The organism is Bordetella saccharivorans (assembly GCF_045862855.1).
GTDB classification, from domain to species: domain Bacteria; phylum Pseudomonadota; class Gammaproteobacteria; order Burkholderiales; family Burkholderiaceae_B; genus Bordetella_A; species Bordetella_A petrii_F.
The window spans coordinates 3,782,413-4,003,512 of record NZ_BAAFZO010000001.1; the positions used below are offsets into that span (position 1 = coordinate 3,782,413).

The 221,100-nt window shown below is 69.6% G+C and carries 214 protein-coding genes, 1 tRNA gene and 1 pseudogene (2 of these 216 cut by a window edge); 101 read left to right on the forward strand and 115 right to left on the reverse strand.

From position 1 onward, the window contains the following. Positions 1-240, reverse strand: the 5' portion of a protein-coding gene (locus ACKTT0_RS18180; protein WP_407851192.1) for a MarR family winged helix-turn-helix transcriptional regulator. It extends 210 nt beyond the left edge of the window; 240 of the gene's 450 nt are visible here — the first part of the coding sequence; its start codon is at positions 238-240; its stop codon lies off the left edge, out of view. 157 nt (positions 241-397) lie between these two features. Here ACKTT0_RS18180 and aceE (ACKTT0_RS18185) point away from each other — a divergent pair, with 157 nt between their 5' ends. Beyond that, positions 398-3,067: a pyruvate dehydrogenase (acetyl-transferring), homodimeric type gene (gene aceE, locus ACKTT0_RS18185; protein ID WP_407851193.1), complete on the forward strand. Its 2,670-nt coding sequence runs from the start codon at positions 398-400 to the stop codon at positions 3,065-3,067. A gap of 4 nt (positions 3,068-3,071) precedes the next feature. Here aceE (ACKTT0_RS18185) and ACKTT0_RS18190 read toward each other — a convergent pair whose 3' ends face one another. Continuing rightward, positions 3,072-3,512: a RidA family protein gene (locus tag ACKTT0_RS18190; RefSeq protein WP_407851194.1), complete on the reverse strand. Its 441-nt coding sequence runs from the start codon at positions 3,510-3,512 to the stop codon at positions 3,072-3,074. Between the two features lie 180 nt (positions 3,513-3,692). On the opposite strand from ACKTT0_RS18190, the gene ACKTT0_RS18195 reads away from it, so the two are divergent. Further along, positions 3,693-4,301 carry a hypothetical protein gene (locus tag ACKTT0_RS18195; RefSeq protein ID WP_407851195.1) on the forward strand — a complete coding sequence of 203 codons (609 nt, stop codon included), beginning with the start codon at positions 3,693-3,695 and terminating at the stop codon, positions 4,299-4,301. Here ACKTT0_RS18195 and ACKTT0_RS18200 read toward each other — a convergent pair. After that, positions 4,298-5,011, reverse strand: coding sequence for a glutathione S-transferase N-terminal domain-containing protein (locus ACKTT0_RS18200; protein ID WP_407851196.1), 714 nt, complete (start codon positions 5,009-5,011; stop codon positions 4,298-4,300). The genes ACKTT0_RS18195 and ACKTT0_RS18200 overlap by 4 nt on opposite strands. 162 nt (positions 5,012-5,173) lie before the next feature. On the opposite strand from ACKTT0_RS18200, the gene ACKTT0_RS18205 reads away from it, so the two are divergent. Continuing rightward, complete coding sequence (locus tag ACKTT0_RS18205; protein WP_407852455.1) at positions 5,174-5,791, forward strand: glutathione S-transferase family protein; 618 nt, start codon at positions 5,174-5,176, stop codon at positions 5,789-5,791. Positions 5,792-5,892: 101 nt separating this feature from the next. Here the strand turns inward: ACKTT0_RS18205 and ACKTT0_RS18210 are convergent, their stop codons facing one another. After that, positions 5,893-6,099: a hypothetical protein gene (locus ACKTT0_RS18210; RefSeq protein WP_407851197.1), complete on the reverse strand. Its 207-nt coding sequence runs from the start codon at positions 6,097-6,099 to the stop codon at positions 5,893-5,895. Positions 6,100-6,410: 311 nt separating this feature from the next. Between ACKTT0_RS18210 and ACKTT0_RS18215 the strand changes: the two genes are divergently transcribed. The 3 genes from ACKTT0_RS18215 to ACKTT0_RS18225 all read left to right on the forward strand — a co-directional run bounded on the left by ACKTT0_RS18215 (position 6,411) and on the right by ACKTT0_RS18225 (position 8,815). Continuing rightward, a complete protein-coding gene (locus ACKTT0_RS18215; protein ID WP_407851198.1) occupies positions 6,411-7,022 on the forward strand; it encodes a UdgX family uracil-DNA binding protein in 612 nt (203 codons plus the stop codon). Positions 7,023-7,145: 123 nt separating this feature from the next. Then, positions 7,146-7,598, forward strand: coding sequence for a MarR family winged helix-turn-helix transcriptional regulator (locus ACKTT0_RS18220; protein WP_407851199.1), 453 nt, complete (start codon positions 7,146-7,148; stop codon positions 7,596-7,598). After that, entirely contained in the window at positions 7,595-8,815 is a 1,221-nt protein-coding gene (locus ACKTT0_RS18225) for a multidrug effflux MFS transporter (protein ID WP_407851200.1), read from the forward strand. Before ACKTT0_RS18220 ends, ACKTT0_RS18225 begins: the two co-directional genes overlap by 4 nt. Positions 8,816-8,886: 71 nt before the next feature. Here ACKTT0_RS18225 and ACKTT0_RS18230 read toward each other — a convergent pair whose 3' ends face one another. The 3 genes from ACKTT0_RS18230 to ACKTT0_RS18240 form a co-directional block, all read right to left on the reverse strand. After that, positions 8,887-10,743 (reverse strand): choice-of-anchor I family protein, encoded by a 1,857-nt coding sequence (locus ACKTT0_RS18230; protein ID WP_407851201.1) that lies wholly within the window; start codon positions 10,741-10,743, stop codon positions 8,887-8,889. 64 nt (positions 10,744-10,807) lie between these two features. After that, a complete protein-coding gene (locus ACKTT0_RS18235; RefSeq protein ID WP_407851202.1) occupies positions 10,808-11,710 on the reverse strand; it encodes a DMT family transporter in 903 nt (300 codons plus the stop codon). Then, positions 11,707-12,546, reverse strand: a complete 840-nt coding sequence (locus ACKTT0_RS18240; RefSeq protein WP_407851203.1) for an AraC family transcriptional regulator — start codon at positions 12,544-12,546, stop codon at positions 11,707-11,709. Before ACKTT0_RS18240 ends, ACKTT0_RS18235 begins: the two co-directional genes overlap by 4 nt. Before the next feature lie 97 nt (positions 12,547-12,643). On the opposite strand from ACKTT0_RS18240, the gene ACKTT0_RS18245 reads away from it, so the two are divergent. Continuing rightward, entirely contained in the window at positions 12,644-12,904 is a 261-nt protein-coding gene (locus ACKTT0_RS18245) for a hypothetical protein (protein ID WP_407851204.1), read from the forward strand. An 80-nt stretch (positions 12,905-12,984) separates the two neighbouring features. Further along, the gene (gene zigA, locus ACKTT0_RS18250; protein WP_407851205.1) at positions 12,985-14,184 is read left to right on the forward strand and encodes a zinc metallochaperone GTPase ZigA; all 1,200 of its coding nucleotides are present in this window, start codon (positions 12,985-12,987) and stop codon (positions 14,182-14,184) included. Between the two features lie 21 nt (positions 14,185-14,205). Here zigA and ACKTT0_RS18255 read toward each other — a convergent pair whose 3' ends face one another. From ACKTT0_RS18255 to ACKTT0_RS18285, 7 genes are all read right to left on the reverse strand, one after another. Next, on the reverse strand, positions 14,206-15,189 hold the full coding sequence (locus ACKTT0_RS18255; protein WP_407851206.1) for a tripartite tricarboxylate transporter substrate binding protein: 984 nt from the start codon (positions 15,187-15,189) through the stop codon (positions 14,206-14,208). A gap of 120 nt (positions 15,190-15,309) precedes the next feature. Then, on the reverse strand, positions 15,310-16,317 hold the full coding sequence (locus ACKTT0_RS18260; RefSeq protein ID WP_407851207.1) for a Bug family tripartite tricarboxylate transporter substrate binding protein: 1,008 nt from the start codon (positions 16,315-16,317) through the stop codon (positions 15,310-15,312). A gap of 82 nt (positions 16,318-16,399) precedes the next feature. After that, positions 16,400-17,656, reverse strand: coding sequence for a CaiB/BaiF CoA transferase family protein (locus tag ACKTT0_RS18265; RefSeq protein WP_407851208.1), 1,257 nt, complete (start codon positions 17,654-17,656; stop codon positions 16,400-16,402). Positions 17,657-17,660: 4 nt separating this feature from the next. Beyond that, positions 17,661-18,800 carry an acyl-CoA dehydrogenase family protein gene (locus tag ACKTT0_RS18270; protein WP_407851209.1) on the reverse strand — a complete coding sequence of 380 codons (1,140 nt, stop codon included), beginning with the start codon at positions 18,798-18,800 and terminating at the stop codon, positions 17,661-17,663. A 9-nt stretch (positions 18,801-18,809) separates the two neighbouring features. After that, a complete protein-coding gene (locus ACKTT0_RS18275; protein ID WP_028353343.1) occupies positions 18,810-20,006 on the reverse strand; it encodes an acyl-CoA dehydrogenase family protein in 1,197 nt (398 codons plus the stop codon). Between the two features lie 14 nt (positions 20,007-20,020). Beyond that, positions 20,021-21,202 (reverse strand): acetyl-CoA C-acyltransferase, encoded by a 1,182-nt coding sequence (locus tag ACKTT0_RS18280; protein WP_407851210.1) that lies wholly within the window; start codon positions 21,200-21,202, stop codon positions 20,021-20,023. A gap of 50 nt (positions 21,203-21,252) precedes the next feature. Beyond that, positions 21,253-23,373, reverse strand: coding sequence for a 3-hydroxyacyl-CoA dehydrogenase NAD-binding domain-containing protein (locus ACKTT0_RS18285; protein WP_407851211.1), 2,121 nt, complete (start codon positions 23,371-23,373; stop codon positions 21,253-21,255). Between the two features lie 142 nt (positions 23,374-23,515). On the opposite strand from ACKTT0_RS18285, the gene ACKTT0_RS18290 reads away from it, so the two are divergent. Continuing rightward, positions 23,516-24,439 (forward strand): LysR family transcriptional regulator, encoded by a 924-nt coding sequence (locus tag ACKTT0_RS18290; RefSeq protein WP_407851212.1) that lies wholly within the window; start codon positions 23,516-23,518, stop codon positions 24,437-24,439. Positions 24,440-24,518: 79 nt separating this feature from the next. Here ACKTT0_RS18290 and ACKTT0_RS18295 read toward each other — a convergent pair whose 3' ends face one another. After that, complete coding sequence (locus tag ACKTT0_RS18295; protein WP_407851213.1) at positions 24,519-25,781, reverse strand: allantoate amidohydrolase; 1,263 nt, start codon at positions 25,779-25,781, stop codon at positions 24,519-24,521. Positions 25,782-25,865: 84 nt separating this feature from the next. Here ACKTT0_RS18295 and ACKTT0_RS18300 point away from each other — a divergent pair, with 84 nt between their 5' ends. After that, the gene (locus ACKTT0_RS18300; protein WP_407851214.1) at positions 25,866-26,597 is read left to right on the forward strand and encodes a class I SAM-dependent methyltransferase; all 732 of its coding nucleotides are present in this window, start codon (positions 25,866-25,868) and stop codon (positions 26,595-26,597) included. Positions 26,598-26,618: 21 nt separating this feature from the next. On the opposite strand, the gene ACKTT0_RS18305 is transcribed toward ACKTT0_RS18300, so the two are convergent. Continuing rightward, positions 26,619-27,320, reverse strand: coding sequence for a glutathione S-transferase family protein (locus tag ACKTT0_RS18305; protein WP_407851215.1), 702 nt, complete (start codon positions 27,318-27,320; stop codon positions 26,619-26,621). Positions 27,321-27,445: 125 nt separating this feature from the next. Here ACKTT0_RS18305 and ACKTT0_RS18310 point away from each other — a divergent pair, with 125 nt between their 5' ends. Beyond that, positions 27,446-28,339: a LysR substrate-binding domain-containing protein gene (locus tag ACKTT0_RS18310; protein ID WP_407851216.1), complete on the forward strand. Its 894-nt coding sequence runs from the start codon at positions 27,446-27,448 to the stop codon at positions 28,337-28,339. Positions 28,340-28,345: 6 nt separating this feature from the next. Here ACKTT0_RS18310 and ACKTT0_RS18315 read toward each other — a convergent pair whose 3' ends face one another. After that, positions 28,346-29,089, reverse strand: a complete 744-nt coding sequence (locus ACKTT0_RS18315; RefSeq protein WP_407851217.1) for a class I SAM-dependent methyltransferase — start codon at positions 29,087-29,089, stop codon at positions 28,346-28,348. A gap of 38 nt (positions 29,090-29,127) precedes the next feature. Here ACKTT0_RS18315 and ACKTT0_RS18320 point away from each other — a divergent pair, with 38 nt between their 5' ends. The 6 genes from ACKTT0_RS18320 to ACKTT0_RS18345 all read left to right on the forward strand — a co-directional run bounded on the left by ACKTT0_RS18320 (position 29,128) and on the right by ACKTT0_RS18345 (position 32,920). Beyond that, complete coding sequence (locus ACKTT0_RS18320) at positions 29,128-29,805, forward strand: glutathione S-transferase family protein (RefSeq protein ID WP_407851218.1); 678 nt, start codon at positions 29,128-29,130, stop codon at positions 29,803-29,805. 35 nt (positions 29,806-29,840) lie between these two features. Continuing rightward, on the forward strand, positions 29,841-30,191 hold the full coding sequence (locus ACKTT0_RS18325) for a GFA family protein (RefSeq protein ID WP_407851219.1): 351 nt from the start codon (positions 29,841-29,843) through the stop codon (positions 30,189-30,191). A gap of 91 nt (positions 30,192-30,282) precedes the next feature. Beyond that, complete coding sequence (locus tag ACKTT0_RS18330) at positions 30,283-31,563, forward strand: MFS transporter (protein WP_407851220.1); 1,281 nt, start codon at positions 30,283-30,285, stop codon at positions 31,561-31,563. Between the two features lie 33 nt (positions 31,564-31,596). Continuing rightward, positions 31,597-32,172: a flavin reductase family protein gene (locus ACKTT0_RS18335; protein ID WP_407851221.1), complete on the forward strand. Its 576-nt coding sequence runs from the start codon at positions 31,597-31,599 to the stop codon at positions 32,170-32,172. A 69-nt stretch (positions 32,173-32,241) separates the two neighbouring features. Then, the gene (locus tag ACKTT0_RS18340; RefSeq protein WP_407852456.1) at positions 32,242-32,739 is read left to right on the forward strand and encodes a DinB family protein; all 498 of its coding nucleotides are present in this window, start codon (positions 32,242-32,244) and stop codon (positions 32,737-32,739) included. 46 nt (positions 32,740-32,785) lie between these two features. Then, the gene (locus ACKTT0_RS18345; RefSeq protein ID WP_407851222.1) at positions 32,786-32,920 is read left to right on the forward strand and encodes a glycine zipper domain-containing protein; all 135 of its coding nucleotides are present in this window, start codon (positions 32,786-32,788) and stop codon (positions 32,918-32,920) included. Between the two features lie 30 nt (positions 32,921-32,950). On the opposite strand, the gene ACKTT0_RS18350 is transcribed toward ACKTT0_RS18345, so the two are convergent. Next, on the reverse strand, positions 32,951-34,180 hold the full coding sequence (locus tag ACKTT0_RS18350) for an MFS transporter (protein ID WP_407851223.1): 1,230 nt from the start codon (positions 34,178-34,180) through the stop codon (positions 32,951-32,953). Between the two features lie 162 nt (positions 34,181-34,342). Between ACKTT0_RS18350 and garD the strand changes: the two genes are divergently transcribed. From garD to ACKTT0_RS18370, 4 genes are read left to right on the forward strand one after another with little or no spacing between them, the layout of a single operon-like run. Continuing rightward, positions 34,343-35,905: a galactarate dehydratase gene (gene garD, locus ACKTT0_RS18355; protein WP_407851224.1), complete on the forward strand. Its 1,563-nt coding sequence runs from the start codon at positions 34,343-34,345 to the stop codon at positions 35,903-35,905. A gap of 2 nt (positions 35,906-35,907) precedes the next feature. Beyond that, on the forward strand, positions 35,908-36,540 hold the full coding sequence (locus tag ACKTT0_RS18360; protein ID WP_407851225.1) for a GNAT family N-acetyltransferase: 633 nt from the start codon (positions 35,908-35,910) through the stop codon (positions 36,538-36,540). A 21-nt stretch (positions 36,541-36,561) separates the two neighbouring features. Then, positions 36,562-36,774 (forward strand): SlyX family protein, encoded by a 213-nt coding sequence (locus tag ACKTT0_RS18365; protein ID WP_028353327.1) that lies wholly within the window; start codon positions 36,562-36,564, stop codon positions 36,772-36,774. A gap of 4 nt (positions 36,775-36,778) precedes the next feature. Next, positions 36,779-38,539: an ABC transporter ATP-binding protein gene (locus tag ACKTT0_RS18370; RefSeq protein WP_407851226.1), complete on the forward strand. Its 1,761-nt coding sequence runs from the start codon at positions 36,779-36,781 to the stop codon at positions 38,537-38,539. Between the two features lie 10 nt (positions 38,540-38,549). On the opposite strand, the gene ACKTT0_RS18375 is transcribed toward ACKTT0_RS18370, so the two are convergent. From ACKTT0_RS18375 to ACKTT0_RS18385, 3 genes are all read right to left on the reverse strand, one after another. Then, on the reverse strand, positions 38,550-39,509 hold the full coding sequence (locus ACKTT0_RS18375; protein WP_407852457.1) for a DMT family transporter: 960 nt from the start codon (positions 39,507-39,509) through the stop codon (positions 38,550-38,552). Between the two features lie 86 nt (positions 39,510-39,595). Beyond that, positions 39,596-40,420, reverse strand: coding sequence for an AraC family transcriptional regulator (locus ACKTT0_RS18380; RefSeq protein WP_407852458.1), 825 nt, complete (start codon positions 40,418-40,420; stop codon positions 39,596-39,598). Between the two features lie 17 nt (positions 40,421-40,437). Next, the gene (locus ACKTT0_RS18385; RefSeq protein WP_407851227.1) at positions 40,438-41,061 is read right to left on the reverse strand and encodes a TetR/AcrR family transcriptional regulator; all 624 of its coding nucleotides are present in this window, start codon (positions 41,059-41,061) and stop codon (positions 40,438-40,440) included. 84 nt (positions 41,062-41,145) lie between these two features. Here ACKTT0_RS18385 and ACKTT0_RS18390 point away from each other — a divergent pair, with 84 nt between their 5' ends. After that, positions 41,146-42,351 (forward strand): ABA4-like family protein, encoded by a 1,206-nt coding sequence (locus ACKTT0_RS18390; RefSeq protein WP_407851228.1) that lies wholly within the window; start codon positions 41,146-41,148, stop codon positions 42,349-42,351. A gap of 9 nt (positions 42,352-42,360) precedes the next feature. On the opposite strand, the gene ACKTT0_RS18395 is transcribed toward ACKTT0_RS18390, so the two are convergent. The 7 genes from ACKTT0_RS18395 to ACKTT0_RS18425 form a co-directional block, all read right to left on the reverse strand. Beyond that, positions 42,361-43,329, reverse strand: a complete 969-nt coding sequence (locus ACKTT0_RS18395) for an OmpA/MotB family protein (RefSeq protein ID WP_407851229.1) — start codon at positions 43,327-43,329, stop codon at positions 42,361-42,363. Beyond that, positions 43,326-44,195 carry a motility protein A gene (locus tag ACKTT0_RS18400; protein ID WP_407851230.1) on the reverse strand — a complete coding sequence of 290 codons (870 nt, stop codon included), beginning with the start codon at positions 44,193-44,195 and terminating at the stop codon, positions 43,326-43,328. The genes ACKTT0_RS18395 and ACKTT0_RS18400 overlap by 4 nt, the downstream gene beginning before the upstream one ends. Positions 44,196-44,409: 214 nt before the next feature. Beyond that, on the reverse strand, positions 44,410-44,805 hold the full coding sequence (locus ACKTT0_RS18405) for a DUF4168 domain-containing protein (RefSeq protein WP_407851231.1): 396 nt from the start codon (positions 44,803-44,805) through the stop codon (positions 44,410-44,412). Positions 44,806-44,935: 130 nt separating this feature from the next. Continuing rightward, positions 44,936-46,213, reverse strand: coding sequence for an RNA polymerase sigma factor (locus tag ACKTT0_RS18410; RefSeq protein WP_407851232.1), 1,278 nt, complete (start codon positions 46,211-46,213; stop codon positions 44,936-44,938). Next, the gene (locus tag ACKTT0_RS18415) at positions 46,210-46,620 is read right to left on the reverse strand and encodes a VOC family protein (protein WP_407851233.1); all 411 of its coding nucleotides are present in this window, start codon (positions 46,618-46,620) and stop codon (positions 46,210-46,212) included. Before ACKTT0_RS18415 ends, ACKTT0_RS18410 begins: the two co-directional genes overlap by 4 nt. 56 nt (positions 46,621-46,676) lie before the next feature. After that, complete coding sequence (locus ACKTT0_RS18420; protein WP_407851234.1) at positions 46,677-47,087, reverse strand: YciI family protein; 411 nt, start codon at positions 47,085-47,087, stop codon at positions 46,677-46,679. Between the two features lie 121 nt (positions 47,088-47,208). Then, positions 47,209-47,562, reverse strand: a complete 354-nt coding sequence (locus ACKTT0_RS18425; protein WP_407851235.1) for a YciI family protein — start codon at positions 47,560-47,562, stop codon at positions 47,209-47,211. Positions 47,563-47,690: 128 nt separating this feature from the next. On the opposite strand from ACKTT0_RS18425, the gene ACKTT0_RS18430 reads away from it, so the two are divergent. Genes ACKTT0_RS18430 through ACKTT0_RS18445 form a run of 4 tightly spaced genes read left to right on the forward strand, consistent with a single transcriptional unit; the run spans position 47,691 to position 51,953 of the window. After that, positions 47,691-48,731 carry an NYN domain-containing protein gene (locus ACKTT0_RS18430; RefSeq protein WP_407851236.1) on the forward strand — a complete coding sequence of 347 codons (1,041 nt, stop codon included), beginning with the start codon at positions 47,691-47,693 and terminating at the stop codon, positions 48,729-48,731. An 8-nt stretch (positions 48,732-48,739) separates the two neighbouring features. After that, a complete protein-coding gene (locus tag ACKTT0_RS18435; RefSeq protein ID WP_407851237.1) occupies positions 48,740-49,222 on the forward strand; it encodes a GNAT family N-acetyltransferase in 483 nt (160 codons plus the stop codon). 33 nt (positions 49,223-49,255) lie between these two features. Further along, positions 49,256-50,185, forward strand: coding sequence for a ZIP family metal transporter (locus ACKTT0_RS18440; protein ID WP_407851238.1), 930 nt, complete (start codon positions 49,256-49,258; stop codon positions 50,183-50,185). Positions 50,186-50,243: 58 nt separating this feature from the next. Further along, positions 50,244-51,953 carry a SulP family inorganic anion transporter gene (locus ACKTT0_RS18445; RefSeq protein ID WP_407851239.1) on the forward strand — a complete coding sequence of 570 codons (1,710 nt, stop codon included), beginning with the start codon at positions 50,244-50,246 and terminating at the stop codon, positions 51,951-51,953. Positions 51,954-52,023: 70 nt separating this feature from the next. On the opposite strand, the gene ACKTT0_RS18450 is transcribed toward ACKTT0_RS18445, so the two are convergent. The 3 genes from ACKTT0_RS18450 to ACKTT0_RS18460 are packed head-to-tail and all read right to left on the reverse strand — an operon-like array spanning position 52,024 to position 54,578. Continuing rightward, entirely contained in the window at positions 52,024-52,650 is a 627-nt protein-coding gene (locus tag ACKTT0_RS18450; protein WP_407851240.1) for a DUF937 domain-containing protein, read from the reverse strand. After that, positions 52,647-54,122, reverse strand: a complete 1,476-nt coding sequence (locus ACKTT0_RS18455; RefSeq protein ID WP_407851241.1) for a DHA2 family efflux MFS transporter permease subunit — start codon at positions 54,120-54,122, stop codon at positions 52,647-52,649. The genes ACKTT0_RS18450 and ACKTT0_RS18455 overlap by 4 nt, the downstream gene beginning before the upstream one ends. Before the next feature lie 36 nt (positions 54,123-54,158). Continuing rightward, positions 54,159-54,578 (reverse strand): VOC family protein, encoded by a 420-nt coding sequence (locus tag ACKTT0_RS18460; protein WP_028353310.1) that lies wholly within the window; start codon positions 54,576-54,578, stop codon positions 54,159-54,161. Positions 54,579-54,685: 107 nt separating this feature from the next. Between ACKTT0_RS18460 and ACKTT0_RS18465 the strand changes: the two genes are divergently transcribed. Beyond that, on the forward strand, positions 54,686-55,519 hold the full coding sequence (locus tag ACKTT0_RS18465; RefSeq protein WP_407851242.1) for a ParB N-terminal domain-containing protein: 834 nt from the start codon (positions 54,686-54,688) through the stop codon (positions 55,517-55,519). Positions 55,520-56,020: 501 nt separating this feature from the next. On the opposite strand, the gene ACKTT0_RS18470 is transcribed toward ACKTT0_RS18465, so the two are convergent. From ACKTT0_RS18470 to gorA, 8 genes are all read right to left on the reverse strand, one after another. Further along, a complete protein-coding gene (locus ACKTT0_RS18470; protein WP_407851243.1) occupies positions 56,021-56,770 on the reverse strand; it encodes a 2OG-Fe(II) oxygenase in 750 nt (249 codons plus the stop codon). A gap of 67 nt (positions 56,771-56,837) precedes the next feature. After that, entirely contained in the window at positions 56,838-57,176 is a 339-nt protein-coding gene (locus ACKTT0_RS18475; protein WP_407851244.1) for an I78 family peptidase inhibitor, read from the reverse strand. 73 nt (positions 57,177-57,249) lie between these two features. After that, positions 57,250-58,221 carry an AraC family transcriptional regulator gene (locus ACKTT0_RS18480; protein WP_407851245.1) on the reverse strand — a complete coding sequence of 324 codons (972 nt, stop codon included), beginning with the start codon at positions 58,219-58,221 and terminating at the stop codon, positions 57,250-57,252. Between the two features lie 35 nt (positions 58,222-58,256). Beyond that, positions 58,257-60,512, reverse strand: a complete 2,256-nt coding sequence (locus ACKTT0_RS18485; RefSeq protein WP_407851246.1) for a xanthine dehydrogenase family protein molybdopterin-binding subunit — start codon at positions 60,510-60,512, stop codon at positions 58,257-58,259. Positions 60,513-60,525: 13 nt separating this feature from the next. Continuing rightward, on the reverse strand, positions 60,526-60,984 hold the full coding sequence (locus tag ACKTT0_RS18490; RefSeq protein WP_407851247.1) for a (2Fe-2S)-binding protein: 459 nt from the start codon (positions 60,982-60,984) through the stop codon (positions 60,526-60,528). A gap of 146 nt (positions 60,985-61,130) precedes the next feature. Further along, complete coding sequence (locus ACKTT0_RS18495; RefSeq protein WP_407851248.1) at positions 61,131-62,258, reverse strand: 3-deoxy-7-phosphoheptulonate synthase; 1,128 nt, start codon at positions 62,256-62,258, stop codon at positions 61,131-61,133. A 70-nt stretch (positions 62,259-62,328) separates the two neighbouring features. Then, the gene (locus ACKTT0_RS18500) at positions 62,329-62,961 is read right to left on the reverse strand and encodes a LysE family translocator (RefSeq protein WP_407851249.1); all 633 of its coding nucleotides are present in this window, start codon (positions 62,959-62,961) and stop codon (positions 62,329-62,331) included. A 68-nt stretch (positions 62,962-63,029) separates the two neighbouring features. Further along, positions 63,030-64,388, reverse strand: a complete 1,359-nt coding sequence (gene gorA / locus ACKTT0_RS18505; RefSeq protein ID WP_407851250.1) for a glutathione-disulfide reductase — start codon at positions 64,386-64,388, stop codon at positions 63,030-63,032. Between the two features lie 184 nt (positions 64,389-64,572). Here gorA and ACKTT0_RS18510 point away from each other — a divergent pair, with 184 nt between their 5' ends. Next, complete coding sequence (locus tag ACKTT0_RS18510) at positions 64,573-64,872, forward strand: hypothetical protein (protein ID WP_407851251.1); 300 nt, start codon at positions 64,573-64,575, stop codon at positions 64,870-64,872. A gap of 18 nt (positions 64,873-64,890) precedes the next feature. Here ACKTT0_RS18510 and pdxR read toward each other — a convergent pair whose 3' ends face one another. Then, positions 64,891-66,384: a MocR-like pyridoxine biosynthesis transcription factor PdxR gene (gene pdxR / locus ACKTT0_RS18515; protein WP_407851252.1), complete on the reverse strand. Its 1,494-nt coding sequence runs from the start codon at positions 66,382-66,384 to the stop codon at positions 64,891-64,893. A 69-nt stretch (positions 66,385-66,453) separates the two neighbouring features. Between pdxR and ACKTT0_RS18520 the strand changes: the two genes are divergently transcribed. From ACKTT0_RS18520 to ACKTT0_RS18535, 4 genes are all read left to right on the forward strand, one after another. After that, positions 66,454-67,170, forward strand: a complete 717-nt coding sequence (locus ACKTT0_RS18520) for a GNAT family N-acetyltransferase (RefSeq protein WP_407851253.1) — start codon at positions 66,454-66,456, stop codon at positions 67,168-67,170. A gap of 85 nt (positions 67,171-67,255) precedes the next feature. Then, positions 67,256-67,801, forward strand: a complete 546-nt coding sequence (locus ACKTT0_RS18525; RefSeq protein WP_407851254.1) for a phosphatase PAP2 family protein — start codon at positions 67,256-67,258, stop codon at positions 67,799-67,801. Positions 67,802-67,885: 84 nt separating this feature from the next. Beyond that, positions 67,886-68,965 (forward strand): glycosyltransferase family 2 protein, encoded by a 1,080-nt coding sequence (locus ACKTT0_RS18530; RefSeq protein WP_407851255.1) that lies wholly within the window; start codon positions 67,886-67,888, stop codon positions 68,963-68,965. Further along, positions 68,962-70,545, forward strand: coding sequence for an ArnT family glycosyltransferase (locus tag ACKTT0_RS18535; RefSeq protein ID WP_407851256.1), 1,584 nt, complete (start codon positions 68,962-68,964; stop codon positions 70,543-70,545). The genes ACKTT0_RS18530 and ACKTT0_RS18535 overlap by 4 nt, the downstream gene beginning before the upstream one ends. Here ACKTT0_RS18535 and ACKTT0_RS18540 read toward each other — a convergent pair. Continuing rightward, the gene (locus ACKTT0_RS18540; RefSeq protein WP_407851257.1) at positions 70,493-70,888 is read right to left on the reverse strand and encodes a GtrA family protein; all 396 of its coding nucleotides are present in this window, start codon (positions 70,886-70,888) and stop codon (positions 70,493-70,495) included. The two genes, ACKTT0_RS18535 and ACKTT0_RS18540, sit on opposite strands and share 53 nt — an antisense overlap. Before the next feature lie 87 nt (positions 70,889-70,975). Between ACKTT0_RS18540 and ACKTT0_RS18545 the strand changes: the two genes are divergently transcribed. The 3 genes from ACKTT0_RS18545 (at position 70,976) to ACKTT0_RS18555 (ending at position 73,848) form a co-directional block, all read left to right on the forward strand. Further along, positions 70,976-71,740 (forward strand): ChbG/HpnK family deacetylase, encoded by a 765-nt coding sequence (locus tag ACKTT0_RS18545; protein WP_407851258.1) that lies wholly within the window; start codon positions 70,976-70,978, stop codon positions 71,738-71,740. A gap of 102 nt (positions 71,741-71,842) precedes the next feature. Further along, positions 71,843-72,553 (forward strand): response regulator transcription factor, encoded by a 711-nt coding sequence (locus ACKTT0_RS18550; RefSeq protein ID WP_407851259.1) that lies wholly within the window; start codon positions 71,843-71,845, stop codon positions 72,551-72,553. Next, on the forward strand, positions 72,550-73,848 hold the full coding sequence (locus ACKTT0_RS18555) for a sensor histidine kinase (RefSeq protein ID WP_407851260.1): 1,299 nt from the start codon (positions 72,550-72,552) through the stop codon (positions 73,846-73,848). Before ACKTT0_RS18550 ends, ACKTT0_RS18555 begins: the two co-directional genes overlap by 4 nt. A gap of 11 nt (positions 73,849-73,859) precedes the next feature. Here the strand turns inward: ACKTT0_RS18555 and ACKTT0_RS18560 are convergent, their stop codons facing one another. The 3 genes from ACKTT0_RS18560 to ACKTT0_RS18570 form a co-directional block, all read right to left on the reverse strand. Continuing rightward, positions 73,860-74,195, reverse strand: a complete 336-nt coding sequence (locus tag ACKTT0_RS18560; protein WP_407851261.1) for a thioredoxin family protein — start codon at positions 74,193-74,195, stop codon at positions 73,860-73,862. A gap of 63 nt (positions 74,196-74,258) precedes the next feature. Beyond that, on the reverse strand, positions 74,259-75,521 hold the full coding sequence (locus ACKTT0_RS18565) for a Zn-dependent hydrolase (protein ID WP_407851262.1): 1,263 nt from the start codon (positions 75,519-75,521) through the stop codon (positions 74,259-74,261). Between the two features lie 70 nt (positions 75,522-75,591). Beyond that, the gene (locus ACKTT0_RS18570) at positions 75,592-77,010 is read right to left on the reverse strand and encodes an MATE family efflux transporter (protein WP_407851263.1); all 1,419 of its coding nucleotides are present in this window, start codon (positions 77,008-77,010) and stop codon (positions 75,592-75,594) included. A 299-nt stretch (positions 77,011-77,309) separates the two neighbouring features. On the opposite strand from ACKTT0_RS18570, the gene ACKTT0_RS18575 reads away from it, so the two are divergent. The 3 genes from ACKTT0_RS18575 (at position 77,310) to ACKTT0_RS18585 (ending at position 80,479) form a co-directional block, all read left to right on the forward strand. Then, entirely contained in the window at positions 77,310-79,166 is a 1,857-nt protein-coding gene (locus tag ACKTT0_RS18575; RefSeq protein ID WP_407851264.1) for a phosphoenolpyruvate carboxykinase (GTP), read from the forward strand. Positions 79,167-79,295: 129 nt separating this feature from the next. Then, positions 79,296-79,925 carry a class I SAM-dependent methyltransferase gene (locus ACKTT0_RS18580; protein WP_407851265.1) on the forward strand — a complete coding sequence of 210 codons (630 nt, stop codon included), beginning with the start codon at positions 79,296-79,298 and terminating at the stop codon, positions 79,923-79,925. A gap of 83 nt (positions 79,926-80,008) precedes the next feature. After that, positions 80,009-80,479 (forward strand): DNA-deoxyinosine glycosylase, encoded by a 471-nt coding sequence (locus ACKTT0_RS18585; protein WP_407852459.1) that lies wholly within the window; start codon positions 80,009-80,011, stop codon positions 80,477-80,479. Here ACKTT0_RS18585 and ACKTT0_RS18590 read toward each other — a convergent pair. The 7 genes from ACKTT0_RS18590 to ACKTT0_RS18620 all read right to left on the reverse strand — a co-directional run bounded on the left by ACKTT0_RS18590 (position 80,469) and on the right by ACKTT0_RS18620 (position 87,638). Then, entirely contained in the window at positions 80,469-80,990 is a 522-nt protein-coding gene (locus tag ACKTT0_RS18590; protein WP_407851266.1) for an ureidoglycolate lyase, read from the reverse strand. The genes ACKTT0_RS18585 and ACKTT0_RS18590 overlap by 11 nt on opposite strands. Next, positions 80,969-81,703 (reverse strand): ABC transporter ATP-binding protein, encoded by a 735-nt coding sequence (locus ACKTT0_RS18595; protein WP_028355347.1) that lies wholly within the window; start codon positions 81,701-81,703, stop codon positions 80,969-80,971. The genes ACKTT0_RS18590 and ACKTT0_RS18595 overlap by 22 nt, the downstream gene beginning before the upstream one ends. Continuing rightward, the gene (locus ACKTT0_RS18600; RefSeq protein ID WP_407851267.1) at positions 81,696-82,433 is read right to left on the reverse strand and encodes an ABC transporter ATP-binding protein; all 738 of its coding nucleotides are present in this window, start codon (positions 82,431-82,433) and stop codon (positions 81,696-81,698) included. Before ACKTT0_RS18600 ends, ACKTT0_RS18595 begins: the two co-directional genes overlap by 8 nt. Further along, entirely contained in the window at positions 82,433-83,404 is a 972-nt protein-coding gene (locus ACKTT0_RS18605) for a branched-chain amino acid ABC transporter permease (protein ID WP_407851268.1), read from the reverse strand. The genes ACKTT0_RS18600 and ACKTT0_RS18605 overlap by 1 nt, the downstream gene beginning before the upstream one ends. A 2-nt stretch (positions 83,405-83,406) precedes the next feature. Beyond that, entirely contained in the window at positions 83,407-84,297 is an 891-nt protein-coding gene (locus ACKTT0_RS18610) for a branched-chain amino acid ABC transporter permease (protein WP_407851269.1), read from the reverse strand. 84 nt (positions 84,298-84,381) lie between these two features. Beyond that, on the reverse strand, positions 84,382-85,602 hold the full coding sequence (locus tag ACKTT0_RS18615; RefSeq protein ID WP_407851270.1) for an ABC transporter substrate-binding protein: 1,221 nt from the start codon (positions 85,600-85,602) through the stop codon (positions 84,382-84,384). Positions 85,603-86,084: 482 nt separating this feature from the next. Next, on the reverse strand, positions 86,085-87,638 hold the full coding sequence (locus ACKTT0_RS18620) for an amidase (protein WP_407851271.1): 1,554 nt from the start codon (positions 87,636-87,638) through the stop codon (positions 86,085-86,087). 145 nt (positions 87,639-87,783) lie between these two features. Between ACKTT0_RS18620 and ACKTT0_RS18625 the strand changes: the two genes are divergently transcribed. Next, a complete protein-coding gene (locus ACKTT0_RS18625) occupies positions 87,784-88,512 on the forward strand; it encodes a FadR/GntR family transcriptional regulator (RefSeq protein ID WP_407851272.1) in 729 nt (242 codons plus the stop codon). A 78-nt stretch (positions 88,513-88,590) separates the two neighbouring features. Here the strand turns inward: ACKTT0_RS18625 and ACKTT0_RS18630 are convergent, their stop codons facing one another. Continuing rightward, positions 88,591-89,556 carry a 3-hydroxyacyl-CoA dehydrogenase family protein gene (locus ACKTT0_RS18630; RefSeq protein WP_407851273.1) on the reverse strand — a complete coding sequence of 322 codons (966 nt, stop codon included), beginning with the start codon at positions 89,554-89,556 and terminating at the stop codon, positions 88,591-88,593. 105 nt (positions 89,557-89,661) lie between these two features. Here ACKTT0_RS18630 and ACKTT0_RS18635 point away from each other — a divergent pair, with 105 nt between their 5' ends. Further along, positions 89,662-90,567 (forward strand): LysR family transcriptional regulator, encoded by a 906-nt coding sequence (locus ACKTT0_RS18635; protein ID WP_407851274.1) that lies wholly within the window; start codon positions 89,662-89,664, stop codon positions 90,565-90,567. Positions 90,568-90,589: 22 nt separating this feature from the next. Here ACKTT0_RS18635 and ACKTT0_RS18640 read toward each other — a convergent pair whose 3' ends face one another. Then, the gene (locus ACKTT0_RS18640; protein ID WP_407851275.1) at positions 90,590-90,919 is read right to left on the reverse strand and encodes an ArsR/SmtB family transcription factor; all 330 of its coding nucleotides are present in this window, start codon (positions 90,917-90,919) and stop codon (positions 90,590-90,592) included. Positions 90,920-90,992: 73 nt separating this feature from the next. Between ACKTT0_RS18640 and ACKTT0_RS18645 the strand changes: the two genes are divergently transcribed. Next, entirely contained in the window at positions 90,993-91,454 is a 462-nt protein-coding gene (locus ACKTT0_RS18645; RefSeq protein ID WP_407851276.1) for an SRPBCC family protein, read from the forward strand. A gap of 3 nt (positions 91,455-91,457) precedes the next feature. On the opposite strand, the gene ACKTT0_RS18650 is transcribed toward ACKTT0_RS18645, so the two are convergent. Then, positions 91,458-93,248 carry an IlvD/Edd family dehydratase gene (locus tag ACKTT0_RS18650; RefSeq protein WP_407852460.1) on the reverse strand — a complete coding sequence of 597 codons (1,791 nt, stop codon included), beginning with the start codon at positions 93,246-93,248 and terminating at the stop codon, positions 91,458-91,460. Between the two features lie 203 nt (positions 93,249-93,451). Here ACKTT0_RS18650 and ACKTT0_RS18655 point away from each other — a divergent pair, with 203 nt between their 5' ends. Then, positions 93,452-94,453, forward strand: coding sequence for a tripartite tricarboxylate transporter substrate binding protein (locus ACKTT0_RS18655; RefSeq protein WP_407851277.1), 1,002 nt, complete (start codon positions 93,452-93,454; stop codon positions 94,451-94,453). 10 nt (positions 94,454-94,463) lie between these two features. On the opposite strand, the gene ACKTT0_RS18660 is transcribed toward ACKTT0_RS18655, so the two are convergent. Genes ACKTT0_RS18660 through ACKTT0_RS18675 form a run of 4 tightly spaced genes read right to left on the reverse strand, consistent with a single transcriptional unit; the run spans position 94,464 to position 98,692 of the window. Further along, positions 94,464-96,062, reverse strand: a complete 1,599-nt coding sequence (locus ACKTT0_RS18660) for a GMC family oxidoreductase (protein ID WP_407852461.1) — start codon at positions 96,060-96,062, stop codon at positions 94,464-94,466. Between the two features lie 16 nt (positions 96,063-96,078). Then, entirely contained in the window at positions 96,079-97,083 is a 1,005-nt protein-coding gene (locus ACKTT0_RS18665) for an ABC transporter substrate-binding protein (protein WP_407851278.1), read from the reverse strand. Positions 97,084-97,109: 26 nt separating this feature from the next. Further along, on the reverse strand, positions 97,110-97,928 hold the full coding sequence (locus ACKTT0_RS18670) for an ABC transporter ATP-binding protein (RefSeq protein WP_407851279.1): 819 nt from the start codon (positions 97,926-97,928) through the stop codon (positions 97,110-97,112). Then, positions 97,925-98,692 (reverse strand): ABC transporter permease, encoded by a 768-nt coding sequence (locus ACKTT0_RS18675; protein WP_407851280.1) that lies wholly within the window; start codon positions 98,690-98,692, stop codon positions 97,925-97,927. Before ACKTT0_RS18675 ends, ACKTT0_RS18670 begins: the two co-directional genes overlap by 4 nt. A 97-nt stretch (positions 98,693-98,789) precedes the next feature. On the opposite strand from ACKTT0_RS18675, the gene ACKTT0_RS18680 reads away from it, so the two are divergent. From ACKTT0_RS18680 to ACKTT0_RS18690, 3 genes are all read left to right on the forward strand, one after another. Beyond that, positions 98,790-99,515: a GntR family transcriptional regulator gene (locus ACKTT0_RS18680; RefSeq protein ID WP_407851281.1), complete on the forward strand. Its 726-nt coding sequence runs from the start codon at positions 98,790-98,792 to the stop codon at positions 99,513-99,515. Between the two features lie 8 nt (positions 99,516-99,523). Next, positions 99,524-100,666, forward strand: coding sequence for a mandelate racemase/muconate lactonizing enzyme family protein (locus tag ACKTT0_RS18685; protein WP_407851282.1), 1,143 nt, complete (start codon positions 99,524-99,526; stop codon positions 100,664-100,666). 162 nt (positions 100,667-100,828) lie between these two features. Next, the gene (locus tag ACKTT0_RS18690; RefSeq protein ID WP_407851283.1) at positions 100,829-101,290 is read left to right on the forward strand and encodes a YjjA family protein; all 462 of its coding nucleotides are present in this window, start codon (positions 100,829-100,831) and stop codon (positions 101,288-101,290) included. A 16-nt stretch (positions 101,291-101,306) separates the two neighbouring features. Here the strand turns inward: ACKTT0_RS18690 and ACKTT0_RS18695 are convergent, their stop codons facing one another. The 5 genes from ACKTT0_RS18695 to ACKTT0_RS18715 all read right to left on the reverse strand — a co-directional run bounded on the left by ACKTT0_RS18695 (position 101,307) and on the right by ACKTT0_RS18715 (position 106,194). Beyond that, on the reverse strand, positions 101,307-101,639 hold the full coding sequence (locus ACKTT0_RS18695) for a YegP family protein (protein WP_028355367.1): 333 nt from the start codon (positions 101,637-101,639) through the stop codon (positions 101,307-101,309). Positions 101,640-101,818: 179 nt separating this feature from the next. Then, positions 101,819-103,012: an MFS transporter gene (locus ACKTT0_RS18700; RefSeq protein ID WP_407851284.1), complete on the reverse strand. Its 1,194-nt coding sequence runs from the start codon at positions 103,010-103,012 to the stop codon at positions 101,819-101,821. A gap of 126 nt (positions 103,013-103,138) precedes the next feature. Continuing rightward, positions 103,139-103,510: a VOC family protein gene (locus ACKTT0_RS18705; protein ID WP_028355369.1), complete on the reverse strand. Its 372-nt coding sequence runs from the start codon at positions 103,508-103,510 to the stop codon at positions 103,139-103,141. Between the two features lie 116 nt (positions 103,511-103,626). Then, complete coding sequence (locus ACKTT0_RS18710; protein ID WP_407851285.1) at positions 103,627-104,319, reverse strand: helix-turn-helix transcriptional regulator; 693 nt, start codon at positions 104,317-104,319, stop codon at positions 103,627-103,629. A 9-nt stretch (positions 104,320-104,328) separates the two neighbouring features. Then, on the reverse strand, positions 104,329-106,194 hold the full coding sequence (locus tag ACKTT0_RS18715; protein WP_407851286.1) for an ABC transporter ATP-binding protein: 1,866 nt from the start codon (positions 106,192-106,194) through the stop codon (positions 104,329-104,331). Positions 106,195-106,677: 483 nt separating this feature from the next. Here ACKTT0_RS18715 and ACKTT0_RS18720 point away from each other — a divergent pair, with 483 nt between their 5' ends. Continuing rightward, entirely contained in the window at positions 106,678-106,875 is a 198-nt protein-coding gene (locus ACKTT0_RS18720) for a hypothetical protein (RefSeq protein ID WP_407851287.1), read from the forward strand. A gap of 22 nt (positions 106,876-106,897) precedes the next feature. After that, complete coding sequence (locus ACKTT0_RS18725; RefSeq protein ID WP_407851288.1) at positions 106,898-107,317, forward strand: VOC family protein; 420 nt, start codon at positions 106,898-106,900, stop codon at positions 107,315-107,317. Between the two features lie 12 nt (positions 107,318-107,329). Here ACKTT0_RS18725 and ACKTT0_RS18730 read toward each other — a convergent pair whose 3' ends face one another. Further along, complete coding sequence (locus ACKTT0_RS18730; RefSeq protein ID WP_407851289.1) at positions 107,330-108,310, reverse strand: Bug family tripartite tricarboxylate transporter substrate binding protein; 981 nt, start codon at positions 108,308-108,310, stop codon at positions 107,330-107,332. Positions 108,311-108,339: 29 nt separating this feature from the next. Further along, positions 108,340-109,773: a CoA transferase gene (locus tag ACKTT0_RS18735; protein WP_407851290.1), complete on the reverse strand. Its 1,434-nt coding sequence runs from the start codon at positions 109,771-109,773 to the stop codon at positions 108,340-108,342. A 93-nt stretch (positions 109,774-109,866) separates the two neighbouring features. Between ACKTT0_RS18735 and ACKTT0_RS18740 the strand changes: the two genes are divergently transcribed. The 7 genes and pseudogenes from ACKTT0_RS18740 to ACKTT0_RS18770 all read left to right on the forward strand — a co-directional run bounded on the left by ACKTT0_RS18740 (position 109,867) and on the right by ACKTT0_RS18770 (position 116,086). After that, the gene (locus ACKTT0_RS18740) at positions 109,867-110,763 is read left to right on the forward strand and encodes a LysR family transcriptional regulator (RefSeq protein WP_407851291.1); all 897 of its coding nucleotides are present in this window, start codon (positions 109,867-109,869) and stop codon (positions 110,761-110,763) included. A 16-nt stretch (positions 110,764-110,779) separates the two neighbouring features. Beyond that, a complete protein-coding gene (locus ACKTT0_RS18745; RefSeq protein WP_407851292.1) occupies positions 110,780-111,670 on the forward strand; it encodes a LysR family transcriptional regulator in 891 nt (296 codons plus the stop codon). A gap of 125 nt (positions 111,671-111,795) precedes the next feature. Continuing rightward, positions 111,796-112,698, forward strand: a pseudogene (locus tag ACKTT0_RS18750) (NAD(P)-dependent oxidoreductase); the annotation flags it as partial. An 83-nt stretch (positions 112,699-112,781) separates the two neighbouring features. Continuing rightward, positions 112,782-113,363 carry an amino acid synthesis family protein gene (locus tag ACKTT0_RS18755; protein ID WP_407851293.1) on the forward strand — a complete coding sequence of 194 codons (582 nt, stop codon included), beginning with the start codon at positions 112,782-112,784 and terminating at the stop codon, positions 113,361-113,363. Positions 113,364-113,404: 41 nt separating this feature from the next. Beyond that, positions 113,405-114,373: a tripartite tricarboxylate transporter substrate binding protein gene (locus tag ACKTT0_RS18760; RefSeq protein WP_407851294.1), complete on the forward strand. Its 969-nt coding sequence runs from the start codon at positions 113,405-113,407 to the stop codon at positions 114,371-114,373. A 60-nt stretch (positions 114,374-114,433) separates the two neighbouring features. Further along, positions 114,434-115,387 carry a 2-hydroxyacid dehydrogenase gene (locus ACKTT0_RS18765; RefSeq protein ID WP_407851295.1) on the forward strand — a complete coding sequence of 318 codons (954 nt, stop codon included), beginning with the start codon at positions 114,434-114,436 and terminating at the stop codon, positions 115,385-115,387. 27 nt (positions 115,388-115,414) lie between these two features. Beyond that, positions 115,415-116,086, forward strand: a complete 672-nt coding sequence (locus ACKTT0_RS18770) for an RraA family protein (RefSeq protein WP_407851296.1) — start codon at positions 115,415-115,417, stop codon at positions 116,084-116,086. Between the two features lie 55 nt (positions 116,087-116,141). Here ACKTT0_RS18770 and ACKTT0_RS18775 read toward each other — a convergent pair whose 3' ends face one another. From ACKTT0_RS18775 to ACKTT0_RS18815, 9 genes are all read right to left on the reverse strand, one after another. Further along, positions 116,142-116,936 carry an APH(3')-II family aminoglycoside O-phosphotransferase gene (locus ACKTT0_RS18775; protein ID WP_407851297.1) on the reverse strand — a complete coding sequence of 265 codons (795 nt, stop codon included), beginning with the start codon at positions 116,934-116,936 and terminating at the stop codon, positions 116,142-116,144. After that, positions 116,933-117,790 carry a pyridoxine/pyridoxal/pyridoxamine kinase gene (pdxK, locus tag ACKTT0_RS18780; RefSeq protein ID WP_407851298.1) on the reverse strand — a complete coding sequence of 286 codons (858 nt, stop codon included), beginning with the start codon at positions 117,788-117,790 and terminating at the stop codon, positions 116,933-116,935. The genes ACKTT0_RS18775 and pdxK overlap by 4 nt, the downstream gene beginning before the upstream one ends. Then, complete coding sequence (locus ACKTT0_RS18785; protein ID WP_407851299.1) at positions 117,787-118,569, reverse strand: YggS family pyridoxal phosphate-dependent enzyme; 783 nt, start codon at positions 118,567-118,569, stop codon at positions 117,787-117,789. Before ACKTT0_RS18785 ends, pdxK begins: the two co-directional genes overlap by 4 nt. Positions 118,570-118,590: 21 nt before the next feature. Continuing rightward, on the reverse strand, positions 118,591-119,145 hold the full coding sequence (locus tag ACKTT0_RS18790; protein ID WP_407852462.1) for a helix-turn-helix domain-containing protein: 555 nt from the start codon (positions 119,143-119,145) through the stop codon (positions 118,591-118,593). A gap of 67 nt (positions 119,146-119,212) precedes the next feature. Beyond that, positions 119,213-119,995 carry an aldolase gene (locus ACKTT0_RS18795; protein WP_407851300.1) on the reverse strand — a complete coding sequence of 261 codons (783 nt, stop codon included), beginning with the start codon at positions 119,993-119,995 and terminating at the stop codon, positions 119,213-119,215. Between the two features lie 31 nt (positions 119,996-120,026). Further along, entirely contained in the window at positions 120,027-120,656 is a 630-nt protein-coding gene (locus ACKTT0_RS18800; protein WP_407851301.1) for a glutathione S-transferase family protein, read from the reverse strand. A 4-nt stretch (positions 120,657-120,660) separates the two neighbouring features. Continuing rightward, positions 120,661-121,620, reverse strand: coding sequence for a Bug family tripartite tricarboxylate transporter substrate binding protein (locus ACKTT0_RS18805; RefSeq protein WP_407851302.1), 960 nt, complete (start codon positions 121,618-121,620; stop codon positions 120,661-120,663). A gap of 168 nt (positions 121,621-121,788) precedes the next feature. Next, complete coding sequence (locus tag ACKTT0_RS18810; protein WP_407851303.1) at positions 121,789-123,978, reverse strand: phosphocholine-specific phospholipase C; 2,190 nt, start codon at positions 123,976-123,978, stop codon at positions 121,789-121,791. 36 nt (positions 123,979-124,014) lie between these two features. Beyond that, positions 124,015-124,200 (reverse strand): hypothetical protein, encoded by a 186-nt coding sequence (locus ACKTT0_RS18815; RefSeq protein WP_407851304.1) that lies wholly within the window; start codon positions 124,198-124,200, stop codon positions 124,015-124,017. A gap of 604 nt (positions 124,201-124,804) precedes the next feature. Here ACKTT0_RS18815 and ACKTT0_RS18820 point away from each other — a divergent pair. The 4 genes from ACKTT0_RS18820 (at position 124,805) to ACKTT0_RS18835 (ending at position 129,289) form a co-directional block, all read left to right on the forward strand. Further along, entirely contained in the window at positions 124,805-125,320 is a 516-nt protein-coding gene (locus tag ACKTT0_RS18820) for an Lrp/AsnC ligand binding domain-containing protein (RefSeq protein WP_407851305.1), read from the forward strand. A gap of 9 nt (positions 125,321-125,329) precedes the next feature. After that, positions 125,330-126,814, forward strand: a complete 1,485-nt coding sequence (locus tag ACKTT0_RS18825; protein ID WP_407851306.1) for a M81 family metallopeptidase — start codon at positions 125,330-125,332, stop codon at positions 126,812-126,814. A gap of 129 nt (positions 126,815-126,943) precedes the next feature. Continuing rightward, the gene (locus ACKTT0_RS18830) at positions 126,944-127,903 is read left to right on the forward strand and encodes an aminotransferase class IV (RefSeq protein WP_407851307.1); all 960 of its coding nucleotides are present in this window, start codon (positions 126,944-126,946) and stop codon (positions 127,901-127,903) included. Positions 127,904-127,975: 72 nt separating this feature from the next. Then, positions 127,976-129,289 (forward strand): MFS transporter, encoded by a 1,314-nt coding sequence (locus ACKTT0_RS18835; protein ID WP_407851308.1) that lies wholly within the window; start codon positions 127,976-127,978, stop codon positions 129,287-129,289. Positions 129,290-129,303: 14 nt separating this feature from the next. Here ACKTT0_RS18835 and ACKTT0_RS18840 read toward each other — a convergent pair whose 3' ends face one another. The 3 genes from ACKTT0_RS18840 to ACKTT0_RS18850 form a co-directional block, all read right to left on the reverse strand. Further along, the gene (locus tag ACKTT0_RS18840) at positions 129,304-130,500 is read right to left on the reverse strand and encodes an MFS transporter (protein ID WP_407851309.1); all 1,197 of its coding nucleotides are present in this window, start codon (positions 130,498-130,500) and stop codon (positions 129,304-129,306) included. A gap of 45 nt (positions 130,501-130,545) precedes the next feature. Then, entirely contained in the window at positions 130,546-131,028 is a 483-nt protein-coding gene (locus ACKTT0_RS18845) for an RrF2 family transcriptional regulator (protein ID WP_407851310.1), read from the reverse strand. A 736-nt stretch (positions 131,029-131,764) separates the two neighbouring features. Then, complete coding sequence (locus ACKTT0_RS18850; protein ID WP_407851311.1) at positions 131,765-132,370, reverse strand: flavodoxin family protein; 606 nt, start codon at positions 132,368-132,370, stop codon at positions 131,765-131,767. A gap of 198 nt (positions 132,371-132,568) precedes the next feature. Here ACKTT0_RS18850 and ACKTT0_RS18855 point away from each other — a divergent pair, with 198 nt between their 5' ends. The 4 genes from ACKTT0_RS18855 to ACKTT0_RS18870 are packed head-to-tail and all read left to right on the forward strand — an operon-like array spanning position 132,569 to position 136,243. Next, positions 132,569-133,504, forward strand: coding sequence for a siderophore ABC transporter substrate-binding protein (locus ACKTT0_RS18855; protein ID WP_407851312.1), 936 nt, complete (start codon positions 132,569-132,571; stop codon positions 133,502-133,504). 21 nt (positions 133,505-133,525) lie between these two features. Next, positions 133,526-134,530: an ABC transporter permease gene (locus tag ACKTT0_RS18860; RefSeq protein ID WP_407851313.1), complete on the forward strand. Its 1,005-nt coding sequence runs from the start codon at positions 133,526-133,528 to the stop codon at positions 134,528-134,530. Position 134,531: 1 nt separating this feature from the next. Beyond that, positions 134,532-135,491, forward strand: coding sequence for an iron chelate uptake ABC transporter family permease subunit (locus tag ACKTT0_RS18865; protein ID WP_407852463.1), 960 nt, complete (start codon positions 134,532-134,534; stop codon positions 135,489-135,491). Then, on the forward strand, positions 135,488-136,243 hold the full coding sequence (locus ACKTT0_RS18870) for an iron ABC transporter ATP-binding protein (RefSeq protein ID WP_407851314.1): 756 nt from the start codon (positions 135,488-135,490) through the stop codon (positions 136,241-136,243). Before ACKTT0_RS18865 ends, ACKTT0_RS18870 begins: the two co-directional genes overlap by 4 nt. A 125-nt stretch (positions 136,244-136,368) precedes the next feature. Here ACKTT0_RS18870 and ACKTT0_RS18875 read toward each other — a convergent pair. Further along, a tRNA-Ala gene (locus ACKTT0_RS18875) sits at positions 136,369-136,444 on the reverse strand. A gap of 266 nt (positions 136,445-136,710) precedes the next feature. On the opposite strand from ACKTT0_RS18875, the gene ACKTT0_RS18880 reads away from it, so the two are divergent. Together ACKTT0_RS18880 and ACKTT0_RS18885 are read left to right on the forward strand one after the other, a co-directional pair. Next, on the forward strand, positions 136,711-137,676 hold the full coding sequence (locus ACKTT0_RS18880; protein ID WP_407851315.1) for a Bug family tripartite tricarboxylate transporter substrate binding protein: 966 nt from the start codon (positions 136,711-136,713) through the stop codon (positions 137,674-137,676). Between the two features lie 35 nt (positions 137,677-137,711). Then, complete coding sequence (locus tag ACKTT0_RS18885; RefSeq protein WP_407851316.1) at positions 137,712-139,313, forward strand: gamma-glutamyltransferase family protein; 1,602 nt, start codon at positions 137,712-137,714, stop codon at positions 139,311-139,313. A gap of 16 nt (positions 139,314-139,329) precedes the next feature. On the opposite strand, the gene ACKTT0_RS18890 is transcribed toward ACKTT0_RS18885, so the two are convergent. From ACKTT0_RS18890 to ACKTT0_RS18900, 3 genes are read right to left on the reverse strand one after another with little or no spacing between them, the layout of a single operon-like run. After that, entirely contained in the window at positions 139,330-139,833 is a 504-nt protein-coding gene (locus ACKTT0_RS18890; RefSeq protein WP_407851317.1) for a MarR family winged helix-turn-helix transcriptional regulator, read from the reverse strand. 29 nt (positions 139,834-139,862) lie between these two features. Next, positions 139,863-140,645, reverse strand: coding sequence for an exodeoxyribonuclease III (xth, locus tag ACKTT0_RS18895; protein ID WP_407851318.1), 783 nt, complete (start codon positions 140,643-140,645; stop codon positions 139,863-139,865). 49 nt (positions 140,646-140,694) lie between these two features. Then, positions 140,695-141,606: a LysR substrate-binding domain-containing protein gene (locus tag ACKTT0_RS18900; protein ID WP_407851319.1), complete on the reverse strand. Its 912-nt coding sequence runs from the start codon at positions 141,604-141,606 to the stop codon at positions 140,695-140,697. A gap of 117 nt (positions 141,607-141,723) precedes the next feature. On the opposite strand from ACKTT0_RS18900, the gene ACKTT0_RS18905 reads away from it, so the two are divergent. The 3 genes from ACKTT0_RS18905 (at position 141,724) to ACKTT0_RS18915 (ending at position 144,794) form a co-directional block, all read left to right on the forward strand. Beyond that, positions 141,724-142,866, forward strand: coding sequence for a CaiB/BaiF CoA transferase family protein (locus ACKTT0_RS18905; RefSeq protein WP_407851320.1), 1,143 nt, complete (start codon positions 141,724-141,726; stop codon positions 142,864-142,866). A gap of 42 nt (positions 142,867-142,908) precedes the next feature. Continuing rightward, the gene (locus ACKTT0_RS18910) at positions 142,909-143,718 is read left to right on the forward strand and encodes a citryl-CoA lyase (protein ID WP_407851321.1); all 810 of its coding nucleotides are present in this window, start codon (positions 142,909-142,911) and stop codon (positions 143,716-143,718) included. A gap of 68 nt (positions 143,719-143,786) precedes the next feature. Beyond that, complete coding sequence (locus ACKTT0_RS18915; RefSeq protein WP_407851322.1) at positions 143,787-144,794, forward strand: Bug family tripartite tricarboxylate transporter substrate binding protein; 1,008 nt, start codon at positions 143,787-143,789, stop codon at positions 144,792-144,794. Between the two features lie 39 nt (positions 144,795-144,833). Here the strand turns inward: ACKTT0_RS18915 and ACKTT0_RS18920 are convergent, their stop codons facing one another. The 4 genes from ACKTT0_RS18920 to ACKTT0_RS18935 all read right to left on the reverse strand — a co-directional run bounded on the left by ACKTT0_RS18920 (position 144,834) and on the right by ACKTT0_RS18935 (position 149,505). After that, on the reverse strand, positions 144,834-145,577 hold the full coding sequence (locus tag ACKTT0_RS18920) for an amino acid ABC transporter ATP-binding protein (protein ID WP_407851323.1): 744 nt from the start codon (positions 145,575-145,577) through the stop codon (positions 144,834-144,836). Beyond that, on the reverse strand, positions 145,574-146,254 hold the full coding sequence (locus tag ACKTT0_RS18925; RefSeq protein ID WP_028355584.1) for an amino acid ABC transporter permease: 681 nt from the start codon (positions 146,252-146,254) through the stop codon (positions 145,574-145,576). The genes ACKTT0_RS18920 and ACKTT0_RS18925 overlap by 4 nt, the downstream gene beginning before the upstream one ends. 51 nt (positions 146,255-146,305) lie before the next feature. Beyond that, a complete protein-coding gene (locus ACKTT0_RS18930) occupies positions 146,306-147,085 on the reverse strand; it encodes an amino acid ABC transporter substrate-binding protein (protein ID WP_028355583.1) in 780 nt (259 codons plus the stop codon). Between the two features lie 170 nt (positions 147,086-147,255). Then, on the reverse strand, positions 147,256-149,505 hold the full coding sequence (locus tag ACKTT0_RS18935) for a heavy metal translocating P-type ATPase (protein ID WP_407851324.1): 2,250 nt from the start codon (positions 149,503-149,505) through the stop codon (positions 147,256-147,258). A gap of 103 nt (positions 149,506-149,608) precedes the next feature. On the opposite strand from ACKTT0_RS18935, the gene cadR reads away from it, so the two are divergent. Beyond that, positions 149,609-150,043, forward strand: coding sequence for a Cd(II)/Pb(II)-responsive transcriptional regulator (gene cadR / locus ACKTT0_RS18940; protein ID WP_407851325.1), 435 nt, complete (start codon positions 149,609-149,611; stop codon positions 150,041-150,043). A 98-nt stretch (positions 150,044-150,141) separates the two neighbouring features. Continuing rightward, the gene (locus ACKTT0_RS18945) at positions 150,142-150,720 is read left to right on the forward strand and encodes a nitroreductase family protein (RefSeq protein WP_407851326.1); all 579 of its coding nucleotides are present in this window, start codon (positions 150,142-150,144) and stop codon (positions 150,718-150,720) included. A 24-nt stretch (positions 150,721-150,744) separates the two neighbouring features. Here ACKTT0_RS18945 and argH read toward each other — a convergent pair whose 3' ends face one another. Then, a complete protein-coding gene (gene argH / locus ACKTT0_RS18950; protein ID WP_407851327.1) occupies positions 150,745-152,160 on the reverse strand; it encodes an argininosuccinate lyase in 1,416 nt (471 codons plus the stop codon). A gap of 110 nt (positions 152,161-152,270) precedes the next feature. Between argH and ACKTT0_RS18955 the strand changes: the two genes are divergently transcribed. The 3 genes from ACKTT0_RS18955 to ACKTT0_RS18965 are packed head-to-tail and all read left to right on the forward strand — an operon-like array spanning position 152,271 to position 155,672. Continuing rightward, positions 152,271-153,620 carry a mechanosensitive ion channel family protein gene (locus ACKTT0_RS18955; RefSeq protein WP_407852464.1) on the forward strand — a complete coding sequence of 450 codons (1,350 nt, stop codon included), beginning with the start codon at positions 152,271-152,273 and terminating at the stop codon, positions 153,618-153,620. Positions 153,621-153,658: 38 nt separating this feature from the next. Continuing rightward, positions 153,659-155,293, forward strand: coding sequence for an NAD+ synthase (locus ACKTT0_RS18960; protein WP_407851328.1), 1,635 nt, complete (start codon positions 153,659-153,661; stop codon positions 155,291-155,293). A gap of 40 nt (positions 155,294-155,333) precedes the next feature. After that, positions 155,334-155,672 carry a P-II family nitrogen regulator gene (locus tag ACKTT0_RS18965; protein WP_012249775.1) on the forward strand — a complete coding sequence of 113 codons (339 nt, stop codon included), beginning with the start codon at positions 155,334-155,336 and terminating at the stop codon, positions 155,670-155,672. A gap of 242 nt (positions 155,673-155,914) precedes the next feature. Here the strand turns inward: ACKTT0_RS18965 and gspF are convergent, their stop codons facing one another. Next, a complete protein-coding gene (gene gspF / locus ACKTT0_RS18970) occupies positions 155,915-157,123 on the reverse strand; it encodes a type II secretion system inner membrane protein GspF (RefSeq protein WP_407851329.1) in 1,209 nt (402 codons plus the stop codon). Between the two features lie 128 nt (positions 157,124-157,251). Between gspF and gspD the strand changes: the two genes are divergently transcribed. Together gspD and gspE are read left to right on the forward strand one after the other, a co-directional pair. Next, positions 157,252-159,858, forward strand: a complete 2,607-nt coding sequence (gene gspD / locus ACKTT0_RS18975) for a type II secretion system secretin GspD (protein ID WP_407851330.1) — start codon at positions 157,252-157,254, stop codon at positions 159,856-159,858. Continuing rightward, entirely contained in the window at positions 159,855-161,285 is a 1,431-nt protein-coding gene (gene gspE, locus ACKTT0_RS18980; protein WP_407851331.1) for a type II secretion system ATPase GspE, read from the forward strand. The genes gspD and gspE overlap by 4 nt, the downstream gene beginning before the upstream one ends. Positions 161,286-161,296: 11 nt before the next feature. Here gspE and gspN read toward each other — a convergent pair whose 3' ends face one another. From gspN to ACKTT0_RS19025, 9 genes are all read right to left on the reverse strand, one after another. Beyond that, entirely contained in the window at positions 161,297-162,046 is a 750-nt protein-coding gene (gspN, locus tag ACKTT0_RS18985) for a type II secretion system protein N (protein ID WP_407851332.1), read from the reverse strand. Beyond that, the gene (gene gspM / locus ACKTT0_RS18990; protein WP_407851333.1) at positions 162,046-162,648 is read right to left on the reverse strand and encodes a type II secretion system protein GspM; all 603 of its coding nucleotides are present in this window, start codon (positions 162,646-162,648) and stop codon (positions 162,046-162,048) included. Before gspM ends, gspN begins: the two co-directional genes overlap by 1 nt. After that, positions 162,645-163,682 (reverse strand): type II secretion system protein GspL, encoded by a 1,038-nt coding sequence (gene gspL / locus ACKTT0_RS18995; RefSeq protein WP_407851334.1) that lies wholly within the window; start codon positions 163,680-163,682, stop codon positions 162,645-162,647. The genes gspM and gspL overlap by 4 nt, the downstream gene beginning before the upstream one ends. Beyond that, complete coding sequence (gspK, locus tag ACKTT0_RS19000) at positions 163,661-164,608, reverse strand: type II secretion system minor pseudopilin GspK (protein WP_407851335.1); 948 nt, start codon at positions 164,606-164,608, stop codon at positions 163,661-163,663. Before gspK ends, gspL begins: the two co-directional genes overlap by 22 nt. Further along, complete coding sequence (locus ACKTT0_RS19005) at positions 164,605-165,213, reverse strand: prepilin-type N-terminal cleavage/methylation domain-containing protein (RefSeq protein WP_407851336.1); 609 nt, start codon at positions 165,211-165,213, stop codon at positions 164,605-164,607. The genes gspK and ACKTT0_RS19005 overlap by 4 nt, the downstream gene beginning before the upstream one ends. Beyond that, entirely contained in the window at positions 165,210-165,611 is a 402-nt protein-coding gene (gspI, locus tag ACKTT0_RS19010; RefSeq protein WP_407851337.1) for a type II secretion system minor pseudopilin GspI, read from the reverse strand. Before gspI ends, ACKTT0_RS19005 begins: the two co-directional genes overlap by 4 nt. Then, positions 165,598-166,092, reverse strand: coding sequence for a type II secretion system minor pseudopilin GspH (gspH, locus tag ACKTT0_RS19015; protein ID WP_407851338.1), 495 nt, complete (start codon positions 166,090-166,092; stop codon positions 165,598-165,600). Before gspH ends, gspI begins: the two co-directional genes overlap by 14 nt. Beyond that, the gene (gene gspG, locus ACKTT0_RS19020) at positions 166,061-166,489 is read right to left on the reverse strand and encodes a type II secretion system major pseudopilin GspG (protein WP_407851339.1); all 429 of its coding nucleotides are present in this window, start codon (positions 166,487-166,489) and stop codon (positions 166,061-166,063) included. Before gspG ends, gspH begins: the two co-directional genes overlap by 32 nt. A 71-nt stretch (positions 166,490-166,560) precedes the next feature. After that, on the reverse strand, positions 166,561-167,001 hold the full coding sequence (locus ACKTT0_RS19025; RefSeq protein WP_407851340.1) for a hypothetical protein: 441 nt from the start codon (positions 166,999-167,001) through the stop codon (positions 166,561-166,563). Positions 167,002-167,188: 187 nt separating this feature from the next. Here ACKTT0_RS19025 and ACKTT0_RS19030 point away from each other — a divergent pair, with 187 nt between their 5' ends. Both ACKTT0_RS19030 and ACKTT0_RS19035 read left to right on the forward strand, forming a co-directional pair. Continuing rightward, entirely contained in the window at positions 167,189-167,344 is a 156-nt protein-coding gene (locus ACKTT0_RS19030) for a hypothetical protein (protein ID WP_407851341.1), read from the forward strand. 34 nt (positions 167,345-167,378) lie between these two features. After that, positions 167,379-169,556: a phosphocholine-specific phospholipase C gene (locus ACKTT0_RS19035; protein ID WP_407851342.1), complete on the forward strand. Its 2,178-nt coding sequence runs from the start codon at positions 167,379-167,381 to the stop codon at positions 169,554-169,556. An 18-nt stretch (positions 169,557-169,574) separates the two neighbouring features. Here the strand turns inward: ACKTT0_RS19035 and ACKTT0_RS19040 are convergent, their stop codons facing one another. Then, positions 169,575-170,483, reverse strand: a complete 909-nt coding sequence (locus ACKTT0_RS19040) for a LysR family transcriptional regulator (protein WP_028355466.1) — start codon at positions 170,481-170,483, stop codon at positions 169,575-169,577. Positions 170,484-170,576: 93 nt separating this feature from the next. Here ACKTT0_RS19040 and ACKTT0_RS19045 point away from each other — a divergent pair, with 93 nt between their 5' ends. From ACKTT0_RS19045 to ACKTT0_RS19065, 5 genes are all read left to right on the forward strand, one after another. Beyond that, the gene (locus tag ACKTT0_RS19045) at positions 170,577-172,205 is read left to right on the forward strand and encodes a gamma-glutamyltransferase family protein (protein WP_407851343.1); all 1,629 of its coding nucleotides are present in this window, start codon (positions 170,577-170,579) and stop codon (positions 172,203-172,205) included. 85 nt (positions 172,206-172,290) lie between these two features. Beyond that, on the forward strand, positions 172,291-173,805 hold the full coding sequence (locus ACKTT0_RS19050) for an ABC transporter substrate-binding protein (RefSeq protein ID WP_028355468.1): 1,515 nt from the start codon (positions 172,291-172,293) through the stop codon (positions 173,803-173,805). A gap of 107 nt (positions 173,806-173,912) precedes the next feature. Continuing rightward, a complete protein-coding gene (locus tag ACKTT0_RS19055; RefSeq protein ID WP_407851344.1) occupies positions 173,913-174,857 on the forward strand; it encodes an ABC transporter permease in 945 nt (314 codons plus the stop codon). Continuing rightward, the gene (locus ACKTT0_RS19060; protein ID WP_407851345.1) at positions 174,854-175,732 is read left to right on the forward strand and encodes an ABC transporter permease; all 879 of its coding nucleotides are present in this window, start codon (positions 174,854-174,856) and stop codon (positions 175,730-175,732) included. The genes ACKTT0_RS19055 and ACKTT0_RS19060 overlap by 4 nt, the downstream gene beginning before the upstream one ends. 14 nt (positions 175,733-175,746) lie before the next feature. Then, on the forward strand, positions 175,747-177,609 hold the full coding sequence (locus ACKTT0_RS19065; RefSeq protein ID WP_407851346.1) for a dipeptide ABC transporter ATP-binding protein: 1,863 nt from the start codon (positions 175,747-175,749) through the stop codon (positions 177,607-177,609). A 304-nt stretch (positions 177,610-177,913) separates the two neighbouring features. On the opposite strand, the gene ACKTT0_RS19070 is transcribed toward ACKTT0_RS19065, so the two are convergent. After that, positions 177,914-178,564: a LysE family translocator gene (locus ACKTT0_RS19070; protein WP_407851347.1), complete on the reverse strand. Its 651-nt coding sequence runs from the start codon at positions 178,562-178,564 to the stop codon at positions 177,914-177,916. A gap of 118 nt (positions 178,565-178,682) precedes the next feature. Here ACKTT0_RS19070 and ACKTT0_RS19075 point away from each other — a divergent pair, with 118 nt between their 5' ends. Next, positions 178,683-179,219: a YaeQ family protein gene (locus tag ACKTT0_RS19075; RefSeq protein ID WP_407851348.1), complete on the forward strand. Its 537-nt coding sequence runs from the start codon at positions 178,683-178,685 to the stop codon at positions 179,217-179,219. A 24-nt stretch (positions 179,220-179,243) separates the two neighbouring features. Here ACKTT0_RS19075 and ACKTT0_RS19080 read toward each other — a convergent pair whose 3' ends face one another. Beyond that, positions 179,244-179,804 (reverse strand): chorismate--pyruvate lyase family protein, encoded by a 561-nt coding sequence (locus tag ACKTT0_RS19080; protein WP_407851349.1) that lies wholly within the window; start codon positions 179,802-179,804, stop codon positions 179,244-179,246. Positions 179,805-179,904: 100 nt separating this feature from the next. Between ACKTT0_RS19080 and ACKTT0_RS19085 the strand changes: the two genes are divergently transcribed. Then, the gene (locus tag ACKTT0_RS19085) at positions 179,905-180,636 is read left to right on the forward strand and encodes a pseudouridine synthase (protein ID WP_407851350.1); all 732 of its coding nucleotides are present in this window, start codon (positions 179,905-179,907) and stop codon (positions 180,634-180,636) included. Between the two features lie 46 nt (positions 180,637-180,682). Here the strand turns inward: ACKTT0_RS19085 and ACKTT0_RS19090 are convergent, their stop codons facing one another. Next, positions 180,683-181,612: a LysR family transcriptional regulator gene (locus tag ACKTT0_RS19090; protein WP_407851351.1), complete on the reverse strand. Its 930-nt coding sequence runs from the start codon at positions 181,610-181,612 to the stop codon at positions 180,683-180,685. 220 nt (positions 181,613-181,832) lie between these two features. Between ACKTT0_RS19090 and ACKTT0_RS19095 the strand changes: the two genes are divergently transcribed. Genes ACKTT0_RS19095 through adeC form a run of 3 tightly spaced genes read left to right on the forward strand, consistent with a single transcriptional unit; the run spans position 181,833 to position 187,687 of the window. Further along, positions 181,833-183,011 (forward strand): efflux RND transporter periplasmic adaptor subunit, encoded by a 1,179-nt coding sequence (locus ACKTT0_RS19095; protein ID WP_407851352.1) that lies wholly within the window; start codon positions 181,833-181,835, stop codon positions 183,009-183,011. A gap of 9 nt (positions 183,012-183,020) precedes the next feature. Beyond that, positions 183,021-186,224 carry an efflux RND transporter permease subunit gene (locus ACKTT0_RS19100; RefSeq protein ID WP_407851353.1) on the forward strand — a complete coding sequence of 1,068 codons (3,204 nt, stop codon included), beginning with the start codon at positions 183,021-183,023 and terminating at the stop codon, positions 186,222-186,224. Continuing rightward, the gene (gene adeC / locus ACKTT0_RS19105; RefSeq protein WP_407851354.1) at positions 186,221-187,687 is read left to right on the forward strand and encodes an AdeC/AdeK/OprM family multidrug efflux complex outer membrane factor; all 1,467 of its coding nucleotides are present in this window, start codon (positions 186,221-186,223) and stop codon (positions 187,685-187,687) included. The genes ACKTT0_RS19100 and adeC overlap by 4 nt, the downstream gene beginning before the upstream one ends. A gap of 58 nt (positions 187,688-187,745) precedes the next feature. Here the strand turns inward: adeC and ACKTT0_RS19110 are convergent, their stop codons facing one another. The 6 genes from ACKTT0_RS19110 to ACKTT0_RS19135 all read right to left on the reverse strand — a co-directional run bounded on the left by ACKTT0_RS19110 (position 187,746) and on the right by ACKTT0_RS19135 (position 194,461). Beyond that, complete coding sequence (locus tag ACKTT0_RS19110; RefSeq protein WP_028355480.1) at positions 187,746-187,997, reverse strand: GlsB/YeaQ/YmgE family stress response membrane protein; 252 nt, start codon at positions 187,995-187,997, stop codon at positions 187,746-187,748. A gap of 153 nt (positions 187,998-188,150) precedes the next feature. After that, positions 188,151-188,765, reverse strand: coding sequence for an SCO family protein (locus ACKTT0_RS19115; RefSeq protein ID WP_407851355.1), 615 nt, complete (start codon positions 188,763-188,765; stop codon positions 188,151-188,153). Positions 188,766-188,876: 111 nt separating this feature from the next. Then, entirely contained in the window at positions 188,877-190,937 is a 2,061-nt protein-coding gene (locus ACKTT0_RS19120; RefSeq protein WP_407851356.1) for a M3 family metallopeptidase, read from the reverse strand. A gap of 271 nt (positions 190,938-191,208) precedes the next feature. Beyond that, on the reverse strand, positions 191,209-192,087 hold the full coding sequence (gene folD / locus ACKTT0_RS19125; protein WP_407851357.1) for a bifunctional methylenetetrahydrofolate dehydrogenase/methenyltetrahydrofolate cyclohydrolase FolD: 879 nt from the start codon (positions 192,085-192,087) through the stop codon (positions 191,209-191,211). Further along, a complete protein-coding gene (locus tag ACKTT0_RS19130; RefSeq protein WP_289785934.1) occupies positions 192,084-192,710 on the reverse strand; it encodes a response regulator transcription factor in 627 nt (208 codons plus the stop codon). The genes folD and ACKTT0_RS19130 overlap by 4 nt, the downstream gene beginning before the upstream one ends. Then, positions 192,707-194,461, reverse strand: a complete 1,755-nt coding sequence (locus ACKTT0_RS19135; RefSeq protein WP_028355485.1) for a PAS domain-containing sensor histidine kinase — start codon at positions 194,459-194,461, stop codon at positions 192,707-192,709. The genes ACKTT0_RS19130 and ACKTT0_RS19135 overlap by 4 nt, the downstream gene beginning before the upstream one ends. A gap of 303 nt (positions 194,462-194,764) precedes the next feature. On the opposite strand from ACKTT0_RS19135, the gene aceE (ACKTT0_RS19140) reads away from it, so the two are divergent. Genes aceE (ACKTT0_RS19140) through lpdA form a run of 3 tightly spaced genes read left to right on the forward strand, consistent with a single transcriptional unit; the run spans position 194,765 to position 201,031 of the window. Then, on the forward strand, positions 194,765-197,473 hold the full coding sequence (gene aceE / locus ACKTT0_RS19140; RefSeq protein ID WP_407851358.1) for a pyruvate dehydrogenase (acetyl-transferring), homodimeric type: 2,709 nt from the start codon (positions 194,765-194,767) through the stop codon (positions 197,471-197,473). A 12-nt stretch (positions 197,474-197,485) separates the two neighbouring features. Then, positions 197,486-199,192 (forward strand): dihydrolipoyllysine-residue acetyltransferase, encoded by a 1,707-nt coding sequence (aceF, locus tag ACKTT0_RS19145; protein WP_407851359.1) that lies wholly within the window; start codon positions 197,486-197,488, stop codon positions 199,190-199,192. Between the two features lie 12 nt (positions 199,193-199,204). Next, complete coding sequence (gene lpdA, locus ACKTT0_RS19150; RefSeq protein WP_407851360.1) at positions 199,205-201,031, forward strand: dihydrolipoyl dehydrogenase; 1,827 nt, start codon at positions 199,205-199,207, stop codon at positions 201,029-201,031. 252 nt (positions 201,032-201,283) lie between these two features. On the opposite strand, the gene ACKTT0_RS19155 is transcribed toward lpdA, so the two are convergent. Together ACKTT0_RS19155 and ACKTT0_RS19160 are read right to left on the reverse strand one after the other, a co-directional pair. Further along, a complete protein-coding gene (locus tag ACKTT0_RS19155; RefSeq protein WP_407851361.1) occupies positions 201,284-202,477 on the reverse strand; it encodes a FliC/FljB family flagellin in 1,194 nt (397 codons plus the stop codon). A gap of 151 nt (positions 202,478-202,628) precedes the next feature. Then, the gene (locus ACKTT0_RS19160) at positions 202,629-203,363 is read right to left on the reverse strand and encodes an RNA polymerase sigma factor FliA (RefSeq protein WP_407851362.1); all 735 of its coding nucleotides are present in this window, start codon (positions 203,361-203,363) and stop codon (positions 202,629-202,631) included. A 342-nt stretch (positions 203,364-203,705) separates the two neighbouring features. Between ACKTT0_RS19160 and flhD the strand changes: the two genes are divergently transcribed. The 12 genes from flhD (at position 203,706) to cheZ (ending at position 214,353) form a co-directional block, all read left to right on the forward strand. Next, a complete protein-coding gene (gene flhD, locus ACKTT0_RS19165; protein ID WP_407851363.1) occupies positions 203,706-204,029 on the forward strand; it encodes a flagellar transcriptional regulator FlhD in 324 nt (107 codons plus the stop codon). A gap of 11 nt (positions 204,030-204,040) precedes the next feature. Next, complete coding sequence (gene flhC / locus ACKTT0_RS19170; protein WP_407851364.1) at positions 204,041-204,619, forward strand: flagellar transcriptional regulator FlhC; 579 nt, start codon at positions 204,041-204,043, stop codon at positions 204,617-204,619. A 139-nt stretch (positions 204,620-204,758) separates the two neighbouring features. Continuing rightward, positions 204,759-205,634: a flagellar motor stator protein MotA gene (motA, locus tag ACKTT0_RS19175; RefSeq protein WP_407851365.1), complete on the forward strand. Its 876-nt coding sequence runs from the start codon at positions 204,759-204,761 to the stop codon at positions 205,632-205,634. A gap of 11 nt (positions 205,635-205,645) precedes the next feature. Further along, positions 205,646-206,584, forward strand: a complete 939-nt coding sequence (motB, locus tag ACKTT0_RS19180) for a flagellar motor protein MotB (RefSeq protein WP_407851366.1) — start codon at positions 205,646-205,648, stop codon at positions 206,582-206,584. A 2-nt stretch (positions 206,585-206,586) separates the two neighbouring features. After that, positions 206,587-206,967: a response regulator gene (locus tag ACKTT0_RS19185; RefSeq protein ID WP_407851367.1), complete on the forward strand. Its 381-nt coding sequence runs from the start codon at positions 206,587-206,589 to the stop codon at positions 206,965-206,967. A gap of 27 nt (positions 206,968-206,994) precedes the next feature. Beyond that, a complete protein-coding gene (cheA, locus tag ACKTT0_RS19190) occupies positions 206,995-209,064 on the forward strand; it encodes a chemotaxis protein CheA (protein WP_407851368.1) in 2,070 nt (689 codons plus the stop codon). A 13-nt stretch (positions 209,065-209,077) separates the two neighbouring features. Beyond that, positions 209,078-209,578, forward strand: a complete 501-nt coding sequence (gene cheW / locus ACKTT0_RS19195) for a chemotaxis protein CheW (RefSeq protein ID WP_028355636.1) — start codon at positions 209,078-209,080, stop codon at positions 209,576-209,578. A 66-nt stretch (positions 209,579-209,644) separates the two neighbouring features. Then, a complete protein-coding gene (locus tag ACKTT0_RS19200) occupies positions 209,645-211,360 on the forward strand; it encodes a methyl-accepting chemotaxis protein (RefSeq protein WP_407852465.1) in 1,716 nt (571 codons plus the stop codon). Positions 211,361-211,367: 7 nt separating this feature from the next. Then, entirely contained in the window at positions 211,368-212,213 is an 846-nt protein-coding gene (locus ACKTT0_RS19205) for a CheR family methyltransferase (RefSeq protein ID WP_407851369.1), read from the forward strand. A gap of 6 nt (positions 212,214-212,219) precedes the next feature. Further along, on the forward strand, positions 212,220-213,272 hold the full coding sequence (locus ACKTT0_RS19210) for a protein-glutamate methylesterase/protein-glutamine glutaminase (protein ID WP_407851370.1): 1,053 nt from the start codon (positions 212,220-212,222) through the stop codon (positions 213,270-213,272). 51 nt (positions 213,273-213,323) lie between these two features. After that, the gene (gene cheY, locus ACKTT0_RS19215; protein WP_028355523.1) at positions 213,324-213,713 is read left to right on the forward strand and encodes a chemotaxis response regulator CheY; all 390 of its coding nucleotides are present in this window, start codon (positions 213,324-213,326) and stop codon (positions 213,711-213,713) included. A gap of 7 nt (positions 213,714-213,720) precedes the next feature. After that, complete coding sequence (cheZ, locus tag ACKTT0_RS19220; protein ID WP_407851371.1) at positions 213,721-214,353, forward strand: protein phosphatase CheZ; 633 nt, start codon at positions 213,721-213,723, stop codon at positions 214,351-214,353. 38 nt (positions 214,354-214,391) lie between these two features. Here cheZ and ACKTT0_RS19225 read toward each other — a convergent pair whose 3' ends face one another. The 7 genes from ACKTT0_RS19225 to ACKTT0_RS19255 form a co-directional block, all read right to left on the reverse strand. Continuing rightward, on the reverse strand, positions 214,392-215,453 hold the full coding sequence (locus tag ACKTT0_RS19225; RefSeq protein ID WP_407851372.1) for a porin: 1,062 nt from the start codon (positions 215,451-215,453) through the stop codon (positions 214,392-214,394). Between the two features lie 71 nt (positions 215,454-215,524). Beyond that, positions 215,525-216,640, reverse strand: coding sequence for an ABC transporter ATP-binding protein (locus ACKTT0_RS19230; protein ID WP_407851373.1), 1,116 nt, complete (start codon positions 216,638-216,640; stop codon positions 215,525-215,527). Further along, the gene (locus ACKTT0_RS19235) at positions 216,634-217,464 is read right to left on the reverse strand and encodes an ABC transporter permease (protein ID WP_407851374.1); all 831 of its coding nucleotides are present in this window, start codon (positions 217,462-217,464) and stop codon (positions 216,634-216,636) included. Before ACKTT0_RS19235 ends, ACKTT0_RS19230 begins: the two co-directional genes overlap by 7 nt. Next, the gene (locus ACKTT0_RS19240) at positions 217,461-218,309 is read right to left on the reverse strand and encodes an ABC transporter permease (RefSeq protein ID WP_407851375.1); all 849 of its coding nucleotides are present in this window, start codon (positions 218,307-218,309) and stop codon (positions 217,461-217,463) included. Before ACKTT0_RS19240 ends, ACKTT0_RS19235 begins: the two co-directional genes overlap by 4 nt. A gap of 24 nt (positions 218,310-218,333) precedes the next feature. Then, positions 218,334-219,398 carry an ABC transporter substrate-binding protein gene (locus tag ACKTT0_RS19245; protein WP_407851376.1) on the reverse strand — a complete coding sequence of 355 codons (1,065 nt, stop codon included), beginning with the start codon at positions 219,396-219,398 and terminating at the stop codon, positions 218,334-218,336. Positions 219,399-219,430: 32 nt separating this feature from the next. Beyond that, the gene (locus tag ACKTT0_RS19250) at positions 219,431-220,705 is read right to left on the reverse strand and encodes an aspartate aminotransferase family protein (protein WP_407851377.1); all 1,275 of its coding nucleotides are present in this window, start codon (positions 220,703-220,705) and stop codon (positions 219,431-219,433) included. A 1-nt stretch (position 220,706) separates the two neighbouring features. Beyond that, positions 220,707-221,100: the final stretch of a dipeptidase gene (locus tag ACKTT0_RS19255; RefSeq protein ID WP_407851378.1), read on the reverse strand. It continues 575 nt past the right edge of the window; 394 of the gene's 969 nt are visible here — the last part of the coding sequence; its start codon lies off the right edge, out of view; its stop codon occupies positions 220,707-220,709.

Genomic DNA, 221,100 nt, shown 5'->3' on the forward strand with positions numbered 1-221,100 from the left:
CAGTCCTTCCTGTTCGAGGCGGTCGATCAGCCGGGTCAGGTTGTAGCGCTCGATGGCCAGCGTGTCGGCCAGCTCGTGCATGCGCCGCGTGCCGCCAGGACCGCTTTCCAGGCCCCACAGCGCGTCGTACCAGGCATAGCCGGGCAGGCCGGCCGCGGCCAGGCGCCGCTCGACTTCGCGGATCATCAGGCGATGGGCGCGGACGAAAGAAAACCACAAGTCGGGCGCATCGTTGGACATGGCGGTGTTTTTCCCTGTTGGTCGGACGGCGGGCGCGGCGGACGCGCCGCTCACCGTATTGTCGTTCATCCACAGAATTGCAGTTGCAATTATGCCGTGCGTCGATACAATGGTGCCACATACGATTGCAATTGCAATTCATTGCCAGGAGCACAGCATGCAAGCATTACCCATCCCGACCGATACCGATCCCCAGGAAACGCGTGAATGGCTGGAATCGCTGCAGTCGGTGGTCGAGGCCGACGGGCGCGGCCGGGCGCATTTCCTGATCGACCGCTTGCTGGATTTCGATGGCGCCCTGCATGGCGACTTCCATGGCCGCGCCACCACGCCGTATGTGAACACCATCGCGGCCGAACGACAGTTGCCCTATCCGGGCGACCTGGCGACCGAGCGGCGGCTGAGCGCGCTGGTGCGCTGGAACGCCATGGCCATGGTGCTGCGCGCCGGCCGTCATTCCAATGTGGGCGGCCACATTGCCACCTATGCGTCGGCGGCGGTGCTCTACGACGTGGGCTTCGACCATTTCTTCCGCGGCCGCACCGCGACGCACGCGGGCGACATGGTGTATATCCAGGGGCATTCGGCGCCTGGCATCTATGCGCGCGCCTACCTGGAAGGCCGGCTCAGCGAGGCGCAACTGGACGGGTTCCGCCGCGAAGCCGGCGGCGCCGGCCTGTCGTCTTATCCGCATCCGCGCCTGATGCCGGATTTCTGGCAGTTCCCCACCGTGTCCATGGGCCTGGGACCCATCATGGCGGCCTACCAGGCGCGCTTCATGCGCTATCTGGAAAACCGCGACCTGCTGCCGCGCCAGGGCCGCAAGGTGTGGGCCTTCCTCGGCGACGGGGAAATGGACCAGCCCGAATCGCTGGCCGCCGTGTCGATGGCCGGCCGCGAGCAGCTGGACAACCTGGTGTTCGTGGTCAACTGCAACCTGCAGCGCCTGGACGGGCCGGTGCGCGGCAACGGCAAGGTCATGCAGGAGTTCGAGGCGCTGTACCGCGCCGCCGGCTGGAACGTCATCAAGGTGGTGTGGGGCAGCGGCTGGGACGCGCTGCTGGCGCGCGACAAGACGGGCCTGCTGCGCCAGCGCATGATGGAGTGCGTGGATGGCGAGTACCAGAACTACAAGTCGCAGGACGGCGCCTATGTGCGCGAGCATTTCTTCGGCAAGTATCCCGCCCTGCGCGACATGGTGGCGGACCTGAGCGACGCGGAGATCTGGGCCCTGGGCCGCGGCGGGCACGACCACGAAAAGGTCTACAACGCCTACGCGGCGGCGCTGCGCCATACCGGCCGGCCTACCGTGGTGCTGGCCAAGACAGTCAAGGGCTTCGGCATGGGCGAGGCCGGCGAGGGGCAGAACGTCAATCACCAGCTGAAGAAAATGAACGCCGACGCTGTGCGGGCCTTCCGCGACCGCTTCGCGCTGGACTTGCCCGATGAGCGGCTCGACGAGATGCCCTACCTGAAGCCGGCGCCGGGCAGCGAGGACGAGCGCTACCTGCAGGCGCGCCGGGCCGTGCTGGGCGGCCACGTGCCGGCGCGCCACGACACGGCCGCGCCGCTGGCGGTGCCGCCGCTCGAGGTGTTCGGCGCCCAGCTCGCCGATTCGGGTAGCCGCGGCTATTCCACCACCATGGCGTTCGTGCGCATGCTGGGCGCCTTGCTGAAGGACCCGGAACTCGGTCGTCGCGTGGTGCCCATCGTGCCGGACGAGTCGCGCACCTTCGGCATGGAGGGGCTGTTCCGCCAGATCGGCATCCACTCCCACGTGGGCCAGTTGTACACCCCGCAGGATGCCGGGCAGCTCAGCTACTACAAGGAAAGCCGCGACGGCCAGATCCTGCAGGAAGGCCTGAACGAGGCGGGCGCCACATCGTCGTGGATCGCGGCGGGCACGGCGTACAGCAACCACGGCCTGGCCATGCTGCCGTTCTACATCTTCTATTCCATGTTCGGCTTCCAGCGCGTCGGCGACCTGGCCTGGGCGGCCGGCGATGCGCGCGTGCGCGGCTTCCTGCTGGGGGCCACGTCGGGACGCACGACCCTGATGGGCGAGGGCCTGCAGCATGACGACGGCCACAGCCACGTGCTGGCGTCGGTCATTCCCAGTTGCGTTGCCTACGATCCCACCTACGCGTACGAACTGGCGGTGATCGTGCATGAAGGCATGCGCCGCATGGTGGCCGAACAGGAAGACGTCTTCTACTACATCACGCTGCTCAATGAAAACTACCCGCATCCGGCCCTGCCAGACGGCGCGCGCGAGGGCATCCTGAAGGGCCTGTACCTGCTGCGCGGCGCCGCGGCGCCGGGCGATCGGCCACGCGTGCAGCTGGCCGGCAGCGGCGCCATCCTGCGCGAAGTGGTCGCCGCGGCGGAGCTGCTCGAGCGCGATTTCGCCGTCGATTGCGAGATCTGGAGCGCCACCAGCCTGACCGAACTGCGGCGCGAGGGGATGCAGGCCGAGCGCTGGAACCTGCTGCATCCCGGCGAGGCGCCGCGCGTGCCGTACGTGCAGCAATGCCTGGCCGGCCATGCCGGCCCGCTGGTGGTGGCGACCGACTACATGAAGATCGTGGCCGACCAGATCCGGCCGTATGTGGGCGACCGCCGCTTCGTCGCCCTGGGCACCGACGGTTTCGGGCGTTCCGATACCCGCGAGGCGCTGCGCGCCTTCTTCGAGGTGGACCGCCACTTCATCGCCGTCGCGGCGCTCAAGGCGCTGGCGGACGATGGCGCCATTGCCGCCGCGCGGGTCGCCGAAGCGCTGGAGCGCTATGGCGTGCGGCCCGACAAGCGCGACCCGGCGGCGCCCTGACGGCTCAGCCGGCCGCCTGCGGCAGGGCGGCCACGGCCTCGATCTCGAACAGCATGCCGTCCAGCGCCAGGCGCGGCACCGGGATCAGCGTGCAGGCGGGCTTGGGCCCGTCGCCGAAGGCGCGCGCCAGTTCCGCGCCGAACACGGCCAGGCGCTCGTGGCTGTGATCGACGATCAGCACCGTCAGCTTGGCCACGTGGCGCGGCGCGGCGCCGGCCGCCGCCAGCGCGGTGCACAGGTTGGCCAGCGCCTGGCGCACTTGCTGGCGGAAGTCGGCCGCCAGCGCGCCGTCCGCGGTCTCGCCGCCCTGGCCGGCGATGAAGACCAGCCGGGTGCCGGGGTGCACGCTGGCGATATGCGAGTAGCCATTGGGTGCGGGGTCGTACAGGCCGGCCGGGTTGGTGAATGTGACGGTGGCGGAAGCGGGAGAAGCGGGGATGGTCATGCAGGACTCCATGAAAGGCCCGGACGAGGACGGGATGTGAACGCCCCTGGCCGATGCTTGCGCAAGTATGACGGAGCAGGCCGTCCGGGCACGACAAGGGCCTACAGGTCCTGTGGGCTTGCGGCGCGCCCGCGGCGCCGCTCCGGTATGCTGGCAGGCATTCGCCATGAGGAGACCGCCATGCCCCGCTTCACTTGTCTGGCCGCATCCCTGCTGGCCGTCGCCCTGGGCGGGTGCGCCGCGCCGCGCGACGCGGCCGCGCCATCCCCGCCGGCGGCGTCGTCCGTCTATGTGGACAGCGAGTACGGCTTTCGCATCGCCGTGCCCGCGGACGTGACGCCGCGCCAGGATTTTTCCGGCAGCTACCTGGCGGGCCAGGACTGGAAGGCCTATGCGGAGCCGGGCAGCCAGGGCGTGCCGCGGCTGGCCATGGCCTTGCCGGGCTCCAACCGGATCACGGCCGCCGAGCTGCGCATCGGGGTCAGCGACGCGGCCGCGGAAGTGCGCCGCTGCACGACGCCGCCTCGCGGCATGGAGAGCGGCGTGCGGCGCGCGCGCATCAACGGCATCGACTTCACGCAGTTCCGTGCCCAGGATGCGGCAATGAGCCACTACATGGTGGTCGACGCTTATCGCACCGTGCATGCCGGACGCTGCTATGCGGTGGACTTGATGGTGTATGGCGTGAACCCGCAGGTCTACAGTCCGCCGGCCGCCGAGCCGTTCCCGCGCGACGAGGCGCTGCGGCGCTTGCGCGCCTGGCTCGACGGCTTCGCGTTCCTGCCTTAGCCTTGCCCGGGGACCTGTGGGATCTCCAGGCCGCGCTTGACCGCCGGCCGCGCCACGAAGGCGTCCAGCGCGCGCAGCACGCTGGGATAGTCGGCGATGCCGACCAGGTCGCCGGCCTCGTAGAAGCCGATCAGGTTGCGCACCCACGGAAACGTGGCGATGTCGACGATGCTGTAGGCGTCGCCCAGGATCCACGTGCGGTCCACCAGGCGGCCCTCCAGCACCTTGAGCAAGCGCCGGGATTCGGCCACGTAGCGGTCGCGCGGCCGCTTGTCTTCGTAGTCCTTGCCGGCGAATTTGTTGAAGAAACCAAGCTGGCCGAACATCGGGCCGATGCCGCCCATCTGGAACATCAGCCATTGCAGCGCCTGGTAGCGCCCGGCGGGGTCCTGCGGAATGAACTTGCCGCTCTTGTCGGCCAGGTACACCAGGATGGCGCCGGATTCGAACAGCCCGAGCGGCGCGCCGCCCGGGCCGTCGGGGTCGAGGATGGCGGGGATCTTGTTATTGGGGTTGAGCGACAGGAATTCGGACGACAGCTGGTCCTGCGTGTCGAACGCGACCCGGTGCGGCTCGTACGGCAAGCCGGTTTCTTCGAGCATGATCGACACTTTCACGCCGTTGGGAGTCGGCAGGGAATACAGCTGGATGCGGTCCGGATGGCGCGCAGGCCATTTGCGGGTGATGGGGAAGGCGGATAGATCGGCCATGAGGGTCCTTTTTATGCAGGGTGGGGCGCTTGCCGATTTCTATCGTAGCGGATGTCGCGCCCGGCGGCGCCGTCTGGCGCGGGCCCGGGATTGGCCCTATTCTTGGCGATGCGCCGCGCCATCCCCGCTACCGGCCAATCCAGACCGAGGAGAGCCACGATGATGAAACTGTATGGAATGGGCCCGACGCGCTCGCTGCGCGCGCGCTGGGCTTTGCAGGAACTTGATGCCGAGTTCGAGTTCGTGCCTGTCAATCTCCTGGCCGGCGAGCATCGCCACCCGGATTTCCTGCGCCTCAATCCGGCCGGCAAGCTGCCGGTGCTGGTCGACGGCGACCAGGTGATCACCGAGTCCGCCGCCATCGTCATGTACCTGGCGGACAAATACGCCGACAAGGGCCTGATGCCGGCCAACCTGCAGGACCGCGCGCAGGCCTACCGGTGGTCCTTGTTCGCCGTCACCGAACTCGAGCAGCCGCTGTGGCGCATCGCCCGCCACAGTTTCGTCTATCCCGAAGCCAGGCGCCTGCCGGCCGATATCCCGCTGGCCCGCGAGGAGTTCCGTGAGATGGCGGCGGTGCTCGAGCAGCATATGGCGGGCCGCGAATTCATCGTCGGCGACCGCATTTCCATCGCCGATTGCGTGACGGCTTATGTGCTGGATTGGGGCAATGAAAACGGGCTGGTAGCGGATCTCCCCAATCTCAATGCCTACCTGGAGCGCATGTATGCGCGTCCCAAAGCGCCCCAGCGCATCGCGGCGGCCATGGCGGGCGTGTAGCCGGCCGGCCGGAACCTGCGGGCCGGCGCCGCGCGGGTGGTGCTCGCCCCGGAACGGGGCAATCGCCATCCGCTATCGCGGCTGCCGGCCCGTGTCCGCGCCTAGCGGCTGCCGCCGGTGGCGGGGTACTGCGAGCCCGGGGTGTTGGTATTGTTGTCGGGCATGCTGGCGGGGGGCGGGGGCGGCGTGTTGCTCTGCGTTTGTGGCCGGTCGTACATCGGGTCATCGCTGTGATGGCGATGGCCGCTGCAGCCCGCCAGGAGCAGGCCGCTGGCGACGAGGGGCAAGGCAAGCATACTGAGCTTCATGAGATCCTCCTGTCAGTAGGGTGTCGAAACGCCCAGCACGCGGCGTGCCCGCCTGCCGGGCCGGGGAGCACGGCAGCGCACGGCGCGGCAGTTCTTGCCGGATGTGTAAATTCCGGGCACTGCCGGCCGGGGCAGGCGGCGGCGCCCGCGCGGCACGGCGTTTGCGGCGCCTGTCGCTGCGGCGCGAGTGCCGCAGGACGAGGACGACATGAAGGCGCTCTGTTGGCACGGCAAGAAGAATACCCGGCGCGACACGGTGCCAGGCCCGATCACCGGGTATCCGCGCGGCGCGGTTGGACGGTGAGCGCGCGATGGCCGGCCGACCCGCTGAGACCGACCCGGACCAGCAGCCCGCGCGGCTCGAGGACTGCCGGCGCTGCGGCCTGTGGCGCAACGCCACGCAGGCCGTGCCCGGCGAAGGGCGGCGCTCGGCCTCCATCATGCTGGTGGGCGAGCAGCCCGGCGACAAGGAAGACCTGGCCGGCCAGCCGTTCGTCGGGCCCGCCGGCGCGTTGCTGGACCGCGCTTTGCGGGATGCCGAAGTCGACCGCAAGATGGTGTATGTCACTAATGCCGTCAAGCACTTCAAATGGCAGCTGCGCGGCAAGCGCCGCATGCACAAGACGCCGGCGCAGCGCGAGATCGAGGCGTGCCACTATTGGCTGGAAGACGAGTTGCGCGCGGTCAAGCCGCGCGTGGTGGTGGCACTGGGAGCGACCGCGCTGCACGCAGTGATGGAGGCGAAATCGCTGGCGCTGACGCCGCTGCTGGGGCGGACGCTCGAACACGATGGCCTGACCGTGGTCGCTGCCTATCATCCGTCTTATGCGCTGCGCGCGCCCGATGCCTCCGCGCGGCGGCGCGCCTACGAGACCATCGTCGCGGCGCTGGCCCAGGCCGCGCGCCTGGCCGCGCGCACTTGAAGCGGCTTGCCCGGCGCTACCGGTCCGGTCTGTCAAGCCCGGTCGGGATGGCGGAGTACTTCGGCCGGCGGAGATTCATGATATACAATTAATTGATATGTCATTTATTTTCTTCGCTGCATCATGACCGATTCCCTGCGCGCCCAATTCACATCCTCGGTGGCGCAGGCGGCGCGCAGCATGCGCCGCGCGGTCGACCGGCGGCTGCAGCCCTATGGACTGACCGAAGCTACTTGGCTGCCGTTGCTGCGGCTGTCGCGCGCCGCTGTTCCCATGCGCCAGAAGGACCTGGCCGCTTCGCTGTCGCTCGACAGTTCGTCGGTGGTGCGCCTGATCGACGCCCTGCAGGCCGCCGGCCTGGTGGAGCGCAAGGAAGAGGACCAGGACCGGCGCGCCAAGGTCATCGTGCTGACCGCGCGCGGGCAGGCGACGGTGGAGCAGGTCGAGCGCGTGGCCAAGGAAGTGCGCGACAACGTGATGCGCGACATTCCGGACGAGGAACTGCAGCGCGCGGCGCGCCTGCTGACCCAGCTTTGCGCGGCGCTGGAGGCCGACGCCGGAGGCGGCACGCCATGAGCGCCTCCGCCCAGACCTTGCAGGGCAGCCTCAGCGGCGCCGGCAGCCCGCCGCCGCATGTGCCGCTGTGGCTGCTGGCGCTGTTCACCTTCAGCGGCACCCTGGCCATGCACATATTCGTGCCGGCGCTGGCCATGGCCGGCCGCGACCTGCATGCGGGCAACGGCGCCATGCAGATGACGGTGAGCCTGTACATCATCGGCCTGGCCGTGGGGCAACTCATTTATGGCCCGCTGTCGGACCGCTACGGGCGTCGCTGCGTGCTGATGGCGGGGCTGGCCATCTATACCGTGGCGGGCCTGGCGGCGGCGCTGGCGCCGCAGGTGCATGCCCTGATCGCCGCGCGGCTGTTCCAGGCGCTGGGCGGCTGTGCCGGGCTGGTGCTGGGCCGGGCCATGGTGCGTGACACCGCGGCGCCATCGGAGGCGGCCAAGCGCCTGGCGCTGATGAACCTGATGGTCACGATCGCGCCCGGCCTGGCTCCCATCGTGGGCGGCGCCCTGGCCGCGTCGCTGGGATGGCGCGCGGTGCTGTTCGTGCTGTGCGGGCTGGGCGTGGTGAATTTCGTGTTTGCCTGGCGCCTGTTGCCCGAGACCGGTCTGACGGCGACGCGCATCTCCGTGGCCACCCTGGCGCGCCACTACCGGCAATTGCTCGCTTCGCGGGTATTCCTGGGCTATGCGGTGGGCGGCGGCTGCGCCACCACGTCCATGTTTGCGTTCGTGGCTTCGGCGCCGTTCATTTTCGTGGACCAGTTGCACCGGCCCGCCGACGAAGTCGGCCTGTACTTGGCCGTGCTGGTGTCCGGCGTGTGGCTGGGCAGCGTCATCACTACGCGCCTGATCGGCAAGGTGCCGCTGGACCGCCTGCTGGTCGGCGGCAATACCTTGAGCGCGCTGTCGGCATTCCTGCTGCTGGGATGGGTGCTGACCGGCCACGTCGCAGTGGCGCCGCTGGTGGTGCTGATGTTCTTCTATACCCTGGGCGCCGGCGTGGCCGGCCCCACCGCGCTAAGCCTGGCGGTTGGCGTGAACCCGCAGGTGATCGGCTCGGCCTCGGGCCTGTACGGCGCGCTGCAGATGGCGGTCGGCGCCTTGTGCACGGCGCTGGCCGGCCTGGGCCCGTCGCCGGCCCTGTCGACCGCCCTGGTGCTGGCCGGGGCCGGCCTGGTCGGGCAGTTGTCGTTCCGGACGGCGCTGCGCGGCCAGCGGGCCTAGCGCCGCGGCCCTGGACGTGGCCGTCCAGGGCCTGTCATCCGGCGGGCGGCGCCTGCCGCCGCCGGCTCGGTTCAGGAAGCGTCGTCCTCCAGCACGATCCGGTAGATTGCCGTGGTGCCGCTGACTTCGTGGCCGACGATCAGGAGCGGCTCGCCGGTGGGGGAGTCGGCGGCCGGCACGAAGGCCAGCCCTTCGGGGCCGAGGTCGCCGGCGCCGGCGGGGTCGGCCGCCGAATCGACGCCGAAGTTGCGCGAGTTGACGTAGGTGGCGAACGCTGGCTTGGCCGGATCGGTGATGTCATAGACCATGACGCCGCCGATGCGCTCCAGGCCGACGAACGCATAGGTCTTTGCGCCGATGCGGCCCAGCGTGATGCCTTCCGGCTCGGGACCCTTGTTGTCGCTGCGGTCGTCGAACAGGGTCTCGTCGTGGCCCGAGTTGAACCAGTCGGGATAGCGCTCGGCGGTGATACGCTCGAACTGGTCGCCCGAGTCCCACACCAGCTTGCCGTCGGCGTCGCGGATCGAGAACGAGCGCGCGCCATAGGCATACAGGGTGTCGTACACCAGCCGGCCGTCGGCGCTGAGCTGCGGCGAGCCGTCGGCATTCTGCTTGTAGCCCATGGTCCAGGTCACGGTCAGGCGGCCCAGGGTTTCGTCGGCGCGGCAGTCGCCCGGGTCGGTGGCGGTGGCCCCGCAATAGCCGAACACGGCCGGATCGAGCAGCGCGCCGGGCGCCAGCTGGCGCAGTTGCGGCGGCAGGTCGTCGCCGGCGCGGCGGTCGAAACCGCTCTTGTGCACCAGGTGCTTGACGCGGAATTCATCGACGAAGCCCGGCGCGTCGGCGGTGGTCAGGCCCAGCCAGTTGCCGTCCGCGTCGCGGCCCCAGTTCCAGTAGTCCGGGTTGTCCTCGCCCCAGGGCCGGCCGTCGCCTTCGTTGGCGGTGACCAGGTAGGTGGCGCCGCCGGTCGTGTAGGCGGCGATGGCATCGGGCATGTACAGGCCCTTCACGCCGGGCCAGGGCTTGATGGCGATGGCGCCGTCGGCATCGCTGGCGTCCAGGCCATTGCCTTCGACGCCGTGGTCCTTGGCGCCCAGCGGCAGGACGGCGGTGATGCGCGCGCTGGCGATGTCGAGCCTGGCCAGCGCGTTGTTTTCCTGCAGGGTGATCCAGGCCGTGGCGCTGTCGGGCGCGACCGCGATGTACTCGGGCTCGAGGTCCTGCGCGGCGCTGGCGCGCGGCCCCGTGAGCCGCACGCCCTGCGCGCGCAGGGTGCTTTCCTGGCCGTTCCAGGCGGCGAAGCCGGCCGTGCGCGCGGTCGGCGCGGACGGGTCGGCGACGTCGATGACGCTGACCGAGCCTTCCGGATCGATGGCGTAATCGTCCGAGGGCTCGCCTTCATTGGCCGCCAGCACATACTTGCCGTCCGGCGTGAAGGTCACCATGTCGGGCAGGGCGCCGACCTGCACCGAGCCCAGCAAGGCAAAGCTGGCCGCGTCATAGAGCGCCACATGGCCGGGGTCGGTCTTGTTCGCGGCCTGCACCGCCACGGCGACCAGGCCGTCGCGCACAGCCACGCTGTTGATCTCCGCGTCCGGCGTGACCGACGCGGCGTCGAGCACGCCCAGGTGCGCGGGCGCGGCGGGCGTCCGCAAGTCCAGGATGTCGACCTTTCCGGACTGCGCATTGACAATGAACGCGCGCTTGGTGCCCGCGTCGTAGGCCGGGATCTCGGCGGCGCTGACGCCGTAGGCGCCGCTTTCGTAGCGGCCGATCAGCTCGACCGCGGCGATGTGGCGCGGCGTTTCGGCCGCGGGCGGCGACGGGGGCGGGGCGGCGCTGTCATCATCGTCGTCGCTGCTGCTGCCGCATGCGGCCAGGGCCAGGGGCAGCACGGCGCATGCCGCGGCCAGTTTCCAGTGCTTCATTGTGGGTTCCCGGTTCGGATTCTTGTAAGAGCGCACAGACTAGAAGCGCTCTGTTACGGTTTCCTTACCGGCTTGGCCGCATGACTAGGTAAATGCCCGCGACCGCCAGCAGCATGCCGGGCCAGGCCAGCGGCGGGATGGTCTCGCCGAGCACCAGGAACGCGATGACGGCGGTGCTCGGCGGCACCAGGAAGAACAGCGCGGAAACGCGCGAGGCCTCGCCGTGCCGGATCATCGCCAGCAGTAGCGAGATGGCGATGAGCGAGTTGCATAGCACCAGGTAGGCCAGCGAGCTGAACAGCGCCGGAGTCCAGTCGATGCGCATCGGTTCCAGCCACAGCGCCAACGGGGCGGAGACGGCCAGGCCGACCGAATACTGCACCAGATTGGCGGTGAGCGGATGCGTGTCGGTGCCATGGCGCTTTTCCCATAGCGTGCCGGCGACGATCGACAGCAGCGCCAGCAGCGCGAACAGCACGCCGGCCGGCGTGGCCGCGCCCAGCGAGGATTTCGCCATGATCACCAGCGCGGCGCCGGCCACCCCCAGCAGCAGCCCGGCCCAGTGGCGCAGCCCGACGCGCTCGCCGGTGAAGGCGGGCGCCAGCAGGCCCACCAGGATCGGCTGTTGCGACGTGATCAGCGCCACCGCGCCGGCCGACAGCCCCAGCTTCAGGCTGAGGTAGGTGCAGGCGAAATAGCCGGCCTGCAGGAACAGGCCGACTGTCGCCAGATGGAGCCAGGCGCGGCCATCGGCGGGCAGGGCCGGCCGCAGCCAGGCAAAGGCGCAGCCCACCAGCGCGACCACGCAGGCATAGCGCAGGGCCAGGAAGGTCAGCGGGTCCGCGTAGGCCAGCCCCAGCTTCAGGAACACGAAGCCGGACGACCACAGCAGCAGGAACAGCGTGGGGGCGTACGCCAGCCAGGCGGGAGCGGGTGCGGCGGCCACGCGGCCGTGCAGCGGCGTCATGGCGTGCGGCCGATGCGCGCGGCGGCGGGCGCCGGCGCGCCCTGGGCGGCGGGCGGCATGGCGGACTGGTCGAAATAGCGGGCCGGCGTGGTGCCGTACGCGCGCCGGAACATGGCGATGAAGGCGCTGACATTGTCGTACCCCAGGTCCAGCGCCACACTGGTGACGGGGCGGCCGGCGGCCAGCAGTTCCAGCGCCCGCATCAGCCGCAGGCGCTGGCGCCAGTCGCTGAAGGCAAACCCGGTTTCGGCCGCGAAGCGCCGCGTCAGGGTGCGCGGCGCGATGGCGGCCCAGCGCGCCCAGTCGTCCAGGCGGCGCGTATCCGCCGGATCGTCGCTCAATGCCTGGGCGATGCGCAGCAGGCGCGGGTCGCGCGGCAGCGGCAGGCCCGGCGCGCCGCGCGGCAAGCCGCGCAATTCGTCGAGGATCACGCCGTGCAGCCGGCGGCACGCGGCATCGGCCGGCCTGCCGTCCCATGCCGCCGCGCGCAGCACGGCCGCGCGCAATAGCTCCGATGCCTGTACCGCGCACGGCGTGGCGGGCAGGCCCGCGCAGGCGCGCGGCGCGACGTAGACGCTCCAGCCGGTGAAGGGCCCGTGCGAGCGCAGGCTGTGCGACACGCCCGGCGGTATCCAGACTGCCTGCGCCGCCGGCACGACCCAGAGGCCGTCGTCCGTGCCCACCGACAGCAGCCCGCGCACGGCGCCCAGCAACTGGCCGCGGGCATGGCGATGCGCCGGCGTGACGCGCGGCCGCGGGCCGTCGGCCGCCACCGCGATGAGAGGAGGGCCGTCGCCGGACTGGGCGCGGCCGGGCGGCAGCAGGGGATCGGACATGGCGCGAAAGACGTATGGAATGGCTGTTATACCGCAGCGCGGCCCGGTCATGGCGCCTAGAGTGGAGGCTCTACAGCAACTTCACGAGGACATCATCATGCGAGCGGAAGACATACTGCCTGGCGGCCAGGATTGGGCCGAGGTCGATGGCGTGGCGGTGCGCAAGGGCACCGTGGCGGCTTTTCTGGCCAACGCCAGGCTCTGGAGCGATCCGTCGGCCGATGCCGCGGCGCGCGCCGCCGCCGAGCACGACATGGCCGGGGCGCTGCCGTCGTTGCGGGCGCTCGGGTTGTTCGAAGTGCTGGCGCCGCGCGATCCCGCCCTGCGTGAATGGCTGGAGCGGGCCGCCCGGCGGTAGGGGCATGGCGTGCCAGGTTTAGGAATGATATAACATTACATAAATTGCTTCGCCTCCTTCATTCCGACGCTTCGCACACCATGGACAAACTCCCCGTCACCGTCCTTTCCGGCTTCCTCGGCGCCGGCAAGACCACCTTGCTCAACCACATCCTCAACAATCGCGAGGGCCGCCGGGTGGCGGTGATCGTCAACGACATGAGCGAGGTGAACATCGATGCCGACCTGGTGCGCCAGGGCGGCGCCGAGCTGTCGCGCACCGAGGAGAAACTGGTCGAGATGAGCAACGGCTGTATCTGCTGCACGCTGCGCGAAGACCTGCTGCTGGAAGTGAGCCGGCTGGCGCGCGAAGGCAAGTTCGACCAACTGGTCATCGAGTCCACCGGCATCTCCGAACCCTTGCCGGTGGCCGAGACATTCACCTTTGCCGACGAGACGGGCCGCGGGCTGTCGGACGTGGCGCGCCTGGATACCATGGTTACCGTGGTGGATGCGTACAACTTCTTGCGTGACTACAGCTCGTACGACAGCCTGCAGGCGCGTGGCGAGTCGCTCGGCGCCGCGGACGAGCGCACCGTCGTCGACTTGCTGGTCGAGCAGGTGGAGTTCTGCGACGTGATCGTGCTGAACAAGATCGACCTGGTGGAGGCCGGCGCGCGCGAGCGGCTGGCGGCCATGCTCGCGCGCCTGAACCCGCGCGCGCGCATCGTCGCGGCCGAGTTCGGCCGCGTGCCGCTGGACCAGTTGCTCGATACCGGACTGTTCGATTTCGAGCAGGCCGCGCAGGCGCCTGGCTGGCTGAAGGAGCTGCGTGGCCAGCACATGCCGGAAACGCAGGAATATGGCATCGACAGTTTCGTTTACCGGGCGCGCCGGCCGTTCCATCCGGCGCGCTTTCACGCGCTGGTCGAATCGGACTGGCCAGGCGTGGTGCGCTCGAAAGGCTTCTTCTGGCTGGCCAGCCGGCCCGCGTTGGCGGGTTCGTGGTCGCAGGCGGGTGGGGTGTGCCGCCACGGGCTGGCGGGCCGGTGGTGGGCCGCCGTGCCGGCCGAGCAATGGCCGCGGGACGCGGAGACGGTGGCCCGCATCCGCGCCAAATGGCACGAGGAAACAGGCGACGCCCGCCAGGAACTGGTGCTGATCGGCATGGGCATGGACCAGGCCGCGCTGCGCGCGCGCCTGGACCGCTGCCTGCTGGACGACGCCGAGATGGCGCAGGGGCCGGCTGCCTGGTCGGCCTACCCCGATCCGTTTCCCGGGTGGGAGGCGGGCGTGGCCTGAGCGCGCCGCCCGCCGCAGACCTTATTTGGCCATCAGGCCCAGGTGCTCGATCAGGGCCTTGTCCTTGGCGTAGGTGGCCTCGGCCCAGGCCCGGTAGTCGGCGCTGTCGCGATAGACCGGTTCCTGGTTGAGCTGCTGCATGACCTGCATGCTGGCCTCAGAGTACAGCGCCTTCTTGAAGGCGTCGTGCAGGATGCGCACCACTTCCGGGTCCATGCCGGCCGGGCCCGCCAGGCCGTAGGGCGAGGTCGACACGACCCCGTAGCCGAGTTCCTGGGCGGTGGGCACGTCGGGCCAGCGCTTGGTGCGCTTTTCGCCGAAGGTGACTAGCAGGCGCATCTTGCCGGCATCGACGAACTGGTCCCAGCCGGACGCGTCGCTCTGCGCCATGATGTGGCCGCCCAGCAAGGCCTGCTGCATGTCGGCGTTGCCCTTGAAGGGCACGTGGTTCAGTTTCACCTTGGCATTGATGGCAATTTCTTCCATCAGCAAGTGCGGCGACGAGCCCACGCCGGTAGAGCCGTAGTCGATGGTGCCGGGCTTGTCGCGGGCGGCCTGGATGTACTCGTCGAAGGTCTTGAACGGCGAGTCCGAGCGTACCGTGAAGCCGAAGGTATAGCCCGACAGGCCCAGGATGAAAGTGAAGTCCTTGAGCGGGTCCCAGTCGGTCTTGTGCATGTAGGGCATGCGCAGCATGCCGAGCGGGTACTGGCTGATGGTGTAGCCGTCCGGCTTGGCCGTCTTGGCCATGTTGCTTGGCCCCAGGGTGCCGCCGGCGCCCGGACGGTTCTCCACGACCACGTTCTGGCCCAGGTGCTTGCTGGCTTCCTGGGCGATGACGCGCAAGTGGCGGTCGGTGGATCCGCCGGCCGGGAAGGGGACGATCAGGGTGATGGGCTTGGTGGGGAAGTCGGTCTTGGCCAGGGCCGGCCTTGGCGCGACGGCCGCCGTCACGGCGGCCAGCGCCAGGCCCAGGCAGGCACGGCGGGTGAGGGTGCTAGGCATGGTGGTTTGTCTCCGATGTTTTATATGGCCGGCTGGGTTGCGGCCCGCGCGCTGGCCGGGCGGCGCGGGCCGGTGAGGGGTCGTGGCCGGGTCGTGTGCGGGCGCATGCCCGCGCCGCGCCTACTCGGCCGTCATGCCTTTGTCGCGCGCCAGCTTGCCCCATTTGGCGTAGTCCGACGCGATGCGCGCAGCCATGTCGGCCGCCGGCTCGTAATGGGCGATGGTGCCGGCGCTGATCAGTTTCTGCTGCAGCGCGGGGTCGGCCAGGATGGCCTGCAGTTCGCGGCCGAGGCGCTCCACCACTGGTTGCGGCGTGCCCAGCGGCGCCAGCAGGCCGCCCCACGAGACGGCGTCGAAGCCGGCGAAGCCCTGCTCGGCGATGGTCGGCACGTCGGGCAGCACGGACACGTGCGTCGGCGAACCGACGGCCAGCGCGCGCAGCTTGCCCGCCTGGATATGGGGCAGGGCCGCGACCAGGTCCGCGTACATCATGGGCACCTGCCCGCCGATGGTGTCGGTGATGGCCGGCACGCCGCCCTTGTAGGCCACGTGCTGCATCTGGAATTGGCCGACGTCCTGCAGCAGCTCCATGGTCATGTGGCCGAAGCTGCCGGCGCCCGAGCTGGCGTAGTTCAGTTCGCCGGGGTGGGCCTTGGCGTAGTCGATCAATTGCGGCAGGGTCTTGATGTCCGGCAGCTTCTGCGGGTTGACCACCACCACGATGGGCAGGTCGTAGACCGTGGCCACGGCCTGGAAGTCCCTGGGCGTCTCGTAGCCGGTGCTTTTGTAGAAGAACGGCGCGAACAAGGTGGGCGTGGCCAGCATCATCAGCGTGTAGCCGTCGGCCGGCGAGCGCTTGAGCAGGCCGGCCGCGATCGAGCCGGACGCGCCGGGGCGGTTTTCCACGATCACCGGCTGTTTCAGGCGCGCTTCGAGCTGCTGGCCGACCAGGCGCGAGGCGACGTCGGTGGGCCCGCCGGGGGGGAACGGCACGATCAGCCGGATCGGCTGGCTGGGCCATGTCTGCGCCGCCGCGCCGCCGGCCACCAGCAGGCTGGCGGCGGCGGCCAGCAGGCCGCGGCGGATGCGCGAAACGGGAAAGTCGATGGAGGGGGTGTTGCTCATCATGGTTGTCTCTTGGTGCTCCACTGCGGATTGCTCTCCTGTGTCCAGGCGTGCGGCCCCGGGGGCGCGCCGCCTGGTTCGAATCTCAGTCGCCGGACGGCATGTCGGGCAGGGTCAGCACGCCCCTGGCCTGCAGCGCGCGCAGCTCGTCTTCCGGCAATGCGAGCAGGCGCTGCAGGACTTCTTTGGTGCCTTCGCCCAGCGTGGGCGGCGCGTGGCGGATGGGCAGCCGCTGCCCGTTCAGCCGGTACGGCGGCGCATACACGTGCGTGGCGCCGGCCACGGGATGTGGCAGTTCCTGCAGCAGGCCGCCCTGGCGGGTGCGTTCGCTGGTCAGGGCTTCGTGCAGGCCCAGCACCTTGCCGCACGGGATGCCGCAGGCGGCCAGGCGCTCCAGCAGCAGGTCGCGCTCGAAGGTGCGGATCAAGTCGGTGACCATGGGCAGCAGCGTGAGGCGGTTCCTGGCGCGCTCGACGTTGGTGGCGTAGCGGGGATCCTCGACGATGTCGGGGCGCATGACGACCTGGCGGCAGAACTTGTCGAACTGCGTATTGGTGCCGACCGCGATGATCAGCGGCCCGTCGGCGGCCTCGAACATGCCATAGGGCACGATGGACGGATGGGCATTGCCGTAGCGTTGCGGGTCGCGGCCCAGCAGCATGGCGTCCAGCCCGTAGTAGCTGGTCACCATGATGCCGCAGTCGTACAGCGCCATTTCGATCAAGCGCCCGCTGCCGGTGCGCTCGCGCCGGAACAGCGCGGCCAGCACGGCCTGCGCGGCATACATGCCGGTCATCATGTCGACCGCGGCCACGCCGAATTTCAGGGGCGGCTGGCCCGCTTCGCCATTGATCGCCATCAGGCCGCTCTCGGCCTGGATCACCAGGTCGTAGCCCGGGCGCGCGGCTTCGGGGCCGGAGCTGTTGTAGCCGCCGATGCAGCAGTAGATCAGGTCCGGCTTGCGGGCCTTCAGCGCTTCGTAGCCCAGGCCGAGCTTCTCGGCGCCGCCGCTCTTGAAGTTGTGGATGACTACGTCGAAGTGCGGCAGCAGGTCGTAGACGATCTGCACCCCCTCGGGCGACTGCAGGTCCAGCGTGATGGACCGCTTGTTGCGGTTCATGCTGTTGTAGTAGGTGGTCTCGGTCTTGCCGATGCGCATGCCCCAGTCGCGCGTGTCGTCGCCGCGCACGGGGTGCTCGACCTTGACCACTTCGGCGCCGAAGTCGGCCAGCACCTGGCCGCACAGAGGGCCGGCGAACACGCGGGACAAGTCCAGCACGCGGATCCCGTCCAGCGGGAAGTCCAGGTCGCCGGTATCGCTACTAGCTCGGGTATCGCTCATGGCGTCAATCCTGGTGCGCGCCCAGCGCGATGAAGCGCGCCAGGTGGTGGTCTTCGTCGCCGAGCTGGTGGTCGATCATCACCAGCCGCTTGGCGTAGTGCGCCAGGGGCAGCTCCCAGGTCATGCCGATGCCGCCGTGCAGCTGGATGCATTCTTCGGCCACCAGCGTGCCGACCCGGCCGATGGTGTACTTGGCCGCCGACAGCGCGCGCTCGCGCGCCACGCGGTCGGGGTGGTCGAGGCAGGCGGCGGCGTTGATGACCGACGAGCGCGCCTGCTCGATTTCCAGCAGCACGTCGGCCATGCGATGCTGCAGGGCCTGGAAGCGGCCGATCGGCACGCCGAACTGCTTGCGCGTCTGCAAGTATTCCAGCGTGGCGTCGCGCGCCGCGTCCATGGCGCCCACGGCTTCGGCGCACAAGGCCAGCAGGCCCTTGCCGATGCAGCGCTCCAGCACGGCGTGGCCGGCGCCGGCCTGGCCCAATAGCGCGCCGGCCGGCAGCCGCACGCCCTCCAGCGAGAGATCGGCGCCGCGCCCGCCGTCGATCAGCGGATAGCCCTGCACGCCCAGCCCGGGCGTGCCGGCGGGCACCAGGAACAGCGAGATGCCGTCGGCCTCGTCTTCGGCGCCGGCGGTGCGGGCCGAGATCACGAACAGGTTGGCGCGCTCGGCCTGGGCCACCACCGCCTTGGCGCCGTCCAGGCGCCAGCCGTCGCCGTCGCGCGCGGCGCGCGTCTGCACCCGCGCCAGCTCGTAGCCGCTGGCCGGTTCGGCGTGCGCCAGGGCGATCGCCGTGGCGCCGGCCAGCAGCGATTCGAGCGCCTGCTTCTGTTCGGCCGAGCCGGCCGCGGCAATGGCATCGCCGGCCATCAGGGCGTCGAGGAAAGGTTCGACGACCAGGCCGCGGCCCAGCGCCTCGAACACCACCGCGATGTCGAAGCCGCCGCCGCCCAGCCCGCCGTCGGCTTCCGCGAACAGCGCGCCCAGCGCGCCCAGTTCGGCGTAGCGCTGCCAGAATTCGGCGCTGTAGCCCTCGGGCGAGCGCGCGATGCGGTCGCGCACGGCGAAGCCGTACTGTTCGGCCACGAAGCGTTTCAACATGTCCGACAGCATGCGCCGGTCTTCGGTATGGTCGAAGTTCATGCGGGTTCCTTACAGTCCCAGGATCATCTTCGAGATGATGTTCTTCTGGATTTCATTCGAGCCGCCGAAGATCGACAGCTTGCGGTAGTTGAAATATTGGGCGGCCGCGCTGTCGGCGCCGTGCGGGCCGATGCGCGGGCCGGCGTAGTCGTCGTCGAGCGCCTGCTCGATGTACGGCCGCGCATAGGGCCCCATGGCGCGGCGGTTCAGCGCGGTGAGTTCCTGGCGGATCTGCGTGCCGCGGATCTTGAGCATGGAGCTCTCGGCGCCCGGGGCGCCGCCGTTGGCGGCGGCGGCCAGCACGCGCAGGTTGGTGGTGCGCATGTTGTCGAGTTCGATCTCGACGCGCGCCAGGCGCGCCGCGAAGGCCGGGTCCTGCGCCAGCGGGCGGCCGTTCTTGCGCTGCCGCGCGGCCAGCTCCTTGAGCTGCAGCAGGGCCGCGGTGGACAGGCCCACGCCGGCGATGTTGGTGCGCTCGTAGGTCAGCAGGTATTTGGCGCAGGACCAGCCGCGGTTTTCCTCGCCCACCAGGTTGGCGGCGGGGACGCGCACATCCGAGAAGAACACTTCGTTGACTTCGTGCTCGCCGTCCAGGGTGATGATGGGACGGACCTCGATGCCGGGCGTGTTCATGTCGATCAACAGGAAGCTGATGCCCTCCTGCGGCTTGCCCTCGGTTCGGGTGCGCACCAGGCAGAAGATCATGTTGGCGTGCTGGCCGAGCGTGGTCCAGGTCTTCTGGCCGTTGACGATGTAGTGGTCGCCGTCGCGCACCGCGCTGGTCTTGAGCGAGGCCAGGTCCGAGCCGGCGCCCGGCTCGGAGTAGCCCTGGCACCACCAGTCGGAGCCGTCCAGGATGCGCGGCAGCCAGTAGCGCTTTTGCGCTTCGTCGCCGTACTTGATCAGCACGGGTCCCAGCATGCTCAGGCCGAACGGCACGATGCGCGGCGCATGGGCCAGCGCGCATTCGTTCTCGAAGATGAATTTCTGCACGGCGCTCCAGCCGGTGCCGCCGTATTCGCGCGGCCAGTGGCTGGCCAGCCAGCCGCGCGCATTCAGGATGGCGTGCCAGGCTTCCATGTCTTCCTTGCGCAGGCGGCGGTGCTCGCGCACCTTGCGCGCCAGCGCCTCGGGCAGCTCGGCCGCCAGGAAGGCGCGCACTTCGGCGCGGAAAGCTTCTTCTTCGGGGGTGAAATTCAAGTCCATGGATGTTCTCGTGCTCAATAGATTTCGAACAGGCCGGCCGCGCCCATGCCGCCGCCCACGCACATGGTGACCACGGCATGGCGCGCGCCGCGCCGGCGGCCTTCGATCAGGACGTGGCCGGCCAGCCGCGCGCCGGTCACGCCGAACGGGTGGCCCAGCGAGATGGCGCCGCCATCGACATTGAGCTTTTCCGCCGGAATGCCGAGGGTCTGCTGGCAGTACAGCGCCTGCGACGCGAATGCCTCGTTCAGTTCCCAGAGGTCGATGTCGTCGACTTTCAGGCCGTGGCGGGCCAGCAGGCGCGGCACTGCGTATACCGGGCCGATGCCCATTTCGTCGGGCTCGCAGCCGGCGATGGCCAGGCCGCGGAACGCGCCCAGCGGCTGCAGCCCGGCGCGCTCGGCGTCGCGGGCTTCCATCAGCACGCAGGCGACCGCGCCGTCGGACAGCTGCGAGGCGTTGCCCGCGGTAATGAACTGGCCGGCGCCGCGCACCGGCTCGAGCCTGGCCAGGTTCTCGTAGGTGGTGCCGGGACGGTTGCAGGTATCGGCGTCCACCGTGACTTCGCGCTGCGTGACCGCGCCCGTGGCCTTGTCGGTGACGGCCATGGTGGTGGTGACGGCAATGATCTCGTCGCGGTAGCGGCCGGCCGCCTGGGCTTCGGCGGTGCGGCGCTGGCTTTCCATGCTGAAGCGGTCCTGCGCTTCCCGGCTGATGCCATAGCGGGCCGCGACGATGTCGGCGGTTTCGATCATGGGCAGGTACAGGGCCGGCTTGTTTTCGAGGATCCAGGGGTCGGTGCCGGCGTTGGGGTCGTCGCGCGTGCGGATGTGCGACACGCTTTCGACGCCGCCGGCGATCATTGCCGGCGCGCCGTCCATGACGATGCGCGCCGCCGCGCTGGCGATCGCCTGCAGGCCCGAGGCGCAGAAGCGGTTGACCGTGGCGCCGCCCACGCTGACGGGCAGCCCGGCGCGGATCACCGCCTGGCGGCCGATGTTGCGGCCGGTGGTGCCTTCCGGATAGCCGCAGCCCAGGATGGCGTCTTCGATCAGGGCCGGGTCGATGCCGGCGCGCTCGACCGCCGCGCGCACCGCGAAGGCGGCCAGGGTGGCTCCCGGGGTCAGGTTGAATTCGCCGCGATGGGCTTTGGTGATGGGGGTGCGGGCAGTGGATACGATGACGGCTTCGCGCATGGCAGGCAATCCAGTAAAGACGATGGGGGACGGCGGGGCGGCCGGGGCGGTCAGGCGCGGTTCAGGCTGGCGAAGCTCCGGCCGCTTTCGGCCAGTTCGACCAGCAGCGGCGCCGGTTTCCAGAAATGGGGATCCTGGGGGGCGAATTCGCGTATGTCGGCCAGGATGCGCGGCAGGCCGACCTGGTCGGCGTAGTGCATCGGGCCGCCGCGATGGCGCGGAAAGCCGTAGCCGTACAGGAACGCCACATCGACATCGAGCGGCCGCAGCGCAATGCCTTCGCGCACGACGTTGGCGGCTTCGTTGATCATGGCGGCCAGGTAGCGGCGCTGGATTTCTTCCTGGCTGAACGCGCGCGGGGTAATACCGGCGCGCTGGCGCTCGGCGTCGATGATGGCCAGCACTTCGGGGTCGGGCGTGCCCGTGCGCGCGCCGTCGGGGTACAGGTAGAAGCCGCGGCCGGTTTTCTGGCCGAACCAGCCGCGCTCGCACAGGCGGTCGGCGATCTGCACGTAGCGCAGTTGCGGGTCGCGCGTGGCGGCGCGCCGCTTGCGGGTGGCCCAGCCGATGTCGCCGCCGGCCAGGTCGGTCATCTGGTAGGGGCCCATGGGATAGCCGAAGGCGCGCACGGCGTCGTCGATCTGGTAGGGCGAGGCGCCGTCTTCCATCATCAGTTCGGCGGCCTGGCGGTGCACGGCCAGGATGCGGTTGGCAATGAAGCCGTCACACACGCCGGCGCGCACCGGCACCTTGCGCAGGCGCCGCGCCAGCTCGAAGCCGGTGGCCACGGTGTCGGGCGCGCTGCGGCCGCCCACCACCACTTCCAGCAGCTTCATGATGTTGGCCGGCGAGAAGAAGTGCAGGCCCAGCACGTCGGCCGGGCGCCGGGTGGCCGCGGCGATGCGGTCGATGTCGAGGTATGAGGTGTTGCTGGCCAGCACCGCGCCGGGCTTGGCGACGCGGTCGAGCGCGGCAAACACGGCGGTCTTGACGTCCATGTCCTCGAACACGGCTTCGACGATGAGATCGGCGTTGGCCAGCGCGTCGTAGGAGGTGGCGCCGCGGTAGCGGGCCATGCGCTCGGCCTTGTCGGCGGCGCCCAGGCGGCCTTTCTTGACGAGCAGGTCGTACACCTGCTCGACGCGGGCGCGGCCGCGCGCCAGGGCGGCTTCGTCCTGCTCGACCATGACGACCGGCAGCCCGGCGTCCAGCATGGCGACGGCGATGCCGGCGCCCATGGTGCCGCCGCCGATCACGCCCAGGCGTTCCAGCGGGCGCGGCCTGGCGTCGCGGGTCTCGGGCGCCTTGGCGGTCTCGCGCTCGGCGAAGAAGGCGTGCACCAGACCGGCGCGCTGCGGGCTGTCCAGGCATTGCAGGAACAAGGCCCGCTCGGTGCGCAGGCCGGCGTCGAACGGCTGGTCGAGCGCGGCCTGCACCGCGTCGATGATCTTGGCGGGCGAGAACAGGCCGCGCGCGCGGGCCTCGACCTGGACGCGGGCCGCGTCGATGGCCGCTTGCGCGGCCGCCCGGTCGGCCAGCGCCGCCGTCGCGTCGCGGGTGCGCCGCGGCGCCGCGCCTCGTACCAGCAGTTCGCGCGCATAGGCCAGCCCCGCCGCCGGGGCGTCGGCGCCGCTGCCGACCTGGTCGACCAGCCCCAGCGACAGGGCTTCTTCGGCGCTGGCATGGCGGCCCGACAGCATCAGGTCCAGTGCGGCGGCGGCCCCGGCCAGGCGCGGCGCGCGCTGTGTGCCGCCGGCGCCGGGCAGCAGGCCCAGGTTGACTTCCGGCAGGCCCAGCCTGGCGCCGGGCAGGGCGATGCGGTAGTGGGCCGCCAGGGCGATTTCCAGCCCGCCGCCCAACGCCGCGCCATGCAGCGCGGCCACGACCGGTTTGGCGCTGGCCTCGATGGCATTGCATACGTCGGGCAGCGCGGGCGGCTGGGGCGGCTTGCCGAATTCGCGGATGTCGGCGCCGGCGATGAAGTTCCGCCCGGCGCCCACCAGCAGCACCGCCTGCACCGAGGCATCGTCCTGCGCGGCCTGGATTGCGTCGGCCAGCCCGCGCCTGACGTCGGCGCTCAGCGCGTTGACCGGGGGATTGTCGATGGTGAGGACCAGGATGCCGTCGTGCCGTTGCGAGGCAACGGCGCCGTGGGGCGCGCGCTCTGCCATGGGATGTCGTCTCCGGAGATGCAGGCCAGGGGGCCTGTCTGGTGTGATGTGCTTAACCGTCCTATTCTTCCCCAGCAAGGAAGTCTTGACAATGGCATCAAGAGTTGACACTGCGTACAAGAAAATTTGACAATTGCGCCCCATGGACACCAAATCGCTGACCCTGCTGGTCGAGATCCTCGACGCCGGCAACCTGAGCGAGGCCGCGCGCCGGCTGAAGATGACGCGCGCCAATGTCAGCTATCACCTGAACCAGCTCGAGCGCGCCGTGGGCATGCAACTGGTGCGGCGCACGACGCGCCGGGTCGAGCCCACCGAGATTGGCCTGAAGCTGTACCAGCACGGCCGCAGCATTCGCGACGAGCTGGCCGCGGCGCGCGAATCGGTCGAGTCGCTGGGCAAGACGCCGCAGGGCCGGGTGCGCCTGAGCGTGCCGAGCGGCTACGGGCAGTTCGTCATGTCGCCGTGGCTGCTGGAATTCATGCGCAACTATCCCGGCATCGTGCTGGACGTCCTGTTCGAGAACAGCGTGGAAGACCTGCTGCGCGAGGAGGTGGACCTGGCCGTGCGCATCATGTCCGAGCCGCCCGGACACCTGGTGGCGCGCGAACTGGGCCGGGTCCGCTACGTGGCCTGCGCCTCGCCGGCGTATGCGGCGCGGCGCGGCCTGCCGGTGCGTCCGGAGGCGCTGTGCGGCGCGCCCATCATCAGCGCCGCGGTCATCGGCCGGCCGCTGCGGCTGTCGGCCTACCAGGGCAACCAGCGCCAGCAGGTCGCGCTGGAGCCCACCGTGGTGTCGCGCAATTATCCGTTCCTGCGCGACGCGGCGCTGGCGGGGCTGGGCATCGCGGTGGTGCCGGACTACGTGGTGCACGAGGACATCGCGCAGGGCCGCCTGCTGACCGCGCTGGAGCAGTGGCGCCTGAGCATTTTCGGGCGCAGCATGTACCTGCTGTACATGCCGAGCCGCCATCATCCGCGCGCGCTGGCGATGTTGATCGAGTTCATCCTGGCCAAGGCCCTGGCGGCCCACGAAGGCCGGCCGGGGCTGCTGCCGCCGGGGTGAGCGGCATGGACGGCCGCGCCGGGTGCCAGGGTGTCAGACACCTGCGCATCGCGGGCCATCCTTGCCATTGCGCAGGCGCCTACCGCGGCGCATCGGCGCCGAACGCGCGCAGGAAGTCGAGAACCGCCTGGCCGGCCAGTTGCGCGTCGGCGGCCGTCATGGTTTCTTGCGGGTTGTGGCTGACGCCGCCGTTGCCGCAGCGCACGAACAGCATGCTGGCCGGCACCACGCGCCCCAGCAGCATGGCGTCGTGGCCGGCCCCCGAGGGCAGGTCCAGGACCGTCACGCCCTGGTTCGCCACGGCCTGCCGCCAGAGCGCCTGGTGCGAGGGGGCGCAGGGGGTGGCGGGTACGCGCATCAGCTCCTCGCATGTCCACTCGATGCGGCGGCGCGCGCAGATCTCGCCGATGCGCGCTTCGAGGTCGTCCAGCGCCCGGTCGCGCTCGGCATCCTGCGCGGCGCGCACGTCCAGCGTCAGGTGGCAGGCGCCCGGGATGACGTTGATGGAGCCGCCGGGCACTTCCAGCATGCCGACCGTGCCGACCAGCCCGGGCGCCCGGGCGCAGCGGGCCTCGACGGCCAGCACGATCTCGGCGGCCGCGCAGGCGGCGTCGCGGCGCAGGTCCATGGGGGTGGTGCCGGCATGGCCGGCGGCGCCGGCCAGCGTTACCCGGCGCCGTACGCAGCCGGCGATGGAGGTCACCACGCCCAGCGGCAGGCCGCGCTGCTGCAGGACCGGCCCCTGCTCGATGTGCACTTCGAAATAATGGCGCAGGCGCGGGTCGACGGCCTGGCCGGCCGCGCCCGCCGGGTCGAGGCCGGCGTCGCGCATGGCCTGGCGCAGCGGGATGCCGTCGGCGTCTTGCCGGTCGAGCTGGGCCGCATCGAAGGCGCCGATGTAGGCCGACGACCCCAGGAAAGAGCCGCCGTAGCGCACGCCTTCTTCCTCGGCGAAGCCCACCACTTCGAAGTCGAACGGCAGCCGCTCGCCGCGCCGGTGCAGTTCGGCCACTACCGCGATGGGCAGCAGGATGCCGAGCCGGCCGTCGTACTTGCCGCCGTCGCGCACCGTGTCGTAATGGCTGCCGGTGGCCACCAGCACCGGCTCGCCGCAATCGGGCGCGGCGCGATAGCGGCCGATGACGTTGCCGACGGCATCCTGCCGCACGGTATCGAAACCGGCCTCTTGCATCCATGCTTCCAGCCGGCGGGCCGTGGCCCGGTGGGCCGGCGTCAGGTAGGTGCAGGTGAGGTTGTCGGGATGATCGGACCAGCGGGCGAGCGCCTCGGCGTGAGCCATGACGGCATCGCCGAACGGCGCGGTGGAGGAAGGCGTGGACATGGCGTATCGAAATGAGGATGGCGGTTTCTTATACCATTGCGGCCGCATTCGTAGAATGCCGCTTTGCGTGCACAAGGAGCCGATATGGACAACGAAGATGGCGACGCCGACCGCGCCCACTGGTCGCGCGTGGCCGACCAATGGATCGCCTGGGCGCGCGCGCCGGGCCACGATGCTTTCTGGGCCTATCGCGATGCGCTGCTGGCTTTCGTGGGCCCCGGCACGGGCGCGGCGCTGGACGTCGGCTGCGGCGAGGGGCGGGTGGCGCGCGCGCTGAAATCGCTGGGCTACCGGGTCACGGCAGTCGATCCGGTCGAACAATTCGTGGCCGCCGCAGCGGCCGCCGATTCCGCCGACGCCTATGCCGTCGCGCCGGCCGCCACGCTGCCGTTCGCGCCGGCCAGCTTCGATCTGGCCATGGCGTACAACATGCTGATGGACGTCCAGGATGTGCCCGCCGCGCTGGCCGGGATCCGGCGCGTGCTGCGCCCCGACGGCGCGTTGTTCGTCTCGATCGTGCACCCCTTCGTCGACCGCGGCCAGTTCGCCGATGCCCGGCCGGACGCGCCGTTCGTGCTGCAGGGCGCGTATTTCGGCCGCCAGCGTTTCGAGGGCACGGAAGCGCGCAACGGCCTGAGCATGGATTTCGCCGGCTGGTCGCAGCCGCTCGAAGACTACATGGCGGCGCTGGAGCAGGCCGGCTTCGCGCTCGTGGCGCTGCGCGAGCCGCGCCCGGATACCCGGGTGCGGCCGGACCTGGACCGCTGGCGCCGCCTGCCGATGTTCCTCTGGCTGAAGGCCCGGCCGCTGGCCTGAAACGGCGCTGTCGCGCCCCGTTCAGCGCGGCAGCAGCGCCAGCGCGTCGGCCAGCGCGATCTCGCCCTGGTAGCCGCCGCTGGACGACGCCGGCTGCCCGGCCTCGATGCGATGCGCGAATGCCACCGCCGGGTCGGCCTGCAGGCGATCGTACAGGCGGCTGAGATTGGGATAGTCGCGCCGGTCGAGCACCGCGTGGTAGTCGGCCCAGCGCGCGATGCCGGCGAAGTAGGCGTCGGCCACGCTGCGGCGGTCGCCCAGCAGCCAGGGGCGCGTGCCCAGCAGCGCGTCCAGGGTGGCATGCACTTTCTCGACCTTGTCGCGGCCATAGTCGGCCAGCGCGGTCTTGGCGGCGCCTTCGAGGTCATGTTCGACCGCATGCCACAACGGGGCGAAGGCATTGAAGAAGCTGGTGTTCAGGTAGGCCAGCATCTGGTTCAGGCGGTCGAAGTCGCGGCTGCCTTGCGGGTGGCCAAGCCCCTGGGCCATGCCGCGCGCGCCGATGTGGTTGAGAATGGCCATGCTTTCGGTGAGCACGTCGCCCGCCGCGCCCAGGTAGGCGGGGGTCTCGGCCACCGGGTTGACGCGGCGGAAGTCCGCGCCGGAGACGGCTTCGGGCATCTGGATGCGGCACAGTTGGTAGGGCTGGGCCAGCCACTCGAGCGCCACGATGCTGCCGAACGAGCAGCCGGAGGGGACGCCGTAGAAAAGGATGGGGGTCATGTCATGCTCCTGTAGGGGCGCCGCCGGGTGCGGCGCATGGACATGACTATCTCGTAGTGGACGATGGTTGAGTAGTAGGCCAAAATTCAACCTGAAGTCCACATTTACAGACTTTGCATGGCGCCATGCTCAATCTGAACGATCTGCATTTCTTCGTCGCCGCCGTCGACCAAGGCGGCTTCGCCGCGGCCGCGCGCCGCCTGGGCGTGCCCAAGTCCACGGTCAGCAAGCGGGTGGCCGAACTCGAGCGCGCGCTGGCGGCGCGGCTGGTGCACCGCACGTCGCGCAGCTTCACGCTGACCGACATCGGCCGCGATTTCTACGAGCATGCGCGCGCGGCCATGATAGAAACCGAGGCCGCGCAGGACATCGTGCGCCGGCGCGCCGCCGAGCCGAGCGGCCGGGTGCGCCTGACGGCTTCGATGCCGGTGGCGCAGCAATACCTGGCGCCGCACCTGCCGGCGCTGGTGGCGGCCTATCCGCAACTCCATGTGGCGCTGGATGTATCGGACCGCTACGTGGACCTGGTGCAGGAAGGCTTCGACATCGCGGTGCGCAGCCATTTCGCGCCCTTGCCGGATTCGGACCTGGTACAGCGGCCGCTGGCGCGCGAGCCGCTCATCCTGGTTGCCGCGCCCGCCTACCTGCGCGCGCATCCGGCACCCCTGGAGCCGGCGGACCTGGCCGCCCATCATGGCCTGCTGAGCGGCCCGGCGGCCGGCACCTGGCGCCTGGCGCGCCCCGATGATGCCTCGCCACCCGTGGCCGTGGTTCCGCTGGCGCGCGCCACGGCCAACGAGTCGACCGTGCTGACGAGCCTGGCGGAGGCCGGGCTGGGCATCGCCTGCCTGCCGGCCAGCCTGTGCCGCGCGGCGCTGGACGCGGGGCGCCTGCGGCGCGTGCTGGACGGATGGGTGGCCGGCAGCGTCGCCACCACGCTGGTGATGCCGCATCGGCGCGGCCAGTTGCCCGGTGTGCGCGCGGTCGTGGAATTCCTGGTGGAGCGGGTCGGCGGCTGATGCGCCTCAGCGCCGCGCGGCCACGAGCAGGAGCATCGGCCGTTCGCGCTCGTCCTGCAGCGCGGGCAGCTCGGCCAGTTGCTGCGCGGTCGGGCCCCAGTCCTCGACATGGGTCAGCGTGAAGCCGGCGCGCATTACCCCATTGAGCAGGGTGCCCAGGGTGCGGTGCTGCTTGATCACGCCGGGCGCCAGCCAGTCGGTGCGGCGCGGGCCTTCCACCTGGTAGTTGTCCACCGGCCAGCTGCGGCGGCCCTCGGCGTCGACGATCCAGTCGGGACGGCGCGACGCCATGTAGATGGGGTGCTCGATCGAGAACACCAGGCTGCCGCCCGGCGCCAGGGCGCGATGCACCGTGGCCAGCAGGCGCGCCAGGTCGTCGATGTAGTGCAGAGTCAGCGAGCTGTAGGCTAGGCCGAACGCGGCCTCGGGCAGGACCAGGCTTTCCAGGTCGGCGCGCGTGTAGGTGATGGCGGCGCCGGCCGCGCCGGCCTGCGCATCGAGTTCGGCGGCGCGTTCCAGCATGCGGGCCGAGACATCCAGGCCGAGCACCGAGCGCGCGCCATGGGCGGCGGCCCAGCGGCAGAACCAGCCGTAGCCGCAGCCCAGGTCGACGATGTCCAGCCCGCGCACCTCGGGCAGCAGGGCGCGCAGCGCAGGCCATTCGGGCGCGCCATCCAGGCCGTGCACGGAACGGCTCAACTGGCTGTAGCCCGCGAAGAAATCGGGGTTGTCGTAAATGTTCTGGGTCATGCACCGTTTATAACCCGGCCTGCGGTAGACTCGTCGCCATGGATACACCATTGTCCGATCCGCCTGCCACGCTGACCGTCTGGGGCCGTGCCAGCTCGTTCAATGTGCAGAAGGTCATGTGGCTGGTCGATGAACTGGGGCTGCCGCACCGGCACGTGCCGGCCGGCGGCCGCCATGGCGGCATCGACACGCCGGCGTTCCTGGCGATGAATCCCCATGGCAAGGTGCCGGTCATCGATGATGCGGGCGTGGTGGTGTGGGAATCGCACACGATCCTGCGTTACCTGGCGGCGCGCCATGGCGCGCCGGCATTCTGGGACGCCGATGCGGCCCGCCGCGCGCAGGTCGAGCGCTGGATGGACTGGGCGCAGGCCAGCCTGCAGCCGGACTTCCTGAATGGCGTGTTCTGGGCCTATTACCGCACGCCGGCGCCGCAGCGCGACCTGGCCGCCATTGCGCGCAACGTGGCCCGCTGCGCCCGGCATTTCCAGTTGCTGGACGGGCTGCTCGCGCGGCAGCCGTTCCTGGCCGGCGAACGCCTGACGCTGGCCGACATCCCCGCGGGCACCTGCCTGTACCGTTACTTCAACCTCGACATCGAGCGTCCGCCGCTGCCGCATGTGCAGGCCTGGTACGAACGCCTGCAGGCGCGGCCGGCGTACCGCCGCCATGTCATGATTCCCTTTGAAGAATTGCGCGGCCGGCTGGAGTATTGATCCGGCCGGCCCATCTTTCTTGTCCGGAGTTCGCCATGTCATTCCAGGGTAGCTGTCATTGCGGCGCGGTCCGCTTCACGGTGGACGCCGATCCGCCCGCCTCGGCCATCAGTTGCAACTGTTCGCACTGCCGCCGCAAGGGGTTCCTGCTGTCGTTCTTTCCCGCCGAGCGCTTCACGCTGGATGCGGGCGAGGAAGCCCTGCAGGACTACGCGTTCAACACCCACAAAATCAGCCATCGCTTCTGCCGTCACTGCGGCACCCAGGCCTTCGCCTATGGCGCCAACCCGGATGGCTCGCCGGTGCGCGCGGTGAACCTGCGCTGCGTGCCCGCCATCGACCTGGATGCCCTGACGCTGCAGCATTTCGACGGGGCGTCCCACTAGGCCGCCGCGGCGCCACATTTCGACCGCGGCCGCAACATGCGCGCGCCCGGGCGGGCACACTACCGCCTGGGACCACGCCTGGGGAGGGGCGATGCAAGAAGCTGCGCACCAGTCGGGCGGCGGCCGCCGGCCCGTGGCCTTCATGGGGTGGCGCGTGGTGGGCGCCGCTTTCATCATTGCCCTGTTCGCCTGGGGCATCGGTTTCTACGGGCCGCCCATCTTCCTGAGCGAGCTGCATCGCGCGCGCGGCTGGCCCGTGGCGCTGGTTTCGCTGGCCATGACCGGCCATTTCCTGTGCGGCGCCGCCGTGGTCGCCGGCCTGGGCGGGCTGCATCGCCGCTATGGCGTGGCCAACGTCACCCGCACAGGCGCGCTGCTGACGGCTGCCGGGTTGCTGGGTTGGGGCCATGCCGGCGAGCCGTGGCAATTGTTCCTGGCCATGCCTTTCAGCGGCGCGGGCTGGGCGATGACCAGCGGCGCCGCGCTCAATGCGATGGTGTCGCCGTGGTTCGAGCGGCGCCGCCCCGCCGCGCTGGGCATGGCGTTCAACGGCGCCAGCCTGGGCGGCGTGGTGTTCTCGCCGTTATGGGTGGCGCTGATCGCATGGCTCGGCTTTGGCGCGGCCGTGCTGGCGGTGGCGGCGGTGATGGTCGCGACGATCTGGTGGCTGGCGTGGCGCTACCTGGCGCTGACCCCCGCCGCGCTGGGGCAGGCTCCCGACGGCGGCGAGGCGCTGGCGGCGCGGGCGCCGGCCGCCACGGCCGTGACGCGCGCCGAACCGTTGGCATCGCCGTGGCGCGACGCGCGTTTCCGCACCTTGATCGCGGCCGCCTCGCTGGGCCTGTTCGCCCAGGTCGGCCTGGTCGCGCACCTGTTCTCGATGCTGGTGCCGGTACTGGGCGAACGCGGCGCCGGCGCGGCCATGGGGCTGGCCACGGCATGCGCGATCGGCGGGCGCATGGTGCTGGCCAGGCTGATGGGGCCGGGCGCCGACCGCCGCGTGGCCGCGGCGGCCAACCTGGCGCTGCAGGCGCTCGGCTCGGCCGTGCTGCTGGGCGCGGGCGGGTCGCCGGCGGGCATGGTGCTGGGCTGCTGCCTGTTCGGCCTGGCCCTGGGCAATGTGACGTCGCTGCCGCCGCTGATCGCGCAGGCCGACTTCCGGCCGGCCGACGTGGCGCGCGTGGTGGCGCTGGTCACGGCGGCGGGACAGGCCGGCTATGCGTTCGCGCCGGCCGCGTTCGGCCTGCTGCGCGGCGTGGGCGGGCCGGAGCAGGACGGCTGGCTGTTCGTGGCGGCGGGCCTGGTGCAGCTCGCGGCGGCGGCCTGGATGCTGGCCGGCCGCCGCGCCCGGCCGGCGGACGAGGTAGCATGAAAGCCGCCTGCCAATCTCGTCGTTTCTACCGCCATGTCGACTCTCCCGCCGCGCCAGTCCGTCGAACTCGCCAAGTGCTATCGCCTGCTCAACCACGGCCCCACCGTGCTGGTGGGCAGCGCGCACGCCGGGCGCCGCAATGTCATGGCGGCGGCCTGGTCCATGCCGCTGGACTTTTCGCCGCCCAAGGTTGCGGTGGTGATTGACCGCACTACGCTGACCCGGGAACTGGTGGAAGCCTCGGGCGAGTTTTCCTTGAACGTGCCGTCGCGCGCCGTGGCCGCGGCGGCGCTGGCCGCCGGCTCGGTGTCCGGACGCGAGCGCGACAAGTCGCGCATGCCCGGCCTGGCCATGGACGCCGCCAGCCGCATCGGCGCGCCGCTGCTCGACGGCTGCCTGGCCTGGCTGGAGTGCCGCGTGATTCCCGAGCCGCACATCCAGGACCGCTACGACCTGTTCCTGGGCGAGGTGGTGGCGGCCTGGGCCGATCCGCGCGTATTCCGCGACGGGCACTGGGAATTCGCGTCCGATGGCCCCCGCAGCATCCATTATGTTGCCGGCGGCAATTTCTTCGAGACCGGCGCGGCGTTCGAGGTGGCGCCCGAGTAAAGGACGGGCGTGCGCCGGACGCGCGCGAGGCTTATCATGGTCGGCCGTTGACCCGACCGTCCCGCCATGATCGACCCCGCCACGCTGACCGCCCTGCGCGAGTTTCCCGACCGCTTCGCGGCCTTCTACGCCGCCGTGCCCGCGGGCTTCGCCAACTGGAGCCCGGCGTCCTGGGAGGGCGTGCCGAGCGAACCGTTCACGCCGATCGGCCAGCTATGCCACGTTCGCGATATCGAGATCGACGGTTATCACGTGCGCCTGTCCCGCACGCTGCAAGAGCGCCATCCGCTGCTGGTGTCGCTGGACGGCGATGCGCTGGCCATCGAGCGCGACTACGCCGGCGCCGACGCGGACGAGGCGCTCGCGGCGTTCCGCCGGGCGCGCGTCCGGACGCTCGGGCTGCTGGCTGGCCTGGACGACGCGCAACTGGCCCGCACCGCGGAGTTCGAGGGGTACGGCACCCTGACGCTGCGCAGCCTGGTGCACTATCTTTGCAGCCACGACCAGCAGCACCTGGCGGGCCTGCAGTGGCTGCTGGGCAAGATCGACGCGCACCGCCGCGCCTAGCGGAAACGGCCCGCCGGCGCCGTCGTCGCGGTGCTATCCTGGCGGAATGAACAAGGGAACCTGGCTCGCCGTCGGCATCGCCCTGGGCGCGGCCATCGGCGCCGCGCTCGACAACCTCGCCATGGGCATCGGCATCGGCGTGGCCCTGGGCATCGCCATGGGCCTGGAGAGCCGCCGCTGAGGGGCCCGCCGGCCCGGTCCAGCTGCGCTGTCAGGCGTCGGCCGTGGGCTGGCGCCGCAGGGCGGGCACGCGCGAGCCGAACAGCACGCCGAATTGCAGCACGAAGCCCACGGCCATGGCCCACAGGCAGGCCGCGGCGCCATAGCGCGCCGCCAGCGCCGCGCCGAGCGCCGCACCCAGCGGGCGCACGCCGAAGGACGCCGTGAGGATCGTGGCCGAGACGCGGCCCAGCAGCGCGTTCGGCGTGACCGCCTGGCGCAGCGTGGTCGTGGCGATCGTCCACAGGATCGGCCCGGCGCCGAACAGGAAGAAGGCCGCGCCGGCCAGCAGGCCCGAGGGCCTGGCCAGGGTGGCCAGCATCAGCAGCGCGGCGGCCAGCGCCGCCAGCGGGCCCGCCCCGACCAGCGCCCCGAACGGCAGCCGGCGCGACAAGGCCGGCGCGAGCAGGGCGCCGGCCACCATGCCGACACCATAGATGCCCAGCGTCAGGCCGACTTGCGCGGCGTTCAGGCCGAGCCGGTCGACGGCGTACGCCACATAGACTGCCTGCAGCAGGAACCATGCCGTGTTGAAGAATACCGCCGTGACCAGCACCGGCCGCAGCAGGGGGTGCGCCGCGACGAAGCGCGCGCCTTCCGCCAGCTCGCGCAGCGGGTGCTGGCGCGCGCGCGCGGGCGCAGGCTGGCGCGGCAGGCCGGCCAGCAGGCCCGCCGCCAGCAGCGACAGGGCGACCGCCAATGCGTAGGCGGCCGAGGCGCCCAGCGCGCCCAGCAGCGCGCCGCCCACGGCCGGTCCGGCGGCAAAGGCGATGCTGCGAGCCAGTTCCAGCCAGCGGTTGGCCGCCGCGAGGGCCGCGGCGGGCACCAGCGTCGGCAGCAGGGCTGGCGCCGCCACGCTGTAGGCCACCGTGCCGATGGCGCCGATGCAGCCCAGCGCCGCCAGCCACGCCAGGTCCAGGCGGTCCAGCCACCACAGCCCCAGCAGGCCCAGCAGCGATAGCGCGCGCAGCGCTTCGGCCGCCGCCATGAGGCTGCGCCGCGAAACCCGGTCGGCCAGCACGCCGGCGGGCAAGGACAGCAATAAAAAGGGCAGGGTCTGCGCGGTCTGCAGATAGCCGGTCTGCGCGGCGCTGGCGCCCAGCGCCAACACCGCGACCAGCGGCGCGGCCGCCAGCGCCAGTTGTTCGGAAAACTGCGCGCACAGGTTGGACAGGGCCAGGCGGCGAAACGGCGCGAGCGGTTGGGGGGCGGGCAGCGGCACGAGGCGGTGGGGGGAATGGACGGGGAAGCCATGCTAGCGGCCGGCCCGGGCGGCCGCATCCCGTTCATTGCGGCGAAATTCCGTCGGCCTGTCGCGCGCGCGGTAGCTGCGATAATGGCGCATCGGCGGCGTGGTGCCGCCCGCGTATCCAGGACCCGCAACATGACAGTCGTTACCCGTCCGCTGTACATCAAAGTCCACCAAGCCGACAACGTCGCCATCATTGTCAACGACGGCGGCCTGCCCGCCGGCGCCGAGCTGGCCGACGGGCTGGTCTTGCGCGAACACGTGCCGCAGGGCCACAAGGTGGCGCTGCGCGACCTGGCCGAGGGCGATGCGGTGGTGCGCTACAACGTGACGGTGGGGTATGCGGCGCGGGCGCTGCCGCGCGGCAGCTGGGTCAATGAACAAGTCACCACCATGCCCGCCGCCCGCCCGCTGGACGACCTGCCCATGGCCACCCGCGCCGCGCCCGAGCTGCCGCCGCTGGAAGGCTACACCTTCATGGGCTACCGCAACCCGGACGGCTCGGCCGGCACGCGCAACATCCTGGCCATCACCACGACCGTGCAGTGCGTGCAGGGCGTGGTCGAGCACGCCGTGGCGCGCATCAAGGCCGAGCTGCTGCCGCGCTACCCCAATGTCGACGACGTGGTCGGCCTGGAGCACACCTACGGCTGCGGCGTGGCGATCGACGCGCCCGGCGCGGCGGTGCCGATCCGCACCTTGCGCAACATCAGCCGCAATCCCAACTTCGGCGGCACCGCCATGATGGTCAGCCTGGGCTGCGAGAAACTGCAGCCCGGCCGCCTGATGCCGGCCGGCACCATCCCCATCGCCGCCGGCGCGGGCACGGGCGACGAAGTGGACACCGTCTGCCTGCAGGACGACGAGAACGTCGGCTTCGGCTCGATGATCGAGGCCATCATGCGCACCGCCGAAAAGCATCTGGCCATCCTGGACCGCCGGCGGCGCGAGCCCTGTCCGGTGTCCGACCTGGTGGTGGGGGTGCAGTGCGGCGGCAGCGACGCGTTTTCCGGCCTGACCGCCAACCCCGCTGTGGGGTTCGCGGCCGACCTCATCGTGCGCGCCGGCGGCACGGTGATGTTCTCCGAGAACACCGAGGTGCGCGATGGCATCGACCAGCTCACCGCGCGCGCCGCCACGCCGGCGGTGGCCGAGGCGCTGGTGCGCGAGATGGACTGGTACGACCGCTACCTGAAGAACGGCATGGCCGACCGCAGCGCCAATACCTCGCCCGGCAACAAAAAGGGCGGCCTGTCGAACATCGTCGAGAAGGCCATGGGCTCGATCGTCAAGTCGGGCTCGGCGCCGATCTCCGGCGTGCTCGCGCCGGGCGAGAAGCTCACGCAAAAGGGGCTGGTGTTCTGCGCCACCCCGGCCAGCGATTTCATCTGCGGCACCCTGCAGCTGGCCGCCGGCATGAACCTGCACGTGTTCACCACCGGGCGCGGCACGCCCTACGGCCTGGCCCAGGTGCCGGTGGTCAAGGTGGCCACGCGCAGCGACCTGGCGCGCCGCTGGCACGACCTGATGGACGTCGACGCCGGCCGCATCGCCACCGGCGAGGCCACCATCGAGGAAGTCGGCTGGCAACTGTTCCACCTGATGCTGGAGGTGGCCAGCGGCAAGCGCCAGACCTGCGCCGAAAAACTGAAACTGCACAACGCCCTGGCCCTGTTCAACCCGGGGCCGGTGACCTGAGCATGGCTGAGTTTCCGCAGCGCTTGCGGTTGACGGGGAGCGTGGCCGTGCTCGAGCCCCTGGCCGACGCGCATGTCGACGAACTATGGCGATGCGCCGACGGGGCGGACGCATCCTGGCAGTATCTGCGCTATGGCCCGTTCCCGGATCGCGACGCTCTGGGCGCTCAGGTCCGCGCGCTGGCGAGCCGTCCGCATCAGCCCTTCTGGGCCGTCTGCCCGTTGCCTGATGGACGCGCGCGCGGCTGGCTTTCGCTGTGCGACATTTGTCCGGGAGATGCCGCCATGGAGATAGGCAGCATCTGGTTCAGCGCTGCCTTGCAGCGCAGCCGGGCTGGCACAGAGGCCGTGTTCCTGTTGCTGCGCTATGCTTTCGACGAACTGGGCTACCGGCGCGTGGCATGGCGCTGCCTGGCCGACAACGCTTCGTCCATGGCCGCGGCGCACCGCTACGGCTTCAAGCCGGAAGGCGTGTGGCGTTCGGTCGTCAACGTGAAGGGCCGCCGCGGCGACATTGCCTGGCATTCGATGCTGGCCGACGAATGGCCGGCGCGGCGAGATGCGCTGCAGGCCTGGCTGGCTTCCTCCAATTTCGATTCGGCGGGTCGGGCGCGCAGCCGGCTGGCGCGCGCCTGATCTCCATCATGTTGTGAACCCATGAACACTTCCCCCGATATCGACAAGCGCCTGACCGACCTGGAAATCAAGCTGGGCCTGGCCGACGACATGCTCGACCAGCTCAACCAGACCGTCTACCGGCAGCAGCAGCAGATCGAGCGCCTGTTGCGCGAGCTGGCGGAACTGCGCCAGCAGATGCCCGACGGCGCCGGCCCGCGCAGCCTGCGCGACGAGCTGCCGCCGCATTACTGAGCCCATGCGCATCCTGTGGGCCTATCTGCGCCCGCACGGCCGGCTGGCCGTGCTGGCCTTGCTGCTGGCCGCCGCCAGCCAGGTCCTGGCGCTGATCGACCCGATCATCTTCGGCCGCATCATCGACGAGTACGCGATCAACCGCGCCGGCAAGAGCGACGACGAACTGGTGTCGGGCGTGCTGGGGCTGCTGGCGCTGGCGGTGCTGGTGGCGGTGCTGTCGCGGCTGGCCAAGGCACTGCAGGAATACGTGACGCGGCTGGTGGTGCAGAAGTTCGGCACCCAGTTGTTCAACGACGGACTGCGCCAGGCGCTGCGCCTGAAGTTCCAGGAATTCGAGGACCTGCGCAGCGGCGAGACGCTGTCGCTGCTGCAGAAGGTGCGCGCCGACAGCGAGCGCTTCATCAACGCATTCATCAACACGGTCTTCGCCGCGCTGGTGGGCATGGGTTTCCTGGTGTGGTATGCCGTGACGCGCCATTGGCTGCTGGTGCCGGTGTTCCTGATCGGCGTGCTGGTGCTGGGCGGCCTGACCGGGCTGCTGAGCCGCGAGATCAAGACCCAGCAGCGCTCCATTGTGCGCGAGACCAACCGCAGCTCGGGTTTCATCGCCGAGTCGCTGCGCAATATCGAACTGATCAAGAGCCTGGGGCTGACGTTTCCCGAGATCCGCCGCCTGCAGGCGCAGACGGTGCGCATCTTCGAGCTCGAGATGCGCAAGGTCAAGCGCATCCGCCTGCTGTCGTTCCTGCAGGGGGTGACGCTGAGCCTGTTGAAGCTGGCCATCCTGTTCGCGCTGTTGTGGCTGATCTTCCGCGACGTGCTCAGCACGGGCGAGCTGATCGCGATGCAGTTCATCTCGGTGGCCATCTTCGCGCCGCTGCAGGAACTGGGCAACATCATCCTGGCCTACCGCGAAGCCGAGGCCTCGCTGTCCAGCTTCGACGCGCTGATGCGCAAGCCGATCGACCGCCGTCCCGAATCGCCGCAGGACTGCGGCCCGATCGAGCGGGTGCGGTTCGCCGGCGTGGCGTTCCGCCACAAGGGGGCGGCCGACAACGCCCTGGACGGCGTGTCGTTCTCGGCCGGCCTGGGCGACACCATCGCGTTCGTGGGCCCGTCGGGCTCCGGCAAGTCCACGCTGGTCAAGCTGTTGCTGGGGCTGTACACGCCGGCGGTGGGCGAGGTGTTCTACAACGATATCTCCACCAAAGTGCTGCGCTATAACCGGGCGCGCCGCCAGGTGGGCCTGGTCACGCAGGAACCGTACCTGTTCGCCGGCACGCTGCGCGAGAACATCCGGCTGGTGAAGACCGATGCCACCGATACCGAGATCGTGGCGGCCATGGAGCAGGCGGCCTGCGCCTACCTGCTGGACAAGTCGCCCGACGGCCTCGACACCCGCATCGGCGAAATGGGCCTGAAGCTGTCGGGCGGCGAGAAGCAGCGCCTGTCGATCGCCCGCGCGCTGATCCGCCAGCCGCGCCTGCTGATCTTCGACGAGGCGACCTCGGCGCTGGATTCGCTGACCGAAGAACAGATTTCGGACACGGTCCGGCGCATCTCCGCCAGCCGGCGACAGATCACCATCCTGATCGCCCACCGGCTCTCGACCATCATGCACGCCGATACGATTTTCGTGCTGGAAAAGGGCCGTGTCGTGGAAAGTGGCACGCATGCCGAGCTGCTGGCCCGCACCGGCCTGTATTACGCCATGTGGCGCCAGCAGATCGGCGAACGTCCGGGCGCGGCCGCGCCGCAATGACCGGGGCGCTTCATGCCGGCTGGCCGGCCGGTTCGGGCCTGAGCCGGGTGGCGCGCAGCACGCCCAGGACCAACAGCGCGATGCCCAACTGCGTCAACGGCGCGGGGACCTGGCCGCGCAGCATGAACGCATAGGCCAGCGCGGCGAGCGTTTCGAACACGATCAACTGGCCCGCCAGGGCCGTGGGCAGGCGCTGGCTGGCCTGGTTCCAGCAGAGCGTGCCGAGCCAGGAGGCGAACAGCCCGATGGCGGCCATCAGCGCGAGGAAGGTGCCGGCGCGCGGCCCCAGCGGCATGGGGAAGGAGCTGCCGGCCAGGGTCATGCCCAGCCACAGCAGCCCGTAGCCGGCCAGCGCCAGCGGCAGGGTGGCCACGCCCTGGGCGGTGGCCCAGGTGTGCGGCCGCCGGTCGGGATGGCTGCGCAGCCAGTCGGCATTGCGCAGGGGATACCAGGTCCAGCAGATCACCGCGACGACCGCCAGCGCCGCGCCGCTGGCGTAGCGCGCGGCATCCGCATGGGGGTCGGCGCGCAAGGCCTGCAGCTCGACATGGTTGACGCAGCCGATGCCCAGCGCGATGAGCGCCAGCGAGGGTGCCAGCCGGCGCCACGGCAGGCGGCCGTCGCGCCGCGCATCGCGCAGGTTGGCGCATATGGCGATCACCACCGGCAGCGTGCCGATGATCATGGTGGGCAGCGGGCCGCCGGCGCGCTGGATGGCGCTGGCCAGGCACAGGTAATACAGCAGGTTGCCGATCGCGGCCAGCTTGACGGCTTCGAGCCAGTCGGCGCGCGACAGCCGCCGCAGCGCGGCGCGGTCGAGCCAGGCCAGCGGCAGGGCGATCAGGCCGAAGGCCAGGTAGCGGCCGACCGATTGCAGGGTGGCCGGGTAGTCGGGCAGCAGCAGCGGGCCCACGAACACCAGGCCCCACATCAGGCCGGCGGCAAGTGCGTATAAGGTTCCGGTCCACATGGCGGGGGGGCGGTTCAACAGGGCATGCCAGTCTAGACGGCGCGCGCGCCGCCGTCTTGTACCAGATTGCTGCGCGGACGCGCGGCTCAGCCCCGCACCTGGCGCTGGTAGCGGGCCGGCGTCACGCCGTAGCGGCGCGCGAAGGCGCGCGTCAGGTGCGCCTGGTCGGCCAGGCCGGCGGCCGCCGCGGCCTGGGCCGGCGGCGTGCCGGCCGCCAGCAGCCGCTTGGCTTCGAACAGGCGCAGCGCCATGAGCATCTGCTGCGGCGTGACGTGGTATTGCGCGCGGAAGCGGCGCAGGAAATGGAACGGACTCAGGCCCGCCACGCGCGCCAGTTCGTCCAGCGTCAGGCGGCGCGCCAGATGGGCGCGCAGGTAATCGAGCACCGGCGCGAAGCGCGCCGCCGCCTCGGCCGGGGCGGCGCGGGCCGCCTGCGCGTGCGGCCGCAACGCCGCCAGCAGTTCGTAAAGCAGGCTGTCGAAGGCGAGCGGCTCGTCGGCTTGCCACAAGGCATCGAGCAGGGCGGTGACGCGGAGGGCGGTCGCCGGGTCATGGCGTACCGCGTCGCGGAACCACCAGCCTTGGTCGCCGGTGACCCGCCTAGCGACCTCCGGGTCGAGGTACACCATGCGGTAGCGCCAGCCGCCCGGGGTTTCGGCGCGCCCGGTATGCAGTTCGTCGGGGTTCATCAGCACCAGCGAGCCGGGCGGCGCCAGGTGGTCGGCGCCGCAATAGCGGAACCGTTCGGCCCCTGACTCGATGGCGCCCAGGCCGAAGGCCGCGTGCGTGTGCGGCTCGAACGCGTGGCGCACGATATGCGCGCGGTACAGCTCGATGCCGGGCCGCTGCGCGCACTGGCGGAATTCGGCGCGGTCGCGCGCATCTTCGAATGCGACAGGAACGCCCGGCATGGCGCGGGTCGCGGCGCTCATGGCCAGCCGTGTTCCAGGATGCGGCGCAGCGTGCCTTCGAGCGCGGCGGCGTCGGCGCGCGGGCCACCTGGCGCATCGAGCTTGCCGTCCAGCGCCAGGTGCGCGAAGCCGTGCACGGTGGACCAGGCGCCCAGCAGCAGCGCGTGCGTCGCGGCATCGAGCGGCTGGCCGGCCGGGAAGGCCGTATAGGCCCGGATGGCGTTCTCCAGTTCCGCGAACGCGGCCTGGCCGGCGGCGAGCAGGCGCGGGTCGTCGGTCAGGCGGTCTTTGCGGAACATGAGCTGGAAGCGCGCCGGATAGGCCAGCGCGAAGCGCAGGTAGCCCAGGCCCTGCGCACGCAGCCGGGCCGCCGCGTCGGCTCCGCCGGCGCGGGCGCCTTCGCGCTGGTAGCGGGTGAGCGCCTCGAAGCCCAGGATGGCGACCTCGGTGAGCAGCCCGGCGGCGCTGCCGAAATGGTGCAGCGGCGCGGCCGGCGAGACATTCACCCGCCGCGCCGCCTCGCGCAGCGTGAAGCCTTCCAGCCCGCGCTCGGCCAGGATGGCCTCGGTGGCATCGATCAGGGCGGCGCGCAGCGCGCCGTGGTGGTAAGCCTGCGCGGAGGAGGGTTTCGATTTGGGCATGGAGGCGTGGGCCGGCCGTGATCTTTACATTGTTCAGTACCAATGCTAACTTATCTAAACATTGTTTAGATTGGGGCGGAAACCATGTTCGAAACTCTGTTCGGCGCGGGCGGGGCCATGGCGCTGCCGGCCTGGGGGGCATTGGCGCTGTCGCCCTGGCTGGGCCGGCTGCGACCGGCGGTCTGGGCGTTGACCGGCTGGATCGTCCCTGGCGTGCTGGCCACGCTGTATCTGGCCTTGATACTGACTTACTGGCCCGCCGAGGGGGGCGGCTATGGTTCGCTGGACGCCGTGCGCGCGCTGTTCGGCCATCCGGGCCTGTTGACGGCGGGCTGGTATCACTACCTGGCCTTCGATCTGTTCGTCGGCACCTGGATCGCGCGCGAAGGCATGCGCATCGGCATGCCGCGCGGGTTGCTGGTGCCTTGCTTCGCGCTGACGCTGTGGTTCGGGCCGGCGGGGCTGCTGGCATTCTTCGGCTTGCGCGCCATGCCGGCGGCGTGGCGCGGCTGGCGCGAGCTGCTGCGCCGCCAGCGCGTGCTGGCGCTGTTCGGCGCGGCGCTGCTGGCCGCCATGCTGCCGGCCGCCATTGCCGCCATGATCGATCCGCGCACCCTGGGCGGGACGGACGTGTGGGCCAAGCCCCTGAAGTTCATGGCGTCCATCGGTCTGTACGCGTGGACCCTGGCGTGGCTGATCGGCGAGTTGCCGGCCGGGCGGCGCCGCACGCCGCTGTTGCGCGCGGTCGTCTGGACGGTGCTGGCCACGGGCCTGTTCGAGGCCGCTTACATCACCTGGCAGGGCGCGCTGGGGCAGGCCTCGCATTTCAATACCGATACGGCTTTCCATGCGCTGATGTTCAATTTGATGGGCCTGGCAGCGCTGCTGTTCACCGGCACTGCGCTGCCGGTGGCGCACCAGTTGTGGCGCCACGCCGCCGGCATGGCGCCAGCCTACCGGCTGGGCGCGGTGCTGGGATTGCTGTTGACCTTCGTCGCCGGCGCCGGTGTCGGCATCGCCATCAGCCTGCATGGCGGGCCGCTGGTCGGCGCGGCGGGCCCGGGCTTGCCGCTGACCGGCTGGTCCACTACCGGCGGCGACCTGCGCGTGGCGCATTTCCTCGGCGTGCACGCGCAGCAGGCGCTGCCGGCCCTGGGGTGGCTGCTGGCGCGCCGGGGCGGGCGCGGCGCGCTGGCGGCGATGGGGCTGGGCGCCGCAGGGTACGCCGGCCTGGTGCTGCTGACGCTGGCGCAGGCTTACGCCGGCGTGCCGTTGCTTGCCGGCCGCTAGCGCCGGGCGTCAATCCGGGCCGGCAGTGCCCGCGCCGGCCGCCAGCCCGGGCGTCGCGGCCTCGCGGCGCGGGGTGATTTCCATGATGAGCTCGACGCGCCGGTTGGCGGCGCGGCCGGCCGCCGTATCGTTGGAGGCGATGGGATGGGTGTCGGCATAGCCGACCGCGCGCAGCCGAGCCGGGTCGACACCGTCGCGGACCAGTTCGCGCAGCACGCTGGTGGCGCGGCTGGCGGACAGCTCCCAGTTCGACGGAAACTGGCGGGTCTGGATCGGCACGGTGTCGCTGTGGCCTTCCACCGATACCGGGTAGCCCTGGCTGCGGTTGATGACCGCGGCCATGCGCTGGATGACGCCCAGGCCGGACGCGCTGAGGACCGCCTGGCCCGAGGGGAACAGCAGCTCGTTGCTGATGCGGAAGCTGATGGATTTTTCGTTGACGATCACATCCACGCCGTCGCCCAGGTCGTCCAGGCCCAGTTCGGCGATCGAGGGCGCCGGCGGCGGCGCGGCGGCCGGCGCGTCGCCGTGGCCGTCAGGCGCTTGCGTGGGCGCCTGGGCGGCGGGCGGCGCTGCGGGCGGCTCTGGCGCCGTCGCCCAGGCGGCTGGAATGACGGGCGCGTCGGATTCACCGAGGCCATTGCCGATCGCGGCGCCCAACGCGACCCGCAGCGCGGGCGCGGCCGCGCCCGTGTCGAGCGAACCCACCAGTTCGACCGGCGCGGGCTGGGTCTCGGGCGCGCGCTGCATCTTCGCCACGCCCAGCAGCACCACCAGCATGGCCAGCAGCAGGGTGATCAAGTCCAGATAGGTCAGCAGCCAGCTGTCCGATTCCGGCTCGGCGGTCGCGGGCACGTGCCAGCGCGCGAAGCGGCCGCCGGCATGCAGGGCGGGCTGGCCGGCGAGCCCGCCGCCGCGCGGACGCGCGTCGCGCCGATGCTGGCGGCGCAGCGCCTCGACGCGGTCGGCCAGGCTCATGGGCGGACCGCCGCCGGGCGCGCCAGCGGCGCGACGCCTGGCTGGCGGGGCGAGGCCTGGGCGGGCGCGGCGGGGGCCGCGCCGTCCGGACGGCCGTTGTCGCGGACTTCGTCCTCGATGTGCATCATGAACGAGTTCAGCGTCTCGCGCACCACGGCGGGGCCGCGCCGCGCGCACATCATCGCGATGCCTTGCAGCACCATGTTCATCAGCATCAGGCGCTGCTCGGTGCGGCGCTCGAGCTTGACGGCGATGGGCTTGCACACCAGGTTGGCCAGCAGGATGCCGTAGAAGGTGGTCATCAGCGCCACGGCCAGTTGTTGGCCGATCAGCACCATGTCGCCGCCGCCCAGCACCGTCATGAGATTGATCAGGCCGACCAGCGTGCCCAGCATGCCGAAGGCCGGCGCGAAACCCGCCATGATGCGGAACATTTGCGCCTCGGCATGTTCGCGCGCGCGCAGCCGGGCGATGCGCCATTGCAGCAGCTCGACAATCTGGTCTTCCGGCGTGTGGTCGATGACCAACTGCACGCCGGTGCGCAGGAACGGGTTGGCGACCTTTTGCAGGGCCTCTTCCACCTTGCGCACATCGTCGTTCATCCAGAGCTGCGCCAGCGCGGCCAGTTCGTCGATGTCGCGGCGGAAGTCGAGCTGTTCGCTGCGGAACACCGTGCGCACCAACGCGAATACGCGCGTGACTTCGCGCAGCGGATAGCTGATGAACAGCGCGGCGCAGGTGCCGCCCAGCACCACCGCCAGGCCGGGCAAGTTGACATACAGGGCGGGATCGGTGGCCGACGAGGCCAGGGCGGCCGCCAGCGTCGCCAGCGCGACGGCGGTGCCGATGAGGGTAGAGGGGTTCATTGTGCTGGGCCTTGCGCGTGTCCCGATGGGGGAATGGGCCATTCTAGGCAGCGCGGGCCTCAGCCAATCGGCGGATAACGGCGGAAAAAAGGGCGGTTTGCGCCGCCGTGCCGGCGGGCGCGGGCAATGGGGGCGGGGCGGCCGGGGCCCTGGGCGCGCCGGGTCCGGCCCGCGGGCCGGACCGGGACGGCGCCGGCCGCCCGGGATGATGCGCTTAGCGCGGCGCGCCGGCCGGGGCGTTCTGCTTGGCCATGTCGATCACGCGCTGGCGCAGCTGCGGGTCTTGTTCGATGGCCTGGCCGATGCCGTTGAATTCGTCCACGGTCAGCCCGTCCGCATGCACCATGCTGACCATTTTCTCGTCCGCTTCACGATAGACTTTTTCGCGCGCGGTGTCGTCCTTGGCGGCTTGCAGCTTGGGGCGGTATTCCTCGGCCACCATGGCAACCTTCTGCGAGGCGCTGGCGAATTTCTGCAATTGTGCGTCGGTCGGCTTGATGGCCGGCTGCATCTGCGCCGCGGGCGCGTTCTGCTGCGCCAGGGCGGCGGCGGGCGAGAGGCTGGCGGCCAGTACGGCGGCGGCGAAGAAAGCATGGGTCGAACGCGGCATGAAGCCTCCTTGATCGGGTTGATGCGTACGCTCCATCATGACAAGAGCAGGCCAGCCGCTTCAAGCTTTGCGATGTTTGCGCATGTGTCGGCCGGCTGGGCCGCCGCGTTACGGAGCGTTACGAGGCGGATCAGGAATTCAGCGCCCGGGCGCGCGCCAGCAGCAATTCGCGTTCGCGGGCGTTGCGGGCCATGCCGGCGGCGCGCTGGAATTCCGCGCTGGCTTCCTCGCGCCGGCCCAGTTTCGCCAGGAAGTCGGCGCGCACGCTGGGCAGCAGGTGGTAGTTCGCCAGGATGGGCTCGCTGGCGAGCGCATCGGCCAGGGCCAGGCCGGCCTGCGGCCCGTAGGCCATGCCGACCGCCACGGCGCGGTTCAGCTCGACCACGGGCGACGGCGCGACGTGCGCGAGCGCATCGTACAGGGCCACGATGCGCGCCCAGTCGGTGTCCTCGGGCCGCGCGGCGCGCGCGTGGCAGGCCGCCAGCGCGCCTTGCAGCGCGTAGGGGCCCAGCTCGCCGCCTTGCGCCTCGGCGCGCTCCAGCGCGGCCAGGCCGCGACGGATCAGCAGCGGGTCCCAGCGGGCGCGGTCCTGGTCCATCAGCAATACTGGCCGGCCGTCGGCATCCACCCGGGCGGCCAGGCGCGAGGCCTGGATCTCCATGAGCGCCACCAGGCCATGCACTTCGCTTTCGTGCGGCGCCAGTCCGGCCAGGATGCGACCCAGCCGCAGCGCCTCGTCGCACAGCGCCGGGCGCATCCAGTCGTCGCCCGCCGTGGCGGCGTAGCCTTCGTTGAAAATCAGGTAGATCACTTCCAGCACCGAGGCCAGGCGCTCGGCCAGCGCGGCGCCGCGCGGCACTTCGAAAGGCACGCGGGCTTCGCGCAGCGTGCGCTTGGCGCGCACGATGCGCTGCGCGATGGTCGACTCCGACACCAGGAAGGCGCGCGCGATCTCGTCGGTGCGCAACCCGCCCAGCAGGCGCAGCGTGAGGGCCACGCGCGCCTCGGTGGACAGCACCGGATGGCAGGCGGTGAAGACCAGCCGCAGCAGGTCGTCGCCGATCTCGTCCTGCCGCGCGGCGTCCAGCGCGTCGACGAAATCCGGCTCGACGTGGGCTTGCTGCGCGTCCATCTCGTGGCCGAGCTGCTCGTGCTTGCGCGCGTGCAGGGCATCCTGGCGCAGGCGGTCCAGCGCGCGGTTCTTGGCGGCGGTCATCAGCCAGGCTCCCGGGTTGTCGGGAATGCCGTCGCCGGGCCAGCGCTCCAGCGCGGTGACCAGCGCGTCCTGCGCCAGTTCCTCGGCCAGGCCGACGTCGCGCACCAGCCGCGCCACGCCGGCGATGACCTTGGCCGACTCGATGCGCCAGACCGCCTCGATGGCCCGATGGACGGCATCGCGCGAGCTCATTGCTGCAGGATCTCGGCGTTGGGGTCCATGTACATCAGTTCCCAGATATGGCCGTCCAGGTCTTCGAAGGCATGCCCGTACATGAAGCCGTAGTCCTGCGGCTCGCGCGGGGTCGAGCCGCCGGCGGCAAGCGCGCGCGCGACCAGGTCGTCGACCTCGGCGCGGCTTTCGCACGACAGGCACACCAGTACTTCGGTGCTTTGCTTCGGGTCGCACAGCGGCTTGTTGACGAAGGTCTTGAAGTATTCGCGCGTCAGCAGCATGGCAAAGAGGTTTTCCCCCAGCACCAGGCAGGCCGCGTTCTGGTCGGTGAAGCGCTGGTCGAAGTCCAAGCCCAGCTGCCGGAAGAAGGCCATGGATTTCTGCAGGTCGGCTACGGCGAGGTTCACGAAGATCTGCTTGTGCATGATGGTTCTCTCTATCTAGATGGAAGGGTATGGCGCAAGCGCGGCGGGCCGCGCGGTCATTGCAGGTCGAGCGCGCGCAGGCGCGCGGCCGAGGGGCGGCCGGCCGCCAGCTCGTCGACGTCGTACAGCGGGCGGACTTCGATTTCGGCCGCGATGCCCTTGCCCATGGGGGCGGGAAAGCGTCGCGTCCATTCCAGCGCTTCTTCGCGCGAACGCGCCTGGATCACGGTGTAGCCGGCGATCAATTCGCGGCACTCGGCGAACGGCCCGTCGACGACGGTGCGCTTGCCGTCGGCGTAGCGGATGCGCCAGCCGGCCGAGCTCGGCTGCAAGCCGGAGGCGTCCAGCAACGCGCCGGCCTTGGCCAGTTCTTCGTGATAGGCGGCCATCTCGGCGAACAGCGCATCGTCGGGGAGGATGCCGGCCTCCGTATCGGCATTGGCTTTTACGAGGATCATGAATCGCATGACGGGTCTCCGGTTGGGAAGGGACGAGCCGCCAGGCGGCTGTCATGCACACGACGATGCGCCGGCCCGGAATTCGACAGAAAATCCCGGCCATCAGGGAAAACCCCTACTGTCGGGGCGATCAGGCGAAGCAGGGCCCCAGTTCGCGGACTTCGACGGTGGCCCACTGGGCGGCCGGGCATTCGGCCGCGATGGCCACGGCTTCGTCGCGCGTGGCGCAATCGAGCAGGAAGAAGCCGCCGATCATTTCCTTGGCTTCGGCATAGGGGCCGTCCAGCAGGCGCTGGCGCCCGTCGCGCACCTGCAGCTTCACGCCTTCGGATTCCGACTTGAGCGACTGGGCGTCCCGCAGCAGGCCCCGGCTGCGCAGGCCTTCCGCGTAATGCAGCATGGCGTCGTAGGCGGCGCGACCGGCCTCCGGGGTGCGCTGGGCGCGCTGGCCGATGGGTTCGACGATGAGCAGCATGTAGGGCATGGAAACTCCGCGAAGGGGGCGGCGGGCGCCGGGATCGTCCGCCGAGTTTATCCGCCCGGCCCGGGCTTTTGTAAGGCCCTCGCGCGCTTTTCGGGTGTATCGTCGGGGCAACCATCCGGAGACCTCTTATGACTGCTTCCCAGGAAAGCATCAACATGGCGCTTTTCTGCGACTTCGAGAACGTCGCATTGGGCGTGCGCGACGCCAATTACCAGCGCTTCGATATCAAGCCCGTGCTCGAGCGGCTGCTGCTCAAGGGCAGCATCGTGGTCAAGAAGGCCTATTGCGACTGGGACCGCTACCGCGAGTTCAAGGCCACCATGCACGAGGCCAATTTCGAGCTCATCGAGATCCCGCACGTGCGGCAATCGGGCAAGAATTCCGCCGACATCCGCCTGGTGGTCGACGCGCTGGACCTCTGCTACACCAAGTCGCACGTGGACACCTTCGTGATTCTCAGCGGCGACTCCGATTTTTCGCCGCTGGTATCCAAGCTGCGCGAAAACGCCAAGCAGGTGATTGGCGTGGGCGTCAAGCGCTCGACGTCCGACCTGTTGATCGCCAATTGCGACGAATTCATCTTCTACGACGACCTGGTGCGCGAACGGCAGCGCCCGGAGCCCAGGACGGGCGCGCGCGAGCCGAACGGCGCGCCGCGCCGCGCGGCCGAGGACGAGCCGCAGCGCAAGGAAGAGCTCGAGGCGCGCCGCACGCAGGGCATCGAGATCGCCGTCGAGACTTTCGAGGCCCTGGTGGCGGAGCGCGGCGACAGCGGCAAGATCTGGGCGTCGGTCCTGAAAGAAGCCATCAAGCGCCGCAAGCCGGATTTCAGCGAGTCCTATTACGGTTTCCGCGCGTTCGGCAACCTGCTCGAGGAAGCGCAAGCGCGTGGCCTGCTGGCGTTCGGGCGCGACGAGAAATCGGGCGCGTATGTGTACCGCGCGCCGGCGCCCGAGCCGGCCGCCGCGCCGCGCGGGCGCGGCCGGGCCGCCGGCAAGACGGCCGCGCGCAAGGCGGCCGCCGCCGCCGACCGCGCCGCCGGGGCCACGGCGGCCCCGTCCGTGCCGGCGCCCGTCGCGCCCGAGGCCGCGGAGGCCGCCGAGGCCGCGCCACCCGCCCGCAAGACCGCCGCGCGCAGCCGCCGCGCCCGCAAGACGGCCGAAGCCTGAGGCCGGCCATGCCGACAGGCAGTGGGTCCGCGCCCGCCGTGCAGCCGAGCCTGCGCGCCGCGAGCGAAGCCGATGTGCCGTTCCTGCTGGCGCTGCGGCGCCAGACCATGGACCGGCACCTGCTGCGCAGCGGCCGGCCCGCCGACGACGCTGCGCACCTGGCCCGCATCCTCTACCACTGGGAGCACGCCCGCATCGTGCTGGTCGGCGGCGAGCCGGCAGGGCTGCTGAAGGCTTATCGCGGCGCATCGGCCTGGCACGTGGTGCAGATCCAGGTCGCGCCCGCGTGGCAGGGACAGGGGCTGGGGGAGCGCCTGCTGCGCGCAGTGCTGGCCGATGCCGAGGCGGCGGGGCTGCCCACGCGGCTGGAAGTGCTCAAGGTCAATCCCGCGCGCCGGCTGTATGAACGCCTGGGCTTTCGCATCGTGGCCGATGCCGGCGATGACCAATACCAAATGGAGCGTCCCGCGCGACCGCCTGGCGCTCGGTAAACTGGTAGCCTCGATGCACTGAAGCAGCGTCCCATGAACGACACCCAAATCGTCGCGCGCGACTGGCGCGCCGCCTGGCGGGCCCAGGCGCAGTCTCGCCCACTGGTGGCCGTGGGCCTGGCGGCGGCCACCCTGGCCGTGCTGTGGCTGCTCGCCACCGGCCTGTATCACGGCCTGACCGGGGTCGAGCGCAACTACATCGGCTACGCCTTCCTGGGCGGCACGGCCGGCTTCGCGGCCACCGCGGCCGGCGCGCTGGCGGCCATCTTCCTGCGCACCATCCATGCCCGCACCCAGGACACCATGCTGGGCTTCGCGGCCGGCATGATGCTGGCGGCCAGCGCCTTTTCGCTGATCCTGCCCGGGCTCGAGGCCGCGCAGGCGCTGGTAGGGGCCGGGCCGGCGGCGGCCGGCGTGGTGGTGCTGGGGCTGGCGCTGGGAGTGCTGCTGATGCTGGGCCTGGACGCCTTCACGCCGCACGAGCATGACAGCACCGGCCCTTGCGGGCCCGAGGCCGAGCGCGTCAACCGGGTGTGGCTGTTCGTGCTGGCCATCACCCTGCACAACCTGCCGGAGGGCATGGCCATCGGGGTGGGGTTCGCCAACGGCGACATGCAGGTCGGCATTCCGCTGGCTTCCGCCATTTCCATCCAGGACATTCCCGAGGGCCTGGCGGTGGCCATGGCGCTGCGCGCCACCGGCTTGTCGCCCTTGCGCGCATCGCTGGTGGCGGTCGCGTCGGGCCTGATGGAGCCGCTGGGGGCGCTGGTCGGGCTGGGCATGTCCAGCGGCCTGGCGCTCGCCTATCCGGTCAGCCTGGGGCTGGCGGCCGGCGCCATGATTTTCGTGGTGTCGCACGAAGTCATTCCGGAAACCCACCGCAATGGCCACCAGACGCCCGCCACCGTCGGCCTGATGGCGGGTTTCGCCGTGATGATGTTCCTGGATACGGCGCTGGGCTAAGCGCTTTCATTCGGCAGCGCCGCCGGCCGGGCCGGCGGCGGCCTTGGAGTTGATCGTCGTGATTGCTTTGATCGAGGCCCGCCGGGCCGGCCTGTTGGGGCGCCAATACTGGCTGCCGAACATTGTCTCGGGCGTCATCGTCGGCGTGGTCGCGCTGCCGCTGGCCATGGCCTTCGCCATCGCGTCCGGCGTCAAGCCGGAGCAGGGCCTGTATACCTCCATCGTGGCGGGGCTGGCGGTGGCGGTGTTCGGGGGCAGCCGCCTGCAGATCGCCGGCCCGACCGGGGCGTTCATCGTCATCCTGGCCGGCGTGGTCGCCGAGCATGGCGTGGCCGGCCTGCAGCTCGCCACCCTGATGGCCGGCGTGATCCTGTTGCTGCTGGGCGTCGGTCGCATGGGCGCGGTGATCAAGTTCATTCCGGCGCCGGTCATCGTCGGTTTTACCGCCGGCATCGGCGTCATCATCTGGGTGGGCCAGTGGAAGGATTTCTTCGGGTTGCCGGGCGTGAGCGCCGCCCACTTCCACGAAAAGCTGTGGCAACTGCTGCAGGCCCTGCCGCACCTGCATCCCGCCACCACCGCGCTTGCCATCCTGAGCCTGGCCCTGCTGGTACTGTCGGCCCGCGTTCCCTACCTGCGACGCGTCCCCGGGCCGCTGGTGGCGCTGGTGGCGGCGACGGCGCTGCAGGCGGCCTGCCAGTTCGACGGCGTGGCCACCATCGGCTCGGCGTTCGGCGGCGTGCCGCAGGGGCTGCCCCACTGGCAGTGGCCCGAGCTGAGCCTGGCCCGTGTCATCGAACTGATCGGCCCGGCATTCGCCATTGCCATGCTGGGCGCCATCGAGTCGCTGCTGTCGGCCGTGGTGGCCGACGGCATGGCCGGCACCCGCCACGATTCCAACCAGGAGCTGATCGGCCAGGGCATCGCCAATATCGCGGCGCCGCTGTTCGGCGGCATCGCCGCCACCGGCGCCATTGCCCGCACCGCGACCAACATCCGCAATGGCGGCTCCAGCCCGCTGGCCGGCATCGTGCACGCCGTGACGCTGGTGGCCATCGTGGTGCTGCTGGCGCCGCTGGCCGAGAACGTGCCGCTGGCGGCGCTGGCGGCGATCTTGTTCGTGGTAGCCTGGAACATGAGCGACCTGCGGCATTTCGCCAAGATGCTGCGCCGCGCGCCGCGCGCCGACGTGGTGATCCTGCTGGTCACGTTCTGCCTGACGGTTTTCGCCGACCTGGTGGTGGCGGTGAACATCGGCGTGATCCTGGCCACGCTGCATTTCCTGCGGCGCATGGCGGCCAGCGTCGGCGTGCAACAGGTCGAGGGCGACGAGCTGCGCCGCGAACTGGCCGGCAGCGGCGTGGCGGACCTGCCCGAGGGCGTGCTGGTCTACACGGTCGAAGGGCCGCTGTTCTTTGCCGCGGTGGAGAATTTCGAGCATGCCCTGGCGTGCACCCACAGCGATCCGCGCCTGCTGGTGATTCGCCTGCGCCGCGTGCCCTTTGTCGATGTGACCGGGCTGCAAGTGCTGGAGGACGTCATCGTGCGCCTGCAGCGGCGCGGGGTGCGGGTGGCGCTGGTGGAGGCCAACGCGCGGGTGCGGGGCAAGCTGCAGAAAGCCATGGTGGCCGACCTGGTGGGGCCCGACGGCCTGTTCGACACCTTGGCGCAGGCCCTGGCGGCGCATGGCGCCGCGGCGAGCGACCCGTCCGGCACTCAACCGCCCGGTGCGCCGGGCCGCCTGGATGGACAGGCGCCGGCGTCCTGATATGCCCGGCGGCCGGCCGCGCTGGCCGGGGAGGTAGTCCGGCGCCGCGCGCGGCACGGCGCCATGCGGTTCAGCGGCGGCCGTTGAGCAGGCCGCTGCCCATCTTGAACAGGTCGTTCAGGCCGACCTGGCCGTCGCCGTCCTGGTCGAGCAGCGAGCCCAGCAGGCCGCCGCCCAGGCCGCCTTGCTGGCGCGCCGCGTCGCGTTCCTGGCCCAGCGCGGCGCCGAGCCCGCCGGCGTCCATGCCGTTGCCCTGCATGCGCTGCGCCAGGAAGGCCATGACGATGGGAGCCAGCATCTTCAGCAGGTTGGCGGCATTGTTGCCGCCCAGCCCGGTGGCCTGGCCCAGGCTGTCTTCGGCGCGCTGCTGGTTGCCGCCGAAAATGTGGCCCAGGATGCTGGCGCCATCGGCCTGGCCGGCGCCGGCCCCGGCGCCGCCGCCCAGCAGCGAGCCCAGCAAGCCGCCGAGATCGGCGCCGCCGCCGGCATGGTCGCGCTGCAGGGCGCCGAACAGTGCTTCGGCGCCCTGCGGCTGGGAGGCGTTCTGTCCCAGCGAGCCCAACAGCATCGGCAGCGCCGCGCCGACCGCCTCGCGGGTCTGGGCGGCGTCGGTGCCGAGTTGCTGGGAAATCTGCTGGATGGGCGCGCCCTGCAATTGGGCGAACAGCTCGTCGGAGAGCGTGGCGGGAGAGTTCATGGCGAGTCTTCCTGATGAACGGGTTTGGCAAGCGTACCACCGGATGGTTGCGCGTGGCGCGGGGCCGGCGTGGCGTTGCGCAGCAGCAGTCCGCCCAGCAGGGCGGCCGCCGCCGCGCAGAGGGCGCCCAGCAGGAAGGCCAGGCGATAGCCGCCATTGAGCGCCTCGGGCAATATGGCGCCGGCCGCGGCCAGGCTGCCGGTGCGCGCGGCCGCCAGGCTGGCCAGTATCGCCAGCCCCAGCGCGCCGCCCATCATGAAGGCGGTGTTGACCACGCCGGAGGCCAGGCCTGATTCATGCGGCGGCACGTCGTTCATGGCCGCCAGCAGCAGCGGGTTGAAGGCGATGCCGGCGCCCAGCCCCAGCAGCAGCATGCCGGGCAGGATGTGCAGCGCAAAGCTGCCGTCGATGGGGGCCTGCGAGAACAGGAACAGCCCGAGCGCCGCGACGGCCAGGCCCGCGGCCAGCGGCGCGCGGATGCCGAAGCGCATGACCAGCCGCGCCGACACGCCCAGCGAGCATACGGCCATGACCAGGTTGCCGGGCAGGAAGGCCAGCCCGACCTGCATGGCGCTGTAGCCCAGCACCAGTTGCATGTAGAGGGCCGAGATGAAGAACCAGGCGAACATGGCGCCGGCCCACAGCACGCCGACCACGTTGGCGGTGGCCAGGTTGCGCAGGCGGAACAGCCCGAGCGGCATGAGGGGCGCCTCGGCGCGCGACTCGATGGCCAGGAACGCCGCCAGCAGGATGGCCGCCACGATGAGCAGCCCGAGCGACTGGGTCGAGGTCCAGCCCGCCTCGTTGCCGTTGACCACGGCGTAGACGGCCAGCATCAGCGACAGCGTGACGGTACAGGCGCCCGCCACGTCCAGCCGGGTGCCCGAGGCCGGCGGCCGGCCGCCAGGCAGCAGGACCCGGCACAGGCCGAATACCGCCGCGCCGATCGGCAGGTTCACCAGGAAAATCCAGTGCCAGCTCAGCACGCTGGTCAGCAGCCCGCCCAGCAGCACGCCGACGCTGCCGCCGCCGGCACAGACGAAGCCGTATACGCCCATGGCCTTGGCGCGCTCGGCAGGCTCGGAGAACAGGTTCATGATGAGCGACAGCGAGACCGCCGACACCACCGCGCCGCCCAGCCCCTGCACCGCCCGCGCGGCCACCAGCGTGGCCTGGCTGCCCGCCACGCCACAGGCCAGCGAGGCCACGGTGAACAGGCTGATGCCGGCCAGGAACATGCGGCGGTGGCCGTACAGGTCGCCCAGCCGCCCGCCTAGCAGCAGGAAGCCGCCGAAGGTCAGCATGTAGGCGTTGACCACCCACACCAGCGCGGTTTCGGAAAATTGCAGGTCGGCGCGGATGGACGGCAGCGCCACGTTGACGATGGTGGTGTCCAGGACGATCATCAGCACGCCGAGGCACAGTACCATCAGCGCCAGCCAGCGTTGCCTGTCTTGGAGATTATGCTGCATGCGGGAAGCTCCGTTGTTTGTTGCGGCAGGGCCGGTTCAGCCGGCTATCTGCCCGCCGTTGATCAGCCACGAGGTGCCGTAGCGGTCGGTCAGGGCGCCGAAGGCCTCGGCCCAGAAGGTCTTTTGCAGCGGCATGGTGATCGTGCCGCCTTCGGCCAGGCTGTTGAATACGCGCGTCGCGTCCGACACGGTGGGAAAGACCAGCGCCAGCGAGACGCCCTGCTGGCCTTGATAGGGCTGCTCGCCGGCGATATCGGAGGCCATCAGGGTCTGGCCGTCCAGGCTGAGGCGCGCGTGCATGATGCGCTCGGCCATGCCGGCGGGCACTTCGGTGCCGGCCGGCGCCTGGCTGTAGGGCACCATGGCCTCGACGCGCCCGCCCAGGGTGCGCTCGTAGAAACGCATGGCCTCGGCGCACTGGCCGTCGAAACTCAGGTAGGGGCAGAGCTGGGGCATGATGGATTCTCCTCTGTAGTCGGGCCGCGCGGCACGGGTGGCCAATGGCGGCGGGCCGGTGGTGTAATGGCGGGCGCGCGTCGCTGAATCACGAACGAGCCGTCACGATGACCATCCAGATTAATGAAGAACTGCGAACTTATATAGACCCGCTGACCCCCGACGAATACGCCGCGCTGGAGCGCAGCCTGCTGGCCGAGGGCTGCCGCGATGCGCTGGTGCTGTGGGGCGATGTGCTGGTCGACGGGCACAATCGCTACGAACTGTGCCGCAAGCATGGCATCGAATTCAAGACCGTCCAGAATACCCGCTTTACTTCACTGGATGACGTACGGCTCTGGATGATCGAAAATCACTTGGGCCGGCGCAGTGTATCGGACTTCCAGCGCGGCGTGCTGGCGTTGCGCAAGAAAGAAATCCTGCAGGCGCGGGCGAGCGCGCAGGCAAGTGCGGAGGCAGCCGGGCAGGGCGAGGCGGCTGCCGCGCCGGCCGAGGCACAGCCGCCGGTGGCGCTGAGCCGCCAGGCGCTGGCGCGGGCGGCCCGCGTCAGCAGCAATACGCTGGGGCAGATCGAGAAAATCCACAAGGCGGCGGCGCCGGAATTGGTGCGGGCGGTGAAGGCGGGCGAGATCTCCATCAACGCCGCCGCGGCCGTGGCCGCGCTACCCGCCGAGCGGCAGGTGGCGGCCGCCGCGGAAGGCCGCAAGGCCTTGCGCGAACTGGCGCGGCAGGCGCGCGAGGCGAAGGCGGCGGCGCGCGCGCCGGACGCCGACGCGCCACCCGCGGAGGACGCGGCCGGCGCCGAACCGGTGGCCGACTATCCCGCCGAGGTCGCGCGCTTGCGCCGGCTGGTGGCGGCGCTGACGGAAGAACGCGATGCGCTGAAGAAGAAGGTGATGCACCTGACGGTGGCGCTGGCCGAGGCGCGCAATGGGACTTGAGGGCGGGTTTGGCGGCCACGGCGGGGAGCCGGGTTGCCCGCTGTTGTCATGTGGCGCGTCGATGGATGAGTTCTTTAGGCGCCCGGGCGTGCCGGTGGGGCCTGGTCGGCCACGTCGCTCGGCTCGGGCGCGCCACCAGGCGCCCTCGGCCCCCTGCGGGGGCTGCCCTCGCTCCAACTGGCCGCCCAGGCCCCACCGGCACGCCTGGGCTCGCAGGATCTCGGATATGTCGGCATTGGATACCTTTGTGCCGATCTAACAGGTGTCAGACACCCCTGCCGGGATGGCGCGGGTAGGCGGGACTGCCGCAAGGGGTGTCTGACACCTACATACGCCGTTCCCCAATGGCTCAGCGGACCGTCGCATGCCGCCGCTGCCAGCCTCGCTCAGGACGTCCTACTGCCCGGTCACGCGTCAAAAGCCGGACATGCCGCGCCGCCTGATGCCCAGGCGTGGCGCGGTTGCGCGACGGATCCCAGACCCATGCGCGGCCGCCGGCTGCTATTGCGCGTCATGAAAGATGATGCCCACCGTGTAGCGCCGCCCCGAGCGCACGCGGCTGACGCCGTGCCGCTGATTGACCCGATAGTAGCCGCGCGTGCCCTGCACCGGCCGGTGGTGCACGGCGAAGACCACGGCGTCGCCCTGGCGCAGGGGCACGACCTCCACGCTGGACTGCATGCGCGGGCGCTGTGTGGTCAGCACGAATTCGCCGCCGGTGAAATCGCGCCCCGGCTCGGACAGCAGGATGGCGACCTGCAGCGGGAACACGTGTTCGCCGTACAGGTCCTGGTGCAGGCAGTTGTAGTCGCCCGGGCCGTAGGCCAGGATCAGCGGGGTGGGGCGCCGCTGGCCGGCGGCGTGGCAGCGCGCCAGGAACGCGGCGTGGTCCGCCGGGTAGCGCGTGTCGATCCCCATGGCTTCGTTCCAGCGGTTGGCCAGCGGCGCCAGGCGCGGGTAGAGCGCCGCGCGCAACTGCGCCAGGATGTCGGGCAAGGGATAGGCGTAGTACTGGTATTCGCCGCGGCCAAAGCCGTGCCGGCTCATGACGACGCGGCTGCGGTAGCGGGCCGCGTCGCCGTAGCCCGCGGCCAGGGCCTCGCATTCGTCGGCCCGCAGCAGTCCGGGGATGACGGCGTGGCCGTCCTGGTCGAGGGCGTTTTCCAGTGGCGGCCAGTCGAGCGGGCCGACCCGCGCGCCTGGCGGGTCGGGGCGCGCGGCGGGGTTGGTGTGGGGGCGGGTGTCGGGCATTGCGCCAGTGTAGGCCGCCCGCTGCCGGGCGCACTCCGGTGCTTGCGCCCGAATTCGCCGTCGTGCGTCAGCCGCAGCGCAGCGCGGTGATGGTTTCGCCGCCGTCCAGGATGAGGTTCAGGCGGTCGGGGTTGTATTCCATGGTCATGACCTGGCCGGGCCGCATGACGCGCAGGTGGCTGGAGTGCGAGCGCGCGCGGGCATCGTCGGCGACCGACTCGCTGTACTTGGTGCCGGCCAGGTCCTGGACGGGCTGGGCGTCGCAGCCGGGGCCGGTTGCGCTGCCGCCGGAGGGTGCGGCGGCGCTGTCGGCCGCCGGGGCATCGGAGGCGGCGCGCTGGGTTCCAGAGGTGGCGCAGGCGGTCAGGCCGGCGACGAGGAGGAGGGGAATCAGCTTGCGGATCATGGAGACTCCTTGATGCGGGTGAGATATCCATGATAGACCAGCCAGCCCGCCGATTCGTTCACCGGCGGCGGGCTCAGGCGCCGCCGGCCAGCGCCAGCGGCGCCGCGGCGGGGGCCGGCGCGGCGCTGCGCAGGCGGGCCACGTCGCGCAGCGGCGGCGCGCCGTATTGCCGGCTGTACTCGCGGCTGAACTGCGAGGCACTTTCGTAGCCGACCTGGCGCGCCGCCGTGCCGGCGTCGGCCAGCCCGGCCAGCAGCAAGCGGCGGGCCTCCTGCAGGCGCAGCTGCTTCTGGTACTGCAGCGGGCTCATCGCGGTGACCGCCTTGAAGTGGTGGTGCAGGGAGGAGGTGCTCATGTTCACTGACTGCGCCAGTTGCTCGATGCGCAGCGGGCGGTCGAAGTGGGCTTTCAACCATTCGATCGCCTGCCGCACCTGGTGGGCCGGCCCCTCGTCGCGCGCGATGTGCCGCAGCCGTCCGCCCAGTTCGCCGGTGAGCAGGCGGTAGGCGATTTCGCGGCGCACCAATGGCGCCAGCACCGGGATGTCGTGGGGCGCATCCAGCAGCCGGGCCAGCCGCAGGGCGGCGTCCAGCAGCGGTGCATCGAGCCGGGCGACCGACAGGGCGCGTCCCGGGGCGGCATCGGCCGGGGGCGGCAAGCGGGTCTCGAGCAGTAGGTCGGCCACGCTGCGCCGGTCCACGTCCAGCAGGAAACATAGATATGGGGTGCCGGGGCTGGCCAGGGTGATGCGCGAGGCCACCGGCAGGTCGATCGAGGTCAGCAGATAGTGCGAGGCGCTGTATTCGTAGACGTCCTCGCCCACCTCCACGCGCTTGGCGCCTTGCACCAGCAGCGCCAGCGACGGCCGGTACACCGCGAAGCACAGCTCGCTGGGCTGCGAAGAGCGAAAGAATTGCAGCCCGTCGATGGCTGTCTGGAGCAGGCCGTCCTCGCGGGCGTGGCGGGCCACCAGCGCCGCCAGTTCGTCCAGGCCGGCGGCCTGCGCGGCCGCGCGGGCCGGGGGAATGGTCGAGGTAGGCGCCATGGTCAGCGGCGAAGCAAGGGGAGCGACATATATTATTACGCTTGCTCCGCCGGCTTGAGCTGGCCGGCGAACGGCAGCCTGCGGATGCGCTGGCCGGTGGCGTTGAACAGCGCGTTCGCCACCGCCGGCGCCACTGGCGGCACGCCGGGCTCGCCCACGCCGGTGGGCTTTTCGGTGGACGCCACCGTGTGCACCTCGACGGCCGGCATTTCGTTGATGCGCATGATCGGGTAGTCGTGGAAATTGCTCTGCTCGACCTGGCCGTCCTTCAGGGTGAGCGCGCCGTGCAGCGCGGTCGACAGCCCGAAGCCGATGCCGCCCTCCATCTGGGCGCGCACCACGTCGGGGTTGACCACCACGCCGCAGTTCAGCGCGCAGACGATGCGGTCGACCTTGAAGCTGCCGTCGGCCTTCACGGTGACCTCGGCCACTTGCGCCACGATGGTGTTGAACGACTCGTGCAGCGCCACGCCGCGGCCGCGCCGCTCGCCCTGTGCGGGCGCGGCCAGCGGCTGGCTCCAGCCGGCGCGCTCGGCGGCCAGCTCCAGCACTTTGCGGTGGCGCGGGTGGTCCTGCAGCAGGGCCAGGCGGTAGGCGACCGGATCCTGCCGCGCCGCGGCGGCCGCCTCGTCCATCAGCCCCTCGGCCGAGAAGGCCGTATGGGTGTGGCCCACCGAGCGGTACCACAGCACCGGCACGGCGACGTCTTCGGGCGTATAGGACTCGACCCGCAGGTTGGGCACGCCATAGCGCAGGTCGGCCTGGCCCTCGACCGAGGTGGGGTCGATGCCGTCCTGCATGGCGGCTTCGAACGGGCCGCCGAGGAAAATCGATTGCCCGGCCAGGCGCACGTGCCACGCCAGCGGCTTGCCCTGCGCATCCAGGCCGATGCGGGCGCGATGTATGTTGAGCGGCCGGTAGTAGCCGCCGCGCATGTCGTCCTCGCGCGTCCACACGAGCTTGACCGGGGCGCGCACGCCCTGGTCGCGGGCGGCCTTGGCGATCGACACCGCCTCGACCACATAATCGGCATGGGCGTTGGCGCGCCGGCCGAAGCTGCCGCCGGCGTACAGCTGGGTAATGTTCACCCGTTCCGGCGCGATGCCCAGCAGCCGAGCCACCGCGGCCTGATCCACGGTCTGGAACTGTTCGCCGTTCCAGATATCGCAGCGGCCGTCGCCCAGCTGCACCAGGCAATTCATCGGTTCCATCGCGGCATGGGCCAGGTAGGGCACTTCGTACTCGGCCTCGATGACCTGCGCGGCCTGCGCCAGCGCCGCATCGACATCGCCCTTGCTGCCCGCCACCTTGCCGGGCTGGTCCAGCGCCTGGCGGAATTGGGCGCGGATCTCTTCAGTGCCCTTGCGGTAGGCCTTGCTGTCGTCCCACTGCACTTGCAGTGCATCGCGCCCGGCGCGCGCGGCCCAGGTATTGTCCGCCAGCACGGCCACGCCGCCGAAGCTGTGCGCGGTGCCGGGAAACTGCACCACGTGGCGCACGCCCGGCACCGCCTTCGCCTTGCCGGCGTCGAAGCCCGCCACCGTGGCGCCGAAGCGCGGCGGATGGGCGGCCACGGCCACCAGCATGCCGGGCAGTTTCATGTCCTGGGTGAAGCGGGCCGTGCCGTCGGTCTTGGCCGCGCCATCGACGCGGCGCGGCGCTTCCTGGCCGATCAGCTTGAAATCGCCGGGCGCCTTGAGCGGCACCGCGTCGGGCACCGGCAGCCGGGCCGCCCGCTCCGCCAGTTCGCCGAAGCCGGCCTGGCGCTGCGAGGCCGCGTGGCGCACCACGCCGGCGGACACGGTGATGCCTTGCGGGTCCACCTGCCACTGCTCGGCCGCCGCCGCCACCAGCATGGCGCGCGCGGTGGCGCCGGCGCGGCGCATCTGCTCGTACGAGTTGGCGATGGCGGTGCTGCCCCCCGTGCCCTGCACGCCCAGGGCCAGGTTCTTGTACAGGTCGGTGTTGGCCGGGGCGCCTTCGACGCGGATGCTGGCCCAGTCGGCGTCCAGTTCCTCGGCCAGCAGGGTGGCCAGGCCGGTATAGGCGCCCTGGCCCATTTCCAGGTGCTTGGACAGCACGGTGACCGTGCCGTCGGTGCCGATGCGCACGAAGGCGTTGGGCGCGAAGGCGGCGCCGCCGGCGGTCGGGGCCGCGCTGGCGGCGCGCGCGGCGGCCGGGGCCAGCGCGATGCCGAGCACCAGTCCGCCGGCGCCCTGCATGAAGCGGCGGCGGCTCAGGTTGCGCACCGGCGCGATGGCGCCGGCATGGGAACGCACGAGGGGATGCATGGCGGACTCCTGTTCAGGCCAGCGCGCGGGCGGCTTCGTGGATGGCGGCGCGGATGCGCACATAGGTGGCGCAGCGGCACACGTTGCCGCTCATGGCGGCATCGATGTCGGCATCGCTGGGCTGCTTGTTCTGCGCCAGCAGGGCGGTGGCCGACATGATCTGGCCCGACTGGCAATAGCCGCACTGGGCCACGTCGAGCTTGCGCCAGGCGGCCTGCACCGCTTGCCCGACGCTGTCGGCGCCCACGCCCTCGATAGTGGTGATCTTCTTGCCGGCCACGGCCGCCAGCGGCGTCACGCACGAACGGATCGCCGCGCCGTCGGCGTGCACCGTACAGGCGCCGCACAGGGCCATGCCGCATCCGTACTTGGTGCCGGTGAGGTCGGCGACATCGCGCAGCGCCCACAGCAGCGGCATTTCATCGGGCGCATCGATGGCGGTGTCCTGGCCATTGATGTTCAAGCTGGGCATGGGGATTTCCTTGCTGAGTCGCGGGGCGGCGCCCCGAAGGCCTTCAGGATAAAAAATCCGCATGCACGCCAGCAATGCCGATTACTCCGCTATTCTTGCCTGATCCTGCGAGAGTGCGCGGCAACCCGTGGCTGCCGCGAATGCCGCTATGCCGCGGCGCGCGCGCGCCGCTGGCGTACCGCCTGGGCCAGGTCGGCCAGCACGGGCTCGGTCTGGGCCCAGCCCAGGCAGGCGTCCGTGATGGAAACGCCATGGCGCAGCGGCACGCCGGGCTTGAGGTCCTGCCGGCCTTCTTCCAGGTGGCTTTCGATCATGACGCCGATGATGCGGCGTTCGCCGCCAGCCAGTTGCGCGGCCACGTCGTACGCCACCTCGACCTGGCGCTGGTGCGATTTGTTCGAATTGGCATGCGAGCAGTCGATCATGACCTGTTCGCGCTGGCCGGCGGCGGCCAGCGCCGCGCAGCATGCCGCCACGCTGGCGGCGTCATAGTTGGGGCCCTGCTTGCCGCCGCGCAGGATCACGTGGGTGTCGTCGTTGCCGCGGGTTTCGAAGATGGCGGCCATGCCCATCTTGGTCATGCCCATGAATGCGTGCCGCGCCCGCGCCGCCACGATGGCGTCGGCCGCCACCTGCATGCCGCCGTCGGTGCCGTTCTTGAAGCCCAGCGGGCAGCTCAGGCCCGAGGCCAGCTGGCGGTGGCTGGGGCTTTCCGTGGTGCGCGCGCCGATGGCGCCCCAGGCGATCAGGTCGGCGATGTACTGCGGGCTGAGCAGGTCGAGGAATTCGGTGGCGATGGGCAGCCCCAGCGCGCCGATTTCCAGCAGCAGCTCGCGGGCGCGCCGCAGGCCTTCGTTGATGCGGAAGCTGCCGTCCAGGCGCGGATCGTTGATGTAGCCCTTCCAGCCCACCGTGGTGCGCGGTTTCTCGAAGTACACCCGCATGACGACGAGCAGGTCGTCGCGCAGCGCCTGGGCGGTTTTCTTCAGGCGCGCGGCATATTCCAGGGCCTGGTCGTGGTCGTGGATGGAACAGGGGCCGACGACCACCACCAGCCGGTCGTCGCGCCCGTGGAGTATGTCGGCGATACGGGCGCGGGCGTCCTCCACCAGGGCCTGCGTGGCGGCCGGCACCGGCAGTTCGTCCTGCAGCAGGGCAGGGGAGATCAGCGGGCGCACCGCGCCGATGCGGACATCGTCGATGCGGGTGGTGTCTTGCGTGGAATCGGCCTGGCCGGCTTCGCGGTCGTGCAGGGGGTCGTCGATACGGTTCATGGCGGTCTCGGGAATGCGGGGCTGCGGACGGGATTATCGCACCCCGCCGCGGCCGCGCCGCCGCGCCGCGTCAACGCCGCGAGTCGAGCGCCATGCGTACCGCCAGGCCGGCCAGCACGGTGCCCATCAGCCAGCGCTGCGCCACCAGCCAGAGCGGCCGGGTGCCGAGGAAGCCGGCGATCGAGCCCGCGGCCAGGGCGATCAGCGCATTGATGCTGAGGCTGATGAGGATCTGCATGAAGCCCAGCGTCAGCGACTGCAGCAGCACGCTGCCCTGGCCCGGCGAGATGAATTGCGGCAGCAGCGACAGGTACAGGATGGCGATCTTGGGGTTGAGCAGGTTGGTGACCAGGCCCATGGTGAAGAGCTGGCGCGGGCTGCTGCGCGGCAGCTCGCGCACCTGGAACGGCGAGCGGCCGCCCGGGCGCAGCGCCTGCCAGGCCAAGTAGCCGAGGTACAGCGCCCCGCCCAGCCGCAGGGCATCGTAGGCATAGGGCACGGACAGCAGCAGGGCGGTGATGCCCAGCGCGGCGCACAGCACGTAGAACACGAAGCCCACGGCCACGCCGCCCAGCGAGATCAGGCCGGCCCGCGGGCCCTGCGAGATCGAGCGCGAGATCAGGTAGACCATGTTGGGGCCGGGGGTCAGCACCATGCCCAGCGACAGCAGGGCGAAGGCGACCAGGTTGGACAGTTCGGGCATGCGGGGCTCCGGGCGGAAGGAAGGGGATCCGTCCGGAAGCGTACCGCAGATCTGTATCGGAACAGCGCCTATTCTTGCACCGGGGTGCGCAGCGTGACGAATTCCTCGGCCGCCGTGGGATGGATGCCGATCGTTTCGTCGAATACCTGCTTGGTGGCGCCGGCCTTCAGCGCCACCGCCAGGCCCTGCACGATCTCGCCGGCGTCCGGGCCGACCATGTGGCAGCCCAGCACCCGGTCGGTGTCGGCGTCGACCACCAGTTTCATCAAGGTCTTTTCCTGGTCGCCGGTCAGGGTCAGCTTCATGGGGCGGAAGCGGCTCTCGAAGCGCTTGACGCGGTGGCCGGCGGCCACTGCGTCCTCGGTGGTCAGGCCCACCGTGCCGATGTTCGGCAGGCTGAACACGGCGGTGGGAATCAGGTTGTAGTCGACCTTGCGGTATTCCTCGGGGCGGAACAGGCGGCGCGCCACCGCCATGCCTTCGGCCAGCGCCACCGGGGTCAGGGGCATGCGGCCGATGACATCGCCCACCGCCAGGATCGACGGCTCGCTGCTGCGATACTCGTCGTCGACCGCAATGAAGCCGTCGTCGTTGAGCTTCACGCCGGTGTTCTCGAGCCCCAGGTTGTCCAGCATGGGGCGCCGGCCCGTGGCATAGAACACGCAATCGGTCTCGACGACTTCGCCGCTTTTCAGCGTGGCGGCCAGGCTGCCGTCGGGCCGCTTGTCGATGCGCGCCACGTCGGCATTGAAGCGCAAGTCCAGGCCTTTCTTGATGAGCTCGTCGCGCAGGTGCTCGCGCACGCCGCCGTCGAAGCCGCGCAGGAACAGCTCGCGCCGGTAGACCTGCACCGTCTGCGCGCCCAGGCCGTTGAAAATGGAGGCGAATTCCACCGCGATGTAGCCGCCGCCCACCACCAGCACGCGGCGCGGCAGGCTCTGCAGGAAGAACGCCTCGTTCGAGGTGATGGCGTGCTCTTTGCCGGGGATGTCGGGCACCTGCGGCCAGCCGCCGGTGGCCACCAGGATGTGCCGGGCCGTGCAGCGCTGGCCGTTGACCTCGACCGTGTGCGGGTCGAGCAGGCGGGCGTGGCCTTCGTGCAGCGTCACGCCGCTGCCCACCAGCAGGTTGCGGTAGATGCCGTTCAGGCGCTCGATCTCGCGGTTCTTGTTGGCGATCAGGGTCGGCCAGTCGAAGCCGGGCTGGCCGGCCGTCCAGCCATAGCCGGCGGCGTGTTCGAAATCTTCGCGGTAGTGCGCGCCATATACCAGCAGCTTCTTGGGGACGCAGCCCACGTTCACGCAGGTGCCGCCCAGGTAGCGGCTTTCCGCCACCGCCACGCGGGCGCCGAAGCCGGCGGCGAAACGCGCGGCGCGCACGCCGCCCGAGCCCGCGCCAATTACGAACAGGTCAAAATCGAAAGCCATCTTCGTCCTTTCCGCGGCCATCCGGCGGCCGCGCGCAAATACACCAGAAGAGGCTGTATTAAACCTCTAATCGACGCCGGTCCGCAGGCGCCCGCGCAAGCCCGGCGCGGATCGGATACATTCCAGCAGTGGCGGCGCCCGCGCGGCGGCCGCCTTCCGGGGGGCATCCCCGCTATGGGATCTCATGCAGACTGAAGACAGTTTTTTCGGCTCGGTGGGCGCCATGCTCGGCGAGGTCATCCGCGCCATCGTGGCGGGCCTGCGCTATGTTTTCGGCGGCCTGGGCAGCGCCCTGGGCGATTTTTTCTCCGGCCTGGCCGGTGCCCTGGGCATGGGCCCGTCGATCTTCAATTTCGCCCTGCTGGTGCTGGGCCTGGTGCTGCTGTGGGCCGCCGTCAAGGCCTTCCTGCGGCGCGCCATCGTGGCCGGCATCTTCTGGCTGGTGCTGGCCATGCTGCTGCTGGGTGGGTTGATCGGCGGGTAAGGCGGCGGCCGGGCCGCCTCAGCGGCTGGCGCATGCGCCGACGATGCCCGCCAGGCGCTTGATCAGCGGCTCGAACAGCTCGGCCGGGGTGTTGCCGTAGCCGAGCACCAGGCCGTTGTGCCCGGCCGGCCGCAGTGCGAAGCCGGACAGCGCGGCCGGCGCCATGCCGGCGCGGCGGGCCTCGGCGGCGATGGCCTGGTCCGGGTAGCGGGCCGGCAGGCGCAAGGTCAGGTGCAGCCCGCCCTGGCCGCCTACCAGTTGGTGCGGCAGCGCCAGGTGGCGGGCCAGCGCCGCGCGCAGGGCCTGCTGCCGGTCGCGGTATAGGCGGCGCATGCGCCCCAGGTGGCGGGCGAACTGGCCGCTGTCGATGAATTCCGCCAGCGCCAGCTGTTCGTGGCGATGACCGCCGCGCAGCAATTCCTGCACGGCCGTGCGCGACGGCCCGTCGAGCGCCGGCGGCACGACCAGGAAGCCGATGCGCAGGGCCGGGAACATGGTCTTGCTGAACGTGCCCGCATATAGCACCGGCGCATCCTCGGCCAGCCCCTGCATGGCCGGGATCGGCTCGCCATGGTGGCGGAATTCGCTGTCGTAGTCGTCCTCGATGATCCAGGCGCCAGCCTGGCGGGCGCGCTCCAGCAGCTCGAGGCGCCGCGCCGCGGCCAGCACCGCGCCGGTGGGGTACTGGTGCGACGGGGTGGTATAGATCAGCCGCGGAGGCCGGCGGCGCCACAGGGAGTCGGCCGGCGCGATGCCCTGTTCATCGACGGGCACCGGCACGATGCGCAGGTCGCTGGCCTGCAGGGCCGTCTTGGCGCCGCGGTAGCCCGGGTCTTCCACCCAGGCGGTGTCGCCCGGGTCGCCGACCAGGCGCGCGCACAGGGACAAGGCTTCTTGCGCGCCCTCGGTGATGACGATCTGTTCCGCTGCGCAGCGCACGCCGCGCGACACGCCCAGGTGCCGGGCAATGGCCTGGCGCAGTGCCGGCTCGCCGGCCGGGTCGCCATAGCCCAGCGTGGCCAGCGGCATGTGGCGCAGGGCCCGGTCGACCGCCCGGCGCCACGCGCCCAGCGGGAAATGGCTGAGCGCCGGCGTGCCGGGTCGCAGCGCCACCCCGGGCTCGGCGGGCGGCGCGGACGCCGGGATGCGCGCGATGCGCCGCGCCGTCGGCGCGCTGGGCGCGGCCTGCGCCTCCCGGGCCTGCGGCGCGGACGGCAGCGACGCCACCCGCGTGCCTTGCCGGTCGGCCAGGACATAGCCTTCGGCCGTCAACTGGCCGTAGGCCAGCAGCACGGTGTTGCGTGAAACGCCCAGTTGGTCGGCCAAGGCGCGCGAGGCGGGCAGCCGGCTGCCGGGCGGCAGGCGGCCGTCCAGGATGGACTGCTTCAGGCGCTGCAGCAACTGGCGCTGCAGGGTCTGGCGGCTCCGGGGGGCGGCGAGCGGGCTGTCGAGCAGGGTGGCGCCGTGGTTCATGGCTCTAAAAAATAAGCAGGTTCTGGTGCTTTTTAGCATGCCACGATTCGGCTACCTTAGCGAATACGTCGTTTCCCAGCCATCCCACATAGAGAGAGGATCGCCTGCATGTCCGCCGTCACCGTCCCGCAACAACCCGTAGGCCACCCCGTACCCAACTGGACCGCCCGTCCGCGTCCGCCGCGCGAGCCCCTGGCCGGACACTATTGCCGCCTGGAGCCGATGGACGCGGCGCGCCATGGCGACGACCTGTACGCGGCGTTCAGCCAGACGCCCGACGATAGCGACTGGACCTACACCTACGCCGGCCCGTTTGCCGACCGGGACAGTTTCCAGGCCTACGCGCGCAAGATGGAGGCCTCCGAGGATCCGCAGCATTACGCCATCATCGAGGCGGGCAGCGGCCGCGCGGTCGGCACGCTGGCGGCCATGCGGATCGACCCCGCCAACGGCGTGGTCGAGGTCGGCCATGTGGTGTATTCGGAGCAGCTCAAGCGCACCCCGGCGGCCACCGAGGCGCAGTACCTGCTGATGCGGCGCGCCTTCGACCAGTTGGGCTACCGGCGCTACGAATGGAAGTGCGACAGCCTCAACGCGCCGTCGCGCGCGGCCGCGGCGCGGCTCGGCTTCCAGTTCGAAGGCATCTTCCGCCAGGCCACCGTCTACAAGGGCCGTAACCGCGACACCGCCTGGTTCTCGATCATCGACGGCGAATGGCCGGCCGTGCGCGACGGCATGGAGCAATGGCTGGCGCCCGATAACTTCGATGGCCAGGGCCGGCAGCGGCGGCGGCTGGGCGACCTGATCGCCGCGGCACGGCCCTAGGGCGGGGCGCCGCTTCAACGGAAATTCGACGCGGGGTCTTGCACACTGGCGCCACCGCTACCCGTGACGCCCGTCAATCCCGCCCGTGTACGACATCGAATTCCTGGAGGCGTGGAACATCGCCGCGTTCCAGTTCTGCCACGGCAGCCTGGCGGCCGGCCACGCCTGGGTGCTGGCCGCCACCTGGCTGGCCGAATTGCCGGTCTATCTGGCAGCCATCCTGGTGCTGGGATGGCTGGTCCGCCGGCGCGACGCGGCCGCCGCCTGTCTGGTCGCGTGCGCCTGCGCCAGCGCGCGCCTGGCGGAACTGGCCATGAGCCTGCTGGCCTATCATGCGCGGCCGTTCGCCGCGGGCTTCGGGCCCGCCATGGTGGCCCACGCCGCCAATAATTCCATGCCGAGCAGCCACGCGACCTTTGTCTGGACCCTGGCGGCGGCGCTGGCCGCCCGGCGCCAATGGCCGCTGGCGGCAACGCTGGGCATCCTGGGCCTGCTGGTGGCGTGGGCGCGCGTGTTCGTCGGCATCCACTGGCCCCTGGACATGGTGGGCGCGGCACTGGCCGCCACGCTGGGCGCGTTCTGCGGCTGCCTGGCGCTGCGGACCTGGGCCGCGCTGGCGCAGCGCGCCTGAAATGGGACGCTGGCCACGGCGGCTCAACGAAAATTCGACGCGCGGCCTCGCATACTGGATGCTCCTGTACTGCAAGCACCTGCCATGCCTGTCGAGTTTCGCTCAGAAGCGGCGGCCTCCGTCGTCCCTTTCCTTCGCCCCGATGCGCCCGTCGCGCTGCCGGCCGGGCCTTCGCATGCGCCGCCGTCCGACGCCGGGCGGCTGGGCGACATACTGGTCAGTTGCGTCATTCCGTGCCTGAATGAATGCGACAACCTGCGGCTGCTGTTGCCCGCATTGCGGGCTCAGTTGGAGCCGCTGTGCCCGCAATGGGAAATCATCGTGGTCGATGACGGCAGCACCGACGCCACGCCCCTCCTGATGGCCGAATGGCTGGCGCTCGATGGTATCCGCTATGTCCAGTTGTCGCGCAATTTCGGCAAGGAGGCGGCGCTGTCGGCCGGCTTCGAGGCCGCCGACGGCGACGTGGTGATCTGCCTGGACGCCGACCTGCAGCATCCGCCGGCGCTGATCGCCACCATGCTCGAGCGCTGGCTGGCCGGCGCCGAGATGGTCTACGCCGTGCGCGCGCATCGCGACGACGAGCCGTGGCTCAAGCGGGCCGGCGCCCGCGCGTTCTACCGCCTGCTCGGCGGCACGCGCGGGGTGCGGATACCGCCCGACGCGGGCGACTTCCGGCTGCTGGACCGGCGCGTGGTGGATGCGCTGGTCGCCCTGCCTGAACGCACCCGCTTCATGAAGGGGCTCTACGCCTGGGTGGGTTTCCGCGCCGAGCCGCTGGCGTACACGCCGGATGCCCGCGCCGCCGGCGCCAGCCGCTACGACGCCTGGCGGCTGCTGCGCCTGGCGCTGGATGGCCTGACCGCATTTACTACCTGGCCGCTGCGCATGGTGAGCCTGCTCGGCTGCGCATTCTCGCTGGCGTCGTTCGCCTATGGCGCTTACCTGGTCATGGCCTACCTGGTCAACGGCAACCGGGTGTCGGGCTGGACCACTATCGTGACGGCGCTGCTGTTCTTTGCCGGCGTCAACCTCATTTCGCTGGGCGTGGTGGGCGAGTACGTCGCCCGCATTTTCGACGAGGTCAAGGGGCGGCCGCTGTTCGTGGCGCGCCAGCGCCGCGGTCTCGCCCGGCGCGCCCGCGTGCGGCGGGCGCGGCCATGAGCCGCTTGCGCGCAACGTGGCCGCCGCGCGGGTGGCTGGTGCTGCTGGCCGGCGCGGTCTGGCTCGGCTGGCTGGCGTGGGCGCGCCCGCTGACGCTGCCGGACGAGGGGCGCTATGCCGGCGTGGCCTGGGAAATGCTGCGCAGCGGTTCGCATGCCGTGCCGCTGCTGGACGGCATGCCTTACTTCCACAAACCGCCGCTGTATTACTGGATGGCCGAGTGGAGCTTCCGGTGGTTCGGCCTGAACGAATGGGCCGCCCGCCTGCCGTCGTGGCTGGCTGCCTGGGGAGCGCTGGCCGGCATGTACGGTTTCGTGCGGCGCTACCGCGATGCCGCCACCGCGACCATCGCCGCCGCCATCCTCGCTACCATGCCGTTCTATTACGGCGGGGCGCAGTTCGCCAACACCGACATGCTGGTGGCCGGGCTGGTGAGCCTGTGCGTGCTGGCCGGTGCCGACGCGGTGCTGCGCGCACAGGCCGGCCGGCCGCACCGCGCCATGTCGCTGGCGGCGGCGGCGCTGGCCGCCCTGGCAGTGCTGGCCAAGGGGCTGATCGGGCTGGTGCTGCCGGGCGCGACCTTGTGCCTGTGGCTGCTATTGACGCGCCGCTGGCGCGGCTATGCCGTGCTGCTGTGGCCGCCTGCCCTGGCCGTGTTCGCGCTGGTGGCCGTGCCGTGGTTCTGGCTCATGCAACAGCGCTTTCCCGGTTTTTTCCACTACTTCTTCGTCTACCAGCATTTCGAGCGGTTCGCGCGCTCCGGCTTCAACAATGTGCAGCCATTCTGGTTCTACCTGCCTGTCATCATCGGCCTGGCGGTGCCCTGGTCGCTATGGGGCGGCGGGGCGCTGCGCAAGGGGTTCTGGACCGCCGCCGATGCGTCGGGGGTGCGCAGCCTGATGGCGGTATGGTGCGCCGTCGTGCTGGTTTTTTTCTCCATTCCCAGCTCCAAGCTGATCGGCTATGTGCTGCCGGCGCTGCCGCCCCTGGCCGTGTTGTTGGCCGAGGTCGTGCAGGGCGCCCTGCAGCGCGGCGGCACCCGGCGCCTGCGGCGCCTGGCCTGGGGCTGCGCCGCCGCGGCGGCGGTCCTGTGCATGGCCCTGGTGGCAGTGTTCGCGGCCAACCCCCGGCGCAGCGCCGAGCCGCTGGGCCGGCGCATCGCCGCCGAGATGCGGCCCTCCGACGTCCTGGTGACGCTGCACTCCTATCCGTTCGACCTGGGCTTCTACACTGGCGCGCGCCGGCCCGGCTGGGTGGTCGACGACTGGAGCGACCCGGAGATCGCGCTGCGCGACAACTGGCGCAAGGAGCTATACGACGCCGGCCGGTTCGATCCGCAGGTCGCCCGGCGCGTGCTGGTGCCGCGCGATGCGCTGCCGGCGCGCATGTGCGCCGCCGGGCCCGGCAGCCGCTTCTGGATCTGGGGAGGCGTCGACGACGGCGCGCGTTTCGCGGTCCTGCAAGGGCTGCCGGCACGCTACGCAGATTCCCACTACAGCGTCTGGCGCATCGATGTCGACGCGGCGTTCACGCGCCGGCTCTGCGGCGAAACGCCCATAGCCGGCTCGCCAGGAAAGTGAGCACCGCCAGCCCCAGCAGGATGATAGCCAGCAGCGCGTCGTAGCGCACGCGCGTGGCGTGCAGCAGCCAGGCGTAGGCGGCTTCGTTGAGCAGGAATCCGCACGCCGAGATCAGGAAGAAGCGGCGCGCGGCCACCGTCCAGCGCGACGCCAGATGACGAAAAGTGAGCCGATAATGACCCGTGAACGATACGACGAATGCCACCAGCCAGCCTATGGCGTTGGCGGCCAGCGGCGGCAGGCCCAGCTGTTCCACGCAGCCGACGGCGATGGCCCAGTGGGTCGCCGCGGCGGCGCAGCCCACGAAGAGGAACCAGCCAATTTGTTTGATCAGGGCGCGCATCGAGGATCAGACATGCACCGCGGCCAGGCGCGGGGCGGGGAAGGGAAATGGTGGAAGCGCATAGTCGTGTGTGGCGACGATTTTGGCATGAATGCGGGCATCGATGCCGCCATGCTGCAGCTGGCGCGGCTGGGACGCCTGAGCGCCGTCAGCGTCCTGACGCAGGGCGCCACGTTCGCCGCGCGCGGGTCCGCGCTGCGCGGCCTAGACCTGGACCTGGGCGTGCACCTGAACCTGACCGAAGACCTGGGCGCGGCCGTCCCGGCCCGCATGCTGCCGTTGCCCGCGCTGATTTCGCGCGCCTACGCCAACCGCCTGGACGGAGCCTGGCTGGACGACCAACTGGCGCGCCAGTTCGACGCCTTCGAGGCGGTGCTTGGCCGCGCGCCGGACTATGTCGACGGCCACCAGCATGTGCACCAGTTGCCGGGCGTGCTGCCGCGCCTGCTGCGCCTGATACAGCAACGCTACGGCCGCGACACGCCGTGGCTGCGGTATACGGCGCCAGGCATGCAGGAAGGCATTCCGCTGCGCGAATCGGCCAAGGCCGCCCTCGTCGGGGCCCTGGGGGCCGGGGCCGTGGCGCGCGCGGCGCGGCACGCGGGGCTGCGCACCAATCGCCGCCTGCTGGGCGTCTACGGCCTGCAGGGCGGCGCGCGCCGCTATGCCGGCCTGCTGCAGCGCTGGCTGACCAATGCGCGCGATGGCGACCTGCTGGTCTGCCATCCGGCCTTGCCGGGCGCGGGCGACGCCCTGGCCGCGCAACGGGCGGCGGAATTCGAAGTCTGGGCGCGCCCGGAGCTGGGCGACTGGCTGCGGCTGAACGGCGTGCGCGTGGCGCGGCCGTCGTAATCGTCGCGAGATGCCCGCCATGAATAGCCAAGCAGGAATTGCGCCGATTTCGTACTATGGCAGCGGCCATTCCAGGCCCGCCAGACCGACGTTCCATCGCCCATGACTACTGCTACCGTCGACGCGCGCTACCAGGTCCTGATCGTCGAGGACGACCTGACCATCGCGGGCAATTTGTACCAGTTCCTGGAGGTGAGCGGCTTCGTCCCCGACGTTGCCTACGAAGGCCGCGCCGCGCTGCGCATGCTCGAGACCCGGCGTTTCGACGCCGTGGTGCTGGACGTGGGACTGCCCGGCATGGATGGCTACCAGTTGTTGCACGCGCTGCGCGCCGAGCGGCGCCAGGCCGTGCCAGTGCTGGTCCTGACCGCGCGCGACGCGCTCGACGACAAGCTGGCCGGCTTCGCCCATGGGGCCGACGACTATCTCACCAAGCCCTTTGCGCTGGCCGAGGTGCGGGCGCGCCTGCTGGCGCTGATCCACCGCGCCCGCGGCGCCGTGGTCGAGGCCGTGCGCGAGTTCGGCCCGCTGCAGCTCGACGGGCGCACCCGGGTTGTGTCGGTGGCCGGCCGGCCGGTGCGGCTGACGCGCAAGTCCGGCCTGCTGGTCGAGGCGCTGCTGCGCGACCCGGGCCGGGTGGTGCCGCGCGAGGAGCTCGAGGCCGTGCTGTGGGGCGACGAGCCGCCTTCGGCCGACGCCTTGCGCAGCCAGATGCACCTGTTGCGCCGCGCCCTGGCCGAGGCCGGCTTCGATGGCATCGAGACCGTCCATGGCGTGGGCTGGCGGCTGGCGCTGCCGGGAGGCAGCGCATGAAAGGCGGCACCCTGACCCAGCGCGTCGTCTGGGCGCTGACCGGCGCGGTGGCGGTGTTCGTGGCCGCGCTGGCGCTGCTGGCCTACCTGGCCTTCGATCAAATGGAAGATGGTCTGGTCGAGCAGATCCTGACCACCGAGGCCGACCGGGTGGCCCAGCATGTGGCGGGCGACCCGCAGTTCCTGCCGCCGCACGGCGCGCGCGAGCTGGGAGGATCCATGCGGGCCTGGCTGCACGACGGTCCGGTGCGCGACGACATGCCGGCCCAGCTCGAGGCGCTGCCGCCCGGCCTGCACCGGCTGGAGCCGGGCGCCGAAACCTGGCACATCCGGGTGAGCGATACGCCGCGCGGTCGGCTTTACGTGCTGTACGACGCCTCCGAGCACGAAGAGCGGGGGCGCGAGTTCGGGCTGCTGGTGCTGGGCATGGGCGTACTGTGCGTGATCGCCGCCTACGCGGTGTCGCGCCGCGTGGCCGGCGTGGCGGTCGGGCCACTGCTGGACCTGACCGGCCGCCTGTCGAACTGGGCGCCCGGCTCGCCCGACATGGCCGTTACGCGCGACGACGAGGCCGGCCGCCTGATCGAGGCCTTCAACCGCGTGCAGAACCAGGTGGACCGCTCGATCGCCCGCGAGCGCGAGTTCGCCGCCAACCTCAGCCACGAGGTGCGCACGCCGCTGGCGGCGATCCGCTCGGACAGCGAGATCATGCTGCTGGACGCGGCGCTGCCAGCCGATTCGAGCCAGCGCTTGACGCGCATGGTGGCCAACGTGGATCACATCGCCGCCTCGCTCGAGAGTGCGCGCGCCATGGCGCGCGACCAGCCCCGGCCGGCCGAGCGCGTCGACCTGGCGGCCTGCATGGATGACGCCTGGCGCGGCCTGGAAGTCGAGGCCGAGGCCGCCGGGCTGTCGTTCCACAACCGCATCCCGGCCGGCACTGCGCATATGCTGGACCGCTACGCGCTGCTGACGGTGCTGCGCAACCTGGTGCGCAATGCCATCGAGCATGCCGCGCCGGCCAGCCTGACCGCGGCGCTGACGGCCGACGGCGCGCTGGAATTGCGCGACACCGGCAAGGGCATCGCCGCCGAAGAATTGCCGTTCGTGTTCCAGCGCTATTACAGCGGCCGGCTCGGCGATACGCCCGGCGCGCCTGCCGGCGGCGGCTTGCCGCGCGGCCTGGGGCTGGCCATCGCCAAGCGGGTGTGCGACATGCAGGGCTGGCGCCTGCAGGTCGAGTCCGAGCGCGCCGGCCCGCGGCGTGGCACGCGCTTCCTGCTGGGTTTCGCCTGAGCCGTGCGGCCCTAGGGCAGTTCGGCGGGGTGGCTGTCGAGCGCCAGGCCGATCTGCTGGCGCAGGTCCCATTCGGCCAGCGATGCGCTGACCGGGCCGTAATAGGCGCCGTCGCGGACCAGGAACAGCGAGGGCAGGTGGAACACTTCGTAGCGCGCCACCAGCCCGCCGTTCGCGCCGGCGTCGATCCAGCACAGGCGGTCCACCGGCAGCTCGAGGGCCGGCAATTGCTCGCGCGCCACCCGGCAGGTGCCGCAGGTGCGGCTGTAGAACACCAGCAGCGACAGCCCGGGGGCGTCGAGCAAGTAGCGGTCGGCGGTGCCGTCGGTCAGTTCGAGGTATGACATGTGGGCGGGAACGAGTCGCGACGATAGCGCATTGCACGGCGCGCGTGCCCGCGCGCCATGGTGTCAGCGCGACAGTGCGCGGTCGAGCTCCAGCACGGTTTCGTACAGGACCCGCGTGCCGTCCAGCAGCTGCGCGGGCTCGATCCATTCTTCCGGGCAGTGGCTGCGGCCGCCCAGGCAGGGGATGAAGATCATGCCGATCGGGCCGGTGGGCGCCATGTAGACCGCATCGTGGCCCGCGCCGCTGGGCAGGCGCATCGAGGCGTAGTCGAGCCGGCCGGCGGCGGCCTCGATGGCCTGCATGACCAGCGGCGAGCAGGCGGTGGGGCGGGCGCGGCTGACCGGCGCCTGGGTTGCGCCCACCCGCAGCGCCGCCAGTTCGTCCGCGGCCTCGGCCAGCAGCGTCTCGGGGAAGCGGTCCAGCACGGTGTCGCTGTCGCTGCGCACTTCCAGCATCAGCTCCACCCGGCCGGGCACCGCATTGGCGGCATTGGGCGTGACCTCGATGCGGCCGACCGTGGCCACGACATAATGCGGCTGGCCGCTCAGGCGGCTGGCCTGGCGGTACGCGCCGTCGATCAGCCGGGCGGCGCCGACCAGCGCGTCGCGGCGGATGTCCATCGGCGTAGTGCCGGCGTGGTCGGGCTGGCCTTCCACGGTGATGAGCACGCGCCGGATGCCCACGATGTGGGTGACCACGCCAATGGGCAACTGGCGGCTTTCCAGTACCGGGCCCTGTTCGATGTGCAGTTCGACGAAGGCGGCGGTGTCGCCGGCATGGCGCAGCGGCGCCGCCAGCGCGGCCGGATCGCCGCCGATGCGCCGCAGGCCGTCGGCCAGCGTCTCGCCCTGCGGGTTGCGGGCAGCCAGCATGGCCGCGTCGAGCTGGCCGCATAGCGCGCGGCTGCCGACGCAGGAAATGCCGTAGTCGCTGGGTTCTTCGGACAGGAAGTCGATGACCTCGAACGGATGCGCCAGCTCGACGCCGTGCTCGTGCAGCGTGCGCGCCACTTCGATGCCGGCCAGCACGCCGATGATGCCGTCGAAGCGGCCGCCGCTCATGACGGTGTCGCAATGCGAGCCGGTGACGATCGGCTTGCGCGCCGCGTCGCGGCCGGCGCGCCGGCCCACCAGGTTGCCGCCCGCGTCCAGGCGCACTTCCAGGCCGGCCGCGGCGAATTCGTCGGCCAGCCAGTCACGCGCCTGGCTGAACAGGGGGGAAAAGGCGCGGCGCGTCCACGGCGCCTCGGGCAGGGTATGGCGGGCCAGCGTCTCGACGCGCGACCAGAGGCGCTCGGCATTCAGGGGAGGGAAAGCAGGGGGCATAGACATCCTGGAAAAACATGCGGGGCGCGCACCGCGGTGCCGGGGGCCCGGCACGCAACGCCCGCCCCGATTATGGCATGGCCGCGCGCGGGGCCTCGGCGCCGCGCGCCGGCACGGGCCCCAGGCCGGCGCGCTCGCGCCGCAGCCAGCGGCGCGTCATCAGCACCGCCACCACGCCCAGGCCGACCGCCAGGCCGCTCCAGATGCCGACCCCGCGCCAGCCGGCCCAGAAGGCCAGCGCCGCGCCGGCGGGCAGCCCCAGGCCCCAGTAGCCGATCGCCGCATAGACCATCGGAATGCGGGTGTCGTGCAGGCCGCGCAGCATGCCGGCGCCCATCACCTGCGCGCCGTCGACGATCTGGAACACCGCCGCCACCGCCAGGTAGGACGTGGCCAGCGCCAGCACCTGCGCGTTCTCGGCGGCGCGCACGTCGAAGAAAGCGGCCAGCAGCCAGTGCGGCACGGCGATCATCAGCACGGCGGCGATCACCATCGAGCCCACCCCCAGCCCGTAGGCCGTCCAGCCGGCGCGCTGGACCGCCAGGGCGTCGCCCGCGCCGAACGCATGGCCGACGCGCACCGTGGCGGCCTGCGCGATGCCATAGGGCACCATGAAGCTGATGCTGGCGATCTGGATCGCCACCGCGTGGGCGGCCAGCTCGGCTTCGCCGAGCCAACCCATCAGGAACGCGGCGGCATTGAAGATGGTGACCTCGAAGGCGGTGGCGGCCGCGATCGGCAGGCCCAGTTTCCAGAGCGCGCGCAGCCGCTGCCAGTCGGGCTGCCACAGGCGGCCCAGCAGGCGGTAGCGGCGGAACTGGCGGTCCCAGTACACCACCACGATCATGCCGATGAACAGGAACAGGCTGGCCGAGGCGCTGGCGATGCCGGCGCCCACCAGGCCCATGGCCGGCAGGCCGAGATGACCGAACACCAGCGCCCAGTCGGCCAGCGCATTGAACACGATGCCGGCCAGCGCCACCCACAGCGCGGCGCGCGGCCGCTGCAGGGCGGCCGTGAACGAGCGCAGCACCAGGAAACCCAGGAAAGGCGGCAGCGCCCACAGCAGGGCGCGCAGGTACACGCTGGCCTGCGCGGCCAGCTCGGGCGGCTGGCGGATGGCCAGCAGGATGGCCTCGCCGTGCCACAGCGCCAGGCAGCCCGGCACCGAGATGATGACGGCGGCCCACAACCCTTGCGCGACGGTGCGGCGCACGTCGCGCACCGAGTTGCGGCGCGCGCCCAGCTCGCGCGCCACCATGGGCGCGGTGGCGGTGACCAGGCCCAGCGCGAAGAAGGCGATGGCGGCGTAGAGGTTGGCGCCCAGCGCGCTGGCGGCCAGCGCCTGCGAGCCCAGCCGCCCGATGAAGATCACATCGGTGGCGGTCATGGCGATCTGGGCCAGGCTGGTGAGGACGAGGGGCAGGCTGAGGGCCAGGGTGGCGCGGATTTCCCGCGTCCAGGCGGCGCGGGCGGCAATGTGCGACATAGGATTTCTCTGCGTCAAGGCGGCATGATACGCCTGGCTCGGGGTTTACCCTGAATTACCTCTCGGTTGCCGGGGGGATAATGGCGTGCCGCGGCCGCGCGCGCGCCGCGCTGCGTCCGTCCCCGCCGCACCGGCCCCAAGGTTTACGGGGACACAACAGACATACGATGTTTCATTCGTTGCCTGCGCAGATTGGCAAGCGAAGGGCGCATGCAAGTAATATGACGCCACTGATTAACATAACAATGCGGGTCCCTTGCGGACCCGCATGGTCTTTTACCCTTTAGGAGATGGGCCCGATGAATAAACCGTTCGACGGCGGGATCGCCTCGCTCAATGTTCCCGCATACGTCAAGCACCAGGGGCTGATCGATTGGGTGGCGCGGGTTGCCGCGCTGACCAAGCCCGATCATGTCGTCTGGTGCGACGGCTCTCAGGAAGAATACGACCGCCTGTGCGAGCAGATGGTGCAGTCCGGCATGCTGCGCCGGCTGAACCCGGCCAAGCGGCCCAATTCGTACCTGGCCTGGTCCGATCCCTCCGACGTGGCCCGCGTCGAAGACCGCACTTTCATCTGTTCCGAACGCGCCGAAGACGCCGGCCCCACCAATAACTGGGCCGATCCGGCCGAAATGCGCAGTACCCTCGACGGCCTGTTCGACGGCGCGATGCGCGGCCGCACCATGTATGTGGTGCCGTTCTCGATGGGGCCGCTGGGCTCGGACATCGCCCACATCGGCGTCGAGCTGTCCGACAGCCCCTACGTGGTGGTGAACATGCGCATCATGACCCGCATGGGCCGCGCCGTGTTCGACGTGCTGGGCAGCGACGGCGAGTTCGTGCCCTGCGTGCACAGCGTGGGCAAGCCGCTGGCGGCGGGCGAGGCCGACGTCGTGTGGCCGTGCAACCCCACCAAGTACATCGTGCACTATCCCGAGACCCGCGAAATCTGGAGCTACGGTTCGGGCTACGGCGGCAACGCGCTGCTGGGCAAGAAGTGCTTCGCGCTGCGCATCGCCTCGACCATGGGGCGCGACCAGGGCTGGCTGGCCGAGCACATGCTGATCCTCGGCGTGACCTCGCCCAAGGGGCGCAAGTACCATGTGGCGGCCGCCTTCCCATCGGCCTGCGGCAAGACCAACTTCGCCATGCTGATCCCGCCGCAAGGCATGGACGGCTGGAAAGTCTCCACCATCGGCGACGACATCGCCTGGATCAAGCCTGGCGCCGACGGCCGCCTGCGCGCCATCAACCCGGAAGCCGGCTACTTCGGCGTGGCCCCGGGCACCAGCGAGAAGACCAACTTCAACGCCATGGCCACCCTCAAGGCCAATGTCATCTTCACCAACGTCGCGCTGACCGACGACGGCGACGTGTGGTGGGAAGGCATGACCGACACCCCGCCCGCGCACCTGACGGACTGGCAGGGCCAGGACTGGACGCCGGCAATCGCCAAGGAAACCGGCCGCAAGGCCGCGCATCCCAACGCCCGCTTCACCGCGCCGGCGGCCCAGTGCCCGTCCATCGACCCCGAATGGGAGAACCCGGCGGGCGTGGTCATCGACGCCTTCATCTTCGGCGGCCGCCGCTCGACCACCGTGCCGCTGGTCACCGAGGCGCGCAACTGGGTGGAAGGCGTCTACATGGCCGCCACGATGGGCTCGGAAACCACCGCCGCGGCCGCCGGCCAGCAGGGCGTGGTGCGCCGCGACCCGTTCGCCATGCTGCCGTTCTGCGGCTACAACATGAGCGACTACTTCGGCCACTGGCTCAAGCTGGGCAAGCGCCTGCAGGACGCCGGCGCGGTGCTGCCGCGCATCTACTGCGTCAACTGGTTCCGCAAGGGCCCCGACGGCAAGTTCGTCTGGCCCGGTTTCGGCGACAACATGCGGGTCCTGAAGTGGATGCTGGGCCGCATCGACGGCACCGCGAACGGCGTGGAGCAGGTGTTCGGCGTGTCGCCCACCTACCAGGACATCGACTGGACCGGGCTGGAATTCAGCCCCGACCAGTTCCAGCAGGTGATTTCGGTCGACGTGGCCTCGTGGCGCGATGAGCTGGCGTTGCACGACACGCTGTTCGAGCAGCTGGCCGAGCGCCTGCCGGGCGAGCTGCCGGACGTCAAGTCGTCGATCCAGAACCGCCTGGCCGCCTGAGCGGACAGGGCGGACGCAGGTGCCTGGCTCCCGCAGGGTGTCAGGCACCGTGCTCGCGAGACACCTTCTACGAGTACCATGCCAGGCACCCCGTGCCTGGCATTTGTCATTGGACCCGAGCCCGCCGCCATGCCGCTTTCCCCCGATGAACTGCGCGAGATTGCCGCCCGCAACCTGGCGCACTACAACGACAACGCCGCCAGCTTCGAGGCCGGCACGCGCGACCATGATGTGAGCCAGAACATCGCCGCGCTGCTGCGCCACCTGCAGGGCGCGCCGCCGTACGACATTCTCGACCTCGGCTGCGGGCCCGGCCGCGACCTGCGGGCCTTCACCGCCCTGGGGCATCGCGCCGTCGGGCTCGATGGCGCCGCGCGTTTCGTCGCCATGGCGCGCCAGGCGTCCGGCTGCGAAGTCTGGCAGCAGGACCTGCTGGCCCTCGACCTGCCCGCCGCGCGTTTCGACGGCATCTACGCCAACGCGGTGCTGTTCCATGTCCCGGTCCAGGAACTGCCGCGCGTGCTCGGCCAGCTGCGCGCGGCATTGCGGCCGGGCGGTGCGCTGTTCTGTTCCAATCCGCGCGGCGACAACCAGGAAGGCTGGAACCGCGGCCGCTACGGCGCCTATCACGACCTGGCGGCATGGCGGGCGCTGCTGGCGGCCGCCGGCTTCCTCGAGCTGGAGCACTATTACCGGCCCGCCGGGCTGCCGCGCGAGCAGCAGCCGTGGCTGGCCAGCGTATGGCGTCCCGCGCCCTGACGCGGGCGGCCGCCGGCGCGCCGCGCGTCCATGGCTTCCCGCCGGTGGCGCGACCCGGCGCGCGCGTGCTGGTGCTGGGCTCCATGCCCGGGGTCGCCTCGCTGCGGCTGCAGCAGTATTACGCGCATCCGCGCAACGCATTCTGGCCGATTGCCGCGGCCCTGTACGGGTTCGACGCGGCGGCCGGCTACGCCGAGCGCGTGGCCGCGCTGACGGGCGCCGGCGTGGCGCTCTGGGATGTGCTGCAGGCCTGCGAGCGGGCCGGCAGCCTGGACGCCGACATCGACGCGGCGACGGTGGTGCCGAACGACTTCGCCGCCTTTTTCCGCGCCCATCCCGGCATCCAGCGGGTGTGCTTCAACGGTGCCAAGGCGGCCGCGCTGTACCGGCGCCACGTGCTGCCGGGCCTGGCGGCGCAGCCGCGGCCGGCCTACGTCGACCTGCCGTCCACCAGCCCGGCCCACGCCGCGCTGGACCGGGCCGGGAAGCTGGCGGCCTGGCGGGCCGGGCTGGCAGTCGGCCCGGCGGAAGGCGGCGCGGCGGTCAGGCGCTAGGCAGGATCCGCCAGGGGCCGTCGGAGAGCGTGGCGATATCGCAGTCGACGCTCGCGCCACGGCGCTCGAGCACGGCGAAGTCGCCGGCCGCCAGCGCCCACAGCGGATGGTGCCAGACGCCGCGTCGCAAGGTGACGCCGCAGCGGCCGTTGGCCAGGAACGCCTGCGCCGTGTCCGGGTCCGGCGCCTGTGCGCCCAGCGCCACCAGCACCACATAGGGCGTGCCGTGCAGCGGCAGGAACGTCTGGCTGCCCAGGCAGTGGCGTTCCAGCATGTGCGCCACGAACGGCACGGCGCCGGCGCGCGCGCGGAACACGCTGAGGGAAGGGCGGCCGGCCTGCGCCAGGATGTCCGGGTCGGGCATCTCGACGCGCAGCGAGGTGCCGGCGTTGATGGCGCGGCCGTCGCGCCCGGCGCTGCCGATCACGTCGCCATAGGGTTGGAACGCGTCGGCGGCCAGGGGGCGCAGGACCAGCTCGCGCCCGGCCATCAGAAGTTGATCCCCAGCCATTCGCGCACCTGGGCATGCAGGTCGCCCGCGAAGGCTTCCGGCGAGCCCGACGCGGTGATCTCGCCCAGGCTCAGCACATAGACATGGTGCGACATCTGCACCACGCGCCGCACGTTGTGGTCCACCAGCAGGATGCCCATGCCGGACTGCGCGAAGGCGTGGATCCATTTGAAGATGTCGGCCGCCACCCGCGGCGCCAGGCCGATGCTGGGCTCGTCGATCAGGCAGACGCGCGGCCGGACCATATAGGCCTTGGCGAATTCCAGCGATTTCTGCTGGCCGCCCGACAGATTGCCCGCCTGCTCGCGCAGCTTTTCCTTCAGCACGGGGAACCGTTCCAGCGTGTCGGCGTAGCGCCGCTCCAGTTCCGCACCGAACTGGCGCCGGCGGCCTTCCAGGGGCAGGCGCAGATTGTCCGCCACGCTCAGGTAGGGGAACAGGCTGGATTCCTGCGGGATATACCAAAGCCCGGCATCGATCATGGTGTGCGGCGCCTGGCCCGAGATGTCTTGGCCGGCAAGCACGACGCGGCCGGACTTCGGTTGCAGGAAGCCGCACAGGGTCTTCATGAGCGTCGATTTGCCGGCGCCGTTCAGGCCGATCAGGCCGCTGATGCGGCCCGCCTGCACCGCCAGCGAGACATTGCGCAGCACGTCGATGTCGCCCAGGTAGCCGGCGGTGACATCTTCCATGGCGAGCAGCGGTTCAGTCATGGCCGGCCTCCGCCGTTGCGTCCTCGCCCAGGTAGGCTTCGATCACCGCCGGCGCGCGCAGCACGTCCTGGGTCGGGCCGTCGGCCAGCACCTTGCCGGCGTTCATGCACACCGCGCGCGGGCACAGGTCGACCACCACCGGCATGTCGTGGCTGACCAGGATGAAGGTCTGGCCTTCTTCGTTGCGGCGCTGGATGAAGGCCGACATGATCTCCTTCATGACCGGATGCACCGCCGCGAAGGGCTCGTCCAGCAGCGCGATGCGCGGCGGCACCATGAAGCAGGCGCCGAACTCCAGCAGCTTGCGCTGCCCGCCCGACAATTGGCCGGCGTCCAGGTGCATCGATGGCGCCAGCCGCAATTCGTCCAGCAGCTGCCCGGCGCGGGCGACCGCGCGGCTTTCGTCGAGTCCCATGGCCAGGCCGCACACCAGCAGGTTGTCGAGGGCGCTGACCCGGTTGAAGACCCGCGTCATCTGGAACATGCGCTGTATGCCCAGGCGCGCCAGCCGGCTGGGGCCCAGGCCGGCCACCGGGCGCCCGTCCAGCAGCACCTGGCCGGCATCGGCCCGCAAGTGGCCGGACAGCACATTGAGCAGGGTGGTCTTGCCGGAGCCGTTGGGGCCGATCAGGCCCAGCAGTTCGCCTTCCTGCACGTCCATGCCGGCGCCGTCGACGGCGCGCAAGCCGCCGAAGCGTTTTTCGATCGCGGTGATCTGCAGCAGGGGCATCAGGCGTCTCCCGAGGCGGCGGCGCGCCGCCGCGCGACCAGCCCGCGCGCCAGCCCCCACAGCCCGGCGCGGAAGAAGCGGGCGAACACGATCACCACCAGGGCGAACACGATCATCTGGATATTGCCGGCGTCGCGCAGCAGTTCCGAGGCCACATAGACCAGCACCGCGCCGATCAGCGGCCCGACCAGGGTGCCCATGCCGCCGATGACCACCATGGCGATGACCAGCCCGGTCTGCGCGATGATGCCCAGTTCCGGGCTGACCAGGCGCGCGAAGGTGCCGTACAGGCCGCCGGCGAAGCCGCAGATGGCGCAACTGACCAGGAAGGCGATGGTCTTGCAGCGCACCACGTCGATGCCGCGGCTGGCCGCGCCGATCTCGTCGTCGCGGATCGCCTGCAGGAAGCGGCCGGTGGGCGAGCGCAGCAGCAGATAGACTGCCAGCATCGTGATGCACAGCGCCGCCAGGAACAGGTAGTAGTACGCGGTGCGGCTGTCGACCAGGCCCGGCACGTTGAGCCCCTGGTCGCCGCGCGTGAAGTCGATCGAGTTGTAGATGACCAGGCGGGCGATCTCGGCGAACGACAGGGTGGTCAGCGCCAGGTACGGGCCCGACAGCCGCAGCACGATGCGGCCCAGCACCAGGCCGATGAGGCCCGGGATGACCGCCGCCAGGGGCAGGCCGATCCATAGCGGCGCATCCAGGTGGTAGGCCAGCAGGCCGGTGGTATAGCCGCCCAGCATGGCGAAGGCGGCCGGCGCCAGCGAGAACTGCCCGGTGTAGCCGGCCAGCAGGTTCCAGCCGCAGGCCAGCATGGCGAAGTACATGCTGACGATCAGCACCCCCAGCCAATACGGCGAGGCGATCGCCAGCGGCAACGCGGCCAGCACCGCCAGCCCGGCGACCGACAGGCGCATTTCCTCGCCCAGCTTGTCGCGCAGAAAATTCGGATGTCGCGGATATGCCATTTTCAGACCTCGCGCGCGCGTTCGCCGAACAGCCCGCGCGGCCGCAGCAACAGCACCAGGATCAATATCGCCAGCCCGAACGTGTCGCGGTAGTCGTACGACAGGTAGACCGCGCCGAAACTTTCCAGCACGCCCAGGGCCAGCGCCGCCACGATGCTGCCGGGTATGGAGCCCATGCCGCCGATCACCACGATCACGTACGACTTGACGGCGGGGAACAGGCCGACGTCGGGCGCCGGGTTGATGACGGGGGCCAGCAGGGCGCCGGCCAGCGCGGCCAGCACGCCCGAGGCCATGAAGATGATGCAGCTGGCGCGCGCGGTGTCGATGCCGGCGATCGAGGCTCCCAGGCGGTTCTGGGCGACCGCCTGGACCTGGCGGCCCCACAGCGAATACTTGATGAACACCGCCAGGCCGACCAGCAGCACGATAGCCAGCCCGGCGGTGATCAGTTTCTGGCCGCTGATCATGAAGGGGCCAATGGCCATGCGGGTGACGTCGGACAGCGACGGCCCGCGCACCGGGTAGGGGCCGACCACCTTGTCGACCAGGTTGATCAGCAGCAGCGAGAGGCCGAAGGTAACCACCACCGCATATTCGTCCTTCATCAGGCCCCACGAGCCATAGCCGGCATAGAGCGGGCGCATCAGCCAGCGTTCGGTGGCCCAGCCCAGCGCCGCGCCGGCCGCGGCTGCCACCGGCAGCGCCAGCCAGGGCGGGACGCCCAGTCCCAGCGACACCAGCGTGTAGGCGTAGGCGCCGATCATATAGAACTCGCCATGCGCGAAATTGACCACCTTCAGGATGCCGAAGATCATGGTCAGGCCGACTGCCATCAACGCGTAGAACAGGCCGATGATCAGGCCGTTGACGAACAGGTCCACTGCAAGCACGAGGGGGCTCCCGTCGATGCCGGCGGCCGGGGCCGGCCGGCGCTTGGAAAGGCGCCCGGCGCACTGGCCGGGCGCGGCCTGCGGTTACCGGGCCGGCTTGACGGCCTTGGCGATGTCCAGCGGCTGGCCCGATGCCTGGATCAGCGTGGTCTTGCTCAGCGGCTGGTCGATCTCGGTCAGCTGGTACGTGACGTAGGGAATGTCGACCCACTGCTGGTATTTGTAGCCGGCATCCTGCGAGAAGCGGAACTTGCCCCGCGTGCCTTCGAATTCCATCTGCTGCAGGGCCTTGATGATCGCCGCGCTGTCGGTCGACTTGGCCTGCTCGATGGCGCGGGCGATCAGCAGGACCGAATCGGCGGCCTGGAAGATCAGCCGGTTGGGTTCGGACTTGCTCTGCTGCTGGTAGATCTGCCCGACCTGCTTGCCCAGCTCGGGCATCGGCATCAGGGGGTGATACAGGCCGAAGGCCAGCATGTACTTGCCGGCTTCCTTCACGTTCTGCCAGAAATCGGGGTAGTCGGCGATGCCCGCGCCGTCGTACAGCCAGGTCTGGGCGCTGGGCGCCACGCCTTGCTCGTACAACTGGTTCATCAGTATGTAGGCGGCCGGCGGCAGCATGATGTTGACCACCACGTCGGGCGGGTTGGCGCGCAGGGGCAGCACCGCCGGGGTGAAATCCTTGCCGGCGCGGTCCAGCGCCACGTACTTGTATTCGGTGTCGGGCGCGGCCTTCTTCAGGAAGTCGCCCAGCAGCTTGGCCTGCCCGATGCCATAGTCGGTGTTCTCGGCGAAGGCCACCACCCGCTTGACCTTCAGGGCGGCGATGGTGTCGGCCATGGCGGACGACACGCGGGTGTTGTAGTTGCCCGGGTTGAAGACTTCCGGATAGCCCTTGGCGCGCACGTCGTCCGACCAGCAATTGGTATTGACGTAGGGCATCTTGTAGCGATGCGCCACTTCGATTTCCGCCAGGCATACCGAGCTCTGGTGGCCGCCGGTGATCGCCACGACCTTGTCGCGGGCGATCAGCTTCTCGGCGGCGGCCCGGCCTTTTTCCGGGATGCCCTGGTTGTCTTCATAGATGACCTTGAGCGGCCGACCCAGCACGCCGCCCTTGTCGTTGATGATCTTGGTGATGATCTCGACACCGTCCTTGACCTGGGTGCCCTGCACGACCGACCCGGGCGGCGACTGGGCGATGCTGACGCCGATCACGATGGGGGCGTCGGCCGCCATGCTGGCGGCGGCCCCCAGGGCCAGCATGGCGGCGCAGGAGGCGGCGATGAGGCGAGGCAGCTTCATGGTGGACTTCTCCTTCAAGAACGGCATGCGGCGGCTACGCCGGCGGTCATGGCTGGACGAACTGAGGGATGCAAGTATTCCAGCGGCAGTTGTAGTGCTGTTACGACCGGTCTGACCAGTTAGGGGAAACGCCTACGGGGAGGGGGCTAGTGGTTCGGTGGGGTGGGTTCTTGGGGCGCCCGCGCGTGGCGGTGAGGCCCGGGCGGCCACGTCGCTCGGCTCGGGCGCGCCACCAGGCGCCCTCGGCCCCCTGCGGGGGCTGCCCTCCCTCCAACTGGCCGCCCGGGCCTCACCGCCACGCACGGGCTCGCAGCGATTCGGGCTCGTACCGATCTTGTAGCGGTGTCTGGCACTCCATGGGGCAGCGGTGGAGTGCATCGTGGGTCTGCTTGGGGGGCAGACATCTGTGCGTACCGATCTCGTAGCGGTGTCTGACACCCCATGGGACGGCGGTGGAGCGCCTCGAGGGTCTAGGTGGGGTGTCAGACACCTGGCATTCCGCCTGCCGGGTAGCGGCCGGCTACCAGGGTCTCGATGCGCGCGGCCACGTCCAGCACGCGCCAGTCGGCGCCGCGCGCGCCGACGATCTGCATGCCGATGGGCAGGCCGGCCGGGTCGGCGCCGCAGGGTAGGGTCAGGGCCGGCAGGCCGGTCAGGTTGAACGGCATGGTCAGCGCGGTGGCTGCCGTGTGCAGCGGGTAGTCGCGCGCGCCGATGGCGACGCTGGTCGCCGCGCGCGGCGCGGGGGGGGTGCGGGTCGTGGGCGTGACCAGCACGTCGACCTGCGCCAGCGCCGCGTCCATGGCCTGCGCCAGCGCGGCGCGCCCGCGCTGGGCTCGGGTGTACCAGATGGCCGGCAGGAATTGCCCGACTTCCAGGCGTACGCGCACGTCCGCGCCCAGGGTCTCGGGATGGCGCGTCAGGCGGTTCCAGTGCAGCTCGGTGGCCTCGCTGCACAAGGTGACGAACTGCAGGGCCGCGCTGGCCTCGACGCCGGCGATGTCGACCGGCACCAGTTCGGCGCCGTCGCGGCGCAGCGACTCGAGCGCGGCTTCGAGCGCCTGCGCCACATCGGCGGCCAGCGGTTCGTAGAAGTAGCGGCGCGGCACGCCGACGCGCCGGCCCGCCAGCGGCGCGCCGCGCAGCGCGCGGGCCGGCTGGCCGGCCATGACGGCATAGGCGAGCGCCGCGTCGGCGACACTGGCGGCGATGGGGCCCAGGTGGTCCAGGCTGGCGCCCAGCGTCTGCGCGCCGTCGCGCGCGATGGCGTCGAAGCTGGGCTTGAAGCCCACCACGCCGCAGCACGCGGCGGGGTAGCGGATCGAGCCCGCGGTATCCGTGCCGACGGCGATGGGCACGATGCCGGCCGCCACGGCCGCCGCCGAGCCTCCGCTGGAGCCGCCCGGCGTATGGCCGGGATGGCGCGGGTTGCCGACCGCGCCGAAGTGCGGGTTGGCGCTGGTGATGCCATACGCCAGCTCGTGCAGGTTGGTGGTGCCGATGATCAGCGCGCCGGCTTGCCGCAGGCGCGCCACCGCCAGTGCGTCGCGCGTGGCGGGGGGGCCTGCCGGGCCGCCGCTGCCGTTGGTTTGCGCAAAGCCGGCGACTGCCATCAGGTCCTTGACGGCGACGGGGACGCCCAGCAGCGGCAGCGACGCTGCGTCGCGCCCTGCCTGCGCGGCCTGCCGCCGCAGCGCGGCTGCGTCGGCCAGCGCAATGAAGGCGTTCAGGCCGGCCCGCCGGCCGGCCCGCGCGAGCGCGTCCAGCGCCGCGTCCGGACCGTCGTTGCCGCGCGGGGCGGCGGCCGGCGCGGCCGGTGGGCTGTCCTGGCCAAGGGAGGCCTGCGCCGCCGGCGCGCCGCGCGGTGCCAGGTAGCCCAGCTCGGGCTCGGGCGCCAGGGCTTGCAGCGCCTGCAATTCGGGCAGGTTGACTTGCAGGCGGTCCAGCCACGCCTGCTGGCGGTCGCGATAGGGGTAGTCGGTCAAGCCGGCCATGTCATCGATGGCAGCGGCAAAGCGGTCGAGTAGCGCTTTCATGGCGGCAGGGGGGCAGGAGGTGCCGGGCGGCACGGGCGGGCAGGGGGCGGCCGGGCAGTGCAACCGGTCTGACCAGTTGGTGCCATAATGCCCACCGGAGAAATCACTGTCAACGCCGCCGCGCGGATGGCAGCCGCAAGGACGCATGATGAATACAGTCGAACACATCGCCCAGCAATTGCAGGCGCGCATCCGGCGCGGCGAATGGGCCGACGCGCGCCGGCTGCCCGGCCAGCGCCAGTTGGCGGAATCCCTGGGCGTCAGCCGCGCCTCGCTGCGCGAGGCAATCACTATGCTGGAAGGGCTGGGCCTGCTGCGCAGCGAAGCCGGGCGCGGCGTGTTCATCGTGCGCCCCGGCGAAAGCGGCCTGGGCAGCGCCTATGGCCGCTGGCGCTTCCAGGGGCGCTACGCGCTGCGCGATGTCTATCTGGTCCGCTGCGAACTCGAAGAGCTGGCGGCCGCGCTGGCGGCGGGCGTGGTGACCCGCCATGGGCTGGCGCGGCTGCGCGCCACCGTGGACCAGATGGAGGCCGCCGCGGCCGAGGGCGACCTGGTCGTCATGGCCGAGGGCGACCATGCCTTTCATGCCGGCTTGTACGAAATCGCCGGCAGCCCGCTGCTGCAGGACATCGCCGACAGCATCGGCGACGTGGTCGAAGGCAGCCGCCAGGTGGCCTTCGCCGACCCCGCGCGGGTGCGCGAGCCGATCCGCGAGCACCTGGCCATCATCGACGCGCTGGCTACCGGCGTGCCCGAACAGGCGCGCCGCGCCATGCGCGCGCATATCCGCAACGTGGCGGACCGCGCCGGACTGGCGCTGGCGATTCCCGGCCTCAGGCCGGGCGCCCGCAAGGACGCCACGAAACGTAGCTGACGTGCCTGCGCGGCGGCCGTTGTGCTGGGCGCGCACCCTGCGTTTCGCGGATAGTGGTCCGGCAAGCGGAGCGCCTGGTCATGGCTCGATCGGCGGCAGCTCGTCCTGGATCAGCGCCAGCCCGGCGCGCAACAGGCGGTCGTAGCGGGCGCGCTCGGCCGCCGCCGATTCGGCCGTCCATTCATAGAAACCGGCGCCGGCCTTCATGCCGTGCCGGCCGTCCGCGGCGCGTTCGGCCAGGCAGCGGGCCGGCTGGTCGCTGTTGCAGAACGACGGATACATGGTGGCGGCCGCGGCGGCGTGGACGTCGATACCGGCGTGGTCGCGCTGCATGACCGGCCCGGCGGCCAGGAAGCGGAAACCGAAGCCGAAGCGCACCGCGGCATCGACGTCCTCGGGCGAGGCGATGCCGCGGTCGATCAGGTCGAAGGCCTCGCGCGACAGCGCGTGCTGCAGGCGGTTGGCCAGGAAGCCGGGCAAGTCCTTGCGCACTTTCACGGGCACCATGCCGCAGCGGCGCATGAAGGCGATGAGGGCATCGGCGCAGGCCATGTCGCTGGCCTCGCACAGCACCACTTCCACCAGCGGCACCAGGTGGGCCGGCATGAAGAAGTGCAGGCCCAGCATGCGCGCGCGGCTGGCCAGGCCCGCGCCGATATCGCCGATCGGGAAGCTGGAACTGTTGCTGGCCAGGATGGCCTGGGCCGGGGCGCGGCGCTCCAGCTCGGCAAACAGCGCCTGCTTCAGGTCGAGGCGTTCGGGAATGCATTCGATCACCAGGCCGACCTGCGCCCAGTCCACCGCGTCGAGGCCGGGCGCGACCTGCACGCCGCCGGCCCCCTCGGGATGGCCGGCCGCTCGCAAGTTGGCGGCGATGCGCGCGGGTAGGGCGGCGGCGCGGTCCGCGTCGGGTTCCACCACGGTGGTCCGGCAGCGCGCCCGCGCCAGCACCACGGCGACGTCCGCGCCCATGGTGCCGCCGCCCACGATCACCGCATGGCTCGCGGCCGGGTTGGCAAGGCAGGGGGACTGCGTGGCGCTCATCGTTGCTCCTTGGTCGAATCGGATACCGGCGCCAGTGTAGAGAAGCTGATTTGATTGATGAAGTAGATTTTTTGAATAGAATGATCAAAAAATAAGATCAATATCATGAAGATCAACCTGTCCATGCGGGACGTCGAAACCGTGCTGGTGTTGGGGCGCACCCTCAATTTCCGGCAGGCCGCCGCGCAACTGCACCTGTCGCAGTCGGCCCTGTCGACGCAAGTGCTGCGCATCGAGGAAGCGCTGGGCGTGCGCCTGTTCGACCGCACCACGCGCACCGTGCGCCTCACGGCGGCGGGCGAGGTCTTCCTGCAGCAGGCCGCCAATCTGCAGGCGGCCTTTCGCGAGGCCATCGACGCCGTCGGCGGCATCGCCAGCGCCGAGCGCGGCGCGGTCGCGGTGGCGGCGCTGCCCTCGGTCGCCGCGCGCTTGTTGCCGCGCGTGCTGATGGCCTACCGGCAGGCGCATCCGCACGTGGCGCTGAAAGTGCACGACACCCTGTCCGGGCCGGCCTTCGACCTGGTGCGGGCCGGCGCGGTGGACTTCGCCATCACCGCGGCGGACCCGCAGCAGGCCGACCTGCATTACGTGCCGATGCTGTCGGACAGCTTCCTGCTGCTGATTCCCCAGGGCCACGCGCTGGCGCGCCGCAAGGGCCCGCTGCGCTGGGCCGACACGGTGGCGGCGGCCCATGTCTCGATGGTCCAGCCCAGCAGCGTGCGCCAGTACGCCGAATGGGCCTTCCTGCAGAACCGCATCCGTTTCCAGCCGGCCTTCGAGGCCGAGCACCTGACCACCATCGTGGCGATGGTCGAATGCGGATTCGGCGTGGCGGCCCTGCCGGCCATCGCGGCCGGGGCGGTGGCGCACAGCGGGGTGGTCGAGCGGGCCCTGGTGGGGCCGGTGGCCGAGCGTTCCATCGGGTTGGTGACTGCGCGCCATCGCAGCCTGTCGCCGGCCGCGATGGCGCTGCTCGAGGTGTTGCACGCGCACCTGCCGGCGGCGCCGTAGGGCGCCGGCCGCGGCCGGGCCTTCACGGCTGCAGCGTTTTTTCCAGGCGCGCCATCAGGCCGGCCGCATTGCGGGCGTAGTCGCCGATCCAGCGGTCGTGGATGTGCTTGATGGGCAGGGCGTTGAGGTGGTTCCAGCGTTCGCGGCCTTCGCGGCGGGCGACGATGAGCCCGGCGCGCTCAAGCACGCGCATGTGCTGCATCACCGTGCAGCGGTCGATATCCGGGAACAGCGCGACCAACTGGCCGGTGGTCTTGGGGTCGTCCCGCAGGGCGTCGAGAATGGCGCGGCGGCGCTTGTCGGCCAGCGCCTTGAACACCGCATCGGAAATATCCACATCGTCCCTGAACATGTTATATTTTTATAACATAATGGCCTGGATGGCAAGCAGCCGCCTGAATGGCAAGAGAGCAAAGGAGCCAAGCATGGAATTCAAGTTCACGGTATCCGGACGCATCGCCAAGCCGGTGCACGAGGTCTTCGAAGCGGTGGCCGACCCGAGCAAGTTGTCCGGCTACTTCACCACCGGCGGCGCGCAGGGGCGCCTGCAGACCGGCGCCACGGTGACGTGGGATTTTGCCGATTTCCCCGGCGCGTTCCCGGTCAAGGTGGTCAAGGTGGAGCAGGACAAGGAAATCGTCCTGCAATGGCAGGCCGTGGCCGACACCGACCCGGCCGGCGCCTACGACACTACCGTCACGCTGCGCTTCGAGCCGCTGGATGGCGACACCCGCACGCTGGTGACCATCACCGAGGCGGGTTTCCGCCAGAACGAAGCGGGGTTGAAGGGCTCCTACGGCAACTGCGAGGGCTGGACCGGCATGCTATGCGCCATGAAAGCCTACGTGGAGCACGGCATCAACCTGCGCGCGGGCTTCTATAAATAGGCTTCAGCGCGAGCCCTTGCCCGGCACCGTCTCGCGCCGCTGCGGCGCCCGCAGGAAGTCGAAGTCGGCGCCCTGATCGGCCTGGGTCACGCTTTGCAGGTACAGCTTGCGGTAGCCGCGCTCGGCGGCCGGCCGCTCGGCCGGTTGCGCGGCGGCGCGGCGCGCCAGTTCGGCGTCGTCGACCAGCAGCGCGATCTCGCGCCGCTGCACCGACAGGCGGATGCGATCGCCGTCGCGCACGTAGGCCAGCGGCCCGCCTACGGCCGCCTCGGGGGTGACGTGCAGCACGATGGTGCCGGCCGCCGTGCCGCTCATGCGGCCGTCGGAAATGCGCACCATGTCTTTCACGCCGGCCCGCGCCAGCTTGCGCGGGATCGGCATGTAGCCGGCTTCCGGCATGCCCGGCCCGCCGGTCGGGCCGATGCGCTTGAGCACCAGCACGTCGTCCGCGCGCACATCCAGCGCCTCGTCGTCGACGCGGCGCGCCATGTCCTCGGCGTCCTCGAACACCACCGCGCGGCCTTCGTGTTCCATCAGGCCCGGATCGGCGGCCGACTGCTTGATGATGGCGCCGCCGGGCGCCAGGTTGCCGCGCAGCACCGCCAGGCCGCCCACCGGGTAGATGGGCGAATCGAACGGCCGGATCACGTCCTGGGCGAACGGCGGCGGCGCCGCGTCCAGTTCCTCGCCCAGGGTGCGGCCCGACACCGTCAAGGTGTCCAGGTGCAGCAGCGGGCGCAGCTCGCGCAGCAGCGCCGGCATGCCGCCGGCCTTGTGGAAGTCTTCCATGTAGTGCTGGCCGGATGGCTTCAGGTCGACCAGCACCGGCGTTTCGCGGCTCATGCGATCCAGGCCCGCCAGGTCGATATCGATGCCCAGCCGTCCGGCGATGGCGGTCAGGTGCACGATGCCGTTGGTGGATCCGCCGATGGCCAGCAGCACGCGCAGCGCGTTTTCGAACGCCTTGCCGGTCAGGATGCGCTCGGGGGTCAGTTGGCTGTGCGCCAGCGCGACCGCCGTGGCGCCGGTGCGCTCGGCCACCCGGACCCGGTCGGCGGTCACGGCCGGCGCCGAGGCGCCGCCCGGCAGCATGATGCCCAGCGCCTCGGCCAGGCAGGCCATGGTGCTGGCGGTGCCCATGACCGAGCAGGTGCCGACGCTGGCCACCAACTGATTGTTGACGTCGGCGATCTCGGCGGCGTCGATTTCCTCGGCCCGGTAGCGCCCCCAGTAGCGCCGGCAGTCGGTGCAGGCGCCGACCCGTTCGCCGCGATGCGAGCCGGTCAGCATGGCGCCGGTCACCAGCTGGATGGCCGGCACGCCGGCCGAGGCCGCGCCCATCAGCTGGGCCGGCACGGTCTTGTCGCAGCCGCCGATGAGCACTACCGCGTCCATGGGCTGGGCGCGGATCATTTCCTCCGTGTCCATGGACATCAGGTTGCGCAGGTACATGCTGGTGGGCTGCGAGAAGCTCTCGTGCACCGAGATGGTGGGGAAATCCACCGGCAGGCCGCCGGCCAGCATGACGCCGCGCCGCACCGCCTCGATGAGCTGGGGCGCGTTGCCGTGGCAGGGGTTGTAGCTGCTGCCGGTATTGACGATGCCGATCACCGGGCGCGAGAGCGCGTCGTCGGTGTAGCCCGCGCCTTTGATGAACGCCTTGCGCAGGAACAGCGAGAAACCGGTGTCGCCGTAATTGGTGAGGCCTTGGCGCAGGCCGTTGGGAGAGGTGTCGTCGGACTTTTTGGCGGGCACGGTAATCTCGATAATATTATTGATAATTTCCAGCCGCATCATATCTGGAGCAGCTGCGACGGTGCAAGCAAGGCGACGCACCGGTCTCGCGAGCCGGCCCCGGCCTTCGCTTTGATCGAAAAACAAGATTGGTCAATAGAAAAGTTCTGATTCTTCTATCAGGGAGCACCTCCTACACTTTGTGCGGCAAGCGAGCCGGGCGCCGCCACTGATCCGATAACCACCCCGGCAAGGAGACCTGCATGTTTTCGTCCGAGCCCGTTCCGGCGCGTCGCGCCGTGTTGTGGTCCGCGCTGGCGCTGTGCGCCGGCCTGGCCTTGCCGGCGGCGTCAGCGGCGGCGGCCTACCCAGACCGGCCGGTACGCCTGGTGGTGCCGTATCCGCCCGGCGGCGCCACCGATGTGATCGGCCGCGTGCTGGCCCAGGAATTGTCCACCGCGCTGGGCCAGCAGTTCGTGGTCGAGAATCGCGCCGGCGCGGCCGGCAACATCGGCGCCGACCAGGTCGCCAAGGCCGACCCGGATGGTTATACGCTGCTGATGGGGGCCTTGACCAGCCATTCCATCAATGCCGAACTCTACAAGGGCAAGGTGCCGTACGACATCGAGAAGAGTTTCGCGCCGGTGTCCATCGTCGGCACGGTGCCGCTGGTGTTCGTGGTGCACCCGTCGGTGCAGGCGCAGTCGCTGCAGGAGTTCATCGCGCTGGCCCGGGCCAAGCCGGGCTACCTGACCATGGCCTCGGCGGGCAACGGCTCGCCGCAGCACCTGGCGGCCGAGATGTTCAAGACCACGGCCGGCGTGCAGGTGCTGCACGTGCCGTACAAGGGCAGCGGACCGGCCATGACCGACCTGATGGGCGGGCAGGTGCTCAGCATGATCGAGACCGTGCCGGCCGCGCAGGGCCACGTCAAGGCGGGCAAGCTGCGCGCGCTGGCGGTGGCCGCCGACGCGCGCGCTGAGGCGCTGCCGGATGTGCCGACCACCGCCGAGGCCGGCCTGCCCAATTTCCAGGTCAGCTCGATGTTCGGCATCGTGGCGCCGGCCGGCACGCCCGCGCCGGTGGTGGAAAAGCTCAATGGCGCGCTCAAGCAGATCGTCGCCAAGCCGGCGGTCAAGGCGGCCCTGCTGAACCAGGGCGCGGTGGCGACCTGGACCACGCCGGCCGATGCCGCGGCCCGCATCGCGGCCGAGCGCGCCAAGTGGGCCAGAGTGATCGCCGAAGCGGGCGTCAAGGCCGAATAGGCCGCGGCGTTCAACCGCGCGCCACCAGCTCGGCGCCTTTTTCGGCGATCAGGATGGTGGCGGCGTTGGTATTGGCCGACACCATGGCCGGCATGACCGAGGCGTCGATCACGCGCAGGCGCTCGACGCCCCGCACGCGCAAGGCGGGGTCCACCACGGCGCCGGCATCGCTGCCCATGCGGCAGGTACCGGATACATGGAACACCGTGCCGCCGCGCGTGCGCGCGAAGCGCTCCAGTTCGGCATCGCTGCGCAGGGCGGCGCCGGGCATGTATTCGTCGCCCGCCAGATAGGGGCGGAAGGCGGGTTGCTGGTAGATCTCGCGCAGCATGCGCAGGCCCGCCACCAGCACCTTGATGTCGTGCGGCTCAGTCAGGTAGTTGGACACGATGTGGGGCGGCGCCAGCGGGTCGGCCGAGCGGATTTCCACCGTGCCCCGCGAATCCGGGCGGCACTGGGTCGCCGAAGCCGAGAACCCGGAGAACGCATGCAGCGGATCACCGGGCTTGTCGACCGACAGCGGCATGACATTGAACAGCACATCGGCGCGGCCGCCGCGCGCGTGCTCGGTGCAGACCATGCCGCCCACCTGGCCGGCGCCCACGGTCAGCGGCCCGTCTTGACCGAACAGCCAGCGCGCGCCCATGCGCGCCAGCTTGAAGGGGTTGCGCACGTCGTCATTCAGCGAAAGCCGGTCCTTGACCTTGACGATGACGCGCGCCTGGTAATGGTCTTGCAGATTGCGTCCGACTTCCGGCGCGTCCACGTGCACGGCGATGCGATGCTTGTGCAGCAGGGCCGCCGGCCCGATGCCCGACAGTTGCAGCAGTTGCGGCGATTGCAGCGCGCCGGCGGCCAGGATCACTTCGCCGGCCGCCTGCGCGCGCATCTGCTGGCCGTCGCGCAGCCAGGCCACGCCGTGGCAGGTGCCGCGCTCGATCAGCAGGCGCGTGACGTGCGCGCCGGTCACCACGGTCAGGTTCGGCCGCGCGCGCACCGGGTGCAGGAAGGCGGTCGCGGCGCTGTCGCGCCAGCGGCCGCGCAGGGTCAGCTGGTAGCAGCCCAGGCCGCTGTCGACCGCGCCGTTGAAGTCCGGGCTGGCCGGCAGGCCTGCCTGCGCGCCGGCCTCCAGCCAGGTAGCGCACAAGGCGTGGTCGTTGCGCAGGTCCGAGACATGCAGTTCGCCGCTGCCGCCGTGGAATTCGTTCTCGCCGCCCGCATAGCATTCCGACTTCTTGAAGTACGGCAGCGCTTCGCGATAGCTCCAGCCGGTGGCGCCCAGCCGCGCCCAGTCGTCGAAATCGGCATGCTGGCCGCGGATGTAGATCAACCCGTTGATCGAGCTGGACCCGCCCAGCACGCGGCCGCGCGGCCAGACAATGGCGCGGTTGCCGGTTTCCGGCTGCGGTTCGACGGCGAACTGCCATGAAAAGCGGGTGTCGTAGATCGACCGGAAGTAGCCCACCGGCAGCTTCAGCCAGAAGTTGCGGTCGGCGCCCCCCGCTTCCAGCAGCAGCACGCGGCAGGACGGGTCGGCGCTCAGCCGGTTGGCCAGCACGCAGCCGGCCGAACCGGCGCCGATGATGATGTAGTCGTAGGCGGGGCTCATGGCGGGCAAGGGCGGCTCAGGCCTTGACGATATCCAGGTAGGGCTTGGGATCGAAGTAGGTGGCGGCCGGCACCGGGTTGGCGATATTGGCGGTCTGCACGAAGAAGTCGGTCACCTGCTGCAGCCACTTGGTCACGGTGCCGTCGGCGTACTTGGCGCGCCATTCGGCCGACGTGAAATACTTCGACGCCTTGAACTGGTCCTTCATGTCGGCCAGCGGCACCTGCGGATAGTGCTTTTGCTGCAGGACCGCCACGGCCTCGTCGGTGTGCGCCAGCAGGTGGTCATTGGCCTGCACCCAGCCCTTGATCAGCGCCTGGATCACTTGCGGGTTCTGATCGTAGTAGTCGTTGCGCGCGGCCCAGCCGCCGACAATGGCGGCTTCCGGGTAGAACGCCGAGGCGTCCACCAGCTTGCGCGCGTCCTGCACCTTTTGCTTGATGGTCACGTCGAAGGGCACCCAGAGCGCCACCGCCGGCACCGCGCCCGAGATGAACGAGGTAACCGCCTCGGTCATGCGCTGGTTGACGATCTGCACGTCCTTGCCTTCCTGCAGGCCGGCGCCCTTGAGCACGCGGTCCAGGAACACATGGGCCGTGGTGCCGGCGGTGGTGGAGATCTTCTTGCCCTTGAGGTCGGCGGCGCTGCGGATTCCCGCGTCGCCGCGCACCCACAACTGGGCCGTGGCGTATTCCACGTTGTTCAGCAGGAACACCTTGCCCTGGCCGCGCGCCGGGAAGTTCGACACCACGGCGCCGGTCGAGAGCATGTCGAGGCTGCCGCCGATCATGGCCTGGAACAGCTCCAGCCCGGTGGTGAACTTGATCATCTCCAGGTCCAGGCCCTGCGCGGCGAACGCGCCGGTTTCCAGGCCGGTCCAGATCTGGCCGTCCACCGCGGGCGTGTGCAGGTAGCCCACGCGGACCTTCTGGGCGGCGCGCGCCAGCCAGGGCATGCCGATGCCCGTCATGGCTGCCGCCAGGGCGCCCGTCTTCAATAGCGTTCTGCGCTGCGGATTCATGGTGGCTTTTCCTCTACTAGCGGTGGTCAATCGCCCAGGCGCACGGCCTGGCGGGCTTGCCTGGCGTATTCCTCCATCACCAGGCTGCGGATCTGCGAACGCAGTTCGCCGAACCGCGGGTCTTCATGCAGGTTCTCGGCGCGCGGATAGCCGAACGGCACGTCGATCACCGTGCGGATGCGCGCCGGCCGGGCCGTCACCACGATGATCCGCGACGACAGGTAGATGGCCTCTTCGACCGAGTGGGTGATCAGCATCACGGTCTTGTCTTCGGCCAGCAGCACCTGCAGCAGCAAGTCCTGCATGGCCGAGCGGGTCTGCGCATCCAGCGCCCCGAACGGCTCGTCCATCAGCAGGAACTGCGGCTTGACCGCGTAGGCGCGCGCCAGCGCCAGCCGCTGGCGCATCCCTCCCGACAAGTGCTTGGGGTGGTGGTGGGCGAAATCGGCCAGCCCCATGAGCCTCATGTAGCGCTGGCAGATCTCGTCGCGCTCGGCGCGTTCGACGCGGTTGGCGCGCAGTGTCAGCCCGAACGCGATGTTTTCCTTGACCGTCAGCCAGGGGAAGACGCCGTATTCCTGGAAAATCACCCCGCGGTCCGGGCCCGGCCCGCGCACCGGCTCGCCGTCGAGCAGCACTTCGCCCTGCGTGGGCTGCACGAAGCCGGCCACGATGTTCATCATGGTGGTCTTGCCGCAGCCCGACGGGCCGATCACCGAGACGAACTCGCCCTGGCGGATATCGACGTCGATACCGTCGAGCACGCGCATGGGGCCGTTGGCGGTGGGGTAGTCGACCGCGACATTGCGGAAGCTGATGCGTACGTCGGAAGCGGGCGCCGTCATGCGATGCGCTCCTGCCAGGCCACCAGGCGGCGCGCCGCCGCGCGCAGCAGCAGGTCCATGGCCAGCGCGATCAGGCCGATGCAGATGATGCCCACGTAAATGATGTCGAGCTGGAAGAACGACGACGCATCCTGGATCAGCGCGCCCAGGCCCTGCTGTGCGGCGATCAGTTCCGAGGCCACCAGCGTGGCCCAGGCTACCCCCAGCGCGACGCGCAGGGCGGTCAGCATGTGCGGGATGGTCAGCGGCACGATGACCTTGCGGAAGATCTCGCCGTCGCTGGCGCCCAGGGTGCGCGATACGCGCACGAAGATCGGATTGATCTGGGCGATGCCCTCGTACATGACGATCACGCCGGCAAAGAACGAGGCGTAGAACAAGATGGCGATCTTGGCGGCCTCGCCGATGCCGAAGTACACGATCACCAGCGGGATCAGGGCAATGGGCGGCAGGGCGCGGAAAAAGTTGATGACCGGGTCGACGAAGCTGCGCACGCTCTTGTACCAGCCCAGCAGGAAGCCCACCGGCACGGCCAGCACGATGCCCAGCAAGACCCCGAGCAGGACGCGCTGCGTCGACATCAGGATGTCGTGCGGCAACCGCGTCTGCATCAGCGCCGCGAATTTGGCCAGCACTTCGTGCGGCGTGGGCACCAGCGCGGGGCTGACCAGCCCGCTGGCGCGCACGGCGTACCACGCCGCGACGATGAGCAACCAGGGGGCGGCGATCAGCGCGGCCCGCCGGACGAGGGGATGAATGCGCAAAATGTCTCCTCCATCTGTGTCGATGGCGCTTGACCTTTGAATGGTCAAATCGTACTGTAGACCATACGTTTAGCAGATAATAAATGGCTATTTGTTTATGGCTATCAACTTCCACGACAGCCCCATTCCACGCTATTTGCAGCTGGCCGACCTGATGCGCCAGCGCATCGGCCGCGGCGTCTGGGCCCAGGGCCAGAAACTGCCTTCCCTGGAAGAGCTGGTGGCCGAATTCGGCGTGGCCCGCGTCACGGTGCGCCAGGCGGTCGATGTGCTGACCCGCGAAGGCCTGGTCTCGCCGCAGCAGGGGCGGGGCACCTTCGTCACCGGCCTGCCGCCCAACGACCGCTGGCTGCGCGTGCAGACCACCCTGGCCGAACTGGCCAAGGTCTATCGCGACACCAAGCCCAAGATCGTCACCATCGACGAAGCCATCCACAATCCGCCGCTCACGCCGCAAGACGGTGTCGCCGCGGACCGCTATGTGTTCATGCGGCGCATCCACGAGCGGGAAGGGCAGCCGTATTGCGTCATCAGCATCTATCTGGCCGAGCATGTCTTCAGGCTCGACCCGTCGCGTTTCCGCAACGAGACCGTCATCCCCTTGCTGGTCTCCCTGCCGCAGGTGCAGATCGCCCAGGCGCGCCAGGCGCTCACCATCGGCACGGCCGACACCGAAGTGGCCCAGCAGCTCCAGGTGGCGGTGAACACCCCCATCGCCGAAGTGCGCCGCGTGTTCGTCGACGCCCAGGGCTGCGTGATCTATCTCAGCGAAGTCTCCTATCGCGGCGACTTCATCCACGTCGAAATGAACCTGATCCCCTGAGGCCGCCCATGGACGATGCGCACCGCCTGAACGTCGTCGACCTGCAGGTCCATGTGCTGCGCTATCCGGTCGAGCAGCCGGTGCGCACCTCGTTCGGCGTCATGCACGACCGCCCGGCCGTGTTCGTGCGCGTCGAGGACCGCGACGGCGCGCATGGCTGGGGCGAGGTCTGGTGCAATTTCCCGGCCTGCGGCGCCGAGCATCGCGCCCGCCTGGTCGACAGCGTGCTGCGGCCGCTGCTGGTGGGGCGCGCCTATGCCGCGCCGGCCGAGGCCTATGCCCACCTGAGCGCGGCCACCGCCGTGCTGGCGCTGCAGGCCGGCGAACCCGGCCCCATGGCGCAGGCCATCGCTGGCGTCGACCTGGCGCTCTGGGACCTGTGCGCGCGCCGCGCCGGCCAGCCGTTGTGGGCCTTCCTGGGCGGGGCGGACGACCGCGTGGCGGTCTACGCCAGCGGCATCAATCCCGACGACCCTGAACACGTCGTGTCGCGCAAGCGCCAGGAAGGCTACCGCGCCTTCAAGCTCAAGCTGGGCTTCGGGCAGGAGCGCGACCTCGGCAACCTGCGTCGCGTACGCGCGCTGCTGGGGCCCGGCGTGCCGCTCATGGCAGATGCCAACCAGGGCTGGGATGCGCCGGTCGCCGCCACCATGGCGCAGGCCATGGCGGAACTCGACATCGCCTGGCTGGAAGAGCCGCTGCGTGCCGACCGGCCTCTGGCGGAATGGCAGGCGCTGGCGCACCAGTCGCCGGTGCCGCTGGCCGCCGGCGAGAATTGCCTGGGCGCCGATGCCTTCCGGGGCGTCATCGAGGGCGCGTTCCTGCGCGTGGTGCAGCCCGACCTGGCCAAGTGGGGCGGTATTTCCGGCGTGCTGCCGGTGGCGCGCGCCATCCGGGCGGCGGGGCTGCGCTATTGCCCGCATTACCTGGGGGCCGGTGTCGGCTTGATGGCGTCGGCCCACGTGCTGGCCGCCGTCGACGATGCCGGCAACCATGGCCTGCTCGAGATCGACGCCAATGACAATCCGTTGCGCACCCTGCTCAGCGGACCGCTGGCGCAGTTGCGGGACGGCGTCGCGCGGCTGGGGCAGGCGCCCGGCATCGGCATCGAGCCCGACCTGCCCGCATTGCGGGCCAGCTGCGCCGCCTGAGCGCCGTGTCCAAGGCGTGACAATCCGAATCGAGTTACTACCGCGCCGCGCCGCGGGCGGGCCGCCCCACATAATTTGTCGCATCCCGCCGCGCGCCGCCGCAACGGCGGCCGCCAGAACTCTTTAGGATGATCGCGAAGTCTTCAACCCAGGGAGCACGCAATGAGATTCGGTCATCGGCAGGTCATCGGCGCAGCGGCAGTGATCGTGGCGCAGTGGGCGGCGGGCGGGGCGCACGCGCAATTGCTCGACGCGGTCAAGGGCCAGATGGGCGGCGGCCAGGATGGGGCCTCGGCCGGCGGCGTGGCGCAGGGCCTGGGCGGCAATCTGCCGCTGTCTTCCTTGAGCGCGGGCAGCGCCGGCAATGCCGCCGGCGTGCTCGAGTTCTGCATCAAGAACAATTACCTGAGCGGCGGCGACGCGCAGTCGGTCAAGGACCAGTTGATGGGCAAGCTCGGCGGCGAGTCGCAGGCCGCGTCCGACCCGGGCTACAGCGCCGGCGCGGAGGGCATGCTCAAGGGCGGCGACGGCAAATCGGTGGATCTGAGCGGCGGCGGGCTGAAGGAAGAGATCACCCGCCAGGCGTGCGACCAGGTGCTGGAGCAGGGCAAGTCGTTCCTGTAGCGCCGCCGCCCGGCGTTCAGCTGTTGTCGCGGATGTCCTGCGTGGCGCCGTTGTGCTTGACCGATTCGATGCCGCCGTCGCGCGCGGCTTCGGTGCCGTACATCTGGCTGTTGCCGATGACCTGGTTGTTGGCGGCGCGCAGCGTGAAATAGAACTTGCCGTTCGAGGCCGTGGCCGAGTTGTAGCGCGAAGCGTCGCCGCTGTTCTTCTGGACCGAGGCGATGCCGTTTTCGGCCGATGCCTTGGCGGCATACATCTCGCTTGTCAGGATGGTTTCCCCATTGCCCGCCTTGAGGGCGAAGTGGAATTGTCCGTTGCTTGCTTTTTTCAGTTCAAACCAACCTGCCATGATGGGACTCCTTGGTATGAAACGATGGTGCTGACGAGGAGCCCGGCGGGCGAGGCGCCCCGCCGGGTTTCCCGATCATAGGTAATGCGGCGGGTTTTGACTAGGTTTGCCGGGCAGGGGCGCCCAGGCTTTGCATTCTTTGAGCGGCGAGTGCGGCGCGCCCTTGGACGGAATGGCTCCTAGGCGGGCTGGCGCAGCAGGCGGCGCTGGCGGTCCAGCGACACCGACACCAGCCACAGCACGAAGCCGCCCAGGGCCAGCAGGGCGCCCACCCAGCCGGGCGCGCGCCAGCCGTGGCCATGCGCCAGCGCCAGGCCGCCCAGCCAGGGGCCCAGCGCGTTGGCGGTATTGAACGCGGAATGGTTCAGCGCGGCGGCCAGCCCCTGGGCGTCGGCCGCCACGTCCATCAGCCGCGTCTGCAGCACCGTGCCCAGCGCGCCGCCCAACCCCACCAGGAACACCGCGGCGGAGATGGCCCACAGATTGCCGATGGTGAATGTGAACAGCGCCAGCGCGGCCGCGCTGAACAACAGCAGGCCGCCGGCGGTGGGCATCAGGGCGCGGTCGGCGAACCACGGCACCACGATGTTGCCGACCGTCATGCCGATGCCGAACACCGCCAGCACCAGCGGAACGGTCCCGGGAGCCACGCCGGTGACTTCCAGCAGGATGTCGGCCAGATAGGTATAGACGGCGAACAGGCCGCCGAAGCCGATCGCGCCGATGGCCAGCGTGAGCCAGACCTGCCCGCGCTTGAGGGCCCCCAGCTCGCGCAGGGGGCTGGCGTGCGGGTCGGCCGGCGTGGCGGGCGCGAACAGCGCCACCAGGGCCACCGTAAGCAGCCCGGCGGCCGCCACCAGGGCAAAGCCCCAGCGCCAGCCCACCGCGTGGCCCAGCCAGTTGGCCAGCGGCACGCCTACGATGGTGGCGACGGTCAGGCCCAGGAACATGCGGCCCACCGCCTGGGTGCGGCGCTGCTCGGGCACCAGCGACACGGCCACCAGCGCGGCGATGCCGAAGTAGGCGCCGTGCGGCAGGCCGCTCAGGAAGCGCAGCGCCATCATCCATTCGTAGCTGGGCGCGAATGCGCACAGGCCGTTGAACAGCGAGAACATCGTCATCAGCAGGATCAGCAGGGCGCGGCGCGGCAGGCGGGCGGCCAGCACCGTGATGACCGGCGCGCCCACCACCACGCCCAGCGCGTAGGCGCTGATGACATGGCCGGCGGTCGGCGCATCGATGTGCAGGCTCTGCGCGAAATAGGGCAGCAGGCTCATCGTGGCGAATTCGGTGGTGCCGATGGCGAAGGCGCCGATCGCCAGCGCGAACAGCACCAGGCCGGGCGAACGGTGCCCGGTTGGGGAAGCAGTCATGGGGTGATTGTCGAGCAGGATTGGAACGGCCTGCGGGCGGCGGGCCCGCAGGTGCAGGAGGGATTGTAGCTGCCGCGCATGACAGGCAGCTGTCAGCGTCGTGCCGCCGGCCCTGGACGGACAGGCCTAGTCGCGGCGCGGCGCGATGACGCGCAGCCGGTGGCCGTCGGGATCGAGGCCGACGAACGTGTGGCCGATGTCCAGGTCGGTGGGCGGCTGCGCGATGGGAATGCCGCGTTCGGTCCAGTCGGCGTGCAGCGCGCGCACGGTATCGCGGTCGGCCACCGGGATGGCCAGCTCGCCGGCGCGGCCGGCCGACAGCACCCGCGGCGCGACCGTCTGGCGCGCCCACAGGCCCAGCATCAGGCCGGAGTCCAGCTTGAACTTGGCGAAATTCGGCGTGGCGTGCACTGGTTGCTTGTGCAGCAACTCGGTGTAGAAACGGGCGCTGCGGTCCGGGCTGTCGACGTACAGGATAAGCAGGTTGGGATCGGTCATGGAATCCTCCGCAAAGGCAATGACGTCGGCTGGACGCGGCGCGTCGTCGCGCCGGCCAGACGGCATCGTAAATACGCATGCTGTCAGAAACTGTCAGTGGGTACCGCGAGGCGCAGCTAAGGCGGCGCCATGGCCTGCGCCGCCCGCCAGGCCTGCAGCAGCACCTGGCGCCTGCGCGGATAGCGCTCGCCGGATGCCGCCAGGCTGACGATGCGGTCGGCCCGGAAATGCCGGAAGGCCTGGCGCAACTCGCACCAGGCCATCACCAGCCATACATGGTCGAAGCAAGCCAGAGCGAACGGCCAGATGGTGCGCGCCGATTCGATGTCCTGCAGGTCCCGGTAGACGATGTCGAGTTTTTGCTCGGCACGGATCGTCTGCCGCAGGGTGGGCAGCACGGCTGCGTCGATCGGCACCGCGGCGCCGGCGCCGGCCAGGATGATGTCGGCGTCCAGCGCGGCGCGCAGTTCGTCGGGCAACACCGCGGCGATCTTGGCCAGCGCGCTGCAGGCCGCGGCGCTCAGGCGCGCGTCGCCGCGCCGGTCGGCCACCCAGCGCGAACCCAGCACCAGCGCCTCGATCTCGTCTTCCGAGAACATCAGCGACGGCAGTACGAAGCCGGGCCGCAGCAGGTAGCCGCGGCCCGGTTCGGCCTCGATCTGCGCGCCCTGCTCCTGCAGGGTGCCGATGTCGCGGTACAGCGTGCGCAGGCTGATGCCGAGCTCGGCCGCCAGCGCCGCGCCCGTCACTGGATAGCGGTGGCGGCGCAGCAGCTGGATCAGCGCGAACAGGCGGCGGGCGCGGGACATGGGCGGGCCTCAGCCTTGCGCCAGCGCGGTCGATTCGTCCGCGTCGGCAACCGCGAGCGGGCGGCGGCGCGGGGCGCCGCCGGGCAGCTCGAGGCCGTGGGTCAGTTCCAGCGCCTGCCGTTCCAGCAGGCGGCGGTACAGCCCGCCCTCGCGCCGCACCAGCACGTCATGGCTGCCTTCTTCCGCAATGCGGCCGCGGTCCAGCACCAGCAACCTGTCCATGGCGCGCACCGTGGACAGGCGGTGCGCCACCACCAGGGTGGTGCGCCCGGCCATCAGGCGCTCCATGGCCTGCTGGATCAGCGCCTCGCTCTCGCTGTCCAGGCTGGAGGTGGCTTCGTCCAGGATCAGCACCGGCGCATCGGCCAGGAAGGCGCGGGCGATCGCCACGCGCTGGCGCTCGCCGCCCGACAGCTTGACGCCGCGTTCGCCCACCAGCGTCTCATAGCCCTTGGGCAGGGCCATGATGAAGTCGTGGGCGCTGGCCAGCCGCGCCGCCTGCTCGATCTCGGCGCGGCTGGCGCCGGGCCGGGCGTAGGCGATGTTCTCGGCCAGGGTGCGGTGAAACAGCACTGGCTCCTGCTGGACGATGGCGATCTGCCCGCGCAGCGAAGCCTGCTGGACCGCGGCGATGTCCTGCCCATCGATGGTGATGCGCCCCGCATTGATGTCGTACAGGCGCTGGATCAGCTTGATGAACGTGGTCTTGCCCGAGCCAGAGTGGCCGACCAGCCCGACCCGCTCGCCCGGCGCGATACGCACCGAGAAATCGTCATAGAGCGGCGTGGCGTGCGCGCCGTAGCGGAACGTCACATGTTCGAAGCGGATCTCGCCGCGCTCGATGGCGATCGGGCCGGCGCCGGGCCGGTCCGCCACGCCGAGCGGCTGCGCGTGCAGCGACACCAGCTCTTCCATGTCGTTGACCGAGCGTTGCAGGTTGCGGATGTGCATGCCGATGTCGCGCAGGTAGCCCTGCAGGATGAAGAACATGGTCAGCGCGAAGGTGATGTCGCCCACGCTGGCCTGGCCGTCGGCCCACAGCAGCAGCGCCGAGCCCAGGATGGCCGCCAGCATGGCGGCCAGCATGATGCCCTGCACGCCGCCGTTGACCGAGCCGCGCACCCAGCCGCGCCGGGTGCGATGGCGCCACTTGCCCAGCACGCGCGCCAGCCGGGCCTCTTCGCGCCGCTCCGCGCCGAAGGCCTTGACCACCGGGTTGCAGGTGATGGCATCGGCCAGCACGCCGCCCAGGCGCGTGTCCCAGGCGTTGCCCAGCCGCGCGGCCGGCGCCACGAAACTCAGCGACAGCGCCGAGGTCACGCCGATATACAGCAGCGAGCTCAGGCCCACCACCAGGCCCATGACCGGCCAGTACAGGCCCAGCACCAGGGTCGCGCCGACCAGCATGGCCAGCGACGGCAGCAATGCCACCAGCAGCGTGTCGTTGAGCAGGTCCAGCGCCCACATGCCGCGCGTGATCTTGCGCACCGTCGAGCCGGCGAAGCTGTTGGCGTGCCAGTCGGTCGACAGGTGCTGCACCTGGTGGAAGGCGCGCGCGGCCACCGCGCTCATCATCTTGAGCGTGAGCGAGATGATGTTGAAGTACACCAGCTGCAGCAGCAGGGTGCTGATCACGCCGAGCGCGGCGAGGGTCCAGAATGCCGCGGCGGCCGCGTCCCAGGCGGCCGTGCCGGCGGCCACGGCGTCGATCAGCCGGCCGGCGTACAGCGGCGTCAGCACGTCGGCGACCGCCGACAGCAGCACCAGCGCCACGATCAGCAGCACGCGCCAGGGCTGTTCGCGCCAGTGACGGAACGTGAATCCCAGGACATCCTTGAAGGCTTGTCCGCGAAAGTCGATTTTTCTTAGAGCCATTTGTCACGGCCCGGCGCGCCGAGCGCGCCGGGACTTCAATCGGAAGCAGAGGAACAGACCATCCGGCTCGCCGGCGGCGGCCGGCAGGCAAGGCGAAGACGATCTGGAAACGGGCGAGGGCAGCCGTAAGCGCAAGCCTACGAACTAGGAAACATGCGGGCGGCCCAGCGCCAGCGACGACTTAATGGTGTCGTGCGGCCACGCTGGGGATAGCGGTGCGAAATACGGACATCGAACGCCTCCCTGGTGGTGAGTGAAGAGATGGAAGAAGAGAAGAGGGTAGGGAAATACCCGAGGCGCAATCTTATCAGGGTGGTATTGACATTGGCAATATCTGTTGTATGGAAGCACGCCAGGCGCCCATGTCGCGGCGGCGTAATATTTACCGCCGCGCGCGCGGGCCGGGTTGCGCACCGCGCCGGCATCCCCCGGGTACGCTACTTGCGCGGGCGCGGCTTTGTCGTCTTGTCCCAGGAGCCAGCCATGCCCGACATCAACGACGTGCAAGCCGCCATGCGCTTGTGGCACGAAGCCCATACCGCGGTAATGGACTTCTACGAAGCGAACAACATCCTCGAGCCCGGCAAATTTGAAGAATGGCTGGCGCTGCGCGCGGTGGAGGACCAGGTCCGCCAGCAGGCCGACGCGCTCATCGAGCAGGCGCGCAGCCAGCCCGCCTAGCGGCGCGCACGGGGATCCGGCCATGTACACCCATATCCAGATCGGCGCGCGCGACTGGCCGCGCCTGGTGGCTTTTTATGACACCGTGCTGGCGCCGCTGGGGCTGCTGCGGGTCAACTCGATCGACAGCGCCGGCCCGGCCGGCGTGATCTGGCGCCCGCCCACGCTGCGCTGGCCGTCCTTTGTGGTGGCGCCGCCCTTCAACGGCTTGCCGGCCACCTGGGGCAATGGCGCGCAGGTCAGCTTCCGCGCGCTGTCGTGCGACATCGTCGACCGCTGCTGGACGCTGGCGATCGAGGCGGGCGGCCGCAACGAAGGCCTGCCGGGCCTGCGCACCTGGTATGCCCCGGACTTCTACGCAGCTTACTGTCGCGATCCGGAAGGCAACAAGATCGCCTTCGTCTGCGCCGGCGAGCAGGAACCGGACGCGCCGCCGCGCTAGGGCCGCGCCGCGCTAACGCGCTTCGAGCCCGAGGCGGTCGATCGTGCCCGACCAGCGGTCGTATTCGCCATCGATGAACTCCTGGCACTGGGCCGGCGTCTTGTCCATGACTTCGGCGCCCTGGAAGCGCAGGCTGTCGCGCACGGATGGATCTTTCAGCGCGGCCCGCAAAGCCGCATCGAGCTTGTCCAGGACCGCGTCCGGCGTGCCCTTGGGCGCCAACAGCACCTGCCACGTGCCGGCGTCGTAGCCCTTCAAGGCAGGAACACTCTCCGACAGCGTGGGGACATCGGGCAGGGCCGCCGAGCGCCGGGCCGAGGTGACCGCCAGGGCCCTGACCTGGCCGCTCTCGATGAAGGGCAGCGCGCTATTGAACGAACCGGAATACATGAAGCTGGTGTTTCCGGCCGCCAGGTCGGTCAGTGCCGGGCCGTTGCCCTTGTACGGCACGTGCTGAAAATCCAGGTCGAGCCTGGCGGCGACGTCCATGGCGACCAGGTGGTCGATCGAGCCATTGCCCGACGAGCCCATGAAGTACTTGCCCGGCTGGGCTTTTACTTGTTGGTAGAAGTCCCGTGCATCGGCCGCCGCCAGGTTCTTGGCGGCGAGCAGGATCAGCGGCACCGCGACCGAGCAGCCCGCCGCCACGAAGGCCGTCTTGGGATTCAAGTCCTGGCGGTTGAACAGCGCGGGAGCCGTGGTGATGGACGAGGTGCCGTACATCAGGGTGTAGCCGTCCGGTTGCGCCCGCAATAATTCCTGGGCGCCAATGTTGCCGCCGGCGCCCGGGCGGTTCTCGATGACGATGGGGACGCGCAATTCTTCGGCGACTTTCTTGAACAGCACGCGGCCGATGGCATCGGTGGGGCCGCCGGGCGCGAAACCGATGATGAGCGTGATGGCTTTTTCGGGGTAGGCCGCGGCCGCCTGCGCCCATGGGGCGCCCGCGCCCAGCACGGCCAGGCTGGCCGCGCAGATCAGGTTTCTGGACATGGTGAAGTCTCCTCCTTGGGGGCGTTTTTCTAATTGCTGCGCCAAGCCGGCGGATGGGCGCCGTTGGGCGCGGGAGGCAAGTCCCAGCGCGGCGGGGTGAGCGACAGTTGCGCCACCGGCGGCAGTTGCTCCAGCGGGCCATACGCCGATTGGCGAATTTCCAGCGTGGGCGCCAGCGCTTCGGCGAAATGGCGCCGCGGCCGGCGCGGATCGTCATCGAAAGCGGGCTCAGTGCCCAGTTCCTGCACCCACATCGAGGTGCGCGCCAGCGACACTTTGACGTGATAACTGCCGCCCTCGCGGGCACGCCGGATCAGCGCCAGCATGGCGCCGGCGGCGCCCAGGTATCCCGTCAGGTAGTCATTGAGCAAGTAGGTGGGCGCTACGCGCGGCCGCCCGGCGCCGCCCTCGCGCACCGCCACGCCGCTGACGGTCTGGCCCAGTTGTTCGAACCCGCCCCGCGCGGCCCAGGGGCCTTCATCGCCATAGGCGGTCACCGACACGTACACCACCCCCGGCCGGATGGCCGCCGCCTCGGTCGGGCCGAAGCCCCGGCGCGCCATGCTGCCGGGCCGCCATGACTGGACCACCACGTCGGCGCCGGCGATGAGTTCGCGGGCCCGCTGGCAATCGGCGGCGCGGTCCAGGTCGAGGAACGCCGACCGCTTGCCGATATTGGTATCGATGGTCTGGCGGAACGGATCCTGCATGAACGGCGATGTCACGCGCAGGACGTCCGCCCCATGCTCGGCCAGGGTGCGGGCCACGACGGGGCCGGCGATGACATGGCCCAGATCCAGCACGCGCAGGCGTTCCAGCGGACGGTTGGCGGCGCGGGCCGGCTCGGGCGCGCTGTCGTCGATTTTCTGGATCTCGATCGCGGGCCGGCCGGCCAGCAGGCGCCCCTGGGGGTGCGCTTGCCATTCCTCCCGGGTGCGCGCATAGGCGCCCGGCAGCTTGTGCGCGGCGAAAGCGTCTTCCAGGTCGTGGCTATTCCAGCGGCCGATGGCGGCGCCCAGCGAGGCGGCGTTGTTGGGGCATTGCAGCAAGTCGAGCACGCCGTCGCGCAGGTGGGGATACGAGCCAATGGGAAAGAACCAGCGCTGGTCCGCGGTCTGGTAGAAATCGGCCTTCAGTTCGGTCAGCAGCGACAGGGCCGGCAGCACGTAGCCGCTCTGCTTCTGGAAATGGCCCGGGTTCAGCGAGCAGGCCGCCTGCATCCAGTCGATGGCGACGGTCTGCCGTTGGCCGGTGGCCAGGTGCCACCAGCGCTCGATGGCCAGCGCATACGCGCCGATGGCGGCGCCGGCCGAAAGGGTAAGCAGGTGCGGCGAATCGAATACCGGCGGCTCGCCATGAAAACGCAAGCGGGAGGCGATGGGTTCGTCCCATGCGGAGGGCGTGCCGAGCAGGGCGGCAACGGCCTGGTGCGCCTGGCCGGCCAGTGAAATAGAGGAGTCCATGACGATCCCGTGAGAGTGTGGGGCAAAGTCTAGACTTGGGTAATACCCTCGTCCAACATATAATTTGGCACCCTGTAAGATAAAAAATATCTCATGATGAACAGCCGCCTGCTTCGGCAATTCATCGCCGTGGCGGAGGAGCTGCACTACGGCCGCGCCGCCGCGCGCGTGGGCATCGCGCAGTCGCCGCTCAGCCAGGCGATCCAGAAACTGGAGGCGCAAGTCGGCGTGCCGCTGTTCCTGCGCAACAAGCGCACCGTGTCGCTGACGCCGGCCGGCAAGGTCTTTCTCGAAGAGGCCTACCAGTGGTTGAACTACGAGCGCGTAGCCATCGCCCGCACACAGGCCGCGCGCGACGGCCGCACCGGCCAACTGGCGCTCGGCTTCATCGGCAGCGCCGGCTACGGTTTCATGCCCGAACTGATCGGCCACTTCCGCCAGCAATATCCGCAGGTCCGGCTGCGGGTGGTCGAAATGACCACCAAGGACCAGCTCGAGCAGCTCGCCGGGCGCGGATTGGATCTCGGCCTGCTCCGTACGCCGCTGCCGCGCGAGGCCGCGCAGATCGCCACCTGCCTGTACAAGCACGACCGCCTGATGGTCGCGCTGCCCAAATCGCACCCGCTGGCGGGCCAGCGCAGTATCGCGCTCCGGCAACTGGCCGGCGAATCGTTCGTGGCCTTCTCGCGCGAGAAGGTGCCCGCGGCGCATGCCCAGTTGATTTCGGCCTGTTCGGCCGCCGGGTTCCACCCCGATATCGCGCAGGAGTGTTCGCAGGTGGCGGGCGTCATCTGCCTGGTGGCGGCGGGCTTGTCAGTGGCGCTGATCCCCAGCAACCTGGCTTCGCTCATCCATCCCAAAGTCCAGTACGTGCCATTGGCCGACCGCAGCCGTTTCCTCAGCCAGGAAATCTCGGTGGCATGGCGCAAAGACGACGACAATCCGGCCCTGGCGTCCTTCCTGGGCGTGGCGCGCGCACTGGCCGGATGAATGCAGGAGACACATCATGAAATTCAGGCTACGGCAGATGGAGGTCTTTCGCGCCGTCATGCTGACCGGCTCGATCAAGGGCGCCGCCAAGCTGCTGTTCACCTCGCAGCCGGCCATCAGCCGCATCGTCTCGCACACCGAGCAGACGCTCGGGCTGGCGCTGTTCAACCGCGTCAAGGGCAAGCTGGTGCCCACGCCCGAGGCCGAGGCGCTGTTCCGCGAAGTCGACGAGTGCTACCAGTATGCGTTGCGCGTAGATGATTTCGCCCGTAGCCTGGCGCGCGGGCCGTCCGGGACCCTCAACATCGCCTCCAGCCCGTGCCTGAGCCATGGGCTGGTCGCGCGCGCCATCAACCGCTTTGTCCAGCGCTATCCCGGCATTCGCGTCAACTACCGCACCACGCTGCTCAACGACATGGCCCAGGAGGTGCTGAGCAACAAGGTCGACCTGGCGGTGTCGGTGCTGCCGCTGGACCATCCCAACCTGACCGTGCAGCCCTTCACCGAAGGCCGCATGGTGTGCGTGGTGCCGCGCGGCCATGAGCTGGCCACGCAGTCCAGCGTGGCCATCGAGGACCTGGCCCGCCATCCGCTCATCGCCCACCACCCCGGCATTCCGTTCGGCCAGCTCGTCTCGGCGGCGTTCCGCAAGGCCGGGGTCGAGATGACCACGCACATCCATATCCACCAGACCGATGTGGCCTGTTCGCTGGTGCGCGCCGGCGCCGGCGTGGCCATGGTCGACCAGTACACCGCCGAGGGCACGGCCTGGGACGACCTGCGGATCGTGCCGCTGGCGCACGAGATCCCCCTGACGCCCAGCATCGTCCGCTCGGTGTTCGACACGCGCAAGAGCCACGCCGACAAGTTCGTCGACCTGCTGGTCGAGCAGCGGCACGACGCTTAACGCCAGGCTATACCCCACCGCCGAAACAGCACTCGCAGTGCGGCGCGCCGCCGTCTTAGGATGCAGGGCGGCGCTGACGGGCGCCCGCCGGACCGCCGCCATGGCCGCCGGCAACCCACTGCGGAGAATGCTTCACCATGAAAATCGGATTGATCGGGGTCGGCAATATCGGCCGGCATTTCGGCAACAGGCTGCTGGCCGCCGGGCATGAAGTGATCGTGCACGACCGTTCGGCCGAGGCCCGGCAGCGCCTGGTGGAGCAGGGCGCGCAGGCGGCCGACAGCGCCCGCGACCTGGCGTCGCGCGTCGAGATCGTCCTGTTGTGCCTGCCGGTGCCGCGCGCGGTGGTCGAAGTGGCCGCCGAAGTGGCCGAGGGCAGCCAGGCGCGCCTGGTGATCGACCTGTCCACCACTGGTCCGTCGGCTACCCGCGAGGTCGAGGCCCTGCTCAGCGCGCGAGGCATCGCCTTGCTGGGCGCGCCGGTCAGCGGCGGCACCGTGGCGGCCGAGCGCGGCACGCTGGCCGTGATGCCGTCCGGCCCGGAGGCCGCTTATCGCGAAGTGGAAACCTTGCTGCATGTGCTGGGCAAGAACGTGTTCTACCTGGGCGCCGACCCGACCCTGGGCCAGACCATGAAGATCATCAACAACACGCTGTATGCGGCCAGCCTGGTGGCCGCCAGCGAGGCGCTGGTCTATGGCGTCAAGGCGGGCCTCGATCCGCAGACGATGCTGGATGTGCTGAACGTTTCCAGCGGGCGTTCGTTCGCCACGCAGGAGCGCATTCCGCAATGCGTGCTGGACCGCGGCTTCCCGCTGCGCTTCACCACCGAGCTGCTGCACAAGGATGTGAAGCTGTGCATCGACGAGGCAGAGAAGCTGGGCGTGCCGATGCAGGTCGGGCCGGCCGCGCGCCAGTTCCTGGCGTTCGCCATCACCCAGGGCGATGGCGCCAAGGACAACGCCTGCGTCATCCAGCACATCGAGAAATGGGCCGGCGTGCAGGTCGGCCGGGCGCCCCAGCCCTGAGCGCGCTTCGCCGGCACGCGGGGCGGCGGGCGCCGGACGGCGCCCGCGTCCATCACTTTCCTGTTCCCATCAAGGAGCCAAGCATGGCCAAGATCCAGATCCGCAAGAAGCTGCTCAATGTCGAGAGTATTTATCACGAGGGCGGCCCCCCGCGCGCCGAGCCGGTGCGCCAAGGGACCATCGCCGTGGTGTTCCAGAACCCGTACGCCGGCCGCTATGTGGAGGATTTGTCCGGGCTGGTGCGGGATGCCCGCGAACTGGCCAACGAGCTGGTGCCCGAACTGCTGCAGGCCATGGGCGGCGCCGAGCGCATCCAGGCATACGGCAAGGGCGCCATCGTCGGCTTGAACGGCGAGCTGGAGCACGGCGCCATCTGGCACGAAGCCGGCGGCTGGGCCCTGCGCGCGATGCTGCCGACCGCCAAGTCGATCGTGCCCGCGGCCAAGGTGGTGGCCAGCGCCGGCACGCGCCTGCAGATTCCGCTGCATCACATCGAGGCCTGCTACGTGCGCAGCCACTTCAGCACCGTGGACGTGGGCATCATCGACGGCCCGCGTCCGGACGAGTTGCTCTACGCGCTGGTGGTGTCCGACGGCAGCCGCGTGCACGAGCGGCTGGGCGGCCTGCGCGCCGACCAGATCTCGGTAGGCGACGGCCAGCGCTGACCGTTCGCCATTCTTACAACGATACAAGGAGGAGACTCGCCATGCGCAATTCCACGATGATCAAGGCCATGCTGGCCGCCGCCGCCCTGGCCTGCGCCGGCGCGGCGCAAGCCGCCGCCTGGCCGGAGCGGCCGGTGACGCTGGTGGTGCCGCTGTCGGCTGGCGGCAGCACCGACGTGACCGCGCGCCTGCTGGCCGAGAAGCTGCAGGCGCAGCTTGGCCAGCCGGTGGTGGTGGAGAACCGTACCGGTGCCGGCGGCAACATCGGCGCCGCCTATGTCGCGCAGGCCAAGCCGGACGGCTACACCCTGCTGATGTCCACCAGCACGCTGACCACCAATGTCACGCTCTACAAGCACATGCCGTTGAACGTCGAGCAGGACCTGATCCCGGTGGCCCAGGTGGCGCTGATTCCCAATGTGCTGATGGTGAACAAGGACTTCCCCGCGCAGACGCTGGCGCAGTTCGTCGACTACGTGCGCGACAAGAAAGGGCCGCTGTACTACGGCTCGGCCGGCAACGGCACCTCGCAGCACCTGTCCGGCGCCCTGTTCAACAACATGGTGCAAGGCGAGATGGTGCATGTGCCGTACCGGGGCGGCGCGCCGGCCAATGCCGACCTGATGGCCGGGCAGGTGCAGGCGGTGTTCTCGCCGCTGGTAGAGGTGCTGCCCTATATCGAGGGCGGCAAGCTGCGCGCGCTGGGCGTGACCACGCCGCAGCGCTCCGCGCGCCTGCCCGATGTGCCGGCTGTGGGCGAGGCCTTGCCCGGCTTCGAGATCGTGCTGTGGAACGGCGTGTTCGCGCCGGCCGGCACGCCGGCCGGGGTGGTCGACCGCCTCAATACGGCCATCGGCAAGGTGCTGCAGGACCCGGCGGTGCGGCAGACTTTCGCCGAACAGGGGTCGACGCCGGTCGGCGGCTCGCCGACCGAGTTCAAGCAGATCGTTGGCAGCGAGATCGTGAAATGGGGCAAACTGGTAAAGCTTTCCGGCGCCCACATCGATTGATTGTTCCCGGGGCGCGGCCCGGACGGCCCGCGCCCGGCATTTCCCCTGCACAGATTTTCCATGAAACCGCTACTGCTAGTCCTGGTATTCCTGTCTGAAGAACATCGCGCCCTGGTATCCGAGCGATTCGAAATGATCTACGCGCCCAACGAGGGGCTGGGCGCCGACCGGTCCAACGGGGCCGCCCAGATCGCGGCGCACGGCCGCGACATCCGGGTGGTGCTGACCAACGGCACCAACGGGCTGCTGGCCGAGGAGATCGATGCGCTGCCCAACCTGGAGCTGATCTGCACCGTGGGCGTGGGCTATGAGAACGTCGCCGTGGCCCACGCCCGGGCGCGCGGCATTCCGGTGGCCAATGCCGCCGGCACCAACGACGAATGCGTGGCCGATCACGCCATGATGATCCTGCTGGCCGCCGTGCGGCGCCTGCCGTTCCTCAATAGCGGGGTGCGCCATGGCCTGTGGCGCGACGACATCCCGCGCCCGCCGCACGTGTCGTTCCGCCGCCTGGGCATCCTGGGCCTGGGCGCCATCGGCCGCAAGATCGCCCACCGGGCGCGCGGCTTCCACATGGAGATCGGCTATCACAACCGCACCCGCCGCGCCGACTGCGACTATCGCTATTTCGACGATCTGCAGGGCCTGGCGCAATGGTGCGACTTCCTGGTGGTGGCGGCGCCCGGCGGCGCGCAGACCCGCCACATCGTCAATGCCCCGGTGCTGGACGCGCTGGGGCCGGGCGGCGTGCTGGTCAACATCGCGCGCGGCTCGCTGGTCGATACCGAGGCGGTGGCCGCCGCGCTGCGCGATGGTCGTATCATGGCGGCAGCCCTGGACGTCTACGAAGGCGAACCGACGCCACCCGCGTCGCTGCTGGAATTCGACAATGCGGTCCTGACCCCGCATATCGCCGGTATCTCTCCCGAGGCCATCCATGCCTCGGTGCAGCGCTTCCTGGACAACGCAGAACGACATTTCGCCGGGCAGCCCCTGATCTCGCCGGTGCCGTAGCGCCGGCGGCCTTTGAATGGAGAGACAATGATCGGCTTTCACATCCATGCCCGGCGGCGCCAGGTCGCCGCGGAAATCGTGGCCCGTTTCGCCGGCCTGCCGGTGGCCAATATCAGCGACGTGATGTCGCGCATGGCGGCCGGCGGCGCGCGCCTGCGGCCCATGCACGACGGTTCCCCCATGGCCGGCCCGGCGCTGACCGTCAAGACCCGGCCCGGCGACAATCTGATGGTGCACAAGGCGCTGAACCTGGCGCAGCCCGGCGACATCATCGTGGTCGATGCGGGCGGCGACCTCACCAACGCCATCATCGGCGAGATCATGACGACCTACGCGCGGCAGCGCGGCATCGGCGGCATCGTCATCAATGGCGCCATCCGCGATTCGCAGGCCTTGCGCCAATCCAGCTTCCCGGTCTATGCGGCCGGCGTGACCCACCGCGGCCCATACAAGGACGGTCCGGGCGAGATCAACGCCACCATCGCGCTCGACGGCATGGCCATCGAGCCGGGCGACCTGATCGTGGGCGACGCCGACGGCCTGCTGTGCATCCCGTTCGACCAGGTCGAAGCCGTGCACCAGGCGGCGGCCGCCAAGCAGGCCGCCGAAGCCCGCACTTTCGAGGAGATCGCCGCGGGCAGGCTGGACACGAGCTGGATCGATGCCAGGCTGGCCGAGCTGAAGTGCGGCGGCATCTAGGGCAGGCTCACCCCGAAAGGCGCCCTGCCCTGGCCTGGCCGGGGCGCCGGCCGCGTCAGAAGAATTCGTCCAGCAGCCGGTAGAAAGCCAGCCGGGCCTCGTCGACCGGGCCGCCGTAGGCGTCCAGGAACGGCTGCGTCCACTGCGCGCCCAGGTTGTATTGGATGCTCCATGCCGCCAGCGCCAGGTCCTGGTGGCGGTCCGCCACGCCCAGGCGGCCGCAGTCCACGAAGCCGCTGAAGCGGCCGTCGGCCGCCAGCAGGTTGGGCAGGCAGGCGTCGCCGTGGGTGACGACCAAGTCCTCGCGCGCGGGCTGGCCGGCGCACAGGGCGGCGTATGCCTGCGCCGCGCTCTGGCCCATGCGCTCGTCGTCGAAGTCGCTTTCATCGACCAGCCCGGCCTGCACGCGGGCCCGCGCGTGCTCGATGCGCACGGCGCGCCGGTGGTCGAACGGGCAGCGGGCCGGGTTGAGGCGGTGCAGGGCGCGCAGGGCCGCGGCCGCGATGGCGACGATGCGGGCGGCGGGCAGGCCGGGCGTCGAGGCCAGGTCGCGGCCCGCCACCGCGCTCATCAGCAGCCAGTGGCGGCCGGCGGCCTGTGCCGTGCGCAGCACGCGCGGACAATCGATGCCCTGTTGCGCCAGCCAGCGCAGGCGCAGGACCTCGCCCGGCAGTTCGGCCAGGCTGCCGGCGGTCTCGGTCTTGACGTACAGCGGCGGCTGGCCCGCCGCCTCCAGTCGGAACACCGCCGCGTCGGAGCGCCCGATATCCTGCGCCGCCCAGCCGTAGCCGGCCAGCGCGTCGCGCCAGTCCGGCGGCGGGTCGAACGGCGCCGCGTCGTCGAGCGTCATGGGGCGGCCCCGGCCGCCGGGCCGTGCAGCGGCAGCGCCAGTTCTTCCCAGCCGCGGGCGGCGGTATCGCGCAGCACCGCCACGACATGGGTGCAGGTCCGCTCGACCGCGTCTTCCAGCGGCGTGCCGCCCAGCACATGGCCCGCCAGGCGCGCCGCGAACAGGTCGCCGATGCCCTTGGCGGCGCACGGCACCACCGGATGGCTGAACATCCGCCGCAGCGTGCGCGTGACCAGCGCCACCTGCATTGTGCCGGCGGGCCAGTCGCGTGGCGCGGCGCTGGTGACCACCACCCACTCGGTATCGCTGCCGAGCAGCCGGGCCGCGGCGGCCAGCGTCTCGTCGCGCGTGGCCAGGCTGGCGCCGGTCAGCTGTTCCAGCTCGAAATGATTGGGCGTCAGGCCGTGGGCGCGCGGCAGCAGGCGGGTGCGCCAGGCCTGGGTCAGGCGCGGGTCGGTGTAGACGCCGTGGTCGAAGTCGCCGATCACCGGGTCGACGTGCACGCGCAGCCGCGGGTGGGCACGCGCGGCGCGGTCGAGCCAGTCGGCCAGTATCCCGGCCTGGTCGGGATCGCCCAGGAAGCCCACCATGACGGCCCGGGCGCCGGCCAGCACGCCGCGCGCTTCCAGGTCGCGCAGGTAGCCGGCGAACCAGTCGGCGGGGATGGTGCCGCCATGCAGGCTGGAATAGTGCGGCGTATTGCTGAGCAGCACGGTCGGCACGGCCGCCACGCGCAGTCCCATGGCCTGCAAGGTGGGAATGGCGGCATTGTTGCCGACGTGGCCATACACCACCTGCGACTGGATCGAAATGACATCGACGGGCAGGGGGCGCAGGGGCGCGGGAGCGTTCATGATGCCGTGGGCGGGCCCGCGAAGCCGGGCCAGTAATGGCTGTCGGGCAGGGCGCGCGCGCCGAAGATGGCCTGGCCCACGCGCACCGTGGTGGCGCCTTCTTCGATGGCCAGTTGATAATCGCCCGACATGCCCATGGACAATTCGTCCATGGAGACGCCGTCCGGTGCTGCCTGGCGCAGGCGGTCGCGCAGTTCGCGCAGGCGCACGAAGCATGGGCGCACCCGCGCCGGGTCGGGCGAGAACAGCGCCAGCGTCATCAGGCCGCGCACGCGCAGGCTGGCGTACGCCGGCAATGCGCGCACGAAGGCGGCCGCCTGCTCGGGCGCCAGCCCGAACTTGCTGGCTTCGCCGGAAGTATTGACCTGCACCAGCACGTCCAGCGCCCGGCCCTCGGCCTGCAGCCGGCGGTCGAGCGCCTCGGCCACGCGCAGGCTGTCGAGCGCCTGGAACTCGCTGGCGAAGCGCGCCACCAGCTTGGCCTTGTTGGTCTGCAGGTGGCCGATCACCGCCCAGCGCAGGTCGGGCAGGTCGGCCATGGCCTCCCATTTGGCATGCGCTTCCTGGACCTTGTTCTCGCCCAGTTCGCGGCAACCGGCCGCGTAGGCCAGCCGGATGCGCACTTCGTCGATGGTCTTGCTGACCGGCAGCAGGCGCACGTCGGCCGGGGCGCGGCCGGCGCGGGCGCATGCGGCGGCGATATTGGCGCGCACCTGGTCGAGATTGCGGCGCAGGTCGTCGAGCGTGCGGGCGGCGGGGTACGGAGAGGCATCGGTCATTGTGGATCCGGGAAGAAAACGTCAGCGCGCGGTCACCACCAGCACTTCGGCGATCTCGCGGCTGACGGTGCGCAGGCGGTGCGGCAGCTCGGAGTCGAAATAGACCGAGTCGCCGCAGTCGAGCCGGAACTGCCGTTCGCCGACGTGGACTTCCACCGAGCCCTTGAGCACCAGCATGAATTCCTCGCCGGGATGCGGGAACACCGCGCGGTCGGCGGGGAAGCGGCGCGGCGGACGCACCACGAAGGGTTCCATCATGCGCACCTTGCGGCGCCCGGCCATGGACAGGTAGTCGTAGCCGGCGGCGGTGCCGCGGCGCGCCATCGGCTCGCGTTCGGCGGCGCGCACCACGCTGACGGTTTCTTCCTGGGCGTCCGGGTCGGCCCCGACCAGTTGCGAGACGCCGATTTCATAGGCCTGGGCCAGGCGCAGCACGGTGGAGATGGAGGGTTCGCTGAGGCCGCGTTCCACCTTGGACAGGTAGCTTTTGGTCAGCCCGGTGCGCTGGGCCAGTTGTTCCAGCGACAGCGCCTGTTGGCGGCGCAGCGCCCGGAGTCGGTGCGGCAGGTCTTGCATCGGCATGCGAAGGAAAGGCGAACGATCCCGCTAGCATGCCGCAATTCCGGCGGCGCGTCGAGCCGGCTCAGGCAAGCACGTCGGGATGGGCGCGCAAGGCCCGCCGTGCGTAGTAGGCGAAGCCGATCTGCGAGCGCTTCGGCGTCAGGATCCAGTCGTGCGCCTCGCGGCCCAGCTCGGGCGGAATCGGCTGGATGCGGCCGGCCGCCATGGCCAGCAACTGCATGCGCGCGGCCCGCTCGAACTGCAGCGCCAGGACGCAGGCCTCTTCCACCGTGCCGGCGGCCACCAGCATGCCATGGTGCGCCAGCAGGATGGCGCGCTTGTCGCCCAGCGCCGCCGAGATGATCTCGCCTTCTTCGTTGCCGACCGGCACGCCGGGCCATTTTTCCAGGAAGGCCACGTCGCCGTACAAGGTGCAGTTGTCCATGTGCGAGACTTCCAGCGGCACCTCCAGCATCGACAGCGACGCCACGTGCAGCGGATGCGTGTGGATGATGCACTGCACGTCGGGACGGGCCCGATAGATCCACGAATGGAACCGGTTGGCGGGGTTGGGCATGCCGTCGCCATTCAGCACGCGCAAGTCTTCGTCCACTTCGAGCAGGTTGCCGGCGCTGATTTCATCGAAACCCAGCCCCAGCCGCTGGGTGTAGTAGCTGCCCGGGGCCTCGGCGCGCGCGGTGATCTGCCCGGCCAGGCCCGAGTCATGGCCGCCGTCATAGAGGATGCGGCACGTCAGCGCGACGCGCTCGCGCACCGTCCAGCCGGAGTCGCCGAACTGGCGCTGCATTTCCGCCTGGGCTTGCCGCACCAGTTCCTGTTTCGATAATTTCATCGTGTCTGCCATTTCACTTCCTTCTTGCCGCCGCGCGGCGATGTCAACTGATCAGCGGGACATAGCCCGGCAGGGCGCGCATCCGGTCCAGCCAGGATGCCACATGGCGCAGGCCGGACAGGTCGTAGCCGCCTTCGCCGGCCATGCTGGTGTGGGGATAGAGGGCGATGTCGGCGATGGTGGGCGCGTCGCCGGCGATGTAGGGGCCGCGCCCCAGCTGCCCGTCCATGATGATCGCCGCCCGCATGCCGGCCTCGCGCAGGGCGACGATGTGCGCATCGTGGGGCGCCGCCGTGGCGCGCAGGTGCACTTGCAGGCGCGGCTGGGCGAAGTTGTGCATATGCATGGTCTGCTCGAAGCTCAGCCAGCTGGCCACCTGGGCCTGCGCCAGCCGCGACGCCGGCAGCCACGCGGTGTCGCGGCCCAGGTACCACAGGATAGCCTGGGACTCCGCCAGCCAGGCGCCTTCGCGGGTGCGCAGCACCGGCACCTGGCGCAGCGGGTTGATGCGGCCGAACTCGCGGGTCTGCAGGTCGCCGCGCAGGATGTCCAGGCTGCGCCGCACGATCGGCACGCCCATGTAGCCGCACGCCAGGCGCACCTTCCAGGCATTGCCCGAGCGCAGCGTGTCGATCAGTTCCAGCGGCGGGCCGGACAAGGGATGGCAGGGCATGGCGTCACTCCACCCGGATATCGGCGCGGCGGATGATGTCCGTCCATTTCGCCTGTTCGGCGGCGATGAACTGCCGGTACTCTTCCGGCGATCCGCCATACAGTTGCGTGCCCTGCGCCGCCAGGCGCTCGCCCAGGGCTGGCGAGGACAATGCCTTTTGCAGGGCGGCGTTGAGGGTGCGCAGCACCGGCGCGGGCGTGCCGGCCGGCGCATAGAAGGCATTCCAGGAGCTGATCTGCAGGGCGGCGGCCCCGGCCTCGCCGCTGGTGGGCACGCCGGGCGCGGAGGGCAGGGGGCGTTCGGCCGCCACCACCAGCGCGCGCAGGCGGCCGGCCTGCACCTGCGGCATGATCACCGGGCTGGCGTCCATGACCACATCCACCTGCCCGCCGACGGCCGCATTGACGGCTTCGCTGCCGCTCTTGAACGGGACGTGCATGATCCGGATGCCAGCGGTCAGGTTGAGCAGCTCCAGGCCCAGGTGTGGCGAGCTGGCGTTGCCGGCCGAGCCGAAGTTCAGCGCATCCGGGTGCTTCTTGGCGTAGTCGACCAATTGGGCGTAGTCGCGCGGCGCCAGTCCGGCGCGGACGGCGAGCAGGTACGGGGAGCTCGACACCAGGCCCACCGGCGCGAAGTCGCGTTGCGGATCATAGGCGAGCCCTTTGCGGATCAGCGGGTTCACCACTTGCGTGCCCACGGTGCCCATGAACAGGGTGTAGCCGTCGGGCGCGGCGCTGGCGCCAGCCTGGGCGGCGATGACCCCGCCCGCGCCGGGGCGGTTCTCCACCACGACGCTCTGGCCGAGCGCACTGCCCAGTTCCTGACCGACCTGGCGGGCCACGATGTCGGTGATGCCGCCCGCGCCGAACGGCACGATCAGCCGCACGGGGCGTTCCGGGTAGGCCTGGGCCGCGGTGGCGCCGGCGGCGAGCAGCGCCGTGCCCAGGATCTTCGCTATATGCATTGCTTCTCCTTTGCTTTGATTGTAATCAAAAAAGATTCCTATAGGACACAAAGTGTCCTATAGGTTGAGAAGTGTCATCAAGCGATTTGTGATGGGGATTTACCCTGAGCCGCCACCCGCGCGGAGGCGTTCGCGCCGGCGGGGATGTGGTATCCCCGCCGGTATCCCTCAGCCCTGGCCCATGGCGGGGTCGGAGACCGAGTCGCGGCCGTTCTCGACACGGCCGGCAAAGCGACGCGACCAGAGCTTCGAGTCGCCCGCCGTCACCGCGAAGTCATACCAGTTGCCGCTGTCGCCGAGCGGCCAACTCAGTTCGCCGATCTGGCCGGCTGCCACTTGGCGGGTCCAGGGCCCATCGCCGCGGTAGGCCCCGGCCGTCACCGTGAAGGTGACCGCGCCGGCACTGCGGTTGTACAGCCTGGCCTGCACTTCCGGCGGTTCGCACTGGCGGTAGCACACCTGTAGCTCGAGCCCCGCGGTGGCGTCGTCGCGCAGGTCGCCGACGAACTCGCGGTGATAGCCGTTGGGCCCCAGCAGCCAGAAGTGATAGCGGCCGTTGTCCGCGCTCACGTCCAGCGTGTCGTCGAGCTGCTTGCCGGCCTCGACCATGTAGCGGCGCGGGACCTGGTTGAGATGCAGCTTGTCGTAGAGGTGGAAGACCGCGCCGGCCTGGCCGCTATTGGCGAAGGCCAGCGTGACCGTGCCGGCCTGGGCATCGACCCGCGCCGTCGTATGGAGCTCATAGGGCAGGGCGCGCGAGGGGCGCGTGCCGGTCTGCTGGCGCGGCAGGGCCGGGTCGCCCGGCACCGGGATGGGCGGCGCGGCCTCCTGCTGCGCTACCAACTGGTCGGCCGCGTCCTTGGTGGTGCGGCCCGCCAGGGTGGGCAGCAGCTCGCCGTTCGGGTTGGCGAAGTTGAAGGCGCTGGTCAAGTCGCCGCAGATGGCGCGCCGGTAGGCGCTGATGTTGGGCTCTTTCACGCCGAAGCGCTTTTCCAGGAACAGCAGGGTCGAGGTGTGGTCGAACACCTGCGAATTGACCCAGCCGCCGCGGCTCCACGGCGACACCACCCACAGCGGCACGCGCGGGCCGGGGCCGTAGGGCCTGCCGTCCGGCGCCGTATGCTTGGACGAGGCCGGCGCATAGTCGTGGTATTCAAACGCCATGTCGGCCTCGCCCAGCGTCGTCTTGCCGGCCAGGGAGCCGTCTTCGCGGCGCGACGGCGCCGACGGCGGCGGCAAGTGGTCGAAGAAGCCGTCGTTCTCGTCGTAGTTGATCAGCAGCACGGTGCTGGCCCACACCTCGGGGTTGGAGGTCAGGGCGTCCAGCACTTCCTGCACGTACCAGCCGCCCTGGGCCGGGCTGGACGGGCCGGGATGCTCGCTGTAGGTGGACGGCGGAATGATCCACGACACGGACGGCAGCGTGCCGTTCTTCACATCGTCGCGCAGGCTCTGCAGATAGCCGTCCGGCATGGTGTTGCCGAAACCCTTCGCCAGCGGGCTGAGCGGGTCGTCGATGGCGGGGTCGTAGGCCGGCGACACCGCCGGCAGCGCGACCGGCCGGCGCTCGGGCGGCATCGATTCCATGGCCTCGCGCCAGTGGCGGAACGACATCAGCTGGTTGCAGCCGAAGTTGTCCGCCAGGCTCTGGTACACCTTCCAGCTGACGCCGGCCTGTTCCAGGCGGTCGACATACGTGGTCCAGGTCCAGCCTTCGGTGGAGGGGCCCACGTCGTTGCCGCCGTTGTATTCGTTGACGATGGCCGCGTAGTTGTCGCCCGAGGGCCCGTTCGTACCGGTCCAGTAGAACAGCCGGTTCGGGATGGTGCCGGTGTGCATGGAACAGTGATAGGCGTCGCAGACGGTGAAGGCCTCGGCCAGCGCGCGATGGAACGGCACTTCGGCGTCTTCGTAATAGCCCATCGACAGCGGCTGCTTGGCCACCGGCCAGCGGCTCATGCGGCCATGGTCCCAGGCGGCTTGCGCGTCGGTCCATACGTGCGGCGTGCCGCCGGCGCGCTGGGCGTTGCCCTTGCTGCCGTCCAGGTGGTACGGGGTCTCTGTATTGCCGTTGGCATCGGTCTGGTAGAGCACGTTGCTGCCGTTGGCCAGCGGGATCGGGAAGCGGTCGCCGTAGCCGCGCACGCCGCGGAAGGTGCCGAAGTAGCTGTCGAACGAGCGGTTCTCCAGCATCAGCAGCACCACGTGCTTGACGTCCTGCAGGGTGCCGGTGGCATTGTTGGCCTCGATGGCCAGCGCGCGGCGGATCGACAGCGGCAGTGTGGACAGCGCGCTCAGCGCGGCGGTGGTGCCCAGCGAGGCGCGCAGGAACCCGCGCTTGGAAGGATCAAAGGACATGTCGGTTCGATGAAGTCGTGGATGAAAGGGGCGGGGTCAGGGCGCGGGCGCGCAGTGCGCGTCGGCGCTGCATTCGGTGCCGCCGCCGGGCGGTGGCGCGCCCGGCTCGTCGTCATCGGAATCGCCGCTGCCGCAGCCCGCCAGCAGCACGGTCAACGACAGGCCCAGCGCCCATGCCAGCTTGCGCGCGGCGGGCCAACCTTCGGAGCTACTTCGCATCATCGTTTCAGATCACCTGGAAAATGCGCGCGCCCGCGCCTGGGAACGGCGTGCGCGCACGTTGATAAACCATCGGAAAATGGTCCGGCGACTTCCGCAGGACAACGCCTTCCCTTGCCCGGGGGGAGCCGGGCCCAGGTGCGGGAATCAAGAATGGACCCGGAACCGGGCAAAGTGGAGGCTGCGGCCGTCAGGTGCGCCATCCTAGGCGCGAAAGCGTTCACTTTCTTGACAGCGCCACGCCGCCAGGCGAGGCGACAGGTTCGATGATGGCGGGCCTTGTCTTGATTCTGTCATGAGCCATGGCATTTCCCCGCGCGCGGCGGCCTCTGCGCGCTGCCGCGTCGATCAATTTCTCTCACGTTGGCAAACAAGTTTTACAGGTGCTGCGCGCCGCAGGAGCAGGGCGGCGGATGGGCGCGGCATTGTGTCGTCGGTTAGTGCGCATTTATTTAATTCTAAAAAATTTGCTTTTATCAGGATAAAATCCTGTATATCAAAAAATCATCAGAATAAGTATTAACACCTATTCAGAAAATACAGTCGATTCTCTAATCTGCCGTGAAAGCCGGGCCGGCCGGCCCTGCCAATCGGTTGTGGAGCACTCATGGCAGCACGTCCCCCGTCCGCGGAAAAAAGCGCGGCTCCCGAAACCCGGCGCGAACTCGACGCCATCGACCGCCGCATCTTGCGCTTGCTGCAGACGCATGCGCGGGCCACCAACCAGTGGCTGGCGGCCCAGGTCGAGCTCAGCCCCACGCCCTGCCTGGAACGGGTGCGGCGCCTGGAGCGCGAGGGCTATATCCGCGATTACCAGGCCATCCTCGATCCGGCGCGGGTCGGCTATCCCATGCTGATCTTCGCGTTCGTCCTGTTCGACCGCGCGGTGGATGGCGTGTACGAGCAATTCCGCGCCGCCATCGCCGAGATCGGCGAAATCGTTGAGTGCCACATGATCACCGGCGACGTCGATTTCATCATGAAGATCCGCGTGGCGGACATCGGCGCCTTCCGGGTGCTGCTGGAAGACAAGATCCTCAAGCTGCCGGGCGTGCGCATCACGCATTCCTACGTGGCCATGGACGAAGTGAAGACCGGCGTGTCGACGCCGGTCGCCGACTAGGAGGCAGCGATGCGAATCGCCATCGGTGGATTGCTGTTCGAGGGCAACACGTTTTCCCTGGCCCGCACCTCGCTGGCCGAGTTCCGCCAGAACTACCTGTATGAAGGCGACGCCATCCTGTCCAGCCTGCGCGGCGGCGACGTGGAGGTCTCCGGCGCCTTGCAGGTGCTGCAGGCGCAAGGGGCGGAGCTGGTGCCGCTGATCGCCACGCACGGCGGTTGCGGCGGGCAGGTCACGCGCGAGTGCTTCGAGACCCTCAAGGAAAAGCTGCTGGCGCGCCTGCGCGGCCACGCGGTCGACGGGGTGTTCCTGGCCCTGCACGGCGCCATGATCTGCGAGCAGACCGACGACGCCGAAGCCGAACTGCTCGAGGCGGTGCGCGGCCTGGTGGGCGCGGCGCCCATTGTGATCACTTGCGACCTGCACGCGCACATCACGCCGCGCCTGCTGGCCCTGTGCGACGCCATCGTGGGCTACCAGCAGTATCCGCACGACGATCCCTTCGAGACGGGCGTGCGCGCCGCCGGCATATTGGTGCGGGCCGTGGCGGGCGGGGCGCGGCCCGCCATGGCCATGAAGAAGCTGGCCATGCTGGTATCGCCGACCGCCGCCGGCACCCGCGAACGCACGCCCATGCGCGCCATGTACAAGGCCGCGCGGGCCATCGAGGCCCTGCCGGGCGTGCTGGCCCTGAGCTATTTCCCTTCCACGCCATGGGCCGAGCGGGAAGAGGGCGGCACGGCCTTAGTGCTGGTCACCGACGGCGTCCATCCGCGCGCCGGCGAGATACTCGACGGCCTGTGCCGGCAGTTGTGGGCGGCCCGCGCCGAATTCGAGCCAGGCCTGCTGGATTTCGACCAGGCGGTGGCCGCGACGGCGGAGGGGCCGGGCCCCATCATCCTGAGCGAGATGTCCGATGCCGTGGGCGCGGGCGCCGCCGGCGACAGCGCCTACGTGCTGGGGCGCTTCCTGGCCATGGATGCGCCCGGGCCGCTGCTGGTGCAGGTGGTCGACCCCGTGGCCGTGGCCGCTGCCCGCCGCGCCGGCGCGGGCGTCGAACTGAGCTGCGAGCTGGGCAACCGCATCGAGACCCGCTACGGGCCGCCGGTGCCGTTCAGCGGGCGAGTCGAGCGCCTGCTGGATGACGGGGCCTTTACGTATCGCGGCGGCCTGATGGGCGGCATTACCTCGACCATGGGGCCGGCCGCAGTGCTGCGCGCGGCGCGCGCCACGGTGCTGGTCACCAGCCGACCCACCTATGAATACGCGGACGAGCAGTACGCCGCCGCCGGCATCGATATCCGCGAATTCCGCTATGTGGTGGTGAAGAACCCCATGAATTACAAGCAGGCCTATTCCTGGGCGCCGCGCCTGGTGGCGCTGGATACGCCCGGCGCGGGCCGGGCCGACCTGCGCAAGCTGGCGTGGACGCGCTGCCGCCGGCCCTTTTATCCCATGGACGACAGTCCCGGGCCGCTATGGCGCAATAACTGACGCATGCGGCCGCCGCGCGGGGCGCGGGCCGGCCGATTTCCTCCGATTGTCATTCCGGTCCGGATCGCGATGCCGGGCGGGGATCCTTTTGCCTGTCGCAGGCGGTTCATCACGTCCATCTACGCCACCATGACGCATTCTCCTCTCTCCGCGCCGGCCGGCATGTCGCCGGCGGCACTCACCGGGCCGCGGCCGGGCGCCGCATTCATCGACGGCGCCATCGTATCGATGGACCAGGCGCGCATACCCATCCTCGATTGGGGCTTCCTGCATTCCGACGCTACCTACGATGTGGCCCACGTCTGGAACGGCAGTTTCTTCAGGCTCGAGGATCACCTGGACCGCTTCATGCGCGGCATGGAGCGCCTGCGCATGCGCATTCCCTACGACCGGGGCCAGGTCCGCCGCATCTTGATTGATTGCGTGCGCGCCGCGGGCCTGCGGCAAGCCTACGTGGAGATGATCTGCACGCGCGGCACCGCGCCGCTGGGCTCGCGCGACCCGCGCCTGTGCGTGAACCAGTTCTACGCCTTCGCCATCCCGTTCGCCTGGATCGCCGACCCGGCGCAGCGCGAGCGCGGCCTGCGGCTGCGCATCAGCACCGTGCATCGCATCGCGCCGGAATCGATCGACCCGACGGTCAAGAACTACCACTGGCTCGACCTGGTGCGCGGCCTGTTCGAGGCCTACGACGACGGCCACGAGACCGTGGCCCTGACCGACGGCCGCGGCAATGTGGTCGAAGGGCCGGGGTTCAACCTGTTTGCCCTGAGCGGCGGCGTGCTGGTCACGCCGCGGCGCGGCGCGCTGGAGGGCGTTACGCGGCGCAGCGCGATCGAGGCGGCGGACACGCTGCCGGTGCGCGTCGAGCAGCGCGACTTGCCGGCCGACGAGTTGCGCCAGGCGCAGGAAGTCTTCATCACCAGCACGGCCGGCGGCGTCATGCCGGTCGGCTGGATCGATGGCGCGCCGGTCGGCGCCGGCGGCGCGGGCCCGGTCACGCGCCGCATCCGCGATGCCTATTGGCGCATGCACGACGAGCCGCGCTACCGCCTGCCGGTCTATGACCACGCGAATGAAGGCGCGTGATGCAGCACGGGGCGGGCCCGCCGGGCGCGCCTTGCAGTACCGACCTTTTCGAACGGATATCAGGGGAACGCAATGGAAATCTCTTTGACGGGCGCCGCTTCGACGGCCCAGGCCAACGGCGCGGCGCGACGCGTGCTGGGAGCCGGCGCGGTAGGGCATTTCGTGGAGTTCTACGATTTCGCCATCTACGGTTTCTCGGTGGTCACGATCGCCAAGCTGTTCTTTCCGGCGGGCGATCCGGTGGTGGGTATCCTGGCCGCCTTCGCGGTCTACGGCGTGGCGTTCGTGGTGCGCCCGCTGGGCGGCGTGTTCTTCGGCGCGCTGGGCGATCGCATCGGCCGCCGCAAGGTGCTGGCGATCACGCTGCTGTCGATCGGCGCGGCCACCGCGCTGATCGGCCTGTTGCCCAGTTATGACCAGATCGGCATCCTGGCGCCCGTGCTGTTGCTGGTGTGCCGGCTGGTGCAGGGATTTTCCGCCGGCGGGGAGGCGGTGGGCGCGCCGTCGTTCGTGCTGGAGCATGCGCCCGTCGATCGCCGCGCCATGTGGATCGGCATCACCACGGCGATGTCGGCAGTGCCTTCGGTAGTGGCCGGCATCTTCATCCTGGGCCTGACCACGGCCATGCCGGCCGAGGACTATGCCTCCTGGGGCTGGCGCATTCCCTTCCTGGTGGCGGCGCCGCTGTCGCTGGTGGGGCTGTACATCCGCCGCAGGACCGACGAGAGCGACGCCTTCAAGCAAGTGATGGCCAAGCCGGGCGTGAAGGAAAGCAGCCCCTTGCGCGAGACTTTCCGGCACAACCGGCTGCGCATGCTGCAAGTGTTCTTCATCGTGTCGCTCAACGCGCTGACGTTCTATTTCCTGGTCGGCTACTTCGTCACGTACCTGCAGACCGTAGCCCGGCTGTCCCAGGCGGACGCGCTGTTGTCGAACGCGGCCGGCTTGTTGACGTTCTCGGTGCTGCTGCCGCTGGCGGGCCGCATTTCCGACGCCGTCGGGCGCAAACCCATGTTGCTGGCCGGTGCGCTGGCGGTCGCGCTGGCCAGCCTGCCGGCGTTCTGGCTGTTGACCAGCGGATCGCTGGGCAGCGCCATGGCCGCGCAGGTGCTGCTCGCCGCTGCGCTGTCGCTGTACGGGGGCGGCAGCTATACCTTCTTCGTCGAGCTGTTTCCCACCTCGACCCGCTTCACCGGCGCCGCCATCAGCTACAACGCCTCCTATGCGCTGTTCGGCGGGACAGGGCCGTTCATCGGCACGTTCCTGGTGCGCGAGACGGGCAACCCCGGCGCGCCGGGATACTACCTGGCGGCGGTCGCCATCTGCGTGTTCCTGATCGCCCTGGGCGTGCCGGAAACGGCCCGCCGCGACCTCAGCCACCATTGAGGCCGGGCGCACGGTCACGCGGCGCGGCGGCACGTCGCCGCCGCATAGCCCAGCGCCGCCAGGGCCAGGACCAGCCCGCATGCCAGGGTAACGGCGGCGCCGGATGCAATCGCTGCGCCGCCGATGGCGGTGCCCAGCGCAATGCCGAGGTAAATGGCCGAGGCGTTCAGCGCCACGACCAGCGGCCCATGCGCGGGCGCGCCGCTGATCAGGCGGTGCTGCTGCGCCGGGCTCTGGGCCCAGCTGCTGGCGCCCCACAAGGCCATGGCCGCCGCCACGGCCACTTGCGCCGGATGCGTCATGTGGGCCAGCCCGGCGAGTCCGGCCAGCGCGGCGGCCATGGCAGCATAGGCGAGCAGCAGCACGCGGCGCGCGCCATGCCGGTCGGTGCCGGAGCCCGCAGCATAGTTGCCCGCCACCGCGCCCAGCCCGTATGCGAGCAGCATGCCCGTGACGGCGCCGGCGGGCGTGTCGAGTTCCTGCAGCACCTGTACCGTGTAGGCGTAGGGCGCGTAGCAGGCGGCCATGCCCAGCACGGTCAGCGGCAGGGTCTGCATGACGGCGGGCTGGCGCAGCACGCGCAGCCGCTCGGCCAGCGGCATGGGCGGGTTGCCGCCCAGGCGCGGCAGGCTGGCGCGCACGCCCGCGGCCGCTATCCACGCCACGATGCCCACCGCGGCCAGCGCGACGCGCCAACTGGCGGAGGTGCTGGCCAGGCGGCCTAGCGGCACGCCCAGCGCGGTGGCGACGGTCAGGCCGCCGATCACGATGGCGAGGGCCCGCGCGCGGAACTCCGGCGGCACCAGCGCGGCCGCCACGGCGCCGGCGTTGGGGGTGTAGGCGGCGGCCGCCGCCGCGGCGACGATGCGGGTGGCGATCAGCCATGGCATCGACGTGGCGAGCGCCGAGCCGAGGTTGGCCGCGCCCAGCAGGAGCAGGGCGATGACGAGCAGGGCGCGCCGCGGCGCCGGCGCGGTCGCGGTGGCGATCAGCGGAGCCAGGATGGCGTAGGCCAGGGCGAAGGCGGTTACCGAGTGGCCGGCTACGGCGGGGGTGACCGCGAGGTCGTTGGCCATCATCGGGAGGAAGGCGGCCACGATGAATGCGTCGGTGCCGACGGCGAAGGTGCCCAGCGCCAGGATGGCGATGGCGCCCATGCCGAGCGGGGCGGCGGCGGGCGCGGGTTGGGGTTTATTTTGGATATAAAGCATCCAGATTTACTCCGCAAGAACAGGGACGACGGTCCCGGGAAGAGGTCAGCGCGCCTGGGCCAGTTGCCAGCAGCGCAGGCGTTCAGAGGCGGTGGGGGGCGCCGCGCGCAGCAGGTCGGCCACGGTCTGCGCCGCCAGTTCGCGCCGCCAGGCGGCCTCGGCGCGATGCATGGCCGCCGCGATGCCGCACGGCCGCGCGAATTCGCCGGGCGCCGCGCTGGCGCCGGCGCCGCGCTGGCGGATCTCGGTGCAGCGGAAGGCTGGTTCGGTGCCTTCGATGGCCGTGACGACTTCGAGCAGCGTGATTTGCTGGGGCGCGCGCGCCAGCCGGAAGCCGCCCTTGACGCCGGCGCTGGAGGCGAGGATGCCGGCCTTCACCAGCAACTGCAGGCATTTGTTCAAGTAGGCTGGCGGCAACTCGAAAGCCGCCGCCAGCCGGGACGTCGGCACCGCGGCGTCATCGCGTCCCAGCCAGGCCAGCGTGAGGCAGCAGTGCAGCGCCCATTCGACGCCTTCGCTCATTTTCATTGGCTTGGTCCTTTAATCGGGATAAATAATATCTAGATTAAAAAGCGGGAGTCAAGCGTTGAGGGTTGTCGGTGTGGGCTGTCCGTTCATGGGGGTAGGGCTTGGTGTTCCTGGGGCGTCCTGGGCGGGGCTGGGGAGTGCGGGACGGCCACGTCGCTCGGCTCGGGCGCGCCACCAGGCGCCCTCGGCCCCCTGCGGGGGCTCCCCTCCCTCCAACTGGCCGTCCCGCACTCCCCAGCCCCGCCCAGGACTCACAGCAGCGGCATGCGGTGGGCCGCTGGACCATGGGAGGCCGGGTATGTAGGCGTCAGACACCCCATGCACATCGTCTCTTCAACGCGTATGTAGGTGTCAGACACCCCTTGCAACAGTCCCGCCTACCCGCGCCATCTCGGCAGGGGTGTCTGACACCTGCGGCAACCTCACGTGCATGCCACATAGGTGTCAGACACCCCATGCACACCGTTTCTTCAAGCACGACCGTGCGCCAGGGGTGTCTGACACCTGTCAGCTCAGCACAAGGTATCCGACGTCGACCTACCCGAGATCCTGCGAGCCCGGGCGTGCCGGTGGGGCCTGGGCGGCCAGTTGGAGCGAGGGAAGCCCCCGCAGGGGGCCGAGGGCGCCTGGTGGCGCGCCCGAGCCGAGCGACGTGGCCGACCAGGCCCCACCGGCACGCCCGGGCGCCTCAAGAACTCAATACCCCCAACGCCCCCGAGCATGCCCCTCCTAATCACTAGCGCGGCGGATACGGCGACTCCTGCAGCAACCTCGCCAGGTGCACGCAGTTCAACGCCAGTTCGCGCGTGGCCTGGGCGGTTTTCTTAGGCGTGGCGGGCAAGTCCTGGAAGTCGGTCTTGTGCATGGCCTCGCCGACCCAGTAGGTCACCGCGCCCGCCGGCAGCGTGAAGCCGACGTCATTGAGCGCCTGGAACAGCTCCGCGCTCGCATGGTGGGCGCCGTCCTCGTTGCCCACTACCACGACGCCCGCCACCCGCCCGTAGGGGGCCATGCGGCCGCCGTCGTCCAGCTCGCCCAGGAACGCGTCCATGCGTTCCAGTACGCGCTGGCAGACGCTGGAGGGATGGCCCAGCCAGATCGGCGTGCCGAGGATCAGGATGTCGGCGGCCAGCACGCGCCGCCGCAGCTCGGGCCATTCGTCGCCGGCGCCTTCGTCCGACGTGACGCCCGGGGCAATGGCGTGGTCCACCGCCCGCACCAGGTCGCAGGTGACGCCCAGGCGCCGGAGTTCCTCGGCCACCTGGCCGAGCAGTTTCTCGCACGACGAGGCGGCCGGCGAGGGTTTCAAGGTGCAGTTGATGCCGAGGGCGGTAAGTGGCATGGAAATTCCTTGCGATGGCGCGGCGTCATGCCGCCGCAATGGCCGGCGCGCAGCAAGGGACATGCCTCCTGATGAAACGCGCTGAAACGGATAGGGGCGATGCCGGCCTGCGGGAGGGCCGGGGCGATGTTAAGATAGGAATAATTCTTATTTGTAGTAACTGGCGCGGCCTGGCCCGCGCGCAAGCAGGGATTCGATATGTACAAACAGGCAGGAATGCGCCGCTGGCTGGCCGGCGCGGCGCTGCTGGCGGGGCTGCTGCCCGCGCTGGCTGGCGCGCAGGAAACAATCACCATCAAGGACAGCCACGGCGAAAAATCCGTGCCCCGGCAACCCGCCAAGACCGTCGTGATGGACCTGGCGGTCCTGGACACGCTGCACACCCTGGGCGTCGACGTCGCCGGCGTGCCCCAGGCCACCAAGTGGCCGCCCCTGCTGGCCCAGTACGCCGACAAGCGCTATGCCAAAGTGGGTTCGATGTTCGAGCCCGACTACGAAGCCATCCACCGCCTCGCGCCGCAACTGGTATTCGTCGCCGGCCGCTCCGCGCCCAAGTATGGCGAGCTGGCCCGCCTGGCGACCACGGTCGACCTGACCGTCGACCCTAAGGACCTGGTCGGCAGCGTGGCGCGCAACACCGAAACGCTGGCCGCCATCTACCAGAAGCAGGACATCGCGCGGCAGAAGATCGCCGCGTTGGAATCGTCCATCGCCGCCTTGCGCGAGCGGGCGGGCCAGGCCGGCAACGGCCTCATCATCCTGACCACCGGCGGCAAGATGAGCGCCTACGGTCCCGGCTCGCGCTTCGGCGTCATCCACGACGCCTTCGGCGTCAAGCCCTCCGTCACCGACCTGGCCCAATCCAACCATGGCCAGGCAGTGTCCTTCGAATTCATTGCCCAGACCAACCCCGACTGGTTGTTCGTGATCGACCGCGACGCCGCCATCGGCCGCGAGGGCACCTCGGCCCGCAAGCTGCTGGACAACGAACTGGTGCGCCAGACCAAGGCCTGGAAGCAGGGGCAAGTGGTCTACCTGGACGCCTTCAACTGGTACACCCTCGGCGCCGCCGGGCTGACCGCGCTGCAGCAGAGCGTCGACGAAGTCGCCACCGCGCTGGCCCGCGCCAAGTAAGCGCCGGATCGCGGGTCGTTCATGCCATATCGTCGTGCCGCGACGCCGGGCGGCGGCCGGGCCTATTGGGGCCTGGCCGCCGCCTTGCTGGCGCTGGTGGCGCTGTGCCTGGTCAGCATCGGGCTGGGGGCCGGCGAGTTTTCCTATGCCGCCTTGCTGGGCGGGCCCGATGCGGCGCGCACCTGGCAGCTGCTCATGGTCAGCCGCGTGCCCCGCACCCTGGCGCTGCTGCTGGCCGGGCTGGCGCTGGCCGTGGCGGGCCTGCTGATGCAGATGCTGGTGCGCAACCGCTATGTCGAGCCCTCCACCGCCGGCACCATCGAATCGGCGACGCTCGGCATCCTGGTCGTGACGCTGCTGGCGCCGGGCGCGCCGGTCATCGCCAAGATGCTGGCCGCCACCGGCTTCGCGCTGGCCGGCAGCCTGCTCTTCCTGGCGCTGTTGCGGCGCGTGCCGCTGCGCACCCCGTTCATCGTGCCGCTGGTCGGCTTGATCCTGGGCGGCGTCATCCAGGCCGGCACCACCTACGTGGCATTCCATTACGACCTGCTGCAGTCCCTGCATGCCTGGACGATGGGCGATTTTTCCGGGGTGCTGCGCGGGCGCTACGAATTGCTGTGGATCGGCCTGGCGCTGACCTGCGTCGCCTACCTGGCCGCCGACCGCTACACCGTGGCGGGCATGGGGCGCGAGTTCGCCGCCAACCTGGGTTTGAACTATGCGCGCCTGACTTTCGCCGGGCTGCTCATCGTCTCGGCCATTGCCGCCGTGGTCGTGGTCACGGCCGGCAGCATCCCCTTCCTGGGGCTGATCGTGCCCAACGCGGTCAGCCTCGTCATGGGCGACAACATGCGCCGCGCCATCCCATGGGTGGCGGTGCTGGGCGGCATCTTCGTGCTGGCCTGCGACATCCTCGGCCGCCTGGTGCTGTATCCCTACGAAGTGCCGATCGGCACCGTGGTGGGCGTGGTCGGCAGCGTCCTGTTCCTGTGGCTGCTGCTCAGCCGGAGGGGGCGCCTTGGCTGACATGAGCGCCGTGCCGGGACGCGTCCGCCTGGGCCTGCTGGCCGTGCTGGCGGCCGCCTGCTGCGCCGCCTACCTGAGCATCGGCGCGCGCGGCCAGTGGGATTTCGTCATCCCGTTCCGCGGCGGCAAGCTGCTGGCCATGGCGCTGGTGTCCTATTGCGTGGCGGTCTCGTCGGTGCTGTTCCAGACCATCACCCACAACCGCATCCTCACCCCGGCCATCATGGGCTTCGATGCGCTGTACCTGCTGATCCAGGCGTGCATCGTGTTCGGCTTCGGGCTGTCGGCCATGAACACGCAGGAACCGCTCTGGCAGTTCCTGCTGGAAGTCGGCGCCATGACCGCCTTTGCCTGCCTGCTGTTCCGCTGGCTGTTCACCGGCGCGGCGCGCAGCCTGCACCTGATGATGCTGGTGGGCATCGTGTTCGGCCTGCTGTTCCGCAGCCTGTCGAGCTTCGCCGTGCGGCTCATCGACCCCAACGAGTTCCTGGTGCTGCAGGACCGCATGTTCGCCAGCTTCAACAGCGTGCGCACCGGCCTGCTGCCCTACGCGGCGGCCGCCGCCCTGGCGGTGTCGCTGGCGTTCTGGCGCATGCGGCGCCGCTACGACGTGGTGGCGCTGGGGCGCGACATGGCCGTCAATCTGGGCGTCGACTACCGGCGCACCCTGCTGGGCACGCTGGCCGGCATCGCCGTGCTGGTGGCCGTCTCGACCGCGCTGGTCGGGCCGGTGACGTTCCTGGGGCTGCTGGTCGCCAACCTGGCCTACCGCACCATGGCCAGCGACCGCCACGCCCAGACGGTGCCCGCGGCGGTCCTGTGGAGCATCATCTTCGTGGTGGGCGGCCAGACGCTGCTGGAGCGCGTGCTGGGCCTGAACACGACCGTGAGTGTCATCATCGAGTTCGTCGGCGGCCTGCTGTTTCTCATCCTGATCCTGCGCAAGGGAGGGCGCCCATGATCGAAGTGCAATCCGTCAGCAAGCGCTACGGCGAGACCGCCGTGGTCGACGGCGTCAGCCTGGCGCTGCCCGAAGGCGGCGTCACCGCGATCATCGGGCCCAACGGCGCCGGCAAGTCCACCCTGTTGTCCATGATCAGCCGGCTGTTGCCGTTGTCCGCCGGCCGCGTGCTGGTCGACGGCCTGGACGTGGCCCATGCCGACAGCAAGGAACTGGCGCGGCGGCTGGCCATCCTGCGCCAGGACAACCACCTGCCGCTGCGCCTGACGGTGCGCGACCTGGTCGCCTTCGGCCGGTTCCCGCACAGCGGCGGGCGCTTGACCGTGCAGGACCGCGCCCACATCGAGCGCGCCATCGCCTACCTGGAGCTGGAGCCGCTGGCCGGCCGCTACCTCGACGAGATGTCCGGCGGCCAGCGCCAGCGCGCCTTCGTCGCCATGGTGCTGTGCCAGGACACGCGCTATGTGCTGCTGGACGAGCCGCTGAACAGCCTGGACATGAAGCACGCCGTGGCCATGATGCGCATCCTGCGCCGTGCCGCCGACGAACTGGGCAAGACCGTGGTGGTCGTGCTGCACGACATCAATTTCGCGCTGGCCTATGCCGACCGCATCATTGCCATGCGCCAGGGCAGGGTGGCGCTGCAGGGCCCGCCCGCCATTCTTACCAGCGAGGCGCTGACGGATCTTTACGCGCTGCCGATCGCCGTGCACGAGATCGACGGGCAGCGCATCTGCGTGTATCACCGCTAGGACGTTGCCCTGGGCGGGATATGGGACTTGCGGCAGAGGCCCGGATTCAAAGGGCCGGAAAACCGTCCGCCAACAAAAAACCCGCTACGTCGACGACTTAGCGGGCCTCTTGCGTTGCCTGTTTTTGGTGGAGCGGAGGAGGATCGAACTCCCGACCTTCGCATTGCGAACGCGACGCTCTCCCAGCTGAGCTACCGCCCCAAATCAAGCAAGACCGCAACTATACCTTATTTTTTTCCGCGTGTGAAAGCCGCCGGCCCGCGGTGCCCCCGTGGGCGCGGCCGGCGCATGAGCCCGTACACCGGGTTGCCTGCGCCGTCATGCCCATGACATATTGTTGACGTAGCAACTACATGGCCGATATGATGCGCGCCAGAGGGGCATACAAGAATCGGCGCGATATCCGCGTCCGCCGCCCCTACGCCAGGAGCGAACCGATGGTCAAGCAGTCAGGCGGTGCCAGAATCGTGCGCAGTTTGTTCCAATGCCTGCTGGGGCTGGGCCTGTGCGCCAGTGTCGTGCCCGCGCATGCGCAGGCCGGGTTCCCGTCCAAGCCCATCCACCTGGTGGTGCCGGCGCCGCCGGGCGGCGCCGGCGATACTTCGGCGCGCGCCATTGCCCGCCACATGGCCGGCACCCTGAAGCAGCAGGTCGTGGTCGAGAACAAGCCGGGCGCCGCGGCCACTATCGGTTACCGCAGCCTGGCCAGCGCGGCGCCCGACGGCTATACCGTCGGGCTGGTGCCGGTGGCCGGCACCGCCATCGCCACCGTCACCTACAAGGACCTGCCGGACATCGACCGCGGCTTCGACATCGTGGCGGGCATCGCCGACGCGCCCCATGTGCTGGTGGTGCCGGCTTCGCTGGGCGTCAAGGACATCGAGGGCTTGCTCGCCCTGTTGAAAAGCCGGCCAGGCCACTACAACTACGCTTCGCAGGGCGCCGGTTCGCTGTCGCATATCGAATCGGCAGTGTTCCTGGACGCGGCCGGCGCGTCGGCCACGCACGTGCCCTACAAGGGCAGCGCCGAGGCCCTGCCGGGACTGATCGGCGGCGAGACCAGCCTGATGTTCGACAGCGTGTCCTCGGTCCTGCCGCACGTGCAGTCCGGCAAGCTGGTCGCGCTGGCGACGGCGGCAAGCCGGCGGGTGCCGCAATTGCCCGACGTGCCGACCATGGCCGAGCTGGGCTATGACTTGAAAGCGGACAACGCGTTCGTGCTGCTGGTGCCGGCCGGCACGCCGCCCGCCCATACCCAGGCGCTCACCGAGGCGGTGCGCCAGGCCGTCAATAGCGCGGAAGTGATCGCCACCCTGGAAAACACCGGCATCGTGGCGAAGTTCACCGCGCCCGCGGCGTTCCGCGATGTCATCGCGCAGGAATTCGCGTTGTGGCCCGGCCTGGCCCGCAAGCTGGCCGCTTCGTCCCACTGACGCCGCGCCACCGACCGCGCTTACCGGAATCCGCCATGCCCGCTTTCGACGGCTCTGACTGGGCCTTTCCCTATACCTCGCAACGCATGCCGGCGCTGGCCGAAAACATGGCCTGCACCGAGCAGCCCCTGGCCACGCAAGCCGCGCTGGCCGCATTGGCCGCCGGCGGCAACGCCGTCGACGCCGCCATCGCCGCCGGCATCACGCTGACCGTGGTGGCGCCCTGCATGAACGGCATCGGCGGCGATGTCTTCGCCATCGTCTGGGACGGCGCGCGCCTGCACGGCCTGAACGCCTCCGGCCGGGCGCCGCAGGCGTGGACGCCAGAATACTTCGCCAAGTACAGCGCCATGCCTGCCCGCGGCTGGGACTCGGTCACCGTACCGGGCGCCGTCTCGGGCTGGGTGGCCTTGTCCAGGAAGTTCGGCAAGCTGCCGTTCGGCGACCTGTTCGAAGCCGCCATCCGCTACGCGCGCGACGGCTACCTGGTCACCCCGATCGCGAGCCGGCAATGGCAGACCCAGATCGAAGACATCAAGGGCACGCCGGGCTTCGTCGAGGCCTTCGCGCCCGGTGGAAGGGCGCCCGCGCCGGGGCAGCGCTTCATCTGCCCGGGACAGGCCGCCACGCTGGAAGAGCTGGCCCGCACCCACGGCGAATCGTTCTACCACGGCGCGCTGGCCGAGCGCATCGCGGCGTATGCGCAAGCCACGGGCGGGGCGTTGACGCAAGCCGACCTGGCCGCGCACCAGGCGGACTGGGTCGAGCCGATCTCGATGCCGTACCAGGACATCTCGCTGCACGAAATCGGGCCCAACGGGCAAGGCATCGGCGCCTTGATGGCGCTGGGCATGCTCGAGGCGGTCGACGCCCATCGGCTGCCGGTGGATTCGGTCGATTATTTCCATGCGCAGATCGAAGCCATGAAGCTGGCGCTGGCCGACCTGCAGCGCTATGTGGCCGATAGCCGCCACATGCGGGAAGTCACTGCGCCGCAGTTGCTGGATCAGGCCTACCTGGCGGCGCGCGCGCGCGATATCGATGCCGGGGCGGCCCGGTATCCCGGTCCCGGCCTGCCGCTCAAGGGGGGTACCACCTATCTGACCACCGCCGACGCCAGCGGCATGATGGTCTCGTTCATCCAGTCGAACTTCAAGGGCTTCGGCTCCGGGCTGGTCGTTCCGGACACCGGCATCGCCCTGCACAACCGCGGCTGGGGCTTCAATCTGATTCCCGGCCACCCGAACCAGGTCGGCCCCGGCAAGCGGCCTTTCCACACGATCATCCCCGGCTTCCTGATGCGCGGCGGCCAGCCGTTGATGAGCTTCGGCGTCATGGGCGGGTCGCTGCAGGCCCAGGGCCACGTGCAGGTCACGACGCGCATCGCTCATGGGCAGAATCCCCAGGCGGCGGTGGACGCGCCGCGCTGGCGCATTCTCGAGGACAACGTCACCGTGCTGGTGGAATGGAATTTCCCGGAAGCCGCGGTTGCCGGATTACGCAGCAAGGGCCACCAAGTGACGGTCGCGCCGCGCTTTTCGGATGAATTCGGCGGCGCGCAGGCGATTGCCCGGCTGGCCGATGGCTACCTGGGGGCGTCGGACCACCGCAAGGACGGCCACGCCGGCGGCTGGTAGGGATCGGGCCGCTACCTCAGCGCGCCTTGCCGGACTTCTCCGCGTAGGCCTCTTCCAGCAGCGATTCAGCCTGCTTGATGAGGGTCTGCATGGCTTTTTCGAAAGTCTCCAGTTCGCCGGCGCTCAGGCAACTGGCCAGGCGCTGCTGGCGCGCCAGGCTCAGCGGCATGCCCTGCTCGTACTTTTGCCGGCCCGCCGCCGTCATGTCCACCAGGATGCGGCGGCCGTCAGTGGGGCTGGGCGCGGTGTACACCAGTTTCTTTTCCAGCAGTTCGGCCACGGCCCGGCTGACCTGGCTCTTGTCGTAGCGGCAAAAGTCGGCGATGTCCTGCACGTACTGCGCCCCGCCGTGGGCGATGCACAGCAAGACGCGCCATTGCCGCACCGACAACCCCAGGTTCGTGTCCAGGATGACTTCGATACCGCGATTCAGCAACTGGCTGAGGGTCAGCACACGGTATGCGAGCAGTTCGGTGGGGGCCACGCTGGGCACGGTTTTCTTCGTCTGCGATCGTGCCATGGTGGTTTCCCGGCGGTCCTGGCGCGGCCTCAGGCCAGTTCCAGAGTGGCGACCACCGGGGTATGGTCGGACGGCTGCTCGTTGGAGCGGGGCGCCTTGTCGATGACGCAGGCCACGCAGCGCTGGGCGAGCGGCTCGGACAGCAGGATATGGTCGATGCGCAGCCCGGCGTTGCGGCGGAAGGCGAACTGGCGGTAGTCCCACCAGCTGAAGGATTTCTCCGGCTGGTCGAACTGGCGGAACGAGTCGGTCAGGCCCAGGTCGAGCAAGGCACGGAAGGCGGCGCGCTCCGGCTCGGACACCAGCACCTGCCCGACCCACTTGGCCGGGTTGTGCACGTCCTCGTCGGCCGGCGCCACGTTGTAGTCGCCCAGCAGAGCCAGCCGGGGGTAGGCCTTGAGCTCTTCGGCCAGCCAGCCGCGCAGTTGCCGGAACCAGTCCAGCTTGTACACGTACTTGTCGGAATCGAGCGACTGGCCGTTGGGACAATAGGCGCAGATGACCCGCACGTCGCCGCCCGGCGCGGGCAAGGTTACGGCCAGCAGCCGTTGTTGCGGATCGTCCATGCCGGGAATGTTGCGCACCATGGCCGAGCCCGGCTCGCGCGACAGGATGGCCACGCCGTTATAGGTCTTCTGCCCGGCCCAGACTGCGTGGTAGCCCATGCGCGTGAACTCGTCCAGCGGGAACTTGTCGTCGGCCAGCTTCAGCTCCTGCAGGCACAGGGCGTCCACGGGGTTGGCGGCCAGCCAGTCCAGGACTTGCGGCAGGCGGACTTTCAGGGAGTTGATGTTCCAGGTGGCGAGTTTCATGCGTAGCGAGACGAGAGCGGAGTTGCCCAGATGATACCTGCCCTGGCCGTTAGGGCGCGTCCCGGCGCGTAGCGCCTTGCTGGGCGCGCATGGCCCGCTTGCGCAGCAGCGCGGCGAAGGCCCGGCCGGGCGGAGTCTGGGGCTGCTCGCGGTCCAGCAGCAGGCCCGGGGTGCGCATGGGGGTGGGGCTTTCCATGGGTATCAGGCGCAGCGCGGGGTCGGGGGCCAGGGCGCTCGGGGCCGCGATGGCGCCGACGGGCAGGCGCGCCACCATGCCCAGCATGGCGGCGATGGTATTGGCCTCGGCCACGACGTTGGGTTCGGCGCCCGCGGCGGCGAAACATTCGTCTAGCAGCCGCCGGGTGGAGAAGCTGGCCGGCAGCAGCACCAGGGGCTCGCGATGCAGCTCGATCATGCGGATGCGCTTGCGCGCCGCCAGCGGATGGGACGCCGAGACCACCAGCACCAGTTCCTCATTGAACAGGGGCTCGAACTGCAGGCCGCTGGCCGATTCGGGCCGGTAGGCCACCCCCAGGTCGAGCTGGCCCGCCTCCAGCCGCGCGGCGATCTGGTCCGCCGCCAGTTCTTCGATGATCACTTTCACGGTGGCGTGGCGCTGCAGGAAGCGCGCCACGCAGTCGGGAATGAAGCGCTGGTTGAAGGTGTGGGTGGTGCCCACGCGCAGTTCGCCTGTCATCGCGGCGGCGTTCTGCTTGAGCTCGCTCAGGCCTTGGTCGACCTCGCGCAGCGCGCGCGCCGCGTAAGCCAGGAAGGTCTCGCCCGCGGCGGTGATGACGACGCGCTTGCCCACGCGGTCGAACAGGCGCTGGCCGATCTCGTCTTCCAGTTGGCGGATCTGGTGCGACAGCGTCGACTGGGTCACGTGCACCCGTTCGGCGGCGCGCGTGAAATTCAACGAGCCGGCCAGGGCGATGAAGTAGCGCAGGTGCCGCAGTTCCATGGTTTGCCCATCTAATGATCGATAGCATCAATGGTAAATCCATAAATTAATCATTTCCATGTTTCCTGCGCCATGGCTAGTCTTACGCCGGTACCGAAACCGCAGCAAGGAGCTCCCATGGGGAATGTATTGGACGGCATCCGGGTCATCGAGCAAGGCACTTTCATTACCGGGCCCGCCGCCGGCATGCTGCTGGCCGACCTGGGCGCGGACGTGATCAAGGTCGAACAGCCTCGCACCGGCGATCCGTTCCGCGCCTTCAAGGGCGGGCTGTACAGCCCGCACTACCAGACCTACAACCGCAACAAGCGCAGCATCGAACTCGATGCGCGGGACCCGGCGGACGCGCAGGTATTCGATTCGCTGATCCAGAGCGCCGACGTCTATATCCAGAATTTCCGGCCCGGCACCGCCGAACGCCTCGGCGCCGGCGAGGCGCGCCTGCGCGGATTGAATCCCGGCCTGGTGTACTGCGCCATCAGCGGTTTCGGGCCGACCGGCCCGGCCGCCGGGCGGCCCGCCTATGACACGGTGGCCCAGGCGGCCAGCGGCTTCCTGAACCTGCTGGTCAACCCCGCCAATCCGCGCGTCGTGGGGCCGGCGATCGCCGACGCCCTTACCGGCTTCTACGCGGCCTACGGCATCCTCGGCGCGCTGGTGGAACGGGCCCGCACCGGCCGGGGCAAGCGGGTCGAGGTGTCCATGCTGGAAGCCATGTGCCACTTCAACCTGGATGCCTTCACCCACTACCTGTCGGAAGGCGAGATCATGGGCCCGTACAGCCGGCCCCGCGTGTCGCAGTCGTACACCTTGCGCTGCGCCGACGACAAGTGGATCGCGCTGCACATGTCGTCGCCCGAGAAGTTCTGGCGCGGCCTGGCGGCCGCCATCGAGCGCCCCGGCCTCTTCGACGACGCGCGCTTTGCCACGCGGGAAGGCCGCATCGCGCACCAGGAACAACTGATCGAGCTGCTGGGCGAGGTCTTCGCCACCCAGCCGCGCGATACCTGGTGCCGCCGCCTGCAGGAGCGCGACGTGCCGCACGCGCCCATGTACGACACGTGCGAAGCGCTGGAAGATCCCCAGGCCCGCCACCTGCAGATCGAGATCGAGGGCGTGCACCCACAGCGCGGCCCCTGGAAGACGGTGCGCTCGCCGGTGACGTTCGACGGCCAGCGTCCCACGCACGTGCGGCCGCCGCCCGTGCTGGGCGAACACAACGACGAGATCCGCGCGGCCCTGCGCAATGCCCGGGCTTGACGCCGGCCGTCCATTTCACCATTCCACGACAGCGAGCAGTTCATGAAAATCGGCAAGCAAACGGTGCCCCGCACCTCGATCTGCACTTCTGACGAACACACCATCGTGGTGCGCGGCGCGGACCTGTGCCAGGACCTGATCGGCAAGATGGGGTTTGGCGACTACTTCTATTTGCTGGTGACGGGCCGCTGCCCGGACGCGGCCGCCAGCGCGGTGCTGAACGCCACCCTGGTGGCGATCGCGGAGCATGGCTTGGTGCCCAGCGTGCAGGCCAGCCGCATGACGCTGGCCGCCGCGCCGGATGCGCTGCAGGGCGCGGTGGCCGCCGGAATCCTCGGGTGCGGATCGGTGATCCTGGGCGCGTCCGAGACGGCCGGGCGGCTGTTCCACGAGATCGAGACGCGCGCGGGACCCGACGGCGACATTGGCGCGGCGGCGCGCGCCGTCGTGGCCGAGTACCGGGCGGCCCGGCGCGCCATTCCGGGCTACGGGCACCCGTTGCACAAGGAGCGCGACCCGCGCGTGACGCGCCTGTTCGAGGTGGCGCGCGCAAGCGCGGCCGGCCTGCAGTACGTGGCCATCGCCGAGGCGGTCGAGGCGGTGATTCCGCAGGTCGTGGGCAAGGACCTGCGGTTGAATGTTTCGGCGGCGATCCCGGCCGTGCTGCTGGGCATCGGCTTTCCCCTGGCCGCGCTCAAGGGCGTGCCGATACTGGCGCGCGCCGCCGGCCTCATTGCGCACCTGACCGAAGAGCAGGAGACGCCAATCGGGTTCGCCCTGTCGTACCAGGCTGGCCGCGCGGTGCAATACGAGGGCGCGCTGCCCCCGGGGTTTCCCGCGCAGCGCCCTTAGGCGCTGCAAATCGCGGCGCGCCGCCGGCGTGGCTCGCCGCACATACTCATCATAACGAGGAGACAACCATGAAGCCGCTCGATCACTATTCCAACGTCTGGCGAACGCGCCGCAATTTGCTGGGCGCCGCATTGCTGGCCGGCGCGCTGGGGCTGCCGGCAGCGGCCGCGCAGGCCGCCGCGTTCCCCGAGCGTGCGGTGCGCATGGTGGTGCCGTTCGGCCCGGGCACCACCACCGACACCATCGCGCGCATCGTGGCCGAGGCCATGGCCAAGCCGCTGGGCCAGCAAGTGGTGGTGGAAAATAAATCCGGCGGGGGTGGCACCATCGGCACGGCGCAGGTGGCGCGGGTCCAGCCCGACGGCTATACGCTGGTGATGGGCACGGTGGGCACGCACGCGATCAACCAGGCCCTGTACAAGAATCCGGGCTACGACCCGCTGGAGGACTTCGCGCCGGTGGCGTTCGTGGGCCAGACGCCGACTTTCCTGGTCACGGGAAGCGGCTCGGGCATCCAGTCTCTCAAGGACCTGGCCGCCGCCGCGGCCAAGGCGCCCGGGGTGGCGTTCGCCTCGGCCGGCAGCGGCACGTCGGGTCACCTGGCCGGCGAATTGCTCAAGGCGCGGCTGGGCGGCGAAATGCTGCACGTGCCCTACAAAGAGGGCGGGCTGGCCGTGTCCGACGTGATGTCGGGCCAGGTGCAGTTCATGTTCTACCATCCGGCCGCGGTACTGCCGCACATCCAGGCCGGCAAGCTGCGCGCCCTGGGAGTATCCAGCGCCCGCCGCAGCAGCGCCGCGCCCGATGTGCCCAGCATCGCCGAGCAGACCGGCAGCGATTTCGACTTGGTGGCTTGGTTCATGCTGTACGCGCCGGCCGCCACGCCCGAACCGGTGCTGGCCGTGCTGCGCCAGGCGGTGCAGCAGGCGCTGGGCGATCCGCAGGTGCTCGAGCGCCTGGCCGGGCAGGGCGTCGAACCGGGCGGCGAGTCCACCCGCGACCTGGCCGGTTTCGAACGGGCCGAGATCGCCAAGTGGTCGGACCTGGTGCGGAAATCCGGCGCCCAGGTGAACTGAGGCGAGCCTCGCGCGGGCGTTAGGCGGCAGGCGCGCGGCCTACTGCGTCAGCGTGGAGATGAACGCCGCCGTGCGCGCGTCGCGCGGCCGGCTGAACAGTTCGGCCGAGGGGCCGGATTCCACCACGCGGCCTTCCTGCAGGAACACCGCCTCGCGCGAGATGGCGGCGGCCAGGCGCAGGTCGTGGGTGGCCATCAGCATGGTCATGCCTTCGCTGGCCAACTGCTTGAGCACCTCGACCACTTCGGCCGCCAGGCCGGGGTCGAGCGCCGAGGTGGGCTCGTCGCACAGCAGCACGCGCGGCGAGGGGGCCAGCGCGCGGGCAATGGCCACGCGCTGCTGCTGCCCGCCGGACAGGTTGAGCGGCCAGGCGTCGGCCTTGTCGCGCATGCCCACCTTGGCCAGCAGTTCCAGCGCGCGCTCGCGGGCGCGCTGTCGCGGCCACTTCTGCACCGTGACCAGGCCTTCCATGACGTTGTCGATGACGGTCTGGTGCGGGAACAGCTGGAAGTTCTGGAACACCATGCCGGTCTGCTTGCGCACGCGCTGGACGGCGTCGCGCTCGGGTTTGCGCTGCGGGTCGAACTGCACGGTCTCGTCGCCCAGCTGCAGCGTGCCGCCCTCCGGGATCTCCAGCAGGTTCACGCAGCGCAGCAGCGTGCTCTTGCCGCTGCCGGACGGGCCGATCAGCGCGGTGACGCTGCCTTCGGCGATGGCGACGTCGACCTTGTCCAGCACATGGTGGTCGCCGAAGAATTTGTCGATCTGCGTCAGCGCGATCATCGGTTCCTCTCGGAAAACACCGCGTGCTGGCCGAAGCGCCGTTCCAGCCGCACTTGCGCGGCCGACAGCGCCGAGCTGAACACCAGGTAGATCAGGGCGGCCTCCGTGTAGAGAATCAGGGGCTCGTAGGTGACCGCGGCGATGCGCTGGGCGGCCTGGAAGATCTCCGGCACGGTCAGCACGGCCGCCAGCGAGGTGTCCTTGACCAGCGAGATGAACGAGTTGGCCAGCGGTGGCACCGCCACGCGCGCGGCTTGCGGCAAGACGGTGCGGCGCATGGCCTGGCCGCGCGTCATGCTGAGCGAATAAGCGGCTTCCCATTGGCCCTTCGGGATGGATTCGATGGCGCCGCGGATCACCTCGGAGTTGTAGGCGCCGACGTTGAGCGTGAAGCCGATCAGGGCCGCCGGCAGCGGGTCGAGCACGATCCCCGCGCTGGGCAGGCCGTAGAAGATCACGAACAACTGCACCAGCAGCGGCGTGCCGCGGATCAGCCACACATAGAAACGCACCAGCGCCACCAGCGGGGCCGGGCCGAACAGGCGGATCAGCGCCACCACGAAGGCCAGCACCAGCCCGCCCGCGAAGGACAGCAGCGTCAGCGGCACCGTGAACACCAGCCCCGCGTGCAGCAGGGGCCAGAATGAATCGATCATCAACTGCAGCCAGGCGGGCACGATGGCGTGTCTTCCTTGGAAAGGTGGCGCGGCGGGCGGGGGCGGCCGGGTTTATTGGGCCGACAGGTCGGTGCCGAAGTACTTTTCCGAAATGGCCTTGTAGGTGCCGTCGGCCTTCATGTCGGCCAGGGCCTTGTTGATGGCCGCGCGCAGCTCGGGGTTGCCCTGGCGGATCAGTACGCCCGATTCGCTGAATTCGGCGCTCTTGTCGCTGTCGACGATCTTCACCTTGGCGTTGGGCTTCTGTTTCTTGAAGTCCAGGAACGACAGGTTGTCATTGATGGTGGCGTCGACGCGGCCCGACATCAGCAGGTCGATGCTTTCGTTGAAGCCCTGTACGGCCACCACCTGGGCGCCGTACTTCTGCGCCAACTTGCCGAAATTGCTGGTCAGCGTATTGGCCGAGCGCTTGCCCTTGATGTCCTCGAAGCGCTTGATCTCGGTGTTGTCGTCGCGCACGATCAGCACCGCTTGCGAGGCGATGTACGGGTCGGAGAAGTCGTACTTGGCCTTGCGCGCGTCGGTGATGCCCACCTGGTTGATCACGGCATCGTAGCGCTTGACGTCCAGGCCGGCGATCAGGCCGTCCCACTTGCCCTCGACGAATTCCGCCTTGACGCCGAGCCGCTCGGCGATGGCGCGGCCGATTTCCACGTCGAAACCGGTCAGCTTGCCGGAGGCGTCGTGATACGTGAACGGCGCATAGGTGCCTTCGGTGCCGATCTTGAACACGCCGGCCGACTTGATGGCGGCCAGACCGTCCTGGGCATGGGCGGCGGCCGCCACGGTGAGTTGCAGTAGTCCGGCCAGCAGAATCGAGCGCAATTTCATGGTGGTGCTCCAGTGGATGGTGTCATGCGCGCCGGCGCCGCCTTGTGGGCCGCGCCGGGGGAAACGAACACTGTAACAACCAGCCTATTTTTCCACAAAGCATGAAGAATCGTAAGAATATTGCCCGTGGTTATTAGGCGCGGCCGCGCCCGCGCCGGCCGCCGCGCCGTTCAGCGCGCGCGCAGCAGGCGCAGGCCGTTGGCCACCACCAGCAGGCTGGCGCCCACATCGGCGAACACGGCCATCCACAGGGTGGCGTGGCCGGCGGCCGCCAGCACCAGGAACACCGCCTTGATGCCCAGCGCCAGCGCGATGTTCTGCACCAGGATGCGGTGCGTGGCGCGCGACAGGCGCACGAACTGGCCGATCTTGCGCAGGTCGTCGTCCATCAGCGCCACGTCGGCCGTCTCGATGGCCGTGCCGGTGCCGGCCGCGCCCATGGCGAAGCCGATGTCGGCGCGCGCCAGGGCCGGGGCGTCGTTGATGCCGTCGCCCACCATGCCCACCTTGCCGCCCGCGCCCAGTTTGGCCTCGACGGCGCGCAGCTTGCCCTCCGGCAGCAGCTCGCCGCGGGCCTCGTCGATGCCGGCCTGTTCGGCCACCGCCCGCGCGGTGCGGACGTTGTCGCCGGTCAGCATGAGGGTGCGCACCCCCAGGCGGTGCAAGCCGGCGACTGCTTCGGCGCTGCCGGGCTTGAGCGTGTCGGCCACCGCCGCCAGCGCCACGGCGCGGCGGCCGTCGGCCAGCGCGATGGCGGTCTTGCCTTGCAGTTCCAGGGCCTCGATGCGGGCCTGCAGTTCCGGCGTGGCCACGCTCAGCTCGCGCATCAGGCGCAGGTTGCCCAGGTGCCAGGTCTGTTCGCCGATGCGGCCGCGCACGCCGCGTCCCGGCAGGGCGGCGAAGTCGCGCACTTCCAGCAGCGGGGCGGGCGCCGCGCCGGCGGCATGGGCTTGCGCCACGGCGCGCGAGACCGGGTGGTCGGAGCGCGCGGCCAGGCTGGCGGCCAGCAGGGCCGGCGCGGCCGCGCCGGGTTCCGGCGGGACCAGGGTGTCCAGGTCGGTGCAGACCGGCTTGCCGTGGGTCAGGGTACCGGTCTTGTCCAGCGCCAGCCAGGCGAGCCGGCGGCCTTCTTCCAGGTACACGCCGCCCTTGATCAGGATGCCGCGGCGCGCCGCCGCGGTCAGCCCGCTGACGATGCTGACCGGCGTGGAGATGACCAGCGCGCACGGGCAGGCGATGATCAGCAGCGCCAGCGCGCGGTAGATCGCATCCAGCCAGGGCTGGCCCCAGATGAGCGGCGGCGCCACGGCCACCAGCAGCGCCAGGATGACCACCACCGGCGTGTATACGCGCGAGAAGCGGTCGATGAAGCGCTGCGTGGGGGCGCGCGCGCCCTGGGCCTGCTCGACCGCGTGGATGATGCGCGCCAGGGTGGTCTCGCCGGCCGCGGCGGTGACGCGGTAGTCGAACGCCCCGGTGGTATTGACGGTGCCGGCGTATACGGTGTCGCCCGCTGCCTTGTCGACCGGCAGGCTCTCGCCGGTGATGGCGGACTGGTCCACCGCCGAGGAGCCCTCCGCCACGATGCCGTCGGCGGCGATGCGCTCGCCGGGCCGCACGCGCACCCAGTCGCCATGGCGCAGTTGCACCACCGGCACTTCGGCCCACGAGCCGTCGGCCTGGCGCGCCGTGGCCACTTGCGGCGCCAGGTCGAGCAGGTCGCGCACCGCGTGGCGCGCGCGGTCCAGGGCGCGCGCCTCGATCAGCTCGGCCAGGTTGAACAGGAACATCACCATGGCGGCCTCGGGCCACTGGCCGATCAGGATGGCCCCCGTGACGGCGATGCTCATCAGCGCGTTGATGTTGAGATTGCCGTTGCGCAGGGCGATCCAGCCCTTGCGGTAGGTGCCCAGGCCGCACGCCAGGATGGCGGCCAGCGCCAGCACCGCGGCGACCGCCGTGGGCAGGGCGGCGAAGTGGGCAACCTCCGACAGGGCGGCCAGCACGCCGCCCGCGGCTAGCAGGTAGCCGGCGCGGCGCCGCGCCGGCGCGGGCGGGGCCGCCACCGGCGCATCGTCGGCCAGCACTTCGGGGGTCATGTCCAGCGACTTGATCGCCGCGGTCACGCGGTCCAGGGCGCCTTCGCCGTGCACCACCGTCAGCACGCGCTGCATCAGGTTGAAATGCATGCCGTGCACGCCGGGCAGGGCGTCGAGCTTCTTGCGGATCAGGGTTTCTTCGGTGGGGCAGTCCATCTGCCCGATGCGCAGGCGCGCCAGCCGCTGGCCGGGGCCGGCGCGCAACGGCGCGGCTTCGTCCCGGCGGCCGGCGGCGGCATGGGCGTGGCCGGCATGGGCATGGCCGTGGCCGGCGTGGTCGTGGCCGCAGCAGGCGGGAGAGTCGGAAACAGGGTGATTCATGGCTCGGATCGGGGTCCATTCAAGAGCATTGACGGCATTGCACACCCTGGAGTTACTATAGGGTCAAGCGGCCTCATCCGGCCGATTTCCTGTGGAGGCAGCCATGAAGATCGGCGAACTCGCCAAGGCGGCCGGCACGACCGTCGAAACCGTGCGCTATTACGAAAAAGAGGGCCTGCTGCCCGCCCCGGAGCGCGGCCTGAACAATTACCGCAGCTATGGCGCGCCGCACCTGGAGCGGCTGCGCCTGATCCGCAATTGCCGCGCGCTGGACATGACCCAGGAAGAAATCCGGGCCATCCTGCAGCTGGCCGACAATCATGGGGCCGGCTGCGGCCCCATCAACGAGCTGTTCGACCAGCACATCGCCCACGTGGACGCGCGCATCGCCGAGCTGGTGCAACTGAAAGGCCAGCTCGCGGAGCTGCGCCAGCGCTGCCTGTCGGCGCGGCCGGACACCGACGACTGCGGCATTCTGCACGGCCTGTCCGAGATGCAGGTCGAGGAACGCCCCGAACGCCATACCCACCTCGGCTGAGCGCGGCCAAGACCTTGGCCGGGGCGGGGGGATAGGGGCGGCCCGCGCGGGGGCTGTCGTATGATGAGAATGTTTCTCGAATAGGCTGACGCTTACCCATGACCGTTTCTCCCCTGCATGCCCTGGCTTCCCGCCGCTCCATGAAGTTCCTGCGCGCGCCCGCGCCCAAGCAGGAAGAGCTCGACCAGATTTTCCAGGCCGCCATGAGCGCGCCCGACCACGGCAAGCTGCGCCCCTGGCGCTTCGTGCTGATTCGCGGCGAGGCCATCGGCCGCCTGGCCGACCGCGCCCTGGACGCGGTCAAGCGCAGCGGCGACCCGCGCATGACGCCGGAAAAGGAAAAATCGGTGCGCCAGTGGATGAGCGAGGTGCCGCTGTTCGTGGGCCTGGCCCACAAGATCGACCACGACAACCCCAAGGTGCCGGAACAGGAGCAATTGCTGGCGACCGGCGCCTCGGTGATGAACATCCTGAACGCCACCCACATGCTGGGCTACGGCGCGTTCTGGAGCACCGGCATGGGCACCTACCTGGAGGAAGTCCAGGAGGCCCTGGGGCTGGACCCGCTGGACTACCGCTTCCTGGGTTTCCTGGCGATCGGCACGCCGGCTTGCGCGGTGCCGCCGGCCGAGCGGCCGGACTACCGGGAGTTCGTCACGGAGTGGACCGGGCAGTAGCCCGGCCCGCGGGGCCGCCTGCGTTCAGGCGGTTTCCTGCAAGACGCGCTGCGCTTCCTCGCGCACGCGTTCCGGGGCGGTGCCGCCGATGTGCTTGCGCGCCGCCACCGACCCTTCCAGCGTCAGCACCGCATGGACGTCGTCGCCGATGCCGGGGTGGTAGGCCTTGAGGTCGGCCAGCGGCAGGTCGGCCAGGTCGCAGCCGCGCTGTTCGCAGTCGCGCACGGCATGCGCCACCACTTCGTGGGCATCGCGGAACGGCACGCCCTGCTTGACCAGGTAGTCGGCCAGGTCGGTCGCGGTGGCGAAGCCCTGCAGCGCGGCGGCGCGCATATTGTCGGCCTTGACCTTGATGCCGGCGGCCATGTCCGCGAAGATGGTCAGCGTGTCGCGCAGGGTGTCGACCGTGTCGAACAGGCCTTCCTTGTCTTCCTGGTTGTCCTTGTTGTAGGCCAGCGGCTGGCCCTTCATGAGGGTCAGCAGGGCCATCAGGTGGCCATTGACGCGGCCGGTCTTGCCGCGCGCCAGCTCCGGCACGTCGGGGTTTTTCTTCTGGGGCATGATCGAGCTGCCGGTGCAGAAGCGGTCGGCCAGGTCGATGAAGCCCACGCGCGGGCTGATCCACAGCACCAGCTCTTCGGACAGGCGCGAGACGTGGGTCATGATCAGCGCGGCGGCGGCGCAGAATTCAATGGCGAAGTCGCGGTCGGACACGGCGTCCAGCGAGTTGCGGCACACGCCGTCGAAGCCCAGCGTGCGGGCCACGCGTTCGCGGTCGATGGGGAAGCTGGTGCCGGCCAGCGCGGCGGCGCCCAGCGGCAGCCGGTTGACGCGCTTGCGGCAGTCGGCCAGCCGCTCGGCGTCGCGGCCGAACATTTCGGCGTAGGCCAGCAGGTGGTGGCCGAAGGTGACCGGCTGGGCCACCTGCAGGTGGGTGAAGCCGGGCATGATGGTGCCGGCGTGTTCCAGCGCGACGCTGGCCAGCGCATGGCGCAGCTTGCGCAGCAGGGCGACCAGGCCGTCGATCTCGGCGCGCAGCCACAGGCGGATGTCGGTGGCCACCTGGTCATTGCGCGAGCGGCCGGTGTGCAGGCGCTTGCCGGCGTCGCCGACCAGTTCCACCAGGCGTTTTTCGATGTTCAGATGCACGTCTTCCAGGTCGAGCAGCCACTGGAAGGTGCCGGCGTCGATTTCCGACAGGATCTGGGCCATGCCGCGCTCGATGTCGGCCAGGTCCTGGGCCGGGATGATGCCCTGCGCCGCCAGCATTTCGGCGTGCGCCAGCGAGCCCTGGATGTCGTGGCGCGCCAGGCGCTGGTCGAAATCCACGGACGCCGTATAGCGCTTGACGAGTTCGGAAACCGGCTCGGAGAACCGGGCGGACCAGGCTTGCGCCTTGTTGGCGAACTGGTTTTGGTCGGAAGAGGGTGTTTTTGCCATGATGGGCGGGATTATAGGGCCAGGGGCCGGCCGCGCCAGCCAGGCGCCCGGCGCCGGGCCCACTTGTTGGATAATGCGGCCAGGCCATCTGAAGGAGCCCGGATTTGGCAATCGAATGGGAATGGGAACGCCTGGTGACGCGGCTGGGCGAATACGTGCCGACCCATGCCTGGGGCCAGACGCTGCTGGGCGTCGGCGTGCTGGTGCTGGCGGCCCTGATCGCGCAGTGGGTCGGGGCCCGCATCGTGCTGGCCTGCGCGCACCGGCTGCTGATCCTGACCGGCCGCGAAAACTGGGACAAGGCCCTGCGGCGCCGGCGGGCGTACCAGAACTTCTGGTACGCGGTGCCGTTCGCCATCGTGTCCATGGGCATCGGGCTGGTGCCGCACGTCGAGCCGGCCGCCGCCGTGGTGGGTCGGCTGGCCCACGCCGCCGCCTGGATCTGCATCTTCATGGCGGCCAGCGGTGTGCTGAGCGCCTGGCAGGACACCTATTCCGCCACCACCCGGGCGCAGACGCGTTCCATCAAGGGCTACATCCAGATCGGCAAGCTGATGCTGATCGCCATCTGCACGGTGCTGGTGCTGTCGATACTGCTGGACCGCTCGCCGCTGTGGATGATCTCCGGCCTGGGCGCGCTGTCGGCGGTGCTGCTGCTGGTGTTCAAGGACACGCTGCTGTCGCTGGTGGCCAGCACCCAGCTCACTTCCAACGACATGCTGCGCATCGGCGACTGGATCGAGATGCCCCAGTCGAACGCCGACGGCTTCGTGCGCGACATCGCGCTGCATACCGTCAAGGTGCAGAACTGGGACAACACCGTGACCACGGTGCCCACCTACAAGCTGTTTTCCGAGAGCTACCGCAACTACCGCCACATGTTCGAGTCGGGCGGGCGGCGCATCAAGCGCACGCTGCGGGTGGACGCCACCAGCGTGCGCTTCCTGGCCGACGACGAGGCCGAGCGCCTGATGCGCTTCCGGCTGCTGCACGATTACCTGGCGGCCAAGCGGACCGACCTGCTGCAGGCCAACAGCACGCTGGACGAAGAGTTGGCGCGGCTGCCGGCCAACCGGCGCCGGCTGACCAACATCGGCACCTTCCGCGCCTATGCGCTGGCCTATCTGAAGCGGCATCCGGAGATCCGCCAGGACATGTCGATGATGGTGCGCATGATGGAGCCGCAGTCCGACGGCATTCCCATCGAGGTCTATTGCTTCACCGCCCTGACGGCCTGGGTGGAGTACGAGCGCATCCAGGGCGACGTGTTCGACCACTTGCTGGCGATCCTGCCCGAACTGGGCCTGCGCCTGTACCAGCAGCCCTCGGGGGCCGACATCGGCGCCATGGGCGAGGGCCTGGGCCAGGCGCTGCGGCGCGACCTGGCGCGCGAACGCGCCCTGGACGGCGCGGCCGGGCCGGCGGTGCTAGACGATGCCCCCGGGGCCGGCATGCGATAATTTTCAGTCCGTATTCAACCGATCTGGAACCGTAGTCCATGAGCGCTGCCCGGGTTGCAATCGCGCAAATCAACGCCCACGTGGGCGACATCGCCGGCAATGCGGCCCGCGTGCTCGAGGCCGCCCGCGCGGCCCACGGGCAGGGAGCCGACGTGCTGGTCACGCCCGAACTGGTGCTGACCGGCTACCCGCCCGAAGACCTGCTGCTGCGCCCGCATTTCGTCGAGCGCCAGGAAGCCGCGCTGGCGCGGCTGCGCCAGGACACCGCCGGCCTGGCCGGCCTGCACCTGCTGGTGGGCCACGTGCTGGCGCGCGGCGGCAAGCTGTACAACGCCGCCACGGTGCTGTGCGAAGGCAAGGTGGTCGGCGCGTACTGCAAGCGCGAGCTGCCCAATTACTCGGTATTCGACGAACAACGCTATTTCTCGGCCGACGACCAGCCGCTGGTGTTCGAGGCCAAGGGCGTGCGCTTCGGCGTGAACATCTGCGAGGACATCTGGTTCGACCGCGCGCCGCGCGCCGCCGCCCAGGCCGGCGCGCAGGTGCTGCTGGTGCCCAATGCCTCGCCCTACAACACCGGCAAGCAGGAAGAGCGCCTCCAGGTGGCGCGCCGCTGCGCGCAGGACACTGGCTGCGCCGTGATCTACGCCAACATGGTGGGCGGCCAGGACGAACTGGTGTTCGACGGCGCCTCGTTCGCGCTCGACGCCCAGGGCCGGCCGGCCGCGCGGCTGCCGGACTACGCCGAGGGCGTCGACGTGGTCGAGGCCGATGCCGCCGGCGCGGTGCGGCCGCTGTCGCGCCATGCCGACGTCAAGCCGTACTGCCTGGAAGAGCAGGTCTGGAACGCGCTGGTGCTGGCGGTGCGCGACTACCTGGGCAAGAACGGCTTTCCGGGCGCCATCATCGGGCTGTCGGGCGGCATCGACTCGGCCGTGGTGCTGGCCGTGGCCGTCGATGCCCTGGGCGCCGCCAACGTGCGTACGGTGATGATGCCGTCGCGCTACACGGCGGACATCTCCCAGACCGACGCCAGCGACATGGCGCAGCGCCTGGGCGTGCGCCATGACGACATCGCCATCGGCCCGGCGGTCGACGCGTTCGGCGCCATGCTGGCCCCGCAGTTCGCCGGCCTGCCGGTCGACGCCACCGAAGAGAACATCCAGGCACGCGTGCGCGGCACGCTGTTGATGGCGCTGTCCAACAAGACCGGCCACCTGGTGCTGACCACCGGCAACAAATCCGAACTCACCACCGGCTATTGCACGCTGTACGGCGACATGGCCGGCGGCTTCGCAGTCATCAAGGACGTCCCCAAGACGCTCGTGTACCGCCTGGCCGAATGGCGCAACCGCGAACGCGAAGTCATCCCGCGCCGCATCATCACGCGCCCGCCCTCGGCCGAACTGCGGCCCGACCAGACCGACCAGGACAGCCTGCCGCCGTACGACATCCTCGACGGCATCATGGAGCGCTACATGGAACGCAACCAGTCGGCCGCCGAGATCGTGGCCGCGGGCTTCCCGCAGGCGGCCGTCGAGCAGGTCGTGCGCCTGATCCGCATCAACGAGTACAAGCGCCGCCAGGCGCCGCCGGGGCCGCGCATCACGCCGCGCGCGTTCGGCCGGGATTGGCGCTATCCTGTCACCAACGGGTTCCGGGAAACCGTCTGAATCCGCGCCGCCTTCGATCTTTCCTCAGGACCACAACAACGTGAAACAAGTCACCGCCATCATCAAACCCTTCAAGCTCGACGAAGTCCGCGAGGCGCTGGCCGAGGTCGGAGTCAGCGGCCTGACCGTCACCGAAGTCAAGGGCTTCGGCCGCCAGAAGGGGCATACCGAGCTCTATCGCGGCGCCGAGTACGTGGTCGATTTCCTGCCGAAGATCCGGGTCGAGGTGGTGCTGGCCGACGACATGGTCGAACCGGCCATCGAGGCGGTGATCAAGGCGGCGCGCACCGGCAAGATCGGCGACGGCAAGATCTTCGTCACTCCGGTCGAGCAGGCCATCCGCATCCGCACCGGCGAGAACGGCGAACAGGCGCTGTAAGGGCGCCGGCACGGCCCGGCCGGGATCGGCGGACCCGGCGCGCCAGGCGATGTCCGGCCGACATGGGGATCCCGGTGTCAGGCACCTGCGGAGCCTGACACCTGCCGGTGGGGCAGCACAGGTGTCTGACACCTTGCGTGGGACCCCGGTGTCGGGCACCTGCGGGGCCCGGCACCTGCCGGTGGGGCAACCCAGGTGTCTGACACCTTGCGTGTCAGACACCGCGCACAGCCCTCAGGCTCTCAGCGCACCAGCTGATTCATTTCCAGGATCGGCATCATCACCGCCAGCACGATCAGCAGCACGAAGCCGCCCATCAGCAGGATCAGCATCGGTTCCAGCAGGGCGGTCATGGCCATGGCGCGGCGTTCCAGGTCGCGCGACAGGTTCTGCGCGCCGCGCTCGAGCAGTTCCGGCAGGCGCCCAGTCTTTTCGCCGCTGGCGATCAGGTGGATCAACAACGACGGGAACACCTTCTGCGCCGCCAGCGCGGAAGCCAGCGGCGCGCCTTCGCGCACGCGCTCGGTGGCCTCGTCGACGGCGCGGCGCAGGCGCTCGTTGCCCAGGGTGCGCCGCGCCGCGCCCAGCGCGCCCAGCAGGCTGACGCCGCTGCTGCTGAGGATGGCTAGCGTCGAGGCGAAGCGCGCCACGTCCACGCCCAGCACGAAACGGCCCGCCAGCGGCAGCCGCAGCAGCCGCGCATGCCAGGCTTCGCGGCGCGCCGGCGCGCGCAGCGCCAGGCGCCATAGCGAGAAAGCGGCCACCGCGCCGATGGCGCTGGCCCAGCCCCATTGGCGCACGAAATCGCTCAGCGCCAGCATGATGCGCGTCAGCAGCGGCAATTGCTGGTGCGCGTGGTCGAAGGCGGTGATGACCTGCGGCACCACATAGCCCAGCAGGAACGCCACGATGATGACCGACACGCAGGCCACCACGGCGGGATAGATGAACGCCGTCATCACCTTGCCGCGCAGCGCGTTGCGCTCTTCGATGTAGCCCGCCAGTTTCTCCATCACCTGGGCCAGGTCGCCGGATTCCTCGCCGGCGGCCACCAGCGCGCGATAGATCTCCGGGAAGTCGCGCGGCCGTGTCGCCAGCGCATCGGCCAGCCGGAAACCGGCCCGCACTTCATCGCGCACGCCGGTCAGCGCGGCCGCCACGTGGCGGCTCTCGGCCTGCTCCAGCGTCGCGCTCAGCGCGGCGTCCAGCGGCAGGCGCGCGGCCAGCAGGCTGGCGAGCTGGCGCGTCAGCCAGGCCAGCTCGCTGTCGGACAGGCGGCGCTGCAGCATGCCGGCGCCCGCGCCCTGGCGCGACGCCGCGGCCACCGTCGACAGCGGCACCAGGCCGCGGGCGCGCAACTGGTTGCGCGCGCCGCGCTCGGTTTCGGCATCGAGGGTGCCATGGACGATCTTGCCCACCAGGTCGGTGGCTTCGTAACGGAACGACGGCATGCGAAAAAAGCCCGCGCTTTCAAGGATTTCCAGGCCGCCACATTGACCGCGAAATATGACGATAGTGTTGCAGGGGTACCCCGTATACTCGGCCGCAATTTACCGCTCCTTTGCTGTTCACATATCTCATGCGCCGCCTTAAAAAAACCACCCTGGCTGTCCTGCTCGCCGTTGCGAACGCCGCACTGCCGCTGCCGCCCGTCCATGCCCAGGCGCAGCCGGCCGACCAGCGCGTCAGCCTGAATTTCGTCGACACCGACATTCCCGCGGTGTTGCGCGCGCTATCGCTATTCACGCAGCGCAATTACCTGGTCGACCCGCGCGTCAAAGGCAAGCTCACGCTGGTGTCTGAACGCCCGGTCGACCGCAATACGGCATTGGCCATGCTGGCGGGCGCGCTGCGCATGCAGGGCTACGCCATCGTCGAAGTCGACGGCGTGACGCGCGTGGTGCCCGAGGCCGACGCCAAGCTGCAGGGCAGCACCGTGGTGACGGACGCCCCGCGGCGCAGCGGCGCGCCGGCGCCGGTCCCGATGGCCGAGTTCGCGCGCGAAGCGCGCGGCAGCGAGGTCGTGACGCGCGTGTTCTCGCTCAAGTACGAGAACGCCGCGAACCTGTTGCCGGTGCTGCGGCCGTTGGTGCCGCCCAACAATCCCATCAACGCGTATCCGGGCAACAACACCATCGTGGTGACGGACTACGCCGACAACCTGGACCGGATCGCCCGCGTGATCGCGCGGGTGGACGTGCCCAGCGCCATCGACACCGACGTGGTGCCGGTCAAGTACGGCGTCGCGTCGGACCTGGCCTCGCTGGCCACGCAACTGCTGGACGCGCAGAACAACGATCCGACACAGCGCATCGCCATGGTGGCCGACCCGCGCACCAACAGCGTGCTGGTGCGCGCCGGCAGCCCGGCCCGCACCAAGCTGGCCCGCGACCTGATCGAGAAACTGGACTCGCAATCGGCGCGGCCCGGCAACCTGCACGTGGTGTACTTGCGCAACGCGCAGGCGTCGCGCATGGCCGAAGTGCTCGGCGGGTTGCTGAGCAGCCAGGCGCTCAACGGCGCGGGGGGCGAAGGGGCCGCCCTCGGGCCGAGCACGGGCGGCGGGACGGGCGCCAGTTCGCGCAATCGCGGCAACACATCGACGCGCGGCGCGAGCAGCATCCCGGTAAGCGGCTCCAGCACATCGGGAGGGCTGGGCGGCGGCAGCTCCTTCGGCCAGCAGCAGCAGATCGAGCGCGACGACGGCGGCGCCGGGCAGGCGGTGACGTATTCCGGCGGCGGCGCCACGGTGCAAGCCGACCCGGCCACCAACACGCTGATCATCTCGGCGCCCGAGCCGCTGTATCGCAGCCTGCGCGAGGTGATCGACCAGCTCGACCAGCGCCGCGCGCAGGTGCTGGTGGAAAGCCTGATCGTCGAAGTCAGCCAGGAGAAGGCGGCCGAGTTCGGCATCCAGTGGATGACCGGCGCCGGCAGCCTGGACGGCAGCGGCTTCGTCGGTGGCACCAACCTGGGCGGCAGCGGCATCGGCAGCGCCGGCACCGGCGCCACCACCCTGGACGCGCTGGGGCGCGGCCTGACGCTGGGCCTGGTCAAGGGCACCGTCGATGTGCTGGGCAACCAGGTGATCAACCTCAACGTGCTGGCGCGCGCGCTGCAGAATAGCGGCGAGGCCAACATCCTGTCGACGCCCAACCTGCTGACCCTGGACAACGAACCGGCCAGCATCCTGGTGGGCAAGACAGTGCCGTTCGTCACCGGGCAGTATGTGACTTCCGGCAGCGCCGGCAGCAACAACCCGTTCCAGACCATCGAGCGCGAGGACATCGGCCTGAAGCTGAACATCCGCCCGCAGATTTCCGAAGGCGGCGCGGTGAAGCTGGACATCTACCAGGAAGTCAGCAGCATCGACGAGGCCAGCTCCAGCGAGACCACCGGCCTGGTCACCAACAAGCGCGCCATCGATACCAGCGTGCTGGTCGACGACGGCCAGATCATCGTGCTGGGCGGCTTGCTGGAAGACAGCGTCAGCACCTCCACCAACGCCGTGCCCGGCCTGAGCTCGATTCCGGTGCTGGGGGCGCTGTTCCGCTACGACACGCGGCGCCGCACCAAGAGCAACCTGATGGTGTTCCTGCGGCCCTACGTGGTGCGTGACGCGCGCGACAGCGCCAACGTCACGCTCAACCGCTATGACTACATGCGCCGCGCGCAAAGCCAGGCGCAGCCCGGCAAGCACTGGCTGCTGCCCGACCTGCAGGCTCCGCTGCTGCCGCCGGCGCGCGTGCAGTCCGTGGGCGGCGCCGAGTACGACTTGCGGCCGGAGGCCGCCGCCGCGACCATGCGCCGCGACCCGCCGCGCACCACCCAGACCTTCCGCGTGCGGCAGTTGCCCGAGCCGCCGGGCGGCACCGATCCCAGCCTGCCGATCCGCGCCAATCTGCCGCTGGGCGTCAGCATCGCCACCGACCCGTCCGCGCTATATGCCGAGACGCGCCAGGACACCACCATTCTGCAAGTGGCCTCGGTGGAAAGCCAGGCCGAGGCCGACCGCATTGCCCAGCGCGTGCGCATCAGCGGCCTGAGCGCCTACGTGCAGGTGGGGCCGGGCGGGCAGGGCTTCGTGGTGCGCTCCGATGTGGCGCGCGACGCTACCACGGTGGATACAGCCGTGGCGCTGCTCAGGGAGCTGGGCTACCGGGCCGAACTGGTGACGCACCTGTGAACGCCTACCCGCTGCCGTTCGCCTGGGCGCGCGCGCAGCGCGCCGTGCTGCTGCTGCGGCCCGGGGCCTCGCAATTGACCATCAGCGCGCGCACGCCCGCCTGGGCCATCCGCGAGATCAGGCGCTGCCATGGCGAAGTGCCCGTCACGCAGGTGGACGACGGGCAACTCGAGACGCTGCTCAACGCCGCGTACAGCGATACCGCCGACGCCGCTTCGGTCATGGGCGTGGCCGAGAACGAGATCGACCTGGACCGGCTCCTGCAGGACATCCCCGAAGTAGCCGACCTGCTGGAAACGCAGGACGACGCGCCGGTGATCCGCATGATCAACGCGCTGTTCGCGCAGGCCGCGCGCGATGGCGCCAGCGACATGCACATCGAGCCGTACGAGACCCATTCGGTGGTGCGCTACCGGGTCGACGGCGTGCTGCGCGACGTGGTCAGCCCGCGCAAGGCGCTGCACTCGGCGCTGATCTCGCGCATCAAGATCATGGCCAATCTGGACATCGCCGAGAAGCGCCTGCCGCAGGACGGCCGCATCGCCCTGCGGGTGGGCGGGCGCCCCATCGACGTGCGGGTGTCGACGCTGCCCACCGGCCATGGCGAGCGCGCCGTGCTGCGCCTGCTCGACAAGGAGGCGGGGCGCCTGCAACTGGAGAAGCTCGGCATGAGTCCGGCGGTGCTGGCCCAGCTCGACAACCTGATCCGCCAGCCGCACGGCATCGTGCTGGTGACCGGCCCGACCGGCAGCGGCAAGACCACCACGCTGTACGCGGCGCTGTCGCGCCTGGATGCCTCGACCACCAACATCCTTACCGTCGAAGACCCGATCGAGTACGACCTGCCCGGCATCAGCCAGACGCAGGTCAACGCCAAGATCGACATGACCTTCGCGCTGGCCCTGCGGGCCATCCTGCGGCAGGATCCGGACGTGATCATGATCGGCGAGATCCGCGACCTGGAAACCGCGCAGATCGCCGTGCAGGCCTCGCTGACCGGGCACCTGGTGCTGGCCACGCTGCACACCAACGACGCCACCTCGGCCGTCACGCGGCTGGTCGACATGGGCGTCGAGCCATTCCTGCTCGCCTCGTCGCTGCTGGGCGTGCTGGCCCAGCGCCTGGTGCGGCAACTGTGCCACGAATGCCGCCGGCCGGATACCTTGCCGGATGGGGGCGTGGTCTACCGTCCGGTGGGGTGCCCGGCGTGCAACCACACTGGTTATAGCGGCCGCTCCGGCATCCACGAACTATTCACGGTGGACGAGGACGTGCGGCGCCTGATCCACGAGGGGCGCGACGAACAGGCCTTGCGCGCCCAAGCCCTGCGCGCGGGCATGCGCAGCTTGCGCGACGACGGCCAGCGCTGGGTCGAGGTCGGCGCCACCTCGCCCGAGGAAATCCTGCGCGTCACGCGCGACGCCTGAGCCGGCGGCGCTCAGCGCGGCGTGCCGAAGCGGCTCTTGCCGTCCGACACCGGCCCCAGCGCGCCCAGCAGTCCGGTCAGGGCGGCGCGCTGCGCGTCGCTGGCCCCCGCGGCCGGCTGCGCGATGCCGTGGAACTGCAGCCGTCCCTTGCGCACCTGGCCGCTGCCGGTCAGCTCCAGCACGCCGGCCTCGGTGCCGAGCTGGAGCTCGATCGCGCCGTCGGCCGCGCTGGCACGCAGCCGATAATCGCCGAGCGGACGCACTTGCGACAGGGCGGACGAGGCTTGCGTCCAGCGGCCCACGCCCAGCTCGCCGGCCGGCGGCATGCTGCCCAGCAGGAACGGCCGCCATTGCACTTCGATCTGGCCGCCCGGCGCCACCGTATTGAGCGGTGCGCCAAATGCGGCCAGCACCGCCGCCGGCATCTGCAGGTTCTGCGCCGAGACCGTCACGCCGTTCCAGCCCGGCTGCAGGCGCACCGGGCCGCGCAGCCAGGGGTGCGACAGTTCGAGCGCGCCCGCGCGCCATTGCCAGCGCACCGGCTGGGGCAGCAGGCGGCGGGCCCCGGGCGGGCCCAGCGCGAGCTGCGCGCTGCCGCGCCACACGGTGCCGTCGGCGCCGGCCAGCGCCACCATTGCATCATCGGGTATCAACAGTGTGAACCAGCGGGCCGGCAACACCGGCAGGGCGGCGAGCAGGGCGCTGCAGCAGGCGAGAGCGGCCAGCGGCAGCGAGAAGGAAGCGGGCAGGGACAGACGCATCAGGAAGCAGGGGCAGCGGGGCGCAGGGTGAGTGTGCCGCTCAGGCGGCCCGGCAGGCGGCGGCCGGCCGGATTGGTGGCGCGCGTGAGCTCTGCCTGGGCGACTGACAGCCGCCAGTCGCGCGCGGCGGTGTCGAGCCAGCGGAACAGCGCGGACGATGGCGCCTCGCGCAAGCTCAGCGTCACGCCGGGGTCCGGCGCGGCGCCGGCGGATTCGGCCGGCGCGGCCAGCGTCCACGCTTCGTCGGGCAGGCCTTCGCGCCGCAGGCTGGCCGACAGCTCCTCGGCGGTGGGCATGGCCGGCGCCGCGTTGCCTGCGCCATGGCGCTGCATGGCGCGCACTTGTGCTGTCAGGTCGGCCACGGTGGCGGCCTGGGCGCGCAGCGCCGGCAAGTCGCGCTGCGCCTGCCGCATGGCGGACCAGGCCGGTTCGATCAGCAGCAGGAACAGCAGGGCCAGCGCCGCGACCGCGGTGGCCGCGGCCAACAGGCGCTGCTCGCGCGGCGGGCGCTGCCTGTACCAGGCGGCGGCGCGTTGCCAGCCGGCCTCGGCGCGGCGCGTCCAGGGCGCCAGGCTGGCGCGCAGGGAGGCAGGCAGGTTCATGGGCGGACTCTCGTGATGCGCCAATCGCCGCCGTCGTCGCGCTCGATGCGCGCGCCCAGCGCCGCGGCGCGTTGCAGGATGGCGGACGTCTCGGCCAGCCGGTCGGTCGCCGCGGCCGTGTCCTGGCCGGCGGGGGCGGCATGCAGGCGCAGTGTCAGCGTGGCGTCGCGGTAGGTCATCCGGTCGACTGCGTCGGCGGCGAACGGCAACGCCTGGGCCGCCACGCGCGCCAGCGACAGGAAGTCGTCGCCCGACGCATCGCCCTGGCCCGCCAGCAGCGCGTCGCGCCCGCGTTCGGCCTGGCGCAGCGGGTCCAGCACTACCGGGATGTCGGGGAACGCGTCGCGCACATCGCGTTCCATGGCGCTGCGCAGCGCGTCCGTCTCGCGCTGCAACTGCAGGGCATACAGGTTCAGGCCGGCGATCCAGATCGCCGCGGCGACCCCCAGCCAGGCCGCCGCGCCACGCCAGCGCGACGGCCGGCGCGGCGCCAGGTCCGGCACGGCCAGCGACCAGCCGGGCCCGGGCGCCAGCCAGCGTGGATCGGCGACGTCTTGCAGCGGCGCCGGTTGCGCCGTGTCCGGCGTATCGGACCAGACTTGCAGAGGGTAGAACGCCTGCACCGCCAGGCCGGCCGCCGACAGGCGCTGCCAGGCGGCGCGCAGCGGTTCGCGGGCCATCCAGGCGGCCGTCACGCTGCCGTCGGCGGCGCGGCCGCCGTGGCCCACCGCCAAGGTGTCCAGATCGCCCAGCACCAGCCCCTCCAGCGCGCCGTGCACGGCGGCGGCATGGCGGCTGGCGGGCACGGCCGGCACCGTCAAGGTCGCCACGATCACATCGTCCGGATGCAACATGGCCTGCACCCGCGCGTTCGGAAAGGCGGCCGCCAGCGCGGCCGCCGCCAGGCCGCCGCCGCGCGCCACCCGGCCCTGGCGGTCGATCCAGGCATAGGCCAGCGGCGTACTGTCCGTCCATTCGGCCAGGCGCGGCAGGGCCACGCGCAGCACGTTCTTTACGGTGTTTCTCTTATCCATACAGTTTCAGGAGCGCGCTGGCGGGCGGTGCTGACCAGGGCCTGCATGCTGACGCGCGCGCGCTGGTAGGCCACGGTGCCCGTGGCGAGGAACCATTCGCTGGTGGTGGTGACCGGCGGCACCTGCAAGGGCGGGTCGCCGGTGGACAGCCGGTTGGTGAAGTCGCCGCTGTCGTTGAACCAGCGGCCCCGGTCGCGCTCGCCGGTCACGGCGCGCGCCTGGGCCAGGCTCAGGCCCGGCACCAGGGCCGCGATGACCTCGGGTTCGGCGGTGTTGACGTTGACCAGGCTGGCGGCCGGCAGCAGCGTCATGGTGCGCCGCATGGCGCGCGCGCCAGCCTGGTCGACCTGCAGCAGCGCGGCCAGGTCCTCGATGCCGCGCGGCTGCGGCGCGCGCGCGCCGCCGGCGCTGGTCGCCGGCGTCTCGCCGGGCGCCTGCGGCGCCGCGGGCGCGCGGCCTTGCGTCAGCGCGACGTGCTCGGCCAGCCGCGGGGCGAGCGTGTCGGGCAGGCCCAGGGCGGCCAGCAGGCGCGCCAGCACGTCGAGCTGGGTCTCGTCGACCACGCCGCGCTCGGCCAGGTTGTACAGGTTGTATTTGCCTTGTTCGTCCTGGATGCTGCCCGAGAACACCGCCGCGCGCTCATCGTCGCCGCCTTCGATGCGGGTGTCGAGCACCGGCGTGGACCATAGCTGGTCGCGCCGCACCGTGGCTTCGCGGCGGGCGTTCTCGCCCAGGATCAGGCGGGCCCAGTCGATCCCGCCCAGCAGCAGCCAGCGCGCCTGGATGCGCGCCTGTTCGTTCTCGACCTGGCGGATCGCCGAGGTCTGGCGCAGGAACAGCCCGCTGGTCAGGGCCGCCACGATGGCGACCACGATCAGCGCGCTGACCACCGCCATGCCTTGCTGTCGCGCGCGGCCGGGCGTCATGGCAGCACCACCACGCGCGTGTAGCGCTCGGCCTGGCCGCGCAGGCGCCGCTCGACCGCCACTTCCAGCCCGCTGGCGCGCGTCGTTTCCGGTTGCAGCGGGTCGCGCCAGCCGCGCCCGGGCACCCATGCGCGCAGCGCCAGCGCGGTGGCGCCGGGCATGACCAGGGCGCCTTCGGCCGGTTCGGGCAACGGATAGCGCGCCGCGGCCGCGCCGCTGTAGCGCCACAAGCCGTCGGGCCGCAGGCGCCAGGTGACGCGCTGCCACAGCCCGCCCTGGGGCGTGGCGCGCACAATGTCCAGTAGCGCCGCGCCGGCGGCCTGCGCAACGTGGATGCCGGCCGGTAGCAGCGTGTTGTCGCCGGCGGCGCCGGCCGGCACGCCGGTGTAGGCGCGATTCAGGTCGCGCTCCAGCTGGCCGAGGGTGCGCAGCACGACGGCTTGTTCCTGCGTCTGGTCGTCCAGCCAGGCGCGCGCCGACGATACCTGTTCCAGCCCGCGCCACGACAGCAGGCTGACCAGCGCCATCAGGGCAATGGCGATGAGCACTTCGATCAAGGTAAAGCCCCGCTGGCGCGCAGGGTGGGCGTGGCGCGCGCGTCTCATCGTATTTGCGAGACCAGGCCGGTCAGCTCGGTCAGCGTGGCGCCGCCCTGGCCGCTGTCGCGCACCCGCACGGTCACTTGGCGGAAGTTGCGGTTCAGCGAATTGCGGATCTCCAGTTCGCAGCGCAGCGCCAGGGCGCCCTGCGGGCAGGGCGTGGTCTGGGTGCCGGCGCGCGGAAAAGCCTGCTCCAGGCGCAGTTGCGCCAGGGCGTTCTCGGCCGCCATGAGCGCCAGCGTCTTGTTGCGGATGGCGCGGTTGTTGTCCAGCATGACCTGGGTGGCGCGCATGGCCGCCCCCATGGCCACCGCGATGATGGCCAGCGCCACCAGCACTTCGATCAGCGTGAAGCCGCGCTGCGCCTGCACCGCAGGGCGGCGGCGCCGTTCAGCGGATCGCATAGCCGCCCGCGGCATCGCGTTCGATCCGCACCGTGTCGCCGTTGGCGGCCAGCTCCAGCGCCAGCGGGTCGGCGATCCATTCGGTGCCGAACACGACCGGGCGATCGGGCGCCACGCTCAGCGACACGGGCGGCGCGCTCCAGGCTTGCGGGCGCAGCGCGCTGTCATTCTCGAAGCGGTCCGGCGCGCGCGGGCCGTCGTCCTGGGCCGACAGGCGCGGCGCGCGGCCGCGCCGCTCGAACGACCAGCCGCGCGCATCGGCGCGCCAACGGATGGCGCGGCCATCGCTGCGCGCTTCGCTCTGTGCGACGGCAAAGGCGTCGACCAGGCGTTCGGCATCGCTGCGCAGTTCGCGTCCTGACGACGAGGCGATCGACAGGCTGACCATGGAAGCGCCGATGGCGATGATCGCCACCACCACCAGCATCTCGATCAGCGTGAAGCCGGCTTCAGAGGTCCCACGAACCGATGTCCGCATCATCCTGCTCTCCGCCCGCCTTGTTGTCCGGGCCGAAGGTGAACACGTCGATCTCGCCGCGCACGCCCGGATTCAGGTACTGGTACGGGTGGCCCCACGGGTCATTGGGCAGGCGGTCCAGGTAGGGGCGCCAGTTGCGCGCGCCCTCGGGCTGCTTGACCAGGGCCTGCAGGCCTTCGGCGGTGCTCGGGTAGCGGCCGCTATCCAGGCGGTACAGCTTGAGCGCCTGCATCAGGCCGCTGATGTCCTGGCGCGCGGCCACGCGGCGGGCCTGGTCGGGCCGGTCGAGCACGCGCGGCACCACCAGGGCGGCCAGGATGCCCATGATCACGATCACGACCATGATCTCGATTAGCGTGAAGCCCTGTTGCCGGGCACGCGCGCGCTGGAACTGACGCACAGTGTTTCTCCGCTGGTACGTATGGAAAGCGGCAATGATGCGTCAGAAATATGACAGTAATACTGTCGCCATCAGGGCGCCGGCACGATGCCGGACGGCGCCGCTTGCGCGGGCGCGCTGGCGCGCACGCGCATGCCATTGCGATCCAGCTCGACGCCGGCCGCGGAGACTCCTGCCAGCGCAAGTCCGGGCGCGACTTCCGCGCCGATGCCGTAGGCGCGGGCGGGGCCGCCGTCGACGCTGAGCACCGCCGACCCTTGCGTGCCAGCCGAGATCAAGCCCAATACCGATACCTGCGTGTCGATCGCCTGGTCCGTGCCGAACAGCAGCGCCACGGCCCGCGTGTCCGACGCCGCCGGCGCGGCCGTGGCCAGGGCGGGCGGCAGCGGCGCCGGGCCCGGCGCCAGCAATATGGCGCCCCACAAACCAGCGCCGGCGGCGGCCGCGACGATGGCGAGCACGCGCACGACGCGCGGGGCAGGGGGGGCGGTGAAGGACGGACGCAGGCGCATGCGGGACAGGGATGATGGCTCGATCTGCGCGACCCTACCGCATGCATATGACAGCCATGTGAGCGGCGGCGAGTGTTGCAGGCGGCCGCCACGGCGGGCGCAGTCGGTCAATTGTCATTGTCGACCCCTAGGATCGCCGTGCGGCGCGCCGGGCGCGCCATTGCCTCCGACCAAGGAACCTCCAACCATGAATCTGTCCACTCTGTACCGCCTCGCGGCGGTGGCGCTGTTGTGTACTTCGCTGGCCGCTTGCGGCAGCGGCGATTCCGATGACGACGATGATGTCGCGCCGCCCAATCCCCCGACTACGCCCACCGAGCCGGTGCTGCGCTGCGCGCCCTGAGCGCGGCCGTTTCGACATCATCCAGGATCCTTTCATGCCGCAACATCCTCCCGCCTCGCCGGCCAAGCGCCGGTTCCTGCGCAACAGCGCCATCGCCGCCACCGGCATGGCGACGCTCGCCGCGCTGCCGCCCAGCATCCGTCGGGCGCTGGCGATTCCGGCCAACAACCGCACCGGCACCATCCAGGACGTCGAACACGTGGTGATTCTCATGCAGGAAAACCGCTCGTTCGACAATTACTTCGGCACGCTCAAGGGCGTGCGCGGGTTCGGCGACCGTTTCACCATACCCTTGCCCGACGGGCGCTCGGTCTGGCAGCAGTCCAATGGCGCGCGCGAAGTACTGCCGTATCACCTGGACAGCATGCGCGGCAACGCGCAGCGGGTCGCCGGCACGCCGCACGATTACCCCGATGCGCAGGCCGCCTGGGACGGCGGCCGCATGGACCAGTGGCCACTGCACAAGGAAGACCATTCCATGGGCTATTACCGCCAGGCCGAGCTGGAGTTCCAGTTCGCGCTGGCGGAGGCCTTCACACTGTGCGATGCCTATCATTGCTCCACGCACGGCGGCACCAATACCAACCGGCTGTTCCTGTGGACGGGCACCAATGACCCCGCCGGCGCCGGCAATGGCCCTTCGACCCGCAACCAATGGGATGGCCTGGGCGCTTCCACCGAGGGCTGGACCTGGACCACGTATCCGGAACGCCTGCAGGAGGCCGGCGTGTCGTGGAAGGTCTATCAGAACCTGCCCGACAATTTCACCGACAACTCGCTGGCCGGCTTCCAGCAGTTCCGCCGCGCCAACGAGCAGGCCGGCAACGCGCCCGACGGCGCGCCGTACCCGATGTGGACGCCCTCGATGGACGCCGCCAACCCGCTGTACAAGGGCGTGGCCAACACTATGCCGGACGGCGGCATGTTGCAGGCCCTGCGCGACGACGCCGCCAGCGGCAACCTGCCGCAAGTGTCGTGGGTGGTGGCCCCGGCCGCGTACTCCGAGCATCCCGGGCCGTCCAGCCCGGTCCAGGGCGCCTGGTATATCCAGGAAGTACTGGATGCGCTCACGGCCAACCCGGAGGTCTGGAGCAAGACCGTGCTGCTCATCAATTTCGACGAGAACGACGGCTTCTTCGACCATGTGCCGCCGCCGGCCGCGCCGTCGTTCAACCCGGACGGCTCGATGGCGGGCGCCTCCACCGTGGACACCGCTTTCGAGCGCCACATGGTGGCCTCGCGCCAGGATCCGGCCGACCAGCGCGTCTACGGGCCGGGGCCGCGCGTGCCCATGTACGTGGTTTCGCCGTGGAGCCGCGGCGGCTGGGTGAACTCGCAGGTCTTCGATCACACGTCGGTGCTGCGGTTCCTGGAGGCGCGCTTCGGCGTGGCCGAGGCGAACATCAGCCCCTGGCGGCGCGCCGTGATGGGCGACCTGGCGTCGGCATTCGACTTCGCCACGCCCAACAGCGAGCCGCTGCCCGACCTGAAACTGCTGAGCAAGACGCAGGCCGACTTGATCCGCGCGCAGCAAGAAGCGCTGGCCCAGGTGCCGGTACCGGAAGCGAGCGGCCAGCAACTGCCGGAGCAGACGCCCGGCGTGCGCTATTCGCGGGCCTTGCCCTACGAATTGCACACCAGCGGGCGCGCCGACCCGTCCGGCGCGGCCATGCAGCTATTGTTCGCCAATACGGGCACGGCGGCCGCGGTGTTCCATGTGTATGACCGCTTGCATCTCGATCGCCTGCCGCGCCGCTACACGCTGCATGCCGGTTCGGAACTGGACGGGCGCTGGGACACCCGCGCCGACGGCGGCGCCTACGACCTCTGGGTGCTCGGTCCGAACGGCTACCACCGCCACTTCAAGGGCAACCTGAACGCCGTGGCCGGGCCGCAGTCGGCCAACCCGGAAATCCGTGTCTGCTACGAGATTTCCCAGGGCGACGTCTATGTATCGTTCCTGAACCGCGGCCAGGCGGCCTGCACGTTCCAGGTCGCGCCCAACGCCTACTACACCGGCAACCAGCGCTGGTCATTCGAGGTGGCGGCCGGGGCGGAAGTGCAGCAGCACTGGTCCTTGAAGGACAGCGGCGGCTGGTACGACTTCAGCGTCACGGTGGCCGGCGACGCCGGCTATCTGCGCCGCTACGCCGGGCGCGTGGAAACCGGCAGGCCGTCGATCAGCGACCCGGCGATGGGCCTGCGCGCGTAGCGGAGGCGGCGGCGTCGCTCACGCTTCCGCGCCGGCGCCCGGCGCCCGGGCGCGGAACATCGCCAGGCTTTGCGCGCAGATCTCGCGCGTGATGTCCTGGCGCGCGTGGTCGCGCCGTTCGACCATGCCGATGCCGCGCGCCGGATGCCCCAGCTCGTCCGGCAGCGGCAGGATGCGCAGGTCCGGGCTGGCCTGCCAGTTCGAGCCGTTGAGCAGCGGCAGCAGCGTCACGCCCACTTCCTGGCGCACCAGTTCGACCAGCGTCTCGATGGCATTGAGTTCCAGGAACTCGGCCACCGGCAAGCCGAGCCGCCGCAGCACGCGGTCGATCTGGCGGCCGGTGCGCTGGGTGCGGTCGAAGCGCAGGAAGGGGTTGGCCGCCAGCACCGCGTGGGCGGTCTGGCCCGCGGCCGAGGGCGGCGCCACCACCACCAGCGGTTCTTCATAGAGCGGGGTCCAGCGCATGCTGGTCATCTTGCGGCTGCTCTCCACCACGAAGGCGGCATCCAGCTCGCCGGCCTCGACCTTGCCGGCCAGCTCGCTGGCTTTGCCCGACAGCACCTTGACGTCCAGGCTGGGATGGCGGCGCTTCAGGTGCGACACGACTTTCGACAGCGTGCCCATGCAGGACACGATGGCGCCGATGGAGACCGCGCCGGCCAGCTCGCCGGGCGCATTGCGCGGCAGCTTCAGGCGGTCGTACAGGTCCACCAGTTGCTTGATGTCGGGCAGCAGTTCGCGCCCGGCGGCATTGAGAATGGCCAGCCGCCCGCTGCGGTCGAACAGCTCGCGGCCCAGCTCGGCTTCCAGCGCGCGCATCTGGAAACTGATGGCCGCCTGGGTCAGGGCGACCTGCTCGGCCGCTTCCGAAAACGAGCCATGGTGGGCCACCGCCAGGAAACTGCGCAGGAAGCGGATGCTGCTCATAAAATTAATTTGTATGAGAAATCAAATATTCAAATTGATTTAATTAGAGCACAAGAGTAATTTCGACTGTCTTTTCCCCTTGAGCCTGCGTCCATGAAAACTTTCGACTGGAACAATCCCTATCCTTCGTTCCGGATTCCGCTGTTCGCCCGCAATGTCGTCTCCACTTCCCACCCGTTGGCGGCCCAGGCGGGCCTGCGCATGCTGCTCAAGGGCGGCAACGCGGTCGACGCCGCGATCGCGGCGGCGGCCACCATCGTGCTGGTCGAGCCGGTGTCGTGCGGGCTGGGCGGCGACTGTTTCGCCATTGTCTGGGACGGCAAGGAGCTGCATGGCCTGAATTCCTCGGGCGTGGCGCCGGCCGCCTGGAACGTCGAATACTTCAAGCGCAAGTACGGCACCGGGCCGGACGGCCTGGCCAAGCAGCCCAAGCGCGGCTGGGACGCCGCCACCGTGCCGGGCGTGGTGGCCGGCTGGGCCACCCTGCACGAGAAGCTCGGCAAGCTGCCGTTTGCCGACCTGTTCGAGCCGGCCATCGAGATCGCCGAGCGTGGCTACGCCGTGCCGCCGGTGGTGGCCCACAAGTGGGCGGCCGCGGCGGCCGAGCTGGCCGACCAGCCTGGCTACGCGCAGGCCTTCATGCCCAACGGCCGCGCGCCGGCCGTGGGCGAGCATTTCCGCATCCCCGACGCGGCCTATACACTGCGCCGCATCGCCGCCAGCGGCGGGCGCGATTTCTACGAAGGCGAACTGGCCGAGAAAATCGCCGCCTTCAGCAAGGAGTGCGGCGGCGCCATGACGCTGGACGACCTGCGCGGCTACCGGCCGGAATGGGTCAAGCCCATTTCGAAGGCGTACCGCGGCTACGAGCTGCACGAAATCCCGCCCAACGGGCAGGGCATTGCCGCCCTGATGGCGCTGGGCATTTGCGAGCACTTCGACCTGGCCGGCATGCCGGTCGACTCCGTGCAGTCGCAGCACGTGCAGATCGAGGCCATGAAGCTCGCGTTCGCCGACCTGTACCGCTACGTGTCCGATCCGCGCACCATGGACGTCACGCCGCAGCAGATGCTGTCCGACGCCTACCTGGAAAGCCGCGCCAAGCTGATCCGCCTGGACCGCGCCACCCATTTCGAGGCGGGCCGCCCGCATGCCGGCGGCACCATCTACCTGACCGCCGCCGACGAAAGCGGCATGATGATCTCGTTCATCCAGTCCAACTACATGGGCTTCGGCTCGGGGGTCGTGGTGCCGGGCACCGGCATCAGCCTGCAGAACCGCGGCGTGGGTTTCTCCATGGATCCCAAGTCGCCCAACGTGGTGGACGGCGGCAAGCGTCCGTTCCACACCATCATCCCGGGCTTCCTGACGCGCGGCGGCAAGCCGGTCATGAGCTTCGGCGTGATGGGCGGCGACATGCAGCCGCAGGGCCACTTGCAGACCGTCATCCGCATGCTCGACTACCACCAGCAGCCGCAGGCGGCGTGCTGCGCGCCGCGCTGGAAGGTCAACCGCGATTTCACGCTGGACATCGAGTCCACCATGAATCGCGCCACGGTCGAGGGGCTGCGGGCGCTGGGCCATTCCATGAAGTCGGTGGACGATCCCTACATGGATTTCGGCGCCGGCCAGTTCATCTGGCGCATGCACGAGAGCGATAACGAGGCCGGCTATGTCGCCGCCAGCGACGGCCGCCGCGATGGCCAGGCGGTTGGCTTCTAGGCCGCAACATGGCATGCTGGGCCGGCACCGGCGCCCTCGCGGGGCCGGCGCCGGTGCTCATAACACACATACAAGGGAAACGTACATGAAGCTCAAGCACTTCAAGCTGGGGGTGTGCGCCGCGCTGCTGGCCGCCGCCTCGGGGACGGCGCTGGCGCAGGAGCTGCGCATCGGCCTGCAGGAAGACCCCGACGTACTCGATCCGCACCGCGCCCGTACCTACGTGGGCCGCATCGTCTTCACATCGCTGTGCGACAAGCTGGTCGACGTCAACGAGAAACTGCAATTCGTGCCGCAACTGGCGCAGTCGTGGTCCTGGAACGACGACAACACCGTGCTGACGTTCAAGCTGCGCACCGACGCGCTGTTCCATGACGGCAGCAAGTTCGACGCGGCGGCGGCCAAGGCCAATCTCGAGCGCGCCATGACGCTGCAGGACAGCATGCGCAAGGGCGAGCTGGGTTCGGTGGCCAAGGTCGAGGCGCCCGACGCGCAGACCCTGGTGCTGACGCTCAAGCAGCCCGACGCCACCTTGCTGGCCGCGCTGTCCGACCGCGCCGGCATGATGATGTCGCCGAAGATCTTCAGCGACGACACCGCGGCCGTGGGCCGCAAGCCGGTCTGCTCGGGGCCCTACAAGTTCGTCGAGCGGGTGCAGAATGACCGCATCGTGCTGGACAAGTTCGACCAGTACTACGACGCCGGCAACTACGCCTTCAAGCGCGTCACCTTCCTGCCCATTCCCGACACCACCGTGCGCCTGTCCAACCTGCGCGCCGGCGGACTGGACATCCTGGAGCGCATGAATCCGTCGGATGCCCAGCAGGTCAAGAGCGACGCCAGCCTGCAGTTCGCGCCCGTCTCGGGCCTGGGCTACCAGCAGTTCTATTTCAACGTGGCCAATGGCAAGCGCGCCGAGACCAATCCGTTCAAGGACGAGCGGGTGCGCCGCGCCTTCGAGCTGACGCTGGACCGCAACATCATCAACGAGGTGGTCGGCGGCGGCATCTTCGATCCGGCCAACCAGCCGTTCCCGCCCGCGAGCCCGTATCACAGCGACAAGTTCCCCATCCCGGCGCGCGATATCGCCAAGGCCAAGGCACTGCTGAAGGAAGCCGGCAAGGAAACGGTCAGGGCCGAGCTGGCGTTCGGCAACAACACCACCACCTCGGCCATCGCCGAGATGGTGCAGGCCATGTCGGCGGAAGCCGGCTTCCAGCTCAGCCTGCGGCCCACCGAGTACGCGGCGCTGCTGAACGAAGCGCAAAGCGGCAATTTCGAGCTGTTGATGCGCGGCTGGTCCGGCCGGGTCGATCCGGACGGCAACATCTACCAGTTCGTCACCTGCAAGGGCGCCCTCAATGATGGCCGCTACTGCAATCCCGAGGTCGACAAGCTGCTGGCCGAGGCCCGCACCGTGCCGGACGAGACCAAGCGCAAGGCGCTCTACGACCAGGCGCAGGCCATCCTGCAGGAAGATGCCCAGGCGGTGTATATCTATTACCAGCCCTGGCCGTTCGTATTGGCCAAGAAGGTGCAGGGCTTCAAGCCCTACCCGGATGGCATGATCCGCCTCAAGGGCGTGTCGTTCGCCCAATGACGCGAGCCGCACCGCGCGCCTGATGCAACCGGGCCGTGCCGCAATGCACGGCCCGCGCGTTTGGGGGCGCAGCGGCGCGCACCGTTCCAGAGTTTCAGGTCCAGCCCATGTTCAAAATCATCTTGCGCCGCGTGCTGGTGGCGATCCCGACACTGATACTGGTGTCGATGATCGTCTTCATGCTGCAGAAAATCCTTCCCGGCGATCCGGTGCTCACGCTGGCGGGCGAAGAGCGCGACCCCGCCGTCCTCGACTACCTGCGCGAGAAATATCGCCTGAACGACCCGCTGCCCGTGCAGTACGGCGCCTGGGTCGCCCAGGTGCTGCAGGGCGACCTGGGCAAGTCGCTGCGGACCGACGTGCCGGTCACCCAGCTCATCGCGCAGAAGCTGCCGGTGACGCTGCAGCTGGCGGCCATGGCAATGTTCTTCGCGCTGCTGATCGGCATCCCCATGGGCATCGTCGCCGCCGTGCGCAAGGGCACCGCCACCGAAATGGGCGCCAACGTGGCGGCGCTGTCGGGCATGTCGATTCCCAATTTCTGGCTCGGCATCCTGCTGATCATGCTGGTGTCGGTCAAGTGGCGCCTGCTGCCGGCTTCCGGCTATGTCTCGCCGGCGGAAGACTTCTGGATGTCGATGAAGACCATGTTGATGCCGGCGCTGGTGCTGTCCACCGCCATCGCCGCCTACCTGATGCGGCATACCCGCTCGGCCATGCTGGAGGCGCTCAGCGCCGACTACGTGCGCACCGCGCGCGCCAAGGGCGTGTCGCCGCGCCGCGTGGTGCTCAAGCATGCGCTGCGCAACGCTCTGATGCCCATTGTGACGCTGGTGACGCTGCTGTTCGGCGAACTGCTGGCCGGCGCGGTGCTGACCGAGCAGGTATTCACCATCCCCGGCTTCGGCAAGCTGATCGTCGACGCGGTATTCACCCGCGACTATGCGGTCGTGCAGGGGGTGGTGCTGTGCGTCGCGGTGGGCTTCATCATCATGAACCTGCTGGCCGACGTTCTCTACATCCTGGTCAACCCCCGCCTGAGGCACGCATGAGCGCACATCTCGCCACGGCGAACGCCGTACCGCCGCCCCGCAGCCGCAACCGCGCCTGGGGCAAGTTCAAACGCAACCGCGTGGCGCTGCTCGGCGCGGCCATCGTGCTGGCCTTCGTGGCGCTGGCGCTGCTGGCGCCGCTGCTGGCCACGCACGACCCGCTGCAGACCAGCTTCATGTCGATCCGCAAAGCGCCCTCGGCGGCCTTCTGGCTGGGCTCGGATGAACTGGGCCGGGACATCTACAGCCGCATGCTGTACGGCGCGCGCGCCTCGCTGATGGCCGGCCTGGTGTCGGTGGTGATCGCACTCATCGTGGGCGTGCCGTTCGGCCTGGTGTCGGGCTACTTCGGCGGCTGGATCGACAGCGTGGTGTCGCGCTGCACCGAGGCCCTGCTGGCCATCCCGTTCCTGATCCTGGCCATCGCGCTGGCGGCTTTCCTGGGGCCCAGCCTGACCAACGCCATGATCGCCATCGGGGTTTCCGCCGCGCCGAAGTTCATCCGGCTGGCGCGCGGCCAGGTGCTGGCCGTGAAGAACGAGGATTACGTGCAGAGCTCGCGCGCGCTGGGGGCATCGGACACGCGCATCATCGTGCGCCACATACTGCCCAACATCATGCCGCCGCTCATCGTGCAGGCCACCATCACCATTGCCACCGCCATCATTGCCGAAGCCAGCCTCTCGTTCCTGGGCCTGGGGCTGCAACCGCCCAACCCGTCGTGGGGCTCGATGCTGAACACGGCCAAGAACTTCATGACGCAGGCGCCCTGGATGTCGATTTTCCCGGGTTCGGCGATTTTCCTGGCCGTGCTGGGTTTCAACCTGCTGGGCGACGGCCTGCGCGACGCGCTCGACCCGCGCCAGGACAAGTGAACACGATGACGAGCATGGACGAAAAAAGGGTAGTGCAGGTCGACGGCCTGACGGTGCGCTTCAATACGCCGGAACGGGTGGTGGAGGCGGTGCGCGACGTGTCGTTCCACGTCGATCGCGGCGAGACGCTGGCCATCGTCGGCGAGTCGGGTTCCGGCAAGTCGGTTACGTCGCTGGCGCTGATGCGGCTGGTGGAGTACGGCGGCGGCAAGATCGTCGCCGGCGACATGCGGCTGCGGCGCCGCGGCGGCGAGGTCCTGGACCTGGCGCGGGCCGGCGAAAGCGTGCTGCAGCGGGTACGCGGGGCCGATGTGGCGATGATCTTCCAGGAACCCATGACCTCGCTCAATCCCAGCTTCACCGCCGGGTCGCAGATCGCCGAGGCCTTGCAGCTGCACCAGGGCCTGGATGCCGGCGCGGCGCGCGCCGAGGCGCTGCGCATGCTGGAGCGCGTGCGCATCCCGGAGGCGCGCGCCATCCTCGAGCGCTACCCGCACCAGTTGTCCGGCGGCATGCGCCAGCGCGTGATGATCGCCATGGCGCTGTCGTGCAAGCCGCAACTGCTGATCGCCGACGAGCCGACCACCGCGCTGGACGTCACCATCCAGGCGCAGATCCTGCAGCTGATCCGCCAGCTGCAGGAAGAAATGGACATGGGCGTGATCTTCATCACGCACGACATGGGCGTGGTGGCCGAAGTGGCCGACCGCGTGCTGGTCATGTACCGTGGCGACAAGGTCGAAGAGGGGCGGTCCGACGACATCTTCGCCGCGCCGGCCCATGCCTACACGCGCGCATTGCTGTCGGCGGTGCCGCGCCTGGGGTCCATGCGGGGCACCGACGAGCCTGCGCCGTTCCCGCTGCTGCGTGTCGAAGACGCGCAGGCCGGCGCGCAGCCGGAGCCGGGCGCCGCCCCGGCCGGCAGCACGGTGCGCCGCGACGGCGGCCCGGTGCTGCGCGTCAAGGACCTGGTCACCCGCTTCGACATCGCCGGCGGCGTGCTGGGCCGCGTGCACAAGCGCGTCCACGCGGTGGAGCAGGTCAGCTTCGATCTCTACCCCGGCGAAACGCTGTCGCTGGTGGGCGAGTCGGGCTGCGGCAAGACCACCACCGGCCGTTCGCTGCTGCAGCTGGTCAAGAGCCAGGGCGGCCGCATCGAGTTCGACGGCCGCGACATCGGCGCGCTGCGCGGCGCCGCTATGCAGTCATTGCGGCGCCATATCCAGTTCATATTCCAGGACCCGTTCGCGTCGCTGGATCCGCGCATGACGGTCGGCTATTCCATCATGGAGCCACTGTTGATCCACGGCGTGGCCAAGGGCAGGGCGGCCGAGGAAAGGGTGCGCTGGCTGATGGACAAATGCGGCCTGCTGCCCGACATGATCGAACGTTACCCGCATGAGTTCTCGGGCGGCCAGCGCCAGCGCATCTGCATCGCGCGCGCCCTGGCCCTCAATCCCAAGGTCATCGTGGCGGATGAGTCGGTGTCGGCGCTGGACGTCTCCATCCAGGCGCAGATCGTCAACCTGCTGCTGGACCTGCAGCGCGAGCTGGGCGTGTCCCTGCTGTTCATCTCGCACGACATGGCCGTGGTCGAGCGCGTCAGCCATCGCGTGGCCGTGATGTACCTGGGCCAGATCGTCGAGATCGGCCCGCGCCGCGCCATTTTCGAGAACCCGCAGCATCCCTACACACGCAAGCTGATGGACGCCGTGCCCATCGCCGACCCGCAGCGCCGCCACCGCAAGCGCTCGCTGCTCGTCGACGAAATCCCCAGCCCGGTGCGCCGGGTCGGCGACGATCCGGTCGTGGCGCCGCTGGTGCAGGTCGGCGACGGACATTACGTGGCCCGGCACGCCGTGGGGGTTTATGCGTGACGTAGATGGGTGCTTGTGACCGTCGAGGCGTGCCGGGAGCGCTCTCCGGGCTTTACATCCAAGAGTGTCAGGCTCCGATGCCAGCCGCCGTCATTTCATGATGTCCAAATGCATAACGGGACCCGCGCAGGGCGGGCCCCGTTGTGCGGCACTGTAAGATGTTTCTCTTTCCCACCAGCGCATCCGACGAAGCGCCAGAAAGCTGCCCGTCCCAGCGATGAAATGAGCGGAGACGATGCGAGTCGGGGCGGCCCGCCTCCCGCCCCGACGGAATCAATACTCAGGTTCTTCGCGCGCACACCCTTCACCGCCGCTCCATCACCAACTTCACCCCGAACGCCACGAACACCCCCCCGGTGACCGCATCCAGCCCCCGCAAGACACCGCCCCGCTGCAGCCAGCGGGACAGCGGCCGGGTGGCCGCCACCAGCGCCGCGAACCACAGCACGCCCATCAAGGCATGCAAGCCCGCCAGCAGCAGGCTGAAACCCAGGACATCCACCCCCGCCGGAATGAACTGCGGCAGGAACGTGACGTAGAACACCCCCACCTTCGGGTTGAGCACGTTGGTCAGGCAGCCGCGCAGGAACCACTGCGCGCCCGTGCCGGACCAGTTCGACGCGGGCGGCGCGGCCGGGCCGGCCGCGGCGGCCGACGGATGTCCCTGGACGGCGCGCCACAGCAGCTTCACGCCCAGGTAGAACAGATAGCCCGCGCCGCAGATGCGCAGCACGTCATAGGCGGTCCGCGAGGCCGCCAGCAGCGACCCCAGGCCCAGCGCGGCCACCACGCCCCAGACCAGGCAGCCGGCGCAGATGCCCAGGCCGGCCAGCATGGCGCGCCGGCCGCCCTCGACGGCGGAGGTGCGCAGCACCAGGGCGGTGTCCAACCCGGGCGTCAGCGTCAGGATGCCGGCGGCAAGGCAGAAAGCGATCAGGGCGGTGGCGGGCGTCATGGCGGCCTCGGCGGGACAAAGCGCCAGCATACCGCCGCGCGGCCCGCGAGCACAGGGGCGCGTGGCGGCGCGCGGGTATCATTAGCGCTTTTCGCGGCCTGGCGCCGCCGGATTCCCCATGGCCCTGCGCGCAACCATCTACAAAGCCGACCTGCATGTCGCCGACACCGATCGCCACTATTACGGCAGCCATGCCCTGACCATCGCCCGCCATCCCTCGGAAACCGACGAGCGCATGATGGTGCGGCTGCTGGCCTACGCCCTGCATGCCGAGGAAGGCCTGGCGTTCACCAAGGGCCTGAGCGAAACCGACGAGCCCGACGTCTGGCTGAAAGACCTCACCGGCGCCATCGATCTGTGGATCGAAGTCGGCCACCCCGACGAGCGGCGCATCCTCAAGGCCTGCGGGCGCGCCGCCCAGGTGGTGGTGTACTGCTACGGCGGGCACGCCAGCACGGTATGGTGGGATGGCGTGCGCAACAAGCTCGCGCGGGTCCGCAACCTGCGGGTGGTGAACCTGCCGGCCGCGCAGACGCGCGAACTCGGCGCGCTGGCTGAACGCACCATGGACGTGCACGTCAATGTGCAGGACGGCGCGGCCTTCGTGTCGGCCGCCGCGGGACAGGTCACGCTGGAGCCTGACCCCTGGCGTTGAGCGGGGCGGCGGGCCGCGGCGCGGTCAGGCCGGATGGCGTTCGACTTCGCGCCAGAACGCCGGCAGGAAGCATTCCGCCACCAGCAGCGGCTGCCCATGGCGCCAGAATGCCGAGCGCCGGGCCCACAGCGCGCCCGCCATGCCGGGCTGGGCGCGCCGCGCCGTGGCATGGAACGGCACCGGCGCGGCCAGGCGGCGGCATACGAAGGCCGAGCGCTCGATGCTGCGGTCGTGGTAGAGCATGTCGGCCAGCGGCCGCGTGCGCAGCCGGCGCATGCCCTGCCACACGCCGTGCGAGGCCGCCAGCGGCGTCAGGCTGCGCGCCACCACGCTGTCCACGCCGTCGACCGACATCAGGATCTCGCGCACCCACACCGCGCTGGCGGGCGCCAGGCCCATGCCGCGCGCTTCGTCGACAGGCGCGCCTTCGGCATATTCGGCCAGCACGCGCAGGCGCACCGTGCCGAGGGCGCGCAGGCCGGCGGTCAGGGCGCCGGGGCGCATCAGCCAATACTTGTGAGCGGGCGACAACGAGGGAGGGACGGCGGCCAGCCAGCCAGGCGCCAGGGGAGACGGGACTTTCATGGGTGCCTATTATGCCAAGGCCGGCGCCGGCCCGGGCCGGCCTACAATGCGACAATCGCCGGCCGCCCCGCGTCGGGGCCGGCCCGGCAGGCAAAGTCCCATGGAAAAAGTACGAATCTCGAAATTGATGGCCGAGCGCGGCCTCTGTTCGCGGCGCGAGGCCGACAGCTACATCGAGCGCGGCTGGGTGCGGGTAGACGGCGTAGTGGTCGCCGAACTGGGCGCGCGCGCCTTCCCCGACCAGGTCATCACGCTTGAGCGCGCCGCCCAGGCCCGCCAGACGGCGCGTGTCACCATCCTGATCAACAAGCCGGTGGGGTATGTGTCGGGCCAGGCCGAGAAAGGCTACACGCCGGCCGCGGCGCTCGTCACGGCGGCTTCGCGCTATGCGCGCGACCGCGCGCCGCTGCGCTTCTCGCGCGCGCACCTGCAGGGCCTGGCAGTGGCGGGGCGGCTCGACATCGATTCGCACGGCCTGCTGGTGCTGACGCAGGACGGCCGCATCGCCCGTCACCTCATCGGCGAGGATTCCGGCGTCGACAAGGAATACCTGGTGCGCGTGCAGGGCCGCCTCGATGCGCGCGGGCTGGCGCTGCTCAACCACGGCCTGTCGCTCGACGGCAAGGCGCTCAAGCCCGCGCAGGTGCGGTGGCAGAACGCCGACCAGCTCTGCTTCGTGCTGCGCGAAGGCCGCAAGCGCCAGATCCGCCGGATGTGCGAACTGGTGGGCCTGAAGGTGGTGGGCCTGAAGCGCGTGCGCATCGGCCGGGTCAGGCTGGGCGACCTGCCGATGGGGCAGTGGCGCTACTTGCGCGAGGACGAGCATTTCTGAGCCGGCCGCGCGCCGGTAGCTGTTTCAGTCCATTTCCGATGCGCGGTCAGGCGAACAGCGCCGCGTTATCCTGTGGCGCCCGCTTGCCGTCGCGCAGGCGCTCCATCAGGAACTCGATGAATATCCGCGTCTTGGCCGGCTGCAGGCGCGTGTCGGTCACCGCATAGACCGGGAACGGGCCGGCCTGCCAGTCCGGCAGCACGCGCTGCAGGCGGTGTTGCGAGACGTCCTGGCGCACGCTCTGCACCGGCGCCAGCACGGCGATGCCGGCGCCCAGCGAAGCCAGGCTGCGCACCATGGCCACGCTGTTCACCGAGAACCGCTTGCCGGGCGTGATCTCCACGTGCTCGTCGCCGCGCGCCAGCGGCCAGCGCGTGACGCGGTCGCCGGAGGCGCGGAACTCCAGGCACTCGTGGCGGGTCAGGTCACTGGGGTGCTGCGGTGCGCCATGGCGCGCCAGGTACTCGGGCGATGCATACAGGTAGGCCGGCAGCCAGCCCAGCAGGCGGGCGATCTGGGTCGAGTCGGGCAGTGCGCCGATCTCGATCGAGACATCGCAGGTCTGGAAGACGCGTCCCGCGTGTTCCGGGCTGGCCAGGTCCAGATAGAAAGTCACTTCGGGATAGCGTTGAGAAAACTCCATGAACGCCTCGGCCAGGAAGTCCGTGCCAAAATCGGCCGGCATGTTCACCCGCAAGGGGCCGGAGGGCGTCTCCACCAGCTTCTGCAGTTCTTCATGGGCCACCTGCGCCTCGGCGACGATGCGCTGGCACCGCTCGAAATACAGGTGGCCGGCCTCGGTCAGTTCCACCCTGCGGGTGGTCCGGCTCAGCAGCCGCAGACCCAGCGAGCGTTCCAGCTCGGCCACCTGGCGCGACACGGTCGACTTGGGCACGCCCAGGTTGGCCGCCGCCCGGCCAAAATTGCAGGTCTTGGCCACCTCCACGAAAAATTCCATGCCTTGCAGGCGTTTCATGTGCGCGCTTCCTGTAGTACCTGGAGGTAAATTGTCCCATAAATGGGATGATGTTTTCGCCTTTGGCCGCTTTGTTTCTGAATTGGGATAAAGCAAAATGACGAGTTTCGCAGCGCAGCAATTGAGCGGGCGCCTCGAACCTGATGAATCACTGACCGGAGCTCCCCGCGCGGCGGCGCACAGGCCGCGGCCGGGCTTTGTCCAGCTCGAAAAGGATCGTATGAACAAGAACAACGTATTGCGGCGCGGCGCCGCTGTGTTGGTCATCGCGGCGGCGACGCTGGCGGTGGCGGGTTGCGGCAACGACTCGGCCCCGCCGGCGGGCGGCAAGCCGCAGGTCGGCGTGGTGACGCTGGCCACGCGGCCGGTGGCGCTGACCACCGAGCTGCCCGGCCGCACCAATGCCTATCGGGTCGCGGAAGTCCGGCCGCAGGTCAATGGCATCATCAAGAAGCGCTTGTTCACGGAAGGCGGCGAAGTCAGCGCGGGCCAGCAGCTCTACCAGATCGATCCGGCCCTCTACCAGGCCAGCTACGACAGCCAGAAGGCCGCGCTGGCGCGCGCCCAGGCGCAGTTGAAGACGGCCAACCTCCTGGTGCAGCGCTACCGGCCCCTGGCCGAAAGCCGCGCCGTCAGCCGCCAGGCGTATGACGATGCGGTGGCCGCGCGCGACCAGGCCGCGGCGGATGTGCAGTCCGCCAAGGCGGCGCTCGAGACCGCGCGCATCAACCTGGTCTACACCCGGGTGCTGTCGCCCATCGAAGGCATCATCGGCCGTTCCTCGGTCACCGAAGGGGCGCTGGTCACCGCCAACCAAACCGGCGCGCTGGCTTCGGTGCAGCAGATCGACCCGATCTACGTCGACGTCACGCAGTCCAGCGTCGAGCTGCTGCGCCTGAAGAACGCGCTCGACAGCGGCTTGCTGCAGCGCGAGGCCGGCAAGGACGCGGCCCGCGTGTCGTTGACGCTGGCCGATGGCTCGCAGTACGGGCACGAGGGCACGCTGCAGTTTTCCGAAGTGACCGTCGACCAGGGCACCGGCTCGGTCACGCTGCGGGCGGTGTTTCCCAACCCCGACCACAAGCTGCTGCCCGGCATGTTCGTGCGCGCCCGCGTCATCGAAGGGGTGGCGCCGCAGGGCCTGCTGGCGCCGCAGCGCGGCATCACGCGCAACCAGCGCGGCGAGCCGACCGCGCTGGTGGTCAACGCCGAAAACAAGGTCGAGCTGCGCACCCTGAAGGTCGACCGCGCCATCGGCGATCAATGGCTCGTCACCGACGGCCTGAAAGCCGGCGACAAGATCATCGTCGAAGGCCTGCAAGGGGTACAGCCCGGCGCGGAAGTCAGCGCGACCGAATTCACCGCGCCGTCGCAGGCGCCCGCCGCCGCGGCCAAGTAAGGAGTCCGCATGGCCAAGTTTTTCATCGACCGGCCGGTCTTCGCCTGGGTGGTCGCCATCGTCCTGATGATGGCGGGCGCGCTGGCGATCCTGCAGTTGCCGGTGGCACAGTATCCCAACATCGCCTCGCCGGCCATCAGCATCCGGGTCAATTACCCGGGCGCGTCGGCGCAAACGGTGCAGGACAGCGTGGTGCAGGTCATCGAACAGCAGATGAACGGCATCGACAACCTCAGCTACATGTCCTCGGAAAGCAACTCCGACGGCAGCATGGCCATCACGCTGACTTTCGCCCAGGGCACCGATCCGGACACCGCGCAGGTGCAGGTTCAGAACAAGCTGGCGGTGGCGCAGCCGCTGCTGCCGCTCGAAGTGCAGCAGCAGGGCATACGCGTCAGCAAGGCGACCAAGAACTTCCTGGTCGTGGCGGGCTTCATTTCCACCGACGGCACCATGGCCAAGGAGGACCTGGCCAACTACGTGGCGGCCAACGTCCAGGATCCGGTCAGCCGCACGCCCGGCGTGGGCGATTTCCAGCTGTTCGGCTCGCAGTACGCCATGCGCATCTGGGTCGATCCCGACAAGCTGCTGTCCTACGACTTGACCACCGTCGACGTAATGAACGCGGTCAAGGAACAGAACGTGCAGGTGTCCTCGGGCGAGCTGGGCGGCCTGCCGGCGGTCAAGGGCCAGCAGCTCAACGCCACTATCATCGGCCCGTCGCGCCTGCAGACGCCCGAGGAGTTCCGCGCCATCCTCCTGAAGGTCAACCCGGACGGCTCGCAGGTGCGGCTCGGCGACGTCGCCACCGTGTCGCTGGGCGCGCAGAACTACGCCATCGACAGCTACTTCAACGGGCAACCGGCCTCCGGCCTGGCGATCAAGCTGGCGCCAGGCGCCAACGCGCTCGATACGGTCGAGGCAGTGCGCGACACCATCAATCGCCTGAAGCCGTTCTTCCCGCCGGGCATGGACGTGGTGTATCCGTACGACACCACGCCCTTCGTGTCCCTGTCGATCGAAAGCGTGATCCACACCCTGATCGAGGCCATCATCCTGGTGTTCCTCGTGATGTACCTGTTCCTGCAGAACTTCCGGGCCACGCTGATCCCCACGCTGGCAGTGCCGGTGGTGCTGCTGGGCACGTTCGGCGTGCTGGCGGTGTTCGGCTATTCCATCAATACCCTGACCATGTTCGGCATGGTGCTGGCGATCGGCCTGTTGGTGGACGACGCCATCGTGGTGGTGGAGAACGTCGAGCGCGTCATGGCCGAGGAGGGCCTCTCGCCACGGCAGGCCACGCGCAAATCCATGGGCCAGATCACCGGCGCGCTGATCGGCATCGCGCTGGTGCTGTCGGCGGTGTTCGTGCCCATGGCGTTCTTCGGCGGCTCCACCGGGGTCATCTATCGCCAGTTCTCGATCACCATCGTATCGTCGATGGTGCTGTCGGTGCTGGTGGCCATCATCTTCACGCCGGCCTTGTGCGCCACCTTGCTCAAGCGCATCCCCAAGGGCCATCACGCGGCCAAGACCGGCTTCTTCGGCTGGTTCAACCGCCTGTTCGAGCGCTCCACCGACGGCTATGCCAATTCGGTGGCGCGCGGCCTGGGGCGCACCAAGCGGCTGATGCTCATCTACCTGCTGCTGGTGCTCGTCATGGGCTGGATGTTCACGCGCATCCCCACCGCCTTCCTGCCCGACGAGGACCAGGGCATCCTGTTCGCGCAGGTGCAGGCGCCCGCCGGCGCCACGGCGGAGCGCACCAGCCATACGGTCGAAGCCGCCACCCGCTACCTGCTCGAGGACGAAAAAGACGTGGTCGCCTCGGTGTTCGCCGTGCACGGCTTCAGCTTCGGCGGGCGCGGCCAGAATTCGGCCATCATGTTCATCAAGCTGCGCGACTGGGACGAGCGCCCCGATGCCGCGCAGAAGGTGCAGGCGCTGGCGGCGCGGGCCAATGCGTATTTCAGCCAGCACCTGCACGATGCGCGCGTGATGGCGTTCGCGCCGCCGGCCGTCATGGAGCTCGGCAACGCCCTGGGCTTCGACTTCCAGCTCACCGACCAGGCCGGCCTGGGCCACGACAAGCTCGTCGCGGCGCGCCAGCAGTTCCTGGCCGAGGCGGCCAAGAGCCCGGTGCTGGCCGGCGTGCGCTTCAACGGCATGGAAGACGCGCCGCAGTACGAACTGGAAATCGACCGCGAGAAAGCCCGTGCGCTGGGCGTGGGCATTTCCGACATCAACAACACGCTGTCGACCGCCTGGGGCGGCTCGTACGTCAACGACTTCCTCGACCGCGGCCGCGTGAAGAAGGTGTACCTGCAGGGCGACGCCTCGTCGCGCATGCTGCCCGAGGATCTCGACAAATGGTACGTGCGCAACCAGAGCGGCGGCATGGTGCCGTTCTCGGCCTTCGCCTCGGCCCACTGGACCTACGGCCCGCAGCGCCTGGACCGCTACAACGGCGTGCCGTCGTTCAACATCCAGGGGCAGGCGGCGCCGGGCTACAGCTCGGGCGAAGCCATGGCCGAGATGGAGCGCATCGCCGCCACCATGCCCACGGGCATCGGCTATGAATGGACCGGGCTGTCGTACGAGGAACGCCTGTCCGGCGCGCAGGCGCCCGCGTTGTACGCCATTTCCCTGCTCGTCGTGTTCCTGTGCCTGGCCGCGCTGTATGAAAGCTGGGCCATCCCGACCTCGGTCATGCTGGTGGTGCCGCTGGGGGTCATCGGCGTGCTGGCCGCCACCTTGCTGCGCGGCCTGTCCAACGACGTGTACTTCCAGGTCGGGCTGCTCACCACGGTGGGCCTGAGCGCCAAGAACGCCATTCTCATCGTGGAGTTCGCCAAGGCTCACTACGAAGAGGGCGCCAGCCTGGTCGAAGCGGCCGTGCACGCGGCGCGCCAGCGCCTGCGGCCGATCCTCATGACGTCCATGGCGTTCATCCTGGGCGTGGTGCCGCTGGCCATCTCCAACGGCGCCGGCTCGGGCAGCCAGCACGCCATCGGCACAGGCGTGATCGGCGGCATGCTGGCCGGCACCTTCCTGGCCATCTTCTTCGTGCCGGCTTTCTTCGTGGTGATGCTGCGCCTCTTCAAGGTCAAGCGCCACAGCGAACGCCGCGATGAAGACGACGAAGACCCGCAAGACGGAGCCCCCGCCTTGCCGCCGGCGCCATCGGCGCAGCCCGGGGAGCAACCGCAATGAATCCGACCATGTATCGATCCATCCTGAGCATGGCGCTGGCGGCGGCCCTGGCGGGCTGCTCTCTGGCGCCCACCTATGAGCGCCCCGGCGCCCCCGTCAGCGCCACCTTTCCCAGCGGCCCGGCCTACCAGGCGGCGGGCCAGCCGGTCACGGGCGCCGCCGCGGCCGATATCGGCTGGCGCGACTTTTTCGCCGATCCGCTGCTGCAGCGGCTGATTACCATGGCGCTGGACGCCAACCGCGACCTGCGGGTGGCCGCCCTGAACGTCGAAGAAGCGCGGGCCCAGTACCGCATCCAGCGGGCCGACCTGCTGCCCGGCGTGGGCGTGGCGGGGCAGGGCTCGGTGCAGCGCATGCCCGGCGACCTGTCGCAGAGCGGCGAGTCGACCATCAGCCGCAGCTACCAGGTCGGCGGCGCCGTCTCGGCCTGGGAGCTCGACCTGTTCGGGCGCATCCGCAGCCTCAGCGACCAGGCCCTGGAAACTTATCTGGCACAGGACGAGACCCGCCTCGCCACGCAGCTGTCGCTGGTGGCCGAAACCGCCGCGGCCTACCTGACGCTGCGGGCCGACCAGGAATTGCTGAGCCTGACCCGCTCGACCCTGGCGGCGCAGCAGGACTCCTACCGCCTGACCAAGCAGAGCTACGACCTGGGCGTGGCCACCGAACTCGACCTGAGCCAGGCCGAGATCGCGTTGCGCACGGCCGAGCGCAACCTGTCGCAATACACCCGCATGGCGGCGCAGGACCGCAATGCGCTGGTGTTGCTGGTGGGCCAGCCGTTGCCGCCCGACGTGGCCGCGCAACTCGACCAGGCCCAGACGCTGCCGGACGGCATCATGCCGCTGAACCTGCCCGCCGGCCTGCCGTCCGACCTGCTGGCCAGGCGGCCGGACATCCGTGCCGCCGAACACCAGCTCAAGGCGGCCAACGCCAATATCGGCGCGGCGCGGGCGGCGTTCTTCCCGACCATCAGCCTGACCGGCAGCGCGGGCACGGCCAGCGCCAGCCTGGGCGGCCTGTTCGACGCCGGCTCGGGCGCGTGGAGCTTCGCGCCCAGCATCACCGTGCCCATCTTCGCCGGCGGGGCGCTGCGAGCCAGCCTGGACGCGGCCAAGGTGCGCAAGAACATCCAGGTGGCCCAGTACGAGAAATCGATCCAGACCGCGTTCCGCGAGGTGTCGGACGCGCTGGCCGGGCGCGGCACCCTGCAGACGCAGATCGTCGCCCAGCGCCTGCTGGTCGACGCCAGCCAGCGCGCCTACGATCTGTCGCGCCAGCGCTTCGAGCAGGGGGTCGACAACTACCTCAGCGTGCTGGACGCGCAGCGTTCGCTGTACTCGGCGCAGCAGGTCCTGGTCGAGACCCGCCTGGCCCGCCTGTCCAACCTGGTGACGCTGTACCGTACCCTGGGTGGCGGCTGGTCGGAACAGACCGTGGCCGCGGCCCCGCCCGCGCAGTAGCCGGGCGCGGGCAAGAAAAAAGCCGGGCGGCTGCCCGGCTTTTTTCTGGACATTCGCGCTATGCGCGCTTCTTGGTGATCAGGCCGACCACGAACAGCACGACGATGGCGCCGACGACCGAGCCGATCCAGCCAGCCGGCTCGCCTGGTGCGTACCAGCCGAGCGACTGGCCCAGGAAGCCCGCCACGACTGCGCCGACGATGCCCAGGATGGTGGTCATGATGATCCCCATGTTCTGGTCGCCAGGCATGATGGCGCGGGCGATGAGACCGACGACAAACCCGACGATGATCATGATGATGATGCTCATGCGCGTGCTCCTCTTTCAGGGTGTAGGGTAAGCGTTTGGATCATACCCACCCCCCGTGGGCCGACGTTGTAACAACTCGTATTTGGGGCATCTACGCAACAGCTTGCGGCAGCCGGCCATCGGGATGCCGCGGGAACGTGCTAAGGCCTCGAGTTAGCCGGTGATCTCGATCAATTGGCGCAGATCCTTGACGATCGCGTCGATACTGTCCGTATCCGAAGCCAGCAGGCGGGCCCGGCCTTCATTGTCGAAGATGTATACCCCGCGGCTGTGGGTCACGTCGTAGACGTCGGCCGCGTCGCCCGGCCGGGGTTTTTCGATCTGGTAGGCCACCCGGTAGCGGCGCGCCAGGTCGGCGATCTGTTTTTCGCTGCCGGTCACGCCGATGGCGTTGTTGTTGAACGCATCCACATAGGCTTGCAGGACATCCGGCGTATCGCGGTGCGGGTCCACGCTGACGAACACGATGCGCACGTTGCCTGCGTCGTCGCCCAGCTGCTGCAGCACGGCCGTGAGCTGGGCCATGGTGGTGGGGCAGACGTCCGGGCAGCTCGCATAGCCGAAGAACAGCAGCACGGTCTTGCCCTTGAGGTCGTCGCTGGAGACCGTCTTGCCGCCCGCGCCGGCCAATTGGAACTTGAGGTCGGGCAGGTGCCCCTTGATGTCGTACAGGGTCCAATTGGCGGCCTTGTCGCCGCAGGCGGCGACCAGCATGCAGGAGGCGAGCAGCAGGGCGCGCCACAGGCGGCCGGAAAGAAAAGCGGGCATGTCGATGTCAGGTACGGGCCGCGGCGCCAGGGCGGCGCGGCAAACGGAACGGCAACGGCACGATTCTAGCGCGCCGGCGCGCGCGGGGCCGCGCGCCGGCGCAACGAGCCGTCATCCGGCCATGCCGCTATGCCGCAGCAGCGCATCGATGCGCGGCGCGCGGCCCCGGAAAGCCTGGAACGATTCCGCCGCCGGCCGCGCCCCGCCCACGGCCAGGATCTCCTGGCGGAAGCGCGCGCCGGTGGCGGGGTCCAGCGTGCCGCGCTCCCGCGGCGCGCCGGCGGCGGCTTCTTCGAAGGCTTCGTAGGCATCGGCGGACAGCACTTCGGCCCACTTGTAGCTGTAGTAGCCGGCGCCATAGCCGCCGGCGAACAGGTGCGAGAAGCTGTGCGGCAGGCGATGCCAGGCGGGCGGGAACAGCACCGCCACTTCGCCCCGCACCTGCTCCAGCAGGGCCAGCACCTCGGCGATCGACGCGCCCTGCGGGCGTTCGTGCAGCAGCATGTCGAACAGGGCGAACTCGATCTGCCGCACCGCCTGCATGCCGCTCTGGAAGTTGCGCGCCGCCACCAGCTTGTCGAACAGCGCGCGGGGCAGCGGCTCGCCGCTGTCGACGTGGGCCGACAGCCGCTGCACTACCGGCCATTCCCAGCAGAAATTCTCCATGAACTGCGAAGGCAGTTCGATGGCGTCCCATTCCACCGCGGCGAACGCGGAGGCCGCCGGCTCGTCCACCTCGGACAACAGGGCATGCAGGGCGTGGCCGGTCTCGTGGAACAGTGTGATCACGTCGTCATGGGTCAGCAGGGCCGGCTTGGCGTCGGCGGGGCGGGCGAAATTGCAGGTGAGGTAGACCACCGGCGCCTGGACTTGCGCGCCGACGCGGCGGCGGTTGCGTTCGCTGTCGACCCAGGCGCCGCTTTGCTTGCCGGCGCGGGCGTACAGGTCCAGGTACAGGTGGCCGACCAGCGCGCCGGCCGGCGTTTCGACCCGCACCCCGCGCACGTCGCGGTGCCAGCGCGACACGTCGGTCTCGCGCAGCCGCACGTCGAACAGCGTCTCGATGACCTCGAACAGGCCCGCCAGCACGCGCGGTTCGGTGAAATACTGCTTGATCTCGTCTTCCGAATAGGCGTAGCGGGCCTCGCGCAGGCGTTCGGACGCGTAGGCCACGTCCCAGGGCTGCAGGCCCTCCAGGCCCAGTTCGGCGGCCGCGTAGGCCTTCAATTCGGCAAGGTCGCGCTCGGCATAGGGGCGGGCGCGCGCGGCCAGGTCACGCAGGAAGCCGGTGACCTCGGCCCCGTCGCGCGCCATGCGGGTCTGCAGGCGCAGCGCCGCGAAGGTGCCGTAGCCCAGCAGGCCGGCTTCCTCGGCGCGCAGCGCCAGCAGTTCCTCGATCAGCGGCGAGTTGTCGAAGCTCGCGTCGCCCTGTTCGGACGCCACCGTGCCATAGGCGCGGTACATCTGTTCGCGCAGCGCGCGATCGCGCGCGTACTGCATGACGGGCAGGTAGCAGGGCATCTTCAGCGTCAGCTTCCAGCCTTGCTTGCCGTCTTCCTGCGCGGCCTGGCTGGCGGCCTGCCGCACGTCGGCGGGCAGGCCCGCCAGGCGGGCTTCGTCTTCCACCAGCAGCGACCACGCATCGATCGCGTCGAGCACGTTTTCGGAGAATTTCTGCGCGACCTGGGCCTCGCGGTCCGAGATGGCGGCATAACGCTCGCGCGCCGGCCCCTGCAGCTCGACTCCGCTGAGCCGGAAGTCGCGCAGCGCCAGTTCGACCACGCGGCGGCGCACCGGGCTCCAGCCGGCGAAGCCGGGCGCGGCATGCAGCCGCTGGTACTGGCGGTACAGGCCCTCGTGCAGGCCCACCCAAGTCGAGAACTCGGTCACCAGGGGCAGGGCGGCGTTGTAGGCCTCGCGCAGCTCGGGGGTGTTCACCACCGCGTTCAGATGGCCGGCCACCGACCAGGCGCGCCACAGGCGCTCCGATGCCGTATCCAGCGGCTCGACCACAGCCTCCCATTCGGCTCGCAGGGCGGGGTCGGCGGCGGCTTCGACGGCCTGGCGGGCCTGTTCCAGCAGTTCCTGGATGGCGGGCACGATGTGGCCCGGCTGGACCGCCGCGTAGTCGATCAGCTCGGAAACGGGGGCGAGGAGGGGGTTCTGGGTCATGAGGGTCGGTGTGGAAACAGGAATCTGTATTGATAACAGATGGGGGCGGAGCGCCGGAAAGCAAGCCGGGCGGCACGGCGGGATGGCGCCGGTCGGTGCGATGGGAAGTAGTGAAAGGTGTCTGACACCCCGCGAGATATCGTCTGCCAGCCGCCGGCGCCCCAGGGGGTGTCAGACACCTTCTGAGACACCGGCGGCGGTACGGCGGCAAGGCAGTGGAGGGCGTCAGGCACCTGTCCCGTCATGCCTGGCGTGCCGGCGGCCCGGGTGTTCAGCTCGCGGCGCGTTCGGCGGCCTCGACGGTGTTGACCAGCAGCATGGCGATGGTCATGGGGCCGACGCCGCCCGGCACGGGCGTGATGGCGCCGGCTACCTGGCTGGCCGAGGCGAAGTCGACGTCGCCGCACAGCTTGCCGTCGGCGCCGCGGTTGATGCCCACGTCGATGACCACCGCGCCTGGCTTGATCATGCTGCCGTCGATCATGCCGGGCTTGCCGGTGGCCACCACCAGCACGTCGGCGCGGCGCGTCTGCGCGCCCAGGTCGCGCGTCTTGGAATTGCAGATGGTGATGGTGGCGCCGGCCTGCAGCAGCAGCATGGCCATCGGCTTGCCGACGATGTTGCTGGCGCCGACGATCACCGCCTCGGCGCCGCGCAGCGGCACGCCCTCGGCTTCCAGCATCTTCATGACGCCGTAGGGCGTGCACGGCCGGAACAGCGGCTGGCCGGTCATGAGCAGGCCGGCGTTGCTGACATGGAAACCGTCCACGTCCTTGTCGGCGGCGATCGCCTCGATGACCTTGTGGCTGTCCATGTGCGGCGGCAGGGGCAGCTGCACCAGGATGCCGTGGATGGATGGGTCGCGGTTCAGTGCGTCGATGCGCGCCAGCAGCTCGGCCTCGGTCATGTCGGCCGGGTATTGTTCCTTGACCGAATGCAGGCCGGCTTTCTCGCAGGCGGCGACCTTGTTGCGCACATAGACTTGCGAGGCCGGGTCATCGCCGACCAGCACCACCGCCAGGCCGGGGCGGGCGCCGCGCGCCGCCAGGGCCTGCACGCGTTGCGCCACTTCGGCGCGGATCCGCTGCGCCAGGGCGGTGCCGTCGATGATGCGCGCGCGCGCTTGCGTATTGCTGTCCTGCAGGGTCATGCATGTGCCTCGGGTTTGGCCAGCGCGACCTTCATCAGGTCGGCGACCGTGGTGACTTCCAGTTTTTCCATGATGTTGGCGCGATGCGCCTCGACGGTCTTGATGCTGATGCCCAGGTCGTCGGCGATCTGCTTGTTGAGCCGGCCGGCCACGATGCGCTCGAGCACCTGCTGTTCGCGCGCGGTCAGGCGCGCCAGCATGGCCTCGTGGTCCTTCTGGGCCTGGAACTGGCTGACGCGCTGGGTCGCCTGTTCCAGCATGCGGGCCACGATCTCGCGCAGGTCGGACTCGTTGAACGGCTTTTCCAGGAAGTCGACCGCGCCCTTTTTCATGGTGGAGACCGCCATCGGCACATCGCCGTGGCCGGTGATGAAGACGATGGGCAGCGGCGCATTGCGGGCGATGATCTGTTCCTGCAGTTCCAGGCCGCTCATGCCGGGCATGCGCACGTCGGCGATCAGCACGCCGACCTGGGTCGGATCGTATTCTTCGAGAAACGTCTCGCCGCTGGCGTAGGCGCGCACGCGATAGCCATTCGCTTCCAGCAGCCAGCGCAATGAATCGCGTACCGCTTCGTCGTCATCGACAATGAATACCGTGCTCGACTGGGGGGGGGTGTTCATGCGTGCAACTCCTCGGGCTGATCATTCTGCGCGCCCTTCTCTGGGACGGCGCAAGGCAGGGTAAAGCGGAAAATCGTCCCGCCGGCGGGGTTGGGGTCCGCCCAAAGGCGGCCGTGATGCGACTCGATAATGGTACGGCAGATATTCAGCCCCATGCCCAGGCCCTGGGATTTGGTGCTGAAGAAGGGTTCGAACAGCCGCTCGGGCTCGGCCAGCCCGTGGCCGCGGTCGACCACGGCCACCTCGATGTGCTGTTCGTGCAGGATCACGGCGACCTTGAGCTCGTCGGATTCGCTCTTTTCCATGGCCTCCAGGCCGTTCTTGAGCAGGTTCAGCAGCACCTGCTCGATCAGGATCGGGTCGGCCAGCACGTCGGGCGCGTTGGACGGCACGAACGGCTCGATGCGGATGCGGCGCTTGCGCGCGTCGATCTCGGCGAAGCCGATGGCGTTGTCGACGATGCGGCTGATGGGCACGCGCTGGCGGCGCGGCTCGCTGCGCTTGACGAACTCGCGGATGCGGCTGATGATCTTGCCGGCCCGCTCGGCTTGCGAGGCGGCTTTTTCCAGCGCCGGCAGTAGCATGGTGGGGCTGGTGTGGCCGGCCTTGACCAGCGCCACCGCGCCCATGCTGTAGTTGGCGATGGCCGTCAGCGGCTGGTTTAGCTCGTGCGCCAGCGACGAGGCCATCTCGCCCATGGTGGTCAGGCGGCTGGTGAGCTGGATCTTTTCCTGCTGGATGCGCGAGGCTTCCTCGTGGTTGCGGCGCTCGGTGATGTCGCGCGCCACCTGCATGCGCACCCGCCGGCCGTCGGTCCAGGCCAGCATGCGGTGGTGCACTTCGAACCAGCGCTGCACCGACGGGGCGAACACTTCCACCGATTCATCGGTGAAACGGCCGCGGCGCCCGGCCAGCAGCTCGTCGTGGCCGCCGGTCTGCGCCCCGAACACGCGCCGGTAGGTGCGGTTGGCGAACAGCAGCTCCAGGCCGTCGTGCGTGTCGGCCGTGACCGAGATCGCGTCGTCCAGGCCTTCCAGCACGGTCATGAAGCGCTCGTGGGCGGCGGTCAGCGCCTCGCGGATGCGCTTGGGCTCGGTGATGTCGGTCATCGAGGTCATCCAGCCGATCTGCGTGCCGTTGGGGTCGAGCAGGGGCGATACGTACATGCGCGCCGTGAAGCGCGAGCCGTCGCGGCGCTGGGCCTCGACCTCGAGCCCGCTGCTGGGCGTCTTGCCCGAGGTCAGCACGTCGAGCGTATGCTGGTGCTGCTCGTGGCGGCCCGGCACCCAGTAGGGGAAGGGCGGGCTGCGGCCGATCAGGTCGGCCTCGTTCCAGCCGATCATGCGGCAGAACGCCGGGTTCACATAGGCGATGCGGCCTTCCATGTCGAGCACCCGCATGCCGGTCGACATGGAGTTCTCCATGGCGCGCCGGAAGCCGGTCTCGGCGATCAGGGCCGCCTCGGCGCTGGAGCGGAAGCGCGTGTAGCGCCACAGCATCAGCAGGCTGATGATGATCACGCACGACAGCGCCAGCACGACCCAGATGAGGCGCTGCTGGCGCACTTCCTGGTCGATCGTCACGAACATGACGCTGTCGTCGTGCAGGCGCTGCAGCCAGAAGAAGGCGCCCATCACGCACAGGTACAGGATCAGCACCAGCGCGGGCGTGAGCCAATACACGCCGCGCCGGCGCTGCCGGGCGTGGTCGTGGAACGACGTGGGAATATTGGACTTGTGCGGGCTGGACATTGCGTTCGGGCCGTATAGAGCCGGCATTTTAGAGCGTGTTGCGGCCGGCTGCGCGGCGCGGCGGGCGGGTCGGCCGGCAAGCCGTCCATATCTATTCAGCTTGGCGTCAATTTTTCATATTACGAAATGCCGTACCGCAACATGAAATTTTCTGTGGGACGGGTTACTCTCCCGGTTTGATGCGTTGCTCCAGGCTGCCTTCCAGGCCGCCGGGGCGGCGGATGCCCGGCTCGTTCCGGAACCCATTTGCCCGATCCCGCGACCCGGGGCGGGCGTGCACAGAACCTCCACAGGAGACACACGATGTCCTCTAACGCCCAGGCTCGCGCGCTATCGGCCGCCAATGATGAAGACACCCTGGAAACCCAGGAATGGCTCGAAGCCCTGGCCGCCGTGCTCGACCGCGAAGGTCCGGAACGCGCCCACTACCTGCTGGAACGGCTGATCGACGAGGCCCGCCGCTCCGGCGCGCACATTCCATTCTCGCCCAATACGGCGTACGTCAACACCATACCGCAGGCGCTCGAGCCCGCCCACCCCGGCAACCTGGAGCTGGAGTCGCGCATCCGCTCGTACGTGCGCTGGAACGCCATGGCCATGGTGGTCAAGGCCAACAAGCACAATCCCCCCGACGGCGGCGACCTGGGCGGCCACATCGCCTCGTTTGCCTCGCTGGCCACCATGATCGGCTGCGGGCAGAACCACTTCTGGCATGCCGAAAGCGAGGGCCATGGCGGCGACCTGGTGTACTTCCAGGGCCACACGTCGCCTGGCATGTACGGCCGCGCCTACCTGGAGGGGCGCCTGACCGCCGAGCAGCTGGACCATTTCCGCCAGGAAGTGGACGGCAAGGGGCTGTCGTCGTACCCGCACCCCAAGCTGATGCCGGACTTCTGGCAGTTCCCCACGGTGTCGATGGGCCTGGGCCCGCTGATGGCCATCTACCAGGCGCGCTTCCTGAAGTACCTGCACGCTCGCGGCCTGGCCGACACCAGCAAGCGCAAGGTATGGGTGTTCTGCGGCGACGGCGAAATGGACGAGCCCGAATCGCTCGGCGCCATCGCCCTGGCCGCGCGCGAGAAGCTCGACAACCTGATCTTCGTCATCAACTGCAACCTGCAGCGCCTGGACGGCCCGGTGCGCGGCAACGGCAAGATCATCCAGGAGCTCGAGGGCGACTTCCGCGGCTCGGGCTGGAACGTCATCAAGCTGATCTGGGGCGGCTACTGGGACCCGCTGCTGGCGCACGACAAGGAAGGCATCCTGCGCAAGATCATGGAAGAGACAGTCGATGGCGAGTACCAGGCGTACAAGGCCAACGACGGCAAGTTCGTGCGCGAACACTTCTTCGGCAAGCATCCCAAACTGCTGGAAGCCGTCTCGCGCATGAGCGACGAAGACATCTGGCGCCTGAACCGCGGCGGCCATGATCCCCACAAGGTGTACGCGGCCTTCAAGGCGGCCGCCACGCACGAGGGCCAGCCCACCGTCATCCTGGCCAAGACCATCAAGGGCTACGGCATGGGCCACGTGGGCCAGGCCAAGAACCCGACGCACCAGCAGAAGAAGCTGGAGCTGGACGCCATCCGCGAATTCCGCGACCGCTTCGCCATTCCGATTCCCGACGACCAACTGGAGAAGCTGCCGTATTTCAAGCCGGCCGACGACTCGCCCGAAATGAAATACCTGCACGAGCGCCGCAAGGCGCTGGGCGGCTACCTGCCGCGTCGCCGCGAAAAGGCCGACGAGCAGCTCAAGGCGCCGGCACTGGAGGCGTTCAAGGCCGTGCTGGAGCCGACTTCCGAAGGCCGCGAGATCTCCACCACGCAGGCGTTCGTGCGGGTGCTGAACCAAGTGCTGCGCGACAAGGAACTGGGTCCGCGCGTGGTGCCCATCCTGGCCGACGAGTCGCGCACCTTCGGCATGGAAGGCCTGTTCCGCCAGATCGGCATCTACGCGCCCGAAGGCCAGAAGTACGTGCCGGTCGATAAAGACCAGGTCATGTACTACAAGGAAGCGGCCGACGGCCAGCTGCTGCAGGAAGGCATCAACGAAGCGGGCGCCATGAGCTCGTGGATCGCCGCGGCCACGTCGTATTCGACGAACAACCGCATCATGATTCCGTTCTACATCTATTACTCGATGTTCGGCTTCCAGCGCATCGGCGACCTGGCCTGGGCGGCCGGCGACATGCAGGCGCGCGGCTTCCTGCTGGGCGGCACCGCCGGGCGCACCACGCTCAACGGCGAGGGCCTGCAGCACGAGGACGGCCACAGCCACATCCTGGCCTCGACCATTCCCAACTGCGTGTCGTACGACCCGACTTTCGCGCACGAGCTGGCGGTCATCATCCAGCACGGCCTCAAGCGCATGGTGGAAGACCAGGAGAACGTGTACTACTACCTGACCGTGATGAACGAGAACTACCCGCAGCCCGGCCTGACCGCGGGCGACGAGGAAGGCATCATCAAGGGCATGTACAAGCTCAAGTCGCACGGCAAGGGCAAGCAGCGCGTGCAGCTGATGGGCTCCGGCACCATCCTGCGCGAAGTCATGGCCGCCCAGGAACTGCTGGAAGCCGACTGGGGCGTGGCTTCGGACCTGTGGAGTGTCACCAGCTTCACCGAGTTGCGCCGCGACGGCCTCGACGCCGAACGCCACAACCTGCTGCACCCGGAGCAGAAGCAGCCGCTGGTGCCCTATGTGACCCAGCAGTTGGAAAAGACCGAGGGCCCGATCATCGCCTCGACCGACTACATGAAGCTGTTCGCCGACCAGATCCGGCCGTTCGTGCCCAAGGGCCGTTCGTACCGCGTGCTGGGCACCGACGGCTTCGGCCGTTCCGACTTCCGCTACAAGCTGCGCGAGCACTTCGAGGTCGACCGCCATTTCGTCGTGCTGGCCGCGCTGCGCGAGCTGGCCGATGCCGGCACGATCCCCGCCGCCAAGGTGGCCGAGGCCATCAAGAAATATGGCATCAACCCTGAAAAAGCCAACCCGCACCACGCCTGAAGGTAAACAGTCATGAGCAAACTCGTGGAAATCAAGGTGCCGGACATCGGCGACTTCAAGGAAGTGGAAGTCATCGAGGTGCTGGTGAACGAAGGCGACGCGATCGAGGCGGAGCAAAGCCTGATCACGGTGGAGTCGGACAAGGCATCGATGGAGATTCCGGCCTCGGCGGGCGGGGTGGTGAAGTCGGTGAAGGTGAAGGTTGGCGACAAGGTGTCGGAAGGCAAGGTGATCCTGGAGGTCGAGGCCGGCGACGCAGCCCAGGTGTCAGACACCCAGGGGGTGTCTGACACCGCGCCCAGTAAGCAGGCCCAGGCGTCGGACAACCAGCCGGCGCCGGCTCCGAAGACCCAGGGCCAGACCGAGGAGGCCCCGGACGTCGAGCCGGCCGGCGGCACTACCGAAGTGACCGTGCCGGATATCGGCGACTTCAAGGAAGTGGAAGTCATCGAGGTCATGGTCGCGGTGGGCGACACCATCAAGGCGGAGCAGAGCCTGATCACGGTCGAGTCCGACAAGGCCTCGATGGAGATCCCGGCCTCGGCCGGCGGCGTGGTCAAGGAAGTCAAGGTCAAGGTGGGCGACAAGGTGTCCAAGGGCAGCGCCATCGTGGTGGTGGAAGGCCAGGGCGGCGCGCAGGCCGCGCCGCAAAAAGCCCAGGCGCCCGCCCAGCGGCAGGCGCCCGATACCCAAGGCCAGCAACAGGTGTCTGACAGCGCCGGCGCGGCGCCGCAGCAAGCGACCGACAAAGCCGCCGGCGCCCGGCCGTCGCCGACCGCCGCGCTGGAAGACCCCGGCCTCAAGCCGGGCCAGTTGCCGCACGCCTCGCCCTCGGTGCGCAAGTTCGCCCGCGAGCTCGGTGTCAACCTGAGCAAGGTCAAGGGCAGCGGCCGCAAGGACCGCATCACCGCGGACGACGTGCGCGCCTATGTGAAGCAGGCGCTGTCCGCGCCCGCCGCCGCCACGGGCGGCGCCGACGGCGCGGCGCTCGGCCTGCTGCCGTGGCCGCAGATCGATTTCACCAAGTTCGGGCCGATCGAAGCCAAGCCGCTGTCGCGCATCAAGAAGATCTCCGGCGCCAACCTGCACCGCAACTGGGTCATGATTCCCCACGTCACCAACAATGACGAGGCGGACATCACCGACCTGGAGGCGCTGCGCGTCACCCTGAACAAGGAAAACGAGAAGGCGGGCATCAAGGTCACCATGCTGGCGTTCCTGATCAAGGCGGTAGTGGCGGCGCTGAAGAAGTTCCCCGAGTTCAATGCCTCGCTCGACGGCGACCAGCTGATCTACAAGCAGTACTACCACATCGGCTTCGCGGCCGACACGCCCAACGGGCTGGTGGTGCCGGTGATCCGCGACGCCGACAAGAAGGGCATCCTGGATATCGCCAAGGAAATGGGCGAGCTGTCCAAGAAGGCCCGCGACGGCAAGATCTCGCCGGCCGAGATGCAGGGCGGCTGCTTCTCGATCTCGTCGCTGGGCGGCATCGGCGGCACCCATTTCACGCCCATCATCAATGCTCCCGAGGTGGCCATCCTGGGCGTCTCGCGCTCGGCCCACAAGCCGGTGTGGGACGGCAAGCAGTTCGTGCCGCGCCTGACCCTGCCGCTGTCGCTGTCGTACGACCATCGCGTCATCGACGGCGCCGCGGCCGCGCGCTTCAATGCCTACCTGGGCCAGCTGCTGGCCGATTTCCGCCGCATTGCGCTGTAACCGGGAGCCGTCATGAGCAAACTCGTGGAAATCAAGGTGCCGGACATCGGCGACTTCAAGGAAGTGGAAGTCATCGAGGTGCTGGTGAACGAAGGCGACACGATCAAGGCGGAGCAGAGCCTGATCACGGTGGAGTCGGACAAGGCGTCGATGGAGATCCCGGCCTCGGCGGGCGGGGTGGTGAAGTCGGTGAAGGTGAAGGTCGGCGACAAGGTGTCGGAAGGCAAGGTGATCCTGGAGGTCGAGGCCGCGGAAGCAGGCCAGGTGTCAGACACCCAGGGGGAATCGGCCTCTCAGGGTTCTCAGGTGTCAGACACCCAGAGGGTGTCTGACACCGATAAGCAGGCGCAGGCCTCGGACAAGCAGCCGGCGCCGCCCAAGCAAGCCGCTGCCGCCCCGGCCGCCGCGTCCTACAGCGGCGCCGCCGATGTCGAATGCGACGTGGTGGTGCTGGGCGCCGGCCCCGGCGGCTATTCGGCGGCCTTCCGCGCCGCCGACCTGGGGCTGTCCACCGTGCTGGTCGAGCGCTACGAGACCCTGGGCGGCGTCTGCCTGAACGTTGGCTGCATTCCGTCCAAGGCCCTACTGCACAACGCCGCCGTCATCGACGAGGCGCGCGCCCTGGCCGCCCACGGCATCAGCTTCGGCGAGCCGAAGATCGACCTGGGCAAGCTGCGCGGCTACAAGGACAGCGTGGTCGCCAAGCTGACTGGCGGCCTGGCCGGCATGGCCCGCGCCCGCAAGGTCAAGGTGGTGACCGGCGTGGGCGAGTTCGCCGATCCGCACCACCTGGCCGTCAAGGGCGCCGACGGCAAGACCCAGACCATCCGCTTCAAGAACGCCATCATCGCCGCCGGCAGCCAGTCGGTGAAGCTGCCGTTCCTGCCGGACGACGAGCGCATCGTCGATTCCACCGGCGCGCTGCAGCTGCGCGCCATTCCCAAGAAGATGCTGATCATCGGCGGCGGCATCATCGGCCTGGAAATGGGCACCGTGTATTCCACCCTGGGCGCGCGCCTGGATGTGGTCGAAATGCTGGACGGCCTGATGCAGGGCGCCGACCGCGACCTGGTCAAGGTCTGGCAGAAGATGAACGCGGCCCGCTTCGACAACATCATGCTCAAGACCAAGACGGTGGGCGCCGAGGCCAAGAAGGACGGCATCTACGTCACGTTCGAGGGCGAGGGCGCGCCCAAGGAGCCGCAGCGCTACGACCTGGTGCTGCAGGCCGTCGGCCGCAGCCCCAACGGCAAGAAGATCGGCGCCGACAAGGCCGGCATTGCGGTCACCGAGCGCGGCTTCATCGAAGTGGACCGCCAGATGCGCACCAACGTGCCGCACATCTTCGCCATCGGCGATATCGTCGGCCAGCCCATGCTGGCCCACAAGGCGGTCCACGAAGGCCATGTGGCGGCCGAGGCCGCCGCCGGCGAGAAGTCGTTCTTCGACGCGCGCGTCATCCCGTCGGTGGCCTACACCGATCCGGAAGTGGCCTGGGTCGGCCTGACCGAGGACGAGGCCAGGAAGCAGGGCATCAAGGTCGAGAAGGGCCTGTTCCCCTGGGCCGCCTCCGGCCGCGCCATCGCCAACGGCCGCGACGAGGGCTTCACCAAGCTGCTGTTCGACGCGGAAAGCCACCGCATCCTCGGCGGCGGCATCGTCGGCACCCATGCCGGCGACCTCATCAGCGAAGTCGCCCTGGCGATCGAGATGGGCGCCGACATGGTGGACATCGGCAAGACCATCCACCCCCATCCCACGCTGGGAGAATCGGTGGGCATGGCGGCCGAAGTGGCCGAAGGTGTCTGCACCGACCTGCCACCGATGCGGAAGAAGTGACCGGCTGGCCGCAGCAGGAAAAAAGCCGCCCGATGGGCGGCTTTTTTTTGGGGGGTACCCGCTGTGGCCGGCGCCAGGCGCGCGGGATCGTGCCAGGTTTTAGAGGTGCCAGACACCCTGAAGGGTGTCTGGCACCTCCAATGAAAGCCCAAAATAAAAAACGGCTGGATGACAGGCATCCAGCCGTTGCGGGGCAGGGCCGTCTTGTGGATGGCCCCGCCTGGGTCCCGGCATAGGCCGGGTTTGCGCGGATTAACGCAGCAGCGACAGCACCGTCTGCGGAACCTGGTTGGCCTGCGCCAGCACCGAGGTGCCGGCCTGTTGCAGGATCTGGCTCTTGGTCATGTTCGACACTTCGGTCGCGTAGTCGGCATCTTCGATGCGCGAGCGCGCGGCCGACAGGTTGTTGACCGTGTTGTTCAGGTTGGCGATGGTCGACTCGAAGCGGTTCTGGATGGCACCCAGGGCGCTACGCTGCGTGTCGATGTTCTGCAGCGCGGTGTCCAGCTTGGCCAGCGCGCCGTCGGTGGCGCCCTTGCTCAGGCTGCTCAGGTCGATCGTGGCGGTGTCCAGCGTGAAGGCGGCGGTGCCGGCGGTGGTGGTGGTGTCGGCGTCCTGCGGGTTCAGGGCGATGTAGTAGGTGCTGGCAACGCCCGATTCGACGTCGAAGCCCTTGGCCTGCAGGTTGCTGATTTCCGTGGCATCGGCGGTATTGATGGTGACCGAGACGAACCAGTTGCCGTTCTCGTCGGCCTGGGCCTCCGTGCCCACCGTCACGCTGCCCGCGGCCACGCCCAGGCGGCCGGCCAGGTCGCCGGCGGTGCCTTCGGCCACGCTGTTGGCGGCGACGGCGGTCGTCGCGCCATAAGCCTTCTGGTAGTCGGCGGCAGCCAGGTTGGCCAGCGCGCCCTTCGGGCCCGACACGTTGAAGCCGTCCAGGCCCAGGGTCTTGGCGGTGACTTCTTTCAGGTCGATGGTGATGGTTTCGCCATCGTTGGCGCCGACCTGGATGGTCAGCTTGTTGTCCTTGGCCAGCACGTTGACGCCGTTGAACTGCGTCTGGGCCGACACGCGGTCGATTTCGTCCAGGCGCTGCTGGATTTCGTCCTGGATCGACTTCAGGTCCGAAGCCGAGTTGGTGCCGTTGGCGGCCTGCACGGCCAGTTCACGCACACGCTGCAGGTTGTTGTTGATTTCGTTCAGCGCGCCTTCGGTCGTCTGGGCGATCGAGATGCCGTCGTTGGCGTTGCGGGCAGCCTGGGTCAGGCCGCGCACGTTGGCGGTGAAGCGGTTGGCGATGGCCTGGCCGGCGGCGTCGTCCTTGGCGCTGTTGATGCGCAGGCCGGAGGACAGGCGCTCGATGGCGGAGCCCAGAGCGGATTGGGACTTGTTGAGGTTGTTCTGCGCAACCAGCGACAAGTAGTTGGTGTTGATGACTGCAGCCATGGATAGCTCCCAAGAGAGAAAGGCTTCTTCAAACTGGGCAGCGAGGCCGCCCATTGGCGGGCCGGATGTCCCGCTAGCCTGGGTAACGGCGCGGCCGTGATGAACTTAAGCGCGTGGCCGCAGAATCCGCCGCCGGCAGGGCGGGGCGCGATTACAGCACCTGGGCCAGGTGGGCCTCGGCCGGCAACTGCTGCCAGGCGCCGTCGCGCAGGCGGGCGCGGATGCGGGCAGTGGCCTGGGTGCGCAGTTGGCAGACGCGCGCCTCGGTCACTCCCAGGACCGCGCCGATCTCCTTCAGGTTCAGTCCCTGCTCGTAGCACAGCGACAGCACCAGCTTCTCGCGTTCCGGCAGGGTCTCGATGGCCTCGATCAGCGCCCGCCGCAGATCGGCGGCCAGCAGGGCATCCAGCGGGCTGTGCGAGGCGTCCGCCGGCACGTCGTGCCAGCCGGGTTCGCCGGGTTCGCCCAGCTCGTCGTAATGGAGGATCTGGATGCCGCGCGCATCGTTCAGCATGGCCTGGTATTCGTCCAGCGGCACCTCCAGCGCGTCGGCGATCTCGCCGTCGGACGGTGGCCGCATCAGCTCTTGCTCCTTGCGCTGGATGGCGGCCTCGATGCGCTTGCCCTTGCTGCGCACGCTGCGCGGCAGCCAGTCCTGGCTGCGCAGTTCGTCGAGCATGGCGCCGCGGATGCGGGCGGTGGCGTAGGTTTCAAACTGGGCGTCGGGCGTTTCCTGGTAGCGCCGCAGCGCGTCGAGCAGGCCGATCATGCCGGCCTGGACCAGGTCGTCGAGCTGGACGCTGGCGGGCAGCCGCGCCAGCATCTGCAGCGCCAGTCTGCGGACCAGCGGCGCGTACCGGACCAGGCTGTCATCTGCGTGGGGCATGCGTATCCGTCGGCATCTCGTTCAAGCAGGAGATTGTCGGCAAGCATGCGTTTTTCATTTAAACAAACACAAAAGCTTTTACGTGTTTGTTTACGTATTTCCTCGGCAAATCAGGTACCTGAATGTAACTTGAGTGTATTTTTTTTGCTGATAGTCAGAAATTTCGCCATATTTGGCCATGAATGTCATAAAATTTGACAAGATCAATGGTAGATTACGTTCGCTTTGGTATCAAAAGATACAGTTTGTAGTGATGCCGGGGCCGGGTCAATGGGATCTTGAGCCGATACGGCCGGGGGCTTTTGCCGCTCCGGCATTGTCAAGTTTTTAGGAGCCACAAGCGTGAATACCGCGGACAATTCTTTGCTCGCCGATATCCGGGAAGTCAACCTTTCGTATTTGCTGCTGGCCCAGCGCATGCTGCGCGACGATTATGCCGCGTCGATGTTCCGCCTGGGGTTCAGCGCCGAGGTGGCCGACATCCTGGCGCGCCTGTCGCCCGCGCAATTGGTGAAGCTGGCCAGCTCGAGCTCGCTGCTGTGCCGGTTCCGTTTCGATGACTACAGCCTGCTTTCGGCGCTGACCCAGGACGTCCTGGGCGGCGCGCTGCAGCAGGCCCATGCGACCATCCTGCTGGCCAACCAGCCGGTCGAGCAGTTGGCCTGATGCCGCGTCCCATGGCTAGCAAGAGCGTTTCCCAGGAGGCCGACGACATCCTGTTGGCCAGCTCCATGATCTCCCTGGGCGCCCGCCTGCAGGTCCTGGAGGCGGAAACCAGTCTCAGCCACGACCGCCTGTCGCGGCTGTATCGCGAGATCCGTGGCTGCTCCCCGCCGAAGGGCATGCTGCCGTTCTCGGTGGACTGGTTCATGACCTGGTTGCCGAATATCCATTCGTCGCTGTTCTATAACGTCTACGGCTTCCTGAATACACGCACCGAAAGCCGCGGCATCCGGGCCATCATCGATGCGTACCGGCTGTACCTGGAACACGCGGGGACCGAGCGCCCGGCCGACGAGCCGGTGCTCAGCTTCACGCGCGCCTGGATGCTGGTGCGGTTCTTCGATAGTGGCATGTTGCAGTTGTCGCCTTGCCGGCAGTGCGGCGGCCATTTCATTGCGCATGCGCATGATCCGCAAGGCGATTTTGTCTGCGCGATCTGCCGGCCGCCGCCACGCGCCGGCAAGACCCGCGCCGCCGCCAAGGCGCGGGCCGGGCAGCGCACCCTCCCGGCGGCAGCCGCCATGCGCGGCTAGCCGCGCCCGCCGCCGGCCGACGGCGGGCCCTCCAAATAGGCCAAAAGCCCCCCAAAACGCCCCGTAACCCGTGCTTTTGCAGCCGGGTTGGCGGGGGATCATTGTCGCCAACTCTAGACTTCGATGGCAGAGGCCTGATGTGTTGATTGTTATTGGTTATGCGGTGGTGCTCGTCGCGGTGGTGGGCAGCTTCATCGGGCTGGGCGGGCATCTCGGGGCGCTGTACCAGCCGTTCGAGCTGACCTTGATCGCGGGCGCGGCGCTGGGGGCCTTCCTGGCGGGCAACAGCCGCAAATCGCTGCTCTTGATGCGGCATGCGCTGCCGCAGGCCATCAAGAGCGCGCCATACAGCAAGGAGGTCTACATGGAGCTCATGGCGCTGCTGTATGTGCTGCTGAACAAGGCGCGCCGCGAAGGCCTGATGGCGATCGAATCGCACATCGAGGACCCGGAGTCCAGCGCCATTTTCAGCGACTATCCCCGCATCGTCGGCGATGCCAAGCTGATGGAGTTCATCACCGATTACCTGCGCATCATGATCAGCGGCAACATGAGCTCGTTCGAGATCGAGACGCTGATGGACGAGGAGATCGAGACTTACCGGCACGAGCGCGAGGTGCCCTGCCATGCGCTGCACCAGGTGGCCGATGCGCTGCCGGCCTTCGGCATCGTGGCCGCCGTGCTGGGGGTGATCAAGGCGCTGGCCGCGGTGGACCAGCCGCCCGCCGTGCTGGGCGACCTGATTTCCAAGGCCATGGTCGGCACCTTCCTGGGGGTGCTGCTGGCCTATGGCTTCGTCGCGCCGCTGGCCTCGCGCCTGGAGCGGCGCACCGCCGAGTCTGTCAAGGTGCTGGAGTGCATCAAGGTGACGCTGCTGGCCAGCATGAACGGCTACCCGCCGCAGCTGGCCGTCGAATTCGGCCGCAAGGTGCTGTTCTCCGCCGTCCGTCCGTCGTTCGGTGAGCTGGAAGAGCACGTGCGGCAGGCCAAGTCGGCGGCCACCGGCCGCGCCTGAAGGGGCGGCCGATGAGTTCGCTGAACAACCACCGGGTGGTGATCCGCCGCAAGCGCGGGCGGACTGCCGCGCGGCATGGCGGCAGCTGGAAGATCGCCTACGCGGATTTCATCACCGCCATGATGGCGTTCTTCCTGGTCATGTGGCTGATCGCCATTGTGCCGAAAGAGGAATTGCGCGGTATTGCGGAGTACTTCCGGATGCCGTTGCGGGTGGCCCTGACCGGCGGGCCGAGCTCGTCGGCCGAGACCAGCGCCATCCCGGGCGGCGGCCGCGACCCTTTGCACGACGAAGGCGACGTGCGGCAAGCGGACGGCAGCCGGGTGCAGGCGCAGGTGCAGTCCGACGCCGAGCGGCGCGACCGGCGCGCGCTGGAACGCCTGAAGCACCGGCTGGACAGCATGCTGGAAGAAAACCCCGTGCTGAAGAATTTCAAGCCGCAGCTCCTGATCGACATGACCACCGAAGGGCTGCGCATCCAGATCGTGGACAACCAGAACCGGCCGATGTTCTCGACCGGCAGCGCCGAGGTCCGGCCGTATATGCGCGACATCCTGCGCGAGCTCGGGCCGGTGCTCAACGAATTGCCCAACAAGGTCAGCATCGCCGGCCACACCGACGCCACCCAGTATGCCCGGGGCGAGCGCGCCTACAGCAATTGGGAGCTGTCCGCCGACCGGGCCAATGCCTCGCGGCAGGAACTGGTCGCCGGCGGCATGGCCGAAGGCAAGCTGATGCGCATCCAGGGCCTGTCTTCCAGCATGAGCCTGGTTAAAGATGATCCCTATGCGGCCGTTAACCGGCGTATCAGCCTGGTCGTGCTGAATCGCCGCACCCAGTCGCAGATCGAACGGGAAAACGCCACGGCGGCGGAACTGCGCGCCGGCAGCGTCGGGGAAGTGAACGAGGCGGCGGCGCAAGCGCCGCCGGCGGCCGGGACGGCAAGGTAGTCATGACAGCAACGATATTGGTCGTGGACGATTCGGCGACGATGCGGATGATTGTCCAGGCGGCCCTGGGAGCCGCCGGGTGGCGCGTGCTGACCGCCGCCGACGGGCGCCAGGCGCTCGAGCTGGCGCGCGGCGAGCGTATCGACCTGCTGGTGAGCGACTGGAACATGCCAGTGATGGACGGCCTGGCGCTGATACAGGAGTTGCGCGGCGAGCCGGGCTACCAGGAACTGCCCGTGCTGGTCCTGACGACCGAGCAGGCGGCGCAGAGCAAGGATGCGGCGCGCGGCCTGGGCGTATGCGGCTGGCTGAACAAGCCGGTCGAGCCCGACGTGCTGGTGGAGTTGGCGGCGGAACTGCTCGGCGAGCAGCGCGCCGCCTGAGCAATTTCGACAGGAAGACACAGGATCATGAGCGCCGGTCTGGACCTCAGCCAGTTTTACGAGACCTTTTTCGACGAGGCCGACGAGCTGCTCGCCGAAATGGAGCAATTGCTGCTGGGCCTGGACGTGAGCGCGCCCGATATCGAGCAGTTGAACGCCATTTTCCGGGCGGCGCATTCGATCAAGGGCGGCGCGGCCACCTTCGGCTGCTTCCAGAAACTGGCGGGCACCACGCATTTGCTGGAAAACCTGCTCGACGAGATCCGGCGCGGCGAGATGGCCCTGCGCGCGGACATGGTGGACATTTTCCTGGAAACAAAAGACGTGCTGAAAAGCCAACTGGATACCTATCGCGCCGCCGGAGAGCCCGACGAGGCCGTCTACGAGCGCATCTGCGCCGTGCTGCGGCAATTGGCGCAGGAGCATGGCGCGGCCGGCGCCGTCGCACAGCCGCCCGCGGCGCCAGCCGTCCCGCAGGCTCCGGCGCCGGCGCCGGTCCAGCCCGAGCCGGCCGACGATTCGATGCCATTCCAGATACGCATCGGCCGGGTCTCGGACAAGGATGCCCAATCCCTGGTGGACGAGATGGGCAACCTGGGCAAGGTCCTGAGGCACGAGCGGGAGGCTGGCGGCCTGACAGTATGGGTCGACAGCACCTGCTCGTCCGGCGATATCGAGGCAGTCTGCTGCTTCATCGTGGACGCCGACCAGCTGGACGTGCGCCGCGCCCCGGTGCCGGCGCCGGCCGGGCCGGCGGCCGGCGCGCTCGAGCAGTCCGAACGGGCGGCCGCCGGGTTTGCCGCGCAGGCGCCCGCGCCGGCCCCGACGCACGAAGCCGCGCCGCCCGCGGCAGCGCCGGCGCAGCGGCAGGCGCGCGCGCCCTCCGCCGCGCACGTGGACAAGGAATCCACGTCGATCCGGGTAGGCGTGGAGAAGGTCGACCAGGTCATCAACCTGGTGGGCGAGCTGGTCATCACCCAGGCCATGCTGGCGCAAACCGCCTCGACGCTGGACCCGGTCCTGCACGACCGCCTGCTCAACGGCATGGAGCAGCTCGAGCGCAATGCCCGCGACCTGCAGGAAGCCGTGATGTCGATCCGCATGATGCCCATGGATTATGTATTCAGCCGCTTCCCGCGGCTGGTGCGCGACATCGCGGTCAAGATGGGCAAGCAGATCGAGCTGCAGACCTATGGCCGCGCGACCGAACTGGACAAGAGCCTGATCGAGCGGATCATCGACCCGCTGACGCACCTGGTGCGCAACAGCCTGGACCACGGCATCGAGACGCCCGAGAAGCGCATCGCGGCCGGCAAGGATCCGGTCGGGCAACTGATCCTGTCGGCCGAGCACAATGGCGGCAATATCGTCATCGAGGTCAGCGACGACGGCGCCGGCCTGAACCGCGAGAAGATCCTCAGGAAGGCCCTGGCGCAGGGCCTGTCGGTCAGCGAGAACACGCCGGACGACGAGCTCTGGCAGTTGATTTTCGCGCCGGGCTTTTCGACCGCCGAACAGGTCACCGATATTTCCGGGCGCGGCGTGGGCATGGACGTGGTGCGCCGCAATATCCAGGACATGGGCGGACACGTGCAGTTGTCGTGCGTGCCGGGCGAGGGCACCACCACGCGCATCGTCCTGCCGCTGACCCTGGCCATCCTGGACGGGATGTCGGTGCGGGTAGGGGCCGAGACGTTCATCCTGCCGCTCAACCACGTCACCGAATCGCTGCAGCCCAGCGCGGACCAGATGTATTCCGTGGCGGGCGACGAGCGCGTGATGCAGGTGCGCGGCGAGTATCTGCCGCTGGTGGAGCTGCACCGCGTGTTCGGCGTGCGGGATGCCCAGCCGGACCCGACCCAGGCCATCGCCGTCATCATGCAAGCCGAGGAGCGCCGCTTCGCGCTGCTGGTGGACCACCTGGTAGGACAGCACCAGGTCGTGGTCAAGAACCTGGAATCGAATTACCGCAAGGTGCCGGGCGTGTCGGCGGCCACCATCCTGGGCGACGGCAGCGTCGCGCTGATCGTCGACGTGTTCGCGCTGGCGCGCGCCAACCGCGAGAAATGGGCGCAGCCCGAAGCCATCCTGAATTGACGGAGAACCCCTCATGGCAGCCAAACCGCAAACGCAGGCCGCGCGCGTCGAAGACGTCGGCAACGAATTCCTGGTGTTCACGCTCGGCGCCGAAGAGTACGGGATCGACATCCTGAAAGTGCAGGAAATCCGCGGCTATGACGCCGCGGCAGTCACGCGCATTGCCAATGTGCCGCCGTTCATCAAGGGGGTCACCAACCTGCGCGGCATCATCGTGCCGATCGTGGACCTGCGCATCAAGTTCAACCTGGGCAGCGTCGAATACAACGAGCAGACCGTGGTCATCATCCTGAACCTGGACCACCGGGTGGTGGGCATCGTGGTGGATGGCGTGTCGGACGTGCTGATGCTCAACGCGGGGCAGGTGCGCGCCGCGCCCGAGTTCGGCGCCACCCTGTCCACCGAATACCTGACCGGCCTGGGCACGGTCGACGATCGCATGCTGATCCTGGTGGATATCGAGAAATTGATGACCAGCGACGAAATGGCGCTGGTGGAGAAAGCGGCCTCGTGAGGCCCGCGCGCCGGCGGCGCGGGATCCGGGCAGGGCAGTTCGACGACAGTCGGGGAGTTCATGAAGATGCGCAGTTTCCTGGTCAATATGAAAATACGTTCCAGCCTGCTCGGCGTGCTGGGATTCTTTTCGCTGCTGCTGGTCGTCGGCGCGGCGCTGGGGGTGTTCTCCCTGCGCGTGAGCAACGGCACGCTGGCCGATATTCGCCAGACCCAGGACATCGGCGACGCCCTGGCGCGCGTCATCAACAGCTACAAGGACACGGTCAATAACGTGGCGCGCACTGCCAATGCGCACTATGGCGACATCGTACGCAGCATCGGGCAGCCGGTGCCGTTGTCGCAGGGGCTGGGCGCCGAGGCGGCCGGCCTGCTGCAGCGAGCCAGCGCTTCGCTGAACCGCGCCGATACCGAGTTCCAGTATTACAAGGGGCTGGCGCGGCCGGCAGGGGCGCAAGAGAGCCTGGCAGAGGTCGACGCGGCCTATACGGCCCTGATGCAGCAGGGCGTCGCCCCGCTGCTGGGCCTGCTCGAACGCGGCGACATGACGGCCTATCACAAGCAGGCCCAGACCATGCACGATGCATTCGAAGGGCGCCTGGCGCGGGCCGTCGAGGGCTTCGATTTCTGGCGCGCCAGCCAGCTGCAGGATGAGTATGCGCTGGCCACCCGGCGCTACCAATGGGTCCTGGGCGCGGTGGCAGTTGGCGGCGGGGTCGCGGCGCTGCTGGTGTTCGGCACCTACCTGTTCCTGCGGCGGCGCGTGCTGATGCCGCTGCGCGAGGCGGGCCACCATTTCGACCGCATGGCGGCGGGCGACCTGACGGCGCGGGTTGAGGTGCGCAACAGCAACGAGATCGGCCAGCTGATGGCGGCGCTCAAGCGCATGCAGGAGAACCTGGCGCGCACGGTGTCGCAGGTGCGGCGCGGGGTGGACGAGATCAACGTGGGCGCGCGCGAGATCTCGGCGGGCAACACGGACCTGAGCAGCCGCACCGAGCAGCAGGCGGCCTCGTTGGAAGAGACGGCGGCCTCGATGGAGGAGCTGGCCTCGACGGTCAAGCAGAACGCGGACAACGCGCGCCAGGCGAACCAACTGGCGGCCAGCGCCTCGGACGTGGCCGAGCGGGGCGGGTCGGCGGTCTCGGAGGTGGTGAGCACGATGGAGGGCATCTCGGCGAGCTCGCGCAAGATCTCGGAGATCGTGTCGGTGATCGACGGGATCGCGTTCCAGACCAACATCCTGGCGCTGAACGCGGCGGTGGAGGCGGCGCGGGCGGGCGAGCAGGGCAAGGGCTTCGCGGTGGTGGCCGGCGAGGTGCGTTCGCTGGCGCAGCGCAGCGCGCAGGCGGCCAAGGAGATCAAGGTGCTGATCGAGGACTCGGTGAGCAAGGTGGGCACGGGCTCGCAGCAGGTCGAGCGGGCGGGCGCGACGATGCAGGAGATCGTGGCGTCGGTCAAGCGGGTGACGGACATCATGGGGGAGATTTCGGCGGCCTCGGAGGAGCAGTCGGGCGGGATCGACCAGGTGAACCGTGCGGTGTCGCAGATGGACGAGGTGACGCAGCAGAACGCGGCGCTGGTGGAAGAGGCGGCGGCCGCGGCGGGCTCGCTGCAGGAGCAGGCGCAGCGGCTGGCCGAGGCGGTGTCGGTGTTCAAGATCAACGCCGGCGAAGTCATCGAGGTGCCGGCGCGGCAGCTGGCCGGCCAGCACGTCGCGCGCGTGGGCGCGCCCGCCGGCGCGGACGGCGCGGACACGGGCGCGCTGGCGTTGCAGCAATAGGGCGGCCGTGGCGACATCCAGCACCGGCGCTTCGTTCGCGGCCGAGCGGCAGTTCGAGTTCCGCGAGGCCGATTTTGCACGGGTGCGCCGCATGATCCACGCGCGCGCCGGCATTTCGCTGGGCGAGCACAAGCGCGAGATGGTGTACAGCCGGCTGGCCCGCCGGCTGCGCGCGCTGGGACGCGCGGATTTCACCGGCTATCTGGATCACTTGGAAAGCCAGCCGGCCGCGCCGGAATGGCAGGACTTCGTCAATGCGCTGACGACCAATCTGACGGCCTTCTTCCGCGAGGCGCACCACTTCCCGGTGCTGGCCGAGCTGGCGCGCGCACGCCCGGGGCCGGTGGCGGTCTGGTGCTGCGCCGCCTCCAGCGGGGAAGAGCCATACTCCATCGCCATGACGCTGGCCGAGGCCCTCGGATCGCGCGGGGCCTCGGCATCGGTGCTGGCAACCGACATCGACACTCAGATGCTGGAACGGGCGCGCGCCGGCATCTACGCCGAAGAACGCGTCGCCCGCATGGACCCGCAGCGGCTCAGGCGCTTCTTCCTGCGCGGCCGCGGCGCGTACGCCGGCCAGGTGCGGGTGCGGCCGGAACTGGCGGAGATGGTGCGGTTCGAGACGCTGAACCTGCTGGCGCCCGCCTGGCCGATCAGCGGCCGGTTTGATGCAATTTTTTGCCGTAACGTGATGATTTACTTCGACAAACCCACCCAGGCGGGAATCCTGAGGCGCTTTGTGCCCCTGCTGAAGCAGGGCGGCTTGCTGTTCGCCGGGCATTCCGAGAATTTCACCTATATCAGCCGGGACTTCCGCCTGCGCGGGCAGACCGTCTACGAGTGCGTGGCCTAGGTGAACATGCGCAAGATACGGGTCCTGTGCGTCGACGATTCGGCGCTGGTGCGCGGGCTGATGACCGAGATCATCAACAGCCATGCGGACATGGAGGTGGTCGCGGTGGCGCCCGATCCCCTGGTGGCGCGCGAGCTGATCAAGCAGCACAATCCCGACGTGCTGACGCTGGACGTGGAAATGCCCCGCATGGACGGGCTGGATTTCCTCGAAAAGCTGATGCGGCTGCGCCCCATGCCGGTGGTGATGGTGTCTTCGCTGACCGAGCGCGGCGGCGAGACCACGCTGCGGGCGCTGGAATTGGGCGCCATCGATTTCGTGACCAAGCCCAAGCTCGGCATCCGCCATGGCCTGCTCGAGTACGCCGAACTGATCGCCGACAAGATCCGGGCCGCCGCGCGGGCGCGCCTGCGGCCGCCCGCCGCTGTCGCGCCCGCGCCGCCGCGGCGCCTGCAGCGGCCGTTCGCCAGTTCGGAAAAACTGGTGATCGTCGGCGCTTCCACGGGCGGCACCGAGGCCATCCGCGAGGTCCTGTACCCGTTGCCGCCCGACAGCCCGGCCATCCTGATCACCCAGCACATGCCTGCCGGCTTCACCCGGTCGTTTGCCCAGCGGCTGGATGCCTTGTGCGCCGTGACGGTGCGCGAGGCGTCGCACGGCGAGCGGGTGCTGCCGGGCCATGTCTACCTGGCGCCGGGCGGCGACACCCACATGAGGCTGGGGCGCAGCGGCGCCAACTACATCATCGAGCTGGAGGCCAGCGAGCCGGTCAACCGGCACCGGCCGTCGGTGGATGTGCTGTTCCGTTCCGCCGCCGAGGCCGCCGGCGCCAATGCCATCGGCGTGATTCTGACCGGCATGGGCAAGGACGGCGCCGCGGGCCTGCTGGCCATGCGGCAGGCCGGGGCCCATACGCTGGCGCAGGACGAGGCCAGCTGCGTGGTGTTCGGCATGCCGCGCGAGGCCATCGCCGTCGGCGCCGCGGCGGAGATCGTGCCGCTGGCTGCCATGAGCGAGCGCATCCTGGCGCGCCTGGGCGACCGCGCGAACCGCGTTTGACGCCTGGGCGACAGTGGCCGCGGGCGACCAAGATTATTTCCTGGAGTTGAGATGACTGACAAGGGTATGAAGATTCTGGTGGTGGATGATTTCCCCACAATGCGGCGCATCATCCGCAACCTGCTCAAAGAACTGGGCTTCGAGAACGTGGACGAGGCCGAGGATGGCGTCATCGGCCTGGAGAAGCTGCGCAACGGCGGTTTCCACTTCGTGGTGTCGGACTGGAACATGCCCAATCTGGATGGCTTGGAGATGCTCAAGCAGATTCGCGCGGACGAGGCGCTGAAGTCGCTGCCGGTGCTGATGGTGACGGCCGAGGCCAAGAAGGAAAACATCGTGGCGGCGGCCCAGGCGGGCGCCAACGGCTATGTGGTCAAGCCCTTCACCGCCGCGACGCTGGAAGAGAAGCTGACCAAGATCTTCGAGAAAATCGCCGGGTGAGGGCAGCATGAGCGCAACGGATACCGGCGGCGGCGCCGACCCCTCCGACCTGATCCATCGCATTGCCTCGCTGACGCGCATGCTGCGCGACAGCATGCGCGAGCTCGGGCTGGACCAGGCCATCAAGGACGCGGCGCAAGCCATTCCCGACGCCCGCGACCGGCTGCGCTACGTGGCGCAGATGACCGAGCAGGCGGCCAACCGGGTGCTGAACGCCACCGAGGCGGCCGGCCCGCTCCAGGACGGGCTGGCCCGCTCGGCCCGCGCCCTGGACACCCGCTGGCAGCAATGGTTCGACCAGCCGCTCGAGCTGCCCGAAGCCCGGGCGCTGGTCGCGGATACGCGCGCCTTCCTGGCCGACGTCCCGGCACAGACCCAGCAGACGCAGGCCAGGCTGATGGAAATCGTCATGGCCCAGGATTTCCAGGACCTGACCGGCCAGGTCATCATGCGGATGATGGACGTGGTCGGCGCGATCGAGCGGGAATTGCTGCAGGTGCTGCTCGACAACGTGCCGCAGGAGCGCCGCGACGAGGCCCAGACGCTGCTCAACGGGCCCCAGGTCAGCCCCGCCGGCAAGCCCGACGTGGTGACCAGCCAGGACCAGGTCGACGACCTGCTGGCCAGCCTGGGGTTCTAGCGCGGCCGCGGCATGGCGCGGCCGCCGCGGCCGGGCTGTCAGAACACATGGCGGATGCCGAACTGCACACCCTTGGTGGCGTCGCCGGCCAGAGGCCGGTTGCGCCAGTCGCTACTGGGCGCCTGGGCGGCGCCGATGGCGTACCGCAGGCCGTCGCCATTGTCGATCCAGGCGCCCGCGGCATACAGAGTGGTGCGCTTGGACAGGCGGTGCAGATACATGATGCCGTAGTGATTGGCGTGCGACGCCCCGTCGAACTTGGCGGGATCGGTGTTGGCGTCGTCGGCCTTGACGTCGATATAGGTCCAGCCCAGGCTTAGCTGATCGGCTGCCGTCAGGTCGAATGCGACGCTGAGGGAATAGAGGTCCTTGTCGATACTGCCATCGCTCTGCCGGTTCCGGAAGTATCCCAGGTAGACGGTGACGGGATCGAAGTCGTAGCTGCCACCGATCGCCGTCTGGCGGTTCCTGGTGCCGTCGTACAGCTCGTCGCTGGCGCCCGGCAAGGTATTGTCCACATGCGCGGCCAGGAAATAGTACGGCCCTTGCTGATACTCGAGCGCGGCCTGCCATACGCGCCCCGCGCGGCTGTGGCGGAAGCTGTCGCTCAGCGAGTAATGGGTTTCCAGGCGCCAGCCGCGCCAGCGCGGCGAGCTATAGCTGATGTCGTTGTTATTGCGGAAGTTGTAGCCCGACTGCGTGCCCAGGCCGGCGGCGAACGTGCCGCCGTAGAATGCGGCGATCTTGCCCAGCATGTTGAAGAAAACGCTGTTCTGTTTGCCGATGCGGAACTCGCCCCAGTCCTGGTTGGCGAAACCGACCCAGGCCTGCCGTCCGAACATCTGTCCGGATACGGACGCGGTACCGTTGTCGGTGTTGAATCCGCCTTCCAGGCGGAATATGGCCCGGGTGCCTCCGCCCAGGTCCTCGCCGCCCATCAGCCCGAACCGCGAAACCTGCAGCCCGCCGCTGTCCACGGATTTTTCGGTGCGGCCGCTGCTGTTGATCGCCCCGACGTATGAGTCCACCACGCCGTAGAGCGTAACGTTCTGCGCCGTGGCCGTGGCGGCGGCGCCGGCCAGGACGAGGCCTGCGCCCATGCGCAAGCACGTGCTTGTCTTCACTGGTTTTCCCCTTCTGGTTTGAAATAGTGGGCCTGCGGCCATCCTGCCTAGTCGTGCGGCACGATATGTCCGTCGGCAATGTCCCAGGCGACGCGGTGGCGCGAGCCGTTGGCCAGGCCCCTGGCCGCGGCGCCGGGCACACGCACCCGCACGGGCAGGCCGCCGCTCGTTCCGCTGAGCAGGAGGCTGGCGCCGTAATCCACTATCCCCGTCAGCTCGAAATCGAGCACGTTGTCCTGTTCTGCCGCATCGGCGGGCCCGAGCAGGCGCAGCGATTCCGGGCGGACCATCATGAAGCACGCGGCGCCCTGCGCGTGCGCCGATGCGGAGGGCGCGCGCAAGGTTCGGCCCAGTGCGTCGCAGGCGTACTCGCCGCGAGCGCCGTCCAGGCATCGCACGCTGAAGAAGTTGCTTTCGCCAATGAAGGATCCGACGAAATGCGTGGCCGGCCGGGCGTAGACCTCCATCGGCGGCGCGAACTGTTCTACCCGCCCCGCGTTGAAGACGGCGATACGGTCCGACATGGTCATTGCTTCGGACTGGTCGTGCGTCACGAAAATGCTGGTGATGCCGAATTCGGTGTGCAGCCGCTTGATCTCGAGCTGCATCTGCTCGCGCAGGTTCTTGTCCAGGGCGCTCAGCGGTTCGTCCAGCAACAGGACTTCAGGCTCGAATACCAGCGCCCGCGCCAGGGCGACGCGCTGCTGCTGGCCGCCGGACAATTGTTTGGGGAGCCTGTCCCGGTGCTGCGCCAGCCCGACCACGTCGAGCGCGCGCCGGGCGCGGGCCTCTGCCTGGGCGGCGGCGGCTTTGCGCATCCGCAACGGGAAGGCCACGTTCTCGATGGCGCTCATGTGCGGGAACAACGCATAGTTCTGGAACACCATGCCCATGTTGCGCTTGTGCGGCGGCACGCCGGTAAGTGGAGCGCCGCGCAGGCGGATCTCGCCGGCCGTGGGCGTTTCGAAGCCCGCCACCATTGCAAGCGTGGATGTCTTGCCGGACCCGCTCGGGCCAAGGAAGGTCACGAACTCGCCCTGACGCAGCGTCAGGCTGACGCCGTCCACGGCGTGTTGCCGGCCGTCATAAGTCTTGCGCAGCGCATCGATGTGCAGGTGGTCATCGGGGCCGCCATCGCGGCGGGAAACCGGGGTATTCAGCATGAGTTCTCCAGACGTTCGCCAAGCACGGGCGAGGGTTGGGACGCCCGCGGCGCGGTTGCGGCCCGGCGGGCGCGGCGCACGAGGCGCGGGATCGCCAGCGCCAGGATCATGACTACGAGGATCAGGGTGGAGACGACCGAAATCACCGGGTCGGCCTGCATGCGCAAGCTGTCGAACATCTGGCGCGGCAGGGTCGCGGCATCCCGGCCGGAGATGAACAGCGAGACCACTGCCTCGTCGAACGAGTGCACGAACGAAAACAGGGCGGCGGCGAGGAAGCCGGGTCGCAGCACCGGGAAAGTGACCAGGAAGAATGCCTGCAGCGGCGATGCGCCCAGGTTCTGGGCGGCCCGTTCGAGATTGCGGTCGAAACCCTTGAGCGTCGCCGAGACAATCAGGTAGGCGACCGGGACGCTCAGGCAAGTGTGGGCCAGCACGACCCCGAGGCGGCTCTGGACCAGCCCGAGTTCGCCGAAGTAGTAGTAATAACCTAGGGCCACCACGATGTGCGGCACGGTTAGCGGCAGGATGAGCAGAAGGTTCAACGCGTTGCGGCCCTTGAAGCGCGCGCGGGTAAGCGCGAAAGTGGCCGGTACGACCAGGACCATGGTGAGGAGCGCCGTGCCCGCGCCGATCAACAGGCTGTTCAGCGTGGGCAGCGTCCAGCGCGGGTCGCTGAAGTAGGCTTCGTAGTAGCCCAGCCAATAGCCTGGAGGCGGGAACTCGAAGGACTGCGAATGGCTGAACGACATGGGCACCACGATGAACATCGGGGCGGCCACGAAGGCGACGATCAATATGGATATCCAGCGCAGCGCTTTCATTGCTGCTCTCCCCACAATCTGTCGAGGCCGAAGACCCGGTTGTAGGCGGCATACACTGCGAGCGAGGCCGCCAGCAGAACGACCGACATGGCCGCGGCTTCGCCAAAATTCAGAAGCTCTTCGATCTGCTGTCCGATCAGGCCGGCCAGCATCTGCTCGCTCGGTCCGCCCAGCAGCACGGGCATTACGTAGAAGCCCAGGCAGGTAATGAACACCAGCGTGCAGCCGTTGACGATGGCGGGTGCGCTGAGCGGCAGGAATACGGTGCGGAAGGCCGCCCAGCCGCTGGCCCCCAGTCCGCGCGCCGCTCGCACATAGGCCGGGTCGATCTTGCGCATGACCGAGTAGAGCGTCATGACCATCAGGGGCAGCAGGGCGTGCACCATGCCGAGTGTGGAGCTGAACCGGGTGAAGAGCAGTTCGCCGTGTTCCAGCCCCAGGAATTCGAACAGGCGGACGATGGGGCCGCGGTTGCCCAGGATCACCATCCAGGCATAGGTTCGCACTAGGAAACTGACCCACAGGCTCAGGCCCACCAGGACGAGCGCAGAGCGCGCGAAGCCACCGCCGATCTGCACCACCGCGTACGCCAGCGGGTAGCCCACCAGCAGGCACGTGAGCGTGACGCCCAGGGCCGTGAGAAAGGTAGTGACCAGCACTCCGATGAAGAAACCGTCGGAGAACAGATAGCGGTAATGTTCCAGGCTCCACGTCGGGTCGCTGACGCTGAGCAGAAGCACCTGGCCGAGCGGCACAACGAAGAACACCACCAGGAAGATGACCACCGGCGCGAGCAGCAGCGCATAGCGCAGCCGGTGCGGATTTTGCGTAGGTATTGCACTCATGGGGAATCCAGGCAGGACGGGCGCTCAGCGGACGACCCAGCGGTCGAACTGGCGCGCGATGTCGTTGAGCTGGGGCGCCAGCTTTTCGACGTTCTGCTCGAACAACTGCTTGTAGTTGTCCGGCTGGGTGGGCATCATCCGGGCATCCGCTTCCGGGATGTATGCAAACGCCTGGCGGTTGAGCGGCCCGTAGTCGGCCTCGCGGCAGAAGCCGGCAAGGCGTTCACCGCGCACCGAGGCATTGATGAACTGCCAGGCAAGCCTGGCGCGCGGCGAGCCCTTGGAGACGACCCAGTAGGCGCGGTCCACCTGGCCCTGGTTCCACACGATCTGCACAGGCTGCTTCTGGCGCATCAGCTCCACCACGCGGCCGTGCCAGATGGCGGCGGCGTCCACTTCGCCGTCACGCAGCAGTTGCTGCGATTGCTGGCCCTGTGTCCACCAGACCCGCACGGAAGGCTTGATCCGGTCGAGCGAGGCCAGGGCGCGTTCGATGTCGACCGGGTACAGCTCGTCCAGCGCCACGCCGTCGGCCAACAGGGCCAGCGGCAGGATGCGGGGCGCATGGCGTTGCAGGCTGCGGGGCCCGGGATAGCGCTGCAGGTCGAAGAATGCCCGCCAGTCGGTCGGGCCGCCGTTCCGGTAGCGGTCGGTACGATATGCGATGACCGTGGCAAAGGCGTGCGAGGCGACGCCGTTCTGGTATATCTGCCCGTCGTCCAGTCCTTCGCTTTGCAGGATCCCGGTGTCGATGGGTTCGATCAGCCCGGCTTCATTGGCGCGCACCAGGTCGGCGCCGCCCAGTGTGGTGACATCAAACTCGTATACGCCGGTGCGCGCCTGCGCGGCCAGCTTGGCAAATGAGACGGGCGAGACCGAGCGAATGGTTGCGCCGCTGGATTGCTGGAACGGCTCGAACAGATGGCGGGCCGCCGCGGTTTCCCAGGTGCCTCCCCAGGTATTCACGTACAGGGTTTCCGCGGCGTGGGCCCGGCGGCCCACCCATGGGGCCGCCAGGGCGGCGCCGGCGGCCAGGCCCTTGAGGAGGCTGCGGCGTCCAGCGGTAAAGGTCGAAGCGGAATTTGTCATTGCGGCTCCAAGTTGAGGTGGTCGGCGGCTGGTCAATTCCCTGTCCGCCGGAGGGCGTCGGCGAAGATGTCGAGCGCTTCGTCCAGCACGGCCAGTTCAGTGGTGAGTGGAAACAGGAACGGGACGACGTTGTCCTTGGGGCCGGCCGGCTGCAGGATCAGGCCCTGCTCGCGGCACGCATCGCAGATGGCGTGTGCCTGCGCGGCGGCGGGCGCGCCGGCGGAGTCGCGCAGCTCGACACCCCGCATCGCCCCGAGGCCGCGGACGTCCAGGGTCAGGCGCGTTGGGGCGAGGCCATGCATGCGGTCGGTCCAGTGCCGCCCCAGTGCGATGGCGCGTTCGCGCAGCCCTGTCTGCTCCACCACGTCGAGGACGGCATGGGCGGCGGCCAGGGCGAGGGTATTGACTTCGCCCGTGGACAGTCCGTCGGGCATGCTGTCCATGACGACGGTCTTGCCGATCATTGCGGCCAGCGGCATGCCGCCCGCCAGCGGCCCGCCCATCACGATGAGATCGGGCTCGGCCGCGAAATGACCGCTCGCGAGCAGGCGGCCCGACAGCCCCGGCGCGCTGCGCGTCTCGTCAGCGACCAGGATGATGCCGTGCGCGTCGCACAGATCGCGCAGGTAGCTCAGCAATTCGGCGGAGCAGGGCAGGATGCCGCCGTCGCGCTGGATCGGCTCGATCACGATCGCGGCGATGTCGGACGATGCGATCGTGGCCTGGGTCAGCAGCTCGAATGCGCGGCGCGTCTCGTGCAGCGACACGCCGAGTGATGCGTGCGGGAACGGCAGGTGATGCACATATGAAGGGTATGCGCCGCCGGCCGCCTTGTGCGAGTGCCTCCGCCCGGACAGCGCCAGTGTCAGGTGGCTGTGCCCGTGCGTCGACCCGGAGAACGCCAGCAGCGCCGGGCGACCGGTGTATCGCCGGGCCAGCATCACGGCGCTTTCGAGCGCCTCCGCGTCCGATCCGTGCAGGGCTACGCGCCGCGTCGGGCCGTGGTCCGGCAGGACGGCGAGCCGTTCGGCGAGCCGGATGGCGTCGGGTTCGAGCGCGGCGCAGGCTTGCGAGCTGCGCGGATCGCGCAGCTCGCGCAGCATCGCAGCCACGACTTGCGGATGCCGGTGCCCGATGACGCCGGCGCGTGCCGAGAAGTCAATATGGCGGCGCCCGTCCCGCGTCCACAGCTCGGCGTTGAGCGCGCGCTCGACCGGCGCGCCGTTCACCGGCCGGCATGGGCGCGCCAGCACCCGCTGGCCGCGCGCGTGCCAGTCAGCCGGGACGGGAGCAGGCATGCCGGCCATGTCAGGCGCCAATCGCGGCCCGGTAGACGCGCAGCCAGTTGCGGTGCGTGATCTTGGCGACCTCTTCGTCGTTGAAACCCGCGCGCGCCAACGCCGGTATCACTTCGCCCAGATGTTCGACCCGGGTGAACCAGTCCGGCGGTGGCGCCTTGCCGGGACGGGCCTGCGATCCCGCTCCGAAATCGACGTCCCGCGTCCAGTTGCCTTTGCGCATCCAGTCCAGGTCGCGCTGAGTGGTGTTATGGCTGCGGTCGGTGCCGATGCCGACATGGTCGATGCCGGCAATATCGACCGTGCGGGCGACCAGCTCGCACCATTTGTCGACCGTGGTGCAGTATTCGTCGCCGGCGATGTTCCGATAGGCCGCGCAGCCGATGATCCCGCCGCGCTCGCGC

Bases quoted from the DNA above. Each gene is read 5' to 3' on its own strand.
- ACKTT0_RS19055 (WP_407851344.1), top strand. From the start codon at position 173,913: ATGTTCAAAATCATCTTGCGCCGCGTGCTGGTGGCGATCCCGACACTG.
- ACKTT0_RS19120 (WP_407851356.1), bottom strand. From the start codon at position 190,937: ATGACCCAGAACCCCCTCCTCGCCCCCGTTTCCGAGCTGATCGACTAC.
- adeC (WP_407851354.1), top strand. From the start codon at position 186,221: ATGAATCCGACCATGTATCGATCCATCCTGAGCATGGCGCTGGCGGCG.
- ACKTT0_RS18860 (WP_407851313.1), top strand. From the start codon at position 133,526: ATGCCATATCGTCGTGCCGCGACGCCGGGCGGCGGCCGGGCCTATTGG.
- ACKTT0_RS18255 (WP_407851206.1), bottom strand. From the start codon at position 15,189: ATGCCTAGCACCCTCACCCGCCGTGCCTGCCTGGGCCTGGCGCTGGCC.
- cheZ (WP_407851371.1), top strand. From the start codon at position 213,721: ATGAGCGCAACGGATACCGGCGGCGGCGCCGACCCCTCCGACCTGATC.
- ACKTT0_RS18555 (WP_407851260.1), top strand. From the start codon at position 72,550: ATGAAAGGCGGCACCCTGACCCAGCGCGTCGTCTGGGCGCTGACCGGC.
- ACKTT0_RS18230 (WP_407851201.1), bottom strand. From the start codon at position 10,743: ATGAAGCACTGGAAACTGGCCGCGGCATGCGCCGTGCTGCCCCTGGCC.
- ACKTT0_RS18195 (WP_407851195.1), top strand. From the start codon at position 3,693: ATGCCCCGCTTCACTTGTCTGGCCGCATCCCTGCTGGCCGTCGCCCTG.
- ACKTT0_RS18725 (WP_407851288.1), top strand. From the start codon at position 106,898: ATGTACACCCATATCCAGATCGGCGCGCGCGACTGGCCGCGCCTGGTG.
- ACKTT0_RS18870 (WP_407851314.1), top strand. From the start codon at position 135,488: ATGATCGAAGTGCAATCCGTCAGCAAGCGCTACGGCGAGACCGCCGTG.
- ACKTT0_RS18805 (WP_407851302.1), bottom strand. From the start codon at position 121,620: ATGCATATAGCGAAGATCCTGGGCACGGCGCTGCTCGCCGCCGGCGCC.
- ACKTT0_RS19095 (WP_407851352.1), top strand. From the start codon at position 181,833: ATGAACAAGAACAACGTATTGCGGCGCGGCGCCGCTGTGTTGGTCATC.
- ACKTT0_RS18790 (WP_407852462.1), bottom strand. From the start codon at position 119,145: ATGCAAGACCTGCCGCACCGACTCCGGGCGCTGCGCCGCCAACAGGCG.
- ACKTT0_RS19210 (WP_407851370.1), top strand. From the start codon at position 212,220: ATGCGCAAGATACGGGTCCTGTGCGTCGACGATTCGGCGCTGGTGCGC.
- ACKTT0_RS18205 (WP_407852455.1), top strand. From the start codon at position 5,174: ATGAAACTGTATGGAATGGGCCCGACGCGCTCGCTGCGCGCGCGCTGG.
- ACKTT0_RS18265 (WP_407851208.1), bottom strand. From the start codon at position 17,656: ATGAGCGATACCCGAGCTAGTAGCGATACCGGCGACCTGGACTTCCCG.
- ACKTT0_RS18210 (WP_407851197.1), bottom strand. From the start codon at position 6,099: ATGAAGCTCAGTATGCTTGCCTTGCCCCTCGTCGCCAGCGGCCTGCTC.
- ACKTT0_RS19080 (WP_407851349.1), bottom strand. From the start codon at position 179,804: ATGAAAGTCCCGTCTCCCCTGGCGCCTGGCTGGCTGGCCGCCGTCCCT.
- ACKTT0_RS18760 (WP_407851294.1), top strand. From the start codon at position 113,405: ATGCGCAATTCCACGATGATCAAGGCCATGCTGGCCGCCGCCGCCCTG.
- ACKTT0_RS18460 (WP_028353310.1), bottom strand. From the start codon at position 54,578: ATGCCCCAGCTCTGCCCCTACCTGAGTTTCGACGGCCAGTGCGCCGAG.
- zigA (WP_407851205.1), top strand. From the start codon at position 12,985: ATGGACAAACTCCCCGTCACCGTCCTTTCCGGCTTCCTCGGCGCCGGC.
- ACKTT0_RS18545 (WP_407851258.1), top strand. From the start codon at position 70,976: ATGAATGCGGGCATCGATGCCGCCATGCTGCAGCTGGCGCGGCTGGGA.
- ACKTT0_RS18395 (WP_407851229.1), bottom strand. From the start codon at position 43,329: ATGAGCCTGGCCGACCGCGTCGAGGCGCTGCGCCGCCAGCATCGGCGC.
- ACKTT0_RS18425 (WP_407851235.1), bottom strand. From the start codon at position 47,562: ATGCCCTACATGCTGCTCATCGTCGAACCCATCGGCCAGCGCGCCCAG.
- ACKTT0_RS18400 (WP_407851230.1), bottom strand. From the start codon at position 44,195: ATGAACCCCTCTACCCTCATCGGCACCGCCGTCGCGCTGGCGACGCTG.
- ACKTT0_RS18260 (WP_407851207.1), bottom strand. From the start codon at position 16,317: ATGATGAGCAACACCCCCTCCATCGACTTTCCCGTTTCGCGCATCCGC.
- ACKTT0_RS18220 (WP_407851199.1), top strand. From the start codon at position 7,146: ATGACCGATTCCCTGCGCGCCCAATTCACATCCTCGGTGGCGCAGGCG.
- ACKTT0_RS18245 (WP_407851204.1), top strand. From the start codon at position 12,644: ATGCGAGCGGAAGACATACTGCCTGGCGGCCAGGATTGGGCCGAGGTC.
- ACKTT0_RS18815 (WP_407851304.1), bottom strand. From the start codon at position 124,200: ATGATGCGAAGTAGCTCCGAAGGTTGGCCCGCCGCGCGCAAGCTGGCA.
- ACKTT0_RS18700 (WP_407851284.1), bottom strand. From the start codon at position 103,012: ATGACTGCTTCCCCAACCGGGCACCGTTCGCCCGGCCTGGTGCTGTTC.
- ACKTT0_RS18650 (WP_407852460.1), bottom strand. From the start codon at position 93,248: ATGCGGCTGGAAATTATCAATAATATTATCGAGATTACCGTGCCCGCC.
- ACKTT0_RS18710 (WP_407851285.1), bottom strand. From the start codon at position 104,319: ATGTCCCGCGCCCGCCGCCTGTTCGCGCTGATCCAGCTGCTGCGCCGC.
- ACKTT0_RS18845 (WP_407851310.1), bottom strand. From the start codon at position 131,028: ATGAAAATGAGCGAAGGCGTCGAATGGGCGCTGCACTGCTGCCTCACG.
- ACKTT0_RS18320 (WP_407851218.1), top strand. From the start codon at position 29,128: ATGGATACACCATTGTCCGATCCGCCTGCCACGCTGACCGTCTGGGGC.
- aceE (WP_407851193.1), top strand. From the start codon at position 398: ATGCAAGCATTACCCATCCCGACCGATACCGATCCCCAGGAAACGCGT.
- ACKTT0_RS18665 (WP_407851278.1), bottom strand. From the start codon at position 97,083: ATGAATCCGCAGCGCAGAACGCTATTGAAGACGGGCGCCCTGGCGGCA.
- ACKTT0_RS18825 (WP_407851306.1), top strand. From the start codon at position 125,330: ATGCGAATCGCCATCGGTGGATTGCTGTTCGAGGGCAACACGTTTTCC.
- ACKTT0_RS18795 (WP_407851300.1), bottom strand. From the start codon at position 119,995: ATGGCAGACACGATGAAATTATCGAAACAGGAACTGGTGCGGCAAGCC.
- ACKTT0_RS18190 (WP_407851194.1), bottom strand. From the start codon at position 3,512: ATGACCATCCCCGCTTCTCCCGCTTCCGCCACCGTCACATTCACCAAC.
- gspD (WP_407851330.1), top strand. From the start codon at position 157,252: ATGCGCCGCCTTAAAAAAACCACCCTGGCTGTCCTGCTCGCCGTTGCG.
- ACKTT0_RS18405 (WP_407851231.1), bottom strand. From the start codon at position 44,805: ATGCCGCGTTCGACCCATGCTTTCTTCGCCGCCGCCGTACTGGCCGCC.
- ACKTT0_RS18440 (WP_407851238.1), top strand. From the start codon at position 49,256: ATGAACGACACCCAAATCGTCGCGCGCGACTGGCGCGCCGCCTGGCGG.
- ACKTT0_RS18300 (WP_407851214.1), top strand. From the start codon at position 25,866: ATGGACAACGAAGATGGCGACGCCGACCGCGCCCACTGGTCGCGCGTG.
- gspL (WP_407851334.1), bottom strand. From the start codon at position 163,682: ATGGATAAGAGAAACACCGTAAAGAACGTGCTGCGCGTGGCCCTGCCG.
- ACKTT0_RS18735 (WP_407851290.1), bottom strand. From the start codon at position 109,773: ATGGACTCCTCTATTTCACTGGCCGGCCAGGCGCACCAGGCCGTTGCC.
- ACKTT0_RS18810 (WP_407851303.1), bottom strand. From the start codon at position 123,978: ATGTCCTTTGATCCTTCCAAGCGCGGGTTCCTGCGCGCCTCGCTGGGC.
- ACKTT0_RS18575 (WP_407851264.1), top strand. From the start codon at position 77,310: ATGAATAAACCGTTCGACGGCGGGATCGCCTCGCTCAATGTTCCCGCA.
- ACKTT0_RS18510 (WP_407851251.1), top strand. From the start codon at position 64,573: ATGCAGACTGAAGACAGTTTTTTCGGCTCGGTGGGCGCCATGCTCGGC.
- argH (WP_407851327.1), bottom strand. From the start codon at position 152,160: ATGGCAAAAACACCCTCTTCCGACCAAAACCAGTTCGCCAACAAGGCG.
- ACKTT0_RS19185 (WP_407851367.1), top strand. From the start codon at position 206,587: ATGACAGCAACGATATTGGTCGTGGACGATTCGGCGACGATGCGGATG.
- ACKTT0_RS18415 (WP_407851233.1), bottom strand. From the start codon at position 46,620: ATGCACAAGCAGATCTTCGTGAACCTCGCCGTAGCCGACCTGCAGAAA.
- ACKTT0_RS18905 (WP_407851320.1), top strand. From the start codon at position 141,724: ATGGGGAATGTATTGGACGGCATCCGGGTCATCGAGCAAGGCACTTTC.
- ACKTT0_RS19065 (WP_407851346.1), top strand. From the start codon at position 175,747: ATGGACGAAAAAAGGGTAGTGCAGGTCGACGGCCTGACGGTGCGCTTC.
- ACKTT0_RS18540 (WP_407851257.1), bottom strand. From the start codon at position 70,888: ATGCGCGCCCTGATCAAACAAATTGGCTGGTTCCTCTTCGTGGGCTGC.
- ACKTT0_RS18670 (WP_407851279.1), bottom strand. From the start codon at position 97,928: ATGACGGCGCCCGCTTCCGACGTACGCATCAGCTTCCGCAATGTCGCG.
- cadR (WP_407851325.1), top strand. From the start codon at position 149,609: ATGAAGATCGGCGAACTCGCCAAGGCGGCCGGCACGACCGTCGAAACC.
- ACKTT0_RS18630 (WP_407851273.1), bottom strand. From the start codon at position 89,556: ATGAGCGCCACGCAGTCCCCCTGCCTTGCCAACCCGGCCGCGAGCCAT.
- ACKTT0_RS18800 (WP_407851301.1), bottom strand. From the start codon at position 120,656: ATGCCCTGCCATCCCTTGTCCGGCCCGCCGCTGGAACTGATCGACACG.
- ACKTT0_RS19160 (WP_407851362.1), bottom strand. From the start codon at position 203,363: ATGCCCCACGCAGATGACAGCCTGGTCCGGTACGCGCCGCTGGTCCGC.
- ACKTT0_RS18785 (WP_407851299.1), bottom strand. From the start codon at position 118,569: ATGACCGATGCCTCTCCGTACCCCGCCGCCCGCACGCTCGACGACCTG.
- ACKTT0_RS18915 (WP_407851322.1), top strand. From the start codon at position 143,787: ATGAAGCCGCTCGATCACTATTCCAACGTCTGGCGAACGCGCCGCAAT.
- motB (WP_407851366.1), top strand. From the start codon at position 205,646: ATGAGTTCGCTGAACAACCACCGGGTGGTGATCCGCCGCAAGCGCGGG.
- ACKTT0_RS18680 (WP_407851281.1), top strand. From the start codon at position 98,790: ATGGCTATCAACTTCCACGACAGCCCCATTCCACGCTATTTGCAGCTG.
- ACKTT0_RS18360 (WP_407851225.1), top strand. From the start codon at position 35,908: ATGGCTGAGTTTCCGCAGCGCTTGCGGTTGACGGGGAGCGTGGCCGTG.
- ACKTT0_RS19035 (WP_407851342.1), top strand. From the start codon at position 167,379: ATGCCGCAACATCCTCCCGCCTCGCCGGCCAAGCGCCGGTTCCTGCGC.
- gspN (WP_407851332.1), bottom strand. From the start codon at position 162,046: ATGCGTCTGTCCCTGCCCGCTTCCTTCTCGCTGCCGCTGGCCGCTCTC.
- ACKTT0_RS18375 (WP_407852457.1), bottom strand. From the start codon at position 39,509: ATGTGGACCGGAACCTTATACGCACTTGCCGCCGGCCTGATGTGGGGC.
- ACKTT0_RS18855 (WP_407851312.1), top strand. From the start codon at position 132,569: ATGTACAAACAGGCAGGAATGCGCCGCTGGCTGGCCGGCGCGGCGCTG.
- ACKTT0_RS19030 (WP_407851341.1), top strand. From the start codon at position 167,189: ATGAATCTGTCCACTCTGTACCGCCTCGCGGCGGTGGCGCTGTTGTGT.
- ACKTT0_RS18225 (WP_407851200.1), top strand. From the start codon at position 7,595: ATGAGCGCCTCCGCCCAGACCTTGCAGGGCAGCCTCAGCGGCGCCGGC.
- ACKTT0_RS18595 (WP_028355347.1), bottom strand. From the start codon at position 81,703: ATGACTGAACCGCTGCTCGCCATGGAAGATGTCACCGCCGGCTACCTG.
- ACKTT0_RS18685 (WP_407851282.1), top strand. From the start codon at position 99,524: ATGGACGATGCGCACCGCCTGAACGTCGTCGACCTGCAGGTCCATGTG.
- pdxR (WP_407851252.1), bottom strand. From the start codon at position 66,384: ATGCTAAAAAGCACCAGAACCTGCTTATTTTTTAGAGCCATGAACCAC.
- ACKTT0_RS18200 (WP_407851196.1), bottom strand. From the start codon at position 5,011: ATGGCCGATCTATCCGCCTTCCCCATCACCCGCAAATGGCCTGCGCGC.
- ACKTT0_RS18730 (WP_407851289.1), bottom strand. From the start codon at position 108,310: ATGTCCAGAAACCTGATCTGCGCGGCCAGCCTGGCCGTGCTGGGCGCG.
- ACKTT0_RS18500 (WP_407851249.1), bottom strand. From the start codon at position 62,961: ATGCCCGAACTGTCCAACCTGGTCGCCTTCGCCCTGCTGTCGCTGGGC.
- ACKTT0_RS18570 (WP_407851263.1), bottom strand. From the start codon at position 77,010: ATGTCGCACATTGCCGCCCGCGCCGCCTGGACGCGGGAAATCCGCGCC.
- ACKTT0_RS18885 (WP_407851316.1), top strand. From the start codon at position 137,712: ATGCCCGCTTTCGACGGCTCTGACTGGGCCTTTCCCTATACCTCGCAA.
- ACKTT0_RS19040 (WP_028355466.1), bottom strand. From the start codon at position 170,483: ATGAGCAGCATCCGCTTCCTGCGCAGTTTCCTGGCGGTGGCCCACCAT.
- ACKTT0_RS18715 (WP_407851286.1), bottom strand. From the start codon at position 106,194: ATGGCTCTAAGAAAAATCGACTTTCGCGGACAAGCCTTCAAGGATGTC.
- ACKTT0_RS19075 (WP_407851348.1), top strand. From the start codon at position 178,683: ATGGCCCTGCGCGCAACCATCTACAAAGCCGACCTGCATGTCGCCGAC.
- ACKTT0_RS18850 (WP_407851311.1), bottom strand. From the start codon at position 132,370: ATGCCACTTACCGCCCTCGGCATCAACTGCACCTTGAAACCCTCGCCG.
- ACKTT0_RS18900 (WP_407851319.1), bottom strand. From the start codon at position 141,606: ATGGAACTGCGGCACCTGCGCTACTTCATCGCCCTGGCCGGCTCGTTG.
- ACKTT0_RS18420 (WP_407851234.1), bottom strand. From the start codon at position 47,087: ATGCGATTCATGATCCTCGTAAAAGCCAATGCCGATACGGAGGCCGGC.
- gspF (WP_407851329.1), bottom strand. From the start codon at position 157,123: ATGCCGTCGTTCCGTTACGAAGCCACCGACCTGGTGGGCAAGATCGTC.
- ACKTT0_RS18275 (WP_028353343.1), bottom strand. From the start codon at position 20,006: ATGGACTTGAATTTCACCCCCGAAGAAGAAGCTTTCCGCGCCGAAGTG.
- ACKTT0_RS18315 (WP_407851217.1), bottom strand. From the start codon at position 29,089: ATGACCCAGAACATTTACGACAACCCCGATTTCTTCGCGGGCTACAGC.
- aceE (WP_407851358.1), top strand. From the start codon at position 194,765: ATGTCCTCTAACGCCCAGGCTCGCGCGCTATCGGCCGCCAATGATGAA.
- ACKTT0_RS19250 (WP_407851377.1), bottom strand. From the start codon at position 220,705: ATGGCCGGCATGCCTGCTCCCGTCCCGGCTGACTGGCACGCGCGCGGC.
- ACKTT0_RS18520 (WP_407851253.1), top strand. From the start codon at position 66,454: ATGTCCGCCGTCACCGTCCCGCAACAACCCGTAGGCCACCCCGTACCC.
- ACKTT0_RS18385 (WP_407851227.1), bottom strand. From the start codon at position 41,061: ATGCCCAAATCGAAACCCTCCTCCGCGCAGGCTTACCACCACGGCGCG.
- ACKTT0_RS18960 (WP_407851328.1), top strand. From the start codon at position 153,659: ATGAGCGCTGCCCGGGTTGCAATCGCGCAAATCAACGCCCACGTGGGC.
- cheW (WP_028355636.1), top strand. From the start codon at position 209,078: ATGGCAGCCAAACCGCAAACGCAGGCCGCGCGCGTCGAAGACGTCGGC.
- ACKTT0_RS18705 (WP_028355369.1), bottom strand. From the start codon at position 103,510: ATGACCGATCCCAACCTGCTTATCCTGTACGTCGACAGCCCGGACCGC.
- ACKTT0_RS18335 (WP_407851221.1), top strand. From the start codon at position 31,597: ATGTCGACTCTCCCGCCGCGCCAGTCCGTCGAACTCGCCAAGTGCTAT.
- ACKTT0_RS18390 (WP_407851228.1), top strand. From the start codon at position 41,146: ATGTTCGAAACTCTGTTCGGCGCGGGCGGGGCCATGGCGCTGCCGGCC.
- ACKTT0_RS18330 (WP_407851220.1), top strand. From the start codon at position 30,283: ATGCAAGAAGCTGCGCACCAGTCGGGCGGCGGCCGCCGGCCCGTGGCC.
- ACKTT0_RS18755 (WP_407851293.1), top strand. From the start codon at position 112,782: ATGGCCAAGATCCAGATCCGCAAGAAGCTGCTCAATGTCGAGAGTATT.
- ACKTT0_RS18580 (WP_407851265.1), top strand. From the start codon at position 79,296: ATGCCGCTTTCCCCCGATGAACTGCGCGAGATTGCCGCCCGCAACCTG.
- cheA (WP_407851368.1), top strand. From the start codon at position 206,995: ATGAGCGCCGGTCTGGACCTCAGCCAGTTTTACGAGACCTTTTTCGAC.
- ACKTT0_RS18935 (WP_407851324.1), bottom strand. From the start codon at position 149,505: ATGAATCACCCTGTTTCCGACTCTCCCGCCTGCTGCGGCCACGACCAC.
- ACKTT0_RS18495 (WP_407851248.1), bottom strand. From the start codon at position 62,258: ATGAACCGTATCGACGACCCCCTGCACGACCGCGAAGCCGGCCAGGCC.
- ACKTT0_RS18480 (WP_407851245.1), bottom strand. From the start codon at position 58,221: ATGGCGCCTACCTCGACCATTCCCCCGGCCCGCGCGGCCGCGCAGGCC.
- ACKTT0_RS18620 (WP_407851271.1), bottom strand. From the start codon at position 87,638: ATGAAAGCGCTACTCGACCGCTTTGCCGCTGCCATCGATGACATGGCC.
- ACKTT0_RS19225 (WP_407851372.1), bottom strand. From the start codon at position 215,453: ATGGGCGCAGGCCTCGTCCTGGCCGGCGCCGCCGCCACGGCCACGGCG.
- ACKTT0_RS18605 (WP_407851268.1), bottom strand. From the start codon at position 83,404: ATGGCATATCCGCGACATCCGAATTTTCTGCGCGACAAGCTGGGCGAG.
- ACKTT0_RS18865 (WP_407852463.1), top strand. From the start codon at position 134,532: ATGAGCGCCGTGCCGGGACGCGTCCGCCTGGGCCTGCTGGCCGTGCTG.
- ACKTT0_RS18590 (WP_407851266.1), bottom strand. From the start codon at position 80,990: ATGGCTGGGGATCAACTTCTGATGGCCGGGCGCGAGCTGGTCCTGCGC.
- ACKTT0_RS18820 (WP_407851305.1), top strand. From the start codon at position 124,805: ATGGCAGCACGTCCCCCGTCCGCGGAAAAAAGCGCGGCTCCCGAAACC.
- ACKTT0_RS18655 (WP_407851277.1), top strand. From the start codon at position 93,452: ATGTTTTCGTCCGAGCCCGTTCCGGCGCGTCGCGCCGTGTTGTGGTCC.
- ACKTT0_RS18365 (WP_028353327.1), top strand. From the start codon at position 36,562: ATGAACACTTCCCCCGATATCGACAAGCGCCTGACCGACCTGGAAATC.
- ACKTT0_RS19130 (WP_289785934.1), bottom strand. From the start codon at position 192,710: ATGAACACCCCCCCCCAGTCGAGCACGGTATTCATTGTCGATGACGAC.
- garD (WP_407851224.1), top strand. From the start codon at position 34,343: ATGACAGTCGTTACCCGTCCGCTGTACATCAAAGTCCACCAAGCCGAC.
- ACKTT0_RS18600 (WP_407851267.1), bottom strand. From the start codon at position 82,433: ATGCCCCTGCTGCAGATCACCGCGATCGAAAAACGCTTCGGCGGCTTG.
- ACKTT0_RS18740 (WP_407851291.1), top strand. From the start codon at position 109,867: ATGATGAACAGCCGCCTGCTTCGGCAATTCATCGCCGTGGCGGAGGAG.
- ACKTT0_RS18430 (WP_407851236.1), top strand. From the start codon at position 47,691: ATGACTGCTTCCCAGGAAAGCATCAACATGGCGCTTTTCTGCGACTTC.
- ACKTT0_RS19025 (WP_407851340.1), bottom strand. From the start codon at position 167,001: ATGCGCCTGCGTCCGTCCTTCACCGCCCCCCCTGCCCCGCGCGTCGTG.
- ACKTT0_RS19245 (WP_407851376.1), bottom strand. From the start codon at position 219,398: ATGACAAATTCCGCTTCGACCTTTACCGCTGGACGCCGCAGCCTCCTC.
- ACKTT0_RS18215 (WP_407851198.1), top strand. From the start codon at position 6,411: ATGGCCGGCCGACCCGCTGAGACCGACCCGGACCAGCAGCCCGCGCGG.
- ACKTT0_RS18830 (WP_407851307.1), top strand. From the start codon at position 126,944: ATGACGCATTCTCCTCTCTCCGCGCCGGCCGGCATGTCGCCGGCGGCA.
- ACKTT0_RS19110 (WP_028355480.1), bottom strand. From the start codon at position 187,997: ATGAGCATCATCATCATGATCATCGTCGGGTTTGTCGTCGGTCTCATC.
- cheY (WP_028355523.1), top strand. From the start codon at position 213,324: ATGACTGACAAGGGTATGAAGATTCTGGTGGTGGATGATTTCCCCACA.
- ACKTT0_RS18490 (WP_407851247.1), bottom strand. From the start codon at position 60,984: ATGCCCAGCTTGAACATCAATGGCCAGGACACCGCCATCGATGCGCCC.
- ACKTT0_RS18695 (WP_028355367.1), bottom strand. From the start codon at position 101,639: ATGGCAGGTTGGTTTGAACTGAAAAAAGCAAGCAACGGACAATTCCAC.
- gspK (WP_407851335.1), bottom strand. From the start codon at position 164,608: ATGACGCCCGGCCGCGCGCGACAGCAAGGCATGGCGGTGGTCAGCGCG.
- ACKTT0_RS19200 (WP_407852465.1), top strand. From the start codon at position 209,645: ATGCGCAGTTTCCTGGTCAATATGAAAATACGTTCCAGCCTGCTCGGC.
- ACKTT0_RS18465 (WP_407851242.1), top strand. From the start codon at position 54,686: ATGACCATCCAGATTAATGAAGAACTGCGAACTTATATAGACCCGCTG.
- ACKTT0_RS19235 (WP_407851374.1), bottom strand. From the start codon at position 217,464: ATGAAAGCGCTGCGCTGGATATCCATATTGATCGTCGCCTTCGTGGCC.
- ACKTT0_RS19240 (WP_407851375.1), bottom strand. From the start codon at position 218,309: ATGAGTGCAATACCTACGCAAAATCCGCACCGGCTGCGCTATGCGCTG.
- ACKTT0_RS19070 (WP_407851347.1), bottom strand. From the start codon at position 178,564: ATGACGCCCGCCACCGCCCTGATCGCTTTCTGCCTTGCCGCCGGCATC.
- ACKTT0_RS19090 (WP_407851351.1), bottom strand. From the start codon at position 181,612: ATGAAACGCCTGCAAGGCATGGAATTTTTCGTGGAGGTGGCCAAGACC.
- ACKTT0_RS18615 (WP_407851270.1), bottom strand. From the start codon at position 85,602: ATGAAGCTGCCTCGCCTCATCGCCGCCTCCTGCGCCGCCATGCTGGCC.
- ACKTT0_RS19005 (WP_407851336.1), bottom strand. From the start codon at position 165,213: ATGAGACGCGCGCGCCACGCCCACCCTGCGCGCCAGCGGGGCTTTACC.
- ACKTT0_RS18455 (WP_407851241.1), bottom strand. From the start codon at position 54,122: ATGCAGCATAATCTCCAAGACAGGCAACGCTGGCTGGCGCTGATGGTA.
- ACKTT0_RS18295 (WP_407851213.1), bottom strand. From the start codon at position 25,781: ATGTCCACGCCTTCCTCCACCGCGCCGTTCGGCGATGCCGTCATGGCT.
- ACKTT0_RS18345 (WP_407851222.1), top strand. From the start codon at position 32,786: ATGAACAAGGGAACCTGGCTCGCCGTCGGCATCGCCCTGGGCGCGGCC.
- ACKTT0_RS18475 (WP_407851244.1), bottom strand. From the start codon at position 57,176: ATGATCCGCAAGCTGATTCCCCTCCTCCTCGTCGCCGGCCTGACCGCC.
- ACKTT0_RS18660 (WP_407852461.1), bottom strand. From the start codon at position 96,062: ATGAGCCCCGCCTACGACTACATCATCATCGGCGCCGGTTCGGCCGGC.
- ACKTT0_RS18435 (WP_407851237.1), top strand. From the start codon at position 48,740: ATGCCGACAGGCAGTGGGTCCGCGCCCGCCGTGCAGCCGAGCCTGCGC.
- ACKTT0_RS18325 (WP_407851219.1), top strand. From the start codon at position 29,841: ATGTCATTCCAGGGTAGCTGTCATTGCGGCGCGGTCCGCTTCACGGTG.
- ACKTT0_RS19135 (WP_028355485.1), bottom strand. From the start codon at position 194,461: ATGTCCAGCCCGCACAAGTCCAATATTCCCACGTCGTTCCACGACCAC.
- ACKTT0_RS18840 (WP_407851309.1), bottom strand. From the start codon at position 130,500: ATGCTTTATATCCAAAATAAACCCCAACCCGCGCCCGCCGCCGCCCCG.
- ACKTT0_RS18410 (WP_407851232.1), bottom strand. From the start codon at position 46,213: ATGAGCTCGCGCGATGCCGTCCATCGGGCCATCGAGGCGGTCTGGCGC.
- aceF (WP_407851359.1), top strand. From the start codon at position 197,486: ATGAGCAAACTCGTGGAAATCAAGGTGCCGGACATCGGCGACTTCAAG.
- ACKTT0_RS18450 (WP_407851240.1), bottom strand. From the start codon at position 52,650: ATGAACTCTCCCGCCACGCTCTCCGACGAGCTGTTCGCCCAATTGCAG.
- gspH (WP_407851338.1), bottom strand. From the start codon at position 166,092: ATGATGCGGACATCGGTTCGTGGGACCTCTGAAGCCGGCTTCACGCTG.
- ACKTT0_RS18930 (WP_028355583.1), bottom strand. From the start codon at position 147,085: ATGAAATTGCGCTCGATTCTGCTGGCCGGACTACTGCAACTCACCGTG.
- ACKTT0_RS19060 (WP_407851345.1), top strand. From the start codon at position 174,854: ATGAGCGCACATCTCGCCACGGCGAACGCCGTACCGCCGCCCCGCAGC.
- ACKTT0_RS18645 (WP_407851276.1), top strand. From the start codon at position 90,993: ATGGAATTCAAGTTCACGGTATCCGGACGCATCGCCAAGCCGGTGCAC.
- ACKTT0_RS18280 (WP_407851210.1), bottom strand. From the start codon at position 21,202: ATGCGCGAAGCCGTCATCGTATCCACTGCCCGCACCCCCATCACCAAA.
- ACKTT0_RS18635 (WP_407851274.1), top strand. From the start codon at position 89,662: ATGAAGATCAACCTGTCCATGCGGGACGTCGAAACCGTGCTGGTGTTG.
- lpdA (WP_407851360.1), top strand. From the start codon at position 199,205: ATGAGCAAACTCGTGGAAATCAAGGTGCCGGACATCGGCGACTTCAAG.
- ACKTT0_RS18770 (WP_407851296.1), top strand. From the start codon at position 115,415: ATGATCGGCTTTCACATCCATGCCCGGCGGCGCCAGGTCGCCGCGGAA.
- ACKTT0_RS19155 (WP_407851361.1), bottom strand. From the start codon at position 202,477: ATGGCTGCAGTCATCAACACCAACTACTTGTCGCTGGTTGCGCAGAAC.
- ACKTT0_RS18720 (WP_407851287.1), top strand. From the start codon at position 106,678: ATGCCCGACATCAACGACGTGCAAGCCGCCATGCGCTTGTGGCACGAA.
- ACKTT0_RS19230 (WP_407851373.1), bottom strand. From the start codon at position 216,640: ATGCTGAATACCCCGGTTTCCCGCCGCGATGGCGGCCCCGATGACCAC.
- gspI (WP_407851337.1), bottom strand. From the start codon at position 165,611: ATGCGATCCGCTGAACGGCGCCGCCGCCCTGCGGTGCAGGCGCAGCGC.
- pdxK (WP_407851298.1), bottom strand. From the start codon at position 117,790: ATGAACGCTCCCGCGCCCCTGCGCCCCCTGCCCGTCGATGTCATTTCG.
- ACKTT0_RS18470 (WP_407851243.1), bottom strand. From the start codon at position 56,770: ATGCCCGACACCCGCCCCCACACCAACCCCGCCGCGCGCCCCGACCCG.
- ACKTT0_RS18550 (WP_407851259.1), top strand. From the start codon at position 71,843: ATGACTACTGCTACCGTCGACGCGCGCTACCAGGTCCTGATCGTCGAG.
- ACKTT0_RS18235 (WP_407851202.1), bottom strand. From the start codon at position 11,710: ATGACGCCGCTGCACGGCCGCGTGGCCGCCGCACCCGCTCCCGCCTGG.
- ACKTT0_RS19050 (WP_028355468.1), top strand. From the start codon at position 172,291: ATGAAGCTCAAGCACTTCAAGCTGGGGGTGTGCGCCGCGCTGCTGGCC.
- ACKTT0_RS18920 (WP_407851323.1), bottom strand. From the start codon at position 145,577: ATGATCGCGCTGACGCAGATCGACAAATTCTTCGGCGACCACCATGTG.
- ACKTT0_RS19085 (WP_407851350.1), top strand. From the start codon at position 179,905: ATGGAAAAAGTACGAATCTCGAAATTGATGGCCGAGCGCGGCCTCTGT.
- ACKTT0_RS18380 (WP_407852458.1), bottom strand. From the start codon at position 40,420: ATGCCGGGCGTTCCTGTCGCATTCGAAGATGCGCGCGACCGCGCCGAA.
- ACKTT0_RS18370 (WP_407851226.1), top strand. From the start codon at position 36,779: ATGCGCATCCTGTGGGCCTATCTGCGCCCGCACGGCCGGCTGGCCGTG.
- ACKTT0_RS18910 (WP_407851321.1), top strand. From the start codon at position 142,909: ATGAAAATCGGCAAGCAAACGGTGCCCCGCACCTCGATCTGCACTTCT.
- flhC (WP_407851364.1), top strand. From the start codon at position 204,041: ATGGCTAGCAAGAGCGTTTCCCAGGAGGCCGACGACATCCTGTTGGCC.
- ACKTT0_RS18835 (WP_407851308.1), top strand. From the start codon at position 127,976: ATGGAAATCTCTTTGACGGGCGCCGCTTCGACGGCCCAGGCCAACGGC.
- ACKTT0_RS18535 (WP_407851256.1), top strand. From the start codon at position 68,962: ATGAGCCGCTTGCGCGCAACGTGGCCGCCGCGCGGGTGGCTGGTGCTG.
- ACKTT0_RS18890 (WP_407851317.1), bottom strand. From the start codon at position 139,833: ATGGCACGATCGCAGACGAAGAAAACCGTGCCCAGCGTGGCCCCCACC.
- ACKTT0_RS18745 (WP_407851292.1), top strand. From the start codon at position 110,780: ATGAAATTCAGGCTACGGCAGATGGAGGTCTTTCGCGCCGTCATGCTG.
- ACKTT0_RS19100 (WP_407851353.1), top strand. From the start codon at position 183,021: ATGGCCAAGTTTTTCATCGACCGGCCGGTCTTCGCCTGGGTGGTCGCC.
- ACKTT0_RS18485 (WP_407851246.1), bottom strand. From the start codon at position 60,512: ATGCATCCCCTCGTGCGTTCCCATGCCGGCGCCATCGCGCCGGTGCGC.
- ACKTT0_RS18625 (WP_407851272.1), top strand. From the start codon at position 87,784: ATGATGAATACAGTCGAACACATCGCCCAGCAATTGCAGGCGCGCATC.
- xth (WP_407851318.1), bottom strand. From the start codon at position 140,645: ATGAAACTCGCCACCTGGAACATCAACTCCCTGAAAGTCCGCCTGCCG.
- ACKTT0_RS18310 (WP_407851216.1), top strand. From the start codon at position 27,446: ATGCTCAATCTGAACGATCTGCATTTCTTCGTCGCCGCCGTCGACCAA.
- folD (WP_407851357.1), bottom strand. From the start codon at position 192,087: ATGACCCTGCAGGACAGCAATACGCAAGCGCGCGCGCGCATCATCGAC.
- ACKTT0_RS18765 (WP_407851295.1), top strand. From the start codon at position 114,434: ATGAAACCGCTACTGCTAGTCCTGGTATTCCTGTCTGAAGAACATCGC.
- ACKTT0_RS18585 (WP_407852459.1), top strand. From the start codon at position 80,009: ATGCCCGGGGTCGCCTCGCTGCGGCTGCAGCAGTATTACGCGCATCCG.
- ACKTT0_RS18565 (WP_407851262.1), bottom strand. From the start codon at position 75,521: ATGCCCCCTGCTTTCCCTCCCCTGAATGCCGAGCGCCTCTGGTCGCGC.
- ACKTT0_RS18560 (WP_407851261.1), bottom strand. From the start codon at position 74,195: ATGTCATACCTCGAACTGACCGACGGCACCGCCGACCGCTACTTGCTC.
- ACKTT0_RS19115 (WP_407851355.1), bottom strand. From the start codon at position 188,765: ATGCCCGCTTTTCTTTCCGGCCGCCTGTGGCGCGCCCTGCTGCTCGCC.
- ACKTT0_RS18690 (WP_407851283.1), top strand. From the start codon at position 100,829: ATGAGATTCGGTCATCGGCAGGTCATCGGCGCAGCGGCAGTGATCGTG.
- gspM (WP_407851333.1), bottom strand. From the start codon at position 162,648: ATGAACCTGCCTGCCTCCCTGCGCGCCAGCCTGGCGCCCTGGACGCGC.
- ACKTT0_RS18530 (WP_407851255.1), top strand. From the start codon at position 67,886: ATGCCTGTCGAGTTTCGCTCAGAAGCGGCGGCCTCCGTCGTCCCTTTC.
- ACKTT0_RS18945 (WP_407851326.1), top strand. From the start codon at position 150,142: ATGACCGTTTCTCCCCTGCATGCCCTGGCTTCCCGCCGCTCCATGAAG.
- ACKTT0_RS18270 (WP_407851209.1), bottom strand. From the start codon at position 18,800: ATGAACTTCGACCATACCGAAGACCGGCGCATGCTGTCGGACATGTTG.
- ACKTT0_RS18290 (WP_407851212.1), top strand. From the start codon at position 23,516: ATGGACACCAAATCGCTGACCCTGCTGGTCGAGATCCTCGACGCCGGC.
- ACKTT0_RS18305 (WP_407851215.1), bottom strand. From the start codon at position 27,320: ATGACCCCCATCCTTTTCTACGGCGTCCCCTCCGGCTGCTCGTTCGGC.
- ACKTT0_RS18775 (WP_407851297.1), bottom strand. From the start codon at position 116,936: ATGACGCTCGACGACGCGGCGCCGTTCGACCCGCCGCCGGACTGGCGC.
- ACKTT0_RS18640 (WP_407851275.1), bottom strand. From the start codon at position 90,919: ATGTTCAGGGACGATGTGGATATTTCCGATGCGGTGTTCAAGGCGCTG.
- ACKTT0_RS18240 (WP_407851203.1), bottom strand. From the start codon at position 12,546: ATGTCCGATCCCCTGCTGCCGCCCGGCCGCGCCCAGTCCGGCGACGGC.
- gorA (WP_407851250.1), bottom strand. From the start codon at position 64,388: ATGGCTTTCGATTTTGACCTGTTCGTAATTGGCGCGGGCTCGGGCGGC.
- ACKTT0_RS18285 (WP_407851211.1), bottom strand. From the start codon at position 23,373: ATGGCAGAGCGCGCGCCCCACGGCGCCGTTGCCTCGCAACGGCACGAC.
- ACKTT0_RS19045 (WP_407851343.1), top strand. From the start codon at position 170,577: ATGAAAACTTTCGACTGGAACAATCCCTATCCTTCGTTCCGGATTCCG.